The sequence below is a fragment of the Tatumella citrea genome, from assembly GCF_002163585.1.
GTDB lineage: Bacteria > Pseudomonadota > Gammaproteobacteria > Enterobacterales > Enterobacteriaceae > Tatumella > Tatumella citrea.
This window is the reverse complement of sequence record NZ_CP015579.1, coordinates 4,089,406-4,305,000: the sequence shown is the minus strand read 5'-3', so window position 1 is coordinate 4,305,000 and position 215,595 is coordinate 4,089,406. Positions and strand designations below refer to the sequence as shown.

General features: G+C 49.9%; 188 protein-coding genes, 5 tRNA genes, 6 rRNA genes and 1 riboswitch (2 of these 200 cut by a window edge). Of the genes, 102 read left to right on the top strand and 97 right to left on the bottom strand.

The genetic code is table 11. From position 1 onward, the window contains the following. The 5 genes from A7K98_RS20400 to rrf (A7K98_RS20380) form a co-directional block, all read left to right on the top strand. A 16S ribosomal RNA gene (locus tag A7K98_RS20400) occupies positions 1–229 on the top strand; it begins 1,313 nt to the left of the window's first position. A 74-nt stretch (positions 230–303) separates the two neighbouring features. Continuing rightward, positions 304–380: transfer RNA gene (locus tag A7K98_RS20395), tRNA-Ile, on the top strand. A gap of 108 nt (positions 381–488) precedes the next feature. Continuing rightward, a tRNA-Ala gene (locus A7K98_RS20390) sits at positions 489–564 on the top strand. A 181-nt stretch (positions 565–745) separates the two neighbouring features. Continuing rightward, positions 746–3,649, top strand: a 23S ribosomal RNA gene (locus A7K98_RS20385). A 229-nt stretch (positions 3,650–3,878) separates the two neighbouring features. After that, a 5S ribosomal RNA gene (gene rrf, locus A7K98_RS20380) occupies positions 3,879–3,994 on the top strand. The 16S, 23S and 5S rRNA genes sit together here with 2 tRNA genes alongside, the layout of an rRNA operon. Positions 3,995–4,311: 317 nt before the next feature. Here the strand turns inward: rrf (A7K98_RS20380) and mobB are convergent. Continuing rightward, on the bottom strand, positions 4,312–4,824 hold the full coding sequence (gene mobB, locus A7K98_RS20375; RefSeq protein WP_087490172.1) for a molybdopterin-guanine dinucleotide biosynthesis protein MobB: 513 nt from the start codon (positions 4,822–4,824) through the stop codon (positions 4,312–4,314). Then, complete coding sequence (gene mobA / locus A7K98_RS20370) at positions 4,821–5,393, bottom strand: molybdenum cofactor guanylyltransferase MobA (RefSeq protein ID WP_087490171.1); 573 nt, start codon at positions 5,391–5,393, stop codon at positions 4,821–4,823. Before mobA ends, mobB begins: the two co-directional genes overlap by 4 nt. A gap of 147 nt (positions 5,394–5,540) precedes the next feature. Here mobA and A7K98_RS20365 point away from each other — a divergent pair, with 147 nt between their 5' ends. The 5 genes from A7K98_RS20365 to polA all read left to right on the top strand — a co-directional run bounded on the left by A7K98_RS20365 (position 5,541) and on the right by polA (position 12,012). Then, a complete protein-coding gene (locus tag A7K98_RS20365) occupies positions 5,541–6,863 on the top strand; it encodes an IS4 family transposase (RefSeq protein ID WP_087487838.1) in 1,323 nt (440 codons plus the stop codon). A gap of 28 nt (positions 6,864–6,891) precedes the next feature. Further along, positions 6,892–7,161 (top strand): YihD family protein, encoded by a 270-nt coding sequence (locus tag A7K98_RS20360; RefSeq protein WP_087490169.1) that lies wholly within the window; start codon positions 6,892–6,894, stop codon positions 7,159–7,161. A gap of 56 nt (positions 7,162–7,217) precedes the next feature. Then, complete coding sequence (locus A7K98_RS20355; protein WP_087490168.1) at positions 7,218–8,204, top strand: serine/threonine protein kinase; 987 nt, start codon at positions 7,218–7,220, stop codon at positions 8,202–8,204. Positions 8,205–8,230: 26 nt separating this feature from the next. Then, positions 8,231–8,857 carry a thiol:disulfide interchange protein DsbA gene (gene dsbA / locus A7K98_RS20350; RefSeq protein ID WP_087490167.1) on the top strand — a complete coding sequence of 209 codons (627 nt, stop codon included), beginning with the start codon at positions 8,231–8,233 and terminating at the stop codon, positions 8,855–8,857. 362 nt (positions 8,858–9,219) lie between these two features. Then, a complete protein-coding gene (gene polA / locus A7K98_RS20340) occupies positions 9,220–12,012 on the top strand; it encodes a DNA polymerase I (RefSeq protein ID WP_087490165.1) in 2,793 nt (930 codons plus the stop codon). 53 nt (positions 12,013–12,065) lie between these two features. On the opposite strand, the gene A7K98_RS20335 is transcribed toward polA, so the two are convergent. Next, positions 12,066–13,073 (bottom strand): alpha/beta hydrolase, encoded by a 1,008-nt coding sequence (locus A7K98_RS20335; protein WP_087490164.1) that lies wholly within the window; start codon positions 13,071–13,073, stop codon positions 12,066–12,068. Positions 13,074–13,240: 167 nt separating this feature from the next. Here A7K98_RS20335 and A7K98_RS20330 point away from each other — a divergent pair, with 167 nt between their 5' ends. After that, positions 13,241–13,663 (top strand): MarR family winged helix-turn-helix transcriptional regulator, encoded by a 423-nt coding sequence (locus A7K98_RS20330; RefSeq protein WP_087490163.1) that lies wholly within the window; start codon positions 13,241–13,243, stop codon positions 13,661–13,663. Between the two features lie 302 nt (positions 13,664–13,965). Here A7K98_RS20330 and A7K98_RS20325 read toward each other — a convergent pair whose 3' ends face one another. Then, a complete protein-coding gene (locus A7K98_RS20325) occupies positions 13,966–14,829 on the bottom strand; it encodes a YicC/YloC family endoribonuclease (protein ID WP_087490162.1) in 864 nt (287 codons plus the stop codon). Between the two features lie 157 nt (positions 14,830–14,986). Between A7K98_RS20325 and A7K98_RS20320 the strand changes: the two genes are divergently transcribed. After that, entirely contained in the window at positions 14,987–15,442 is a 456-nt protein-coding gene (locus A7K98_RS20320) for a DUF3574 domain-containing protein (RefSeq protein ID WP_087490161.1), read from the top strand. Between the two features lie 34 nt (positions 15,443–15,476). On the opposite strand, the gene A7K98_RS20315 is transcribed toward A7K98_RS20320, so the two are convergent. Next, positions 15,477–16,664: a NupC/NupG family nucleoside CNT transporter gene (locus tag A7K98_RS20315; RefSeq protein WP_087490160.1), complete on the bottom strand. Its 1,188-nt coding sequence runs from the start codon at positions 16,662–16,664 to the stop codon at positions 15,477–15,479. 420 nt (positions 16,665–17,084) lie between these two features. On the opposite strand from A7K98_RS20315, the gene rph reads away from it, so the two are divergent. Beyond that, positions 17,085–17,801: a ribonuclease PH gene (gene rph / locus A7K98_RS20310; protein ID WP_087490159.1), complete on the top strand. Its 717-nt coding sequence runs from the start codon at positions 17,085–17,087 to the stop codon at positions 17,799–17,801. A gap of 45 nt (positions 17,802–17,846) precedes the next feature. After that, on the top strand, positions 17,847–18,488 hold the full coding sequence (pyrE, locus tag A7K98_RS20305) for an orotate phosphoribosyltransferase (protein ID WP_087490158.1): 642 nt from the start codon (positions 17,847–17,849) through the stop codon (positions 18,486–18,488). A 35-nt stretch (positions 18,489–18,523) separates the two neighbouring features. On the opposite strand, the gene slmA is transcribed toward pyrE, so the two are convergent. The 3 genes from slmA to coaBC form a co-directional block, all read right to left on the bottom strand. Then, complete coding sequence (gene slmA, locus A7K98_RS20300) at positions 18,524–19,120, bottom strand: nucleoid occlusion factor SlmA (protein WP_038016030.1); 597 nt, start codon at positions 19,118–19,120, stop codon at positions 18,524–18,526. A gap of 180 nt (positions 19,121–19,300) precedes the next feature. Continuing rightward, entirely contained in the window at positions 19,301–19,759 is a 459-nt protein-coding gene (gene dut / locus A7K98_RS20295) for a dUTP diphosphatase (RefSeq protein ID WP_169715424.1), read from the bottom strand. Continuing rightward, a complete protein-coding gene (gene coaBC, locus A7K98_RS20290) occupies positions 19,737–20,957 on the bottom strand; it encodes a bifunctional phosphopantothenoylcysteine decarboxylase/phosphopantothenate--cysteine ligase CoaBC (RefSeq protein WP_169715443.1) in 1,221 nt (406 codons plus the stop codon). The genes dut and coaBC overlap by 23 nt, the downstream gene beginning before the upstream one ends. 274 nt (positions 20,958–21,231) lie before the next feature. On the opposite strand from coaBC, the gene radC reads away from it, so the two are divergent. The 4 genes from radC (at position 21,232) to mutM (ending at position 23,457) form a co-directional block, all read left to right on the top strand. Continuing rightward, positions 21,232–21,888 (top strand): RadC family protein, encoded by a 657-nt coding sequence (radC, locus tag A7K98_RS20285; RefSeq protein ID WP_087490156.1) that lies wholly within the window; start codon positions 21,232–21,234, stop codon positions 21,886–21,888. Positions 21,889–22,146: 258 nt separating this feature from the next. Then, entirely contained in the window at positions 22,147–22,383 is a 237-nt protein-coding gene (rpmB, locus tag A7K98_RS20280) for a 50S ribosomal protein L28 (RefSeq protein WP_038016020.1), read from the top strand. Positions 22,384–22,394: 11 nt separating this feature from the next. Next, on the top strand, positions 22,395–22,562 hold the full coding sequence (rpmG, locus tag A7K98_RS20275) for a 50S ribosomal protein L33 (RefSeq protein ID WP_002436700.1): 168 nt from the start codon (positions 22,395–22,397) through the stop codon (positions 22,560–22,562). A gap of 85 nt (positions 22,563–22,647) precedes the next feature. Then, on the top strand, positions 22,648–23,457 hold the full coding sequence (gene mutM / locus A7K98_RS20270) for a bifunctional DNA-formamidopyrimidine glycosylase/DNA-(apurinic or apyrimidinic site) lyase (RefSeq protein WP_087490155.1): 810 nt from the start codon (positions 22,648–22,650) through the stop codon (positions 23,455–23,457). A 4-nt stretch (positions 23,458–23,461) separates the two neighbouring features. Here mutM and coaD read toward each other — a convergent pair whose 3' ends face one another. From coaD to rfaQ, 5 genes are all read right to left on the bottom strand, one after another. Beyond that, positions 23,462–23,944 carry a pantetheine-phosphate adenylyltransferase gene (gene coaD / locus A7K98_RS20265; protein ID WP_087490154.1) on the bottom strand — a complete coding sequence of 161 codons (483 nt, stop codon included), beginning with the start codon at positions 23,942–23,944 and terminating at the stop codon, positions 23,462–23,464. Between the two features lie 5 nt (positions 23,945–23,949). Further along, positions 23,950–24,729 carry a glycosyltransferase family 2 protein gene (locus tag A7K98_RS20260; RefSeq protein WP_087490153.1) on the bottom strand — a complete coding sequence of 260 codons (780 nt, stop codon included), beginning with the start codon at positions 24,727–24,729 and terminating at the stop codon, positions 23,950–23,952. Beyond that, positions 24,729–26,006 carry a lipid IV(A) 3-deoxy-D-manno-octulosonic acid transferase gene (gene waaA / locus A7K98_RS20255; RefSeq protein ID WP_087490623.1) on the bottom strand — a complete coding sequence of 426 codons (1,278 nt, stop codon included), beginning with the start codon at positions 26,004–26,006 and terminating at the stop codon, positions 24,729–24,731. Before waaA ends, A7K98_RS20260 begins: the two co-directional genes overlap by 1 nt. Positions 26,007–26,160: 154 nt before the next feature. Beyond that, entirely contained in the window at positions 26,161–27,291 is a 1,131-nt protein-coding gene (locus A7K98_RS20250) for a glycosyltransferase family 4 protein (RefSeq protein ID WP_087490152.1), read from the bottom strand. Next, on the bottom strand, positions 27,288–28,361 hold the full coding sequence (gene rfaQ / locus A7K98_RS20245) for a putative lipopolysaccharide heptosyltransferase III (RefSeq protein WP_087490151.1): 1,074 nt from the start codon (positions 28,359–28,361) through the stop codon (positions 27,288–27,290). The genes A7K98_RS20250 and rfaQ overlap by 4 nt, the downstream gene beginning before the upstream one ends. A gap of 565 nt (positions 28,362–28,926) precedes the next feature. Between rfaQ and A7K98_RS20240 the strand changes: the two genes are divergently transcribed. After that, a complete protein-coding gene (locus A7K98_RS20240; RefSeq protein ID WP_087490150.1) occupies positions 28,927–30,033 on the top strand; it encodes a glycosyltransferase family 9 protein in 1,107 nt (368 codons plus the stop codon). 42 nt (positions 30,034–30,075) lie between these two features. Here the strand turns inward: A7K98_RS20240 and A7K98_RS20235 are convergent, their stop codons facing one another. Beyond that, positions 30,076–31,176, bottom strand: coding sequence for a glycosyltransferase (locus A7K98_RS20235; protein ID WP_087490622.1), 1,101 nt, complete (start codon positions 31,174–31,176; stop codon positions 30,076–30,078). Positions 31,177–31,332: 156 nt separating this feature from the next. Between A7K98_RS20235 and A7K98_RS20230 the strand changes: the two genes are divergently transcribed. Both A7K98_RS20230 and A7K98_RS20225 read left to right on the top strand, forming a co-directional pair. Continuing rightward, positions 31,333–32,307, top strand: a complete 975-nt coding sequence (locus tag A7K98_RS20230) for a polysaccharide deacetylase family protein (protein WP_087490149.1) — start codon at positions 31,333–31,335, stop codon at positions 32,305–32,307. 239 nt (positions 32,308–32,546) lie between these two features. Further along, complete coding sequence (locus A7K98_RS20225) at positions 32,547–33,824, top strand: O-antigen ligase family protein (protein ID WP_087490148.1); 1,278 nt, start codon at positions 32,547–32,549, stop codon at positions 33,822–33,824. On the opposite strand, the gene A7K98_RS20220 is transcribed toward A7K98_RS20225, so the two are convergent. From A7K98_RS20220 to envC, 6 genes are all read right to left on the bottom strand, one after another. Further along, the gene (locus A7K98_RS20220) at positions 33,766–34,773 is read right to left on the bottom strand and encodes a glycosyltransferase family 9 protein (RefSeq protein WP_157666033.1); all 1,008 of its coding nucleotides are present in this window, start codon (positions 34,771–34,773) and stop codon (positions 33,766–33,768) included. The two genes, A7K98_RS20225 and A7K98_RS20220, sit on opposite strands and share 59 nt — an antisense overlap. Positions 34,774–34,966: 193 nt before the next feature. Further along, positions 34,967–35,938 (bottom strand): lipopolysaccharide heptosyltransferase RfaC, encoded by a 972-nt coding sequence (rfaC, locus tag A7K98_RS20215; protein WP_087490146.1) that lies wholly within the window; start codon positions 35,936–35,938, stop codon positions 34,967–34,969. Continuing rightward, a complete protein-coding gene (rfaF, locus tag A7K98_RS20210) occupies positions 35,926–36,987 on the bottom strand; it encodes an ADP-heptose--LPS heptosyltransferase RfaF (protein ID WP_087490145.1) in 1,062 nt (353 codons plus the stop codon). Before rfaF ends, rfaC begins: the two co-directional genes overlap by 13 nt. A 14-nt stretch (positions 36,988–37,001) precedes the next feature. After that, on the bottom strand, positions 37,002–37,934 hold the full coding sequence (gene rfaD, locus A7K98_RS20205) for an ADP-glyceromanno-heptose 6-epimerase (protein ID WP_087490144.1): 933 nt from the start codon (positions 37,932–37,934) through the stop codon (positions 37,002–37,004). Positions 37,935–38,201: 267 nt separating this feature from the next. Continuing rightward, positions 38,202–39,116, bottom strand: a complete 915-nt coding sequence (locus A7K98_RS20200; protein WP_087490143.1) for a divergent polysaccharide deacetylase family protein — start codon at positions 39,114–39,116, stop codon at positions 38,202–38,204. Position 39,117: 1 nt separating this feature from the next. After that, entirely contained in the window at positions 39,118–40,419 is a 1,302-nt protein-coding gene (gene envC / locus A7K98_RS20195) for a murein hydrolase activator EnvC (protein WP_087490142.1), read from the bottom strand. A 251-nt stretch (positions 40,420–40,670) separates the two neighbouring features. Between envC and A7K98_RS20190 the strand changes: the two genes are divergently transcribed. From A7K98_RS20190 to cysE, 5 genes are all read left to right on the top strand, one after another. Beyond that, a complete protein-coding gene (locus A7K98_RS20190) occupies positions 40,671–41,102 on the top strand; it encodes a rhodanese-like domain-containing protein (RefSeq protein WP_087490621.1) in 432 nt (143 codons plus the stop codon). A 19-nt stretch (positions 41,103–41,121) separates the two neighbouring features. Then, entirely contained in the window at positions 41,122–41,376 is a 255-nt protein-coding gene (gene grxC / locus A7K98_RS20185; protein WP_087490141.1) for a glutaredoxin 3, read from the top strand. Positions 41,377–41,418: 42 nt separating this feature from the next. Then, positions 41,419–41,877, top strand: a complete 459-nt coding sequence (secB, locus tag A7K98_RS20180) for a protein-export chaperone SecB (protein WP_038015971.1) — start codon at positions 41,419–41,421, stop codon at positions 41,875–41,877. After that, a complete protein-coding gene (gene gpsA / locus A7K98_RS20175; RefSeq protein ID WP_087490140.1) occupies positions 41,877–42,896 on the top strand; it encodes an NAD(P)H-dependent glycerol-3-phosphate dehydrogenase in 1,020 nt (339 codons plus the stop codon). The genes secB and gpsA overlap by 1 nt, the downstream gene beginning before the upstream one ends. Positions 42,897–42,970: 74 nt before the next feature. After that, positions 42,971–43,792, top strand: a complete 822-nt coding sequence (cysE, locus tag A7K98_RS20170) for a serine O-acetyltransferase (protein WP_087490139.1) — start codon at positions 42,971–42,973, stop codon at positions 43,790–43,792. Positions 43,793–43,834: 42 nt separating this feature from the next. Here cysE and trmL read toward each other — a convergent pair whose 3' ends face one another. Genes trmL through cpxR form a run of 3 tightly spaced genes read right to left on the bottom strand, consistent with a single transcriptional unit; the run spans position 43,835 to position 46,410 of the window. Next, positions 43,835–44,305, bottom strand: coding sequence for a tRNA (uridine(34)/cytosine(34)/5-carboxymethylaminomethyluridine(34)-2'-O)-methyltransferase TrmL (gene trmL / locus A7K98_RS20165; protein ID WP_087490138.1), 471 nt, complete (start codon positions 44,303–44,305; stop codon positions 43,835–43,837). 39 nt (positions 44,306–44,344) lie between these two features. After that, positions 44,345–45,718: an envelope stress sensor histidine kinase CpxA gene (gene cpxA / locus A7K98_RS20160; RefSeq protein ID WP_087490137.1), complete on the bottom strand. Its 1,374-nt coding sequence runs from the start codon at positions 45,716–45,718 to the stop codon at positions 44,345–44,347. Next, a complete protein-coding gene (cpxR, locus tag A7K98_RS20155) occupies positions 45,715–46,410 on the bottom strand; it encodes an envelope stress response regulator transcription factor CpxR (RefSeq protein ID WP_087490620.1) in 696 nt (231 codons plus the stop codon). The genes cpxA and cpxR overlap by 4 nt, the downstream gene beginning before the upstream one ends. A gap of 150 nt (positions 46,411–46,560) precedes the next feature. On the opposite strand from cpxR, the gene cpxP reads away from it, so the two are divergent. Then, positions 46,561–47,025: a cell-envelope stress modulator CpxP gene (gene cpxP / locus A7K98_RS20150; RefSeq protein WP_087490136.1), complete on the top strand. Its 465-nt coding sequence runs from the start codon at positions 46,561–46,563 to the stop codon at positions 47,023–47,025. A gap of 314 nt (positions 47,026–47,339) precedes the next feature. Here the strand turns inward: cpxP and A7K98_RS20145 are convergent, their stop codons facing one another. Together A7K98_RS20145 and A7K98_RS20140 are read right to left on the bottom strand one after the other, a co-directional pair. Beyond that, the gene (locus tag A7K98_RS20145; RefSeq protein ID WP_087490135.1) at positions 47,340–47,813 is read right to left on the bottom strand and encodes a hypothetical protein; all 474 of its coding nucleotides are present in this window, start codon (positions 47,811–47,813) and stop codon (positions 47,340–47,342) included. Between the two features lie 9 nt (positions 47,814–47,822). Then, positions 47,823–48,752: a winged helix-turn-helix domain-containing protein gene (locus A7K98_RS20140; RefSeq protein WP_157666031.1), complete on the bottom strand. Its 930-nt coding sequence runs from the start codon at positions 48,750–48,752 to the stop codon at positions 47,823–47,825. Positions 48,753–49,182: 430 nt separating this feature from the next. Here A7K98_RS20140 and fimA point away from each other — a divergent pair, with 430 nt between their 5' ends. The 9 genes from fimA to A7K98_RS20095 all read left to right on the top strand — a co-directional run bounded on the left by fimA (position 49,183) and on the right by A7K98_RS20095 (position 58,972). Then, positions 49,183–49,770 carry a type 1 fimbrial major subunit FimA gene (fimA, locus tag A7K98_RS20135; RefSeq protein WP_087490133.1) on the top strand — a complete coding sequence of 196 codons (588 nt, stop codon included), beginning with the start codon at positions 49,183–49,185 and terminating at the stop codon, positions 49,768–49,770. A gap of 212 nt (positions 49,771–49,982) precedes the next feature. Beyond that, a complete protein-coding gene (locus A7K98_RS20130) occupies positions 49,983–50,708 on the top strand; it encodes a fimbria/pilus periplasmic chaperone (RefSeq protein WP_087490132.1) in 726 nt (241 codons plus the stop codon). A gap of 28 nt (positions 50,709–50,736) precedes the next feature. Continuing rightward, a complete protein-coding gene (locus tag A7K98_RS20125) occupies positions 50,737–53,346 on the top strand; it encodes a fimbrial biogenesis usher protein (protein ID WP_232461572.1) in 2,610 nt (869 codons plus the stop codon). Positions 53,347–53,417: 71 nt separating this feature from the next. Then, positions 53,418–54,248: a fimbrial protein gene (locus A7K98_RS20120; protein ID WP_157666029.1), complete on the top strand. Its 831-nt coding sequence runs from the start codon at positions 53,418–53,420 to the stop codon at positions 54,246–54,248. An 11-nt stretch (positions 54,249–54,259) separates the two neighbouring features. Next, the gene (locus A7K98_RS20115; RefSeq protein WP_087490130.1) at positions 54,260–54,784 is read left to right on the top strand and encodes a fimbrial protein; all 525 of its coding nucleotides are present in this window, start codon (positions 54,260–54,262) and stop codon (positions 54,782–54,784) included. Positions 54,785–54,907: 123 nt separating this feature from the next. Then, positions 54,908–55,810, top strand: coding sequence for a CDF family cation-efflux transporter FieF (gene fieF / locus A7K98_RS20110; RefSeq protein ID WP_087490129.1), 903 nt, complete (start codon positions 54,908–54,910; stop codon positions 55,808–55,810). Between the two features lie 199 nt (positions 55,811–56,009). Continuing rightward, the gene (pfkA, locus tag A7K98_RS20105) at positions 56,010–56,972 is read left to right on the top strand and encodes a 6-phosphofructokinase (protein WP_087490128.1); all 963 of its coding nucleotides are present in this window, start codon (positions 56,010–56,012) and stop codon (positions 56,970–56,972) included. A 147-nt stretch (positions 56,973–57,119) separates the two neighbouring features. Next, the gene (locus A7K98_RS20100; RefSeq protein ID WP_087490127.1) at positions 57,120–58,109 is read left to right on the top strand and encodes a sulfate ABC transporter substrate-binding protein; all 990 of its coding nucleotides are present in this window, start codon (positions 57,120–57,122) and stop codon (positions 58,107–58,109) included. Between the two features lie 71 nt (positions 58,110–58,180). Continuing rightward, a complete protein-coding gene (locus A7K98_RS20095; RefSeq protein ID WP_087490618.1) occupies positions 58,181–58,972 on the top strand; it encodes a CDP-diacylglycerol diphosphatase in 792 nt (263 codons plus the stop codon). A 5-nt stretch (positions 58,973–58,977) separates the two neighbouring features. On the opposite strand, the gene tpiA is transcribed toward A7K98_RS20095, so the two are convergent. The 3 genes from tpiA to fpr all read right to left on the bottom strand — a co-directional run bounded on the left by tpiA (position 58,978) and on the right by fpr (position 61,305). Further along, positions 58,978–59,748, bottom strand: coding sequence for a triose-phosphate isomerase (gene tpiA, locus A7K98_RS20090; RefSeq protein ID WP_087490126.1), 771 nt, complete (start codon positions 59,746–59,748; stop codon positions 58,978–58,980). Positions 59,749–59,868: 120 nt separating this feature from the next. Then, positions 59,869–60,450, bottom strand: a complete 582-nt coding sequence (locus tag A7K98_RS20085) for a DUF1454 family protein (RefSeq protein ID WP_087490125.1) — start codon at positions 60,448–60,450, stop codon at positions 59,869–59,871. A 108-nt stretch (positions 60,451–60,558) separates the two neighbouring features. After that, a complete protein-coding gene (gene fpr, locus A7K98_RS20080) occupies positions 60,559–61,305 on the bottom strand; it encodes a ferredoxin--NADP(+) reductase (RefSeq protein WP_087490124.1) in 747 nt (248 codons plus the stop codon). Between the two features lie 299 nt (positions 61,306–61,604). On the opposite strand from fpr, the gene emrD reads away from it, so the two are divergent. Beyond that, positions 61,605–62,798 carry a multidrug efflux MFS transporter EmrD gene (emrD, locus tag A7K98_RS20075; protein WP_087490123.1) on the top strand — a complete coding sequence of 398 codons (1,194 nt, stop codon included), beginning with the start codon at positions 61,605–61,607 and terminating at the stop codon, positions 62,796–62,798. Here the strand turns inward: emrD and glpX are convergent. From glpX to A7K98_RS20060, 3 genes are all read right to left on the bottom strand, one after another. Continuing rightward, entirely contained in the window at positions 62,795–63,793 is a 999-nt protein-coding gene (gene glpX / locus A7K98_RS20070; protein ID WP_087490122.1) for a class II fructose-bisphosphatase, read from the bottom strand. The two genes, emrD and glpX, sit on opposite strands and share 4 nt — an antisense overlap. A gap of 98 nt (positions 63,794–63,891) precedes the next feature. Next, positions 63,892–65,409: a glycerol kinase GlpK gene (glpK, locus tag A7K98_RS20065; RefSeq protein ID WP_087490121.1), complete on the bottom strand. Its 1,518-nt coding sequence runs from the start codon at positions 65,407–65,409 to the stop codon at positions 63,892–63,894. A gap of 30 nt (positions 65,410–65,439) precedes the next feature. Further along, positions 65,440–66,291 carry an MIP/aquaporin family protein gene (locus tag A7K98_RS20060; protein WP_087490120.1) on the bottom strand — a complete coding sequence of 284 codons (852 nt, stop codon included), beginning with the start codon at positions 66,289–66,291 and terminating at the stop codon, positions 65,440–65,442. A 423-nt stretch (positions 66,292–66,714) separates the two neighbouring features. Here A7K98_RS20060 and zapB point away from each other — a divergent pair, with 423 nt between their 5' ends. Then, entirely contained in the window at positions 66,715–66,954 is a 240-nt protein-coding gene (gene zapB / locus A7K98_RS20055) for a cell division protein ZapB (protein ID WP_038015920.1), read from the top strand. Between the two features lie 57 nt (positions 66,955–67,011). Here the strand turns inward: zapB and rraA are convergent, their stop codons facing one another. The 6 genes from rraA to priA form a co-directional block, all read right to left on the bottom strand. Further along, positions 67,012–67,539: a ribonuclease E activity regulator RraA gene (gene rraA / locus A7K98_RS20050; RefSeq protein WP_087490617.1), complete on the bottom strand. Its 528-nt coding sequence runs from the start codon at positions 67,537–67,539 to the stop codon at positions 67,012–67,014. Between the two features lie 319 nt (positions 67,540–67,858). Next, positions 67,859–69,190 (bottom strand): HslU--HslV peptidase ATPase subunit, encoded by a 1,332-nt coding sequence (gene hslU, locus A7K98_RS20045; protein ID WP_087490119.1) that lies wholly within the window; start codon positions 69,188–69,190, stop codon positions 67,859–67,861. 11 nt (positions 69,191–69,201) lie between these two features. After that, entirely contained in the window at positions 69,202–69,732 is a 531-nt protein-coding gene (hslV, locus tag A7K98_RS20040) for an ATP-dependent protease subunit HslV (protein ID WP_087490118.1), read from the bottom strand. Positions 69,733–69,819: 87 nt separating this feature from the next. Beyond that, positions 69,820–70,926, bottom strand: a complete 1,107-nt coding sequence (ftsN, locus tag A7K98_RS20035) for a cell division protein FtsN (RefSeq protein ID WP_087490117.1) — start codon at positions 70,924–70,926, stop codon at positions 69,820–69,822. A gap of 158 nt (positions 70,927–71,084) precedes the next feature. Then, the gene (gene cytR, locus A7K98_RS20030) at positions 71,085–72,113 is read right to left on the bottom strand and encodes a DNA-binding transcriptional regulator CytR (RefSeq protein WP_407703092.1); all 1,029 of its coding nucleotides are present in this window, start codon (positions 72,111–72,113) and stop codon (positions 71,085–71,087) included. 162 nt (positions 72,114–72,275) lie between these two features. After that, positions 72,276–74,471, bottom strand: a complete 2,196-nt coding sequence (gene priA, locus A7K98_RS20025; protein WP_087490116.1) for a primosomal protein N' — start codon at positions 74,469–74,471, stop codon at positions 72,276–72,278. Positions 74,472–74,688: 217 nt separating this feature from the next. On the opposite strand from priA, the gene rpmE reads away from it, so the two are divergent. Further along, a complete protein-coding gene (rpmE, locus tag A7K98_RS20020) occupies positions 74,689–74,901 on the top strand; it encodes a 50S ribosomal protein L31 (RefSeq protein WP_038015905.1) in 213 nt (70 codons plus the stop codon). 110 nt (positions 74,902–75,011) lie between these two features. On the opposite strand, the gene metJ is transcribed toward rpmE, so the two are convergent. After that, a complete protein-coding gene (gene metJ, locus A7K98_RS20015) occupies positions 75,012–75,329 on the bottom strand; it encodes a met regulon transcriptional regulator MetJ (RefSeq protein WP_087490115.1) in 318 nt (105 codons plus the stop codon). A 264-nt stretch (positions 75,330–75,593) separates the two neighbouring features. On the opposite strand from metJ, the gene metB reads away from it, so the two are divergent. From metB to metF, 3 genes are all read left to right on the top strand, one after another. After that, positions 75,594–76,754 carry a cystathionine gamma-synthase gene (metB, locus tag A7K98_RS20010; protein ID WP_087490114.1) on the top strand — a complete coding sequence of 387 codons (1,161 nt, stop codon included), beginning with the start codon at positions 75,594–75,596 and terminating at the stop codon, positions 76,752–76,754. Positions 76,755–76,756: 2 nt separating this feature from the next. Beyond that, positions 76,757–79,192 (top strand): bifunctional aspartate kinase/homoserine dehydrogenase II, encoded by a 2,436-nt coding sequence (locus tag A7K98_RS20005; RefSeq protein ID WP_087490113.1) that lies wholly within the window; start codon positions 76,757–76,759, stop codon positions 79,190–79,192. 217 nt (positions 79,193–79,409) lie between these two features. Beyond that, a complete protein-coding gene (gene metF / locus A7K98_RS20000) occupies positions 79,410–80,309 on the top strand; it encodes a methylenetetrahydrofolate reductase (protein ID WP_087490112.1) in 900 nt (299 codons plus the stop codon). Between the two features lie 61 nt (positions 80,310–80,370). On the opposite strand, the gene ppc is transcribed toward metF, so the two are convergent. Together ppc and argE are read right to left on the bottom strand one after the other, a co-directional pair. Continuing rightward, a complete protein-coding gene (gene ppc / locus A7K98_RS19995; protein ID WP_087490111.1) occupies positions 80,371–83,022 on the bottom strand; it encodes a phosphoenolpyruvate carboxylase in 2,652 nt (883 codons plus the stop codon). 229 nt (positions 83,023–83,251) lie between these two features. Continuing rightward, the gene (gene argE / locus A7K98_RS19990) at positions 83,252–84,400 is read right to left on the bottom strand and encodes an acetylornithine deacetylase (RefSeq protein WP_087490110.1); all 1,149 of its coding nucleotides are present in this window, start codon (positions 84,398–84,400) and stop codon (positions 83,252–83,254) included. Positions 84,401–84,566: 166 nt separating this feature from the next. Between argE and argC the strand changes: the two genes are divergently transcribed. The 4 genes from argC (at position 84,567) to argH (ending at position 89,060) form a co-directional block, all read left to right on the top strand. Then, a complete protein-coding gene (argC, locus tag A7K98_RS19985; RefSeq protein ID WP_087490109.1) occupies positions 84,567–85,571 on the top strand; it encodes an N-acetyl-gamma-glutamyl-phosphate reductase in 1,005 nt (334 codons plus the stop codon). Positions 85,572–85,585: 14 nt separating this feature from the next. After that, complete coding sequence (argB, locus tag A7K98_RS19980) at positions 85,586–86,362, top strand: acetylglutamate kinase (protein ID WP_087490108.1); 777 nt, start codon at positions 85,586–85,588, stop codon at positions 86,360–86,362. Positions 86,363–86,390: 28 nt separating this feature from the next. After that, entirely contained in the window at positions 86,391–87,602 is a 1,212-nt protein-coding gene (locus A7K98_RS19975; protein WP_087490107.1) for an argininosuccinate synthase, read from the top strand. 84 nt (positions 87,603–87,686) lie between these two features. Further along, positions 87,687–89,060: an argininosuccinate lyase gene (gene argH, locus A7K98_RS19970; RefSeq protein WP_087490106.1), complete on the top strand. Its 1,374-nt coding sequence runs from the start codon at positions 87,687–87,689 to the stop codon at positions 89,058–89,060. A 64-nt stretch (positions 89,061–89,124) separates the two neighbouring features. Here argH and A7K98_RS19965 read toward each other — a convergent pair whose 3' ends face one another. Beyond that, positions 89,125–89,859, bottom strand: coding sequence for a redoxin family protein (locus tag A7K98_RS19965; protein ID WP_087490105.1), 735 nt, complete (start codon positions 89,857–89,859; stop codon positions 89,125–89,127). 145 nt (positions 89,860–90,004) lie between these two features. On the opposite strand from A7K98_RS19965, the gene oxyR reads away from it, so the two are divergent. Continuing rightward, on the top strand, positions 90,005–90,910 hold the full coding sequence (gene oxyR / locus A7K98_RS19960; protein ID WP_038015877.1) for a DNA-binding transcriptional regulator OxyR: 906 nt from the start codon (positions 90,005–90,007) through the stop codon (positions 90,908–90,910). On the opposite strand, the gene sthA is transcribed toward oxyR, so the two are convergent. Beyond that, positions 90,902–92,302 carry a Si-specific NAD(P)(+) transhydrogenase gene (sthA, locus tag A7K98_RS19955; RefSeq protein ID WP_087490615.1) on the bottom strand — a complete coding sequence of 467 codons (1,401 nt, stop codon included), beginning with the start codon at positions 92,300–92,302 and terminating at the stop codon, positions 90,902–90,904. The two genes, oxyR and sthA, sit on opposite strands and share 9 nt — an antisense overlap. 194 nt (positions 92,303–92,496) lie before the next feature. Here sthA and fabR point away from each other — a divergent pair, with 194 nt between their 5' ends. After that, complete coding sequence (gene fabR / locus A7K98_RS19950) at positions 92,497–93,141, top strand: HTH-type transcriptional repressor FabR (protein ID WP_038015871.1); 645 nt, start codon at positions 92,497–92,499, stop codon at positions 93,139–93,141. A gap of 17 nt (positions 93,142–93,158) precedes the next feature. After that, positions 93,159–93,506 (top strand): YijD family membrane protein, encoded by a 348-nt coding sequence (locus A7K98_RS19945; protein WP_087490104.1) that lies wholly within the window; start codon positions 93,159–93,161, stop codon positions 93,504–93,506. A 37-nt stretch (positions 93,507–93,543) separates the two neighbouring features. On the opposite strand, the gene trmA is transcribed toward A7K98_RS19945, so the two are convergent. After that, a complete protein-coding gene (gene trmA, locus A7K98_RS19940) occupies positions 93,544–94,647 on the bottom strand; it encodes a tRNA (uridine(54)-C5)-methyltransferase TrmA (protein ID WP_087490103.1) in 1,104 nt (367 codons plus the stop codon). Between the two features lie 180 nt (positions 94,648–94,827). On the opposite strand from trmA, the gene murI reads away from it, so the two are divergent. The 7 genes from murI (at position 94,828) to A7K98_RS19905 (ending at position 101,426) form a co-directional block, all read left to right on the top strand. Then, positions 94,828–95,676 carry a glutamate racemase gene (gene murI, locus A7K98_RS19935; RefSeq protein WP_157666027.1) on the top strand — a complete coding sequence of 283 codons (849 nt, stop codon included), beginning with the start codon at positions 94,828–94,830 and terminating at the stop codon, positions 95,674–95,676. Between the two features lie 403 nt (positions 95,677–96,079). After that, positions 96,080–97,621, top strand: a 16S ribosomal RNA gene (locus A7K98_RS19930). Between the two features lie 86 nt (positions 97,622–97,707). Then, a tRNA-Glu gene (locus A7K98_RS19925) sits at positions 97,708–97,783 on the top strand. A 191-nt stretch (positions 97,784–97,974) separates the two neighbouring features. Continuing rightward, positions 97,975–100,878 (top strand): 23S ribosomal RNA (locus tag A7K98_RS19920). A 171-nt stretch (positions 100,879–101,049) separates the two neighbouring features. After that, a 5S ribosomal RNA gene (gene rrf / locus A7K98_RS19915) occupies positions 101,050–101,165 on the top strand. 100 nt (positions 101,166–101,265) lie between these two features. Beyond that, a tRNA-Asp gene (locus A7K98_RS19910) sits at positions 101,266–101,342 on the top strand. 8 nt (positions 101,343–101,350) lie between these two features. Then, a tRNA-Trp gene (locus A7K98_RS19905) sits at positions 101,351–101,426 on the top strand. Positions 101,427–101,570: 144 nt separating this feature from the next. Here A7K98_RS19905 and hdfR read toward each other — a convergent pair. Continuing rightward, positions 101,571–102,395, bottom strand: coding sequence for an HTH-type transcriptional regulator HdfR (hdfR, locus tag A7K98_RS19900; protein ID WP_087490101.1), 825 nt, complete (start codon positions 102,393–102,395; stop codon positions 101,571–101,573). Between the two features lie 121 nt (positions 102,396–102,516). Here hdfR and A7K98_RS19895 point away from each other — a divergent pair, with 121 nt between their 5' ends. Beyond that, a complete protein-coding gene (locus tag A7K98_RS19895; protein ID WP_087490100.1) occupies positions 102,517–102,855 on the top strand; it encodes a DUF413 domain-containing protein in 339 nt (112 codons plus the stop codon). Between the two features lie 73 nt (positions 102,856–102,928). Here A7K98_RS19895 and A7K98_RS19890 read toward each other — a convergent pair whose 3' ends face one another. After that, positions 102,929–104,449: a YifB family Mg chelatase-like AAA ATPase gene (locus A7K98_RS19890; RefSeq protein ID WP_087490099.1), complete on the bottom strand. Its 1,521-nt coding sequence runs from the start codon at positions 104,447–104,449 to the stop codon at positions 102,929–102,931. Positions 104,450–104,776: 327 nt separating this feature from the next. Between A7K98_RS19890 and ilvL the strand changes: the two genes are divergently transcribed. From ilvL to ilvA, 6 genes are all read left to right on the top strand, one after another. Continuing rightward, positions 104,777–104,875, top strand: coding sequence for an ilv operon leader peptide (ilvL, locus tag A7K98_RS21445; protein WP_157666024.1), 99 nt, complete (start codon positions 104,777–104,779; stop codon positions 104,873–104,875). Between the two features lie 150 nt (positions 104,876–105,025). Continuing rightward, entirely contained in the window at positions 105,026–106,672 is a 1,647-nt protein-coding gene (gene ilvG / locus A7K98_RS19885; RefSeq protein WP_087490098.1) for an acetolactate synthase 2 catalytic subunit, read from the top strand. Next, positions 106,669–106,932, top strand: a complete 264-nt coding sequence (ilvM, locus tag A7K98_RS19880) for an acetolactate synthase 2 small subunit (protein WP_087490097.1) — start codon at positions 106,669–106,671, stop codon at positions 106,930–106,932. Before ilvG ends, ilvM begins: the two co-directional genes overlap by 4 nt. A gap of 12 nt (positions 106,933–106,944) precedes the next feature. After that, positions 106,945–107,874 carry a branched-chain-amino-acid transaminase gene (gene ilvE / locus A7K98_RS19875; RefSeq protein WP_087490096.1) on the top strand — a complete coding sequence of 310 codons (930 nt, stop codon included), beginning with the start codon at positions 106,945–106,947 and terminating at the stop codon, positions 107,872–107,874. 65 nt (positions 107,875–107,939) lie between these two features. After that, positions 107,940–109,790: a dihydroxy-acid dehydratase gene (gene ilvD / locus A7K98_RS19870; protein WP_087490095.1), complete on the top strand. Its 1,851-nt coding sequence runs from the start codon at positions 107,940–107,942 to the stop codon at positions 109,788–109,790. A 6-nt stretch (positions 109,791–109,796) separates the two neighbouring features. Then, complete coding sequence (ilvA, locus tag A7K98_RS19865) at positions 109,797–111,344, top strand: threonine ammonia-lyase, biosynthetic (RefSeq protein WP_087490094.1); 1,548 nt, start codon at positions 109,797–109,799, stop codon at positions 111,342–111,344. Here ilvA and ilvY read toward each other — a convergent pair whose 3' ends face one another. After that, positions 111,345–112,226 carry an HTH-type transcriptional activator IlvY gene (gene ilvY / locus A7K98_RS19860; RefSeq protein ID WP_087490093.1) on the bottom strand — a complete coding sequence of 294 codons (882 nt, stop codon included), beginning with the start codon at positions 112,224–112,226 and terminating at the stop codon, positions 111,345–111,347. It abuts the gene before it with no gap. Between the two features lie 162 nt (positions 112,227–112,388). Here ilvY and ilvC point away from each other — a divergent pair, with 162 nt between their 5' ends. After that, entirely contained in the window at positions 112,389–113,867 is a 1,479-nt protein-coding gene (gene ilvC / locus A7K98_RS19855) for a ketol-acid reductoisomerase (protein WP_087490092.1), read from the top strand. A 167-nt stretch (positions 113,868–114,034) separates the two neighbouring features. Here the strand turns inward: ilvC and A7K98_RS19850 are convergent, their stop codons facing one another. The 3 genes from A7K98_RS19850 to yhjD all read right to left on the bottom strand — a co-directional run bounded on the left by A7K98_RS19850 (position 114,035) and on the right by yhjD (position 117,433). Further along, positions 114,035–114,658, bottom strand: a complete 624-nt coding sequence (locus A7K98_RS19850) for a LysE family translocator (RefSeq protein ID WP_087490091.1) — start codon at positions 114,656–114,658, stop codon at positions 114,035–114,037. A gap of 134 nt (positions 114,659–114,792) precedes the next feature. Beyond that, complete coding sequence (locus A7K98_RS19845; RefSeq protein WP_087490090.1) at positions 114,793–116,127, bottom strand: MFS transporter; 1,335 nt, start codon at positions 116,125–116,127, stop codon at positions 114,793–114,795. Positions 116,128–116,395: 268 nt separating this feature from the next. Beyond that, complete coding sequence (yhjD, locus tag A7K98_RS19835; protein WP_087490088.1) at positions 116,396–117,433, bottom strand: inner membrane protein YhjD; 1,038 nt, start codon at positions 117,431–117,433, stop codon at positions 116,396–116,398. Between the two features lie 351 nt (positions 117,434–117,784). Between yhjD and A7K98_RS19830 the strand changes: the two genes are divergently transcribed. Then, on the top strand, positions 117,785–118,408 hold the full coding sequence (locus A7K98_RS19830) for a glutathione S-transferase family protein (RefSeq protein ID WP_087490087.1): 624 nt from the start codon (positions 117,785–117,787) through the stop codon (positions 118,406–118,408). 204 nt (positions 118,409–118,612) lie between these two features. Here the strand turns inward: A7K98_RS19830 and mqo are convergent, their stop codons facing one another. Next, the gene (mqo, locus tag A7K98_RS19825) at positions 118,613–120,256 is read right to left on the bottom strand and encodes a malate dehydrogenase (quinone) (protein WP_087490086.1); all 1,644 of its coding nucleotides are present in this window, start codon (positions 120,254–120,256) and stop codon (positions 118,613–118,615) included. 513 nt (positions 120,257–120,769) lie between these two features. Continuing rightward, positions 120,770–121,012 carry a DUF1158 family protein gene (locus A7K98_RS19820; RefSeq protein WP_087490085.1) on the bottom strand — a complete coding sequence of 81 codons (243 nt, stop codon included), beginning with the start codon at positions 121,010–121,012 and terminating at the stop codon, positions 120,770–120,772. Between the two features lie 338 nt (positions 121,013–121,350). Here A7K98_RS19820 and mntP point away from each other — a divergent pair, with 338 nt between their 5' ends. The 3 genes from mntP to A7K98_RS19805 all read left to right on the top strand — a co-directional run bounded on the left by mntP (position 121,351) and on the right by A7K98_RS19805 (position 123,552). Beyond that, the gene (gene mntP / locus A7K98_RS19815) at positions 121,351–121,923 is read left to right on the top strand and encodes a manganese efflux pump MntP (protein ID WP_087490084.1); all 573 of its coding nucleotides are present in this window, start codon (positions 121,351–121,353) and stop codon (positions 121,921–121,923) included. A gap of 122 nt (positions 121,924–122,045) precedes the next feature. Further along, positions 122,046–122,122: riboswitch (Fluoride riboswitch) on the top strand. 93 nt (positions 122,123–122,215) lie between these two features. Then, entirely contained in the window at positions 122,216–122,593 is a 378-nt protein-coding gene (gene crcB / locus A7K98_RS19810; protein ID WP_087490083.1) for a fluoride efflux transporter CrcB, read from the top strand. Between the two features lie 149 nt (positions 122,594–122,742). Beyond that, complete coding sequence (locus A7K98_RS19805; RefSeq protein ID WP_087490082.1) at positions 122,743–123,552, top strand: sugar phosphate isomerase/epimerase family protein; 810 nt, start codon at positions 122,743–122,745, stop codon at positions 123,550–123,552. On the opposite strand, the gene A7K98_RS19800 is transcribed toward A7K98_RS19805, so the two are convergent. Then, a complete protein-coding gene (locus A7K98_RS19800; RefSeq protein WP_322787361.1) occupies positions 123,530–125,164 on the bottom strand; it encodes an ABC transporter ATP-binding protein in 1,635 nt (544 codons plus the stop codon). The genes A7K98_RS19805 and A7K98_RS19800 overlap by 23 nt on opposite strands. Before the next feature lie 215 nt (positions 125,165–125,379). On the opposite strand from A7K98_RS19800, the gene A7K98_RS19795 reads away from it, so the two are divergent. The 7 genes from A7K98_RS19795 (at position 125,380) to A7K98_RS19765 (ending at position 133,642) form a co-directional block, all read left to right on the top strand. Beyond that, entirely contained in the window at positions 125,380–125,868 is a 489-nt protein-coding gene (locus tag A7K98_RS19795) for a MarR family winged helix-turn-helix transcriptional regulator (RefSeq protein WP_087490080.1), read from the top strand. Positions 125,869–126,052: 184 nt separating this feature from the next. Continuing rightward, positions 126,053–127,720 carry a peptide ABC transporter substrate-binding protein gene (locus A7K98_RS19790; RefSeq protein ID WP_087490079.1) on the top strand — a complete coding sequence of 556 codons (1,668 nt, stop codon included), beginning with the start codon at positions 126,053–126,055 and terminating at the stop codon, positions 127,718–127,720. Positions 127,721–127,757: 37 nt separating this feature from the next. Next, on the top strand, positions 127,758–128,708 hold the full coding sequence (locus tag A7K98_RS19785) for an ABC transporter permease (RefSeq protein WP_087490078.1): 951 nt from the start codon (positions 127,758–127,760) through the stop codon (positions 128,706–128,708). A gap of 10 nt (positions 128,709–128,718) precedes the next feature. Further along, the gene (locus tag A7K98_RS19780) at positions 128,719–129,636 is read left to right on the top strand and encodes an ABC transporter permease (protein ID WP_087490077.1); all 918 of its coding nucleotides are present in this window, start codon (positions 128,719–128,721) and stop codon (positions 129,634–129,636) included. Positions 129,637–129,659: 23 nt separating this feature from the next. Continuing rightward, positions 129,660–130,364 carry an SDR family NAD(P)-dependent oxidoreductase gene (locus A7K98_RS19775; RefSeq protein ID WP_087490076.1) on the top strand — a complete coding sequence of 235 codons (705 nt, stop codon included), beginning with the start codon at positions 129,660–129,662 and terminating at the stop codon, positions 130,362–130,364. An 8-nt stretch (positions 130,365–130,372) separates the two neighbouring features. Then, positions 130,373–131,701, top strand: a complete 1,329-nt coding sequence (locus A7K98_RS19770) for an NAD(P)/FAD-dependent oxidoreductase (protein ID WP_087490075.1) — start codon at positions 130,373–130,375, stop codon at positions 131,699–131,701. 108 nt (positions 131,702–131,809) lie between these two features. After that, the gene (locus A7K98_RS19765; protein WP_087490074.1) at positions 131,810–133,642 is read left to right on the top strand and encodes an ABC transporter ATP-binding protein; all 1,833 of its coding nucleotides are present in this window, start codon (positions 131,810–131,812) and stop codon (positions 133,640–133,642) included. A 113-nt stretch (positions 133,643–133,755) separates the two neighbouring features. On the opposite strand, the gene A7K98_RS19760 is transcribed toward A7K98_RS19765, so the two are convergent. Next, positions 133,756–134,361: a TetR/AcrR family transcriptional regulator gene (locus A7K98_RS19760; RefSeq protein ID WP_087490073.1), complete on the bottom strand. Its 606-nt coding sequence runs from the start codon at positions 134,359–134,361 to the stop codon at positions 133,756–133,758. 135 nt (positions 134,362–134,496) lie between these two features. On the opposite strand from A7K98_RS19760, the gene A7K98_RS19755 reads away from it, so the two are divergent. The 3 genes from A7K98_RS19755 (at position 134,497) to A7K98_RS19745 (ending at position 136,180) form a co-directional block, all read left to right on the top strand. Next, complete coding sequence (locus A7K98_RS19755; RefSeq protein WP_087490072.1) at positions 134,497–134,769, top strand: YdgH/BhsA/McbA family protein; 273 nt, start codon at positions 134,497–134,499, stop codon at positions 134,767–134,769. 84 nt (positions 134,770–134,853) lie between these two features. Then, entirely contained in the window at positions 134,854–135,330 is a 477-nt protein-coding gene (locus tag A7K98_RS19750; protein WP_087490071.1) for a DM13 domain-containing protein, read from the top strand. Positions 135,331–135,676: 346 nt separating this feature from the next. Then, a complete protein-coding gene (locus A7K98_RS19745; RefSeq protein WP_087490070.1) occupies positions 135,677–136,180 on the top strand; it encodes a TIGR00645 family protein in 504 nt (167 codons plus the stop codon). Between the two features lie 66 nt (positions 136,181–136,246). Here the strand turns inward: A7K98_RS19745 and A7K98_RS19740 are convergent, their stop codons facing one another. Both A7K98_RS19740 and A7K98_RS19735 read right to left on the bottom strand, forming a co-directional pair. Next, the gene (locus A7K98_RS19740; RefSeq protein ID WP_087490069.1) at positions 136,247–138,640 is read right to left on the bottom strand and encodes a membrane-bound PQQ-dependent dehydrogenase, glucose/quinate/shikimate family; all 2,394 of its coding nucleotides are present in this window, start codon (positions 138,638–138,640) and stop codon (positions 136,247–136,249) included. Positions 138,641–139,116: 476 nt separating this feature from the next. Then, positions 139,117–140,055: a LysR family transcriptional regulator gene (locus A7K98_RS19735; protein WP_087490068.1), complete on the bottom strand. Its 939-nt coding sequence runs from the start codon at positions 140,053–140,055 to the stop codon at positions 139,117–139,119. A 94-nt stretch (positions 140,056–140,149) separates the two neighbouring features. Here A7K98_RS19735 and A7K98_RS19730 point away from each other — a divergent pair, with 94 nt between their 5' ends. From A7K98_RS19730 to A7K98_RS19720, 3 genes are all read left to right on the top strand, one after another. Beyond that, positions 140,150–141,352 (top strand): MFS transporter, encoded by a 1,203-nt coding sequence (locus tag A7K98_RS19730; protein WP_087490614.1) that lies wholly within the window; start codon positions 140,150–140,152, stop codon positions 141,350–141,352. Positions 141,353–142,117: 765 nt separating this feature from the next. Beyond that, a complete protein-coding gene (locus A7K98_RS21755; RefSeq protein ID WP_407703127.1) occupies positions 142,118–142,519 on the top strand; it encodes a helix-turn-helix transcriptional regulator in 402 nt (133 codons plus the stop codon). Positions 142,520–142,644: 125 nt separating this feature from the next. Beyond that, positions 142,645–144,795: a TonB-dependent siderophore receptor gene (locus A7K98_RS19720; RefSeq protein WP_087490066.1), complete on the top strand. Its 2,151-nt coding sequence runs from the start codon at positions 142,645–142,647 to the stop codon at positions 144,793–144,795. A 59-nt stretch (positions 144,796–144,854) separates the two neighbouring features. Here the strand turns inward: A7K98_RS19720 and A7K98_RS19715 are convergent, their stop codons facing one another. The 4 genes from A7K98_RS19715 to A7K98_RS19700 all read right to left on the bottom strand — a co-directional run bounded on the left by A7K98_RS19715 (position 144,855) and on the right by A7K98_RS19700 (position 151,501). Further along, on the bottom strand, positions 144,855–146,168 hold the full coding sequence (locus tag A7K98_RS19715) for a sigma-54-dependent transcriptional regulator (protein WP_087490065.1): 1,314 nt from the start codon (positions 146,166–146,168) through the stop codon (positions 144,855–144,857). Further along, a complete protein-coding gene (locus A7K98_RS19710; protein WP_087490064.1) occupies positions 146,161–148,032 on the bottom strand; it encodes a sensor histidine kinase in 1,872 nt (623 codons plus the stop codon). Before A7K98_RS19710 ends, A7K98_RS19715 begins: the two co-directional genes overlap by 8 nt. A 101-nt stretch (positions 148,033–148,133) precedes the next feature. Beyond that, positions 148,134–149,798 carry an aspartate:alanine exchanger family transporter gene (locus tag A7K98_RS19705; RefSeq protein ID WP_087490063.1) on the bottom strand — a complete coding sequence of 555 codons (1,665 nt, stop codon included), beginning with the start codon at positions 149,796–149,798 and terminating at the stop codon, positions 148,134–148,136. Between the two features lie 77 nt (positions 149,799–149,875). Continuing rightward, on the bottom strand, positions 149,876–151,501 hold the full coding sequence (locus tag A7K98_RS19700; RefSeq protein WP_087490062.1) for an NAD-dependent malic enzyme: 1,626 nt from the start codon (positions 151,499–151,501) through the stop codon (positions 149,876–149,878). 998 nt (positions 151,502–152,499) lie between these two features. On the opposite strand from A7K98_RS19700, the gene A7K98_RS19690 reads away from it, so the two are divergent. Both A7K98_RS19690 and A7K98_RS19685 read left to right on the top strand, forming a co-directional pair. Continuing rightward, entirely contained in the window at positions 152,500–152,655 is a 156-nt protein-coding gene (locus A7K98_RS19690; RefSeq protein WP_087490060.1) for a YlcI/YnfO family protein, read from the top strand. Between the two features lie 467 nt (positions 152,656–153,122). Next, entirely contained in the window at positions 153,123–154,439 is a 1,317-nt protein-coding gene (locus A7K98_RS19685) for a CitMHS family transporter (protein ID WP_087490613.1), read from the top strand. 9 nt (positions 154,440–154,448) lie between these two features. Here the strand turns inward: A7K98_RS19685 and A7K98_RS19680 are convergent, their stop codons facing one another. Continuing rightward, positions 154,449–155,357, bottom strand: coding sequence for a LysR family transcriptional regulator (locus A7K98_RS19680; RefSeq protein ID WP_087490059.1), 909 nt, complete (start codon positions 155,355–155,357; stop codon positions 154,449–154,451). Between the two features lie 100 nt (positions 155,358–155,457). On the opposite strand from A7K98_RS19680, the gene A7K98_RS19675 reads away from it, so the two are divergent. Together A7K98_RS19675 and A7K98_RS19670 are read left to right on the top strand one after the other, a co-directional pair. After that, positions 155,458–156,789: an aspartate aminotransferase family protein gene (locus tag A7K98_RS19675; RefSeq protein WP_087490058.1), complete on the top strand. Its 1,332-nt coding sequence runs from the start codon at positions 155,458–155,460 to the stop codon at positions 156,787–156,789. Between the two features lie 194 nt (positions 156,790–156,983). Beyond that, entirely contained in the window at positions 156,984–157,475 is a 492-nt protein-coding gene (locus A7K98_RS19670; protein ID WP_407703091.1) for a helix-turn-helix domain-containing protein, read from the top strand. 88 nt (positions 157,476–157,563) lie between these two features. On the opposite strand, the gene gorA is transcribed toward A7K98_RS19670, so the two are convergent. Then, the gene (gorA, locus tag A7K98_RS19665; RefSeq protein WP_087490057.1) at positions 157,564–158,916 is read right to left on the bottom strand and encodes a glutathione-disulfide reductase; all 1,353 of its coding nucleotides are present in this window, start codon (positions 158,914–158,916) and stop codon (positions 157,564–157,566) included. A gap of 197 nt (positions 158,917–159,113) precedes the next feature. Between gorA and rnz the strand changes: the two genes are divergently transcribed. Then, a complete protein-coding gene (rnz, locus tag A7K98_RS19660; protein ID WP_087490056.1) occupies positions 159,114–160,022 on the top strand; it encodes a ribonuclease Z in 909 nt (302 codons plus the stop codon). Between the two features lie 5 nt (positions 160,023–160,027). Here the strand turns inward: rnz and A7K98_RS19655 are convergent, their stop codons facing one another. Then, positions 160,028–160,870 carry a 23S rRNA (adenine(2030)-N(6))-methyltransferase RlmJ gene (locus tag A7K98_RS19655; protein WP_087490055.1) on the bottom strand — a complete coding sequence of 281 codons (843 nt, stop codon included), beginning with the start codon at positions 160,868–160,870 and terminating at the stop codon, positions 160,028–160,030. A 330-nt stretch (positions 160,871–161,200) separates the two neighbouring features. Between A7K98_RS19655 and prlC the strand changes: the two genes are divergently transcribed. Both prlC and rsmJ read left to right on the top strand, forming a co-directional pair. Continuing rightward, positions 161,201–163,243 carry an oligopeptidase A gene (gene prlC / locus A7K98_RS19650; RefSeq protein WP_087490054.1) on the top strand — a complete coding sequence of 681 codons (2,043 nt, stop codon included), beginning with the start codon at positions 161,201–161,203 and terminating at the stop codon, positions 163,241–163,243. A gap of 7 nt (positions 163,244–163,250) precedes the next feature. Further along, positions 163,251–164,018, top strand: coding sequence for a 16S rRNA (guanine(1516)-N(2))-methyltransferase RsmJ (rsmJ, locus tag A7K98_RS19645; protein ID WP_257789951.1), 768 nt, complete (start codon positions 163,251–163,253; stop codon positions 164,016–164,018). Positions 164,019–164,101: 83 nt separating this feature from the next. Here rsmJ and uspA read toward each other — a convergent pair whose 3' ends face one another. After that, on the bottom strand, positions 164,102–164,533 hold the full coding sequence (gene uspA, locus A7K98_RS19640) for a universal stress protein UspA (protein ID WP_038015627.1): 432 nt from the start codon (positions 164,531–164,533) through the stop codon (positions 164,102–164,104). Between the two features lie 330 nt (positions 164,534–164,863). Between uspA and uspB the strand changes: the two genes are divergently transcribed. Continuing rightward, on the top strand, positions 164,864–165,199 hold the full coding sequence (uspB, locus tag A7K98_RS19635; RefSeq protein WP_087493493.1) for a universal stress protein UspB: 336 nt from the start codon (positions 164,864–164,866) through the stop codon (positions 165,197–165,199). Positions 165,200–165,316: 117 nt separating this feature from the next. After that, the gene (locus A7K98_RS19630) at positions 165,317–165,967 is read left to right on the top strand and encodes a GntR family transcriptional regulator (RefSeq protein ID WP_087490051.1); all 651 of its coding nucleotides are present in this window, start codon (positions 165,317–165,319) and stop codon (positions 165,965–165,967) included. 39 nt (positions 165,968–166,006) lie between these two features. Here A7K98_RS19630 and A7K98_RS19625 read toward each other — a convergent pair whose 3' ends face one another. The 6 genes from A7K98_RS19625 to A7K98_RS19600 are packed head-to-tail and all read right to left on the bottom strand — an operon-like array spanning position 166,007 to position 171,463. Further along, entirely contained in the window at positions 166,007–166,225 is a 219-nt protein-coding gene (locus tag A7K98_RS19625; protein ID WP_087490050.1) for an FmdB family zinc ribbon protein, read from the bottom strand. 9 nt (positions 166,226–166,234) lie between these two features. After that, the gene (gene hydA, locus A7K98_RS19620; protein ID WP_087490049.1) at positions 166,235–167,662 is read right to left on the bottom strand and encodes a dihydropyrimidinase; all 1,428 of its coding nucleotides are present in this window, start codon (positions 167,660–167,662) and stop codon (positions 166,235–166,237) included. A 14-nt stretch (positions 167,663–167,676) separates the two neighbouring features. Then, the gene (locus tag A7K98_RS19615) at positions 167,677–168,618 is read right to left on the bottom strand and encodes a dihydrodipicolinate synthase family protein (protein WP_087490048.1); all 942 of its coding nucleotides are present in this window, start codon (positions 168,616–168,618) and stop codon (positions 167,677–167,679) included. Continuing rightward, positions 168,605–169,777, bottom strand: a complete 1,173-nt coding sequence (locus A7K98_RS19610; protein WP_087490047.1) for an NAD(P)/FAD-dependent oxidoreductase — start codon at positions 169,775–169,777, stop codon at positions 168,605–168,607. The genes A7K98_RS19615 and A7K98_RS19610 overlap by 14 nt, the downstream gene beginning before the upstream one ends. Next, a complete protein-coding gene (locus tag A7K98_RS19605; RefSeq protein WP_087490046.1) occupies positions 169,774–171,192 on the bottom strand; it encodes an FAD-dependent oxidoreductase in 1,419 nt (472 codons plus the stop codon). The genes A7K98_RS19610 and A7K98_RS19605 overlap by 4 nt, the downstream gene beginning before the upstream one ends. After that, positions 171,179–171,463, bottom strand: coding sequence for a (2Fe-2S)-binding protein (locus tag A7K98_RS19600; protein WP_087490045.1), 285 nt, complete (start codon positions 171,461–171,463; stop codon positions 171,179–171,181). Before A7K98_RS19600 ends, A7K98_RS19605 begins: the two co-directional genes overlap by 14 nt. A gap of 158 nt (positions 171,464–171,621) precedes the next feature. Between A7K98_RS19600 and A7K98_RS19595 the strand changes: the two genes are divergently transcribed. The 5 genes from A7K98_RS19595 (at position 171,622) to A7K98_RS19575 (ending at position 175,835) form a co-directional block, all read left to right on the top strand. Next, the gene (locus A7K98_RS19595; RefSeq protein WP_087490611.1) at positions 171,622–172,440 is read left to right on the top strand and encodes a transporter substrate-binding domain-containing protein; all 819 of its coding nucleotides are present in this window, start codon (positions 171,622–171,624) and stop codon (positions 172,438–172,440) included. Positions 172,441–172,501: 61 nt separating this feature from the next. Continuing rightward, on the top strand, positions 172,502–173,170 hold the full coding sequence (locus A7K98_RS19590) for an amino acid ABC transporter permease (RefSeq protein WP_087490044.1): 669 nt from the start codon (positions 172,502–172,504) through the stop codon (positions 173,168–173,170). Next, positions 173,170–173,859 carry an amino acid ABC transporter permease gene (locus A7K98_RS19585; RefSeq protein WP_087490043.1) on the top strand — a complete coding sequence of 230 codons (690 nt, stop codon included), beginning with the start codon at positions 173,170–173,172 and terminating at the stop codon, positions 173,857–173,859. The genes A7K98_RS19590 and A7K98_RS19585 overlap by 1 nt, the downstream gene beginning before the upstream one ends. Then, a complete protein-coding gene (locus A7K98_RS19580) occupies positions 173,837–174,574 on the top strand; it encodes an amino acid ABC transporter ATP-binding protein (RefSeq protein WP_087490042.1) in 738 nt (245 codons plus the stop codon). Before A7K98_RS19585 ends, A7K98_RS19580 begins: the two co-directional genes overlap by 23 nt. A gap of 64 nt (positions 174,575–174,638) precedes the next feature. Beyond that, entirely contained in the window at positions 174,639–175,835 is a 1,197-nt protein-coding gene (locus tag A7K98_RS19575; protein ID WP_407703126.1) for a pyridoxal-phosphate-dependent aminotransferase family protein, read from the top strand. A 52-nt stretch (positions 175,836–175,887) separates the two neighbouring features. On the opposite strand, the gene pitA is transcribed toward A7K98_RS19575, so the two are convergent. Then, entirely contained in the window at positions 175,888–177,378 is a 1,491-nt protein-coding gene (pitA, locus tag A7K98_RS19570; RefSeq protein ID WP_157666063.1) for an inorganic phosphate transporter PitA, read from the bottom strand. A 236-nt stretch (positions 177,379–177,614) separates the two neighbouring features. Here pitA and A7K98_RS19565 point away from each other — a divergent pair, with 236 nt between their 5' ends. Further along, the gene (locus tag A7K98_RS19565; protein WP_087490610.1) at positions 177,615–178,802 is read left to right on the top strand and encodes a BaiN/RdsA family NAD(P)/FAD-dependent oxidoreductase; all 1,188 of its coding nucleotides are present in this window, start codon (positions 177,615–177,617) and stop codon (positions 178,800–178,802) included. Positions 178,803–178,965: 163 nt separating this feature from the next. Here the strand turns inward: A7K98_RS19565 and A7K98_RS19560 are convergent, their stop codons facing one another. The 6 genes from A7K98_RS19560 to A7K98_RS19535 form a co-directional block, all read right to left on the bottom strand. Continuing rightward, on the bottom strand, positions 178,966–180,267 hold the full coding sequence (locus tag A7K98_RS19560) for an aminotransferase class I/II-fold pyridoxal phosphate-dependent enzyme (RefSeq protein WP_087490039.1): 1,302 nt from the start codon (positions 180,265–180,267) through the stop codon (positions 178,966–178,968). Between the two features lie 207 nt (positions 180,268–180,474). Beyond that, the gene (locus A7K98_RS21670) at positions 180,475–180,648 is read right to left on the bottom strand and encodes a YlcI/YnfO family protein (protein ID WP_087490038.1); all 174 of its coding nucleotides are present in this window, start codon (positions 180,646–180,648) and stop codon (positions 180,475–180,477) included. A 40-nt stretch (positions 180,649–180,688) separates the two neighbouring features. Then, positions 180,689–180,835, bottom strand: a complete 147-nt coding sequence (locus tag A7K98_RS19550; RefSeq protein ID WP_087490037.1) for a DUF2474 domain-containing protein — start codon at positions 180,833–180,835, stop codon at positions 180,689–180,691. Positions 180,836–180,895: 60 nt separating this feature from the next. Next, a complete protein-coding gene (cydB, locus tag A7K98_RS19545) occupies positions 180,896–181,900 on the bottom strand; it encodes a cytochrome d ubiquinol oxidase subunit II (RefSeq protein WP_087490036.1) in 1,005 nt (334 codons plus the stop codon). 1 nt (position 181,901) lies between these two features. Further along, the gene (locus tag A7K98_RS19540; RefSeq protein ID WP_087490035.1) at positions 181,902–183,326 is read right to left on the bottom strand and encodes a cytochrome ubiquinol oxidase subunit I; all 1,425 of its coding nucleotides are present in this window, start codon (positions 183,324–183,326) and stop codon (positions 181,902–181,904) included. 470 nt (positions 183,327–183,796) lie between these two features. Continuing rightward, entirely contained in the window at positions 183,797–184,798 is a 1,002-nt protein-coding gene (locus A7K98_RS19535; RefSeq protein ID WP_211276810.1) for a LysR family transcriptional regulator, read from the bottom strand. Positions 184,799–184,829: 31 nt separating this feature from the next. On the opposite strand from A7K98_RS19535, the gene A7K98_RS19530 reads away from it, so the two are divergent. Next, positions 184,830–186,248: an aldehyde dehydrogenase family protein gene (locus A7K98_RS19530; RefSeq protein ID WP_087490034.1), complete on the top strand. Its 1,419-nt coding sequence runs from the start codon at positions 184,830–184,832 to the stop codon at positions 186,246–186,248. An 85-nt stretch (positions 186,249–186,333) separates the two neighbouring features. Further along, positions 186,334–187,176, top strand: coding sequence for an AraC family transcriptional regulator (locus A7K98_RS19525; protein WP_087490608.1), 843 nt, complete (start codon positions 186,334–186,336; stop codon positions 187,174–187,176). Here the strand turns inward: A7K98_RS19525 and A7K98_RS19520 are convergent. The 3 genes from A7K98_RS19520 to A7K98_RS19510 form a co-directional block, all read right to left on the bottom strand. Continuing rightward, the gene (locus A7K98_RS19520; protein WP_232461570.1) at positions 187,173–187,739 is read right to left on the bottom strand and encodes a YbhB/YbcL family Raf kinase inhibitor-like protein; all 567 of its coding nucleotides are present in this window, start codon (positions 187,737–187,739) and stop codon (positions 187,173–187,175) included. The genes A7K98_RS19525 and A7K98_RS19520 overlap by 4 nt on opposite strands. Positions 187,740–187,854: 115 nt before the next feature. Further along, complete coding sequence (locus tag A7K98_RS19515) at positions 187,855–188,172, bottom strand: hypothetical protein (RefSeq protein ID WP_087490607.1); 318 nt, start codon at positions 188,170–188,172, stop codon at positions 187,855–187,857. An 89-nt stretch (positions 188,173–188,261) separates the two neighbouring features. Continuing rightward, on the bottom strand, positions 188,262–189,131 hold the full coding sequence (locus tag A7K98_RS19510) for a helix-turn-helix domain-containing protein (RefSeq protein WP_087490032.1): 870 nt from the start codon (positions 189,129–189,131) through the stop codon (positions 188,262–188,264). Between the two features lie 680 nt (positions 189,132–189,811). Here A7K98_RS19510 and A7K98_RS19505 point away from each other — a divergent pair. After that, positions 189,812–190,192, top strand: coding sequence for a Rid family hydrolase (locus tag A7K98_RS19505; protein WP_087490031.1), 381 nt, complete (start codon positions 189,812–189,814; stop codon positions 190,190–190,192). A 70-nt stretch (positions 190,193–190,262) separates the two neighbouring features. On the opposite strand, the gene A7K98_RS19500 is transcribed toward A7K98_RS19505, so the two are convergent. Beyond that, on the bottom strand, positions 190,263–190,445 hold the full coding sequence (locus tag A7K98_RS19500) for a DUF6404 family protein (RefSeq protein WP_157666022.1): 183 nt from the start codon (positions 190,443–190,445) through the stop codon (positions 190,263–190,265). Between the two features lie 179 nt (positions 190,446–190,624). Continuing rightward, positions 190,625–191,227 carry a membrane protein YczE gene (yczE, locus tag A7K98_RS19495; protein WP_087490606.1) on the bottom strand — a complete coding sequence of 201 codons (603 nt, stop codon included), beginning with the start codon at positions 191,225–191,227 and terminating at the stop codon, positions 190,625–190,627. Between the two features lie 93 nt (positions 191,228–191,320). Between yczE and yczR the strand changes: the two genes are divergently transcribed. Further along, complete coding sequence (gene yczR, locus A7K98_RS19490; RefSeq protein ID WP_087490029.1) at positions 191,321–192,748, top strand: MocR-like transcription factor YczR; 1,428 nt, start codon at positions 191,321–191,323, stop codon at positions 192,746–192,748. 322 nt (positions 192,749–193,070) lie between these two features. On the opposite strand, the gene proP is transcribed toward yczR, so the two are convergent. Continuing rightward, a complete protein-coding gene (gene proP, locus A7K98_RS19485; protein ID WP_087490028.1) occupies positions 193,071–194,549 on the bottom strand; it encodes a glycine betaine/L-proline transporter ProP in 1,479 nt (492 codons plus the stop codon). Positions 194,550–194,921: 372 nt separating this feature from the next. Then, positions 194,922–195,833 carry a LysR substrate-binding domain-containing protein gene (locus tag A7K98_RS19480; protein WP_087490605.1) on the bottom strand — a complete coding sequence of 304 codons (912 nt, stop codon included), beginning with the start codon at positions 195,831–195,833 and terminating at the stop codon, positions 194,922–194,924. Between the two features lie 122 nt (positions 195,834–195,955). On the opposite strand from A7K98_RS19480, the gene A7K98_RS19475 reads away from it, so the two are divergent. After that, positions 195,956–197,332 carry an MFS transporter gene (locus A7K98_RS19475; protein ID WP_232461569.1) on the top strand — a complete coding sequence of 459 codons (1,377 nt, stop codon included), beginning with the start codon at positions 195,956–195,958 and terminating at the stop codon, positions 197,330–197,332. A 60-nt stretch (positions 197,333–197,392) separates the two neighbouring features. Here A7K98_RS19475 and A7K98_RS19470 read toward each other — a convergent pair whose 3' ends face one another. The 13 genes from A7K98_RS19470 to A7K98_RS19410 form a co-directional block, all read right to left on the bottom strand. Continuing rightward, positions 197,393–198,172, bottom strand: a complete 780-nt coding sequence (locus A7K98_RS19470; protein ID WP_232461568.1) for an N-formylglutamate amidohydrolase — start codon at positions 198,170–198,172, stop codon at positions 197,393–197,395. A gap of 196 nt (positions 198,173–198,368) precedes the next feature. Continuing rightward, complete coding sequence (locus A7K98_RS19465) at positions 198,369–200,219, bottom strand: ATP phosphoribosyltransferase regulatory subunit (RefSeq protein WP_087490025.1); 1,851 nt, start codon at positions 200,217–200,219, stop codon at positions 198,369–198,371. A gap of 82 nt (positions 200,220–200,301) precedes the next feature. Then, positions 200,302–201,597 (bottom strand): histidine--tRNA ligase, encoded by a 1,296-nt coding sequence (gene hisS, locus A7K98_RS19460; protein ID WP_087490024.1) that lies wholly within the window; start codon positions 201,595–201,597, stop codon positions 200,302–200,304. Positions 201,598–201,599: 2 nt separating this feature from the next. After that, positions 201,600–202,970 (bottom strand): amino acid permease, encoded by a 1,371-nt coding sequence (locus A7K98_RS19455; protein WP_232461567.1) that lies wholly within the window; start codon positions 202,968–202,970, stop codon positions 201,600–201,602. Between the two features lie 168 nt (positions 202,971–203,138). Further along, positions 203,139–204,275 carry a histidine decarboxylase gene (locus A7K98_RS19450; protein WP_087490023.1) on the bottom strand — a complete coding sequence of 379 codons (1,137 nt, stop codon included), beginning with the start codon at positions 204,273–204,275 and terminating at the stop codon, positions 203,139–203,141. A 35-nt stretch (positions 204,276–204,310) separates the two neighbouring features. Beyond that, positions 204,311–205,657 carry a histidine-histamine antiporter gene (gene hdcC / locus A7K98_RS19445; RefSeq protein ID WP_087490022.1) on the bottom strand — a complete coding sequence of 449 codons (1,347 nt, stop codon included), beginning with the start codon at positions 205,655–205,657 and terminating at the stop codon, positions 204,311–204,313. A gap of 404 nt (positions 205,658–206,061) precedes the next feature. Next, a complete protein-coding gene (locus tag A7K98_RS19440) occupies positions 206,062–208,374 on the bottom strand; it encodes a molybdopterin-dependent oxidoreductase (RefSeq protein WP_087490021.1) in 2,313 nt (770 codons plus the stop codon). A 119-nt stretch (positions 208,375–208,493) separates the two neighbouring features. Next, positions 208,494–209,105, bottom strand: a complete 612-nt coding sequence (locus A7K98_RS19435) for a methylthioribulose 1-phosphate dehydratase (protein WP_087490020.1) — start codon at positions 209,103–209,105, stop codon at positions 208,494–208,496. 248 nt (positions 209,106–209,353) lie between these two features. Beyond that, positions 209,354–209,908 (bottom strand): hypothetical protein, encoded by a 555-nt coding sequence (locus tag A7K98_RS19430; protein ID WP_087490603.1) that lies wholly within the window; start codon positions 209,906–209,908, stop codon positions 209,354–209,356. Between the two features lie 84 nt (positions 209,909–209,992). Beyond that, positions 209,993–211,336, bottom strand: coding sequence for a glycoside hydrolase family 28 protein (locus tag A7K98_RS19425; RefSeq protein ID WP_087490019.1), 1,344 nt, complete (start codon positions 211,334–211,336; stop codon positions 209,993–209,995). A gap of 166 nt (positions 211,337–211,502) precedes the next feature. Then, complete coding sequence (locus A7K98_RS19420; protein ID WP_087490018.1) at positions 211,503–212,609, bottom strand: M20 peptidase aminoacylase family protein; 1,107 nt, start codon at positions 212,607–212,609, stop codon at positions 211,503–211,505. Positions 212,610–212,673: 64 nt separating this feature from the next. Further along, positions 212,674–213,141 (bottom strand): YjiG family protein, encoded by a 468-nt coding sequence (locus tag A7K98_RS19415; RefSeq protein WP_087490017.1) that lies wholly within the window; start codon positions 213,139–213,141, stop codon positions 212,674–212,676. After that, complete coding sequence (locus tag A7K98_RS19410; protein WP_087490016.1) at positions 213,134–213,814, bottom strand: nucleoside recognition domain-containing protein; 681 nt, start codon at positions 213,812–213,814, stop codon at positions 213,134–213,136. Before A7K98_RS19410 ends, A7K98_RS19415 begins: the two co-directional genes overlap by 8 nt. 397 nt (positions 213,815–214,211) lie before the next feature. Here A7K98_RS19410 and A7K98_RS19405 point away from each other — a divergent pair, with 397 nt between their 5' ends. After that, entirely contained in the window at positions 214,212–215,114 is a 903-nt protein-coding gene (locus A7K98_RS19405; protein WP_087490015.1) for a LysR family transcriptional regulator, read from the top strand. 15 nt (positions 215,115–215,129) lie between these two features. Here A7K98_RS19405 and A7K98_RS19400 read toward each other — a convergent pair whose 3' ends face one another. After that, positions 215,130–215,595, bottom strand: partial view of a LysR family transcriptional regulator gene (locus tag A7K98_RS19400; RefSeq protein WP_087490014.1) — the 3' portion only. Its footprint extends 437 nt past the window's final position; only the last 466 of its 903 coding nucleotides appear in the window; its start codon lies beyond the right edge, outside the window; it ends in the stop codon at positions 215,130–215,132.

Sequence of the window (215,595 nt, the reverse complement as noted above, 5' to 3'; positions counted from 1 at the left end):
CTGCAACTCGACTCCATGAAGTCGGAATCGCTAGTAATCGTAGATCAGAATGCTACGGTGAATACGTTCCCGGGCCTTGTACACACCGCCCGTCACACCATGGGAGTGGGTTGCAAAAGAAGTAGATAGCTTAACCTTCGGGAGGGCGTTTACCACTTTGTGATTCATGACTGGGGTGAAGTCGTAACAAGGTAACCGTAGGGGAACCTGCGGTTGGATCACCTCCTTACCTGAAGATACGTTCCCGCGAAGTGTCCACAACAGATTGTCTGATAGAAAATAAAGAGAGCAGTAATCTTCTGCAGGCTTGTAGCTCAGGTGGTTAGAGCGCACCCCTGATAAGGGTGAGGTCGGTGGTTCAAGTCCACTCAGGCCTACCAAATTCTTTCTCATACGGCGTTACGACTCCGGCTCGCATAGTTCACTATGCGTCGTGAAGCCATGCCTTGTCTGATAAAGAATTAAGGTACAGAAGTTTACCCATCGATGGGGCTATAGCTCAGCTGGGAGAGCGCCTGCCTTGCACGCAGGAGGTCAGCGGTTCGATCCCGCTTAGCTCCACCATCATTCAGTATGCTCACTGAATACTTATCTTAAAGATGACTTACGAGTCATGTTTAAGATATTGCTCTTTAACAATCCGGAACAAGCTGAAAATTTGAAAACAATGAATGACGAAAGTTATTCAGAGTCTCTCAAAAACTTTTACGATTCATAGTCGTTGCAAGACGTCTGTGGGTTGTGAGGTTAAGCGAATAAGCGTACACGGTGGATGCCCTGGCAGTCAGAGGCGATGAAGGACGTGCTAATCTGCGAAAAGCGCCGGTAAGGTGATATGAACCGATACAGCCGGCGATGTCCGAATGGGGAAACCCGGTGCACTCAGTGCATCATCGTTAACTGAATTCATAGGTTAACGAGGCGAACCTGGGGAACTGAAACATCTAAGTACCCAGAGGAAAAGAAATCAACCGAGATTCCCCCAGTAGCGGCGAGCGAACGGGGAGCAGCCCTGAACCATCATCAGTGTGTGTGTTAGTGGAAGCGTCTGGAATGTCGCGCGATACAGGGTGAAAGTCCCGTACATGAAAATGCACACATCGTGAGTTCGAAGAGTAGGGCGGGACACGTGGTATCCTGTCTGAATATGGGGGGACCATCCTCCAAGGCTAAATACTCCTGACTGACCGATAGTGAACCAGTACCGTGAGGGAAAGGCGAAAAGAACCCCGGCGAGGGGAGTGAAAAGAACCTGAAACCGTGTACGTACAAGCAGTGGGAGCACCTTTATGGTGTGACTGCGTACCTTTTGTATAATGGGTCAGCGACTTATATTCTGTAGCAAGGTTAACCGTATAGGGGAGCCGCAGGGAAACCGAGTCTTAACTGGGCGTTAAGTTGCAGGGTATAGACCCGAAACCCGGTGATCTAGCCATGGGCAGGTTGAAGGTTGGGTAACACTAACTGGAGGACCGAACCGACTAATGTTGAAAAATTAGCGGATGACCTGTGGCTGGGGGTGAAAGGCCAATCAAACCGGGAGATAGCTGGTTCTCCCCGAAAGCTATTTAGGTAGCGCCTCGTGAATTCATCTCCGGGGGTAGAGCACTGTTTCGGCTAGGGGGCCATCCCGGCTTACCAACCCGATGCAAACTGCGAATACCGGAGAATGTTATCACGGGAGACACACGGCGGGTGCTAACGTCCGTCGTGAAGAGGGAAACAACCCAGACCGCCAGCTAAGGTCCCAAAGTCATGGTTAAGTGGGAAACGATGTGGGAAGGCTCAGACAGCCAGGATGTTGGCTTAGAAGCAGCCATCATTTAAAGAAAGCGTAATAGCTCACTGGTCGAGTCGGCCTGCGCGGAAGATGTAACGGGGCTAAACCATGCACCGAAGCTGCGGCAGCGACACTATGTGTTGTTGGGTAGGGGAGCGTTCTGTAAGCCGTTGAAGGTGGGCTGTGAGGTCTGCTGGAGGTATCAGAAGTGCGAATGCTGACATAAGTAACGATAAAGCGGGTGAAAAGCCCGCTCGCCGGAAGACCAAGGGTTCCTGTCCAACGTTAATCGGGGCAGGGTGAGTCGACCCCTAAGGCGAGGCTGAAAAGCGTAGTCGATGGGAAACAGGTTAATATTCCTGTACTTGGTGTTACTGCGAAGGGGGGACGGAGAAGGCTATGTCATCCGGGCGACGGTTGTCCCGGTTTAAGCGTGTAGGCTGAGGTTCCAGGCAAATCCGGAACTTCTTAAGGCTGAGGCGTGATGACGAGGTACTACGGTACTGAAGTGACAAATGCCCTGCTTCCGGGAAAAGCCTCTAAGCTCCAGGTAACACGAAATCGTACCCCAAACCGACACAGGTGGTCAGGTAGAGAATACCAAGGCGCTTGAGAGAACTCGGGTGAAGGAACTAGGCAAAATGGTGCCGTAACTTCGGGAGAAGGCACGCTGGCGCGTAGGTGAAGGGACTTGCTCCCGGAGCTGAAGCCAGTCGAAGATACCAGCTGGCTGCAACTGTTTATTAAAAACACAGCACTGTGCAAACACGAAAGTGGACGTATACGGTGTGACGCCTGCCCGGTGCCGGAAGGTTAATTGATGGGGTTATCCGCAAGGAGAAGCTCTTGATCGAAGCCCCGGTAAACGGCGGCCGTAACTATAACGGTCCTAAGGTAGCGAAATTCCTTGTCGGGTAAGTTCCGACCTGCACGAATGGCGTAATGATGGCCAGGCTGTCTCCACCCGAGACTCAGTGAAATTGAAATCGCTGTGAAGATGCAGTGTACCCGCGGCAAGACGGAAAGACCCCGTGAACCTTTACTATAGCTTGACACTGAATATTGAGCCTTGATGTGCAGGATAGGTGGGAGGCACTGAAGTACGGACGCCAGTTCGTACGGAGCCATCCTTGAAATACCACCCTTTAATGTTTGATATTCTAACGTAGACCCGTCATCCGGGTTGCGGACAGTGTCTGGTGGGTAGTTTGACTGGGGCGGTCTCCTCCCAAAGAGTAACGGAGGAGCACGAAGGTTAGCTAATCACGGTCGGACATCGTGAGGTTAGTGCAAAGGCATAAGCTAGCTTGACTGCGAGAGTGACGGTTCGAGCAGGTGCGAAAGCAGGTCTTAGTGATCCGGTGGTTCTGAATGGAAGGGCCATCGCTCAACGGATAAAAGGTACTCCGGGGATAACAGGCTGATACCGCCCAAGAGTTCATATCGACGGCGGTGTTTGGCACCTCGATGTCGGCTCATCACATCCTGGGGCTGAAGTAGGTCCCAAGGGTACGGCTGTTCGCCGTTTAAAGTGGTACGCGAGCTGGGTTTAGAACGTCGTGAGACAGTTCGGTCCCTATCTGCCGTGGGCGCTGGAGAATTGAGGGGGGTTGCTCCTAGTACGAGAGGACCGGAGTGAACGCACCACTGGTGTTCGGGTTGTCATGCCAATGGCATTGCCCGGTAGCTAAGTGCGGAAAAGATAAGTGCTGAAAGCATCTAAGCACGAAACTTGCCCCGAGATGAGTTCTCCCTGACTCCTTGAGAGTCCTGAAGGGACGTTGAAGACGACGACGTTGATAGGCCGGATGTGTAAGTGCAGCGATGCATTGAGCTAACCGGTACTAATGACCCGTGAGGCTTAACCTTACAACGCCAGAGGCGTTTTGCAGAGACGCAAAAGAATTTTCAGCGAGTTCCTGATAGTTAAATTAAAAAATTAGCAGTGTTCTGCGGACGAACGTCCGAAGGATTTTGCGCTGAGACAAGGCGGCAACTGCGTGATGAGAAGGAGCATACATGAGTATGTGACTGAACAGCACAAAGGCAGTCAACGCAGTATCAGTGAAAAAGACACAGGACACGGCACCAAGATTTGCCTGGCGGCTAGAGCGCGGTGGTCCCACCTGACCCCATGCCGAACTCAGAAGTGAAACGCCGTAGCGCCGATGGTAGTGTGGGGTCTCCCCATGCGAGAGTAGGGAACTGCCAGGCATCCAATAAGACAGAAAGGCCATCCTGACGGATGGCCTTTTTGCATTTGTACTTCCAAAAACTGTTCATCAGACAACAAACAGGCACAGTGAAACGCCGCAGCGCCGGTGGCAGTGTGGGGTCTCCCCGGGCGGGAGCAGGACAGAAGCAGAGCTTCTGAACGCTGCCTGCGGCAGCGGCCCGGAGGGCGGTTCACGGAGTGAGCCGTCAACTGCCAGGCATACAACAAGACAAAAAGGCCATCCTGACGGATGGCCTTTTTGCATTTGCATTTCCAAAACAGGCGAAATAACCGGCCATTGCAGATCGGCAGAAGATTATTTACATGTCGCCAGCCAGCTCCGGATAAACTCTGCAACCATTACAGGTTGATTAATGTCCAGCCAGGGTCGCTCCTCTGATGTAACAGGCTGATCACTGGCAATGGCAATAACATGCTGCTCAGCCTGTAAATCAGGAATCTCTTCGTGTCGGCTACGCCATAACATAATCTTCGGGATCGGTTCCTGTTTAAACCCTTCAACAAGAATGATATCCAGAATGTCCTGAGTCATTCTTGAAGCAAGCGCCTGCAGATCCGGGGTCGGACCTTCCGGGGTTTCGTGGACCAAGGCCCAGCGTTGCTGGCTGGCAACAATCACCTGATCAGCCCCGGCTTTACGTAATTCATAGCTGTCCTTACCGGGAATATCGATATCCATCTGATGGTGAGTATGTTTGATAAGCCCCGGCCTGATACCATACTGTTTTAACAACGGTATTATCTGTTTCAACAGCGTTGTCTTTCCTGTACCGCTGGTCGCAACAATCCCTAACACTGGTACCGTCATTGCTGTTCCTCATAATTCCTGAGATCTTTGCTGGTATTCATATTACTAAATGCAGATTCAGGAGTATCACTCATTACCGGGTGCCCATATTGTTGTAAAAAAGTCAGAACTCTTCTCTCACCTGAGGATAAATAACTTTTCAGTTCAGGGATTAATTGCCGGTTTATCAGACAGAATACCGGGTGATCGCGCTGTGGAGTACGTATCCAGCAAGCCAGAGAATCCTGCCTGTTTTGCCAAAGTTGTTCTACAAAATCTTCTGGTGCAAACGGCGCATCACAAGAAGCGAATGCCACCCACTCGCCAGGGGATGCTGAAAGGCCGCTTAATATTCCAGCCAGTGGTCCCTGAAAATCTGACAGGCTGTCACTGAAAGTGGTGTAGCCGTATTGCTGATAAACTTCATGATTACGATTGGCACTGATCAGTAATCTGCTGACCTGGGGAGCAAAGCGTCGCGCGACATGTATAAACAGAGGCTGATGATTAAACATTACCAGACCTTTATCTTTTCCGTCCATTCGCCGCCCGGCTCCGCCGGCAAGAATAACACCGGTAATATCCTTCATATAACCTCGCTTTTATTGTGGTCATAACCCTGATATTTTACTGGTTAATTATAACCCCGCAGGGTAATGCCGATCGTTTAAGGATCATTTGACCGATCCGGTGGTTGGTGTAAAAAGGGTTCATGTGCAGACATAGACCCTTTTTAAATGGAACTTTCGCAAGCTCTCGGCATTATTAATCTCACTGCTCCCGAAGAAGTACAGAGCCTCTCTGACCTGCTCTCTCCTGACCTCATCCGACAGGCGTTTTCCCTCACTGATACCGTCACGCTGCGTAAGCGTAAACTTCCCCTTGAGTCGATGGTCTGGCTGGTTATCGGTATGGCCATATTCAACAATAAGCCCATGAGCCATATCGTGAATTTGATGGATATTGTTGACCGGACCGGACGGTCATTTACCGCACCCAGCTCTGTGATTGCCCGCCGAAAAACACTGGGCGAAGATGCCATCCGGGTCCTGTTTGATCTCACTCAACAACACTGGCACGAAGAAGCCAGACATCCCCTCTGGCACGGGTTGACGCTTAATGCTGTTGATGGCGTTGTCTGGCATACCCAGGACACTCCTGAAAATGCAGAGGCCTTCGGCAAAGCATCTAATCAGCATGGTGAACGCGGTTATCCTCAGGTTCGTATGGTGTGTCTGATGGAACTCAGCAGCCATCTGCTGCGTGCAAGTGTGTCAGGTCGCTACGATATCAACGAAATGCGGCTGGCCGCTCAGCTGGCAGAAAATGCACCGGATAACAGTATTACGCTGTTTGATAAGGGCTTTTACTCTTTAGGGTTGTTACATGACTGGCATAATGCAGGTGAAAATCGCCACTGGCTAACGCCGCTGAAAAAGAACACTCAGTATGAAGTGGTACGAAAGCTCGGCAGGCAGGACGAACTGATACGACTGAAAACCACGCCTCAGGCCAGAAAGCAATGGAAAGGCCTGCCGGAAGAACTCATAGTGAGGCTAATCAGGCGGAAAGTGAACGGGACGGAACGGCAGGTAGTCACTTCCATGACAGATGCGATGCGTTATCCGGCGACTGACGTGGCAGAACTTTATAAGCATCGCTGGGAAATCGAGCTGGGATATCGTGAGGCAAAGCAGTTTTTACTGGGAAACCGCTGGACGCTGAGAAGCCGGTTGCCCGATCTGGTGAAGCAGGAGCTATGGGGAATACTGCTGACGTATAACCTGGTGCGTTACCAGATGATTAAAATGGCGTTCAGCCTGAAAGGAAATTACCTGCCTTACCAGTTGAGCTTCAGCGGTGCAGTATCAGAGATATTACGGCTACTGATCGGTCTGCCGTGGGCTTCACCGGGAGCCATCCCGGGTCACCTTAAACACTTTTACAGTAATGCCGGGATGCTGAAACTGCCACCACGACGAGAACGGGAATATGTGAGAGAAGTGAGGGAGAAAAGGTCGAAATATCCCTTTAAAAACAATGCCGGTCACCTTAAGTGACCGGCATTACCCCGCAGGGAGTTTACTTATGCAAGATAAACGTTTGACTGAATTGCTGGAGCTGTTGTTACCTGCCTGGAAGCAGCAGCCTGACCTTAATTTGTTGCAGTTTCTCCGGCAACTGGCCGAAGAAACTGGTTTTAATGGCGAACTTTCATCTCTGCCTGATGATGTACTTATTTATCATCTGAAACTTCGTGGCTCTGACAAACAATCTGCCATTCCTGGCCTGAAAAAAGATTATGAAGACGATTTTAAAACCGCGATTCTGAAAGCCAGGGGGGTAATTAAAGACTAAAACCGCAATATAATGCTATTCTTGGCACAGTAACCAAGACAACGATATGGCTATCTATGAGCGATGCAGCTTTTAATTTTAAAACGCTCGATCCGGAGAAGATACTGGATGTGCTATGGGACACGGGTATTCGTGTAGATTCAGGACTGACTGCACTAAACAGTTATGAAAACCGTGTCTGGCAGTTCAGTGATGAAGATAAGCGACGTTATGTGGCCAAGTTTTATCGCCCGCAGCGCTGGACAGAACTGCAGTTACTGGAAGAACACCAGTTTACTGTTGAACTGGATGCCGATGATGTACCGGTGGCCGCCCCTCTGGTATTACAGGGGAAGACGTTACATCAATCGGGCGGGTTCTGGTTTGCTGTGTTCCCAAGTTTAGGTGGCCGACAGTATGAAACCGATAACTACGATCAGCTGGAAGCTGTTGGCCGTTGCCTCGGGCGTTTACACCAGACCGGTAAAAAAGCTCTGTTTTCTCACCGCCCAACTCTCGGCCTGACAGAGTATTTCACCGAACCACGGGAAATCATTGCGGGCTCCTCATTAATTCCCTCTGCTGTAAAAGATAATTTACTCGTAGTGCTGGATAAGCTGGGTTCTACCTTACGGCAACTCTGGCACCATAACTGGCAATCGTTGCGGCTGCACGGTGACTGCCATCCGGGAAATATTCTGTGGCGTGACGGCCCGTTTTTTGTTGATCTGGATGATGCCCGTAACGGGCCAGCTGTGCAGGATTTATGGATGCTGGTGAACGGTGATCTGCAGGAACAACGCATTCAGTGGGATATATTGCTGGAAGCTTATTCTGAATTCAGCGACTTTGATGTTAACGAATTGATACTGATTGAACCTTTACGTGCGATGCGCATGGTTTATTATTTATCGTGGATTCTGAAACGTTGGCAGGACCCTGCGTTTCCGTTGGCCTTTCCCTGGATTACCGATGAGGATTTTTGGCGCCGTCAGGTGGTTATTTTTTCCGAACAGGAGAAAATACTTCATCAGCCGATACAGCCTTTATCTCCTCAATTTTGATGATGTTACCTGGAGTAGTTTAAAAAATGAAAAAGATCTGGCTCGCGTTAGTTGGTTTCATGCTGGCATTTAGTGTTTCAGCAGCAACATTCTCCGATGGAAAACAATATACCACCCTGGATAAAGCCATCCCGGGCGCACCGAAAGTGGTTGAGTTCTTCTCTTTCTTCTGCCCGCACTGCTACGATTTTGAGCGTACGTACCGGATTAACCAGGCTCTGGAAGACGGGCTGCCACAGGGTGTTAAACTGACCCGTTATCATGTTGATTTCCTGGGTGGTGACTTCGCTCCTGTTGTTACTCATGCCTGGGCTGTGGCGATGGCATTAGGTGTTGAAGGTAAAGTCGTTGATCCTATTTTTGATGGTATTCAGAAATCCCAGACTATTACCGATCAGGCTTCTCTGAAAGCTGCTTTCCTGAAAGCATCAGGTATTACTTCAGAAGAATATGACGCAGCATGGAACAGCTTTGCTGTGAAAGCTCTGGTCAGTGAGCAGGAAAAAGCTGCGACTGATTTCAACATCAATGGCGTGCCTTCTGTATTCGTTAATGGTAAGTATCTGGTAAATAACGCCGGACTGGATACCAGTTCAATGAATAACTTCGTTGCTGATTATGTCAACGTTGTGAAGTATCTGATTTCAAAATAAGCTAACGCTAAATAAAAGAACGCCGCATTAGCGGCGTTTTTTTTGGTCCGGACTTTGTGCTGCGGTTAACCATATAAATTACTAATATCCACAAAATATAAAAATCACACCAACAGCTTAGATCTACAAATTAACCATATATCTATCTGATTTATATTATTTTTAATCACTTTTTCATATACTGATGTTAACGACAAAGATCTGAATATAAAATTACGCACAAACTTATCCACAGAAAGATCAGTGTGATCATTACCGATAAACAGGATTTTTTGACGCAGTAGCGCGCTTCGGTTCAACATTTCTGTTCCCGATGTGGCATCCTTAGCCATCACCAACAGCAACAGAAGAAATCGCAACTTATGGCGCAAATTGCAGAAAACCCCCTAATTCTGGTAGACGGTTCCTCTTATCTCTATCGTGCGTACCACGCATTCCCTCCGCTGACTAACAGTGCCGGTGAACCAACGGGGGCAATGTACGGTGTTCTGAACATGCTGAAAAGCCTGTTGCTTCAGTACAAACCGAGCCATGCTGCAGTGGTTTTTGACGCCAAAGGTAAAACATTTCGTGATGAGCTGTTTGAAGACTATAAATCCCACCGGCCACCGATGCCTGATGATTTGCGTTCACAAATAGAACCACTTCATCAGATGGTCAAGGCCATGGGTTGGCCGGTACTGGTGATTTCCGGAGTCGAAGCGGATGATGTTATCGGTACTCTGGCACGGGATGCCGATAAACAGGGGCGTCCGGTACTGATCAGTACCGGAGATAAAGACATGGCTCAGCTGGTGACGCCTAACATCACCCTGATCAATACCATGAACAATACTATCCTCGGGCCATCAGAAGTTGAGGAAAAATATGGTATTCCTCCGGAACTGATCATCGATTATCTGGCACTGATGGGAGACTCCTCGGACAATATTCCCGGGGTTCCCGGCGTAGGCGAAAAAACGGCACAGGCACTGTTACAAGGTCTGGGGAGTATGGCGACTATTTATGAGAATCTGGAAAAAGTCGCTACGTTGTCATTCCGTGGTGCCAAAACTATGGCCGGTAAACTTGAAGAAAATAAAGAACTGGCATTTTTATCGTATCAACTGGCAACCATTAAAACCGATGTTGAACTGGAACAGAGCTGTGAACAGTTACAGGTTAATGCGCCAGACAGCGACGAGCTGTTAAGCCTGTTTAGTCGATATGAGTTTAAACGCTGGATCACTGAAGTTGAAGATGGCCGGTGGTTAGATGATAAAAAACCAGTGAAACGCGAAACCAGCCAGGTTATCGCTGAACCTGACACCGCCGCGACCGGACCGGCAGAGGCAACTCTGTCTGCGGATAATTACGTCACCATTCTTGATGAACAGACATTTGATCAATGGCTGGAAAAGCTGTCCGGCAGTGAAGTTTTTGCTTTTGATCTTGAAACTGACTCACTCGATACCTTGTCTGCCAATATTGTCGGGCTTTCGTTTGCCGTGGCACCAGGGGATGCGGCTTATTTGCCGGTGGCACATGATTATCTGGATGCGCCGGCACAGCTTAACAGGGAGCAGGTTCTGCAGCGACTGAAACCACTGCTCGAAGACGAAAGTCGCAGTAAAGTGGGGCAGAATCTGAAATATGATCGTGGTGTTCTGAAAAACTACGATATCGAACTGCGGGGGATCCGTTTCGATACCATGCTGGAATCTTATATTCTGAACAGTGTGGCGGGTAAACATGATATGGATAGCCTGGCACAACGTTGGCTGAACCATAAAACAATTACCTTTGAAGATATTGCCGGGAAAGGTAAAAAGCAGCTGACATTCAATCAGATCGCTATGGAACAAGCCAGCCCGTATGCAGCAGAAGATGCCGATGTGACTCTGCAGTTGCATCTGAAATTCTGGCCTTTACTGGAAAAAGAAGCCGGACCACTAAAAGTATTTCAGGAGATTGAAATCCCGCTGGTGCCGGTACTTTCCCGCGTTGAACGTAATGGTGTGTTAATTGACCCCGCGATGCTGGCAGAACACTCTCAGCAACTGAGTGTGCGGCTTAACGAACTGGAACAGAAAGCCCATGAACTGGCAGGTGAACCTTTTAATCTTTCTTCACCGAAGCAGTTGCAGACAATTTTGTTTGAAAAGCAGGGGATAAAACCGACGAAGAAAACGCCGGGCGGAGCACCTTCAACCAGTGAAGAAGTTCTGGCTGAGCTGGCACTGGACCACCCGTTACCGAAGGTGATCCTTGAGCATCGAGGCCTGTCAAAATTGAAATCGACCTATACCGATAAACTGCCACAGATGATTAATCCGTTAACCGGGCGAGTTCATACCTCTTATCACCAGGCTGTAACGGCCACCGGGCGGCTCTCTTCTACGGATCCTAATCTGCAAAATATTCCGGTCCGTAATGAAGAAGGGCGTCGTATCCGTCATGCTTTTATTGCCTCTAAAGGGCAACGCATTCTGGCTGCGGACTACTCGCAAATCGAACTGCGGATTATGGCTCATTTATCTCAGGATGCCGGATTATTGAAAGCCTTTGCTCACGGTGAAGATATTCATAAAGCTACTGCCGGTGAGGTATTTGGTATTCCTGCTGAAAAAGTCAGTGCTGAACAACGACGCAGTGCAAAAGCCATCAACTTCGGACTGATTTATGGAATGAGTTCGTTTGGTTTGTCACGGCAACTGAATATTGCACCTGGTGAGGCTAAAAAATACATGGATTTGTATTTCGAACGTTATCCGGGAGTTCTGCGTTACATGGAAAGTACCCGTCAGTCTGCCGCTGAAAAAGGCTATGTTGAAACCCTGGAAGGGCGCCGTTTATATCTGCCGGATATTACCTCAGGCAATGCTATCCGACGCAAGGCTGCAGAACGTGCGGCAATCAATGCCCCGATGCAGGGAACGGCAGCAGATATCATTAAAAGAGCGATGATTGGCGTTGACCAGTGGCTTAGCCAGCAGGATCCGAAAAAGATTAAAATGATAATGCAGGTTCACGATGAACTGGTGTTTGAAGTGGATGAAGGATTAGTGGACACAGCGACAAAAGCGATTCGCGATATTATGGAAAGCAGTCTGAAGCTGGATGTTCCTCTGCTGGTTGAAGTCGGTATCGGGGATAACTGGGAACAGGCTCACTAAAAATGCCGTAAAAAAAACAGCCCTGACAGGGCTGTTTTTCATTACAGGTCGCGTTATTTCAAATGGCGGCGTAATTCTGCTCCGGCTTCAGCCAGTGCTGTTATTACTGCTGGTTCGTGGCTTAACGGGTTAAGTAATCCGTAATCATGAATCAGACCGTTATAACGGGTGACTGTCACTGGTATGCCTGCAGCATCCAGATGGCGGCCAAATGCCTCTCCTTCATCACGCAGTACATCCAGTTCTGCAGTCTGAATCAGTGTTGGCGGAAAACCTTGCAGTTGCTCGCTGCTGGCACGTAAAGGTGAGGCCAGGATACTGTTACGGTCAGCGGTGCTGGTGGTGTAATTATCCCAGAACCATTTCATCATATTTCTGGTCAGGAAATGCCCATTCTCATATTGCTGGTATGAGGCATTATCGAAAGCAGCATTAGTCACCGGCCAAAGCATGACATTAAAGCGAATAGCAGGGCCTGAAAGCTGTTTTGCCTGCAGTGCCACTGCCGCGACCATATTGCCACCAACACTGTTACCAGCCAGTGCCAGACGGCTACCATCAACACCAATTTCAGCACCGTGCTCTGCAACCCATTGAGTCGCAGCATATGCCTGATGAATTGCAACCGGGAACTGTGCTTCTGGTGATGGTGTGTAATCAACATACACTGCAGCTGCTCCAGACTCACGAACCAGGTCACGAATCAGACGTTCGTGGGTCGGGAAGTCACCTAATACCCAGCCACCGCCGTGGAAGAACATAAACACTGGCAAAGTACCGCTGGTGTTTTCTGGTTTGACTATTTTCAGGGTAATACTCTGGCCGCCAGCTTCGATAACTTTCTCTGAAACCTGAGCAGCAGGTAATTCAGCACCTTGCTGAGCACCAATCAGTACCTGTCGGGCTTCCTGCGGAGTCATTTGTTCCATTGGTTTACCATCCCCTGAGTTAAGGATATCAAGGAACGCTTTTACTCCGGCGGTAGGGGCCGGTTGGTTGGCAGAGGCAGTAGCCTGAGCGGCAAATACGTCAGAAGTCAGAACATCGAAGTTAGTTTTCATGATTTAGCCCGCTATTAGTCAGTGATAGTTAATGATGCATTGTAAAACCTGGTCTCAGTCAGGTGGTTTTGCAATTAACCTTGTGTATATAATACTTGCGCACAAGATTCTTTTAGTCAAATATTATTTATAATAATTTTAGTGAATTTTACTCAGTGGATTTAAAAATGAATGAAATCAACAGACTGGATAATATCCTGTGTTTCTCTCTGTACTCGGTCACCAATGCTTTGATGCGGCAGTACCGGCCGTACCTAAAAGAATTTGATCTGACCTACCCGCAGTTTGTAGTGCTGCTGGCTTTGTATGAGAAAGATAATATCTCTCTGAAAGAGTTGGGGGAGAAAACCTTGTTTGATTCGGGAACTCTCACTCCACTGGTGCAAAAGCTGGAAGCAAAAGGCTACCTTAACAGAGTACCCGTGCCGGAAGATGAGCGGGTAAAAAAAGCCCTGCTGACCGATAAAGCACGAGAATTGCAAACCCGAATCAGCGATATTCCTAACCAACTGCGTTGTTCTATCAGTATGAATGATCAGCAACTGACGACCCTGCGTCAGCTTTCACATCAGTTGCTGGAAGATTTATAAGTGAAAAGTAATCACCGGAGACTGTTTCGGTGGTTTGTCAGATGTTGTGGTTAGGGAAGTTTAACTCGTCCGGTAAGTTTGCCCCCACTTATGGCAGCGGTACTGGCAATGGCAATACAGCATTGTGGAAATTGAATAAGGTTGCACCCAAAGTGGTGTATCCAAATTGTGTTGGGTACACCATGTGAACGCTCCACCCATACTGCTTTGTTGGGTCTTACCAGTTGCCCGTGATAACAAAAAACCCCGTCACGATGCGGGGTTTTTGGTTTTAATGCTGGTGGGTAATCTGCCCTGAGTGCTTACTCGATATTCTGAATCTGCTCGCGCATCTGCTCGATCAATACTTTCAGTTCGACCGCAGAAGCAGTGATATCAGCATTGATGGATTTTGATCCCAGGGTGTTAGATTCGCGGTTAAATTCCTGCATCATAAAGTCGAGGCGGCGTCCGACAGCCTCTTTTTTCTTCAGGATATTGTAGGTTTCTTTAACGTGGGCTTCTAACCGGTCCAGTTCTTCTGCCACATCGATACGTTGTGCCATCATTACCAGTTCCTGTTCCAGCCGGTTGTTTTCCAGCTGGATCTCTGCTTCCTCCAGCTTTGCTACCAGCCGTTCACGCTGCCATTGCATAACTTCTGGCATATGGGCACGTACTTTAACGACTTGCTGTGAAACACCTTCCAGGCGCTGTTCGATCAGTGCCTGTAAAGCCTGACCTTCTGTTTCGCGGGCAGTGATAAAATCATCCAGTGCCTGTTCCAGCGCAGCCATCAGCTGTTGGTTTATGTTGTCCAGATCCTGTTCTGCAGCTGCCATGACACCAGGCCAGCGTAAAATATCAACAGGATTAATACTGCCTTCGTCAGCCTGCAGTTTTACCCAGTTGGCTGACTGGATCAGTTGTTTTGCCAGAGCTTCGTTAAGAATCAGTTCTGACTGTGCGCCCTGGCTGGCATCAAAACGTAATGCACATTCAATTTTTCCACGGGTCAGACGATGGCGGATACGTTCGCGAATCATTGGTTCCAGGCTACGAAACTGTTCCGGCAGGCGCATATAGGTTTCAAGATAGCGCTGATTTACCGAGCGAAGCTCCCAGGAGGCGCTGCCCCAGTCACCTTTAACTTCACGGCGGGCATAGGCTGTCATACTGCGGATCATATCGGTTACTCATTTTTACCAGGTTATAGTGCGATTATAGCGGCGGGGTCGCTCAGTGGACAGGGATAAGCTCAGATATCCGGCGGGTTATCAGCTTACTTGTTTACCAAAAAGCCATTAAGATGGCGTATGGCAATCAGTTAACCAACAACAGAAAATGAAAAAAAATATAATTTATGGATTGATGATGGCGGGATTGCTGGCAGGTTGTCAGCAGCATCCTCAGGCAGGGCAACCGGCACCGTTACCACCAACAGTTAAGCCCGTAGTGGTGAATCCCTGCGTGAAGGGTAAAATGCAGGTTCAGACAACACTCTGGTTTGGTCTGAGCCGGCCACACGGGGCCAATATCACCCCCCGTGAATGGCAGACTTTCATCGATAACGATGTCACTCCGCGTTTTAAAGAGGGTCTGTCAGTACTGGATGCGAAAGGGCAGTGGCTGGGAAGTGATGGCCGTCTTGCTCGTGAGAACAGTAAGGCGCTGGTCCTGATTCATACAGCAGATGTGACCAGTAATAACCGTATTGAACAGCTGCGCCAGATTTATAAACAACGTTTCCAGCAGGAATCAGTTATGCGGACAGACAATAACGTTTGTGTCGATTTCTGAGTAATCAGGCGAAGGATAACCTTCGCCTGTTTTTTTACAGGAACAAACCCGCAAAAGCTGCCGAAAGCAGGCTGACCAGTGTTGAGCCGTAGACCAGCTTCCAGCCAAACCGGGAAATAATATTTCCCTGCTTCTCATTCAGGCCTTTTATGGTACCTGCCACAATGCCGATAGAGGCAAAGTTAGAGAAAGAGACAAGGAACACCGAGAGAATTCCCAGGCCACGTGGTGAGAAATCCGCAGCAATTTTTTGCAGGCTAATCATCGCGACAAATTCACTGGAAACCAGTTTGGTGGCCATGATACTGCCAGCCTGTAATGCATCGCTAGCCGGAATGCCAATCAACCACGCAAACGGATAAAACACATAGCCCAGCAATTGCTGAAAGCTATAGCCAAACAGGCCAGTGAATACTGCATTTACTGCCGCAATCAGCGCGATAAACCCAATAAGCATCGCCACTATAATCATTGCGACTTTAAATCCGGCCAAAATATATTCACCAAGCATCTCAAAAAAAGTCTGCTTTTCATGCAGTTTTTCCAGAGAGATCTCCTGATGAGACTGATCACCACTGGACGGATTTATCAACGACAGGATGACAAAACTGCTGAACATATTCAGTAGTAATGCTGTGACAACATACCTTGGTTCAATCATCGACATATAAGCGCCGACGATAGACAGTGAGACGGTAGACATGGCCATTGCTGCCATGGTGTATAACCGTTGAGGAGACAGATCGCCGAGTATTCCTTTGTAGGCGATAAAGTTTTCTGATTGTCCCAACACCAGACTGCTGACGGCATTGAACGATTCCAGTTTCCCCATACCACTGATTTTTGACAGTAAAGTTCCGATAACGCGGATAAACAGAGGAAGTATTTTCCAGTGTTGCAGTATGCCAATCAGGGCAGAAATAAACACTATCGGACAGAGTACTTCAAGGAACACGAAAGCCAGCCCTTGTTTATTCATCCCGCCAAACACAAAATCAGTTCCCTGTGCAGCGTAGACCAGCAGAGTGTTGAAAAGTTGGCTGATACTGCCAATCACTTCCAGACCGGCCTTTGAGTTCAGGAAAAACCAGCCAACAATGCCTTCAATAACCAGCAACTGAACAATATAACGGATACGGACTTTCCGACGGTCATGGCTGACCAGAAGAGCAAGAGCGAAAATAACCACAATGGCTAAAATAAAATGCAGTATATAAAACATGCTACAAATATCCGGGAATTAAATGAGATATCAGCATTTAGCCACAATGGCATAAATATTACACATTATATTCAGCGGTTTAATCGCCAGTACTTGCCATTTTCCCTGTATTTCGAGGCATTATCACTGTCAGCTATCTTAGACAAATTTCTGACATCATTATCTCCTTATTTGCGCATCTGTTAATCCCGTGTCAGTGTCGCAGCTTTTATCAATAGCGCTGGCAATTATCCATTCGGGCCTGCTCTGTCACAGGATAAACTACACTCAGACTGCAGCCGGTTGTTATGCGGGCCCGAAGGCAGGCGCAATCTCTGTGGGTTGTTACTGTTTAATTACGGGTATCCTCCCCCGGTAATAGGCATTCGCGGGTGAAATCCGTATAATGCGCAGCCAGTTAATAGCAGCCGGAGATACATCATGCGTCCAGCAGGCCGTAGCGCGAACCAGGTTCGCCCAGTTACCCTGACCCGTCACTATACCAAACACGCTGAAGGTTCAGTGCTGGTTGAATTTGGTGAAACCAAAGTGCTTTGCACTGCGACAATTGAAGAAAGCGTACCGCGTTTTCTGAAAGGTAAAGGCCAGGGATGGGTCACTGCAGAATATGGCATGTTGCCACGCTCGACCCACAGCCGGATGGCCAGAGAAGCTGCTAAAGGTAAGCAGGGTGGCCGGACTCTGGAAATTCAGCGCCTGATTGCCCGTTCATTGCGGGCAGCTGTCGATCTTCAGGCACTAGGTGAGTACACCATTACCCTGGATTGTGACGTTATTCAGGCTGATGGGGGAACCCGTACCGCTTCTATTACCGGTGCCTGTGTGGCACTGGCCGATGCACTCAACTCGCTGGTTGCCGACGGGAAACTGAAAACTAACCCGATGAAAGGGATGGTTGCGGCAATCTCTGTCGGAATTGTCGACGGAGAAGCCGTCTGCGATCTGGAATATGTGGAAGATTCGGCGGCAGATACAGATATGAACGTCGTGATGATGGAAGACGGCAGAATGATCGAGGTTCAGGGAACCGCTGAAGGCGCACCTTTCAGCCACGAAGAACTGCTGGAACTGCTGGCATTAGCCCGCGGTGGTATCGATACCCTGATTGACGCGCAGAAAGCCGCGTTAGCTAACTGATTTTCCAGGCGACCTGCGGGTCGCTTTTTTATGCGAGGAAGAACAATGAAACCGTGGCAGCGTCAGTTTATTGAGTTTGCATTAAATAAACAGGTTCTTAAGTTTGGCGAATTTACACTGAAGTCCGGACGCCAGAGCCCTTATTTCTTTAATGCAGGGTTGTTTAATACCGGACGTGATTTAGCTCTGCTGGGACGTTTTTACGCGCAGGCGCTGACCGATTCAGCCATTGATTTTGATCTGCTGTTTGGACCGGCCTACAAAGGTATTCCAATTGCGACGACGACCGCCGTTGCCCTGGCTGACCACCATGACAGAGATGTGCCTTATTGCTTTAACCGTAAAGAGGCAAAAGATCACGGAGAAGGTGGTTTGTTGGTCGGTAGCCCGCTGCAGGGGCGCATCATGCTGGTGGATGATGTGATCACTGCCGGGACAGCTATTCGTGAATCTATGGAAATTATTGCGGCGAATGATGCGACACTCGCCGGGGTATTAATCTCCCTGGACCGTCAGGAGCGTGGACGGGGTGAACTTTCTGCGATTCAGGAAGTTGAGCGTGATTATCAGTGCAAGGTCATCTCCATCATTACTCTGAAGGACCTGATAAGCTACCTGGAAGAAAAACCTGAAATGGCTAATCATCTGGCGTCAGTCAGAGCCTATCAACAGCAGTATGGTGTCTGATATAGACCAGGAACAGCGGGCAGTAGCCCGCTGAGTTACTGGAGCTGAAGTGCCAGCAACGGCCAACGGGTATCGAAATCGGCGGTTGGCCGAAAACGAAATTCTGAACGCACATAACGTGACAGTAAGCCTTCGCAAAATGCCAGCAACTGGCTTGCCAGCAGAGTTTCATCCGTCCTGAAACCTTCACCCTCACGCAATTTTTTCTCTCGCATCACCAGACGAAGCTGCACTTCTATCCTTTCGAACAGCTGATTAATTCTGTCCTGCAGGCGATCCTGTTCAAACATCAATGCATGTCCGGTCAGGATGCGGGTCAGCCCCGGATTACGCTCACCAAATCCCAGAATAAGTTGTACGATCAGCTTTAAGCGCGTGAGCGTCTCCTTTTCGTCATTCAGGATAAGATTGATGCGGGTAATCAGACTGTCTTCAATAAATTCGATCAGACTGTCAAACATTTTGGTTTTGCTGGGAAAGTGACGATACAACGCCGCTTCCGATACCCCGACATTTGCTGCCAGCTTGGCGGTGGTGATGCGTTGGCTGCCATCGCCTGACTCGAGCATTTGTGCCAGTGCCTGCAAAATTTCTTCACGACGATTCCGTTTCGTGTTCTTTTTTTCTGCCATGACCTTAAAGACCCCTGAAAATCACCTTAAAATGCTGTACCCGTTACTGATACTGGTAGTGCATCTGTTGGTTAGCGGCACTTTCCTGCGTCGCTAACCATGCGCACAAAAGTTCCGGCCTCTGTCGCCACAGAGCGACGGGCCGGAAGATGCAAAGGTACAGAAGTTGATGCTGATTAATTACTGCCGGCCTGAGTGGCCAAAGCCACCCTCACCACGATCTGTGGTAGTAAACTCTTCCACCAGATTAAATTCCGCCTGAACCACAGGGACAAACACCAGCTGTGCAATACGGTCACCAGGCTGAATGGTAAAAGAGTGTTCGCTACGGTTCCAGGCAGATACCATCAGCGGTCCCTGATAGTCAGAATCAATCAGCCCGACAAGATTTCCCAGAACAATGCCATGTTTATGGCCCAGACCGGAACGTGGCAATATAACGGCAGCCAGTTGTGGATCAGCGATATAAATCGCCAGCCCGGTGGGGATCAGACGGGTTTCACCGGCAGCAAGCACCAGAGGCTCATCAATACAGGCACGTAAATCCAGACCGGCGGATCCGCTGGTGGCATAGGCCGGCAGTGGAAACTCTTTTCCAACCCGGGGGTCGAGGATCTTAATGTCTATTTTTTTCATCATAAAGGCGGACTATCTCGTCTAATAATTGCTGGCCAAGGAGCTGTTTATCGCTAAGCGGTAACACTTTATCTCCCTCCTGCCAGAAAAGGTGAAGCGCATTCTTGTCGCTGTTAAAGCCTTGTTCCGACAGCGACACATCATTTGCGCAGATTAAATCCAGCTGTTTTCGTATTCTTTTCTGCCGGGCGTATTCTTCCACATTACGGGTTTCAGCCGCAAATCCGACCACATAAGGGCGATTCTCTGTCAGAGCGGCAACCCCGGCAACTATATCCGGATTTTTGATTAGCTGAAGAGTCAGTGAGTCATCACTTTGTCCCTGTTTTTTCATCTTTTCACTGGCAACCATTGCCGCACGATAGTCGGCCACAGCTGCGCTGCTGATGAAAATATGCTGGTCATGAATAGCAGACATGACAGCATGCTGCATTTCAAGTGCAGTAGTCACATCGATGCGTTTAACGCCAGCAGGGGTAGGCAATGACACCGGACCGGTCACCAGAGTGACCGTGGCACCACGGGATTTTGCCGCTTCAGCAATAGCGAATCCCATTTTACCGGAGCTGTGATTAGTCAGGTACCTGACAGGATCCAGTGGCTCACGAGTCGGACCCGCAGTGATCATAATTTTCAGATGTTGCAGGTCTGTGACAGGCACAGCCAGGCGGATAGCATGGCGAACGATCTCTTCCGGGTCAAGCATTCTTCCCGGCCCTACGTCCCCGCAGGCCTGGCTGCCGCTGTCTGGCCCCCAGACGGCTATCCCATATTTTTCCAGCTTACTGATATTTTCACGCGTGATTGGGGAACGGTACATTTGCTGGTTCATGGCCGGTACAACAGCCACCGGAGCTGCAGTTGCCAGACACGCCGTGGTGACCAGATCATTTGCCATTCCGTGGCTGATACGCGCAATGATATCTGCGGTCGCAGGGGCGATAATCACAAGATCAGCCCATTTTGCCAGTTCAATATGTCCCATGGCTGCTTCCGCAGCTGGGTCCAGCAGATTGTTGAAGACCGGATAGCCACTCACGGCCTGCAGACTCAGCGGGGTAATAAACTCTCTGGCTGCATCGGTCATCATTACTCTGACATCGGCACCGCGGTCACGCAGGCGACGCACCAGCTCCGGTGTTTTGTAAGCAGCAATGCCGCCGCTGACTCCCAGCAGAATTTTTTTACCGTCTAATTCCATCATTTACGCCTCATTTGTTGAGTCCGGTGCCGTTTACCCTGGCCCGACCCTGACATTTTATCATAATCGCCGTCTGGCAAAACCGCCATTGCGCGTAGAAGCTATTCAGCTTTGTGACTTGTCCGCATAAAAATGCGCAGGTATCCGGCAACCGGATGAGGATTCCCGTAAATCTGTCAGTGGTGATGTGATGCCGGTTGAATGCGGCAATTACTGCGATAGAAAATGCCGGGAGGGGCGGGGATACTGGAGATTGTTCAGGGAGAAAAAAGTTATGGAACAGTTACGCCCCAGAGAGAAATTAATCAGGCATGGTGCAGAAGTGTTAACCGATACTGAATTGCTGGCCATCTTTCTACGGACCGGTCTGGCCGGTATGGGAGTGATGGCATTGTCAGAAACACTTTTAAAACGGTTTGGCTCGTTATATGCCCTGATGAGTGCAGAGGAAGATGATTACCTGGCCGTACGTGGCATCGGGAAGGCCAAAATGACGCAATTGCAGGCGGTTGCGGAATTAGGAAAGCGCTATTTTCAGGCTCAGATAGAGACTGGAAACCTTCTGGAAAGTCCGCAGAACACCCTCAATTATCTGTCCAGTCAGCTGGCTCATCAGGAGCGTGAAATTTTTGTGGTGATCTTTCTTGATAACCAGCATCGGGTGCTGTCTGTACAAAAAATGTTTTCGGGTTCTTTGAATTCTGTGGAAGTCCATCCCCGGGAAATCGCCAGAGAAGCACTAAAATTCAATGCAGCGGCATTAATTCTGGCGCATAATCACCCATCCGGTCATGCCGAGCCCAGCCTTGCTGATAAGGAAGTGACCGGGCAAATTCAGAAAGTCTGTATGTTACTTAACATACGACTTTTAGATCATCTGGTGATAGGTAAGGGCGAGTACGTCTCCTTTGCTGAGCGTGGCTGGTTATAGTATAAAAACTAGCCAGTCAGTGGCATTGCCAGGTGAAAATAATCATTTTTTAATCGATCCCGGGAGATCTTTATCTGTTCGGGACTTGAGCGTTTGAGCCACAGAGCGTATACTACGCCACCTTTGAGAATCTCGGGTTTGGCGTTTAGGCCTGCTCAGCGGGTTCACATAGAACTCGCCTGGATGGGTTAAAAGCCTGACGAGGCGGCCAGAACCTAAGTACAAAGCTCGAGCTGATTTGATTTTTGGAGATATGACATGTCACGAGTCTGCCAAGTAACTGGCAAGCGCCCGGTGAGCGGAAACAACCGTTCCCACGCACTGAACGCGACGAAACGCCGTTTCCTGCCTAACCTGCACTCACACCGTTTTTGGGTTGAGAGCGAAAAGCGTTTTGTTACCCTGCGTGTATCTGCTAAAGGTATGCGTGTAATTGATAAGAAGGGCATCGATTCTGTTTTAACAGATATGCGTGCCCGCGGTGAGAAGTACTAAGGAACTAAATCATGGCTAAAGGTATTCGTGAGAAGATCAAGCTGGTTTCTTCTGCTGGTACAGGTCACTTCTATACCACTACGAAGAACAAACGTACTAAACCAGAGAAACTGGAACTGAAAAAGTTCGATCCGGTTGTACGTCAGCACGTAGTATACAAAGAAGCCAAAATTAAATAATTTTGGTATTCTGAAAAAACCCGGCTTCGGCCGGGTTTTTTGTTTTCCGGGACTGCCAGCCATTATCCAGCACTAAGGAACTGTGATGCCTGAATTACCTGAAGTTGAAACCAGTCGCCGTGGTATAGAACCACACCTGGTCGGTGCCACGGTATTACATGCAGTGGTGCGTAACCCACGGTTGCGTTGGCCAGTATCGCCGGAAATCCTGTCATTAAGCGATCAGCCAGTGTTAAGCGTGCAACGACGCGCAAAATACCTGCTGCTGGAGCTGCCACAGGGATGGATTATCATCCATCTGGGCATGTCAGGCAGCCTGAGAGTGTTGGCAGAAGAGCTACCTGCAGAGAAGCACGATCATGTTGATTTGGTTCTGAGCAATGGGAAAGTGCTGCGTTATACCGATCCCCGGCGATTTGGTGCCTGGTTATGGGAAACGGATTTAGCTTCCAGCCGTGTGCTTGCACATCTGGGACCGGAACCCCTGAGTGATGAGTTTTCTGCCCGGTGGTTACAGGAAAAATCACAGCGTAAGCGTATTCCTGTCAAACAATGGCTGATGGATAACAAGCTGGTGGTTGGGGTTGGGAATATCTATGCCAGCGAATCGTTGTTTGCTGCCGGAATTTTGCCTGACAGGCTGGCCTGCCAGTTGAGCGAAGAAGATGCACAACGGCTGGTGAAATGCATTAAGCAGGTACTGCAACGTTCAATCGAGCAGGGCGGGACCACATTACGGGACTTTTTGCAAAGTGATGGCAAGCCCGGATATTTCGCCCAGGAACTTCAGGTTTATGGTCGGGCAGGCGAACCATGCCGGCATTGCGGTACGGCCATTCAAAGTGGCAGACATGGACAACGCAGTACTTACTGGTGCCCTCAGTGTCAGAAATGATATCTCACGGGGTGAGTTTTGCCAGCAAAGCCTGACACACGGTTCCGGTAACAAAGCCGGAAACATCCCCGCCATGACGGGCGACTTCTTTGACCAGTGATGATGAGACAAAAGCGTAGGCTTCGGCCGGGATCATAAATACGCTTTCCAGTCCTGGCAGCAGATGATTATTCATCTGCGCCAGCTGTCGTTCGTAATCAAAATCAGACACCGAACGTACACCCCGGATTAAAACATTTGCCTGTTGTTGCCTGGCAAAATTTGCCATCAAATCGCCGAACCCGAGTACCGTGACATTGGGCAGGTGCGACGTCGCCTGCTGCGCCAGCGCAATCCGTTCATCAAGACTGAACATGGGTTGCTTGGTGTTGTTGCGGGCGATAGCCAGAATAACCTGATCGAATAACCTGGCTGCACGGGTAACAATATCCAGATGCCCTAATGTCAGTGGATCGAATGTTCCGGGATAAATAGCTCGGGTTGTCATAATGGTTATTGCGCCTCTGACGATTTTGTTTTGTTTAATGCCCAGAGTATGGCGTATTTATTGAACGTATACTGAGCATTGACCAACGCAAGCACCCAACCCTGGGTGCCGTCGAGAACTCCTGCTCTCAGAATAGCTGTTTTTAGCCACGCTGCCACTGTGTGGCTGTAGACGGAAAACAGGCTACAGGAACGACCCTGAGTGAAACGCTGAGCTGCCCATGCATTGGCATAAGCCAGTTGCTTTTGCTGAAAATGATGCAGATCGCGACAGGTTAAATGTTTTAAATCTCCGGATAACCGGACCACACTGGCGCCGGTATGCTCCAGGGATTCATGGACAAGGTGGCTGTTATAGTGAAAGCGTGTCGGATACAAGCGCGTAACGCGGTCCGGATACCAGCCACTGTGGCGCATAAACCGTCCCAGAAACCAGTTACTGCGGGCAATACTGTAAACTTTGTCCGGTGCCGCGGGTTGTTGCAACACCTTTTCTATAGCATCGCGTAATTCAGGGGTTACTCTTTCATCTGCATCGATCATCAAAATCATATCGCCGCTGGCATATTGCTGTGCATGCTGGCGTTGCAGGCCGTAACCCGGCCATTGTTCACTGTAAAATACTTTAGCTCCGGCCTGACGGGCAATTTCTCCGGTCTGATCGGTGCTGCCGGAATCCAGGACAATGATTTCATCAGCCCACGCAACAGACTGCAGGCAATCCGGGAGTAACTCAGCCTCATTTTTGGTGATCATTACCACCGAAAGTCTTTGGCGTGTGCTCATCAGTGTGTCCGTGGCGGGAGGTTAGGTTCAAGTAGCTCCAGCAGTCGCTGCAATGCTCCCTGATTCTGCCGTAAAACCTCTACAGCATGATGGCCATAATAGCGACGGTAGTCGTCATCCTGTATCAGGGTGCTGACTTCTCTGGTCAGTGACTGGCTGTCAGTCACTGTAATCAATCCCTGAGCTTCCTCGAGCTTGCTGCAGATATCTTTAAAATTCCAGGTATGAGGTCCCATCAATACCGGAATTGCATGTGCTGCGGGTTCCAGAGGATTATGCCCCCCACGCTCTGTCAGACTACCACCAACAAAGGCCAGGTCTGCAATACCGTAGAGCAGCATTAACTCACCCATGGTATCGCCAATCACTACCTGAGTATCGGCAGAAGGAACTTCTCCACTGCTGCGGCTGATAAAACTCAGGCCAGCCCGCTGAGTCAGTGATTTTGCATCAGCAAAACGTTCCGGATGGCGCGGGACCAGAATCAACAACAGGTCGGGAAACTGTTTCAGTAACTGACGATGGCTTTCCAGAATAATAGCTTCTTCCCCGTCATGGGTACTGGTTGCTATCCATACCGGGCGGTGTGGTGCCCACTGGCTACGCAGAGTTATCGCTTTGGCAGCCAGTTCCGGGGTGACTGAAATATCAAATTTCAGGCTGCCGGTCACTGCAAGGTGATTGCGCTTTAATCCCAGAGCCACAAATCTTTCACCATCCTCGGCATTTTGTGCTGCGATCAGTGTGATACTTTGCAGCAATTGCTGCATAAATCTTCCCAGTTTTTGGTAACCCCGGAATGAGCGTTCAGAGAGTCGGGCATTGGCTATGACCAGCGGGATTTTGCGTTGATGCAGAATATGAATCAGTCCCGGCCAGAGTTCGGTTTCCATGATGATCATCAACCGGGGACGGACGGTGTTCAGAAACCGGTGTGTGGCTCCGGGTAGATCATAAGGCAGGTATACATGGTCTACATCTTTACCAAATGCTGATTGTGCCCGCTCTGAACCGGTCGGTGTCATGGTCGTCACGGTGATCGGTAGCGAAGGATAGCGATATCTTAATGCTCTGACCAGCGGGACGGCTGCCAGTGTTTCTCCGACAGAAACCGAATGTAAGACGATACCCTCAGGTCTGACTTTGCCTTCGCAAAATCCATAACGTTCCGCCCAGCGTTTACGGTACGCCGGTGCTTTACGACTGCGGATAAGTAATCGAACCCAGATAAAGGGCTGAATCAGGTAGAGCAGAGTCTGGTATACACGCAACAGCATTTTGTGAATATCGGCTTGGAATATTGCGGCAATGGTAGCATAAATGTAACTGTTTAAGCACGTAACAGACGGATAAACCATCCTGCTTCAAACCGTTAGCCTGACGGGGAATCCAGCCTGCTATTCTCCCGTCATAAATGCGAATTTCACATCACTAGGCGGACAATAATTTTTCGTAGAGCCGGAACAACTGTTCAGAAAGATGTGCCGGAGTGTAAGGCAGAATAGTTTGTCTCGCCAGTTGCCCCATCGGTGAAACCGGACCATTGGCAGGTAACTTTTTTATGGCCAGAATTAATGCCGGGATATCCAGAGCATCCGTCACGAATCCATTTTCTCCGGGGCGAATAAATTCAGCACCGCCACAGTGAGTACTGGTAATCACTGGCAGTCCGCAGGACATGGCTTCAAGAATGACATTCGGGAAAGGGTCATATAACGTCGGTAGCAATAAACCGTCTGCAAGCTGATAAAACGGCAGCGTCTGTGGCTGCATACCAACAAAGTGAACCCGCTGCTCACATCCCAGGGAGCTTGCCAGCTGCTGATACTGTTGCTCAGTTTTATCACGCCCCACAACCAGCAAATGACTGTCGGTCGCGGAAACGGCCTGGATTGCTGCCCTGAGTCCTTTCCGTTCAAAACCTGAACCGACAAAGATCAGGCAGTGAGCCTGCTGTGGTATGGAATGCTGCTGCCGTAAGGCTTCTCGTTGTGAAGAGTCTGCCGGGCAAAATTTGTGATGATCGATAGCATTGTAGATGACATGTATTTTTTCGGCTGGCAGCGAAAAGTCTTCGATTATTTCGCGTTTCACCATTTCAGCATTACAGATGACAGCTTTCAGATGAGGCGAGGTATACATTTCACGCTCGGCTTGCATCACATAACGATGATAGCGATCAGCCATTAACCTGCGTTGCTGCCAGCGCGGTAAAATGCGTGAACGCTGCAACAACCAGCGCTTATGTACACCATCTCCGGCACGGTAAATATCACATCCGGCAATACGCTCATGGCTCTGAACAATATCAAACCCTTTATGCTGCCAGAGTTTACGGGCGGCTTTAGCAAATCCCTTTTCACGGCTGATCCGACCCCATTTCATTGGGTTGCAGATATGAATATGCCAGTCAGGATTGCTGTCACCCTGCCACTGGCGGGTAATGACATTCAGTTCCATATCTTTGTGATCCAGGGCTTCCAGAGCCCGTGAGACAAAGCGTTCGGCGCCGCCGTCCGGTCGGTATTTCTGACGAACGATTGCCAGACGTATTTTTTTCATTTCAGCAGATCCTGTGCCGGGGTGAGAACAGCCTGAACCGGAATTAAATCCAGATAGCGTTCGTCGGTATCTGTTTTAATATCATCCGGATGAGGTAACGGGCCAAAATCTCCGGCCCACAGTACGGTTCCTCTGCCTTCCCATGGATGCCAGAGAGTGAGTTTGGAGGGACCGAATAGTGCAACATAAGGAGTATTCAGTGCCGCAGCCATATGCATCGGCACCGAATCAACACCAATAAATAATGCAGCATGATCGATCAGTGCAGCCAACTGAGGCAGTGTCATTTTTCCTGCCAGAGAAACGATATGGTCACCTTTGCTCATTGACTGTATCCGGCTCACCATTTCTGTCTCAGCATGGTCCGGGCCAGATGTCAGAACAACTGAATAGCCTTCCGCAGCCAACTGCGTGATAAGACTGGCCATTTTTTCTTCTGACCAGCATTTAAAAAACCAGCGTGATGTAGGATGGATCACGATATACCGCGCTGCTACCTGTTGTTCTGCCAGTAATTGCTGAATAAATTCATGATCTGCCGGAAGATAACTCATCATTGCCCGGGTATTGATATGTGGCAGGTGTAGCGGTTTTAGCAGGGAAAGATTCTGTTCGACGGTATGTAACTGCTCATGATCGGTGACAGGGACCAGTTGGGTGTGACACTTTTTCCACAGTATGCCTTTGCGTTTAGGGTAATCAAAACCGAGACGTTGTCTGGCACCGGTAAAACGGGTGAGTAAGGCGCTGCGCCACTGGTCGGCAAGATTAATGACTAGATCATAGTTCTGTGCCCGGAGCGTGCGAAGTAAACGCCATTCATGGCCAATATGGCGGCGTACGCCCTGTTTTTTCCAACGACGATCGATAAAAAAGCAGTGTGAGATTAGCGGATGATTGACCAGCATTGGCTCAGTTTCTTTATACAGCAGAACATCGATTTGGGCGTCAGGATAATTATCGTGCAGCGATCCGATAACCGGAGTTATCAGCAGCATGTCACCATGATGGCGCAATTTAATAATCAGTATTCTCTGCGGAGATAAAGCTGATACTGGCGTATGACTCATACTTGTCACTTATGTTAAATTTAAATAACTCAGGCCCTGGAGATCAGGTAGTCCCAAACCAGAGAGATCCGGTTTCTGTGCTATTTTCAGACCCGGATTTTTGCGGCAAGTTCGGGTCTGGCATATTCAGAATGTATTACTGATGATTAACGCAACGTTGAATCATTTTTGAAACCGCCACACTGTAACAAATAAAAATGAATGTGGGGTGAAATATGCAGGTGAAGTCCTATAGCTGTCTCTGAACTGTATGGCGTGCAGGTTGACGGGTTATTCACAGATTATTGGGGCTTTATCTGTCGTTGCCGAATTTTTTACCCCTGAAAGGGTCTGTATAACAGTGCAAATATGACGCGCGCACAAAACAACCGACAGCTATGACAGGCATAGTGGTACTATGTGACGGATTGTGCCGTCCTGCGAAGTGCGATTTTTCTTTATACTGAAGCGCCGTAGCACAGAAGCCCCGTGGATTCCGGGGATGGCAGGATGACTGTTTCTTTGCATCTGATTTCACTTGATTTTTTTTCGCCGGTTTACACTATCAGGAACAAGCTAGTTAAAAATGAGAGAAAGTAAGAAGAGAAAAATAGGGTTAGTGGATGCCTGGCTGGGGCTTTTCTATCGTCGGTCACTCAGTACAGCAGAGAAAAGAGAGCAACTGCCTCAGCAGGAGTTTCGTTCTATTCTGGTGTATTCCACTACTGCGTTGGGGGATTATATGTTCAATACCCCGGCGCTTCGGGCCATCCGCCAGCGTTATCCGGCAGCACATATTGTTCTGGTTGCACATCCCAAATATAAACAGTTACTCACCCGGCGTGATTTCTACGATGATGTGTTGTTCTGGAATAACAAGTTTGGCTCGATAACCCAATTTTCTCGTCAGGCGAAACGTTTTTCTCCGGAATTAGCGGTAATGCTGCATTCTCATCTTCCTTATGATGTGATAAGCGCTGCTATGAGTGGATGTCGCTATCTGGTGCGAGATAATTACGGTAAAGAAATTGGCAAAATGTCCCGTTGGCTGACCTACGGGCTTGATCAGTTTCCCGGCCATATTATTGCCCGAAAAATGGAACTGGCATCAGCTCTGGGATGTGCCAGAGATAATGTTGATATGGCCGTACCTTGCGATTATAAACCCATTGATAAACAGCCCGGAACGTTTCGGGTTGGCTTTCAGCTGGGAGCATCAACCAGTATTCGTTGCTGGCCGCCTCGCTATTTTGCCGAACTGGCCGACAGAATTGTTCAGCAGTTTCCGGGAAGTGAAATTGCATTAATCGGATCGCCTGCGGAAACAGGGCTTGCTGAGCAGGTTCTGGCATGCGTAAACCCTCAAACGACCGACGCGATCACCAGCTATGTCGGTAAAACCAGCCTGCCAGAGCTGTTAGGTGTTATCTCTTCAATGGATATCCTGGTTACTGGCGATACCGGGCCATTACACCTGGCCCTTGCCCTGAAAACACCTACCCTCAGCCTGTTTGTAACGGAATCGCCGGAAAGCAGCGGTCCATACCAGGATCGCCATTTGCATCGGTATGTCTATCTGCCAATGAGTGATCCACGGGTTACCGACAAACAGGAACCATTGAAAGCTATCCCGGTCGATGATGTTTTTACCATGCTCTGTGAGATGAAAACCTCGTTACAGGCTTCTGTCTGAAAGATCTGCCAGCGCAGGGCTGGCAGGTTAATATCCGAAGGCTTACTTATTCGTGTTTTCTGCGGTGATCAGGTTCAGGTAGCGACGACAAATAGTGTCTAACTGATAATGACTCACAACCTGTGGATCAATGGTGACCGGATGACTGTCTGTCTGCTGCATTGTTGCTGCCAGAGATTCAGCCGTCAGTTCGGCCAGCCCGGCGGCCAGATTGCCAGTGAGAATTTCGGGTGGCCCGCCAGGGCAACGGGTACTGACGACCTGGGTACCGCATATTAGTGCCTCCACCAGTACATTACCAAAGCCTTCACTGTCAGAACTTAGAACCAGCATCCGGGCATTTTTGATCCAACTATAAGGATTGCTGTGAAATCCCTCGAAAATAACTCGTTCGGCGATATTGAGCTCACGGGCAAGTTGTTTCAACTGTTCGGTACGTTCTGCATTGCCTTCACCTAAAAGTACCAGTGGCCATCTCAGGCCGCTCAGGGCGTAGGCTTTTAGTAAGCGATCGTGACGCTTAACTTCGTGAAAACGCCCGACATGTAACAGGAAACTTTTTTCCGGTAGAGAGAGCGGTTCAGCGGCGAGGGTCAGAATGGCATTGAAATCGAAAGGGTTTGCGATCACCTGCTGGTTTGCAGGGGTGACCGAAAAATGCCGGCAGAGGTCATCGGCTACATAGCGTGAAACCCCAATAATGTTACGTTGCTGATAAACCCTGTGAATTTTTTTTGCTTTCAGCCAACGTGAGAAGCCGGTACGGTGTCCAAGGTAGGAACCAGAGAAGACACCATGCAGGCAGAACCAGGTTTTTCGCGGATCGATGGCCTGGCTCCGACGAACAATCCGGTCGGTTTTATGTAAATGAGAGATCACCAGATCGGCTGAGCCATGTTGTGAAACCAGTTGGCGGAAGGCCTTATCCAGCTGCCCGGCACGACGTGAAAGCTCGGTCAGTTTTCTCCAGGGACTACGGGAAGTATCGGCAATCACCCGGTAATCAATACCTTCTGGTAGTGTATAATTACAGACATCGCGTAACGAAAGCAGTGAGACCCGATGCCCAAGAGCCAGCAGACCCTGGCTAAGGGTGATAACTACTTTTTCAGCGCCGCCTCCGGGCAAACCATCAATAATCATTACGATATGATGCTGTGACACTGTTGATATCCTTTTACTGTGAAGGCGTTAACTGATCGCCGCGGGCTGAGGGGGCCGTTACAGATACAGACCGGCGCTCCTGTGAATGTATGCAAAAATAACAGAAAACCTTCAGGTAAACATCAGAGATAACCCATGACCAAACCGGCTTTCCTTATCACAATCGATACTGAAGGTGACAACCTTTGGCAAAATCACCGTAAGATCACCACGGATAACACCCGATTTTTGCCGCGTTTTCAGGCGTTATGTGAAAAATACCAGTTTAAGCCTACCTGGCTGACAAATTATGAAATGGCAAGCGACCCTGCCTACGTTGAGTTTGCCAGCGATGTGGTTGCCAGAAATCAGGGGGAAGTAGGGATGCATCTGCATGCCTGGAACAGCCCCCCGGAACAACCGCTGACTGAAGATGACTGGAAATGGCAGCCTTACCTGATTGAATATCCTGATGATTTACTGAAAGCCAAAGTCCGGTTTATGACCGAATTGCTGGAAGAGTCTTTTGGTACGCCTATGCGCAGCCACCGCGCTGGCCGCTGGGCGTTTGATCAGCGTTATGCCGCGATACTGAGTGAACTGGGTTATTGTGTCGACTGCTCAGTGACTCCTCGTGTTAACTGGCGTTTTAATCAGGGAGCTCCGCAGGGCAACGGTGGAACGGATTATACCCATTTCCCGGATCAGGCGTATTTCATTGATCCGCAAGATATTTCCAAACCTGCATCCCGGGGGCTGCTGGAAGTTCCCATGAGTACAGATTACAAACACTCTCCGTTAGTTACCCGCTTAAAGCAAGGCGTGGATAAGCTCAGAGGCCGGCAACGGGCTCCTTCGGTCTACTGGCTGCGCCCATCCAGAGATAATTTGCCGGCGATGAAGCGGGTGGTAGAGAAAAACTTAGCCACAGGGGGAGATTATGTAGAATTTATGCTGCACTCCTCCGAATTTATGCCTGGCGGCAGCCCGACATTTAAGACAGAGGCAGATATTGAGATGCTGTATGAGAATCTTGAGCAATTGTTTGAATGGCTCAGTTCCCGAACCCGTGGCATGACATTGTTTGAATATTATCAGTATTACGTCGAACGTCATCCACCGGCATCTTAAACTACAGGGCCGGTATTCCAGACGGGATAATGCCTGCTCAGTTTTTGCCATTGGCTGACAGACCACAATCTGGCATTTCTTACCGATTGTGGTTTCGATTTTCCAGACAAGGCTGATTTTTTGCTGAGTGTTTAAGGTTATGCTGATTTTCCCCGGATAAAATACCAGTCTCAGTCTTTGCCGGGCGCACCTGCCCTGGCAGCCCTGAATTTTGACTGCAACCAGGTAACCGTATTGAAATGAATACTCTTTTTACTGCTATTTCCTCCCGAATCTCCGGGATGACCGGAGGAAAAACAAGTCATCGCCTGTTGCCGGTGTGCTGTTTTTTTCTCGTCTGTGTATCAGTTATTTTTACGCTGGTGGATTCATCACTTTCCAGAAACTGTTTTTTTATCGCCGGTTATATCGCGCTGGTAGTTTTTTGTCTGAATATTCGCCAGTTCCGCCATCCTTTAACCTCTGTTTCACTGATGCTGTTGCTACTGGCATTGGTAAAAGTCATCTGGTTTCTGGTTTTTTACGGGGATGCGGCAATAGCAAATATGTATAACGCACATATGCAGGCAGGAAAACGCTTGTTTTTCGTCGTTCTGATCATGGTTTGCCTGACAAAATATCGCCACGTTCTTCCGGACAAAACCTGGATGTTCAAAGCGGTGTTCTGGCTGGCATTTCTGCTTACGTCGGTGATTGGTGTTATCCAGGTAGCCAGAGGCATGGACAGGATTGAATTTCATAATACCAGGGCAACTGATGCATCTTATATGTATTCATGCATCAGCCTGACTCTGGCTTTTCTGCTGTTGTCCCGTGAGTCATTACGAGGGTATGTACTGGCTTTTGCTGTCTTTCTGAGTTCTTACTGGCTGGTTCTGCATACCGGTACCCGTTCTACAATGGTGCTGCACCCGTTAATTTTTCTGGTTTGCCTTCTGTTCAATTCCCGCTCCCGGTACAAGTTCCGAATCGTTCTGGCGGCGTTGCTGGCAATGGTTTGTCTGATGTTCGCCTTTAAAGGGGAAGTGACTGACCGTGTACATTCTACCAGCAGTGATTTGAGTGTTTACCTGAAAAGTCATGGTAATGATGCGACTTCGCTGGGCACGCGGTTGGCTATGTGGCAGGTCGGTCTGGCCGTTTTTGAACAACATCCCTGGGGGATGAGTTTAGAACAGCGTTTTGCCTATATGAGCCGGTATGTGGATCAACACAACACTGATAAATCGGCCCTTGATTATGCGATGGTGCATTTGCATGATGAAAGTATTGAAACGGCAAGTCAGCAGGGAATTATCGGGCTGGTAGTACTTTGGGGACTATATCTGGTGATACTGCGCCAGAGCATCAGGCAGAAAAACACACTGCTGCTGCTGACGCTGTTATGTCTTATCGGATATGGTCTGACCGATGTGTTACTGATTAGCCGGGAGCAGACCATATTTTTCGGGTTAATGATTACGCTGTCATGTCTTTATACACCTCGTTGGCCTGATCAGAGCCAGCCTGAGGAGTAAGATATTTATGCAATGCGGCGGAGAGGTCCCGGGGATCTATCTCCGCAACACTCTGCTTATCGGTGATGATTTGAGTCGAGGGCTGAAAGTTTGGTGCCCAGACTTTGTTGTTGATTAATCCACCATCGATAATTTTACTTTTATACAGTGCGATAAGTGGAGTCTGGTAAGCGCAGGCCACATGTACCCAGGATGTATCAGGTGAAATGATAAGCTTTGCATGTTGTACCAGCACCACGGCACTCCAGAATGAAGGTATCGGGTTTTTTATGACGGGTGCCGGCAACTGCAAAGCGGCCAGAGGTGCAGGCGGGCCAATGACTACCACCTGCAGTTGCGAGTCTGCTTCACCAATCATGTTTGTCAGTGTGACAACTTGCTGATGTGACAAGGTACGATCGTTACCTGCCGCAAAAGGGTTTATCACCACGAATTGCTGTGAGTTAAGTGTATGGATAAATTCCATCGCTTTCTGTTGTCCGGCTTCAGGCACCGCAAGCTGGTATTGGTAGTGGTCTGAAGGTAAACCGAACAAGGCTAATACCCGCTTATAACGACATGTGACATGCTCATCCAGTGCAGGGGCATCAATATTCAGATCATAACGATAAAAGGCAGATTTATTAAAGCCGAGAGTATGTCGGGCATTGATCAGGCTGATAAAACTGTAATAAACCGGTGATAAATAATCACCAAAGTCGATCACCATATCATAGTTGCGCCGACGCAGTTGCCAGGCGGCCTTCAGAATCTTTCCAGTTTTACGGGGATAAAGCAGAATATTGTTTACCTGGGGCATCGCCTCAGCGATAAAGGCATTATCTTTTCCGGCAACAACATCCACGCAAATGCCGGCAGCGTGCAGTTGGCTGAACAGTCCGGTTGAGACAATCATATCGCCAATTTTGTTGTCATCCCGCAGAATCAGCACTTTTTTTATTCTGGTCAAATCCAATGCTGTCCGGCGGCTGGCGGTATCAAAGAGTAACCGTACCAGTTTTAACTTTAGCTGACGAAGCAGATGGTTCTTTTGCCGGTTCCAGTATTTTATTTTTTTCCACATCATCATCAACCGTTTTAAATGAAAGTCAGATAACTGTCAGCTACCGGCAGTTTGTTCGGTACTGCGGGCCGGCTATTGTTCACTGATTCAGCAACAGCTGGATCTGCTGATCAACCTGTTCTGCTGATATATCACCCATGCTATCGCTGCTTTCCGGACGCAGGGCTAACTGATTTTTACCATAGCCACCAATCAGGCCGGGATCGGTTGGGCCATAAAGTGTGATATTTGGTCTGTCCAGGGCAGCAGCCAGATGGCTCAGACCGGTATCGACTGAAACAACGATTTTTGCTCCTGCCAGTTCACGGGCTACTTCAGCCAGCGTTAGTCGCGGTAATACGGTTACCTGCGGGTTTCCTTCTGCCAGTCTTACGGCTCGCTGATATTCAGCGTCGGTACCCCAGGGTAGTTTTACGCAGTAATCACGCCCGGTGACCTTGTTAATTAATTCGCGCCAGTGTTGTTCAGGCCAGTGTTTATTATCGCGGGTGGTGGCATGCAGAAATACCATATAACGCCCGGCATCAGCAGGCAGATCGTGGGTAAAGTGCCCGGCGATAGCATAGTCTCCGCGCGTGGCCGGTTTCTCATACCCCAAACTTTTCGCAAACAGATCACGAATGCGTTCAACAGCGTGTTGTTGCTGTTTAATCGCATGGCGTTTGTCATACCACCAACAGGCAAAAGGCTCCCTGACACTGTTTTTGTCAGCACCATGCTTTTCACCATGTGCCAGCCGGGTGACCAGAGCTGCGCTTTTAATCAGCCCCTGGGCATCGATAATAATATCGTACTGGCGCTGGCGAAGCTTTTGCTTAAAAAGGAAACGCTCTTCCCGCTGTTGGATACCAAACCAGTGTTTACGCCAGCGACGAATAGCAATGGGTAACACCTGATCAACTGCCGGGTGCCAGCCAGGGATTTGGCTAAAATTTTCTTCAACTACCCAGTCAAAACGTATTCCCGGAATTGCCTGCATGGCATCGGTCAGTGCCGGAAGAGTATGAATTACATCCCCCATGGAGGAAGTTTTAACAATCAGGACCTGCATTCATTCTCCTGCGGAGGGGTCAGTAATAAGTTCAGTTCATCCATAACACGCGCAGGTTTTATATCAATCAGACTCTGATGATAACCGAGGTCTGCTTCGCCTTTTCGGACTTTGTGATAGCCGGTAATCAGGCGAATCACCCGGGCCTGATTGGATAATGGCGGGGTGAAATCGGGGCTGCTGGGCCCATACAATGCCACTAAAGGACGATGTAAAGCTGCGGCAATGTGCATCAGACCAGAATCATTACTTACTACCGCGGCACAGCTGGCGAGTAAAATGACCGCCTGCTCTAGTCGGGTTTTACCGGCCAGGTTGTGGCAAAACGGTGTGTCATCGGTATCGAGGCTGTTGAGGATGTCTTCACCGGTTTCATGGTCTTTGTCTGAACCAAACAACACGACGCTGTATCCCCTGGCAATCAACTTTTGTGCCAGAGCGGCATAATGATAGTGAGGCCAGCGTTTGGCTGGTCCAAATTCAGCTCCCGGGCAGAATCCAATCAACGGCCGGTCTGACGACAATGAGAACAGACTGGCTGTTTCTGTTTTTTCTGCTTCGGTGACGCTGAGTTGTGGCCATAACAACGGACGGGGCAGAGCTGCTGCCGTTGTTATTTCTCCGGCCGGGTAGGCCAGGGCAACGTAACGCTCTACCATTAAAGGGAATGCCGGTTTGTTTAGCACTCTGGCATCGTTCAGTAAGCCATAGCGCATTTCTCCCCGCCAACCAATGCGTTGTTTAATTCCGGCGAAAAAAGGGATCAGTGCTGATTTAAAGGAATTTGGCAGCACATAGGCCCGATCATAATGATTATCACGCAGTGAATGGCCTATACGGCGGCGTTCACTGATAGCCAGTGAACCATGGCCAATGGGCATCGCAATCGCCTGACTGACTTCAGGCATCCGGGATAATAACGGCCGGCACCACGCCGGGGCTATCACATCGATGATAGCCTCCGGGTATTGCGCTTTCAGCGTGCGATAAAGGCTTTGAGACATCATCATATCGCCAACCCACGAAGGGCCGATCACCAATATTTTCATCGCCGGAAAGTCTCTTATGCTTTGTTGTTCAGCCACGCCATATATTCGGTCACGCCTTCTGCTACCGTTTTAAACGGCTTATCGTAACCGGCAGCACGCAGGTTACTAAGGTCGGCCTGAGTATAAGCCTGATAGCGACCTTTCAGTTTTTCAGGGAACGGAATGTATTCCACCTCGCCTTTACCGTGCCAGGCCAGAACAGCATCCGCAACAGCCTGGAAAGATTCAGCCCGGCCGGTACCACAGTTATAGATGCCGGAAACGTTGTTTTCCCAGCACCACAAGTTAACCGCGGCAACGTCCTGTACTGAGATGAAATCCCGCTGGAAGTTTTCACTGCCGGCAAACAGTTTCGGGTTTTCACCGTTAGTGATTTGCGTGTTCAGATGGAAGGCAACGCTGGCCATGCTACCTTTATGGCCTTCCCGCGGGCCGTACACGTTAAAATAACGGAAACCGCAAACCGGGGATTCGGCTTCAGGCAGGATGCTGCGAACATATTGATCGAACAGCATTTTTGAGTAGCCGTAGACATTAAGAGGTGCTTCGTACTGGCGCTCTTCGATAAAGTTATCATTCCGGCCACCGTAAGTTGCAGCAGAAGAGGCGTACAGGAACGGAATCTGGCGGTCCAGGCAGAAGTGCAGCAACTCCTTTGAATACTGGTAATTGTTATCCATCATATACTTACCGTCCCACTCAGTGGTGGACGAGCAGGCACCTTCATGGAAGACCGCTTCAACAGGGCCGAAATCATCACCTGCCAGTACGCTGACAAGAAACTCTTCTTTATCCATGTAATCACTGATATTCAGGTCAGCAAGATTGGCAAATTTAGTACCATCTTTCAGGTTATCTACGACCAGAATGTCACTATGTCCGCGATCATTGAGTGCTTTTACAATATTGCTGCCGATCATGCCGGCGCCACCAGTAACGATAATCATAAGCGTACCTTTAAGTGAATACGTGAAGTATGGAATGCCACGTTTATATCGGGCGATCATACCATTTCAGACACCGTAAAGGCAGGGTATGTTCTCGCTGAAACCTTGCTTCAGTCGATCTGCTACACATTTTTTCACTATGATGATGAAAGGTTTACCTGAAAAGTACACGCAGGTCAGAGGCTGGAGGGAAAAGTGAGACGGGTATATCTGATTGTTGTTGTATGGAGCGCCATCTTTTCCTGACGAAAAAGATGGCCGCAAGGTTTAAAAGATGGCTTTTAAATCCTTGATAAACTGACTGTTTTTGATGGTGTTATAAATAATTTCAATGCCTTTTGCCGGTACCAGTGGTTTCGGTGGTGACTGAGTATGGCATTGTGCAGCCAGGGCTGATCCGCTCAACGGTTTTTTCACCGGAGATGATGGTGTCTTAACTGGTTGTGTATCCGATGAATGAACACTCTCATTCAGTAACTGGCTTGGGCGAACCAGTGTGATATCAGCAGGCAGGTGTGCCAGCATCTGTTGCAGCACTCTGACTGTCGTCGGATGAGGATGGCCTATGGCTATCGCTGAACCATCACGTTCGGCCAGTTTGACGGCGCGAAGAAACTGCTGACGGATATCAGCTTCATTCTGCGTGTCGTCAAGAAAAACTTTTCTTTTTAATACTTTAACCCCGGTTCCCTGAGCAGCTTTTACTGACTGGCTGTTGCCAATGGTCATACTGTCCAGGAAATAATAATTATAGTGGCTTAGCACCTGCATCACTTTAATCATGCCAGGCAAACTGGAGGTCATCTTGCTGCCCATATGATTATTCAGGCCAACTGCGTAAGGGACATGGTTTGCCGCTAGCTGAATAATTCTGGCGATTTCTGCGCTGCTCATGTCCGGAGTCAGGGTGTTCTTTTCCAGCGGTTGCTTGCTGAGAGGAGCCATTGGCAGATGAATCAGCACTTCGTGGCCTGTCTGATGTGCTTTAACGGCCATTTCATGGGCATGAGTCGCATCAGGCAATACCGCAACTGAGATGGCGGCAGGCATCTGTAATACCTGATTTTCTTCTTTTGGCCGGTAGCCAAAATCATCGATGACGATAGCCAGCTTACCGGCCGATGCCGCCTGACAGACAAGTAATGTACTGATAACAGTGGCAATCTTTAAACGATATAACACATTATCTTCCTAACCAGCTGATGGGGTTGACGGCCTGACCCTGGCGGCGAATTTCAAAATACAACGATGGAACGCCTCTTCCGCCACTGGTCCCGACCAGTGCAATTGGTTGCCCGGCTCTGACCTGAGCTCCGACATTGACGAGGGCACTCTGGTTATAACCATACAGGGTCATATCCCCTTTCCCGTGCTCAATGACGATGACCAGCCCGTAACCCTGCAACCAGTCTGCCATCAGAACACGTCCGTCGGCGATAGCTCTGACTTCAGTACCTTCCGGGGCGCCGATCACTAATCCTTTCCAGCGTAGTTCACCTTGCAGTGTTTCACCAAACCTGTGTAACAGTTTGCCTTTTACCGGCCATGGGTACTGGCCTGCCGGCCTTCCCAGCCCCCCGGTTCTGGCTATCAGTTCCTGCTCACCTTCGGTCGGCCGGTAGGTAGAACCTTTGGCCTGAGCTTGTGCCTGACGCTGCCTGACCTGTTCTGCTTCGCGGGCTTCCTGTTCTGCCCGTGCTTTAGCAGCCTGCTCTGCGCGGGCAATTTTCGCCTGCAACCGGCTTTCGTTCTGGCGCATTTCAACTAAATCCGCCTGATCTTTTTCCAGAGATGACTCGAGGATACTGAGGGTTTTTTGCCGGGCCGCTTTAGCCTGCTGTAATTTGGCCTGCTGAGCCTGTTGCTGAGTGAGCAAACCTTGTTGTTGCTGTTGTTTCTGTACCAGGACCCCTTTTTTCTCTGCCAGTTCTGCACGGGTCTGTTTCAGAGATTCTATGTTCTGTTGGCGAGCCTGGTTCAGATAAGTGAAGTAGGTAAGTATCCGATCGTTTCTCTGACCTGCGGCACCACTCAGAAGCAGTTCAATTCCGCTGTGCTGGCCCTGGCGAAATGCAGCATCCAGTTGTTGTGCCAGTAAATCCTCTTCCCGGGTCTGGCGTTTCTCCAGTGCACTAATTGAACGGGTCAGAGCCGTGATGTCGCGGTTTATACCATTCAGGATAGTTTGGGTTTGCCGTAATTGTCTGCTGGCCTGAGCGATGGCTTTTTCCTGGCTTTGCAGTTGGTCCAGCAAATTACTGCGCTGAATTTTCTGCACACGGACGCTTTGCTCTTTATTAGCAATATCCTGCTGTATTGATTTAAGTTGTGCTTTGTTATCGTCAGCGGCATGTAGGGCAAAAGGCAAACACAAAATGCCCGCATACAGCAGACCGGAGGCCAGTTTTGGCAATTCCCGGCCCCGGTGGCGGTGCAGAGTTGCAATGTCTGGCGAAATGCAGGTAACAGGCTTTTTTTTCGTCATAGGGCGCTGATTATTTCACGATGCATAGTTGCTTTCCAGCCTCGCCGCAGGGATTTATAGTTTGTATCAGGCATTAATGGCATAATCAGACAACAGGTAAGGGAAGAGTGTCGAATTCCGGCATTTGCCTGGTAAAATGACGGATAAATCACGCCTTCAGGTGTTTAGTGTCTGTACATGCCAGGCTGCGCAGGTATACTCAGAACCCTTATATTATCTTATTTTTGTCCGGTCTGGAGTTGTTACCCCTCATGCAAGATTATATGGAATTTGCACACAATCACCTGGTCCTGTGTCTGGCCTGGGTAGTTTTATTAGTACTGGTGATTGTTACTACTTTTAAGGGGCTGTTTTCTAAAGTTAAAACTGTCAGTCGTGGTGAAGCGACTCACCTGATTAACAAACAGGATGCAGTGGTTGTTGATGTACGCTCCCGCGATGATTATCGCAAAGGTCATATTTCAGGTGCTGTAAATCTGGCTGCAGCAGATATCAAAAAAGGCAATCTGGCTGAGATTGAAAAATTTAAAACCCAGCCGGTTATTGTGGTCTGTGCGACCGGACAGTCTGCCGGTGAAGCCGCCAGCCAGCTGTCTGCCGCAGGATTTGTTAATGTTTCAGTATTAAAAGACGGTATCAGTGGCTGGAGCGGTGAAAACCTGCCGCTGGTTCGTGGTAAATAATTCATCAGAGGTGCTGACAATGGCAACAATCGATATTTACACTAAGCAGACCTGTCCTTTTTGTCATCGTGCTAAAGCACTGTTACAACAAAAAGGTGCAGCGTTTAATGAGATTGCTATTGATGGTGACGCGGAGAAACGTGCGGGTATGATCGAACGCAGTGGTCGCAGTACGGTACCTCAGATCTTCATTGACGGAAAACATATTGGTGGTTGCGATGACCTGTATGCCCTTGAGGCACAACACGGTCTGGACCCTTTATTGCAAGCCTGATGCTCAGGTGAAACAAATTTCAACTTAACAGGACCAAGTACCATGTCAGAACAAAATAACAGTGAAATGACTTTCCAGATCCAACGTGTTTACACAAAAGATATCTCTTTTGAAGCGCCAAATGCACCTCAGGTTTTCCAGAAAGAGTGGGAACCTGAAGTTAAGCTGGACCTGGATACTGCATCCTCACAACTGGCAGACGGTATTTTTGAAGTCGTGCTGCGCGTTACCGTCACCGCGACTGTAGGTGAAGATACAGCTTTCCTGTGTGAAGTTCAGCAGGCTGGTATCTTTACTATTGCTGGTATTGAAGGGACTCAGCTGGCGCATTGCCTGGGTGCATACTGCCCGAACATCCTGTTCCCTTATGCACGTGAATGTATTTCTGGTCTGGTTTCCCGTGGCACATTCCCGCAACTGAACCTGGCTCCGGTCAATTTTGATGCATTATTCATGAACTACCTGCAGGAACAAGAAGGTAGTGCTTCACAGGAAGCCTGATGAATAGCCGTAGTCATTCTGTCAGTGTGATCGGTGCCGGTTCTTACGGCACTGCTTTGGCCATTACGCTGGCTCGTAATGGTCATCCGGTCGTTTTGTGGGGACATAACCTACAACATCTCCAGCGATTGCAGGCCGACCGTTGTAATACGGAATTCCTGCCGGACGTGCCTTTCCCCGATAATCTGGTGATTGAACCCTCTCTGACCTCCGCTATTGCCGCCAGCCAGGATATTCTGGTGGTGGTTCCAAGCCATGTGTTTGGTGAGGTGCTCAGTCAGATTAAGCCTTGCCTGGAAGCTGATTCCCGGCTGGTATGGGCAACCAAAGGGCTGGAACGAGAAACCGGAAGATTGCTGCAGGTTGTTGCCAGAGAAATTCTTGGCGAGACTATTCCTCTGGCGGTGATTTCAGGGCCGACATTTGCCAAAGAACTGGCTGCAGGTATGCCAACAGCCATTGCTCTCGCGTCCACCGAGCCGGTTTTTGCCGAGGCGCTGCAGCACAAGCTGCATTGTGGTAAGAGTTTCCGTGTCTACAGCAATCATGATCTGATCGGCGTCCAGTTGGGCGGTGCGGTCAAAAATGTGATTGCGATTGGTGCCGGTCTCTCGGATGGTATTGGCTTTGGTGCGAATGCCAGAACGGCATTGATCACCCGGGGACTGGCTGAGATGAGCCGACTGGGGGCTGCATTAGGCGCAGATCCTGCGACTTTTATGGGAATGGCAGGGTTGGGTGATTTAGTTCTGACATGTACTGATAATCAGTCACGCAATCGTCGTTTCGGCATGCTGCTGGGCCAGGGTAACAGTGTGACGGATGCTGAAAAAAGCATCGGCCAGGTGGTAGAGGGTTACCGTAATACCAAAGAAGTAAAAGCATTAGCCGCCAGAGCGGGTGTCGAAATGCCAATTACTGAACAGATTTTTCAGGTACTCTACTGCGGAAAACCGGCCAGAGAGGCCGCACTTTCACTGCTGGGACGTGAAAGAAAAGATGAAAAAGAGACTCTCTGAATTTATCTTTGTTTTAACAGCCATGAAACTTATGCAGGCGCCTGACAGGGCGCTTTTTTATCGGGAGTGTAGTCATGTCGTCTGAAGAATTAGCACAAATCTGGGAAAGTATTATTGCTGAAGCCAGAAGCCTGGCCGAAGGTGAGCCAATGCTGGCCAGTTTTTTTCATGCGACACTCCTTAAACATGAAGATCTCGGTAGTGCTCTGAGTTATATGCTGGCCAATAAGCTGGCAAATCCGATTATGCCTGCCATTGCTATTCGCGAAATTGTTGAAGAAGCTTATCGTAAAGATCCGGCGATGATTCGTTTTGCCGCCAGAGATATTACTGCGGTAAGTCAGCGAGATCCTGCGGTAGATAAATATTCAACACCGTTACTCTATCTGAAAGGTTTTCATGCGTTGCAGGCTTACCGTATTGGCAACTGGCTATGGAAAGAGGGGCGTCGGTCTCTGGCTGTCTATCTGCAAAATGAAATCTCGGTCTCTTTTGGCGTTGATATTCATCCGGCCGCAACCATTGGCTGCGGCATTATGCTGGACCATGCCACAGGGATTGTGGTGGGAGAGACAGCAGTTATCGAGAATGATGTCTCGATCCTGCAGTCCGTCACACTGGGCGGGACAGGTAAAACCTGCGGCGATCGTCATCCTAAAATACGGGAAGGCGTCATGATTGGTGCCGGCGCTAAGGTATTAGGCAATATTGAGGTCGGCCGTGGTGCAAAAATTGGTGCCGGCTCTGTCGTTCTGCAACCCGTTCCACCACATACCACTGTGGCGGGTATCCCGGCGCGCATCGTTGGCCGTCCGACCAGTGAAAAGCCTTCAATGGATATGGATCAGCATTTCAATGGTGTGATTGCCGGATTTGAATTTGGAGACGGGATTTAAACCCGCTTCGGGGGAAGTCGGTCCCCCGGCCGTCTCATGGCGTTATCGGACCAGTGCCCCTTCATAGCCAAGTTGTCGCCAGGCTTCATAGATAACTACGGCAACAGAGTTCGACAGATTCATACTCCGGCTTTCCGGCACCATCGGAATGCGTATTTTCCGGGTGGCAGGTAAGCTATTGAGGATATCTGCCGGTAAGCCCCGGCTCTCCGGACCAAACATCAGATAATCGCCCGCCTGCCAGGCCACGGCACTGTGCGCCGGAGTACCTTTAGTGGTAAGCGCAAATAAGCGTTCGGGCTGTTCACTGTCAATAAATGCCTGATAGTTGGCATGTCGGCGTACCGAAGTAAATTCGTGATAATCCAGCCCGGCACGGCGCAAACGCTTATCGTCCCAGGTAAATCCCAGGGGTTCGATGATATGTAAGGAAAAACCGGTATTAGCGCACAGGCGGATGATATTGCCGGTGTTAGGTGGAATTTCAGGTTCAAATAAAACGATATTGATCATATTGGCTCCCGCTTACGAGAGCCGCAGAATATCAAATTATTAACGTGCAGAGTATAACGGAAGCCAGATAGTCAGACGTAATCCTCCCAGGGGACTGTCATCCGCTTTAACCCAGCCGTGGTGTTGTTGCAGTGCTGTATCCACAATTGCCAGACCCAGACCAGTACCGCCGGACTCACGATCACGCGCTTCATCGGTGCGATAAAATGGCCGGAAAATCTGTTCCCTGTCTTCCGGGCTGACTCCCGGGCCATCATCATCGACATGAATAGTGATACCTTCTCTGTCAACAGAGAAGCTGACGCTGATATGTGAATGAGAATAGCGTAAAGCATTGCGGATAATGTTTTCCAGCGCACTCTCAAGGGCGTGCGGGTTACCATATAATGGCCACGGTCCTGGCGGATAGGGAACTTCCATTTTTTTGCCCATCTGCTCAGCTTCAAATTTTGCATCCTCAAGAACGCCATTCCACAAATGGTTGGCTTTCATCGCTTCACTTACCAGCGCGTTATTGTGCTGGGTGCGGGACAGTACCAGTAGATCATTAATCATTCCGTCCAGCCTCTGAGCTTCTGTCTCAATTCTGCTCAGCTCTTTACTCTCCCCACCACGACGCCGCAGCAAGGCTGTTGCCAGTTGCAGGCGTGTCAATGGAGTACGCAGTTCATGGCTGATATCCGACAGCAGACGTTGCTGTGCTGTCATCATTCGTTCCAGTGCACTCACCATCTGATTGAAGCTTGCGCCAGCTGCCAGAAACTCCTGTGGGCCGGATTCAAGTTCAGGATGTTGTCGTAAATTACCACTGGCGACTTCATCAGCTGCTTGTTTCAGTTTACGGGCTGGTTTTGCCAGGCTCCATGCAAGCCATAACAGTAAAGGTGAGCTGATCAGCATAGTGACAATCAGCAGTAACAGTGGCCGGTCAAATAACAGATTAATGAAATCCAGCTGCGAACTGGTCGCAGGGCGAATCATATAAAGCTGGTAGTTATCTTCCCCATCCGCAACTGAAAACGGGCCAATCATTTCTATACGGCCATAAGTTTTCTTCTGCGGATGATCGGAATTATCAGACTGGCCGATAAAATTACGGATAATCTGCATTTCATTATGGCGGGCGCCAATCACCCGACCTTCTGAGGTGACCAACAGCAAATGCTGTCCCGGCGGGGCCCATTTGTCGATGGCCCGGTACAACCGCCGCCACCACATAAGGTCGTTTGGCGGGTCCTGGGCCAGCTCGGCTTCCACGTGCTGCTCAATCATTATTCCCTGGCGTTGTTCACTTTCCAGTAATGACGTCATTTGCCGTGAATCAAGCTTCGGTACCATTAATACCAGCATCAATACTAAAGCCAGCGTAAGCCAGAAAATAGCAAAGATACGGGTGGTTAAACTGCTTATCATGAAGCGGAAACCATCAGGTAGCCTCTGCCGCGTAAAGTCTTAAACCACGGATGACCATCACGGCGTTCCGGAAGTTTACGGCGCAGGTTTGAAATATGCATATCAATGGCCCGGTCAAACGGGGTGAGGCGTTTACCAAGGACTTCCTGGCTCAGATGCTCCCTGGAAACTACCTGTCCCAGATGCTGAGCTAATAAATAGAGCAAAGTAAATTCGGTACCTGTCAGCTCCAGTACTTCATTATCGAAGCTGGCTTCCTGGCGGCCCGGATTTAATTTCAGGTGATCGACCTGCAATGAGGATGAGGTGGTATCAGTATGTTGTTGTTCACTCCAGTTTGAACGACGCAATATTGCGCGAATCCTGGCGACCAGTTCACGATCATTAAAAGGTTTCGGCAGGTAGTCGTCTGCACCCAACTCTAACCCGAGGACTCTGTCTAACTCGCTGCCGCGGGCGGTCAGCATAATGACAGGCGTCTGGTGTTGCTGGCGTAATTCCTTCAGGGTATCGATACCGTTTTTCTTTGGCATCATCACATCCAACAACAGCAGATCAATTGAACTGTCCAGTAAACTGAGTGCCTGTTCGCCGTCATCTGCTACAACGATCTCAAACCCTTCCATCTCCAGTAATTCTTTCAGTAAAGAAGTCAGTTCACGATCGTCATCAACCAGCAATATTTTATTCATTATGTTTTCCTCCGCAGGAAAAATACCGTGTTCCATGGTTATCCGGTTGTCACTTTACGTAGTTTTACACCCCCTGACGGATGTTTGCAGCCACTGGATTACACTGGTTCTCGTTGAGTCGAGAAACGTTTAACAATCCCGGAGTCAAGGATGCGCCAAATTATCGTCATCGCTCTTTCGTCGCTGGCCTTTGCAGGTCAGGTTTCTGCAAAATGTGACGGGATGATGAAAGATAAGATGGAACAGGAAATCCCGGTAGCAGCAGATAGTATGGCGCAGAATTCACAAAATCATATGTTTGATGGCATTGAATTATCTGAACAGCAGCGCCAGCAAATGCGGGATTTAATGTATCAGGCGCGCCACATCAGGTCCGGCATGACTTTTTCGGATATCGAAAAAATGCATGACCTTGAAACAGCAAAAGATTTTAACGAGTCTGCTGTTCGGGCCCAGGCTGAAAAAATGGCTGAGATTCATGCCAGCGAGCAAGTTGAAATGGCGAAGGTTCGTCATCAGATGTACAACCTGTTAACAGCAGACCAACAAGCTGTTTTACAGAAAAATTTTGAGTTACGTATGGAAAATATACGTAGCGTCAGCAGGTTACCGTAAGCAGCGATGCTGATTACCGTAAGACAGTACCAACAGTATGTAGTATCCCTTTTTCCTTGCCATAGACACCATCCCTGTCTTCCCCCTCAGCGATGAGGGGTTTTTTTTGCCCTAAATTTGGTAACTGATAAATTTTCACTTTTTTCAGTGTGCTTCTCTGCAAAAAATAGCAGAGAGGGTGTGAATCTACCTGAAGAACGCAGATTTTTCTGTTGCATAGTCATGGCATCTGACTATCCTGCTTCCTGCTTCCTGCTTCCTGCTTCCTGCTTCCTGCTTCCTGCTTCCTGCTCAGTACATTGCTCGCCATGACTTCAGGTGATTTTTTTGCAATAGAGCGATGGTATATAGCCGTTAGTGAATATGTATCTGGACGGATTGATTTTATAGATGAAAAAGTCCTGCGGAGAGTTCACCGACTGCAGGTATTTTGGCAAGATACCGGAAAACTCCTGCCCGCTGGAGGGTAATTCCTGAGCGTTAGATATTTTTTGGGTGATAAACCGGTAATGGTTGTTCTTAGTGGTGACATTGGCATAAATGCTACGGTTCAGGATATATGTCTTACCGTTACTCTTTAGTACTCCCCGCAGATAAATCGTGCTGACATTATCGTCAATAAAGAAAAGAACATTCATAGTGAGCTTCCCGGTGTTCCTGGTGACAGTAATTTGCCCTGTACAGTTGATGGAACTATCGTCTGAACTGTTTTTATTGACGATATAAAACGTACCGCAAAGTGTGATCAGTAGTATCGCTATCCCTATCGACAACATTTTAGTATTCATGAAGCCTTCTTATAAATAGTAAAAAGATGAACACTCTGCAGTGGGATCTTTAACATCCTTATTGCAGAGGAAAACCGATATCCGGTTGATATTCTTTTCGCAACTCACATAGAGATTTTTAGCCGGGGTATTCTGAAAGTCCTGGAGGTGTTGCTCCAGGAAGGGTAATGCATAGTCGGAGGGGCATTTTTCTTCATCAAGATAAACAGAAAATCCGTCAACAGTAGTTGTATGTTGATAACCAGCAAGGGGAAGATAGTCTCCGGCATTAGTATTTCTATAGTAATCCACCATTTTAAACATAGAAATAAAGAAAACTATTATTAATATTGATGGCACAACAATGATATTAATCAATAAATGTCGGGGTAATTTATTTTTAGAAGGTTTCTGATTATAGGTAATGATTGTTGGTTTATTATCGATAATATAGTTGTATGTTGGCGTTTCTAATGATTTGTCTTCTTTGACCGTCACTGGATCTGACAGTTCTTCACTGACGATTTCGCCATCAAAGTGAGCATTGTCCAATGCCGGAGTTTCATTTTCTGTCTGATAACTATTATTAATATAATTATCCAGTGAGTCTTTGCTTTCAAATGCAATTACGTCAAATTCTTCAGGAATGGTAATTCCCTGCCGGAAGACGGTTTTAAGGATAGGTTCGTCTGTAATCCGGGCGATAGCTTTTCTTATTAGCAAGATATTTTGGTTAAGTGTATTGGTTGTAACGATAAAGCCATGCTGTTCCCAGCCTGCATGCATGAGCACTTTTCGGCTGACAATTTTTCCTTTCTCTTCCAGTAAACAGATGAAACATGCAGCAGCTGACGTCAATAAACGTGTGCTAATCGTCATATTCAGATCGCTGAGTGTCTGAAGGTTGATGTCGTATATCATTTTACTGGCAATGCAATAATAACGAGCATGTTTTTTCATGTGTGATGCCATTGCAGGATTGTGTTATCTGTAATTAAGTCTAACTTAAAGTGGCCTTTTCATCAATTGATGTAATTTCACATCTCAAGTAATCACGTAACATACTGTTTTGTTTGTTCTTTATTAATTTAATCAAATAATAATAAGATTTGATTATATCATGAAAAATTCCTAACTTATTATTATCCCCGACATCCTAAGATGAACATAACTACTAAGTGAAAGTTATATTAGTTATTGGATTAATGTTTCATCATCTAAGTATTCAATATTTATGAATGTTTAGAAGCTTCAAGGGATGGGGCGTGATGTCTGAGAGCAGGTAACTGTCAGGAATATTGATTTTATTATTATAAAGCAGCCTTCCGACACAAGATTACCCATGAATACTAATTCTTAATTTATTTAATGAACACCAGGAACTTATATAATGAAACTGAATAAAATTATTTTAGCCATGCTGACTTCAGCTTCTTTACTGGCTGCTGCAGGTGTACAGGCTGAAGGTGAAGATGATCCGACACCTCCGGGAAATACCGTAACAACAGTGCAGGGCGGCGTTGTGCATTTCAACGGAAGTCTGGTGAATGCTGCCTGTGCGGTCAGCACCGAATCGGCTGATCAGACAGTTAACCTGGGACAATACCGTACAGCATCTTTCCAGAGCATCGGTGATACCAGCGCAACTATTCCGTTCAAAATTGTACTGAATGATTGTGATACTACTGTGGCAACGACTGCTCGTGTTGCATTCTCAGGACAGACGACTGACAGCGATGCCACTTTACTGTCAGTTAACTCCGGCGACAACGATACCACTGCAACAGGTGTCGGTATCGAAATCCTGGATGAAGATTCATCTGTTATGACCCCGGATGGGTCTACTTTCAGTAAAGGCCACAGCTTAATTGATGGTACTAACACTCTGAACTTTGCTGCTCGTTATAAAGCAACTTCTGCTACACCGACCCCGGGTCAGGCAAACGCGGATGCAGTATTTACTATGCAGTACAACTAATTCTGACAGGTTCTCCGTGTCAGGGAACGAATGGAATAACGACCTGATGTCAGAAAGCTAGTAGCGTATTGTCCGGGCAATTGATAGTGAAATCTTATTGCCCGGATAATTTTACTTTCGGTCACCTATCTAAAACACACAGATGAATATCAGAGATCCCGGTATTTGCCGGCAGCCTGGTGTGTCTGACGTTCCCACAGAGGAAATAAGTAATGCCTATTAATATCAACAAACATAGTTTAAGGAGAGTTTTAAAGGGAGTTATTGGCGGGCTGATGCTGACTGCATTGCTGCCATCGGCCGTATTTGCTGCTGGCGGTGTTTCGTTAGGCGCAACGCGGGTAATTTATGATCAATCAGACAAGCAGACATCACTGGCTATAGTCAATACCGATCAGAAAAGCCGTTACCTGGTTCAGTCCTGGGTAGAAGATAAAAATGAGAAGAAAACGTCAGATTTTATTATTACTCCGCCTTTATTTGTAATTGATAAAAATAGTGAGAACACTATCCGGATCATAAAAGTCAATGACAGTCTGCCTAAAGACAGAGAATCTGTTTACTGGCTGAACGTCAAAGCTATTCCTGAAGTCAGCAAAGAAAGCGTTGACGGTAAAAACGTGCTTCAGTTAGCTATCCTGACCAGAATTAAAATCTTCGTCCGTCCGACAAAACTGACGATGGCTTCCTCACAAGCTCCGGGCAAGCTGACATACTCTGTACAGGGCAACAAAATAACCATAAAAAACCCGACCCCATATTTTGTCAATATGGTCAATATTACCGTTGGCGGGAAAAGTATTGATGCCATTATGGCCTCACCAATGAGTAACACAACAGCAACAATACCTGCCGGTACATCCGGAGCGGTGAAGTTTAGCGCCATCAGTGATTTTGGTGCTGTCTCTGCGCAGATGACTGCGACACCTGAAAAATAATTCCGGATAAGAGATTGCCAGAGCATTGATGATGAAAATATTAAAATATAATGCAATTCGGACAGTGACGTCCGGACTCAATATCATTACAGCCATGCTGCTGGCTACACCTATTTTAAGTCATGCGGAATCTTATTTTAATACTCAGTTTTTGAGTGATGATCCGGGAGAAGTAGCTGATATTACCCGGTTTATCGACTCAGGTTCATCAGTACCTCCGGGAACCTATACCGTTGATATTTACCTGAATGATAATTTTGTCATGACGCGTGATATCAATTTTGTTTATCCGAACAAGTCATCGGCAGAGAAAAATAAAGGGCAAAAAGGCCTGTTACCCTGCCTGGATAACTCATGGCTCACCCGGTTTGGGGTGATGGTGAATGATGACACACTCAAAAAAGAAACTGCAGGTGAAAAATGCCTGTTTATCACCAATGTGGTGCCTTCGTCGTCTACAGAGTTTGATGTTAAAAAATTGAGACTAAACGTCAATATCCCGCAGGCATTTCTTAAAGGTACGGAAAGAGGATACATTCCACCGGAACAATGGGATGAAGGCATTAATGCGTTACTGTTTAACTATAACTTTAACGGTGACAGAAGCTCTTATGGTGATTCTTACTTCCTGAGCCTGATGAGTGGCATGAATTTAGGTGTATGGCGTGTCAGAAACAATAGTTCATGGAGTCGTTATTCATCTTCTGAAGGGAGTTATTCGCAGTGGAATAACATTAATACTTACATTGAGCGGGATATTATACCGTTGAAAGGTCAGTTTGTGGCGGGTGACAGTGATTCCGGAAATGATGTTTTCGACAGCAATTCATTTCGTGGTATCCGGTTCTATTCTTCAGACAGCATGTACCCGGATTCTATGCAGGGGTATGCGCCTACGGTTCGTGGTGTCGCAAAAACCAATGCCAAAGTTGTCGTCAGGCAGAATGGTTATACGGTTTATCAGACCTACGTCCCACCGGGTCCGTTTGAGCTGAAAGATATTAACCCGCAAATGACCAGTGGAAATCTGGAAGTCACTGTTGAAGAAAAAGACGGTACGGTACAGAAATATGTACAGCCATATTCTACGGTACCGGTATTACAGCGAGAAAACCGGGTTAAGTATGATGTAGTGGTCGGGCGTTTTCGTAGTGGTATCAGCGAGCAGGATAACCCGTTTTATAGCCAGGCTACGTTGTTATACGGCCTGTCTCACGGATATACGCTGTATGGCGGAAGCCAGATGAGCAACCACTATAATTCTTTTGCCCTGGGTTTAGGGGTGAATATCGGTGAGTGGGGGGCTACATCGTTTGATTTTACTCAGTCAGGTACCACTCTGAGTGATGGAAGCCATAGAACCGGGCAATCGTTAAGATTTTTGTACGCAAAATCGATGGAAACCTTAGGAACAACCGTCAGATTGCTGGGTTATCGTTATTCTACCCGTGGATTTTATACACTCAGTGACTCGACCTATAAAAATATGTCGGGTTATGACTATTCATCTCTGGATAATGGTCCTGACGGTATAAAAAACACACCTTCCGGTTATTATAATTTACGAAATACCCGTAAAGGGAATTTGCAGGTTAATATAAACCAGCGGCTGGGCGATTATGGGTCGGTATATATTACCGGCTCAGAGCAAACCTACTGGAATACGAGTTCTAAAGATCGATATTATCAGGCGGGATATACTTCTGGCTGGAAAGGTATTTCATATACCGTTGCCTGGTCTTACAACCAGGTACGTGATATGAATACCAGTGAACGGATGTTGTCATTCAACGTGTCGGTTCCATTATCGTTATTTAGTGGTGGCTATTCTTACAAGGCGCGGGCTATAGATAGTATGTTCGCTACTTTCAGTGCCAACCACAGTACCAGTGGGGGTACCCAATGGAATGCAGGTCTGGGTGGTACAGCGTTAGCTGATCGTAATCTGAGTTATAGCATTAGTCAGGGACACAGTGGACAAAGTGGTGAAACAGGTGCGATAAACACGAATTATCGTGGTACTTACGGTTCCTCGAGCCTGGGTTATAATTATAGCCAGACCTATCACAGTCTGAATTATGGTTTATCTGGTGGGATAATTGTTCACGGTAATGGAATTACCTTTGGGCAGCCACTGGGTACGACGAATGTACTGATAAAAGCGGCTGGTGCTGACGGGGCAAAAATTCAAAATCAGACCGGAGTGAAAACTGACTGGCGCGGATATACTTATCAACCTTATGCCACAGCATATCGTAATAATCGGGTGGCACTTGACTTAAACTCTCTGGATGATCATACCGATATTCAGGATAACGTGCGTAATGTTGTTCCAACTAAAGGTGCAGTGGTCCGGGCCGATTTCCATGCTCTGCGAGGTTACAGGGCATTATTCAATATTAAGAAAGACAATGGGTCACCAATCCCCTTTGGTTCTATGGTCTCAGAAGCAGACGGCAGAGCTTCCGGTATTATCAGTGATAATGGCCAGGTTTATCTTAATGGACTGAGTGAGCAGGGAACGCTGAAAGTTAAATGGGGAAGCGGGAATAATGAAAGCTGCTCTGTAAGTTATGCTCTTTCTGCGGATGAAATAAAACAAAGTATCATTCGTCGTAATTTCACCTGCGATAAATAAGCTGAGGTGTTGTGATGGTTAAATTAAAGTGTTTCATGATTATATTGTCCTCTTTATGGGTGGGGAGTGCGGTGAGTGCCATAAATCTGGATGCCTTTTCCTGGTATTTTGGACCTAATGGAATGGTTATTGATACTGCATCTGCATCGGTGATTCTTCCCGGACCTTTTTGCTGGGATGGGTCAAAATGTGGTATTGCTATCGGAGTTCAGGTCAGACCTGTCAGTGGTAGCAGCAACAACTACTGGTTTATTCAAAGCCAGGGGACTCCGGCCAGTTTTACTTCTGATACTGCGGTTTCAGTCATTAATAGCCTGGCAGGAAAAACTGTGAGTGGAACCTCTGGGTTAAATACTCCGGGTTCGACGGTTAAAGCCTGTCTGTACTCCTATAACAAAACATCTTCATCAGAGGGGTATAGTATTATTCCTTCCGGCGTTTGCGGTGGTGGTTATATTCCGCCTATTCCCGTGCCGACCAATTGTGACCTGAGCATGGATAATAGCATGATGGATTTTGGTGATATTTCTTCAGCGGCATTTTTAAATGCCGGTGCAGGCGGAAAACCTTCCGGAACCGAAGTACAGCAGCGTACACTGAATGTTTCCTGCAGTTCCCCTCAGGCATCACTGGCATATTTGCGGATGACTACGGATAATGTTTCGGGGAACATGCTGGTTTCTTCGAACAAAGACGTCGGTTTTTTGATGAGTGCCGGAGAAAATGATCCTACAGTCAGTCCTCTGACCCCAAATTCCTCCACATCGAGCTATCCGTTGACCCTGGACAGTGCAGGCAAAGCGACTGTCACCATTAAAGCCGTCCCGGTGAGTGTGACCGGGAAGAAACCGGTCGCCGGAACTTTTACCAGCCATGCCTTACTGGATATCTCCTGGGACTAAGGACGTCAACGATGAGGATACACTATGTATTGAAGTGGCTGTTCTGTACTGTGATTGGGTTAATTCCGCTGACGGGCAATACAGCCAGTGCTGATATTGTCCTGAGGGGGAATGTGACAGAACAGACCTGTGCGGCCTCTGCCGGCAGTGATAATTTTTCGGTAGATCTCGGCAGCTGGCCGTCACCAACTCTGAATGGGGCCGCAGGTAAGGTAACCACAGAAAAGCCGTTTTCAATACAGCTGGAAGGCTGTCCGGCGGTCGCCATCAGTATTATCTTTACCGGCGCCATAGCGGATGGGAGTAGTGATTTATTAGCGATTGATAGCGGTACAGATACTGCTAAAAACGTTGCCATTGAGTTGCTGAATAGTGATATGAGTCGGCTGGGGCTATCTGATGCATCCAAACCAGTCACGGCTGATCCAGACGGTAATGCCCGATTTAATTTTTATGCCCGCTATATCAGCACAGCAAGTCAGGTTAGTGCTGGTCAGGCGAACGCCAGTTCGGTGTTTACTTTGAATTATAACTGATACACAACGCCAGCCGTTGACCGGCTGGTAGTGCAGATCATTTTCCCGTGACAGCCTGGTTTATCGCTGGTACAGATGCAGTAGACTATCCTCTGCAGATGGCTGATAAACGCTGGGAGAATTATGGAAAATACTTATGCAAAGCTGGTAACTACTGCAGCCATTGCGGCCACTGTTCTGGCATCACTGTTGTTGATCATTAAAATTATCGCCTGGTGGTATACCGGTTCTGTAAGTGTGCTGGCAGCGTTGGTCGATTCTTTAGTGGATATCGGAGCATCGTTAACTAATTTGCTGGTAGTTCGCTATTCTCTGCAACCAGCGGATAATGATCATACTTTTGGGCACGGGAAAGCAGAATCACTGGCGGCTCTGGCACAGAGTATGTTTATCAGCGGCTCTGCACTATTTTTATTTCTGACCAGTATTCAGCATTTTATCACCCCGGGGAGTTTTCGGGCTCCACTGGTCGGTATCATCGTGACTCTGATTGCCCTGTTTTCAACCTTGTTACTGGTCTATTTCCAACGTCGGGTGGTCAGAAAAACGCACAGCCAGGCTATCCGTGCCGACATGTTGCATTACCAGTCTGATGTATTGATGAATGGTGCCATCCTGATTGCTTTGGCACTTAGCTGGTATGGTTTCACTTTTGCCGATGCCTTGTTTGCCTTTGGTATTGGTATCTATATTCTGATCTGTGCACTACGAATGGGCTATGAAGCGGTTCAGGCATTACTCGACAGGGCATTGCCGGAAGATGAGATTCGGCAGATAATTAGCATTGTTTCCGGATGGCAGGGAGTCCGTGGTGCTCACGATCTGCGTACCCGGCAGTCTGGTCCGACAAAGTTTATTCAGTTACACCTGGAAATGGATGACAGCCTGCCTTTAGTGACTGCCCATGAACGGGCAGACCATCTGGAACAGGCATTGAAAACCCACTTCCCCGGGGCTGATGTCATTATTCATCAGGACCCATGTTCCTCTGTAGCAGAAGAAAAGCGTGGACGTTTTATCTTTTAGGCTGCAGATCAAATGTTCAATGTTGTGTTTAACCGCTATTATTGCGCAACCACGGGGTTGAGTGACCTAAATCAATCCTGCCCGGGACATTTGGTATATTATTAAGCAAGATAAGCTCTTATTTGCAGGCGTCGGCACAGACAGCGGTCGTGTTAAGTGAAAAGATTAATCCTTAGCGTCAAATTATCCTGAGGTTGTCATGATCAAAAAAATCGGTGTATTAACCAGCGGTGGGGATTCCCCTGGTATGAATGCGGCTATCCGTGGCGTGGTCCGGGCTGGACTGGGCGAAGGACTGGAAGTTTTTGGGATCTATGATGGTTATCTGGGTCTGTATGAAGACCGGATGGTAAGCCTGGACCGTTATAGTGTCTCCGATATGATCAACCGTGGTGGGACATTTCTGGGGTCTGCCCGCTTTCCTGAATTCCGTGAAGAATCAACCCGCCAGATTGCTATTGAAAATATGAAGAAACGCGGTCTGGATGCGCTGGTAGTGATCGGTGGTGACGGCTCTTATATGGGAGCCAAACGACTGACCGAGATGGGATTCCCTTGTATCGGGCTACCGGGAACCATCGACAACGATGTTGCCGGTACTGACTACACCATCGGTTACCATACTGCACTTGAGACAGTGGTAGAAGCTATAGACAGGCTGCGCGATACCTCTTCTTCCCATCAGCGAATCTCAATCGTCGAAGTGATGGGTCGCCATTGTGGTGATTTGACATTGTCTGCGGCGATTGCTGGTGGATGTGAGTTTTTTGTGGTCCCGGAAATCCCTTATACCCGTGAAGAGCTGGTGACAGAGATTAAAGCCGGGATCGCCAAAGGAAAAAAACACGCGATTGTAGCGATTACTGAGCTGATTTGTGATGCCAGTGAACTGGCTCGCTATATTGAAAAAGAGACCGGACGCGAAACCCGGGCTACCGTTCTGGGACATATCCAGAGAGGCGGTGCACCCTGTGCCTATGACCGTATTCTTGCTTCGCGGATGGGAACCTATGCCATTGACCTGTTACTGCAGGGTTATGGTGGGCGTTGTGTCGGTGTGCAGAACGAAAAAATGGTACACCATGACATTATTGATGCCATCGAGAATATGAAACGGCCTTTCCGTAAGGATATGCTCGATACTGCTAAAAGATTGTATTGATTGAATTTACTGTCGGCGTAATCTTCGCCGACAGTCTCTCCTCCCGCTTTTTTTTATTCAATTGTGATATAAAAGCGTCTTTTTAGTTCTTTAAGTTATTTCCACGATTGTGCCAACCTACCTGCATATAAAACAGGGGGGCATAAAATGAAAAAGTGGCATGTTGGATTAGCATTACTTTTAGTATCCGGCAGTACGCTGGCGAAGGATATTCAGTTACTGAATGTCTCTTATGATCCGACCAGAGAATTTTATGAGCAGTACAACAAAGCGTTTAGTGCTCATTATAAGCAGGAAACTGGTGATAATGTGGTGATCCGCCAGTCGCATGGCGGTTCAGGAAAACAGGCAACTTCGGTGATCAACGGTATCAAAGCCGACGTGGTGACACTGGCTTTGCAGTCCGATGTTGATGCTATTGCTAACAGCGGCAGAATTAACCCGGGCTGGATTAAAAAGCTGCCGGATAACTCCGCTCCTTATACTTCAACAATCGTTTTCCTGGTACGCAAAGGCAACCCCAAGAATATTCATGACTGGAATGATTTAATCAAACCAGGCATTTCGATTATCACACCTAACCCTAAAACGTCTGGCGGGGCTCGCTGGAACTATCTGGCTGCCTGGGGTTATGCCCTGGATCATAACGATGGTTCTCAGGAAAAAGCTCAGGCGTTTGTCAAAGCGCTGTTTAAAAATGTCACTGTTCAGGATTCCGGTGCCCGTGGAGCAACTAATACCTTTGCTGAACGCGGACTGGGCGATGTGCTGATTGCCTGGGAAAATGAGGCATATCTGGCCAAAAATAAATTAAAAGACCAGCAGTTTGAAATTATTACTCCAAGCGAGTCTATCCTGGCTGAACCGACAGTGGCTGTCGTTGATAAGGTGGTGGACGAGCGCGGGACCCGTAAAGTAGCTGAAGATTATCTGAAATATCTTTATTCACCGGTAGGGCAAAAAATCGCCGCGGAAAACTACTATCGTCCGCGTGATCCGGCGGTGGCAAAAGAATTCGCTAATGAATTTAAGCCAATTAAGCTGTTCACTATCGATGGTAAATTTGGTGGCTGGACAGCCGCTCAGAAAACCCACTTCAGTGACGGCGGTACTTACGACCAGATTATGAAGCCATAATTTATCGCAGGTGACTTTCATCCCGATTAACGTAACATGGAGGCCAGGTTAATCGGGGAATGACAGGGCTCATGAAATCTTCAGGAAAGGCAAAATTATGGCTGGCCATCGGATCGGTGATTATTCTGATGGCAGCTTTAATATTTCTGGCCCACCGGTTTGAAGATCATTCTGATGTTTTATGGAAGTTTGTCAGCCAGCAATGTGTTCCCAATATGGAAAAAAACCACCTGCCGGCGCCCTGTGAAAAAGTGGATTTGTCTGCGGGTTATGTTCTGTTTAAAGACAGGGTCGGACCATTACAATATCTGCTGATGCCAGTCAGTAAGATCACCGGCATTGAAAGCCCCCGGTTACTCGAAAATCACACCGCTAACTTTTTTGCCCTTGCCTGGCATGAGCGCCATTTACTCTCTGATAAAAATCATTCGCCAGTCCGCGATAGCGACCTGGCTATGACGATTAATTCAAAGTCAGGAAGGACGCAAAATCAACTGCATATACACATGTCCTGCCTGCGGGCAGATATTGCACAACAGCTGGCGAGACTCAGTCCCGGGCTGACTGAAAAGTGGCAACCTTTGACTCTGCGTTCGCATCCTTATCTGATCAGAACTCTGACAATGACCGAACTGGATCAGCAGAGTGTATTTTTGCGTATTGCACATGAAATTCCAGGCGCTGCCGGGCAGATGGGAGATTATGGCCTGGCACTGACGGCTCTGCCGGATGGCCGACTGGTATTACTGGCCTTAAAGAAACAGTTACTTAAAGGTAATACGGGGTCAGCGGAGGAGTTACAGGATCATCAGTGCGGAATATTAAAAACTGACAACGGCGCTGGCGCGCCGTTGAACAGATAACACAATCAAACGGCTTTTTTTGCCGCCGCTGCTGCATTAACAATCACTGCGAAAGCATCAGCTTTCAGTGACGCACCACCTACCAGCGCACCGTCAATGTCAGGCTGAGTGAAGAGCTCTGCCGCATTTTTATCATTTACGGAACCGCCGTACTGAATGATTACCTGTTCAGCAATCGCAGGGTCTTTTTTAGCAATATGCTGACGGATGAATTTATGTACAGCCTGGGCCTGGGCCGGAGTAGCTGATTTACCAGTGCCGATAGCCCAGACAGGTTCATAGGCAATGACAGTATCTTTAAACGCTTCTGCGCCCTGGGTATTCAGTACTGCATCAATCTGGCGGGCACAGACTTCTTCAGTTTTACCGGCTTCGTTTTCTGCTTCGGTTTCACCAATGCACAGTACCGGAGTCAGGCCAGCTTCTTTAAGGACAGCGAATTTTTTAGCGATCAGTTCATCGCTTTCTTTGTGATAAGTACGACGTTCAGAGTGACCGATAATGATGTATTTGGCACCAATATCTTTCAGCATTTCTGCGGAGACTTCGCCTGTAAATGCACCGGAAAGGTTAACATCAACGTTCTGCGCACCGAGAGCAATATGACTGCCAGAAACGGCATGTTTAGCCTGGCCGAGATAAACAACGGGTGGGGCAATGGCTACACCACAACCATCCACACCTGATAATGCTTTACGCAGACCGGCAATCAACTCGTCAGTCATATGTTTACTACCATTCAGCTTCCAGTTACCCATAACTAATGGATGTCGCATCATATCCTCCGCGTTACGCGATTCATAAAATACTACTGCCCGCGGGCAATAGTGTCTGTGAAGCATTATAAAGATCAATGAAAATCACTGCTTTGTTTTTCGTCATAAAACGTCAGACGCTCAGGAGTTATTCAGCATTAGCCTGACGGGTTCAATCGCCAGCGTCAGACCTTTATCTCCCTGATCTGAGATGACATACCGCAATGCGCCTTCGGCATCAAAATAGGGGATGTTTATTTTCGCGGCCTTTAGCAGAGATTCGAGTTTCCTGTCGCTGGTTTGTTCAGTGAGTTGTGGTGAAAAAAAGCGGATAAGAGCGGCCATATAATGAAATGCCAGATCCCTGGACTCTTTTTCACCGGCCCCGTGGAGGGGGACCCAGGTCATTTGCAGCGATTTTATCTTTCCTGTTCCGGGTTCGAGTGCGGTCGATGAATACAACGAGTCGTTGATCTTACTGACTGCCAGCACAACAGTATTCTGCACCTGACCGGTATCTACTGTACGGTATTCCGGTAACGGCGTGTCCGGATTCATAGTGTTGAATTTTTCCCGGAACTGCGGGATGGTATCGCTGAAAACCGGTGCTCCTGGCTGAACGTAGGGAGCAATCTTTGACGCGGTGGGGGGATCGGCAAACACAGCACTACCTGCCGTTAACAACATACAGCAGGCTAACCAACGACATATCCTGTGTTTCATTCCGGCATCCCTGTGCTGACGACTGACATAATCTTACCCAATTTTTCGGCAGAGGATGATGACAGCCTACCTTAATTAAGACAGGGATCATAATTTCCGGCGCAGATATTACCAGTAATGTTCGCTGGTGATATGACCTGGTTTACGGCGCAGATGCTTATTCATATTGCGGGTCAGTTTTAATAACTGTTGAGTATCTCTGACCATCTGCGGGTTACCGCACAGCATAATATGACTGTTGTCAGCAGACATTGTCAGGCCCGTGGCTTGTTCCAGCATACCGTTTTCAATCAGGTCAGGGATTCGGCCGGTCAGGCTGCCTTCGCTTTGCTCTCTGCTGACAATGGTCTGAATGCGTAATTTGCCGTTGAATTGCTGTTGTAACTGTTGCATCAGCGGAAGGTAACTCAGATCTGCGGCATAACGGGCTGCATGTACCAGCACAATATTCTCAAATCTGTCCAGACCTTCGCCTTGCTGTAAAATGGACAGATAAGGGCCTATTGCCGTTCCCGTCGACAGCATCCACAGCGTTTCACAGTCAGGTAGTTCATCACAGACAAAAAAGCCGGCAGCGTCTTCGGTAACTCTGATCGAGTCTCCGGCCGTCAACCGATGCAGCGCTGGGCTAAGCTTGCCTTCAGGCACATTAACCAGATAGAACTCCAGGGTTTTATCTGAAGGGGCATTAACATAGGAGTAGGCTCGTTGTACCCGCTCTTCGTTGATGTCCAGTGACAGTTTTGCAAATTGCCCGGCGGTAAATGGTTTCACTGGCGCAGTTACCTGCAGGCTGAAAAGAGCATCTGTCCAGTGTGTTACCGCGATGACTTTACCTTCACACCAATCGGCCATTGTGAGCTCCTCAGTTAAAAATAGTTTAGCACATTCAATTATCATCTCTGCCGAAGCACTGATTTTCCACCCTTCAGACCCTGCTTAAGCTCGTATCGACAAACCCGTGCCATTATTTGCCACGGACTGGCAGTAATAATGTACACATATGGCGAATAAAACTGACAATCTGGCCGACAGTAAGTTATTAACAGGGGCATTTTTTGCCGGTAAATCATGGTATTTTAGGCTGCTTTTTCTTATAGAATTAGCCTATACCACTGTTTAATAATCATGGAAAAGAATTTACTGTTACTAAAATGGAAAAGAATCTCAATCACACCCCGTTAATGTTGTTGTTAGTGGTATTGGTCGCCGTGGGGCAAATGGCTCAAACAGTATATGTGCCGGCGATGAGTGACATTGCCGCATCGTTACAGGTATCCGGCGGTAATGTTCAGGGCATCATGGCGGCATATCTGATCACCTACGGTCTTTCTCAGCTTTTCTATGGCCCGCTTTCTGACAGTATTGGCCGGCGCCCGGTCATTCTGGGAGGGATGTTTATTTTTTGTGTGGGTGCGGTGACGGCATTGCTGGCCGGCACAATTCACCAACTGGTCATTGGTTGTGCCATCCAGGGAATGGGGACTGGAGTCGCTGGTGTCATGGCTCGCACCTTACCAAGGGATATCTATTCCGGGGTGCAGTTGCGTAAAGCAAACAGTGTGCTAAACATGGGAATTCTGATTAGCCCTCTGCTGGCACCGGTGATTGGAGCCGTACTGACCAAATTTTGGGGATGGCATGCCTGTTTTGCTTTCCTTCTGGTTCTTTGCCTGCTGGTGACGGTGGTGATTGCCTGTCGGTTACCAGAAACCCGGCCGGAAACTGTTGCCCCCCGGCCATTTTTATCCCGCTATTCGCTGTTACTACGTGATGCTGCATTTCTTCGCTATCTGGTGATTTTGATTGGCGCACTGGCGGGTATCGCTGTGTTTGAGGCCAGTTGTGGGGTACTTATGGGTGGAGTATTGGGGCTGAGCCGTTTTACCGTCAGCATGTTGTTTATTCTGCCTATTCCTGCGGCATTTTTCGGGGCGTGGTACGTTCGTCGTAGTGAAGGCGACTGGCAACGCCTGATGTGGCTTGGTGTCAGTAGCTGCCTGCTGGCAGGGGTACTGATGTGGATTCCTGGCTGGTTCCATGTAATGAATATCTGGACATTACTGATACCTGCAGCACTCTATTTCTTCGGAGCAGGAATGCTGTTTCCTCTGGCGACTTCAGGTGCAATGGAGCCTTATGCCTGGGTGGCAGGTAGTGCCGGCGCACTGATTGGCGGCTTACAAAATCTGGGGTCCGGGGGAGTCGCCTGGTTATCAGCAAAGCTACCGCAAAATGATCAGTTTAGCCTTGGAATGCTAATGTTTATGACTGCGGTACTTATGTTGCTGTGCTGGTGGTCTCTTTCCAGACAGCGTGAAAGTGACCACCAGATTGTCGCAGGCTAGAACTGTAGCGATGTTTTACGATCCAGTCGATGTATCGACTGGATCCGCCGGACAGTTCCCGTTTTTCCGCGAATTAATAATGTTTCACTGGTGGCTATATTTCCTTTACGGGTAATTCCTTTAAGCAAATCGCCATCAGTGATGCCCGTTGCAGAGAAAATGACGTCATCATCACTGACCATTTGCTCCAGAGTTAGCCGTTCACCGGCTTCAATCCCCATCTCTGTACAGCGTGCAATTTCCTGCTCTCCAAGCCTGCGGTTTTCCGCCGAGTCTTCTTTGACCTTGTGTCTTGGCAGTAACCGACCCTGCATATCACCCCCTAACGCGCGGATGACTGCGGCAGAAATCACGCCTTCCGGTGCACCGCCAATACCGTACATTACGTCCACATCGCTGTCCGGCATGCAGGTCAGAATGGATGCAGCCACATCTCCGTCAGGGAATGCATAGACTTTAATTCCAGCCTGATGAAGCTGTGCAATAATATGGTCGTGTCGGGGTTTGGCTAATACAGCCACGGTAAGTTCAGACAGTGGCTTATTCAGTGCCTGGCTGACAGCCTGTAGATTGGCTTCAAGTGGTTGGTTGAGGTCGATGCATCCTTTGGCCTGCGGGCCTGTGACCAGTTTTTCCATATACATGTCAGGAGCATGCAGAAAGCTACCTTTATTCCCGACAGCCATCACTGTTAGCGCATTTGACTGGCCCATCGCAGTCATTCGTGTGCCTTCGATCGGGTCAACGGCGATATCTACAGCATCACCCTGACCGCTGCCTACCTGCTCTCCGATGTAGAGCATTGGAGCTTCATCAATCTCACCTTCACCAATCACAATACGACCACGAATATCCAGGGTGTTGAGCAAAACCCGCATTGCATTAACCGCTGCGCCGTCAGCAAGGTTTTTATCACCGCGCCCAAGCCAGGCATGTCCGGCCAGTGCTGCTGCTTCGGTCACCCGTGAAAATTCGAGGGCAAGTTCTCGTTTCATAGTCTGTCTTACCGGGAAGAAAAGGGAGGCTAGTGTAACACAAGGCAGGAGTTCAGAAATTGGCCTCTGCCCGTCTGGCGACGGGCAGAGGAGATAGCTTATTGTTCGTTTTCATCTTCCCAGCGCAGGGCGCGGGAAACAGCTTTTTTCCAGCCGGCATAACGGAAGTTACGTTCAGTCGTTTCGATTGAAGGGCGGAACTCGCGCTCAATAACCGCTTTCGAACGGACTTCATCCAGATCTTTCCAGAATCCAACTGCCAGCCCGGCCAGATAGGCAGCTCCAAGAGCGGTGACTTCACGAACTTCCGGACGCTCAACCCGTGTTCCGAGAATATCGGACTGGAATTGCATCAGGAAATTATTCGCCACAGCGCCACCATCTACCCGCAATGACTGCAGACGGGTATTCGCATCATTCTGCATTGCTTCCAGCACGTCGCGAGTCTGGTAGGCAATAGATTCCAGAGTAGCGCGGATAATATGGTTAGCATTGGTTCCGCGGGTCAGGCCAAAAATTGCTCCACGGGCATATGGGTCCCAGTACGGAGCGCCTAAACCGGTAAATGCCGGCACCATATAAACCCCGTTAGAGTCTTTTACTTTGGTGGCGAAATATTCAGAGTCTAAAGCTTCAGAGAACAGTTTCATCTCATCACGCAGCCATTGAATGGAAGCACCGCCAATAAAGACTGCACCTTCCAGCGCATAGTTAACTTCACCCCGTGGACCGCAGGCAATTGTTGTCAGCAGGCCATGAGTAGAAGCTACTGCTTCTGTACCGGTATTCATTAACATAAAGCAGCCGGTACCATACGTATTCTTCGCCATACCTGGTTGCACACAGAGCTGGCCGTATAAAGCCGCCTGCTGATCACCAGCGATCCCGGCGATCGGAATACGGGTTCCGCCTTTACCACCGATGTTTGTCTGCCCGTAAACTTCAGAAGATGCTTTAACTTCTGGCAGCATTTCACGTGGAATATCAAGGATGTCCAGCATACGGTCATCCCACTTCAGATTGTGAATATCAAATATCATGGTACGTGAAGCATTGGTAAAGTCGGTAACATGCACACGACCCTGAGTCATTTTCCAGACCAGCCAGGTGTCAACGGTACCAAATAACAGTTCCCCACGTTTGGCTCGATCCCGGGCACCTTCCACATTGTCCAGAATCCATTTTATTTTGGTTCCGGAGAAGTAAGGGTTAATCACAAGCCCGGTCGTCTTCTGAATATATTCTTCAAGACCTTCTTTTTTCAGTTTTGAGCAGTAGTCAGCGGTGCGTGGGTCCTGCCAGACAATTGCGTTATAGACAGGCTTGCCGGTTTTCTTATCCCAGACGATGGTGGTTTCACGCTGGTTAGTAATACCAATCGCCGCAATCTGATCAGAACGAATATCGGCGTGTGCCAGTACTTCTACCAGAGTTGAACTCTGGGTTGCCCAGATATCCATCGGGTCATGCTCAACCCAGCCTGTTTTAGGATAGTGCTGAGTAAATTCACGTTGTGAAACCGCGATAATATTTGCATCGTGATCCAGTACTACCGCTCGTGAGCTGGTGGTTCCCTGGTCCAGTGCAACAATGTATTTGTTTTCAGCGTTAGTCATGATCTGTTCCTGATGAATTCGTTATTAAGTTTACGCTTTATGCTGTTCTGAGCGTGACAGTGGCTGTTCTTTTTCATTCGCTGGTGCAGGAAGGTTTACCGGCAAGTAGCGGCCGATGAAATTCCGATAGATAAATGCTCCGACGCATGCACCGATCAGCGGTCCAAAAATTGGGACGAGGAAATAAGGGATATCCTGGCCACCGGTGAAGGCAATTTTTCCCCAGCCAGCCAGAGCAGTAAACATTTTCGGTCCAAAGTCACGGGCAGGGTTCAGGGCAAATCCGGTCAGTGGACCCATTGCTGCCCCAATAACCGCAACCAGCAAACCGATCAGCAGTGGAGCTAAAGGTCCACGCGGTAAGCCATTACCATCATCCGTCAACGCCATGATGACGCCCATTAATACTGCGGTAATGACTGTTTCAACCAGGAATGCTTGTGGCACACTGATATGAGGGTTCGGATAAGTAGAAAACACTCCGGCCAGGCTCAGACTGTCTGCACTACCGCGAACCATCTGGTGAGCCTGCTCGAAGTCGATAAACAGGTTACGGTACAGAGCGTAGACAAGCGCTGCGGCACAGAAAGCACCAGCGACCTGTGCAATGATATAAGGGACGACTTTACGGCCTTCAAAGTTACCAAACAGGCACAGGGCGACAGTGACTGCTGGATTCAGGTGAGCTCCGGAGATACCGGCGCTGACATAAACACCCATTGAAACTGCAAGTCCCCAGACGATACAGATTTCCCACTGTCCGAAGCTGGCTCCGGCCACTTTTAAAGCTGCAACACAGCCGGCACCAAAGAACAGAATCAAACCGGTACCTATAAATTCAGCAATGCACTGGCCTGTGAGCGTGTTAGTTGTTTGACTCATGGTTAATTCCTTAAGAGAGGTTAAATTTATCGGTGTTATGTACTCATTCCCTGAGTCCCCCGACTTTCTTGTAGGGTTGATTTAAATTTATCGTTAACGAGCAAAAACGATAAATACCGAAATTGAAATTTGTGTGCCGTGTCAAAAAAAATGAGCGAAATCGCGTATTTTGTTGCCGGTTTGTCTTTGCAGGTGAACATTTTGCTCTCCATTGCGGGTGAAAAACGGGAAGCTGGCAGGGGAAGACGCGTCGCCCGTAACGAAAAGTGTTACAGACTGCTCCGGAAATCGCCAGGTCACTGGACTTGCGTGATCAGGCTTCATACAATCGTGTTATCGTAGTCAGCTACAGGATTTTTTACAGGGCTTGTCAGAATCGTAGCTGGCACATCAACGCCTTGCGATATAGGAGAGGTTATATAAATGTCATTTGAAATGTTCGAAAAACTGGAAGCTAAAGTACAGCAGGCGATTGATACTATCACCCTGTTACAGATGGAAATTGAAGAACTGAAAGAACAAAACAATACGCTGAAACAGGAAGCGTTACAGGTTGCTGGTAACCACGATTCACTTACCCGTGAAAATCAGCAGTTAAAAGAAGAACAACAACAGTGGCAGGAACGCCTGCGTGCACTGCTGGGAAAAATGGATGAGGTTTAATTCTGCTACAGAATTAAACCAGAACCGGGTGCAATAGCACCCGGTTGACTGCCAGAACTACTCTTCGTCGTCGTCGTCGTCTTCTTCTTCGTCTTCATCTTCTTCGAGAGCAAGCGGGTTTTCTGACAGAATGATGCCGGTATTATCGGCATAGAGATAATCACCCGAGAAAAAAGTGACGCCTCCAAAATTAACCCTGATATCACTTTCACCGATGCCTTCCCCTGCGGCACCAACAGGAATGGCGGCCATCGCCTGAATACCGATATCGAGTTCCTCAAGTTCATCAACCTGACGAACTGATCCATACACCACGATACCTTCCCATTCACTCTGTGTTGCCAGTTGCGCCAGTTGGGCGTCAATCAGTGCGCGACGAACAGAACCACCCCCGTCAACGACCAGCACCCGGCCAAGCCCGTTCTCTTCAAGTACGTCGTAAAGCAGGCCATTATCTTCAAAACATTTGACCGTTGTTATCTGACCACCAAAAGACGTGCGTCCACCAAAGTTAGAAAACAAAGGCTCAACTACATTCACTTCTTCATGGTAAATATCACAAAGTTCGGAGGTATCGTATTTCATAGCGGTATCATCTGTTTGCCAGAGGTGGTTAAAGTATATCGCGTTCTTTCCAGGGATAGCAAAAAAGCCTCGATTGCTGTGCTGACTGTGTCGCTGGACGAATGCAAAACAGTCACTTTTATTGCCACTGAGACGCGGAGTCATGGTACCGGAGACAGATTTTTACCACCGGAGTTGAGTTTCGGGAAAAACAGCGATTAGGACGGGGATCAGTCTAGTGAAATACAGGGCAGGGGATATTAATCCTGGTCAAACAAAGCGGTTATCCGGCTGCCTTAACTGAAAGTCAGACAGCCGGAAACCAACAGCAAATGCTCAGTTACAGAATAAAACGACTCAGGTCTTCATCGGCAACCAGTTTGTCCAGGTGGCTGCTGACATAGTCAGCATCGATAGTTACAGACTCTCCGGGACGATCGCTGGCATCGAAGGAAATATCTTCCATCAGTTTTTCCAGCACGGTGTACAGGCGACGTGCCCCGATGTTTTCTGTCGATTCATTTACCTGCCATGCGGCCTCAGCAATCCGGCGAATACCATCTTCGCTGAATTCTACATTGACACCTTCAGTAGCCATTAACGCCTTGTACTGAACAGTCACTGAAGCACTTGGTTCTGTCAGGATACGTTCAAAATCGTTGACCGTCAGCGCCTGTAACTCTACGCGGATTGGTAAACGACCCTGCAGTTCTGGTATCAGGTCTGACGGGCTGGCAATCTGGAATGCGCCGGAAGCGATAAACAGGATATGGTCAGTTTTGACCATGCCATGTTTTGTCGACACCGTACAGCCTTCAACTAATGGCAGTAAATCACGCTGCACACCTTCCCGGGAAACATCCGGGCCAGAAGACTGCCCACGCTTACAGATCTTGTCTATTTCATCAATGAAAACAATACCATGCTGTTCAACAGCTTCGATGGCTTCCTGCTTCAGTTCTTCCGGATTCACCAGTTTGGCTGCTTCTTCTTCGATCAGTAGCTTAAGTGCGTCTTTGATCTTCAGCTTGCGGGCCTTCTGCTTTTGCCCACCCAGATTCTGGAACATGGATTGCAACTGGCTGGTCATTTCTTCCATGCCCGGAGGTGCCATAATTTCGACATCCATAGGGGAAGCTGCCAGATCAATTTCAATTTCTTTGTCATCCAGCTGTCCTTCACGCAATTTCTTGCGGAATGACTGGCGTGCAGCGGAAGGTTCATTGCTGGTTTCTGCCTGACCCCAGTTATTTTTAGCTGGAGGAATCAGTACATCGAGAATACGTTCTTCGGCCTGTTCTTCAGCACGGGACTTATTACGCTCGATGGCCTGGCTGCGGACCATTTTTATTGCTGCATCAGTTAAATCACGGATAATCGAATCCACTTCTTTACCGACATAACCCACTTCGGTGAATTTGGTGGCTTCTACTTTGATAAACGGTGCGTTGGCCAGCTTCGCCAGACGGCGGGCAATTTCTGTTTTACCCACCCCGGTCGGGCCGATCATCAGAATATTTTTCGGAGTCACTTCGTGACGCAGCTCAGCTTCGAGCTGCATCCGACGCCAGCGGTTACGCAGAGCGATAGAAACGGCACGCTTGGCGCCATCCTGACCGATGATGAACTTATTCAGTTCGCTTACTATTTCGCGGGGAGTCATTTCAGACATATTAAAAATCCTTACGTCCTGGACGTCAGTTCTTCGATAGTGACGTTGTGGTTGGTATAAATGCAAATATCACCCGCGATATCCAGCGCTTTTTCGGTAATTTCCCGGGCACTGAGTTCGCTGTTTTCCAGCAGAGCACGCGCTGCTGCCTGTGCATATGGTCCGCCAGACCCGATAGCGATCAAATCATTTTCGGGCTGAATGACATCACCATTACCACTGATAATTAACGAGGCATTCTCGTCAGCAACTGCCAATAGAGCTTCAAGGCGACGTAGCATCCGATCGGTACGCCAGTCTTTTGCCAGCTCTACTGCGGCTTTAACCAGATGTCCCTGATGCATTTCCAGCTTACGTTCAAACAGTTCAAACAGGGTAAAGGCATCCGCAGTACCTCCGGCAAAACCGGCAATGACCTTGTCATTGTACAGACGGCGTACTTTCTTAACGTTACCCTTCATTACTGTATTACCAAGAGTAGCCTGGCCGTCACCGCCAATCACTACCTGGCCATTGCGTCGAACACTTACAATCGTTGTCACGGGCCACCCCTTTTTAGAGAAAGAAAAACACTCCGCGCGGTGCGCGGAGTCACATAAGGGGATATATGGGGCGGGGGGTTAAGGCTTTCAACCCCCCAGGGAGAGAGTTATACAGTTTGTATGACCAGAACTACGGAGTTGTTTAACCACACTGTCAACTTTGGATCGGTCTGAATAAGGCCCGATAACGACACGATTCCAGCCGCCTCCGGTGGTGGTTCGGCTTTCAAAACCTTCAAAAGCCAGAGATGCACGAACCGCCTCAGCCTGTTCACTACCTTTAAATGAACCACACTGGATCATCCAGCGCTTACCGGAAGCCGCGGTAGCCGCTGGCTTAGGTGTCTCGTGGGTAACCGGTGCTGGCTGGCTGGTACGAGGTGCCACAGGCGCCGGAGCCGGAGCCGGAGCCGGGGCAGCAGCAGGATGACGAACCACTGGTTGCTGTGCGGTTTGTTGCTGAGCCTGTTGTTGTCTTTCCAGTCTTTGCTGTCTTTCTGCCTGAAGTTGCTGCTGCCTTTCCGCCTGGCGCTGTTTCTCAGCTTGTTGCTGACGCTCAAGGCGTTGTTGCCTTTCAAGCCGCTGACGTTCAGCTTGTTGGGCCTGCAACAACTGCTGCTGATTATCAGGCTGTTGCTGATAATTCTGCGGCTGTTGATACGTTGGTGGCTGCTGGTAACTTTGCTGTTGTTGATAATTCTGTTGTTGCTGACGGGTGGCTGCCTGCTGGCGTAACGTCTGCTGTTTTTGCGCCGGGGTTTGTTGGTTCCACGGAACTTCATTGAGCTGGATCGGCTGCTGGCGCATGTCGGCGGCCATTTGTTCCAGTAACTGACGTTGTTCATCAGTTAACTGAGTTTGCGATTTGATTTCGCCACCTGCGGAAGGCTCAGTAGGCTGAGGCACTGTTGTCTGGCTGTTTTCCAGCTCTTTGATATATTTCCAGCGCTCTTCTGGTTTTGGAGGTAAACCGTTGCCGGCATTCTTATGCGGCATGACTTCCTGCAACTCTTCTTTTTTATGATGAGCAATAAACCATAAACCACCGATAAACGCGACCAGTACGGCGACGGCCACAACGATCATCAGTTTGGGTAATCCTGAGCTATTTTTGCTCTTCTTGCTCCGTGGAGAGTTCTTTTTGCGCTGCGTCCCTGTTGAACGCCCGCGGCCTACATAGTCTTTTTGTGCCACATTCGTTCCGATAATTTATCAATCAGCCTGGCGGGCGAACCGCCCGGTTATCTATTCAATGGCAATAACTGTTCCAGTTTACTCAAGGGGATGAACTTTGACCAGTAAACTCTGCCTGAGAAAATACCTGAAAATCACCGAAAGTAGAGCTGAGGCTTCTATTTAGCCGGGATTAAGGTTGACTGTCGTACCTGCAGCCTGGCTTCCAGTAAACGGGAACCACCATTAATTCGCTCACCACGGATAATTTCCATTAGTAATGTAGCCGCCTCCCGGCCAATATCAAATCTTGGCTGGGAAATCGTTGTCAGAGGCGGATGGCTGTATTGTGCCGCGTCAATATCATCAAAACCAATCACCGACAGCTGTTGCGGAACTCTGATGCCCATTTTTGCAGCCTGATGTAATACGCCAAGTGCCATCCGGTCATTATGGCAAAAGACAGCCTCAGGAGGAGAAGATAACTTCATCAGGCGGGTCAGGGCTTCAGCACCAGAATCGAAAGAGAAATCACCACGCTCCAGGTAATGAGGATTAATTTCTATATTATGGCGCTGTAGTGCCTGGATATATCCCTGACGCCGGTAACGGCAGTGAGAAATAGTATCAGGACCTGTAATACAGGCTATCCGGTTCAATCCGGTATCCAGCAGATAATTCACCGCGTTAAAAGCAGATGTCAGGTTGTCGATATGTACCGTTGGGTATTCAAGATCAGCTGAGAATTCGTTTGCCATAACCAGCGGTGGTAACTGATCCCGGTGAACCAGTTCCTGTAAAGGCGGGACCTGTGACCCCAGTAATAACAGCCCGTCTATCTGACGGGTCAGAATCCGGTCCAGAAAACCGACTTCCTGCATATCCTGATGCGCACAATCGCCAATTAATACCAGATATCCTTCGGCAGCTGCTGTGACTTCAATGCCCCGAATCATTTCATGGAAAAACGGATCACAAATATCGGGGACCAGGATAAGCAGCGTCTGAGAATCATTTTTGCGCTGATGGCGGGGAAGCAATTCCGGGGCATATCCCAGCTCACTGATAGCCTGCATCACTTTCATGCGGGCCATGGCGGAAACTTTATCCGGAGATGCCAGAGCACGTGATACGGTTGCTGTTGAGACACCTGCTTTTTCGGCAACGTCTTTCATTGTGGCGCGGCCCGGTAGTGAATTCTGTTCCAAGACACAAACTCCGGCATTAAGTTAGTCATTAGCAAGGCGGTGAGCGTACACCACGATATCTCTTATTGTTAGCAGATTATCTGTGGCCGCTGATATCAGATTTGCAATAATCCGGTTATTTAACGCAGTATTTTCGTGTTGTTACGCAAATCAGGCGCGTGATCAGTTCTCAGTGGGATCGATATCCAGCGTCCATTTTACTTTTTTTAGTGCCGGCAGCGTAGAGAACAGCGGCAGAGTATGGCTCAGTATGCGCTGCAGCTGCTTTCTTGATGAGTGCTGCACTAATAATTGCCAGCGCCAGCGCCCATTTCTTTTCGACTGAAGTGCCGGTACCGGCCCCATAATCCAGCAATGTTCATCTTTCAGCGGGCTGGCCTCCAGCAAATTGCGCAGTTGTAACAGAAACTGTTCCGCCTGCTGGTTATCAGAATCTTCAGCCCGGAACAGCGCATGGCTGGAAAACGGCGGCAGGCTAACCTGGCGCCGTTCCTGTAACGTCTCGCTGGCAAAGGAAAAATAGCCTTTGTACAGCAGGGTATGCAATAACGGATGCTCCGGGTGATGAGTTTGCAGTACCACCTCACCTTGCTTTCCGGCTCGTCCTGCCCGTCCGGCTACCTGAACATATAGTTGGGCAAAACGTTCTGCCGCCCGGAAATCAGCGGAAAACAGCGCACCATCGACATCCAGTAGTGCCACCAGGGTGACATCCGGGAAATGGTGCCCTTTGGCCAGCATCTGGGTACCAGCCAGAATTCTCGCACCTCCCTGATGGATATCTTCAAGGTGCTGTTCAAGGGTTCCCTTGCGGCTGGTGGTATCGCGATCAACCCGGGTGATCGGAATAGCAGGAAACAGTGTCTTCAGTTGTTCTTCAAGTTGTTCAGTCCCCATGCCGACGGGCATCAGGTGGGTAGAACCGCACTGCGGGCACTGATATGGCAAAGGACGCTGGCTGTCACAGTGATGGCAACGCAACTGGCGCTGCTGCTGATGAAAGGTATAGTAATGTTCGCAACGCTGGCACTCCGCCAGCCAACCGCAATCATGGCAAAGCAGGGCCGGAGCATATCCGCGTCGGTTCAGAAACAAAAGAACCTGATTATTCGCCTGGAGATGCTGGCGCATTTTATTGATAAGTAAAGGTGAGAGCCCGGACTGCAAACGGACACCTTTCAGATCGATAATTTGTTGTAACGCAGGTCGGGCATTGCCGGCTCGTTTCGTCAGGGTCAACTGGCGATATTTGCCGGTACTGACATTATGCAAGGTTTCCAGCGCAGGGGTGGCCGATCCCAGTACGATCGGGATATTTTCCTGGTGTGCCCGGAACACTGCCAGATCACGGGCATGATAACGCCACCCTTCCTGCTGTTTATAGGAGCTGTCATGCTCTTCATCAATAATGATAATGCCGGGTCTGGCCAGTGGGGTAAACAGTGCTGAGCGGGTACCAATTACAATCGCAGATTCGCCTCTGCTGGCCCGCAACCAGACATTTAGCCTTTCACTGTCGTTCAGTGCAGAATGCAGCACATCGACCGGAGCGTTAAAACGTTCCCGAAAACGGGCAATGGTTTGTGGTGTCAGACCAATTTCCGGCACCAGCACTAATGCCTGCCGACCTTCAGCCAGAATGTTTTCCAGTACACTGAGATAAACTTCAGTTTTCCCTGAACCGGTAATTCCTGCCAGCAGCCAGGCTGCGTACTGATTATCCAGACTGCGGATGGCACCTACAGCTGTAGCCTGTTCGGTGTTCAGTCGCAAACGTTCCCCCTTAACCCGGTATTCGGCACGCCAGTCGGTTAGCGGGGGTTGGATTTCTGTTAGTTCACAGATCCCTTTTTTGCGTAATGCCTGCAGGACAGCATCGTTCAGATCATGCTGACTAAGTTCATGGCGTTGCAGAGGGGCATGACGTAATGCGGCAAGTGCCCGTTGCTGTTTCTCTGACCGTTTCAGGGATTCAGGTGAAGTAGATAGTCCCTGTTCAGTAACAGACCATTGCCATATGGAGGGCGGCTGCGCAGGACGCCCCTGACGAAGCAGAACCGGTAATGCATGAAAAAAGACTTCTCCCGGCGGGTAATGATAGTAATCCGCAGCCCAGTTAAGCAGTTTCCACAATGAATCAGGGAACAGAGTTTCCCAGTCAATGACAGCATCAATGGCTTTCAGTTGTGTCTCTGACAACTCACTATGTGCGGTAATGGAATGCACAATTCCCGTCATTTTTCGGGGACCAAAGGGCACACTGACTCTGCTGCCGGTGACAGGCACTTCGCCTTCGGGGGCGAGATAATCAAACAGTTTCGGCAGAGGAACAGGCAGTGCAACCTTAATGACGGGCATTCAGTAACTCCGGAGGGTAAAAAGCGTAGTGTACACGGTGGAGCTCATCACTGACATGGTGAATTTATTTGCATCATGGCAGTGGGGTTCTGTATAATATAGCGCCTCTGTTGCCGTGAGTGGCAGCAGAGAAACGAAAAATTCTTTTAACCGCGTGTGGTGCTGTGCAGGTTCGCCTGGCACGGAGAGCGACACGGCCTTTTACAGAGGTTCTCCCATGAAACAAGGTATTCACCCGGAATATAAAGCTGTAACCATTACCTGCTCTTGCGGTAACGTTATCAACACCCACTCTACCGTTGGTCACGATGTGAACCTGGACGTATGTGGTAAATGCCACCCGTTCTATACTGGTAAACAACGTGTTGTTGACACCGGTGGTCGTGTTGAGCGTTTCAACAAACGTTTCAGCATCCCGGGTTCAAAATAAGTTTCCCACAGACGAGTCTGCGGATTCGGATGTAAAAAAACCCGGCATGGCCGGGTTTTTTTTACGTTTTTTTACCTGGAAGAACAACCGTTCTGGCCAGTTTTACGCAATCAGTATTCCCATTTGTCCGGATCAATGCCCATCTCGCGCATGATAACCTTCGCCTCTTCAGGGATCTCATCACTACGCTCTTTCCGCAAATCGTTATCATCCGGTAAAGGTTGTCCGGTAAAGGCATGCAAAAAGGCTTCACACAACAGTTCACTGTTGGTGGCATGACGCAGGTTGTTCACCTGGCGGCGCGTCCGCTCATCAGTCAGAATTTTCAGAACTTTCAGAGGGATAGAGACAGTAATTTTTTTTACCTGCTCACTTTTTTTGCCATGCTCAGCATAAGGGCTGATATATTCGGCATTCCATTCAGCCATGGGGTACCTTAATTAATAAAAAGTTAACTTGCCGGGTTCAGCTAATTATGCCAGATATCTGCATTATAGTTTCGTCTCTACCAATAAATGATGATCCAGGCAGTGACAATTATGGCGATATTTGACTTTACTGGGTAATTTTAGCGTTTCTTGCTCTATTGCTCAATCTACACTCACAGACATTTGGATGTCTAGATGTATTGACGTCCAGTTTATGGATGTTATTCTGTGCACCTGTTCCCCCTTCTCAGTGAAAATTAAGTCATGACACATAAGCAAGCGACCATCGCCGTCCGCAGCGGCTTAAATGATGATGAGCAGTATGGCTGTGTAGTACCGCCAATCCATCTTTCCAGTACTTATAACTTTGTGGATTTCAATGAGCCACGAACTCACGATTATTCACGCAGAGGAAATCCGACTCGTGATGTTGTTCAGCAGGCATTGGCTGAGCTGGAAGGCGGAGCAGGAGCAGTTCTGACCAACACCGGGATGTCAGCTATTTTACTGGTGACTACGGTGTTTCTTAAACCCGGTGATCTGCTGATAGCCCCGCATGACTGTTATGGTGGCAGCTATCGCTTGTTTGACAGTCTGAGCAAACGTGGTGCTTTCAGAGTAAAATTTGTTGATCAGGGAGATTCCAGCGCACTGGCAGAAGCTATGGCTGAAGGCCCTAAACTGGTACTGGTCGAAAGCCCGAGCAATCCACTGCTGCGGGTCGTGGATATTGAGAGCATTTGCCGTGCGGCGAAAGCAGCCGGTGCGGTTTCGGTGGTCGATAATACCTTCCTGAGCCCGGTCCTGCAGAATCCTCTGGCACTCGGTGCAGATCTGGTGGTGCACTCCTGTACTAAATATCTGAACGGGCATTCCGATGTCGTGGCCGGTACGGTTATCGCAAAAGATCCAGAGCTGGTCACCGAACTGAAATGGTGGGCGAACAATATCGGGGTGACCGGTGCCGCGTTTGACAGTTACCTGTTACTGCGTGGACTGCGTACTCTGGGGCCGAGAATGGCGGCAGCACAACGCAATGCACTGGCGATTGTGGAAGCGCTGAAAAAGCAGCCATTAGTGAAAAAATTGTACCATCCTTCATTACCTGAAAATTCAGGCCATGAATTTGCCCGGCGTCAACAGCGTGGCTATGGGGCAATGTTAAGCTTTGAGCTTGATGGCGACGAGCAGACCGTCAGAACCTTCCTTAAAGCCTTATCATTATTTACGCTGGCAGAATCGCTTGGTGGCGTGGAGAGCCTGATTTCACATACGGCTACCATGACACATGCAGGAATGTCTCCGGAAGCACGGGCTGCAGCCGGAATTTCTGATACATTATTACGGGTATCAGTAGGTATAGAAGACCATGAAGATTTAGTTGCCGACCTGGAAAATGCATTTCGGGTCGCAGCGAAGGGGTAAGCATGACAATTTCATCAGACTGTGTAGCGCCCGAAGTAAGGCAACTGCATAAATTCGGGGGCAGCAGCCTGGCAGACGCACGATGCTATCAGCGAGTGGCAGGGATTATGGCTGAGTATAGCCAGCCTGGCGATTTGATGGTGGTTTCTGCCGCAGGAAGTACAACCAACCAACTGATTAGCTGGCTGAAGCTGAGCCAGACTGATCGGCTATCTGCTCATCAGGTGCAGCAGAACCTGCGTCGTTTCCAGACAAGTCTGATGAGTAGTTTGCTACCTGCAGCACTGGCTGACGAGTTAATTCAGGAATTTGTTCACGAGCTGGAACGTCTGGCCGTGTTACTGGACAGTACTATCACCGACGCCGTGTATGCAGAAGTCGTCGGGCATGGAGAGATCTGGTCAGCCAGACTGATGGCTGCACTATTGTCTCAGCAGGATATTGCTGCCAGCTGGCTCGACGCCCGTGAGTTTCTTTGTGCTGAGCGTGCCGCTCAGCCGGAAGTGATAGAAACGGAATCCAGACAGCGGCTACAGTCTTTGCTGGCAGAGAGACACGGACAGCGGATCGTTATCACCGGTTTTATTGCCCGGAATCTGGCGGGAGAAACGGTGCTGCTGGGACGTAATGGTTCTGACTATTCTGCGACACAAATTGGCGCACTGGCGGGTGCAGGCCGTGTCACTATCTGGAGTGATGTCGCCGGGGTGTACAGTGCTGACCCACGTAAAGTTTCTGATGCCTGTCTGCTGCCGTTACTGAGGCTGGATGAAGCCAGTGAGCTTGCACGTCTGGCAGCTCCGGTTTTACATACCCGCACGTTACAACCGGTATCCGCCAGCGATATTGAATTGCAGTTACGCTGCAGCTATCAGCCGGATGTCGGATCTACACGTATTGAACGGGTTCTTGCCTCAGGTACCGGTGCCAGGATTGTCACCAGCCATGATGACGTTTGTCTGATCGAAATTGAGATATCCAAACAGCAGGATTTTGCGGTCCTGAAGAAAGAGACCGAGCAATTGCTGGGGCGCGCACAACTACGCCCTCTGGCAACCGGCGCTCATCCGGATCGCTACCTGCTGCAGTTATGCTATACCGCCGAAGTCGTAGACAGTGCACTGGCACTGCTACAAAGCAGCGGACTGCCGGTAAATGTCCGTTTGCGTAATGGTCTGGCGCTGGTGGCGATGGTAGGGGCAGGGGTTGCCCGCAACCCGTTGCATGCACATCGCTTCTGGCAACAGATCAAAGATCAGCCTGTAGAATTCGTCTGGCAGTCTGAGCAGAATATTAGCATGGTCGCGGTACTCCGCTCCGGACCTACGCAGCAACTGGTTCAGGGTTTACATCATTCGCTGTTCCGCGCTGAAAAGCGCATCGGACTGGTACTGTTTGGCAAAGGTAATATTGGTTCGCGCTGGCTGGAATTGTTCGCCAGAGAACAGGAAAATCTGTCAGACCGTAGCGGATTTGAGTTTGTACTGGCTGGTGTCGCGGATAGTCAAAAAAGCCTGCTGAATTACGAAGGGCTGGATGCCAGCCGTACTCTGGCATTTTTTGAAGATGAATCCGAATTTCGTGATCAGGAATCATTGTTCCTGTGGATGCGGGATCATCCGTTTGATGATCTGGTGGTACTGGATGTCACCGCAGATAGCCGTATTGCCGGGCTGTATCTGGATTTTGCCAGTTACGGTTTCCACGTGATCAGTGCCAATAAAATCGCAGGCTCATCAGACAGCGCCCACTGGCGTCAGATTCGTGATGCATTCACCCGTACCGGGCGTTACTGGTTATATAACGCTACCGTAGGAGCTGGTTTGCCGATCAATTATGCTGTGCGTGATTTGCGTGACAGTGGTGATTCTATTTTATCGATCAGTGGTATTTTCTCCGGAACCTTATCCTGGCTGTTCCTGCAGTATGACGGTACGGTGCCTTTTACCGAATTAGTAGATCAAGCCTGGCAACAGGGGCTCACAGAACCGGACCCGCGTGTAGACCTTTCGGGTCAGGATGTGATGCGCAAGCTGGTTATCCTGGCGAGGGAAGCCGGTTACGATATTGAGCCTCATCAGGTGCGGGTTGAATCGCTGGTGCCGGAAGATTGTGCCGAAGAGTCGATTGACCACTTTTTTGAAAATGCCGATCTGCTGAATGAGCAGATGCTACAGCGCTATGAGGCTGCCAGTGAAATGGGGCTGGTGCTGCGTTATGTCGCGCGTTTTGATGCCAGTGGTAAAGCCAGAGTCGGTGTTGAAGCGGTGCGCGCCGATCATCCTCTGGCCGCTTTGTTGCCTTGTGATAACGTATTTGCGATTGAAAGTCGCTGGTACAGAGATAATCCTCTGATTATCCGCGGACCCGGGGCTGGCAGAGATGTTACTGCCGGAGCAATTCAGTCAGATCTTAACCGTCTGGCACAGCTGCTGTAATTCTGCCGGGCAGGGGTTCTCTCTGCCCGGATCTCCTCTGTTAACTCCCGTCACTTCCCTGCTTGTTGCTTCGCATCATGCTGTATGAAATTTCATCACTTCGACTTGCCGATAATTCAGTTGACCCTGTAGCTCTGATTCGTCATTTTGACATCTGGACGTCTAAACGTATGGATGTGTAAATGATAATCACAGTGGTGAGTGGCGGGGTAACAGAATGAGTTTCTTTCATGCTAATCAGTACGAAGCACTTAATCAGAGCCTTTCAGAGCTTAATGGCAGGATCCATGTCTCATTTGAGTTTTTCCCGCCACGAACGCAGGAAATGGAAGATATTTTATGGCGTTCCATCGATCGTCTTAGCATCCTGAAACCGCAGTTTGTGTCGGTGACCTATGGTGCTAATTCCGGGGAACGGGAACGTACCCATAACGTTATCAAAGGGATCAAAGAGCGTACCGGCCTGGAAGCCGCTCCTCATCTGACCTGTATCGATGCTGACCGTAATGAATTACAGCTCATTGCCAGAGATTACTGGCAGAATGGCATCCGTCATATTGTGGCACTGCGCGGTGATTTGCCTGACAACAGCGGTAAGCCTGCGATGCATGCCGCCGATCTGGTTGCGCTGCTGAAAGGGGTGGGCGATTTTGATATATCTGTGGCGGCTTACCCGGAAGTTCATCCTGAAGCTAAAAGTGCACAGGCTGATTTACTGAACCTGAAGCGAAAAGTCGAAGCCGGTGCCGATAGGGCAATTACGCAGTTCTTTTTCGATGTAGAAAGCTATCTGAGATTTCGTGATCGTTGTGCGGCGGCGGGGATTGAGGTAGAGATTGTGCCGGGGATTTTACCTGTCAGTAATTTCAGACAGTTGCAGCGATTTTCAGCACTGACTAATGTCCGTGTTCCTCACTGGATGAGTTCTCAGTTTGCGGGACTGGATGACGATGCGGAAACCCGAAAACTGGTAGGGGCTAATATTGCTATGGATATGGTGAAAATATTGTCTCGTGAAGGAGTGAAGGATTTTCACTTCTATACCCTGAACCGGGCTGAGATGAGTTATGCCATTTGCCATACGCTGGGAGTTCGCCCGCAAGGCGTAGCTGCCTGACATCCCGCGATTAAAAAGGGCGCCCGCAGGCGCCCTTCAGTCTTAATTCACGGCAGTCTGTTTAACCGGTGTTACGCATACCGGCGGCAATTCCGGCAATAGTCACCATCAGCGCCTGTTCAACTTCAGGATTAGCGGCCTCTCCGGTAGCTTCCTGGGCACGGGAACGATGCAGTAGTTCTGCCTGCAACACATTCAGTGGGTCGGTATAGACATTACGTAATGCAATCGATTCTGCAATCCACGGCTGGTCAGCCATCAGATGGGCATCATTCGAAATAGTCAGCACGGTTTTAATATCTTCTGCCAGCTGATCCCGTAACTGCTGCCCCAGTGGCCAGAGTGACGAATCTACCAGACGGTGATCATAGTACTCAGCTAACCACAGGTCTGCTTTGGCAAATACCATTTCCAGCATACCGATGCGGGTTGAGAAGAATGGCCAGTCGCGGCACATGGCTTCCAGTTCATCCTGCTGACCTTTCTGAATCGTTTTCTGCAAGGCAGCACCGGCACCCAGCCAGGCGGGCAACATTAAACGGTTCTGTGTCCAGGCGAAAATCCACGGAATAGCGCGTAACGACTCAACACCCCCCGTCGGACGGCGTTTCGCAGGCCTTGAGCCCAGAGGTAATTTCCCCAGCTCCTGTTCAGGAGTCGCTGAACGGAAATAAGGGACAAAACTTGGGTGTTCTCTCACATAACCACGGTACATGGCACAGGAGTCATCAGATAGCTGGTCCATAATCTGGCGCCATTGTGCTTTTGGCTCTGGCGGTGGCAGCAGGTTAGCCTCCAGAATTGCCCCGGTATACAGTGACAGACTGGCAATGGTGACTTCCGGCAGGCCAAACTTAAACCGGATCATCTCGCCCTGCTCTGTGACACGTAACCCGCCTTTCAGGCTACCCGGAGGCTGAGATAGTAATGCCGCATGGGCAGGGGCACCGCCACGGCCAATCGAACCGCCGCGGCCATGGAACAGTGTCAGTGCGATACCGGCTTTTTCGCAGGTTTTGATCAGCGCATCCTGTGCCTGGTACTGAGCCCAGCTGGCTGCCATCACTCCGGCATCTTTTGCTGAGTCAGAATAGCCAATCATCACCATCTGTTTGCCCTGAATAAATCCGCGATACCAGTCGATGCTTAACAGTTGTGTCATTACATCGTTAGCATTGTTCAGATCGTCCAGTGTTTCAAACAACGGAGCAACCGGCAGTGCATAACGAATGCCGGCTTCTTTCAGCAACAAATGGACTGCCAGCACATCAGACGGGGTTTTAGCCATAGAAATGACGTAGGCTGCAATAGAACCTTGTGGCACTTCCGCTGCGACACGGCAGGTTTCCAGTACTTCACGGGTGTCTTCACTCGGTTCCCACTGCTGAGGCAGTAGCGGACGTTTGGAGTTCAGCTCACGGATCAGGAAAGCCTGCTTGTCTGATTCAGACCAGCTTTCATAATCACCTAAACCAAGATAACGGGTGATTTCTGCCAGCGCTTCAGTATGGCGGGTGCTTTCCTGGCGTAAATCGATACGAACCAGAGGAACCCCGAAACATTTGATCCGGCGCAGAGTATCCAGCAACTGCCCGTTAGCGATAATCCCCATGCCGCATTTCTGTAATGACTCATAGATTGCAAACAACGGATCCCAGAGCTGGCTGTTATTCACCAACAGGTCTTTCGGCCGGATCGGGAAATCACCTTTAAGGCGGCGTTCAAGGTAGGTCTGAGTGTTAATCAGCTGGCTACGAATGCGCTTGAGGATCATGCGGTAAGGTTCCAGCGCTTCCGGATCACCACATAATTCTCTCACTTCGTCAGAGCAGACTGACATAGACAGTTCGGAAATCAGTACCCCGATATCCCGTAAAAAAAGATCAGCAGCTTTCCAGCGGCTTAACTGAATCACATGGCGGGTAATCGGCGCTGTAACATTCGGGTTTCCGTCACGGTCACCCCCCATCCATGAGGTAAATTTAACCGGCACAAAATCTACCGGTAACCTGATACCAAAAGTCTCTTCAGCCTGTTCGTTAAGTTCGCGCAGGAAAGCAGGGACACCTTCCCACAGGCTGTTTTCGACCACCGCAAAACCCCACTTGGCTTCATCAACCGGGGTCGGGCGAATTTTACGAATTTCGTCAGTGTGCCAGGCCTGGGCAACCAGCTGACGTAAACGACGCAGAATGCTGTTGCGCTCATAATCTGTCAGGTCGCTGTGATCGAGTTGTTTCAGACAGCTGTTCACTTCAACCAGCTTATGGATCAGTGTGCGACGGGTAATTTCTGTCGGGTGTGCGGTGAGTACCAGCTCAATCGATAAGGCTTCGATGGCCTGAAGAATATCAGCCTCACTCAGCCCTTTTTGCTGTTTTAAACGTTCGAAAGCTTGTTTCAGTAACTCAGGGTTATTTGCCCCTTGTGACTGGTGGGAAATGGTCTGATATTGCTCGGCGACATTGGTCAGATTAAGAAACTGGCTGAACGCTCTGGCGACAGGTAACAACTCTTCATTAGATAAATTTTGCAGGGTAGAAAGCAGTTCCTGGCGATCGGTGTCATTGCCTGCACGGGATGATTTAGACAGTTTTCGTATGGTCTCCACCCGGTCGAGAATATTTTCTCCTAAAGCATCCTTTACAGTATCGCCAAGTAGTTTACCGAGCATACTGACATTACTTCGCATTGCGGAATATTGTTCGTTCATGTGACCCTGACACCCTTTATGGTATTTATTTGAGTTTGTTACCAGTCAAGCATAACCCTGTCTTTTATCTAGCCATGTAACACACGATTCGTCAAATGACTTGATAGTCATCAGGTGCAGTGTAACTTATTGAATTTAATAAAATTTGATATTGACGCTCTTTGATAAGTTATTCTTATTAAAAAGAAAAAACAGCCGGGCATTTAATCAAAGCTACCCGGCATCGGCATTACAGACAGAAATGATGCACAACCCGGTCAATCAACTGGCGGGTAGGCTGAATAAAGGCGGTATCGAGGTACTCGTCCGGCTGGTGGGCCTGCTCTATCGAGCCAGGGCCGAGTACCAGTGTCGGGCAGAGTTGCTGGATAAATGGTGCTTCGGTGCAGTAATTAACAATTTCTGTCTCACAGCCCAGTAGTTTCTCTATCACCTGTACCAGGCCATGATGGCGTGGGCATTCATAGCCCGGAATTGGCGGATGGAGATCACTGATAGTCAGCCGCCCTGGCCAGCGCTCGCTGACAGGTGCCAGACTTTCCAGTAGCAGTTCATGTAAATCATTCAGTTCCAGTCCCGGCAGAGGCCGAAGATCCATATGCAATTCGCAACAGGCACAAATACGGTTAGGTGAGTCACCGCCGTTAATTGCCCCGAAGTTCATCGTTGGATAGGGGATAACGAACCCGTCATGATGATATTTCTCTTTCAGAGTATTGCGCAGCCCGGTCAGATGTGTGATCGCATCATGCATCAGTTCAATGGCATTAATTCCCCGGCCAGGATCACTGGAGTGACCGGATTGCCCCTGAATTCTTATAGCTTTAGACAAGTGACCTTTGTGGGCGCGTACCGGCTTCAGCGAGGTTGGCTCGCCAATAATTGCGCAGTCGGGGCGCAGATGGGTGGTGCGTGAGAAATAGCTGGCACCCGCCATGGTGGTTTCTTCATCGGCAGTGGCCAGGATATACAACGGTTTTTTCAACTGAGTAATATCGATGTCACGCAGCGTGTCGAGAATGAAGGCAAAGAAACCTTTCATATCTGCGGTGCCCAGACCATAAAGCTTATTGTCGCGTTCGGTCAGAGTAAACGGGTCCTGAGACCAACGCCCCTCATCGAACGGCACTGTATCGGTATGACCGGCCAGCATCAGCCCGCCAGTGCCGCTGCCAGCACGGGCTAACAGATTAAATTTATTGCGTGTATCGGGCACAGGCTGGACTTCTGTCTGAAAACCCAGGTCACGAAACCACCCTGCCAGCAGGTTGATTAGAGCCTCATTACTCTGATCTAAGGCACTTTCTGTGGTACTGATCGATGGAGTGGCGATGAGCTGGCGATAAAGCTCGATAAATGGCGGTAATTTTGTCTTCACTGTTGACGGTCCTTGGGTTAGGATGTATCAATATTCATGCACTTATTGTGAATAAAAATACATTATGGCCTTAAGTATGTGAACTGTTTTCGCTCACGAAGGCAATCCGGAAGGGGGCAAATACCCCCTCTGAAATTTAGACTTTACGTAAAAGGTACACAGCCTGATGTTGAATACGCTGATTGTGGGCGCCAGTGGTTACGCTGGTGTTGAACTGGTCACTTACCTGAATCGCCATCCACACATAAACATAACCGGAGTTGCGGTCTCCGCGCAAAGCCCGGATGCCGGAAAATTGTTATCCGATCTGCATCCGCAGCTGAAAGGCGTGGTCGATCTTCGGTTACAGCCGTTAACGGATGTTGCGGTGCTGGCCAAAGATGTCGATGTCGTGTTTCTGGCAACGGCACATGAAGTGAGCCATGATCTGGCACCACAATTCTTAGCAGAAGGCTGTGTGGTTTTTGACCTGTCCGGCGCATGGCGGGTAAAAGATGCCAGCTTCTATACCCGTTATTACGGATTCACCCATCAGTATCCGGAACTGCTGGAAAAAGCAGTTTATGGCCTGGCTGAGTGGCAGAGTGAGAGCCTGCGTAACGCAGACCTGATTGCCGTTCCAGGGTGCTATCCGACAGCCTCGCAGCTGGCACTGAGACCGTTACTGGAAGCAGGATTGCTGAATACCGAACAATGGCCTGTGATTAATGCTACCAGTGGCGTGAGTGGTGCAGGGCGCAAAGCCTCTCTGACCACCAGTTTTTGTGAAGTCAGCCTGCAGCCTTATGGGTTGTTTACACATCGCCATCAACCGGAAATTGCCGCTCATTTAGGCACCGAGGTTATTTTTACCCCACATTTAGGCAATTTCCCACGCGGGATTCTGGCAACCATCACCGGCCGGTTAAACCCGGGAGTTACTGCAGAAGATGTGGCAAAAGCATTCCACGATGCCTATGACGATAAACCGCTGGTCAGATTGTATGACAGTGGTGTGCCTGCTTTGAAATCTGTTGTTGGTTTGCCATTCTGTGATATTGGTTTTGCTGTGCAGGGTGAACATGTGATTGTGGTAAGCGCAGAAGATAACCTGTTAAAAGGGGCCTCTTCTCAGGCCGTGCAGTGTATGAATATACGTTTCGGGTACCCTGAAACACTTTCTCTGATTTAAGTTTGGGTGCAACCATGACAAATCCATTGATCATTAAACTGGGCGGTGTTTTGCTGGATAGCGAAGAAGCCCTGGGCCGTCTGTTTGATGCCTTACTGGCGTATCGTAACAGTCACCAGCGTCCTCTGCTGATTGTCCATGGCGGCGGCTGCCTGGTCGACGAACTGATGAAGAAACTGGCATTGCCGGTCAGTAAGAAAAACGGCTTACGTGTGACCCCGGCAGATCAGATAGACATTATCACCGGAGCACTGGCGGGTACCGCCAACAAAACCTTGTTGGCCTGGGCAAAAAAATATGGCATCAATGCTGTCGGGCTTTCACTGGGCGATGGTGGTATTGTCAATGTTGCACAGTTCGATGAAGAACTGGGGCATGTCGGACAGGCGACACCGGGTAACCCGGCACTGGTAAATACGTTGCTGGATGCAGGTTACCTGCCGGTCGTTAGCTCCATCGGGATTACCGACGACGGTTTGCTGATGAATGTGAATGCCGATCAGGCGGCGACGGCTCTGGCGGCGACGCTGGGAGCATCTCTGGTACTGTTGTCTGATGTCAGCGGTATTCTGGATGGTAAAGGGCAGCGTATTGCCGAAATGACCACTGAAAAGGCGGAAGCTCTGATCGCTCAGGGCATTATTACCGACGGCATGATCGTTAAAGTTCATGCTGCTCTCGATGCAGCAAAAACACTGGGACGTCCGGTAGATATCGCCAGCTGGCGACATGCCGAGCAGCTCCCTGATTTATTTAACGGTGTGTCAATTGGCACCCGGATTCTGGCTTAACGACAAAGACTGATTCAAGGATTATACGATGCAAACTCAAGGCATAAAAAAAATCGTTCTGGCGTACTCCGGTGGACTTGATACCTCCGCGATTATTCCATGGCTGAAAGAGAACTATGGTTGTGAAGTTGTTGCCTTTGTCGCCAACGTGGGCCAGGACCCGGAAGATCTGGTAGGAGTGGAAGGCAAGGCTCTGCAATCCGGCGCTTCTGAGTGTCACATTGTTGATCTGCGTGAAGAGTTCATTAGTGAGTACGTCTACCCGGTACTACAGACAGGAGCTTTGTACGAAGGCACCTACCTGCTGGGTACTTCAATGGCTCGTCCAATTATTGCTAAAGCGCAGGTTGAACTGGCGCTGAAAGTGGGCGCTGATGCGCTGTGTCACGGAGCAACCGGTAAAGGGAATGACCAGGTTCGTTTCGAAAGCACTTATGCCGCGCTGGCACCACAACTGAAAGTGGTTGCGCCATGGCGTGAATGGGATCTCCGTTCCCGTGAAGCTCTGCTGGCTTACCTGAAAGAGCGTAATATCCCGACAACTGCTACGCTGGAAAAAATCTACAGCCGTGATGAGAATGCATGGCATATCTCTACCGAAGGCGGAGTGCTGGAAAGCCCGTGGAATGCACCAAACAAAGATTGCTGGGTCTGGACTGTTGATCCGCTGGAAGCACCAGACCAGCCTGAAGAAGTCTCTGTGACTGTTGAGAAAGGCTGTGTGGTTGCAGTAAATGGCGAAGCTCTCAGCCCGTTTGAATGTCTGAGTAAACTGAACACCCTGGGTGCCAAACATGGTGTAGGTCGTATCGATATCGTCGAAAACCGCCTGGTAGGAATGAAATCCCGTGGTTGCTATGAAACCCCGGGAGGCACCATCATGGTTAATGCTCTGCGTGCTGTAGAGCAGCTGGTATTGGACCGTGACAGTTTCAAATGGCGTGAGCAGCTGGGCCTGGAAATGTCTTATGTTGTGTATGACGGACGCTGGTTCACCCCTATCCGTAAATCACTGCAGGCTTCTGCTGAGTCACTGGCAGAAATCGTTAACGGTGAAGTGGTTCTGCAGCTGTACAAAGGGCAGGTGACTGCAATCCGTAAGAAATCAGCCAACAGTCTGTACTCTGAAGAGTTTGCTACTTTCGGTGAAGATGACGTGTATGACCACCGTCATGCGGGTGGCTTTATCCGTCTGTACTCACTCTCTTCACGTATCCGTGCGCTGAAAGAACAAAAATAAGTTCCGGTAGTGGAAAGAGACCCGAATCAGGGCGGCGATAAGGCCGCCCTGTTTTTAGAATAACCCAGTAGAGGAAGCATCATAATGGCACTGTGGGGTGGACGCTTTACGCAGGCAGCAGACCAGCGTTTTAAACAATTTAATGATTCACTGCGTTTCGATTACCGGCTGGCAGAACAGGATATTACCGGTTCCGTTGCCTGGTCTAAAGCGCTGGTCACGGTAGGTGTGCTGAGTCAGGAAGAGCAGCAACAGCTGGAGCAGGCACTGCATGAACTGCTGAGCGAAGTCCAGGCAAACCCCGAACAGATTTTGCAGAGTGATGCGGAAGATATTCACAGCTGGGTCGAAGGTAAACTGATTGATAAAGTCGGTGCACTGGGCAAAAAGCTGCATACCGGTCGTAGCCGTAATGACCAGGTTGCTACTGATCTGAAACTTTGGTGTAAAGCGACTATCAGCGAGCTTCTGAGTGCTGTTCGTCAGCTGCAATGGGAACTGGTAGCGACCGCTTCAGCGAACCAGAATGCCGTAATGCCAGGTTACACCCATCTGCAGCGGGCACAGCCGGTGACCTTTGCACACTGGTGTCTGGCATATACCGAGATGCTGGCCCGTGATGAAGGCCGCCTGCAGGATGCACTGAAACGTCTGGATGTCAGCCCGCTGGGCTGCGGTGCTCTGGCCGGTACCGCCTATGAAATTGACCGTGAGCAACTGGCCGGCTGGCTCGGATTTGCATCTGCAACCCGTAACAGTCTGGATTCGGTATCTGACCGTGACCATGTGCTGGAACTGTTGTCTGATGCCTCTATCGGAATGGTTCACCTGTCCCGCTTTGCTGAAGATCTGATTTTCTTCAATTCCGGGGAAGCTGGTTTTGTTGAGCTGTCAGACAAGGTCACCTCAGGGTCTTCCCTGATGCCACAGAAGAAGAACCCGGATGCTCTGGAACTGATTCGTGGTAAATGTGGCCGTGTCCAGGGGGCATTAACCGGCATGATGATGACCCTTAAAGGTTTGCCTCTGGCATACAACAAGGACATGCAGGAAGATAAAGAAGGGCTGTTCGATGCGCTGGATACCTGGCTTGACTGCCTGCATATGGCGGGTCTGGTGCTGGACGGTATCCAGGTAAAACGTCCGCGTTGCCAGGAGGCCGCTGAGCAAGGTTATGCTAACTCTACCGAGCTGGCAGACTATCTGGTCGCGAAAGGAGTACCTTTCCGCGAAGCACACCATATTGTGGGTGAGGCTGTCGTGGCTGCTATCAGTAAAGGTGTGGCACTTGAAGCGCTGTCGCTGGATGAGTTACGGGTGTTCAGCCCGATCATCGGTGATGATGTCTATCCGGTACTGTCTTTACAATCCTGCCTGGATAAGCGTAATGCGCGTGGCGGGGTGGCTCCGTCTCAGGTGGCTTTGGCCATCGGTGAAGCAAAACAACGCCTTGCCTGAGCCTTAAAGTAAAACAGCGGACCCGGGTCCGCTGTTTTATTATTACTTACAGAGTGGCGGCGACTCAGCCTCTCAGAAAGTACTGCTCCAGATCATCACTGCCACCAATATGACGTCCACCGATAAACACTTGTGGCACTGTCGCTCTGCCGGTGACGGCTCTCAGGCTCACGGTAGTGGCGTCCTGACCCAGAATAATCTCTTCATACTGAATACCGCGTTCCTGAAGCATCTGTTTTGCCTTAGCACAGAACTGACATCCCGGTTTAGTAAACAGCGATACTGATTCCTGCAGTTTCACGTCCGGAGCCAGGTATTGCAGCATGGTATCGGCATCAGAGACTTCAAACGGGTCGCCTGGTTTGTTAGGTTCTACAAACATTTTCTCTACCACGCCGTTACGTACCAACATGGAGTAGCGCCATGAACGCGCACCAAAGCCGAGATCTTCTTTCTCAACCAGCATATTCATACCACGGGTAAAGTCACCATTCCCGTCGGGAATAAAGGTGATATTTTCGGCATGCTGATCGGCTTTCCATGCATTCATTACGAAAGTATCGTTTACGGAGATACATAAAATATCATCCACGCCGTGCTGTGAGAACACACTGTACAACTCGTTGTAACGTGGCAGGTGGCTGGATGAACAGGTAGGAGTAAATGCACCTGGCAGTGAAAATACGATCACTGTTTTATCTTTAAAAAGGTCAGCAGTGGTGACATCTACCCACTTATCGCCCTGGCGGGTGTGGAATGTAACTTCGGGTACTGAACGGCCTTCATAGTTGTCTGACATAATCGCTCCTGTCCTGCGCTTTTCAGCGCGTTTAAACGGTATTTGTGATTTATTGTGGCTATTATCGCTATCATAACTTGATAGGGCTAATCGTTGATTGCTATGCTATCTATCGCCATGAGCTATCACAGACTGAAGGAATTTAATGAACATTCGCGACCTTGAGTACCTTGTGTCACTGGCAGAACATCGCCATTTCCGACGAGCAGCTGATGCCTGTCACGTAAGTCAGCCAACTCTCAGCGGCCAAATCCGCAAACTGGAAGATGAACTGGGAGTGATGTTACTGGAGCGAACCAGCCGTAAGGTGTTGTTCACTCAGGCCGGCTTATTGCTGGTGGATCAGGCTCGTACTGTGTTACGCGAAGTGAAAGTGCTTAAGGAGATGGCCAGCCAGCAAGGTGAAACCATGTCAGGGCCGCTGCATATTGGTTTAATTCCTACTATCAGCCCTTATTTGCTGCCGCAAATCATCCCAATGTTGCATCAGACGTTCCCGAAACTGGAAATGTATCTGCACGAAGCACAGACTCAGCAACTGCTGGCTCAGCTGGATAGCGGGCAACTCGATTGTGCAATTATGGCGCTGGTGAAAGAAACCGAAGCCTTTATTGAAGTACCGTTATTTGATGAGCCAATGAAGCTGGCAGTCTATTCCGGCCACCCCTGGCATAATCGTGAACGCGTTCCGATGTCTGACTTAGCGGGTGAAAAATTACTGATGCTTCAGGACGGGCATTGTTTGCGTGATCAGGCTCTGGGTTTCTGTTTTTCTGCAGGCGCGGATGAAGATACCCATTTTCGTGCAACCAGCCTGGAAACGCTGCGTAATATGGTCGCAGCAGGCAGTGGTATTACCCTGATGCCTTCCCTGGCGGTGCCTAATGAGCGTGAGAGAGATGGTGTCTGCTATATCACCTGCGATAAACCAGTCCCACAGCGCACTATTGCACTGATTTATCGTCCCGGCTCGCCTCTGCGCAGCCGCTATGAGCAACTGGCAGAGACAATTAGTGCACACATGTTTGCGTCAGGTCAGATCTCAAAATAAGCGGTTGAGACCGTTTAACGCTGCAACCCGATAAGCTTCAGCCATTGTCGGGTAGTTGAAGGTGGTATTTACAAAGTACTCAATGGTATTACCACCGTTCTTCTGTTCCATAATTGCCTGGCCGATATGAATAATTTCGGCTGCACGTTCGCCAAAGCAGTGAATGCCGAGAATCTCTTTAGTTTCACGATGGAACAGAATCTTCAGGCTGCCAACATTCATGCCGACAATCTGTGCCCGCGCCAGATGTTTAAACTGTGCCCGTCCCACTTCATAGGGAACTTTCATTGCGGTGAGCTGCTGTTCTGTTTTACCCACAGAACTGATCTCCGGAATGGTATAAATACCCGTCGGAATATCTTCTACCAGATGAGCAGTTGCCTCGCCCTTGATCAGCGCCTGAGCGGCAATTCTTCCCTGATCATAGGCAGCAGAAGCCAGGCTTGGGTAACCTATCACATCGCCGACCGCATAAATATGCGGCTGTGCGGTCTGGTACATGCTGTTCACTTTGACCAGCCCGCGACTGTCAGCTTCCAGTCCGGCATTTTCCAGCGACAGTGAATCGGTATTACCGGTACGCCCGTTGGCATACAGCAGGCAGTCGGCTTTCATTTTTTTGCCCGATTTCAGGTGGACAATGACGCCATCATCATTGCCTTCCACTTTTTCAAATTCTTCGTTATGACGGATAACCACGCCACTGTTCCAGAAATGATAAGAAAGTGAATCTGACATTTCCTGATCGAGGAAAGCCAGCAGGCGGTCACGGGTGTTGATAAGATCAACTTTTACCCCTAATCCACGGAAAATCGAAGCATATTCACAGCCAATAACTCCTGCGCCATAAATAATGACGTGTGAAGGTTCATGGTGTAAATCGAGAATAGAGTCGGAGTCGTAAATGCGAGGGTGGTTAAAATCAACGGTATCGGGATGGTAAGGACGTGAACCACAGGCAATTACAAATTTCTCTGCAGTCAGTCTTTCACGGGTTCCGTCATGTAGCACTATCTCAATGGTGTTAGCATCAACGAAATGGGCATCGCCCTGGTAAATCTCACAGTGGTTTCGTTCATAAAACCCCTGGCGCATATTTGTCTGCTGTTGAATGACATTTTCTGTGTGTTTCAAAATATCTGAAAATGAAGAGCGTAGCAGGCGGGAATGATCGCTATACAGCGGGTTTTGGTTAAATTCTATAATTCTGCTAACAGCATGCCGCAAAGCTTTTGACGGAATAGTTCCCCAGTGGGTACAACCGCCGCCGATATTATGATAACGCTCAATAACGGCAATATGGGCTCCCTGTTTAACCAGCCCCATAGCAGCACCTTCACCTCCGGGTCCGGAGCCAATCACAATGGCATCGTAATCGTAAGACTTTTGCATACCGGTACGTCCTATTTTTTTAAACATTCTAACAACGGAAATATAACATTTTTACCAAAGCAGCTGAACGCTAATCGTGTTATTTCTTGTTTCTATGTCCGATACACAGGTTAACAGGCGCTCACAAAGTTTGCCCCACTGTACGCTGATATTTTTGATATAGTGCGACTATAAAGTGTAAACAGGCAGAAACGATGGGCGTCAGAGCACAGCAAAAAGAACGTACAAGACGTACTCTTATTGAAGCAGCGTTCAGCCAGTTGAGTGCAGAACGTAGCTTCGCCAGCTTAAGCTTGCGTGAAGTTGCCCGCGAGGCTGGTATCGCACCAACCTCTTTTTACCGGCATTTTAAAGATGTGGATGAACTCGGCCTGACCATGGTCGATGAGAGCGGGCTGATGCTGCGTCAGTTGATGCGCCAGGCCCGGCAGCGGATCGCCAAAGGCGGCAGTATCATCAAAACTTCGGTCTCCACTTTTATGGAATTCATTGGTAACAACCCGAATGCGTTTCGATTATTACTGCGTGAACGTTCAGGAACTTCTGCAGCCTTTCGTGCCGCTGTTGCCAGGGAAATCCAACACTTTATTGCTGAACTTGCTGACTACCTTGAATTAGAAAACCATATGCCCCGCAGTTTTACTGAGGCGCAGGCAGAAGCTATGGTCACCATTGTATTCAGTGCCGGTGCGGAAGCACTGGACGTGGATGCAGAGCAGCGCCGCAAACTGGAAGACCGGCTGGTTCTGCAGTTAAGAATGATTTCGAAAGGTGCTTATTACTGGTATCGCCGCGAGCAGGAGAGGCTGGCGTTAGCCACAGACAAATCAGAACAGTAATCAACACAGGTAATCACATGACTGAGCAAAATCCCCGTGATAAAGGGACATTGATTCTGGCTTTTATCACTGGCCTTTCGATTAATGGTACTTTCTCGGCACTATTTAATCATTATGTCCCGTTTTCTTTCTTCCCGATCATTTCGCTGGCACTGGCAGTGTGGTATCTGCACCAACGCTATCTGAACAGAAGTATGCCGGAAGGGATGCCTTCATTGTCAGGTGGTTTTTTTCTGTTGGGTATCCTGATGTACAGTGCAGTGATCCGCGCGCAATATCCGCAGATTGGCTCTAACTTCGTACCTACATTATTAATGGTCTGTCTGGTCTTCTGGATCCTGAGCCGTTTTCGTAAGAAACGCTGAATCAACTATCGCCCCGGTATCGGGGCGATAGAGATGCTTATGCTTTCCGGCGCAGCAGCACGCCGCATTCCATATGGTGGGTGTACGGGAACTGATCGAACAGTGCCAGCCGTTCTATCTGGTGAGTGGCCGACAGAGTCTGTAAATTGTCGCAAAGTGTCTGCGGGTTACAGGATATATAGAGGATCACCGGGTAAGCACTGACCATCTCCAGTGTCTGAGAGTCCAGACCACTGCGGGGAGGATCGACAAAAATGGTTTCGCATTCATAACTGCCTAAGTCGACCCCTTCCAGGCGGTTGAACTGGCGCACACCCTGCATTGCCTGCGTAAACTCTTCAGCAGACATTCTGATTATCTGCACATTATCTGTCTGATTAGCAGCAATATTATATTGCGCCGACTCTACCGAAGGTTTTGCAATTTCTGTGGCGAGTACGCGACGAAAATTGCGGGCCAGTGCTAATGAGAAGTTGCCGTTACCACAGTAGAGCTCCAGCAAATCTCCCTGAGATTCCCTGGTGGCGTCCAACGCCCATTCCAGCATTTGCACATTAATCGCCGCATTGGGTTGGGTAAAACTATTCTCGACCTGGCGATAGATCATTTCTTTTCCACCAACAGTCAGCACTTCATCGACATAATCGTGATCAAGGCAAATTTTGGTTTTAGTCGCCCGGCCAATAAATTGCACGTTAAACCCTTCGGCCCGCAAGTTGTCACGCAACTGAGCCATTTCTGCCTGCCACGCATCATCTAATTTGCGGTGATAAAGCAGAGAGATAATAATTTGCTGACTACAGGTCGACAGATAATCTATCTGGAACAGTTTATGTCGTAACAGCGGGTTGTTACGTAAGGCCGTTATCATCCGTGGCATCATCGTATTGATTAGTTCACTGGCTGCGGGAAAACTGTCTACCCTTATTCTCTGGCGGGTCTGCTGATCAAAAATGATATGGTACAAATCATCTCCCTGATGCCAGATGCGGAATTCGGCACGCATACGGTAATGGCTGACAGGTGAGCGAAAAACATCTGCTTCAGGTGCATTAAATGGCACCATCATAGAGGTTAAGCGATTAACTTTTTCCGCCAGCTGGTCGTCATAGTGTTCAACGGGAAGATGTTCCGGGGTCATAATTAATCCTGGTTATTTGGTATCAGGCGGCGATTGTAGGGATTCCATTGCTGATGTCCAGCCCCGGATGTCCCGGCAACAGTTGTGAAGATTCTCTGGTTCCCGTCAGGCAGTTCGGTTTCGACCGCCGGGATCGTGATAGAATAACCCCTCCGTTAACTGATAACGATGAGACAGTGTATGGCTATAGTTGTTCAGGATGAGTTAATGCCCGCTACCGCTGGTGTAGCAGGGGACCGGCCGACAATTCTGGTGTTTGATTCAGGTGTCGGTGGCCTGTCAGTTTATGATGAAATCAGACAGTTACTGCCCGATGCTCATTATATATATGTGTTTGATAATGTGGGTTTCCCATACGGGGAGAAAACCGAACAATATATTATCGAACGACTGACGGCGATTACTGCTGCAGTGGTGCGTGATTACACCGTTTCCATTGCTGTCATTGCCTGCAATACTGCCAGCACCGTTTCTTTACCTGCACTCCGGGCTGCATTTGAGTTTCCGGTTGTCGGGGTTGTCCCTGCCATCAAACCTGCAGCTCGTCTCACCCGCAACGGAATCGTCGGTCTGCTGGCAACGCGTGGCACGGTGAAACGCAGTTACACCCACCAGTTAGTAAAGCAGTTTGCTAAAGAGTGCCAGATAGAAATGCTGGGTTCAGCTGAACTGGTATTGCTGGCAGAACAGAAACTGCATGGCGAAACTGTTCCGCTAGATGAAATACAGCAGATTGTTCGTCCGTGGCTGAGTCTGGCTGAGCCACCCGATACTGTGGTACTGGGCTGTACCCATTTCCCACTGTTAAAGGAGGAACTGCAGGCTGTATTACCTGAAGGAACCCGTCTGATTGATTCCGGGGCTGCTATTGCCAGAAGGACTGTATGGTTGTTGCAGCATGAATCGAAGCCTTCATGTTCTTTTCTTCCTGATGTGGCGTTTTGTACTGAACTGACCGCGGATACTGAGCGTTTATTGCCCGTTTTGCAGCGCTATGGCTTTCCTTTGCTGAAAATACTCGCAGTTTAGTACTGAAATGCATAAAAAAACGCCACTCAGTAATTATTTTAAAATAAACCCTTGTCAGAAAAAATTATCTCCCTATAATGCGCTCCCACTGACACGGTAAAGCGCGATGCGCCAAGGCGTGACAGGGACTGAAGCGATTCGGTCCGGAGAAAAAATCACGAAATAGTGATTGACTCCTGAGGTGAAAAGCGTAATATACGCCACCTCGCAGCGACAACCTAAACGGTTGAGTTGCAACGCTCTTTAACAATTTATCAGACAATCTGTGTGGGCACTCGCAGGATTGATATCAACGTCTCCGGACGTAAAAAATATCAAGTCTTAAGAGTGAACACATAATGAAATTCATTATGAGTGTTTTACACTTGAGCATCGCTTAACTCGTTTAAGCAAATCAAACTTTAAATTGAAGAGTTTGATCATGGCTCAGATTGAACGCTGGCGGCAGGCCTAACACATGCAAGTCGAACGGTAGCACAGAGGAGCTTGCTCCTTGGGTGACGAGTGGCGGACGGGTGAGTAATGTCTGGGAAACTGCCTGATGGAGGGGGATAACTACTGGAAACGGTAGCTAATACCGCATAACGTCGCAAGACCAAAGTGGGGGACCTTCGGGCCTCACACCATCGGATGTGCCCAGATGGGATTAGCTAGTAGGTGGGGTAACGGCTCACCTAGGCGACGATCCCTAGCTGGTCTGAGAGGATGACCAGCCACACTGGAACTGAGACACGGTCCAGACTCCTACGGGAGGCAGCAGTGGGGAATATTGCACAATGGGCGCAAGCCTGATGCAGCCATGCCGCGTGTATGAAGAAGGCCTTCGGGTTGTAAAGTACTTTCAGTCAGGAGGAAGGGTGTAGTCTTAATACGGCTATGCATTGACGTTACTGACAGAAGAAGCACCGGCTAACTCCGTGCCAGCAGCCGCGGTAATACGGAGGGTGCAAGCGTTAATCGGAATTACTGGGCGTAAAGCGCACGCAGGCGGTCTGTCAAGTCGGATGTGAAATCCCCGGGCTCAACCCGGGAACTGCATTCGAAACTGGCAGGCTAGAGTCTTGTAGAGGGGGGTAGAATTCCAGGTGTAGCGGTGAAATGCGTAGAGATCTGGAGGAATACCGGTGGCGAAGGCGGCCCCCTGGACAAAGACTGACGCTCAGGTGCGAAAGCGTGGGGAGCAAACAGGATTAGATACCCTGGTAGTCCACGCCGTAAACGATGTCGACTTGGAGGTTGTGCCCTTGAGGCGTGGCTTCCGGAGCTAACGCGTTAAGTCGACCGCCTGGGGAGTACGGCCGCAAGGTTAAAACTCAAATGAATTGACGGGGGCCCGCACAAGCGGTGGAGCATGTGGTTTAATTCGATGCAACGCGAAGAACCTTACCTACTCTTGACATCCAGAGAACTTAGCAGAGATGCTTTGGTGCCTTCGGGAACTCTGAGACAGGTGCTGCATGGCTGTCGTCAGCTCGTGTTGTGAAATGTTGGGTTAAGTCCCGCAACGAGCGCAACCCCTATCCTTTGTTGCCAGCGATTCGGTCGGGAACTCAAAGGAGACTGCCGGTGATAAACCGGAGGAAGGTGGGGATGACGTCAAGTCATCATGGCCCTTACGAGTAGGGCTACACACGTGCTACAATGGCGCATACAAAGAGAAGCGACCTCGCGAGAGCAAGCGGACCTCATAAAGTGCGTCGTAGTCCGGATTGGAGTCTGCAACTCGACTCCATGAAGTCGGAATCGCTAGTAATCGTAGATCAGAATGCTACGGTGAATACGTTCCCGGGCCTTGTACACACCGCCCGTCACACCATGGGAGTGGGTTGCAAAAGAAGTAGATAGCTTAACCTTCGGGAGGGCGTTTACCACTTTGTGATTCATGACTGGGGTGAAGTCGTAACAAGGTAACCGTAGGGGAACCTGCGGTTGGATCACCTCCTTACCTGAAGATACGTTCCCGTGAAGTGTCCACAACAGATTGTCTGATAGAAAGTATGAGCAAGGCGTCTTGCCGAAGCAGACTTCAGTGTCCCCTTCGTCTAGAGGCCCAGGACACCGCCCTTTCACGGCGGTAACAGGGGTTCGAATCCCCTAGGGGACGCCACTTGCTGGTATGTGAGTGAAAGTCACCGACCGAATTATCTTAAAGATGACTTACGAGTCATGTTTAAGATATTGCTCTTTAACAATCCGGAACAAGCTGAAAATTTGAAAACAATGAATGACGAAAGTTATTCAGAGTCTCTCAAAAACTTTTACGATTCATAGTCGTTGCAAGACGTCTGTGGGTTGTGAGGTTAAGCGAATAAGCGTACACGGTGGATGCCCTGGCAGTCAGAGGCGATGAAGGACGTGCTAATCTGCGAAAAGCGCCGGTAAGGTGATATGAACCGATACAGCCGGCGATGTCCGAATGGGGAAACCCGGTGCACTCAGTGCATCATCGTTAACTGAATTCATAGGTTAACGAGGCGAACCTGGGGAACTGAAACATCTAAGTACCCAGAGGAAAAGAAATCAACCGAGATTCCCCCAGTAGCGGCGAGCGAACGGGGAGCAGCCCTGAACCATCATCAGTGTGTGTGTTAGTGGAAGCGTCTGGAATGTCGCGCGATACAGGGTGAAAGTCCCGTACATGAAAATGCACACATCGTGAGTTCGAAGAGTAGGGCGGGACACGTGGTATCCTGTCTGAATATGGGGGGACCATCCTCCAAGGCTAAATACTCCTGACTGACCGATAGTGAACCAGTACCGTGAGGGAAAGGCGAAAAGAACCCCGGCGAGGGGAGTGAAAAGAACCTGAAACCGTGTACGTACAAGCAGTGGGAGCACCTTTATGGTGTGACTGCGTACCTTTTGTATAATGGGTCAGCGACTTATATTCTGTAGCAAGGTTAACCGTATAGGGGAGCCGCAGGGAAACCGAGTCTTAACTGGGCGTTAAGTTGCAGGGTATAGACCCGAAACCCGGTGATCTAGCCATGGGCAGGTTGAAGGTTGGGTAACACTAACTGGAGGACCGAACCGACTAATGTTGAAAAATTAGCGGATGACCTGTGGCTGGGGGTGAAAGGCCAATCAAACCGGGAGATAGCTGGTTCTCCCCGAAAGCTATTTAGGTAGCGCCTCGTGAATTCATCTCCGGGGGTAGAGCACTGTTTCGGCTAGGGGGCCATCCCGGCTTACCAACCCGATGCAAACTGCGAATACCGGAGAATGTTATCACGGGAGACACACGGCGGGTGCTAACGTCCGTCGTGAAGAGGGAAACAACCCAGACCGCCAGCTAAGGTCCCAAAGTCATGGTTAAGTGGGAAACGATGTGGGAAGGCTCAGACAGCCAGGATGTTGGCTTAGAAGCAGCCATCATTTAAAGAAAGCGTAATAGCTCACTGGTCGAGTCGGCCTGCGCGGAAGATGTAACGGGGCTAAACCATGCACCGAAGCTGCGGCAGCGACACTATGTGTTGTTGGGTAGGGGAGCGTTCTGTAAGCCGTTGAAGGTGGGCTGTGAGGTCTGCTGGAGGTATCAGAAGTGCGAATGCTGACATAAGTAACGATAAAGCGGGTGAAAAGCCCGCTCGCCGGAAGACCAAGGGTTCCTGTCCAACGTTAATCGGGGCAGGGTGAGTCGACCCCTAAGGCGAGGCTGAAAAGCGTAGTCGATGGGAAACAGGTTAATATTCCTGTACTTGGTGTTACTGCGAAGGGGGGACGGAGAAGGCTATGTCATCCGGGCGACGGTTGTCCCGGTTTAAGCGTGTAGGCTGAGGTTCCAGGCAAATCCGGAACTTCTTAAGGCTGAGGCGTGATGACGAGGTACTACGGTACTGAAGTGACAAATGCCCTGCTTCCGGGAAAAGCCTCTAAGCTCCAGGTAACACGAAATCGTACCCCAAACCGACACAGGTGGTCAGGTAGAGAATACCAAGGCGCTTGAGAGAACTCGGGTGAAGGAACTAGGCAAAATGGTGCCGTAACTTCGGGAGAAGGCACGCTGGCGCGTAGGTGAAGGGACTTGCTCCCGGAGCTGAAGCCAGTCGAAGATACCAGCTGGCTGCAACTGTTTATTAAAAACACAGCACTGTGCAAACACGAAAGTGGACGTATACGGTGTGACGCCTGCCCGGTGCCGGAAGGTTAATTGATGGGGTTATCCGCAAGGAGAAGCTCTTGATCGAAGCCCCGGTAAACGGCGGCCGTAACTATAACGGTCCTAAGGTAGCGAAATTCCTTGTCGGGTAAGTTCCGACCTGCACGAATGGCGTAATGATGGCCAGGCTGTCTCCACCCGAGACTCAGTGAAATTGAAATCGCTGTGAAGATGCAGTGTACCCGCGGCAAGACGGAAAGACCCCGTGAACCTTTACTATAGCTTGACACTGAATATTGAGCCTTGATGTGCAGGATAGGTGGGAGGCACTGAAGTACGGACGCCAGTTCGTACGGAGCCATCCTTGAAATACCACCCTTTAATGTTTGATATTCTAACGTAGACCCGTCATCCGGGTTGCGGACAGTGTCTGGTGGGTAGTTTGACTGGGGCGGTCTCCTCCCAAAGAGTAACGGAGGAGCACGAAGGTTAGCTAATCACGGTCGGACATCGTGAGGTTAGTGCAAAGGCATAAGCTAGCTTGACTGCGAGAGTGACGGTTCGAGCAGGTGCGAAAGCAGGTCTTAGTGATCCGGTGGTTCTGAATGGAAGGGCCATCGCTCAACGGATAAAAGGTACTCCGGGGATAACAGGCTGATACCGCCCAAGAGTTCATATCGACGGCGGTGTTTGGCACCTCGATGTCGGCTCATCACATCCTGGGGCTGAAGTAGGTCCCAAGGGTACGGCTGTTCGCCGTTTAAAGTGGTACGCGAGCTGGGTTTAGAACGTCGTGAGACAGTTCGGTCCCTATCTGCCGTGGGCGCTGGAGAATTGAGGGGGGTTGCTCCTAGTACGAGAGGACCGGAGTGAACGCACCACTGGTGTTCGGGTTGTCATGCCAATGGCATTGCCCGGTAGCTAAGTGCGGAAAAGATAAGTGCTGAAAGCATCTAAGCACGAAACTTGCCCCGAGATGAGTTCTCCCTGACTCCTTGAGAGTCCTGAAGGGACGTTGAAGACGACGACGTTGATAGGCCGGATGTGTAAGTGCAGCGATGCATTGAGCTAACCGGTACTAATGACCCGTGAGGCTTAACCTTACAACGCCAGAGGCGTTTTGCGAGAGACGCAAAGAATTTTCAGCGAAGTTCCAGATTAAAGAACAATTAAGAATTAGCAGTGTTCTGCGGACGAACGTATTCTCCGCAAGAGCAGAGCGATTTTAAGAATTAGCGGGAACGAAAAAGATTTGTTCCGTGCACCAAGATTTGCCTGGCGGCTAGAGCGCGGTGGTCCCACCTGACCCCATGCCGAACTCAGAAGTGAAACGCCGTAGCGCCGATGGTAGTGTGGGGTCTCCCCATGCGAGAGTAGGGAACTGCCAGGCATCCAATTACGACCGGAATAATGGTCATGACTTTTACCGTGACGGGTAAAAGGTGAAATACCTGAGTTCAGACAGTTTCTGAGTTCAGTACAGAATCGGTGGAGCGGTAGTTCAGTTGGTTAGAATACCTGCCTGTCACGCAGGGGGTCGCGGGTTCGAGCCCCGTCCGTTCCGCCACCCTATTTAGGGGCGTAGTTCAATTGGTAGAGCACCGGTCTCCAAAACCGGGTGTTGGGGGTTCGAGTCCCTCCGCCCCTGCCAGAAAAAAACAATCCTTTGCTTAGCGAAGGATTTTTTTTTGCCTGAAACTGACTACATTCTGCTTTCTTCTGACCGGATTTCGCCGGTCATTTAACCACTTCTGCCAGTTTTACCTGCAATTAGTCCTGTAACACCCGAAATCTGTTAGCGTGAAACAATCGGAACCTTCAGCAACTGTTTTAGTGCCGACTGCTGATCGCTGTTTTGCAGCCAGACTGCATATAGCGGCCGTACCACGGTAGCGGTATCTGCCACCTGAACCAGATCTTTATAAAGTGTTTGCCAGTATTCTGGCAGAAATGCACAGGCCTCAGTGGTATGTAATAAATCACGGGCGATATGAGCTGATGTGGTGGTCAGTACCGGGGTATCTTCATTGCCAGACAGATAAAACTCATGCTGATGAAAATCGGCACCCCATTCCAGTTTGATATAGCGATATTTCTCTTTTTTCTCCGAATGACGAGAGCGAAACAGTGCCAGCGAAATATGACCAATTTGCTGACTGGATAATTCATCCATTTTTGGGGCTTCAGTAGTGATCAGAACATCGAGCTGTCGTTCATGAATCTGTTTAACCAGCAGATGTCTCTGAGCGACTCTGGCCTCAATATGCAGATTATCCCTGGTCTCGTAGAGACTCTTCAGCCATGGAGTCAGGTAGGCCTCCCACAAGGCAGTGCTGGCGCCAATGGTTAGCTCATGATGTTGCAGCGACAGAGACACCTCTTTTTTAGCGATCTGCCAGGTATTCATCAGCGTTTCTGCATAGGGCAACAAACGCTCCCCGGCAGAAGTCAGGCGGATGTTGTTACGATGCCGGGTGAACAGATTCACACCCAACTGATTTTCCAGTTGGCGAATGCGAAAACTCACTGCAGACTGAGTCAGATACAACGCTTCTGCAGCTCTTCCAAAATGGCGTGTTCTGCTTACTTCCAGGAAAGTTTTCAGCAATTCAGTGTCCACAATTACATCTCCAAAATTACTAATCGTATTGATTTAAATCTTTTGTTTTACACTTTGTCAAGCGTATCTAATACTCCGCGCCATAAATCACACGACCATAAAAGAGTTAGGAGCGTGTAAAATGACGGATAGCTTTACCACAACCAATCGCTTTTTTGATAACAAAAACTACCCGCGCGGGTTCTCACGCCACGGTGATTTTACCATTAAGGAAGCTCAGCTTCTTGAGCGTCATGGCTTTGCCTTCAATGAGCTTGATCTTGCTAAACGCGAGCCAGCAACTGAAGAAGAACGCCTGTTTGTCGAAGTTTGCCGCGGTGTACGTGAGCCGGAAACGGAAGCAGAACGTGTCTGGTCAAAATACATGGCCAGAATTAAACGTCCAAAACGTTTCCACACACTATCTGGTGGCAAGCCGCAGATGGATACCGTCGAAGAGTTTAATGACAGCGACGATTAAGATAAAACATCAGAAAGGGCCATTGGCCCTTTTTTTATACCTGAAATTACCAGCTCAACTGTAACGCGGTGTGTCATGACTGCTGTTTATGCAGGCGTTGTAGTAACCTGTCCATTGCCCGGTAACTCAGGGCTTCCTGCAGGTGCTGCCGGGAAATATCCGGTTGTTGCTGAAGATCTGCCAGAGTCCTGGAAACTTTTAAAATACGCTGCCATGCTCTGACGGAAAGCCCGAGTGCCAGTAATGCCTGTTCAAGCCATTGCGCATCTTCAACACGAAGCTGACAGAATTTTCTGACCTCTTTGTTATCCATCAACGCATTTACTTTTCCTGCTCTTTGCTGCTGCAACTCCCGTGCCTCAATAACCCTGCCGCGGACCCGGGCTGATGACTCTGCACTCAGGGTTTGCTGAGCCAGAGTTCCCGGGGGTAACAGGGGAACCTCAAGGGAGAGGTCAAACCTGTCGAGAAAAGGCCCTGAGAGGCGATTCAGATAGCGTAATAGCTGGCTGAGAGTCTGACGTTGATGAATACCCTCGTAATGTCCCGATGCGGCAGGGTTCATTGCCGCTATCAGCTGAAATCTTGCCGGGTAGGTGATTTTTGCTTTTGCCCGGGAAATGGCGATGACGCCTGATTCCAGAGGCTCTCTCAGTGAGTCGAGTGATCTGCGTTGAAATTCCGGTAGCTCATCAAGAAACAATACTCCGTTGTGTGCGAGCGAGATCTCTCCCGGCAGGGGTAATGCACCCCCTCCGACCAGAGCAAACATCGATGAACTATGATGTGGAGCGCGAAAAGGGCGGTCTGAGCAAAGCGATGCAGGAGGAGTATCTCTGCTCAGGCTCAGCAGAGCGGTGCATTCAAGGGCTTCATCACGACTAAGTGGTGGAAGAATGCCTGGTAGTCTGGTTGCCAGCATCGTTTTTCCGGTCCCTGGTGGGCCGATCAGCAGCAGATTGTGGCCACCTGCAGCCGTGATCTCCAGCGCTCGCCTGGCATGTTGCTGACCAATAATATCCTGCAGGTCAGGATGCTGACGACAAGGAGCAGGCAGGTTATTTTCAGCCTTTGGAAGCTCACTCTTGCCGTGCAGAAAGTGGCAGATATCGAGCAAGGTCTCACCAACATAACAGGGCCCTTGTGTAATCAACCCTGCTTCTGCCTCATTAGCCCGCGAAAGAATCATGGTCCGCTGGTCACCCAGCGCGGCCAGTACTGCTGGAATAGTTCCTCTGACCGGCCTCAGAGCGCCATTCAGTGCCAGTTCTCCCAGAAACTCTAGCCGGATAAGGGATGATGCCGGAATCTGCTCAGAAGCTGCCAGAATCGCAATAGCAATGGGTAAGTCATAGCGCCCCCCTTCTTTGGGCATATCCGCCGGAGCAAGATTGACAGTAATACGTCTGGCAGGAAAGCTAAACCCGCTGTTAATCATGGCACTACGTACCCGCTCCCTGGCTTCTTTGACTGCCGTTTCCGGAAGACCAACTAAAGTTAACCCGGGCAATCCGCTACTCAGATGGGCTTCGATGGTCACCAGTGGGGCGTCAATGCCAATGCTTGCCCGGGTCATTACTCTGGCTAATGACATATTCTCTCCTTGTGTTGAATGGCAGTGTAAAACGCCAGGCCGGGATGTTGCGGATAAATTGACCATTTTTGCGTATCAATGCACAAGCAGGCGACCAGGTGGGAGATTTGCTTCGGTTGAAATGTGAGCGCCTTCCGGGGTTTTTCTGTTTTCCTGTCGAAAAAACCGCTAAAAATGTTTTTTACATATAACTAATACTTATCAGTAAGTTAAAAAAATCCTGTGGATTAGCGCGGGAAATAAACGCAGAAAAAAGTTGTCACCAGGCATGAATCTATGATAACTCTTTAGGCATTACTTCGAATTAAGCGAATTATTGTACTTATTATGAAAGCCCTTCTACGAGTGATTAGCCTGGTCGTGATTAGTGTGGTGGTGATTATTCTACCATCGCGCGGGGCTGCACTCGGAGAAAGAAAGGCTTAAAAATCAAGCCTTAATCGAAAGAGAACCCCCGCACCGACAGGTCCGGGGGTTTTTTTTTGGTCTTCAGGTCTTACAGTATTTTAATGTGGAGCAGAATATGAAACCTAGCACAAAATTCTGTTGTTCCCGACAAAAGGCAGGAGAATAGCCATGACTGGAGCACAGTGGGTAGTTCAGGCATTACGGACACAAGGGATTCAAACCGTTTTTGGGTATCCGGGCGGGGCAATCATGCCAGTCTACGATGCACTCTATGATGGTGGTGTGGAACACCTGCTGTGCCGGCATGAACAAGGTGCGGTTATGGCAGCGATTGGCTATGCGCGGGCAACAGGAAAAACCGGAGTGTGTATTGCAACCTCTGGTCCGGGAGCAACAAATCTGATTACCGGACTGGCCGATGCAATGATGGATTCCGTACCTGTGGTGGCAATCACCGGACAGGTCTCTTCTGCTGTAATGGGTACCGATGCATTTCAGGAAATCGATGTTTTAGGCTTATCGCTGGCCTGTACCAAACATAGTTTTCTGGTTCAGTCGCTGGAAGAGCTGCCGGCGGTACTCGCCAGTGCTTTCGAGATTGCCGCATCTGGTCGCCCGGGGCCGGTTCTGGTCGATATTCCTAAAGATATTCAGCTGGGTTCCGCAGATTTTGTTGAGAGCCAGCCACAAGCTGCTGACATGTTGCCGTTGCCAGAAGCTGAGCTGACAGCAGCACGACAGTTAATGGTCCGGTCGAAAAAGCCGGTGATTTATGCCGGTGGTGGCGTGGGTATTGCCGGTGCTGTTCCGGCACTGCGTCAGTTTCTGAAAACTACCGGTATCCCTTCAGTATGCACACTGAAAGGCCTGGGCTCAGTATCCGCCGAGGATGAAACTTACCTGGGAATGCTGGGTATGCATGGCAGTAAAGCCGCAAACCTGGCAGTGCAGGAATGCGATTTGCTGATCGCTGTCGGCGCTCGCTTTGATGACAGGGTTACCGGCAAACTGGATACTTTTGCGCCTAATGCTGCTGTTATCCATCTGGATATTGATCCTGCAGAGCTGAATAAACTGCGCAGGGCGCATGTTTCGTTGCAGGGTAGCCTGCAGCAGTTATTACCGGCCCTGGTTCAGCCGATGGACATTGCTGAATGGCGGAGTTCTGCGGCGGCGATGAAGCGGGATTTTACCCCTGCATATAATCATCCGGGTGAGGCTATTTTTGCCCCGGCATTGTTAAAAACCCTCTCAGAGCGAAAATCTCCGCAGACCATTGTAACGACCGATGTAGGTCAGCATCAGATGTGGGCTGCTCAGCATATGGACTTTGATGCTCCGGATCGTTTTATCACCTCCAGTGGTCTCGGAACCATGGGGTTTGGTTTACCGGCAGCAGTTGGGGCGCAGGTTGCCTGCCCGCAGGACCCTGTGATCTGCGTTTCGGGAGACGGCTCGATAATGATGAATATTCAGGAGCTGGGTACCATTAAACGGCGTAAGCTGCCGGTAAAAATTCTGCTGCTGGATAACCAGCGACTGGGCATGGTACGCCAGTGGCAGCAATTATTTTTTGACCAACGCTACAGCGAAACGTATCTGACGGATAACCCGGACTTCCTGACTCTGGCGAGTGCTTTTGGTATCCCGGGGCAGAGAATCAGTCGTAAAGACCAGATTGATGGTGCGCTGGAAGCTATGCTGAACAGTGACGGTCCATATTTCCTGCATGTCAGCATTGATGAGTATGAAAACGTCTGGCCATTGGTTCCGCCTGGCGCCAGTAATGCCGATATGATCGAGGAAACCTTATGAACCAGCATCAATTGTCTATCGAAGCACAGTACCGCCCTGAAATATTAGAGCGTATTTTGCGGGTGGTTCGCCACCGGGGATTCCGCATCTGCGCCATGAATATGTCTCAGGCGCACGACAGCGAGCATGTCAGTATCGCAATGACTGTGACCAGCCTGCGTCCGATTGATTTACTGACAGCGCAACTGACCAAACTGATGGACGTTACCAGCGTCCGGGTTACACAACAGACAACACAACAAATCCACGCCGAAGCGTAAAAGGACAGAAAAATGAGTACTAAAAAAGCAGAGTTTATCTGGTTCAACGGGGAAATGGTTAAATGGGAAGAAGCCAAAGTCAGCGTCATGTCTCATGCTCTGCACTATGGTACTTCGGTCTTTGAAGGTGTGCGCTGCTACGATTCGCACAAAGGCCCGGTTGTCTTCCGTCACCGTGAACACATGCAACGTCTGCGTGACTCTGCCAAAATTTATCGCTTCCCGGTGTCACAGAGTGTTGATGAGCTGATGGAAGCATGTCGTGAAGTATTACGCGTCAACAATCTGAAAAGTGCATATATCCGTCCACTGGTTTTTGTCGGTGATGTCGGGCTTGGCGTTAACCCACCGGAAGGGTTTAGCACTGATGTGATTATTGCCGCGTTCCCGTGGGGAGCTTATCTGGGTGCTGAAGCGTTGGAGCAGGGTATTGATGCGATGGTTTCTTCATGGAACCGTGTAGCAGCCAATACTATTCCTACCGCGGCAAAAGCCGGTGGTAACTACCTGTCCTCTCTGCTGGTTGGCAGCGAAGCTCGTCGCCACGGCTATCAGGAAGGTATTGCCCTGGATGTAAATGGTTATGTGTCTGAAGGTGCAGGTGAGAACCTGTTTGAAGTGAAGGATGGCATTCTGTTTACCCCGCCATTCACCTCTTCAGCCTTACCGGGAATTACCCGTGATGCTATCATCAAACTGGCAGCAGAGCTGGGCATCGAAGTTCGCGAGCAGGTTCTGTCACGTGAATCACTGTATCTGGCAGATGAAGTCTTTATGTCAGGAACTGCTGCCGAAATTACCCCGGTGCGTAGTGTTGACGGAATTCAGGTAGGCGAAGGTCGTTGTGGTCCTGTGACTAAACGTATTCAGCAGGCTTTCTTTGGCCTGTTTACCGGTGAAACAGAAGATAAATGGGGCTGGCTGGATCAGGTCAACCCATAATAACTCGACAGATAACGCGGGCAGATGATGTCCGCGATTTTTTTTCAGACTGGAGTAAACAGAGCATGCCTAAGTACCGTTCCGCTACCACCACCCATGGGCGAAATATGGCGGGAGCCCGCGCACTATGGCGCGCGACCGGAATGACTGATGATGATTTTGGTAAACCTATCATCGCAGTTGTTAACTCATTCACTCAGTTTGTACCTGGTCATGTTCACTTGCGTGATCTGGGTAAACTGGTTGCCGAGCAGATCGAAGCTGCCGGTGGTGTCGCCAAAGAATTTAATACCATTGCCGTTGATGATGGTATCGCTATGGGTCACGGCGGAATGCTGTATTCATTACCGTCGCGTGAACTGATCGCGGACTCTGTAGAATATATGGTCAACGCGCACTGTGCAGATGCGATGGTCTGTATTTCTAACTGCGACAAGATCACCCCGGGAATGCTGATGGCATCTCTGCGTCTTAACATTCCGGTTATTTTTGTTTCCGGTGGTCCGATGGAAGCCGGTAAAACCAAGCTGTCTGACAAAATCATCAAACTGGATTTAGTGGATGCGATGATTCAGGGTGCAAACCCGAATGTCAGTGATGCTGACAGTGAGCAGATTGAACGTTCTGCCTGTCCGACCTGTGGTTCCTGCTCAGGGATGTTTACCGCTAACTCAATGAACTGTCTGACAGAAGCATTGGGTCTGTCTCAGCCGGGGAACGGTTCTCTGCTGGCAACTCATGCGGATCGTGAGCAGCTGTTTATCAATGCAGGTAAACGCATTGTCGGCCTGACTAAACGTTACTACGAGCAGGATGATGCTTCCGTGCTGCCACGCAACATTGCCAGCAAGGCTGCTTTTGAAAATGCGATGACGCTGGATATCGCGATGGGCGGATCAACCAACACAGTTCTGCACCTGCTGGCCGCGGCTCAGGAAGGCGAAATCGATTTCGATATTTCTGATATCGACCGGTTATCCCGCAAAGTTCCACACCTGTGTAAAGTTGCGCCAAGTACTCAGAAATACCATATGGAAGATGTTCACCGCGCCGGTGGCGTTATCGGGATTCTGGGAGAATTGGATCGCGCAGGACTGCTGGATACTTCTGTACCGAACATCCTGGGAACCACTCTGCGTGAAGCTCTGGATAACTACGACATCATGCTGACGTCCGATGAAGCGGTGAAAAAAATGTACCGTGCCGGCCCTGCCGGTATCCGTACCACTAAGGCATTCTCTCAGGATTGTCGCTGGGATACGCTGGATGATGACCGTGAAAACGGTTGTATTCGCACCCGTGAACATGCGTTCTCTCAGGACGGTGGACTGGCTGTGCTGTACGGCAACCTGGCGCTGGACGGATGTATTGTAAAAACCGCAGGTGTGGATAAAGAGATCCTGACCTTCCGTGGCCCGGCGAAAGTCTATGAAAGCCAGGATGATGCGGTTGAAGCTATTCTGGGCGGAAAAGTAGTGGCCGGTGATGTTGTTGTTATCCGCTACGAAGGTCCTAAAGGTGGCCCGGGCATGCAGGAAATGCTCTACCCTACTACCTATCTGAAATCGATGGGACTGGGAAAAAGCTGTGCTCTGATCACCGACGGACGTTTCTCTGGCGGCACATCCGGCCTGTCTATTGGTCATGCTTCTCCTGAGGCAGCCAATGGTGGTGCTATCGCGTTGGTTAAAGACGGCGATACCATCGATATCAATATTCCTGGCCGTACTATCAGCCTGGATATCAGCGAAGCAGAAATTGAGGCTCGTCGTGCCGCAGAAGAAGCGCGCGGAAGTGCGGCCTATACCCCGCGTGACCGTCAGCGTGAAGTCTCTTTCGCCCTGCGTGCTTACGCCTCTCTCGCAACCAGTGCCGATAAAGGCGCTGTACGTGATAAGAGCAAACTGGGGGGATAACTGATCATGGCTGCTTCCAAACCTCTTTCGTCCGCACCTACGGGTGCGGAGTATCTTCATGCCGCCCTGCGTTCTCCGGTTTATGAGGTTACTCAAATTACTCCGTTGCAGAAAATGGAGAAACTGTCAGAGCGACTCGGCAATACTATCGTTGTTAAACGTGAAGATCGTCAGCCGGTTCATAGTTTTAAGTTGCGTGGTGCTTACGCAATGATTGCCGGCCTGAATGAACAGCAAAGAGCACAGGGTGTGATTACTGCTTCGGCAGGTAACCACGCTCAGGGAGTAGCGCTCTCTGCCAGTCGCCGCGGGATAAAATCTCTGATTGTTATGCCAGTCGCGACTGCTGATATCAAAGTAGATGCTGTTCGTGCGTTTGGCGGAGAAGCTTATCTGTACGGTGCAAACTTTGATGAAGCTAAGGCGAAAGCCATAGAGCTGGCAGAGCAACATGGTTACAGCTTTGTGCCTCCGTTCGACCACCCGGCAGTGATTGCCGGGCAGGGGACACTGGCGCTGGAATTATTGCAGCAGGATGCGCATATCGACCGGATTTTCGTGCCGGTGGGCGGCGGTGGTCTGGCTGCCGGTGTGGCAGTTGTGATTAAACAACTGATGCCGGAAATCAAGGTGATTGCGGTAGAAGCCGAAGATTCCGCCTGCCTGAAAGCGGCACTGGATGCCGGAGAACCTGTAGATTTACCACGGGTTGGTCTGTTTGCTGAAGGTGTGGCGGTTAAACGGGTGGGCAGTGAAACATTCCGTCTGTGTCAGCAATACCTCGACGATATTGTGACTGTGGACAGTGATGCCATTTGCTCAGCAATGAAAGATATTTTTGAAGACGTGCGTGCCATCGCCGAACCTTCCGGCGCACTGGCACTGGCAGGAATGAAAAAATATATTCAACAGCATGACATCAAAGATGAGCGACTGGCGCATGTGCTTTCCGGCGCGAATGTGAATTTCCACGGGCTGCGTTATGTATCGGAGCGTTGCGAGCTCGGAGAACAACGTGAAGCTTTGCTGGCAGTTACCATTCCGGAACAGCAGGGTAGTTTTCTGAAATTCTGCCAGATTCTTGGCGGACGCGCGGTGACCGAATTTAATTACCGGTATGCCGATGATAAAAATGCCTGCATTTTTGTCGGAGTCCGCTTAACCCGTGGTCTGGAAGAACGTGCCGAGATTGTTCGCCAACTGAGCGAAGGTGGCTATCAGGTTGTTGATCTGTCTGATGACGAAATGGCGAAGCTGCACCTTCGCTATATGGTTGGGGGCAGACCAGGGAAACCATTGCAGGAAAGACTGTACAGCTTTGAGTTTCCGGAATCTCCCGGAGCATTGCTGAAATTCCTGCAAACCCTGGGTACGCACTGGAATATTTCACTATTCCATTACCGGAGCCATGGCACCGATTACGGCAGGGTACTGGCGGCCTTCGAGCTGAGCGATAATGAACCACGTTTCGCTGAACATCTGACAGCCCTTGGCTATGACTTTCATGATGAAAGCGATAACCCTGCGTTTCGTTTCTTCCTGGCTGGCCGGTAGTTACAGTAAATCCCAGAATGCATTCACCAGCGGCTCTCCGAGCCGCTTCTTCTGCACACAAACTCCCAGTTCCAGCGGCTCACCGGTATCGCTCACCGGCAGCGACATAATACGGTTACGGACCGGTTCCGGGCTGTTATCCAGAACTACCACCGGCAGTAATGCCACTCCGCAACCTAATGCTACCATCGACACCATCGCTTCATGCCCCGCTACTGTGGCATATATCAGGGGACTGGTGATTTTTCTGCGTCGCAGCCAAAGATCAACGCTGCGTCGGACAGGGCCTTGTTCGGGGAAAATAAACGGAATGCTGCTCCAGTCAGGATCTGCTTCATTGACCGCGCTGCGGACCGGGCAGGGCAATGCCGGAGCGATCAGTGCCAGCGGCAACACATCCAGTGGATTGAAGGCAATACCGGAAGGCAGTGACTCAGGTTTCCCCGCAATTGCCAGGTCTGCTTCACCGGAGCTGATTTTCTGGACGGCATCGGCCGGGTCACCGGTGGATAATTTAATTTCGACCTGCGGATGTTCTGCCCGGAAACGATCGAGAATCGGTGGCAGATGACTGTAGGCAGCTGTTACCGAACAAAACAGGTGCAATTCCCCGCTCAGGGAAGGACTGTTGAGATCCATCAAATGCCGTAACTGCTGATAATGCAGCAGGGTCTGGCGGGCAAACTGGCTGAAAGTCTCCCCTGCCTCGGTCAGTGCAACTGAACGGTTATCTCGTACAAACAACGGGTGGCCTACCTCTTCTTCCAGCCGTTGAATCTGCCGCGACAGTGTGGAAGGGCTGACATGTATGGCGCGAGCCGTCTGCCCGAAATGACGACTTTCTGCCAGATGAAGAAATAATTTCAGGTCCCGTAAATCCATCGTAGCCAGCCCCGGTGATGTATTGCACTTATTGCAATATGACGTTGTTAATATATCAATTTAAGCAATAGAAATCCTGACATATGATGTAGGTATTCTCAGTGACGCAATGAATGCCGCTGAATACCTGATAAATACAAACACAACCAAACCGGAGTACCCATGGCTAACTATTTCAACACTCTGAATCTGCGCAACCAGTTATCGCAGTTAGGCAAATGCCGTTTTATGTCTCGCGATGAATTTGCAGATGAAGCCAGCTTTCTGAAAGGCAAAAAAGTCGTGATTGTCGGCTGTGGCGCTCAGGGGCTTAACCAGGGTCTGAATATGCGTGATTCCGGTCTGGATATTGCTTATGCCCTGCGTGCAGAAGCGATTGCCGAGAAGCGTGCCTCATGGCGTAAAGCATCAGACAACGGTTTTAAAGTGGGTACCTATGAAGAACTGATCCCACAGGCTGACCTGGTGGTTAACCTGACTCCGGACAAACAGCACTCAGCTGTTGTTCAGGCAGTTCAGCCGCTGATGAAAGACGGCGCTGCACTGGGCTATTCGCACGGTTTTAACATCGTTGAAGTTGGCGAAACTATCCGTAAAGATATTACCGTGGTGATGGTTGCTCCGAAATGTCCGGGTACCGAAGTTCGTGAAGAATACAAACGTGGTTTCGGTGTTCCTACTCTGATCGCCGTTCACCCTGAAAATGATCCGAAAGGCGAAGGTCTGGCGATTGCTAAAGCCTGGGCAGCGGCGACCGGTGGTCATCGTGCTGGTGTTCTGGAATCTTCTTTCGTTGCTGAAGTTAAATCTGACCTGATGGGTGAGCAGACTATCCTGTGTGGTATGTTGCAGGCAGGTTCTTTACTGTGCTTCGACAAGCTGGTGGCTGAAGGTACTGATGCGGCCTATGCAGAAAAACTGATCCAGTTTGGTTGGGAAACTATCACTGAATCCCTGAAATTCGGCGGTATTACGCTGATGATGGATCGTCTGTCTAACCCGGCAAAACTGCGTGCTTATGAGCTGTCTGAGCAACTGAAAGAGATCATGGCTCCGCTGTTCCGTAAACACATGGATGACATTATCTCTGGTGCATTCTCTTCCGGAATGATGGCTGACTGGGCGAATGATGATAAAGATCTGCTGACCTGGCGTGAAGAAACCGGGAAAACCCCGTTCGAAACCGCTTCACAGTTTGAAGGTAAAATCGCTGAGCAGGATTACTATGACCAGGGTGTAGTAATGATCGCGATGGTTAAAGCCGGGGTTGAACTGGCGTTTGAAACCATGGTTGCTTCCGGCATCATCGAAGAATCAGCTTACTATGAGTCACTGCATGAGCTGCCACTGATTGCTAACACCATTGCCCGTAAGCGTCTGTATGAAATGAACGTGGTTATTTCTGATACTGCTGAATATGGTAACTATTTGTTCTCATTTGCTGCGGTACCGCTGCTGAAAGACTTTATGGCTTCGTTGCAGACTGGTGATTTAGGTCAGGAAACCCTGAGCGGCAATGCGGTTGATAACGCGCAGCTGCGTGACGTTAACGAAGCGATTCGTCATCACCCAATCGAAGCTGTGGGTAGCAAACTGCGTGGTTATATGACTGACATGAAACGTATTGCTGTTGCCGGTTAAGTCCAGGCTGTAAGCGACGTACTGTATTGTCAGATGAACTGCCCTCCGGTTTCGGGGGGCAGTTTTTTTGTCTGTAATATTTATTGCGTCGCTGATATGAGGCAGGCAGAAGCAGAGAATTATTGCCTTTGACCGGGCCACTCCATGAATGGTCCGTTGAGATGAAGTTAGCGTTTACTAAAGGCCAGCTTTGCAGCAAATGACAGCAGAACGGCACCGGTAGCACGGTCCATGGTAGTGACGACGGCCGGACGTTTGAAAAAAGCGCTCAGTGGCCGGGTTGCAGCAATCAGTGTCATCAGCCAGCAAATTCCCAGTAACATATGAATCCCGACCAGCCCCAGAGTCCAGAAGAACAGTGAATGGCCCTGTGGGATAAACTGCGGTAAAAAGGATACGTAAAAAATACCGACTTTCGGGTTCAGCAGGTTACCCGTAATGCCACGCAGCAGCCAGTTAGTGTCTTTTTTCTGGTGTTTGTCATCAGCGCTGGTAATTCCTTTACGCGGGCGTAGCAGCATTCCCAGGCCCAGCCAGCATAGATAGGCGGCACCGCAATACTTCAGTACATCATAGGCCAGTTCAGAAACAGCGATCAGAGCTCCCAGCCCACAGGCGACGGCGAACCCCCACAGAATACACCCGATATTGATTCCCAGAGCAGCACGGACTGCCTGCTTACGCCCCTCAACAGTGGCGGTTCTCAGAACCAGCGCAGTATCCAGTCCCGGTGTCAGAGTCAGTAATCCGGCGGTAAATGTATAGGCAATCAGGCTTTCTGTGACAGTCATTATTCAATCTCACAAGGCAGGGGCAGAAGGAAAGGTTATAACAATTGTTGTCAGTACAGACAATGTATTCGCGTCAAAAGGAAAGCAGAGGCAGGAGGGAGGTTCTTCCCTGAAAGCAGGGAAGAACCGGTTAATCAGGTTGCATCAAATAAAGTCTGATGGCGGGTCTCTTTGCTGATGATTAATGCCAGCAGAGTGATTACAGCCATGGTTCCCAGATACAAGCCCACCGCAAACAGGCCATACTCGGCTTTTAACCAGGTCGCGATGTATGGCGCCACAGAGGCACCCAGGATAGATGACAAATTATAAGAGAAGGACGCACCGGTATAACGAACTTCTGTCGGGAACAATTCAGGCAGTAGTGCTCCCATAGGTCCGAAGGTAAGACCCATGATGCTCAGGCCGGCTAACAGGAACAGCATCACCATTAACGGCGATCCGGAACCTAACATCACCGGAAATAGCAGAGAAAAGCCAATCAGCAGCAGGGTGATAACAATCATCGTCTGGCGGCGACCAAAACGGTCAGCCAGCATTCCGGCAATCGGGATCGTTACCCCAAAACCAATTACCGCAATCATCAGCATCCACAGAAAACTGTTACGCGAGAAGCCCAGCCCGACCGGTGCCGGCGCAGTTCCGAAACTCATCGAATAGACGGTCATAATATAGAACAGCGTATATGTGGCCAGCATAATAAATGTGCCGAGTATGGTCGCGCCCAGGTGCTTTGACAGTAAAGTACCAATCGGAACTTTCACCTGTTTATTTTCTTTCTGGATTTTGGCAAAAACCGGGCTTTCATGCAGTGAAACACGAACATATAAACCAATGATGACCAGGATAGCCGAGCAAATAAACGGCACACGCCAGCCCCAGTCCATAAACTGCTGATCAGTCAGCAACCACGAAAGGAGCAAAAAAGTACCATTAGCGAAGAAGAAGCCAATCGGTGCTCCCAGCTGCGGAAAAGAACCATACAGGGCGCGTTTTTTGGCCGGAGCATTTTCGGTCGCCAATAATGCAGCTCCTCCCCATTCACCACCGAGTCCCAGTCCCTGGCCGAAACGAGCCAGAGCCAGCAACAGAGGTGCGGCAACACCAATGGTGGAATAAGACGGCAGTAGCCCGATAATTACGGTGGAAACGCCCATGGTGAGTAGTGAGGCTACCAGGGTCGCTTTACGACCGATTCTGTCACCGAAGTGGCCAAAAATGGCGGACCCGATGGGTCTGGCAACAAAAGCGATGGCGAAGGTCGCCAACGACTGGAGTGTTGCTACAGTGGCATCACCCTGCGGGAAAAATATATGCGGAAATACAATGACCGCAGCGGTGGCATAAATATAGAAGTCAAAAAACTCAATGGCAGTTCCTACCAGAGAGGCGACAAGCACTTTGCTTCTTGAATTCACCGGGGGGGATTCTGCAGGTGACGAGTAAGGTTCAGTATTGCTGCTTTGCATAATAATAGATTCTTATTTTTGTAACAGTAGACGAACCATATTAGCAGCTGTTTTATGGCCTTCAATCATGAAACTCCCTGATTTGGCGCGGTTATGCTGCCGAAAAGTGGATAATTTCCGATGTGGTGTTTTTGCCGACAGATGGCAACGGAGGTTAGGGGGTTTTTTAGAGTATTCCACTAATTTAAGGCCAAAAAAAAGTGAGTGAATAACTTTAATCTGGCCTTTTTGTACTAAAAACATCCGCAGAGTGAAGTTTTTAACTGAATTAATTTTCGCTTACATTTTGTGATATTTCTTCCGGAGGTCTGTCTTGCGGGTCGTTATCCTCCTCAGATGTGCCTTCATACTGAGCCGTAGCAATCCACGCGGCACAAAACAGAGTCAGTCGGGCAAAAAAGTAGAAAAAGGCCATCAGACCCAGTACAGACCCAAAAGCGGCTCCTGACGGTGAAGATGCTACTTTGGGCAGCATGATGGTCATAATAAACTTGATGACTTCAAAGCCGATGGCTGCCAGCAAAGTGCCGCGCAACAGGGCTTTTTTCGGCGGCTGGTGGCGTGGCAGTATCCAGAATATCCAAAGGAATATCAGGAAATTAGCTGAAACAGAAATCGCCAGAGCAATGATGGTCATCACAGGGCGTAGCCAGTCCACATGGTCCAGACCCAATGCATGGACAATAGCCGCCTGTGCAGACCCGGCCACGGAAGTCAGCGACAGGGCGATCACCAGTGCCAGCATCAGACCTGTCAGGGAAATAAAATCACGAATATATTTGCGCCATATTTTTTCGTGATCCCTTTCGGTTCGTTCCCAGACATCCCGGGACTGTGCACGAATAGCTTCGCGCAAATTACCTACCCAACTGATACCGGAATAGAGCGCAAGTAATAAACCGGTAATACCCACCGTGGTACGTTGCTGAATAGCGGTATTCACCGTGCTCTTCAACGTCCCGGCCAGAGTGGGATCACTAATACTGCTGACAATTTTTTCAATGAGTTCGGCCAGCAGATTTTGGTTTGATGCCAGAATAAAACCGATGGCAGCAAAGGAAACCATTAAAATCGGGATAATCGACAGGAAAGAAAAATAGGTAATGGCTGCACCAAACTGGCTTCCAAGCCGGTCATTAAAACGTTCAATAGCCCGCAGAAAATGAGCAACAGCTGGTATCCTGCGAAACCAGTGAATGCCTTCCGAGGCGCGGGTGATTGAGCGGTCAACAGACGGGTTACCGGTTTTCAGAAGGGGGGCCGGCTGCTGATTCTCTCCGTCGGGTGCAAGCTTTTTTTCTACCATGAAGGTCAGGGATCCTTATATAAGTTGATGAATAACAGGATAAGTATAGCTGGCAAATCGCCCTGCGACGAACCGGTTATGTCCGGGAGTGAAGGCTCAGAAGAGTGGTGAAGGGTACCGAAACGGCGAAATGCTCGCTGTTTCCGGTCTCAGACAGACTCTGACAAACAGCTGATGTTCCGGGATATTTTCTGGTCAGCGGTGGTGGAAATCAGACCTGTCAGAGGCTGAAAAGATGCTCTGCTTCAGTTAGCCGGTGTTTTAACCGTCTCAGGAGTAGCAGGTTGTATTATATTTATTCTGACAGGCCAGCAGATAGCTGGTTGTAAGCTGCTGACAGGAGAATTCCGGATGCTGGTCATTTACGGGAAAGAGTCATCGATTAATGTCCGCAAGGTATTATGGTTATGTGAGGAACTGGATATTATCTATCAGCGCGAAGATATTGGGGAGAGTGACAAGGTCAGCCATAGCCCAAAGCTGCTTCGGATGAATCCAAACGGGATGGTACCTGTCATCCGCGATGAAGACTTTGTGTTATGGGAATCGAATACCATTCTTCGTTATCTGGCGAATTCCCGACAGGCTGATGCACTTTATCCGGTAGAGCCGCAATTGCGGGCGCGGACTGATCAGTGGATGGACTGGCAGGCGACTGAGCTAAATACCTCATGGCGTTATGCTTTTACGGCACTGGTCCGCCAGTCGCCGGGCCATCAGGATCCGCAATTGCTGGCTGCAGCCTGTAAAGGCTGGAATTACACGATGGGTATACTCAATCAACAACTTGAGAAAACCGGCAGTTATGTTGCCGGAGATGATTTCACACTGGCTGATATTCCGGTCGGTCTGGCGGTGAATCGTTGGTATGAAACTCCTCTGGAGCGACCTGATTATCCTGCAGTCCGGCAGTATTATCAGTTGCTCACCGAACGACAAGGCTATGTGCTTTGGGGGCGAAACGGCACTCCGTAATCCTGTGTGGCAGAGGAAAGATGGAGTACACGATTGATGTGTGTACTCACTAACATTTTTATGCGGAAGTTACGGCCAGAAGAAATGTGATACTGAGGCTGCCAGGCGTTGCAGAATCGCTAAGCAGCCAGAGGTAATGAGTGATTGCCGACAAGTCACTTACTTTTACCGGTTGATAAAAGTAAGTAAGCATTCACTCTTTATTTACTTTCCCACGACATTCTCCGTGTCATGGCCTTCATCATTGGCCGCCGAAATTGGCTGACTGGCCTTTTCCGTGACAGAGGTCTCCGGTGCACGGTAATCTAACTGCAAAATATGGCTGGTGGATGAGAGCACCTGCTCGGTTGCGGCGACATTTCCGTCAAGTGAAGTTCCGTAGGACGGTATCATCTGGCGAATTTTTTGCTGCCATCCGGATGAGGCCATTTCCGTCGGGAAAATCTTACTCATCAAATCCAGCATAATTTTAGCTGCGGTTGATGCACCAGGGGATGCTCCGAGCAAGGCTGAAATAGTACCATCCTGAGATGTCACAATTTCGGTCCCCAGACGTAACACTCCGCCCTGTTTACTGTCATTTTCGATAATTTGTACACGTTGACCTGCAGTGACCAACCGCCAGTCTTCAGGACGGGCATTTGGTACATAATTCTGCAAAGCCTCCATCCGGTCATTATCGTTCTGTAATACCTGGCCAATAAGGTATTTGATCAGATTGATATTTTTGGTACCTACCTGCAGCATTGGCAGCAGGTTAGAGGCGGTCATTGAACTGAACATGTCCAGCAATGAACCCTGTTTCAGGAATTTAGTAGAAAAGGTCGCGAACGGGCCAAACAACAGAACCTGTTTTCCATCCAGCATACGGGTATCTACATGAGGAACAGACATTGGAGGGGCTCCAACGCTGGCTTTCCCGTAAACTTTTGCCAGATGCTGACTCACCAGCTGCGGATTTTCGGTAACCAAAAATGAGCCACCGACCGGGAAACCGGCAAAGCGGCGAGCTTCCGGAATTCCGGATTTTTGCAGCAGAGGTAATGCTGCACCGCCAGCCCCGATAAACACGTGTCTGGCAATCAGTTGTCGCTGAGATTTTAATTGCAGGTCCTGCAACGTGACCTGCCAGCGCCCATCAGGCAAGCGGCTGATTTCACGAACTTCCTGCCGGGTGCGTAACGTAAAGGTCTCATGTTTCTGCAGTGCGCTAATCAGCTGACGGGTAATTTCACCAAAATTAACATCGGTTCCGATTTCGGTGCGGGTGGCAGCAATCCGGGTTCCGGGTTTGCGTCCTTCCATCAACAGAGGAACCCAGCGGGCAATTTGCTGTGGATCTTCAGAATATTCCATGCCACGAAACAGAGTGCTGGCTTTCAGTGCAGCAACCCGTTTACGCAGGAACTCCACATTATCATCACCCCAGACAAAACTCATATGCGGGGTGGTATTGATAAAAGTTTCCGGGCGGTTCAGACGGCCCATTTCTACCTGAGCAGCCCAGAACTGGCGTGAAATCTGGAAGGATTCATTAATCGCGACAGCTTTGCTGATATCGATCGAACCGTCTGCTTTTTGCGGGGTATAGTTCAGTTCGGCCAGTGCGGAGTGCCCTGTACCTGCGTTATTCCAGCCATTAGAGGATTCTTCAGCGACATCAGACAGTCGCTCCACCATTTCCAGTGTCCATTCGGGTTCCAGCTCCTGCAGAAAAGTTCCCAGTGTGGCACTCATCACACCGGCGCCGATCAGTAGCACATCAACGTCTTTTCCATTCTGAACCTTCTGCGCAGTACCGGCGGCGGCACTCATAGCGAGAGAAAGGTTCATGGTTGATTTACACATGAGGCAACATCTCCTCTGGCTGTCAGGAGCCTTACCCTGACAGGTTTACGAGCAAAAAAGGGGCCGTTTAGGTAAGCGTATGGTGCTTGTCTGACTGGCCAAAAGTTATCCTGTTATTTCCCGTGTCACAGTGGTCAGGAGTTAATAACAGGTTATATGTTTTACCTATGAATATAACATTTTTGCCCCGAATTTAAACAAGTGTTTGCCCGAGAGTTTTTAATAAATAAATAAATCCAAAATATCGTAAAAGTGAGAATGAAATAAATTTAAAATCGTTTTATTTCAGGTGGTTATATTTTTTGGTGTTTAAATGAAACAGATAAATCAGAAGATAAAACCGTGAGCAAGCTCAAAAAAAAATAGCTTATTAACTAATTGATAATGAAATATATTTATTGTGTTATGCGAGAGGAGAGAACAGACAGGGATATCGCAGTTTTTGTATCTTATTTGTTATCGATTTGTTTCTTGGTGACGGTTCTCCCCGACTCTCCGGGGAGAAGCAACAGATTACCGGGGGGCGAATCTTCGCCACAGGAAACGGATCACGAAAAACTCCACCGCACCAAGCAATAAGAACCAGATCCCAAACACGATGGTGTACAGCTGGTTTAAATCCATAATGTGCAACACTGACATCAGCTTTTTCGCCAAAGGCAACCCGAAGGCCGGTGCAGGCAGCAATAATGCAGACAGTAAACCCAGCAATAATATGCCACCGGGGATAAGTAAACTTTCAAGCGGATTTTTCATCGTGACCCTGCCAGGGCAAAAGAGAATGCGGAGTATTCTCCGGGAATTTCCGAAAGGTTTCAATCGCCAGACCCCTGTTGCTGGCATGGTTGCGTCGGTATGGTGCGTTAGCGATGGCCTGGCATGACGATGATTTTTTCCGGGAGTTCCTTATTTTCCATTAACTTAGCATTAACTTAGCGAATGTTATGAATTATAGCCTTTGCTATAACTAAGGCCCTGATTTTACTGTCTTTTTTAATTCATATAATCATGATAAACTGCGCTTCATTCGGTGACAGGTCTACACTGCCACCCCTTATATTGTCCTGAGAGACAAGTCTGAGCGATGAAACCTAATGGACGTAATTACTACAATTATTCTTGCCTTTGGCATGTCGATGGATGCGTTTGCAGCAGCATTGGGGAAGGGCGCCACCCTCAAAAAACCGGGAATTAAAGAAGCCTTACGTACCGGATTTATTTTTGGTGGAATCGAAATGCTTACCCCGCTGATTGGCTGGGGCATTGGCCTGGCTGCCAGCAAATATGTGATGGCATGGGATCACTGGATTGCCTTTATTCTGTTGACAGTACTGGGCGGCAGAATGGTGATTGGCGGCTTCCGCCAGGGTGCGGTTGATGAATGCGTCGCACCTGAGCGCCATGGCTTTATGGTACTGGCAATGACCGCAGTTGCTACCAGCCTGGATGCTCTGGCCGTCGGAGTGGGTCTGGCATTTTTGCAGGTCAATATTGTTGTTACTGCGTTTGCGATTGGTGCGGCAACAACCATTATGGCCACCACGGGAGTATTAGTGGGCAGATTTATCGGCCCATTGCTTGGGAAATGGGCCGAAGTTCTCGGTGGTGTCGTGCTGGTAGGTATCGGTTGTACCATCCTTGTCGAACATCTGGGACTGTTTAGTTAATCGCTGTGGCCGGCCGCTTATCTCTTCTGGCCGGTGAATATTGTCTGATAATCGTTCACAGGTTATTATCCGTTTTACAGAATTAATGATCTGCGCTGACCTCCCCGGAAAGCCGTACATTTTTACTGTGGGGTGATGGTGTTCCACCTCAACCAACCGCCGCTCTGAGACCTGAGCGGCTGATGACGCCTGACATAATACTTAACCCGTCTGCCGGGGGTTTTGGTGTGTCAGGTGATAATTTCTGCCACTTCCCAATTCCCCCTGCGGCACGTTGATTCTGGAATCCGATATGTTTAATTCTTTCATGGCTGTTTTAGTGGGTGGTGGTGCCGGTTGTTTACTGCGCTGGTGGTGTGCGATGCGGTTTAACCCTTTGTTTGCCGATCTGCCGCTGGGCACATTGCTGGTTAACCTGGTTGGTGGATTTATCATCGGCGGCGCGCTGGCCTGGTTTGCCCGTCACCCGCAGTTAGATCCTGCGTGGAAATTGCTGATTACCACCGGGTTGTGTGGTGGTCTGACGACTTTCTCTACTTTTTCGGCTGAACTGATGGGCATGCTGCAATCCGGAAAGTATCTGTGGGCCATGGCCAGTGCCAGCCTGCATCTGTTCGGGACACTGATGATGACGTTTGCCGGCTTCGCACTGATGAGTTTTATTGGTTAAACGGTCAATAAGTAAATTTCATTAAGCTTTGATGACAGATCCGTTAATCTGGTGATGGACAGAGTGTTAAACGCTGATCCCTGACCTGTCCGCCCCCGGCTGCCAGCCGGAGGCGCCTGAATATACCTGCTTTGCGGAGGTGCTGTTTGATGGCCGACACTCGCTGGCTGAATACTTCCGGTTTCTCCGGGTTAAATGACCAGTTGTTGCTGTTAATACGCGACGCCGGGTTTTCACAGATTGACGCATCACCCTCGGACTTTTCTGCAGATCCTGCTGAGCCGGGGCTTGTTGTCGGTGAGAAATGCGCCGCTCTGCTTCAACGCTATGGATTACATCTTATCCATTTGCGAACTCTGCAAAACTTTATCGGAACACCTCCGGCCTTGCGCTGGCAAAAGCGTGAGGAAGTCAGGCAGAGGATTGCGTTATCGTTGCAGGCCGGATGTGACACTCTGTTAGTCACTCCTCCGGAGGATCCCAACTTTGTCGAAGCACTGGTGGATGATGATCTGAGATGGCTGTCCTCTGAAACAGCCCGTTTCAGCATGAAGATTATCTATCAGCCACTCAACAGTGGCTATACTGACCAGACACTGCCTGCGGCCCTGGATCATTTGCGGAGGCTGGAACAACCCAACATAGGGTTAATGGTTGACTGGTTATCGATCGTTTCCGGGGGATCGGATGCCAGTTGCCTGGATGAGATCCCTGTTGAATGGATCTATCGTGTCCAGTTTTGTGATCCTGCTGATCCGCGAATCCCCCGGGAGAGTAATCCCCGGCAGGCACTCAACTGTTTTACGGATAAATTGCACAGCAGTGGCTATCAGGGCCCGGTGGGCATTCTCCCTAATCTGCGGCACGGGCAGCCAGCTGATCAGATACGCCAGGCGGCCACAATACTGAACTCATTGTGGCCTGATACGTCGGGTCTTAAATCCGCTGGCCAGGAATAGCATTTACCAGGGTCTGTGTATAAGCATGCTCAGGAGCGGAGAACAACTTTTGTGGTGTGCCCTGCTCCACCACATTTCCTTTCCACAAGACCAGCAGCTCATCACATATCTGGCTGGCGACCCGAAGATCGTGGGTGATAAACAGGATAGCGACCCGGGTTTTTTGCTGAATTTTTACCAGCAACTCCAGCACCTGCGCCTGCACAGAGACATCCAGTGCGGATACGGATTCATCGGCAACCAGTAACAGCGGATCAAACATCAGCGCTCTGGCGATACCAATCCTCTGGCGCTGCCCTCCTGAAAACTCATGTGGATAACGGTCGTAAGCACTGCTTTCCAGGCCGACCAGCGACAGTAAGCTAAGGGCTTTGATCCGGATTTCGGTATCCGTCATTCCGCCGTGAGTCCGCGGGCCGACTGAAAGGATGGTACCAATAGTTTGTCGGGGATTCAGAGAGGCAAAGGGGTCCTGAAAAATCATCTGAATTAACGGGCGTGAAGGGCGGAAATCTTTATCCCTGACAGGAATGATATCGCGGCCATCAAACATTATCTGCCCGGAATCGGCATCCAGTAATTTAACCAACACCCTGCCCAGCGAAGACTTTCCAGACCCGGATTCACCCACAACTCCGAGAGTCTCGCCTTTGCGCAGCGTGAAACTGACATTGTTCAGAGCCGTAACCTGCCTGGATCGACCAAATAAGCCTGATGATTTACGGTAGGTTTTGCAGAGATTGATAGCTTCCAGAACCACCGGCGCGCTGGTTTCCCGTGGCCGTGGAGCATTGTACAAGCGGGGCACTGCCTGAATAAGCTGCCTGGTATAGTCGTGTACCGGATGCTGAAGCACCTGCGATGCCAACCCCTGTTCGGTCACTTTTCCTCTGCGCATAACAACGACACGGTCGGCAATTTCCTCTACAACCCCAAAATCATGAGTGATAAACATGACGCTCATCGTTTTGCGGCTTTGCAGATTGCGGATAAGTTGCAGGATTTGTGCCTGAGTGGTGACATCCAGCGCCGTTGTTGGCTCGTCCGCTATCAGCACGTCGGGGTCTAAAGCCAGCGCCATAGCAATCATCACCCTCTGACGCTGGCCTCCGGAGAGGTTAAAAGGATACTGATGCTGAAGAGTTTCCGGCCCAGGCAAACCCACTTCTTCAAGCAGGGACACAATTTTCTGCTGCCGCGATACAGGAGTACCCACACCATGTGCGACCATGACTTCTGAAATTTGTTTGCCGACAGACATTACCGGATTGAGTGCTGAGAGAGGATCCTGAAAAATCATGGCAATGGTCTTGCCTTGCTGGCTACGTATCACTGCCGGATCAGAGGTTAATATATTCTGATTTTTCAGAATAATTTCGCCCTGCTTTACGCTGAGCATCGGTGGTAACAGCCCCATAGCGGCATGTGCAGTTACTGATTTTCCTGAGCCTGACTCGCCGATAATGCAAAGAATTTCGCCAGCCAGCAGATCAAAGCTAATATCTTCCACTGCATATTTGCGGTCCATGCCCTCAGGCAATGCCACTGTCAAATGGCGGACTGATAATAAAACATTATTTTCAACAGCAATTTCCGGACGTTCCATCATCATATCCTTTATCAGCGTTAGTTCAGGGTGGGATGATTTTACCGTTATCACAAATTATCAGTTCAATTACACCTCAGGAAAGATCGTTTTATTATGGCTTGCCGGATGCTGTTGGGTTTTTAATAAAATCACAAAATCGTATGGATAAACTGGTTGTGACTGTCCACTAATCTGTGAATACTGAATTTATCAGCCGGTCATACTTAAAAAGGTGAACGATGGATAAGTTAAATAGTACCGACTTTAATAATCCTTCTGCCGATTTTGGCGGGCTGGAGTCACTGCTGAGTTTCTATATTCGCCGTGTGAATATAGCAGTATCGCGTGATCTGGATAATAAGCTCTCAGGGTTGGATGTAGCGAAGGGCACCGGAAAAATAGGTACTCTGCTTATCGTTTCCCGGCACCCGGGTATCAGGCCTTCAGATATTGCAGATATTATTGTTCGCGATCGCTCTTCCATGGGCCGTCTGCTGGAGAAAATGGAAAAGCAGGGGCTGATTATTCGGAAGACCTCTCCGGTTGATCAACGTTCTCAGGAGCTTTATCTGACGGTTAAAGGCCATCATTTAGCTTCAAAAGTTATTCAGCTGGCCAGAAAACAGGATGACGATTTTTTCCATATGGTCACTGACTATGAGAAAAATATCATTATTCATGCCTGCCATAAAATATTAAAATTTCATCAGGCTTCGGGGCTGTTTTAATTTTATTCAACAGTGTTGTTTTCTGTGAAATAAACAATAGCTGAACATCTTATTCGGACAGGGAATTACACATGCCGTGTATGAACCATTTTCTGTCAATTCTGTTTCTCTGGTCGTCAGACTTTTTAATTAGCTGGCACATCATTCCATTTAACATGGTCAGAAGATAATCCGAGGAGTCATTATGTCGAAAAAACCGGAAACAATATTACCTGAAATATCCCGTCGCCAGGCACTTATTTACCTTGCCGCCGGGGTTACGACGTTTGCTCTGCCTGATCTGTTTAATGCAGGAAAGGTGTTTGCCGCTATGCCGGCAAAACCTAAAGGCCAGATGGTTATTGGTTTTTCTCAGGAACCTACAGTATTTAACCCGCACTTGCCTCATATTGAAGTAGACGAAGGGATCCATTTCAGCATCTTTGACCCGCTATTTGCGATTAACGAGAAAGGTGAGTTTACACCGGCACTGGCAAAAGAGGTTCCGACGACCAAAAATGGTGGGATTTCTGAGGATGGTCTGAATTTTCATATAAAATTGCGTGATGATGTCAAATGGCACGACGGGCAGCCTTTTACTGCCAGTGACGTTAAATTCACTTTGCAATTGCTGGTCGATCCGAACTTCCGAAGCTGGCGTAAAACAGGGCATGAATTAGTCCGTGATATTAAGGTGATCTCGCCAACCGAAATCAGCTGGCGAATGGAGAAACCTTTTGCGCCATACCCGTCAATTCTCGCTTCCACTTTTATCGTGCCTGAACATATTCTTGGCCCGGTAAAAGATAAAAATAATGCTCCGTTCAATAATGCACCGGTGGGTACCGGTCCCTTTGTCTGGCAACAACGGGTTGCGGGAGACCATATTGAGCTGGTAGCAAATCCGCACTATTACGCTGGCGGACCCGGGCTGGAACGGGTGATTTATAAATATATCCCCGATTTGAATGTGATGTACACCCAGTTTGTCTCAGGTGATATCGATGTTGTGGGCCTGCAATGGATTTCCGCAGATCATTATGCAGATGCTAAAAAATTACCAGGCAAAGTGGTTGATGTGGCTTCCAGCGCTACGCTGGAGAATTTTGCATTTAATCTCGAACGTCCGCAATTCAAAGAGTTGTCGGTCCGGCAGGCTATTTATTATGCCATCGATAAAAAGACAATTATCGATTCTCTCTATTATGGTCTGCCGAAGGAAACCGAAACTTATATGCCGGAGGGATCCTATTATTATGATCCTTCACTGCCTGCTCATGAATATAACCCGGATAAAGCGAAAGCATTGCTAGATGCTGCTGGCTGGAAACCGGGTTCGGACGGCATTCGTCAAAAAAATGGCGTCAGATTGTCTTTCACCAATTCAACAACCGCCGGAAATCATCTGCGCGAACAAATGCAGCAATTTATGCAGCAGTCATTACAGGACATCGGTATTGAAATGAAAATCTCCAATCTTCCTCCTGCGGTGATGTGGGGTGAGTTCTGGATGATGTCCAAATTTGATACTGCGATTGTCGGGCTGAATTTCCTGACAGGTGCCGATCCGGATACTACAGACTATATGTCCTCGGCCTCAATTCCGGTTAAGGGCGGCGCTGGCCAAAATACCTTCCAGTATCAAAATCCTAAGGTCGATGAATTACTGAAAAAAGGCAGCACTGTGTTTGACCCAGACCAGCGAAAAGCGATTTATACCGAAATTCAGCAGGCTGTAAGAGAGGATTTGCCTTTCCTGCCACTGTTCCCGTTTGCCAATGTGCGGGGGCATAAACAGGGAGCGATGAACATTATCCCGAATGTGAATGTACGGATTGACAGCTGGAATGTCGGCACCTGGTACTGGGCATAAGCCGTTCTGCACGCTCATTAAGTGAAAAGGAGGGTTTATGCTGAATTTTCTGTTACGGCGAAGCGGGCAAAGTGTGGTGGTGCTGTTTCTGGTTTCGGTGATCGGTTTTGCCGCACTCAACCTGGCCCCGGGAGGGCCATTGTCTCAGTACGCGCTCACCCCGGGAATGAGCCAGCAAACCTTGCACCGTCTGGCAGAACAAATGGGGCTTAACCGCCCATTGCCGGTGCAATATTTTGACTGGCTGAGTCATCTGTTGAGGGGGGACTGGGGGCGTTCCTACCGGGACGGGCAGCCGGTTCTGCATATTATTTTTTCTCATCTCCCCGCAACTTTGCTGCTGATGGTGACCTCAACTCTGCTGGCGGTAACCATCGGGGTGTGGGTTGGTGTTAAAAGTGCCGTCCGTCGTTACAGTCTGTTTGATGATGTGGCAACGATGGCTTCAATGATAGCCCTGTCGATTCCTACCTTTTGGTTTGGTCTGGTGGCCATTTATTTCTTTTCACTGAAGTTGCACTGGTTCCCTGCCGGAAATATGTACACCATCGGTGACGGCTCGGTAGGTGACATCCTGCATCATCTTGTACTACCGGTACTGGTGCTGACATTTGTTGATATTGCAGTGTGGAGCCGCTATATGCGCAGCGCCACACTGGAAACGATTAACCAGGAATTTGTAAAAACGGCACGGGCGAAAGGTTTGTCGCCCAGGCAGGTATTACTTAAACATGTGGTGCGGAATGCGCTGTTGCCTATGGTGGCACTGGCAGGAATGCAACTGCCCACCATCCTTGGCGGGGCATTGGTGGCTGAGACTGTTTTTACCTGGCCGGGTATGGGGAGATTGTTTCTCGACAGCCTGGGTTACAGCGATTATCCGGTGGTGATGGGACTGTTGATGTTTTCCGCCATCATGGTGCTGGTGGGCAACCTGTTAGCTGATGTAATAACTGCACTGATCGACCCACGAATCCGGCCTGAGTAAGGAGAATATAATGTCTGATACCTCTGCCGTTATTTCGCTATCCCCGGCATCACGCTGGTGGCAAAACCGGACTCTGCAACGTTTTCTGCGTCATCGTCTCGCCTGCGCCGGGCTGATCATTATTCTTCTGATGACCCTGGCATGCATCGTTGGTCCTTCATTACTGCCTTTTGACGACTTGCATATTGACCTGAGGCATCGCTTTGCACCGCCATTTAGTGGCTGGCATTTACTGGGCAGTGATCCACTGGGAAGAGATACTCTGGCACGTTTACTGATGGCCGGTCGAATATCATTGCTGGTGGGCTTTTTTTCCATGTTGCTCAGCATCGCTTTCGGCGCAGTGATTGGCATTATTGCCGGATACTATGGCGGGAAAATTAATACCATTTTAATGCGTATTGTGGATGCCTTTCTCTCTTTCCCCGGAGTCTTTTTATTACTGGCACTCGCAGCCTTCCTGAAACCCAGTCCGATGATGATAACTGTGATTATTGCAGTCACTAGTTGGATGGAAGTGGCGCGGATTGTAGAAACCGAAGTGAAATCTTTGCGTGAGCGTGAGTTTATTCTGGCGGCCAGAATGTTGGGGCTGTCAGGTCGTTGGATCATGTTCCGGGAACTATTACCCAATGTCGTTGGGCCAATCATTGTGGCTGCAACCCTGACGGTGGCCAGAGCGATTCTGATGGAAGCTTACATCAGTTTCCTGGGATACGGCATTCAGCCACCGTTGCCAAGCTGGGGCAATATGCTTAACAGCGCTCAGCAGTATCTGGAGCAGGCTCCATGGTTGGCGCTGGCCCCCGGACTGGCAATTACCCTGGCAGTGACCTGTTTTAACTGCATCGGCGACGGGTTACGCGATGCTCTGGACAACCGCAGCCACCAGGGTTCCGCGACCGGTAAACCTGCTGCGAAGAAATAGTGTAGCTAATTTCAGGAGGCAGAATGACAGTTTCAGCATATCCGGTCGCCATGATTAGTGGCGGCGGGCGGGGCATAGGTGCGGCGATTGCCGTGGAACTCATGCAACATGGCTGGGCGGTGAGCCTGGGCTGCCGGACGCCGGAAGAAGTCACTGTGACTAACCCCGGACAACAACTGGTGTGCCACTATGATGCACTGGACAGCCAGAGTGATCAGCAGTGGATTGACAGCACCATAAAAACCTACGGTCGGATTGATGCCGTGATCCACAATGCCGGAATTATGCTGCCACGACCGGTGCTGGAAGCGACTGATGAAGAGTTCGATCTGCAATTTTCAGTTAACGTCAAAGCCCCGATGCGGCTGACCCGTAAAGTGTGGCCGTGGCTGAAAATGAGTGGCAGGGGCAGGGTGATCACACTGGCTTCCTTGTCAGCCAAACGAGTGAAATCTGCACAGTCAGGCTTGTATGCCATGAGCAAATTCTCTGCGCTGGCACTGACACATGCTCTGCGACAGGCCGGAGATACGGAGGGGATTCGTGCCTGCGCCATATGTCCGGGCTTTGTGGCGACAGAGATGGGAACGGCATTAACTGATGTTCCGGCAGAAAAGATGACTCAGCCGGCAGATATAGCGTTGCTGGTCAGAACGGTACTGATGCTGCCAAACAGTGCCAGTGTTGCTGAGATTCCGGTGAACTGGGCCGTGGAAGAAAATTACTGAGGTGAACTATGGGGCTGAATGTCGGAGTTGTTCATTCTACTGCGCAGTTTCCGCAGCAGACTGAGGTGGTCGTTATTGGTGGCGGAATTATTGGTGTTGCTACGGCGTTATCTCTGGTTTCCAGGGGGATCCCGACGGTACTGGTGGAAAAAGGTTATATTGCCGGCGAACAGTCGAGCAGAAACTGGGGCTGGTGCCGCAGAACAGGACGGGATATCAGAGAACTGCCTTTGATTAACCTGAGTATGCAGCTGTGGGAAGGGATGAATGAACGTCTGCAGCAGGATTGTGGGTTTAAAATCACGGGAATTGCCTATGCTTCCCGGAGCGAACAGCAACTGCAAACTCACCAGCAATGGCTGCAGGAAGCCAGACAGCATGATATTCACAGTGAAATGCTGAGCCGGGAGCAGTTGCAGGCCAAAATGCCCGGGGTTATGGGGAATTATTTTAGTGCACTGTATACGCCGGGAGATGGTCGGGCTGAGCCACAACTGGCGGCACCGGCCCTGGCAAAAGCGGCCTGTGAGGCGGGCCTGAACCTGCAACAACACTGCGCGGTCCGGCAAATCGGCTACTCCGGCGGTAAGGTGAGTGAAGTGATTACCGAACGCGGCGTGATACGTTGTAGCTCAGTTGTTGTGGCCGGAGGAGCCTGGTCACGTCTGCTGATGCAGGGCTGTGGGCTGACGTTACCTCAACTGAAAGTTCTGAGTATGGTACTGCGTACTCAGGTGACAGACTTTAATCCTGGAATGAGTGCCAGTTTTGGCAGTGTTGCTATCCGTAAGCGGCAGGATGGCGGGCTGACTGTTGCCAGTTCGTCAACCAGCATCAGTGATATTACGCCGGACAGCCTGCGATTTATGCGGTCCTATCTGCCAGCTTACCGGCAGGAACGTCAGAGTATTAATTTACGGCTGGGTGGGCGTTTCTTACATGAAATGATGCACTGGCAACCGGGGAAGGCTGATCAGATCTCTCTGTATGAAAAAATTCGCGTGTTAGATCCGCAACCGAATGCTGCTGCGGTGGCACAAATTCTGGCGAACCTGCATCAGACGCTGCCGCAGTTATCATCGTTACAGGCAGAACAAAGCTGGGCCGGATATATTGATACCATGCCAGATGCCATACCGGTGATATCAGAGATTGAGTCAGTGCCGGGACTGTTCCTTGCGACCGGTTTTTCCGGCCACGGTTTCGGTATCGGACCCGGGGCAGGCCAGCTGATGGCAGATCTGGTCGCAGGCAGTACTCCATCGGTTGACCCCCGGCCGTTTCGCTTCAGCCGGTTTACTGACGGTGAAAAAATTCAGGCACAACACTGGTTGTAATAAACGTGACCGGCGAATGCCGGTCGTTTGTTTTTTAACAGAATGCTGAAGGAGAAGGTTTTTTGCACTAAGCTATCGATTCATTATTTCGCGTCGGGTCTTGTTGTTATGTTATCTGAACGTTTTGAACGATTAATTGATATTTTCCGGGAACCTCCCACAGATGCGCCGCCGACAACGATAGGCCGTTTTTATGCCTATTATCTGCGCCAGGTCTGGCCCTGCTTTGCCGGATTGCTGGTGGTTGGTCTGATCAGTTCTCTGATTGAAGTCTCTCTGTTTAGTTACCTGAGTAAGATTATCGATCTGGTTAATACCTCGAAACCAGCCACATTATTTACCGAACACTGGCTACTGCTGAGCTGGATGGGGGCCGTTGCGCTTATTATCCGCCCGGTGTTTATTGCTTTGCATGATTTGCTAATTCACCAGACCATTAACCCGCGCATGACCAGCATGATGCGCTGGCAGCACCATAAATATGTATTGCGTCAGAGTCTGACCTTTTTCCAGAATGATTTTGCGGGGCGGATTGCCCAACGAATTATGCAAACCGGCAGCTCGTTGTGCGATTCAGCCGTACAGCTGGTGGACGCCATCTGGCATGTGCTTATCTATGCGATTACCGCACTGGTGCTGTTTGCGGCGGCTGACTGGAAATTAATGGTTCCTTTAATTATCTGGCTGGTGCTGTATGTCGTTTCTCTGCTCTATTTTGTGCCGCGGGTGAAGCAACGTTCGGTCGTATCTTCCGAAGCGCGTTCCAAACTGATGGGTTTTATCGTCGATGGTTATACCAATATCGCGACCCTGAAACTGTTTGCCCATAGTTCGCTCGAGCAGAAAAATGCGCAGGAAGCTATTGAGGAACAGACAGTGAAAACTCAGCATGCCGGGCGAATGATCACGGTTATGGATGTAACGCTGTCGACACTGAACGGAGCGCTTATTGTCAGTACCACAGGGATGGCATTAATTCTCTGGACCCAGTCACTGATTTCCGTCGGTGCGATTGCCCTGGCGACCGGACTGGTGATTCGGCTGGTGAATATGTCCGGCTGGATCATGTGGGTGGTGAACGGTATTTTTGCCAATATCGGTATGGTGCAGGATGGTATGGCGACTATTTCTCAGCCGCTGAGCGTCCAGGATAAACCCGGAGCTCCGGCGCTTAAAGTGACTGCCGGTGAAATTAATTTTGACCATCTGTTTTTCCGTTATGGTAATGGCCGGCCGATTCTCTCTGATATCGATCTGAGCATCCGGCCAGGAGAAAAAATTGGCCTGATTGGTGCATCAGGAGCCGGTAAGTCAACACTGGTGAACCTGCTGCTGCGGATGTATGACCTCGATCAGGGGCATATATTTATCGATGGTCAGGATATCTCTGCCGTTACTCAGGAGAGCCTGCGTAGCCAGATTGGTATGATCACCCAGGACACCTCATTATTGCATCGTTCAATCCGCGATAATCTGCTTTACGGGCGTCCGAATGCCAGTGACAGCGAGATTGAGGCTGCGATTCTTGGTGCCAGAGCTGAAGAATTTATTCCGCAACTTTCAGATGCTCAGGGGCGTTACGGGCTGGATGCTCATGTCGGTGAACGTGGGGTGAAACTCTCTGGCGGGCAACGTCAGCGTATTGCGATTGCCAGGGTGTTACTCAAAAATGCACCGATTCTTATCATGGATGAAGCGACCTCTGCACTGGACTCCGAAGTGGAAGCCGCTATTCAGGAAAGCCTGGAGTCGCTGATGACCGGCAAAACAGTCATTGCAATTGCTCACCGTTTATCGACCATTGCCCGGATGGACCGGCTGATTGTGCTGGAACAGGGAAAAGTGGTCGAAATTGGCAACCATCAGCAATTGCTGGCAAAACAGGGCGTGTATGCGCGCCTTTGGCAGCGTCAGACCGGTGGTTTTGTTGGCAGCGATTAGCCGGAATGCCAGGCTGTCAGACAGTGAAATTGTGTGACTGGCTGAATGCCTTGCCTTCGTGGTTTTCTGTCCGGACAAACCGGCATCTGCTGGTTTGTCCGGAGATTTCTGTCTCAGCGAAAGACCGCTGTCAGTACCTTGTCGATCATCTCCTGCACTACCTGTGGATCAGGACTATCCAGTGAAGTCAACGCCAGCCCTTTCTCCAGGGTGACTATCAAACAGGCAAATGCCCGGGGATCCATATATGCCGGTAGCTCTGCTGATTTTTGTGCCTCGCGGGCCTCATTTTCCAGCCAGCGAATAAACGCCAGCCTTTCATCACGCAATTGTTCTGCCATACCCTGCTCATCGACCTGAAAAGCCAGAGCGGAAAATGTCATGATGCATCCCAATGGTTTTCCGTCACAGGTGAATAATCTGAACGCTTCACTAAGAAAAGAACGAATTCGTTGTTCGAACGTCAAGGTTTTGTCTTGTAGTGATTGTACCAACGATTCCAGCCAGTACTGACGGTAATATCTGAGTGCTGCTGCATACATCCCTTCCTTATTTCCGAAGGCAAGATACAACGATGGGGGCTTCATTCCGGTTGCCTGGGCGAGGTCTGCTATCGACGTTGAGGTATATCCTTTTTGCGAAAATACCTGAAACAAGGTCTCTTCCAGTTTTCCCTGTGGGAGCAGTTTGGGTCTGCCAGTTTTTTTCTTTTCACTCATCGTGTCAGTTTCATCTGAAGTAGGTCAGTACGCCGATACTAACATTTTTTAGTGATTACTAAATAATAATTGCCAGCTACGGTTTTTTGATTTATATTTTTTAGCGATCACTAAAAAACAAACAAAGGAACGAAAATGAAAGGAATATTTATCGCAGCCATACTGTGCCTGAGTACCCAGCCGCTGTTGTCACACGCAGCGACTGAAATCAACAGTTCGTATCAGGGATCTTTGGTGCGGCTGGGCAGTATCAGTGTTTCAGGAGGCACTATTGATGAGCTGACTCAAAAGCTTTCGGCCAGTGCAGACAAGTATGATGCTGATTATTTTCGAATTACTTCTATGAACACTTCATCCCGTGGATATGCCACAGCGACACTCTACAACACAGCCGTTCGTGACTTATAAAATTCGCTAAACCGATCAGTCAATGGAATAAGGATGTGTAGCTTCACACTCCTGATTGATTACTCTTATTTAAGGGAAATGATTATGAAAAAAAACATCAAAGCGTTATTAGTCGTTTCACATCTGGTATTACTCGGTGTTGGTTTCGCTGCGGGTATTTATGTGTTGCCGGTGTTAACCGCGGAAAAAAATGCCGATTCTGCTGAGATTCTTCAGGTCAGACAAAATGCACGCTATACAGGAGAGTTTGTAAAAAATCAGCAAGGGAGTAATGCCGTCCATTGGGTAGATGGAAAACTGTTTGTTTCCGACCACGGTATTGCCTTTGAAGGCAGCGTTGCCCCCGGGCCGGATTACAAGATTTATCTGACCAAAACTCAGGCTAACGACCGCCAGGAATTCTTAAAAATAAAACCAGATTCACTATATATTGGTGATTTAAAGAATTTCGGTAATTTTAAAAAGAATCTGCCAAACGGGGTCAATATTGATGAATATACCACCGTACAAATCTGGTGTGAAAGATTCAGTCAATTTATCGGTTCAGCTCAGTACCGATAACGGCGGGCCCATTTTTCAGGACGACCGGGGTCCGTCAGGAATAATTTCTGACGAATCCCTGAGCAATCCGGTAAAAGTACCAGTGTTATCGCCGGGTCTGTTGACTGAAATTTCTTCCTGAAAATAACTTTTGGTCCCGGATACCCAATGGCTGAGGCAGGTGCTCATTACAGGTCTGCCCGGCCAGGCAACCAGAGTTAATTTACTCAGCCTGTTATGCAGAAAATCGCCATCAGAAAGATCAACGATGACGGGCTTTGCTTCTGGTAAAAAATCACCAGCAGGGTGCGGGGTTGAGACCGGCTCAGGTATACTACTTTTCTCCTTATAAGTTACCCGGGTTGTTATGGAACGTTTTACCGAAAATCTGATGTATGCCACACGCTGGCTGTTAGCTCCGGTGTATTTAGGTTTGTCGCTGGGATTACTGGCGCTGACAATTAAATTCTTCCAGGAAATTTTTCATGTCCTGCCACATATTCTTTCTGTGACCGAAAATGAGCTGATCCTGCTGCTGTTGTCACTGGTTGATATGTCGCTGGTGGGAGGTTTACTGATTATGGTGATGCTGTCTGGTTACGAAAACTTTATTTCGGCGCTGGATATCGATGAGCATAAAGAGAAACTCAGCTGGCTGGGGAAGATGGATTCCGGCTCGCTGAAAAATAAAGTGGCTGCGTCGATTGTTGCCATCTCCTCGATTCATCTGTTGAGGGTGTTTATGGAGATGCGGGATATCGATAACAGTAAAATTCTCTGGTACATCCTGCTGCATCTGACCTTTGTGTTATCAGCTTTTGTGATGGGATATCTGGATAAAATGTCCCGTGACAGCAAGGCTGGCCATTAGTCATAGCCTGATATGAAAACAAAACGGCCCCGTCATCTGACGGGGCCGTTGCTTTTTCCGGTCTGATTAATTCAGAGCATAAGCAATCACATAATCGCCGACGTTGGTGCGCATAAAGTGATGACCACCGGCCATAATCACCAGATACTGCTTACCGTCTACCGAGTAGGTCATTGGAGTCGCCTGGCCGCCAGCTGGCAGTGTATCGCTCCACAGTTCCTTACCGGTATTGCTGTCATAGGCACGGATTTTGTTGTCAGTCGTCGCAGCAACAAAAGTCAGGCCACCGGCAGTAATAATTGGACCACCGTTATTTGGTGTACCGATATTGATCGGTAATTTGGTGGGTAATCCAAACGGACCATTGTTTTCTGCGCTGCCTAACGGATGCTGCCATACCACTTTCTGGGTATGCATGTTAATGGCAGTAATCATCCCATAAGGTGGTTCGTTACACAGCATCTGAGTGACCGGAGCAAAGAACGGTGACACATTAATTCCGTAAGGGGTGTCCGCCATTGCGCCGTTACCTTCTGCACCACCGCCGGTAGGGTTAAATGCCGGGGAATCGATGGATACCAGACCTTCCTCATCAGCCTTCTTACGGGTAACCAGCTGGTCATACATCGGTGTGTTATTCCAGTTGGCAATTAACAGCCCGGTTTGTGGGTTATAAGCCACACTGCCCCAGTCACTGCCGCCGTTATAGCCCGGGAACTCGATCCACGGTTTGGTCAGTGATGGCGGAGTAAATTCTCCGACATAGTTAGCCTGACGGAATTTGATTCGACATGCCAGTTGGTCAAACAGTGAAATCCCCCACATTTTCGCTTCAGTCAGCGGAGGCATGCCCAGACGTGGCATATTCACAGACCACGGCTGAGTCGGACTGCGTGGATCATCAGAGATGATGCTGGCCGGTGCCGGTTTTTCTTCGACCTGGCTCAGTGGCTGACCGGTAGCACGGTTAAGTACGAAAGTCTGGCCACGTTTAGTCGGAACAATCATCGCCGGAATAGCAGGCTGTCCGTCTTTGCCAGGGAAGTCCATCAGCGTTGGTTGTGAACCCATATCGTAATCCCAGACGTCTTTATGGACGGTCTGGAACACCCATTTTTCATCACCAGTGTTCACATCCAGTGCCACGATAGATGAGGAGACACGGTTTTCGTTCGCGGAACGCATAGCACTGTAATAGTCCGCAGCAGAGTTACCCGTCGGTACATAGACCAGACCCAGTTTGTCGTCGCCGGTCATAGCGGTCCATGAGTTTGGTGTCCCGCGGCTGTAATATTTACCTGCCGCTGGCTCAGTATGGACACCCGGGTTGTTAACATCCCATGCCCATTTAAATTTGCCGGTTTCCGCGTCATAACCACGAATAACCCCGGATGGAGCCCAGCGGCGTTGGCCATCCAGCACTTCATGGTTAACAATGATAACGCCGTTCACAATAGGTACCGGCGAGGTAACAGCAACAAAGCCAGGAACGGTATGGCCCAGACCAGTCAGCAGATTAGTCTGACCGTTATCACCGAACATTGCGCAGGATTCACCGGTCTGAGCATCTACTGCCAGCAGGCGTTCATCCAGGGTACCGACAATCAGGCGGTCATGACATTGTTGCCCTTCAGGCACCACATGAGAGGTGTACCAGGTCAGGCTTTTACAGGCTGCGGTATAAGGAATGCTTTCGTATTTTACACCGCTGTCGTGTTTCCAGATTTGCTTACCGGTTTTGGCATCCAGCTTAATAATATTATTCCGCGCAGAGCAGACGTAGACCGCATCTCCCACTTTAATCGGGGTATTTTCGGCAGCCCATTTATTAATTTGGCCGGGTTGCGGCAGATCGCCGGTACGGTATGTCCATGCCCTGGTCAGTTTGGCCACATTACCGGTGTTAATCTGGTTAAGTGGTGAAAAACGGGTGGCATGAGTATCACGGCCATAGTAGGTCCAGTCACTGTCCGGTTGTGAGTTTGCCGGCGGATTATCCTGAGAGGCCAGCGGAGTATTCGGGGGAGCATCTGTTGACTGGAAGCTCTGGAACGGCACGAAAGCCCACGCAAATGCAGCAATAAAAATCACTACAAATAGCCCGGCAAGGCCACGGCTCAGCGGTTTCTTTTGACCGTTGTTCAGTGATGGCAGAGTCAGAGATAACAGTAAACCCAGTACTGTCAGCAGCGAAAGTCTTGGGATCCAGCCCCAGTAATCGGTGCCACTTTCGTACATGGTCCAAAGTATGGTCACCACATACAGGATATAAAACAGGTGAACACCTGCTGTTTTACCCTTAAACAGCAGTACGGATGAAATCAGCAGAACAATCCCCGAGATCAGGTAATACCAGGAACCCCCCAGGGAAATCAGATAGCCGCCTCCGATAATCAGCGGTATCGCACACAGGAACAGGATAATGGACATTATCCTTACAAATAGTGACACTTTATTCATCGCAACATCCCCAAAGAAGATAAATACCCCTACGTTTAGTAAAGAAATGTAGTTAAAGGTTAAATAAATGTTTACTTTGAGTTTCTGAATATAGCATGCAAATTATTATGTGCCGCTTTTTTTTAAGTGTCATTCCGGAATTTTATGCTGTTTAATCACCACTAAGTGTAATGTTTTATCCATTTGATTGTAGTGATATTTCAGAGAGGGATAGATCCCGGCGATGAAAGAGTTGAGGTATTAAGTTATGAATGTTTCTCTTTAACTTGTTGGTATGTATATGTTTATTTTTTGATTATGAACGGGGTGATTCAACGGGATGAAAGCAGATGGTGGCCGCCAGTGCCCAGGATATTATCTGGTGACGCAGATTTAAGGCAGCAGTAACAGAATCCGTTATGTACCACGAAAAATAACGGATCCGATTTAAAAATAACTGTGACTATTTGTATCAGATATTGATGATTGCCAGGCAATTACCTGGCTGCCGGTCGTGTTCCTGTCAGAGTTGGCATCACCTGTTTTATCAGACTGAAAAAATGGCGTAGTCTGGCCGGATAGTAACTGGCCCAGGGATAAGTTAGCCAAACCGGCAGCGGCGGGGCCTGCCACTCCGGAAGTGGTTCCAGTAAACGGCCCGCGGCAAGATCTTCTTCAACCAGCCATGACGACACCAGGCCTACCCCCATCCCTGCCAGTGCGGCTTTTCTTATGGCATAAATACTGTCACTCGATAATCTCGGGCTGATGGTAATAGTTTTGCTTTGCCCGTCAGGCTGATGTTTCAGGGTGATTTCGGTACGGTAGAAAGTGCTGAGGGAAAGCCAGGGCAGGGCTGCCAGTTGCTCAAGACTTTGTAGTGGTGCGGAACGGTTCAACAGCTCTGGCGTTGCCACAATACGTCGCGGGACCTCAGCAATCTGGATAGCCACCAGTCCCGGGTCGTTGAGAGCACCGACCTGAATTGCACAGTCAATATTTTCGGCGACGAAATCCGGCGTCCGGTCATTCAGCATCCATTCAACATTCAGCGCCGGAGATTTTTGTAGCCAGTCAACCAACGGTTCAATCATCTGATCCTGGCCAAAGGCATGGGGCACGCGAACCCGTAACGTCCCTACGGGTTCGTCATGGGTATTGGTCAGCTCGTCTTCCAGGGCATACCAGTTACCGACCAACTGCCGCGCCCGGCTGTAACAGCGTTCTCCGTCATCGGTCAGCTTTAATGCGTGGGTGGTACGCAGGATAAGTTTCTGACCCAGCATTTTTTCTAATGCCTGTAATCGTCGGCTTACCGTTGGCTGAGTGACTTCCAGCTGGCGGGCGCAGGCCGACAGACTGCCACTTTCCACAATGCGAATAAAGGTTTGCATCAGTTCAATACGGTCGATGCTACCGGCTAAGATTTCTTTCATACGTACCACGTATAACAGTTTTGCTTAATTTGCGTCTACCATGCATTAAAGAGTTCAGGTCTACTTAATGCAACCCTGATTCGGAGAAATTATGATGTCAGCAATCGAGCAGACCATGAACGAAGAAAAATTATCAGCCCCGTTGCTGTTTACTCTGGCTGCTGGTGCCGGACTGACGGTAGCCTCTATTTATTACAGCCAGCCAATGTTGGGAATTATGGGCAAGGAGTTTAATGCCACGAACTCCCAGTCAGGTATGATCCCGATGCTGACCCAGATTGGCTATGCTTTGGGTATTTTACTGTTGACCCCGCTGGGGGACCGGTTTGACCGGCGGAAACTGATTGCACTGAAAGGTGTGTTGCTGGTGGTTGCATTACTGCTGTGTGGTATTTCCCCGGATCTCAATTTATTACTGACTGCCAGCCTGCTCACCGGGCTTGCAGCGACCGTTGCGCAGGACATTGTTCCGGCATCGGCAGCACTGGCTCCGGAACACAGCCGCGGTAAGACAGTCGGTACTGTGATGACCGGTCTGCTGACCGGAATTTTGTTATCACGGGTTGTCAGCGGGTTGATTGGCGAATATCTGGGCTGGCGTAATCTCTATTTTATTGCAGCAGCCTCGGTATTACTGATTACTCTGGCGTTATGGCGGGTTCTGCCAACATTCAGGCCATCGGCACCGGTTCCCTGGACTTCGCTGATGCAGTCGCTGTGGAAACTGTGGCATGAGCACACTACGCTGCGCCGTGCGGCTTATGCTCAGGGATTGTTATCGGTGGCGTTCAGCGCGTTCTGGTCAACCCTGGCATTGATGCTATATCAGGATTTTCATCTGGACAGTGCGGTGGCCGGGGCTTTTGGTCTGGCAGGTGCAGCGGGTGCCCTTGCAGCGCCACTGGCAGGAGGCATGGCTGATCGCATTGGCCCGGCGCGGGTAACCCAGATTGGGGCAGGCCTGGTGATTGTCGCCTTTGCCATTATGTTGCTGATGCCGTTACTGCCGGCTGAGGGAAAACTGGTTCTGATTGTTATCAGTGCAGTTATTTTTGACCTCGGTATTCAGGCTTCACTGGTCGCTCATCAGACCATTGTATTCCGGCTGGTGCCGGAAGCCCGCAGTCGTCTGAATGCGTTGCTGTTCACTACCGTATTTATCGGCATGGCGGCCGGTTCCGCTCTGGGTAGCATGGCATTGACTCATGGTGGCTGGAATGGCGTAGTGATATTGTCAATTCTGGCTGCATTTGCAGCACTGGTGGTTCGTTTGTGCAGTCGCCATCTGCATAATTAATCTCTGTACCGGGGGCGTTGCTCCCGGTATTTATTTTCATGTCATCGCCCCTCTCTTCCGGTCATTCTTTAATCTCAGCATATAAATGAAAATGAGTATCATTTAATTTACTCCCGGCCACTCTGAGTGGTAAAATGCCGGCCAATAATTCACCAACGAATACTTCTTTTGCCATTGCCGGTTACTCTCACTATGAACAGCATATCGTCTGACACCGATGAACGGTCATTCCGGATAGCGGATTTTCGTGAATTCGGCCATCGCTATGCCATCGACTACCGTTTTCCTGACGGGGATGAAGATGAAAGTAGCGATGTCGTCAGGGGACATGTGGAAGAGTGGCGGCTGGCCTCCGGAATGAGTGTGACCCATTCTGATCTGCAAATTCTTCAGCCTTATGAATCAACCTCAGTGGGAAGTTCACCTCTCTATCTGCTGGTCGTGCTGGACGGGCATGTGGATTTGCGACTTAACGGTAAACCTGTGCGGATGTCACCGGGTACAGCTCTGAGCACCCGGCTTGGCAGGCAATCTATCCTCTCCGCCAGCCATCAGAAAGATCAACGGCTGGTGACGGTTTCACTGGGCATTAGCCCTGCACAATGTCAGCCTCCACAACCGCTGTCGTCTCTGCTGGAAAGCTGGCAACGCACTACTACCCCTGTTGCGGTCTGGAATCTGCCTGAATATATGCGGGTAAGTATGCGTTTTGCGATCAGCCGTCAGGCGACGCTGGTCGCCAGAGAGCTGATGCTGGAAGGGCTGATGTTGCAGTTACTGGGGCTGACACTGAACCAACTGAGCCAGCCGGAGGCGTCACGTTTTCTGACACTGCCTGGTGATCATTACCGGCTGGAAGCGGTGCGGCAGTTACTGGAATCCAGCCCGGAAAAAAATCATTCGCTGGAATCTCTGGCCAAAACGGCTGCCATGAGCAGCAGTAGCCTGCGAAGTAAATTCCGCCAGGCGTACGGAGACTCAGTGTTCAATTATCTGCGTGATTGCCGGCTGGCACTGGCGCGTCGTTATCTGCAACAGGGTTACAGTGTGCAGCAGGCGGCCTGGATGTCTGGCTATCAGCATGCTACCAATTTTGCCACAGCATTCCGGCGGCGCTATGGTGTCAGCCCGAGTCATCTGACCTCACAACTGGCCTTCCGCGCGTAAATTTTTGCCAGGGAAATCGGTTTTTGTCGTTTGCCATACGCAACCTGTCACCAGGCATAGTCGCCAGGTCGCCGAACAACGCAATAATAGGCGTCTACTGACAATAAGAAACGGTGATATTTTTTATGGCAAGGCAAGTTAAGGTAGCACACTTTCGTCTGCATTGTTGCGCTCTGGCGGTGACTACCGCATTAGCACTGGCGCCTGCGGTTCAGGCGGCGACCACCGACACCTTAGTGGTGACGGCCAGCGGCAACCAGGGCGACCAACAGAATACAGTCGCTCCTTACATTAACAGTGCAACCAAATCGGCGGTTCCGGAAAGCCGGACCCCGCAGGCTGCGGATTCGATTAGCCATCAGGAAATTGAAAAGCGCCATGCCAATTCGCTGAATGAAATTCTGCGCTACGAGGCGGGCGTTTCCACAGAACTGCGTGGTTCTACCACTTATATGAGCGAATATAAGATTCGTGGTTTCGATGCTGAGCACGAGTATTTTGATGGTCTGGAACTGCCCTACAATGTGGCAGGAAATACCAAAGCGTTCATCGATCCAATTCTGATTGATAAAGTCGATATTCTGAAAGGGCCTTCTTCTGTTCTGTATGGTAATGCCTCCCCGGGTGGCCTGGTGAATATTCAGGGCAAACAGCCACAGTCCCAACAGAGCACTGATATCGGTTTCACTACCGGCAACCGTAGTCTTAAAGAAGGCTATATCGATTCGACCGGGCGTATTGCAGACAGCAACTGGGATTACCGGCTGATTGCCAAAGGCAGTGAAGGCAATGACCAGGCAGTCACCACTAAGCACGAAAGTTATCTGATAGCTCCGTCAGTCAGCTGGCACCCGGACTCTCAAACACGGCTGACGCTGAGTGCGTTATACGAAGATATGCCCAGCCTGACCCCATCGAACCCACTGCCACTGGCCTATCTGCAAAGCGGATATGCGTCGCGCCGTTCTTATGCCGGTGACCACTGGAGCGGATTTAAACAGCGTGAAGGGATGCTGGGTTACAGTTTTGAACATCAGTTCGACAGTGGTTGGGGAGTGGTACAGCGTGCCCGCTATTTCACCCTCGACAGCCATCAGCGCAGTATTTATGCCACGGGTACCGGCAGCAGTGATACCGACCTGTCGCGGTTTGGTTACACTACCGATGAAAGTGTCGACAGCTTTAATATTGATAACCAACTGACCAAAACCTTTAGCTTTGGTGACTGGCAGAACCATCTGCTGGCCGGGTTTGACTATCAGCATCTGAATTCCCATATGACCTGGCGATATGGTACTCAGTATCCTTCCCTCAATATGCTGGACCCTGATTACAGTCAGGTCACCAGTAGCAACCTGGACCTGTATACCGCGACTAATGATCGCCTCAGTTTCAACCAGCGTGGTTATTATCTGCAGGATCAGCTGGAATATGGTGGTCTTAATCTGCTGGCCAGCGCCCGTTATGACGATTACCAGTCAACCACCACTGATTATCTGGATGGCGGCAGCAAAGCCTCTATTGATCAGCATAAAGTCACCAAACGGTTAGGGGCGCTGTATCAGTTCAGCAACGGGATTGCGCCTTATCTGAGTTATTCCGAAGGTTTCCTGCCGGTGTCACCGCAGGGGACTCTGACTGCCAGCGAAGCCAAAGCCACGACCAGCAAGCAACTGGAAGGTGGGATAAAATATCTGCTGTCGGACTATGCCACCACGCTGACAGCGTCGGTCTTCCAGATCAAAGAGAAAAACGTTCTGACGAGCGACTATACCTACACTTCAGCCGGGTTACTTAACTACCGGCAGACCGGAGAGGTTACCTCTAAAGGCGCGGAGTTCGGTGTAGTCAGCCGGCCAACGGACAATGTGAAAATCATTGCCAATTATGCTTATACCCATGCGGTGAATACCAAAGATGACTATTATCAGGGCAAACGCGCCACCCAGGTGCCGTTAAACAGCTTTAATCTGTGGGGCGATTACACCTTTAGTCACGGTGTGCTGAATGGTCTGATGCTGGGTGCAGGTTTGCGTTATTCCGGGAAAAGTGAGATTACGGAAGATAACTCATTACCGCCTGTCGGAGGTAATACTCAGTACGATCTGGCCATCAGCTACGATATGGGTGTGCTGAGCTCATCACTGAAAGGTCTGACGCTGAAAGCCGGCGCCCAGAACCTGACGAATAAGATGACTTTCACTTGTTACAGCAGCAGTTATTGCTGGATTGGCCGTGACCGCAGTTGGCAGATGGGAGCCAGTTACCATTTCTGATTGTTCTGTGGAAATGAACCTTGTAGCGGCTGGCCGGGAAAAGGCTGGCCGCTGTCAGGCTATAACAAGGCGTATTTTTTGACTTTATCAAATAAGGTACTTTTAGCGATCCCCAGAGCTTCTGCTGCCTGAGAGACATTACCGTGATGTTTATTTAATTCAGACACAATCAGGTCTTTTTCGAAATGCTCTACCATTTTTGGTAGTGTCAGCACACTGTCAGAACCGTGGCGACCGGCTTCTCCGGTCATTCCCAGTACACAGCGTTCTGCTTCATTACGTAATTCACGGACATTACCCGGCCAGGGCCAGCTCAGGTAATTTTGCATTTTTACCATATCAATATGCGGGACTTCACGACCAAAGGTCGTGGCGGCGACTTCAGAGAAGTATTTAAATAACAACGGGATGTCCTCCCGGCGTTCGCGCAGTGGCGGTATAGGCAATTCAATTACGTTCAGACGGAAATTCAGGTCAGCGCGAAAACCCCCCTGTTCAGCCAGTAATGCAAGGTCTGCTTTGGTCGCACTAATCACCCGGATATCGACAGGGATCGGCTGATTAGACCCCAGTCGTTCGATCATTCGTTCCTGAAGTACCCGCAGCAGCTTAATCTGCATGGCCATCGGCATACTTTCTATCTCATCAAGAAACAGTGTTCCTCCGTGAGCATATTCAATTTTACCAATCCGTTTTTGAGTCGCACCGGAAAAAGCACCGCGTTCATGACCAAAAATCTCGCTGTCAAACAGGGTTTCCGGCAGGCCCCCACAGTTAAGGGCGACGAAATTACCGGGCCTGCCACTCAGGTCATGGATACAGCGAGCCAGCAGCTCTTTACCGGTGCCGGTTTCTCCGTGAATCAGCACGTTAGCAGGGGTAGCGGCAATATTTCTGACCGTTTCCCGTAATTCACACATTGGCTGTGCGTGGCCGATGAATCGGCTATCCAGGTCACTGACATGCGCCAGCTTTTGGCGCAGTTGTTCAACCTCCAGAGTCAGCCTGCGTTTTTCCAGTGCCCGGCGGACCTGCTGAATCAATGTTTGTGGGGAAAACGGCTTAGGCAGGAAGTCATAGGCGCCACTGCGCATTGCTTCCACGGCCGTCAGAATATCGCCATGTCCGGTGATAATAATGAACGGTATTTGCGAACCGGCTGACTGCATCTGTTGCAGGAAATCCATACCACTCAGTCCAGGCAGCCGCAAATCCGTGATAATGACGCCGGAAAAGGCTGGCGGGAGCATTTTTTTTGCTTCTTCGACCGACTCTGCACCGACAGCAGCGATCTCCTCAAGCTCAAGTGACTGAATACAGCTGGTACGGACCGATTCATCGTCCTCAATAATTAATACATCATAATCAGCCAATGAGATTCTCCTGCTGTTGCGGACTGAGCTGCAGCCTGATGGTAAACCTGGCCCCTCCACTGGCCAGGTTATCTGCGCTCAGATTGCCATGAAAACTTTTAATAATATCTGCTGAAATTGCCAGCCCCAGTCCAAGGCCGGTGGTGGTTTTCGTGGTAAAAAAGGGTTCGAAAATATGGTCAATAATCTCTGCGGACAGACCCGGCCCGTTATCGGATACTTCAATAATAGCTTCAGAATGATAACGGAACAGCCGCAACGAAATGGTCGGGTGTTGACTGCTATCCAGTACATCAATAGCGTTGGCCAGCAGATTGACCAGTACCTGTTCGAGCCGCAGACCATTGCACTGGGCATAGATTTCGTCAGGCGGAAAATCTTTATGTGTCACTATCTGTTTTTTTTCCAGCCGGTGTTTCAGTAGCATCATCACATTATCAATACAGTGGCTCAACCTGACCTGGCTGATGGTCTCATCTGAGGGTCTGGCGAAAGAGCGTAACTGGCCGGTCAGCACACCGATACGGTCAATCAACGCTGCAATCCGGACCAGGTTTTCGCCGACCGCCTGAGTATTCCCCCGTTGCAGAAAAATCAGGGTATTTTCTGAATAGGCGCGGATAGCAGCCAGTGGCTGATTGATTTCATGCGCCAGGCCAGCCGACAGCTGTCCGATGACCGCCAGCTTTTCTGTGCGTATCAGTTCTTTTTGCAGATTGCGTTCCCGCTCTTCAAAGCCCAGCCGTTCCGCAATCTCATTTTCTAATTCGAGGTTTTTGGTCTGTAGTTCACGGCTTCTCTCCGCCACCAGTATTTCCAGATTATTGTAGGCGTTTTTTATCGCGTTATTATTCTCCGCTATCTTACGTACTAGCTTAATTCGCTGGCTGACCAGATAGCCGAAAAAAATCAGGGAGGTCAGTATGCTATCCAGCAAGGCAATTCTTAGCCAGATATCGCGATACACCGGCTGGACGGGCTGCATACCGGTTAAATACATACTGGTGCCGGGGAGCGCCGCGCGGGAGGCCAGATAGCGCTGGCCGTTTATAGTTAAGATACTGAATCCTGGCAGATGATTATCCAGGCTCACTCCGGGTAAAGGTGAAATCTTATAACCCCCAAACTGCCGGGTATTGGCGACGGTTTGCAAATCTTTAGCTTCTGCTACCCCCAGGGTGTGATATTTCCAGTCAGGTATATTAGAAGTAATAATGATCCCGCTGGCCTCGGAAAGTGTCAGCGGCTCACTGGCCGGTGCATCGGCGATAAATAGCTGGTCCATATTGATTTTTAGAACCAGTACGCCAATATTTTTCCCTCTGACGGTCATGCGGGTTGAAAGATAATAGCCGGGCATATTTTCCGTGGTCCCCACCGCATAAAATGTCATCACTTTGCCACTGACGGCCTCGCGGAAATAAGGGCGGAAGGAAATATCATGGCCACGTAATGCATTTGGCCCGGAAGACTGCTCCGACGCGACAATAATACCTGAGGTTGAAGCAAGGAATACCTGGTCGGCACCAATCGCCTGGCTGATATCGCGCAGTTTCTGACTGACCTGCTGATAAGGTATGGTTTGCGGTGCGATAAGATAATTTTGCAAATCGCTGTCAATTGCCAGAGTCAGTGGCAGGTAGCGATATTTATCCAGATTTCGTTCGAAGATATTAATTTTACGTTGCAGGTTATTCCGGATTTGTGTGCTGGTATTTTCCAGCATCACCGGTAACAGATAATGATAGCTCAGCCAGTCGGCCAGCAGAATGGCGAGTGACATAATCAACAGTAGTATCAGGCTGTTACGAGAGAAGTTAAAAAAACCATTAGCGGCAGAGCGTTTATTCTGTTGCTGAAGCATCACCCGGTGTCCTGCTGACTCATTGTGTTGTACGGAACCGGACGTCAGCTTAAGTTCTGACGGCCGGTTCCTCTACTGCCTTTCAGGGGTGATGGCGTAACTCAATAAATATTGAGCAGGACGATGGTCAACACCGCCATCACCAGACGCGAAACGGCATAGCCGACAGTGTAACCAATCGCCGGTACGCTGCTTTTAGCTGCATCCTGTATGGCTCCCAGTGCAGCGGTGGTAGAACGGGCACCGGCACAGACGCCAAACAAAATTCCCGGATGAAAACGGAACACATAGCGTCCCAGTATCAGCCCCAGTATTAGCGGTACCAGTGTAACAATGATCCCACAGATAAATAAGGGTAATCCGTAATGTTTCAGCCCGCCGATAAAGCCGGAAGCGGCATTAATACCGACAATAGCAATAAAACCATTCAGACCCAGATTGTTCAGTAACCAGATAGCGGGATTAGCGATTTTACCAAAGGTACGTTTTACAGACCGGATGTATCCGCAAATCACCCCTGCGACAATCGCACCGACATTGGTTCCGAGGCTTAACGGAATACCGCCGACATGGATGGTAATAGCGCCAATCAGACAACCAATTGCAATACCGGCGCACATAAACATTAAATCAGAACTGTTAGTGTTACGGTCGGCATAACCGGTTTTGGCCGCCAGTTCCGCCACATCTTTGCCTGCGCCTTTCACTGTAAGTACATCGCCAGCTTTTAGTGCTAAATCGATATCCGGTGGCAGAATTTCATCCGCTCTGGTCACTGACAGCAGAAAAATACCGTGGCCGGGACGGCTGAACTCGTTGTACAGCAAATCGCCGAGGGTTTTACCACGTGCCGCCTGTTTACTCAGCACAATGTCCAGTTTCTCAGTGGCAAAATTCAGCAGATTAATGTCAGCACTTTCCGGGCCGATCAGTGACTGACTGGCAACGATATCCTGCAGACTGCCTGAGGCGATGATTTCTGCACCGCAGGTCAGCACTGTCTCTGCTTCACACTGAATGACCGGAGACTGTGGCTGATAACGAATACGGCGGATAAACACTTTGTGACCCAGCATTTCCTCTGCCTGTGCCACTGTTTTTTGATCAAAGTCCGGATTTTCTATGGTCAGAGCACGGGCAACGTGGGCGTTGTAAGCGGAGTATTTAATTTCCTGATGATGGCTATGGGTTTTTTCATAATCCTTGCAGGCTTCGGGCAGGTTAATTCCCATCAGTTTAGGGCCAAGGGTGGCCAGAAACCATGCAGAACCTGCAGTACCGAACGGGTAGGTGACTGCGTAGGCTACCGGGAGCAGGGCAGCAGCAGCAGCGGCATTTTGCGACATGACGCTGGAAGCCACGCCAAGGACAGTCGAGTTGGTATACCCACCGGAGAGCAATCCGGCAGTCAGTGCAGTGTCATAGTGGAAAATTTTACCTAAGATCAGCGCGGTACCCAGTCCGGATAAGCAGATGATCACGGTAAAGATCACCTGAGGTAATCCATCACTTTTCAGTGCGCGGATAAATTCCGGTCCGACAGCATAACCCACGGCAAACAGGAACATATCAAAAAATGTTGCTTGCATGACCGGGGAAATATGTAAGCCGAGCTGACCGATCAGCAGGCCGGCAATTAAAGTACTGGTCACCACCCCGAGGCTGAATTTTCGGATTTTGAATGTACCAAACCATGCACCTAATGCCAGAGTCAGGTAAATGGCAATATCGGGGTTTTCATGCAGAGTAGAAATAAAGAAGTTCATGATTTTCTCCTGATGGAAAAAACGGGGCGGATGAGCGCCCCGCAAAACGGTCCCTGAACTAAACCTGAACGGTGAAATTAATAGTGAGGTTTATAAAGCATGGCTTCCAGCCAGCTGCGGATATTCGCCGGACGTTCAGCCTGTGCCAGTCCACTGTCGAACATATATTCAATAATACGCACGGCAGTGGTGATTTCTGTTTCCAGAATATTGTCCTGGCTTGGGTATAACATGCCTTTTTTCTGCATTTCAGGTGTCACCTGTTCAGCAGTGGCATGGGCGGCAACAATAAAACATTCATCATTTAACAGCAGTGGTCTGGCTGCGTAGGTGGCCAGGCCAATAGCAGGATAAATATAGAAATTATTTGCCTGACCCGGCCAGAATGTTTTGTCATTCATTTCAAATTCAGGGAACTGGACACCGGCAGCAAACAGCGCCTGGCCTTTTGACCACAGGTAAGCCTGTTCAGCAGTACATTCAACTTTGCTGGTGGGGTTGGAAAGTGCAAAAATAACAGGGCGTGAGTTAATCTCGCTCATTTTTTCTACCACTGGCCGGGTAAAGGCACCAGCACTGGTACTGACGCCGAACAGAATGGTTGGTTTGAAATCTTCAATCACCTGAACCAAATCACGGGTAGGCTGAGCATTCAGCGCAAATTGCCGTTGTTCCGGGGTCAGATCCTGGCGGGAGGTTTCGATCAGCCCGTTGATATCCATATAAGCGATCCGGGAGCGGGCCTGCTCTTCAGAAAGGCCTAAATCCTGCAGTTCGGCACAAATCAGTTTACCAATACCGATACCTGCTGAGCCGGCACCATAGAACAGCACCCGTTGCTCTGCCAGATTCGCGCCAGTAATGTTCATCGCGCTGGCGATACCTGCCAGAGCGACGCTGGCAGTGCCCTGAATATCATCGTTGTAACACAGAACTTTATCTTTATAACGGTCCAGATAGCGAATAGCGTCGGTACCTTTCCAGTCTTCGAAATGGATACAGCAACCCGGGAATACGGTTTGTACGGCCTGTACAAACTCTTCAGTGAGTTCATCCAGTTCCTGTTCACTGACCGGAGCTTCGCGGGTACCCAGATACAGTGGATCGGCACGTAGTTTTTCATTAGTGGTACCAATATCGAATAATACTGGCAGCAAACAGTCCGGAGGAACTGCGGCACAGGCAGTGTAAAGCTGCAGTTTACCGATAGGAATGCCCATACCATTCGCACCAATATCACCAAGACCCAGAATGCGTCCGCCGGTAGAAACACAAATAAAACGGACATCTTTTACCGGCCAGTTTTTCAGTACTTCGGCCATACGGCCTTTCATATGGCGGGTGATATACATTCCGCGTGGCCGACGATAGATGTGGCCGAATTCCAGACAGGCGTCCGCAACGATTGGATCATACAGGATCGGGATGAAGCGTTTCGGATCAGACATGACTGTTTTGTAAAACACCACTTCATTACGTTCTTCAAGGCCAATCAGATAAATATAACGCTCAAGATCATCTTTTTTACTGTCCAGGTGATTCAGTACACGACGTACCTGAAGGTCGAGAGATTCTACAGAAGGAGGCAATAACCCTTCCAGGCCGTTATTTTTACGCTCCTGTTCATTAAACGCGGTGCCTTTATTATTGGCCGCATTATGCAGTAAATCGATACCGGAAAGAGTTGTAGTTTCCATAGACATGATATAGCTCCTGTAAACAATAGAATTAAAATCATTGAATAACACTCACGCTGGTATCTATTGCAACTGGCGTACCAATGTTTACTTTAAAATACCCTTATGAAAAATATGGGTTTTTTATTTTAAGTCTTCAGGGAAAGTCCGGAATTCCGGAAATTCAAACTAATTTACTGCTGGATAACCGGCAGGGAATATTTTTTATACGTTGGGCCAGGTTAAATTAATGTATAAAACTGAAGCCCAACGTTAAAATACAATCGCGATATTTAGCATTTTTATAAGCTTCAGGCTAAACCGGAAATAGACGATTATTTTGCGTTTCATAGGTGGAAGATTTTTTTTTAAATAATTTTCAGGCCGAAGATCGAAAATATTTCTTCCGGACGTTTTTCGAACATCTATCGGCAGAATGATCAGTCTCTGCCGGAAAAGTACCTGCAGTTTTTCCGGTTTTCCGTCCTGCAGGATGTTACCAGGTGATCAGACACACCTGAAAGGCGATACAGGGGAGTATTTTGGGGCTTCAGTTAGCTGTTTATCTGTCGGGGCGATAGCGCCAGTCAGAGAGATATCTGTCGTGGTGGCAGCTGCTGATATCCTGTAGGTAACATTCTCTGGAACAAAAATTCATTAATCGAAATATTAAAATCTGCTGTAATAGCTCAGGATGACGCCACAGTTGCAGTGAAACCCGGTAAATTTTGTTATTACCGGTCAGTGCCAGACGCTTGCAGTCCACGCCCTGGTAGCCTGAAATACCGGAGAGATACAATGATCTCACTACAAATAAAATTGCACCGTTGCGAATCTGGTTATTTATGCTGCTTTATGACGTGAATTACCGTTTTTTCACATTTTTTGCCTGGTGGGTTTCATCTGAATTTATAATTCTTTAGAATTTTGTACATTCTTAATATTGTCAGAATATTATGTATTTGTTCTATTTTGGTCATAAATACTAAATCAATGTTAGCAAAGGGTTAAAGGAATAGTAAGTAATGAAAATGAGCACCTCAAAGACACGCGCTAAACATATTCGTTTTCCGCACCATATGCTGGAGGATATTCAGGAATCGTTGAAGAAAGAGAGCAGCGAAAACTTTTCTGCCTGGGTAATCGAAGCCTGTCGTATCCGGCTGAGAAAGAGCACCTGATCTTTCAGAGCCGCTACCGGTATTATTGTGGCTATCCTGTAGGTACTACAATCGTGCTGTGACTGTTTTCCCGGACGGAGGGAATTGTCCGGAACCCATCAGAAGTTCTGCCAGAACAGATTTCTCTCTGGTATCGTCGTTGATACCCGCCAAATGATACCGGTTTCATCGCTATAGCAGCATCGCTTTCCCGCACACGGTCTTGCCCTGTTTAACCCCCGATCATTTTTTATCTGAGCCGATCTGGCTCACAAATATTCTGCTCCGTATGGCCAAAACATGATGCACCTCGATTTTCAGAGGTTAAGTTGCTCTATTGTTACAATATGTTGCTAAGTTGTTTCTGTTGCGTCTGATTATTTCAAATTATTTCATCAGAGATAAGCCTTCTCAGTAAAGGCAGGTCAGTAAACCGGTAACTGGGCAGGTATCCGTGGGATTTATTGAGTAATGTCGGGGGTTTTATTGTGTTAACTGTGCTGGGTTTTGCAATGGTCGTCTGCTTTATGTATTTGATCATGACTAAACGGATGTCGGCTCTGATTGCCTTGATCATCGTGCCAACTCTTTTTGCACTGGCAGGGGGATTTTATCAGGGGCTAGGTGAGATGATGCTGGATGGGGTAAAAAAACTGGCCCCGACCGGAGTCATGCTGACATTCTCCATCCTTTACTTTGGTCTGATGATTGATGCCGGGCTGTTTAACCCACTGGTTCGCTTTATTCTGAAAATCGTCCGGGGGGATCCGTTAAGAGTTTTGGCCGGGACTGCTATTCTGACCCTGCTGGTTTCACTCGACGGAGACAGTTCAACGACCTATATGATTGCTATTGCTGCCTTTTTACCACTGTACCGCAAACTGGGGATGAATATCCTGGCAATGACCTGTCTGGTTAATCTGGCCAGTGGCATTATGAATCTGTCACCGTGGGGAGGCCCTACCGCCCGGGCAGCAGCAGCCCTCAGAATTGATGCGTTGGATATCTTTATCCCAATGATACCTGCCATGCTGTTGGCTTGCTGTTCACTGGTAGGGGTGGCGGTGTGGTTTGGCCTGCGGGAGCGTCGTCGGCTGGGCGTTATATCGCCTGAAAACTTGTTTACAGACTCTGCTGCTTCAGGGATGCCAGACGACGAATCCGGCTCAGAACATCTCCGGCCAAAAATGTTCTGGCCAAACCTGATACTGACGACGGTGTTACTGGTGATGTTGGTGATGGGGACGTTGCCTATTCAGATCCTGTTTATGCTGGCATTTGCTGTCGCTGCGATGCTGAATTACCCCTCTCTTGCACAGCAGAAAGAGAGAATTGCCGCACATGCCGGTAACGTACTGGCAGTAACCTCGTTAATTTTTGCCGCAGGGGTTTTTACCGGAATTTTATCGGGGACAGGGATGGTCGATGCGATGGCGAAAAGCCTGTTATCTGTCATTCCACATAGCTTTGGGCCGTACCTTGCTATTTTCACTGCGCTGATCAGTCTGCCGTTTACCTTTTTTATGTCAAATGACGCGTTTTACTTCGGCATTTTGCCGGTGATTTCTCAGACTGCAGAAGGGTATGGGATTTCAGCAGAGGAAATTGCCAGAGCTTCGATTGTCGGACAACCATTCCATTTACTGAGCCCACTGGTTCCTTCGGTCTATCTGCTGGTCGGTCTGGCCAAAGTAGACATCGGAGACCACCAACGTTTTTCTATCAAGTGGGGGATCTTCATCAGTCTGGCATTGTTGGTAGGTGGAATTATCTTTGGTGCTATCCCGGTTTACCATCAGGGGTAAGCACGAAAATTATTCAGCAGCAGAAAGGGAATCAATAAACAGCTGCAGGATAGCATTAGGCTGCCGCCCTTTGCGGGTTGCCAGCGCGATGGTATGGGTGAAATGTAGCAGTTGTGGTGCGACTGGTCGCATCAGACCTTTTTCCTGCCAGTGGGCGGCATAATGATCCGGCAAAAAGCCAATAAAGCGCCCGGTGAGGATCAGAAAAGCGATACCTTCCCGGTCAGATGCGGTGGCTGTACAGTTCAGCAACTGATGCAGGCGGACGGTTTCGGCCGTCATTCGTTCGGCCGGAGCGATGGCGTCATAACGGTGTAATTCACCCGGAGCGATTTCATCACCACGATAAAAAAGTGGATGTGTATGGCTGCAATACAGCGACGATTTTTCCTCGTATAACGGCAGATAATCCAGCCCTGACAGCGGGGAAGTCAAAGGCAGGGCGCCCACATGATAGCGGCCATCCATCAGAGCCTGCTCAATTTCGGTAGGGGTGGTCATGGTCAGTGAAATATGAATCCCCGGTCCCTGGCTACGCAGACTCTCCAGCGCATGAGTGAGTTTCATCATTGGCTGGGTGACCAGATTATTGATAATACCGATATTGAAATCACCGCGCAGTTGCTTGTGCATCTGGTTGACCTGCTGACGGAATGTCTCGATAGAAGCCATCATGGTTTCGCTGAGCTGCAACACTTCCCGCCCTTCAGCGGTGAGAGAAAATCCTCCCCGACCACGCTGACATAGCCGCATTCCCAGACGCTTTTCCAGATCACTCATATGCTGACTGATTGCCGGGCGGGAAATCCCCAGTATTCCTTCAGCGGCAGAAAAGCTGCCACAGCCAGCGACTGTCCGGAAAATCCTCAGCAATTTAAGGTCAAAGTCACTGACCCGGGCAAGGGATAAGCTTTTCATATAGGTAAGTATTTCTATAACTAAAGATATGGTTTTATGGATTTAACTTAACTATCGATTGATTGCAAACTGTTCTTAATCTAGTTTATGAGGAATCACCATGTCTGAGTCAATTGATACTTCTGCTCTTAATTTGCAGTCTCACTGGATGCCATTCAGTGCTAACCGTAACTTTCAACGCGACCCGCGTTTTATTGTCTCTGCGCAGGGGCGCTGGCTGACCGACGATAAAGGGCGTCAACTGTTTGACAGCCTGTCAGGACTTTGGACCTGTGGTGCCGGGCACTGTCGCAGTGAGATCCAGCAAGCGGTAGCCAAACAGCTCGGTTCACTGGATTATGCTCCGGCCTTTCAGTACGGACATCCGCTGTCATTTAAACTGGCAGAGAAGATTGCAGAGCGTATGCCTGGTGATCTGAATCATGTATTTTTCACCGGCTCAGGCTCAGAATCTGCCGACACTGCGGTCAAAATGGCTCGTGGTTACTGGCGTGCTAAAGGGCAGCCGGCGAAAACCAAATTTATCGGCCGCGCCCGTGGTTATCATGGCGTCAATATTGCCGGAACCAGCCTTGGCGGGATCGGTGGTAACCGTAAGATGTTTGGTCAGTTTATGGATGTTGACCATCTGCCACATACCCTGCAAACCGATCAGGCTTTTACGCCGGGTATGGCCGCAACTGGCGGAGTGGAATTAGCTAACGAGATGTTGAAGCTGATTGAACTGCATGATGCTTCCAACATTGCCGCAGTCATTGTTGAACCGTTGTCCGGATCGGCTGGAGCAATCATTCCGCCGCAAGGCTATCTGCAACGGCTTCGTGAAATCTGCGATCAACACAATATTCTGCTGATTTTTGATGAGGTCATCACCGGATTTGGCCGGATGGGTCGCTGGACTGGAGCTGAATACTTTGGTGTTACACCGGATATTCTGAATTTTGCCAAACAAATCACCAACGGCGCGATCCCGATGGGTGGGGTGGTTGCCAGCAGTGAAATCTATCACACCTATATGTCACAGGCATTGCCGGAACATTCAGTAGAGTTCGGACATGGCTACACTTACTCCGGGCATCCGGTTGCCTGTGCCGCCGGACTGGCGACTCTGGAACTGCTGGAGAAAGATAATCTGGTTGCTCAGTCAGCCGAGCTGGCACCGGTATTTGAAAGCGCGCTGCATAATCTGCGCAGCTGCCCGAATGTGATCGATATTCGTAACTGCGGGCTGGTTGGGGCTATTCAGCTGGCACCTCGTGACGGAGATGCGGTAATCCGGCCATTCGATGCAGGAATGGCATTATGGAAAGCCGGGTTTTATGTCCGGTTCGGCGGCGATACCTTACAGTTTGGCCCGATGTTTAATACCCGCCCTGAAGAACTGGATCGCTTGTTCGATGCAGTGGGTGAATCTCTGCATCAGATCGCCTGACAGGGTAGCGCGTCAGTAGCTTTCTGAAGAACATCCTGATGGCCGGGTTAATACCCGGCCTGTGTTTTATGGCCCTAAGCAAAACTGACGCTCTTTCCTCCGGCAACGTTATGTGGCCAGGGCCTCCTTCGCGTCATTTTCAGATTTCTGTTCCATCCTGTGGGCATCCTGCTTAAATTATCCGGAGTATCAGTTTGCAATTTACTGTCGGTATGAGGTCAGAGATGGTGTATCTGGATATTGGTGAAGTAGCCAGCAGGAGCGGGAATACGCCTTCGGCGTTGCGGCATTATGAAAAGCTGGGGCTGATTTCATCGGTAGCACGACATGGTTTACGGCGTCAGTTTCTGCCGGAAGTCTTGCTACAGCTCCGTCTGATATCGATGGGACAACTGGCAGGGTTTTCGCTGGAAGAGCTTGCCGGGATGTTTGGTCAGGACCGTGCGTTAGATCTGCCGAGGGAAAAGCTACACCAGAAAGCCGATGAACTGGACCGGCAGATAGAGCAGCTTACGGTGCTGCGCAATACTCTGCGTCATGTGGCGGACTGTCCGGCATCTTCACATATGGAATGCCCGACATTCCTGCGGTTACTGAATGTGGCGGGTAAAATGCCAAAAGGTAATGCAGTAAAGCGACATCACATAACCCGGGCAGCCCAGCGGCGGAGTGATACAGGACGCTGAGCATAAAAAACTGCACCTTACTCAGTTGGGTGACCAACTTTTGGGGTGCAGTTCAGTTACGGGCCTTTTTCAGACAGCGGCCTGACACTTAACGCATGGTGACAAATTCTTCGGCGCCTGTCGGGTGGATAGCCACGGTGTTGTCGAAGTCTTTTTTAGTGGCACCCATTTTCAGTGCGACCGCAAAGCCCTGCAACATCTCATCCACCCCAAAACCGATGCCGTGGATACCGACAATTTTTTCTTCCGGGCCCACGCAAACCAGTTTCATCCGGCACGGCTGGCGGTGGCTGGTGACAGCGGTATACATCGCAGTAAATGATGATTTGTAGACTTTGACGGCTTCATCACCGTATTGCTCCCGCGCCTCAGGTTCAGACAGCCCCACGGTGCCGATTGGCGGGTGGCTAAATACTACCGTCGGGATGTTGCTGTAATCCAGATGCTCATCCGGTTTGTTGTTAAATAAGCGTTCTGACAGACGACGTCCTGCAGCAACAGCGACCGGAGTCAGCTCCACTGCGCCAGTGTTATCGCCCACCGCATAGACACCCGCGACATTGGTATTCTGGAATTTATCCACCACAATGTAACCCTGCTCATTCAGTGCAACACCACTGGCCTGCAGGTTCAGATTATCGGTGGCTGGCTCACGACCAATCGCCCATACCAGACAGTCGACGGTAAACTGGTCGCCATTTTCCAGGCTCAGAGTCAGACTGCCATCGGCATTCTTTTCTACTTTCTGCGGCACTGAGTGAGTGTGCAGTGACGGGCCTTCGGCATTCATCACTTCTACCAGCGTTTCAGACAGCATTGGATCAAACTGGCGCAGCGGAGATTGTTTACGGACGAACAGATGAGTTTCGGCACCCAGTCCGTTTACCACACCGGCAATCTCTACAGCAATATAACCGGCACCGACCACGGCGACGCGTTTCGGCAGAGCATCCAGTTCAAAGAAACCGTCTGAATCAATTCCCAGCTCAGCACCCGGGATATCGGGGTGGCTCGGACGTCCGCCGGTGGCGATCAGAATGTGGTCAGCAGTGATCTGCTCACCGTTAACTTCTACGGTGTGTGCATCGATAAACCGTGCAAAACCTTTAATCACATCAACCTTATTTTTCCCCAGCACGTTGTCATAAGAGGTGTGGATACGGTCGATATAGGCACTACGGCTTTTTACCAGCGTCGCCCAGTCAAAATGATTAATGGTGGTATCAAAACCATAGTCAGGGCCATACAAACGAATGGCTTCGGAGATTTGTGCTGCGTGCCACATGACTTTTTTCGGCACGCAACCGACGTTGACACAAGTACCGCCCAGCTCTTTGGCTTCAATCAGGGCGCATTTTTTCCCATACATTGCTGCACGGTTAATCGAGGCAATACCGCCACTGCCGCCGCCAATAGCAAGATAGTCATAATGTTTAGTCATTGAAAAAGTCCGTCCGTTTCGGGTTAAGCAGAGCATGGGACCGGAAAGCCGGCCAGCCACCGAAGAGGTAAGGCTGTATCTGCTGTACTGTCATCTATGTCATCCAGTGTAACGCGACTCAGGCAAATGCCGCAAAGTTTGCACCTATAGTTGTGATAGGATGCGAACTGGTCTGACTGAACTTGCGGAAGCATATCATGTACCTTACCTTTCTGGGCACTTGTGCAGGAACTCCCAGCCTGCAACGAAATGTCACGGCAATTGCCCTGACTTTACCGGCTGCAGGAGACTGGCTGTTTGACTGCGGTGAAGCCACCCAGCACCAGTATATGCGCAGTGCGCTTAAACCCGGCAAGCTGGAAAAAATCTTTATTACTCATCTGCATGGTGATCATATCTTTGGTCTGCCGGGGCTGTTGACCAGCCGTTCTATGGGTAGCATCAGTCAGCCACTGACCATCTATGGCCCGCCCGGAATTCAGGCATTTGTCGATAATGCTCTGTCGCTCAGCAGCTCCTGGGTCAGCTTCCCACTGGAGATTATCGAAATTGAAGGCGGGGTCATTGTGGATAACGGTGAGTACCGGGTGACAGCTTACCCGTTAAATCATGTCGTACCCTGTTTTGGCTATCGTATTGAACAATATGACAAGCCGGGATTGTTGGATGCACCACGGCTGAAAGCGGATGGGATTCCTACCGGCCCGTGGTTTCAGCAACTGAAACAGGGCGAAACCATCACGTTACCTGACGGACGCCAGGTGGATGGCAAAGATTATCTTGGACCGCCGGTAAAAGGTAAATCAGTGGCTATTTTCGGCGATACAGCACCCTGCAGCGAAAGCCTGAGTCTGGCGGCGAATGTTGATGTGATGGTGCATGAAACGACGCTGGAAGCTTCAATGGCAGAGAAAGCGAATGGTCGCGGGCACTCCACAACCCTACAGGCGGCGCAGGCAGCCAGTGATGCCGGAGCAAAGCGGCTGATTGCCACACATTTCAGTTCGCGTTATGGCGCTCAGGATCTGCCGCGGTTGCTGGCCGAATGCCAGTCAGTCTTTCCTGCAACTGAGCTGGCAAACGACTTTTCGGTATTTGAAATCTGAACCGGTTATTCCGGAACGATCCATCCTACCAGGGTATGACCCGTACCCGCAGGCACCAGTTGCTGGTGCAGCCACGGCAGCACGGCTTCCATATCAGAGGCCAGCTTCCACGGCGGGTTTATTACAATCATTCCTGACGCTGTCATTCCGCGCTGATCGCTGTCCGGGCGAACGGCCAGTTCAATTTGCAGAATGCGTTTAATGCCAGTGGCCTGCAATTCATTAATCATACGTTTGATTTGCTGACGTAATACCACCGGATACCACAGCGCATAAACGCCGGTGGCAAAGCGTTTGTAGCCTTCCTGAATCCCGGCGACAACGGCCTGATAGTCGGTTTTTATCTCGTAAGGTGGATCGATCAGTATCAGACCGCGCCTTGAAGCAGGAGGCAGCTTTGATTTCAGTTGCTGATAACCGTCGGAACGGGACAGCTGTGCCCGTTCATCTTTCAGAAATTCATTACGCAACAGCGGAAAATCAGACGGGTGCAGTTCTGTCAGCTGCATTGAATCTTGCGGGCGCAGCAAATGGCGGGCAATCAATGGTGAGCCAGGGTAATACTTAAGCTTACCAGAGCGATTCAGGGCATTAACGGCCGACAGATAAGGCTGTAACTGTTGCGGGGCTTCAGGGTGCTGCCAGATTCGGGCAATTCCTTCCAGATATTCGCCGGTACGCTCAGCATGTTCACTGCCCAGCAGATAGCGGCCAGCCCCGGCATGAGTATCCAGATAAAGAAAGGGTTTATCTTTTTCCTGTAATGACTGAATGATCAGGCTCTGAACGGTATGTTTGAGAACATCCGCATGATTACCTGCGTGGAAACTATGACGATAGCTCAGCATGTTGTTAACCTTTGTAAAATCTTTTGTTCTGTGAGGTGCAAACCCGGCTATCGTCACATCCTCACGGCAGAGACAAATTCCAGCCTGTCCGGCAGCATTGCTTCACCGGGGCGCCGAGTATAGCAGTATTGGCTGTCGGGCAGTAGTAAAGGCCGCGATTTATCCTGTGGTTACCGGGGCAGATTTTCTGCCGGTTAACCGGCTAATCTGAAGACCTGGCAGTCTGATTCCTTGTTCCTGTGGGCGGGGAAGATTGATTTTCTGTTGTTCTGACCCCATCCTGATCATATTGCGCATGCAGAGCGCCTCTAACATCAACAGGATTGAGCTATGACTAACCCGTTACTGACCTCGTTCACACTGCCGCCGTTTTCGTTGATTAAGCCTGAACATGTTGTTCCGGCGGTCACTCAGGCACTGCAGGACTGTCGTGCAACTGTCGAAAAAGTAGTAGCACAGGGCGGTCCCTACACCTGGAAAACGTTATGTGAGCCGCTGTCTGAGACCGATGACCGACTGGGCCGATTGTTTTCACCGGTCAGCCATCTTAACTCGGTGAAAAACAGCCCTGAATTGCGCGAAGCTTATGAGCAGGTACTGCCATTATTATCAGAATATGGCACCTGGGTAGGACAGCATGAAGGTCTGTATCAGGCGTATGTCAGTCTGAAACAGGGTGACAGCTATGCCTCTCTGAATACCGCACAGAAAAAAGCGGTAGATAACGCACTGCGTGATTTTGAGTTATCCGGTATCGGTTTGCCTAAAGACAAACAGCAACGCTATGGCGAGATTGCCTCCCGGCTGTCAGAAATCGGCGCGGCCTACAGCAATAATGTGCTGGATGCGACCATGGGCTGGAGCAAACTGATCACCGATGAAAGCGAGCTGGCCGGAATGCCGGAAAGCGCACTGGCCGCCGCCAAAGCGCAGGCTGAAGCTAAAGAACAACAAGGCTGGCTGTTGACGCTGGATATTCCCAGCTACCTGCCGGTGATGACCTACTGTGAAAACCAGGCACTGCGTGAAGAGATGTACCGTGCTTACAGCACCCGTGCATCAGACCAGGGGCCGAATGCCGGCAAATGGGATAATGGCCCGCTGATCGAAGAAGAACTTGCGCTGCGCCACGAGTTCGCTCAGCTGTTAGGTTTCGGTTCATTCGCTGAAAAATCGCTGGCGACCAAAATGGCGAAATCGCCACAACATGTACTGGATTTCCTGGCTGATCTGGCAAAACGTGCACGGCCACAGGGTGAGAAAGAACTGGCTCAGCTGCGTGAGTTTGCGAAAACCCACTATAACGTCGATACGCTGGAACCGTGGGATATTACTTTCTACGCCGAGAAGCAAAAACAGCATTTGTATACCATTAGCGACGAACAGTTGCGCCCTTACTTCCCGGAAAATAAAGCGGTCAGTGGCCTGTTTGAAGTGGTGAAACGCATTTACGGAATCACCGCCAAAGAGCGCAAGGATATTGATGTCTGGCATCCGGATGTGCGTTTCTTTGAACTGTATGATGAAACCGGTGAATTGCGCGGCAGTTTCTATCTGGATCTGTATGCGCGTGAGCACAAACGCGGCGGTGCGTGGATGGATGACTGTGTCGGACGGATGCGTAAAGCCGATGGTTCACTGCAAAAACCAGTTGCCTACCTGACCTGTAACTTTAACCGGCCATTAAATGGCAAACCGGCACTGTTTACTCATGATGAAGTGATTACTCTGTTCCATGAGTTCGGGCATGGTCTGCACCATATGCTGACTGAAATCGAAACAGCCGGTGTATCCGGAATCAGTGGTGTGCCATGGGATGCCGTCGAGCTGCCAAGCCAGTTTATGGAAAACTGGTGCTGGGAGCCGGAAGCACTGGCATTTATCTCCGGGCATTATGAAACCGGAGAGCCGTTACCTCAGGAATTGCTGGAGAAAATGCTGGCAGCGAAAAATTATAATGCCGCTATGTTTATCCTGCGTCAGCTGGAGTTCGGTCTGTTTGACTTCCGCCTGCATGCTGAATATGACCCGGCAAAAGGCGCTCGTTTGCTGGAAACCCTGCAGGAAGTGAAAAAGCAGGTATCAGTTGTGCCGTCACCATCCTGGGGACGTTTCCCGCATGCCTTCAGCCATGTGTTTGCCGGAGGTTACGCGGCGGGCTACTACAGCTATCTGTGGGCAGATGTGTTAGCGGCAGATGCCTACTCACGTTTTGAAGAGGAAGGTATTTTTAACCGCGAAACTGGTCAGTCATTCCTCGACAATATCCTGAGCCGCGGTGGTTCTGAGGAGCCAATGGTCCTGTTCAGCCGTTTCCGTGGTCGCGAACCACAACTGGATGCGATGCTGGAGCATTACGGTATCCAGGGATAATCCACGGGTGAAGATTTGTCTGATAGATGAAACAGGCGCCGGAGACGGCGCCTTATCTGTTTTAGCCGAACGCTGGCAGCTGACCCATGACCAACAGGCGGTTATGGCGTTGGTGATGACTCCAACCCATCTGGAGCTTCGCAAGCGTGATGAACCAAAACTTGGCGGTATCTACGTCGATTTTGTCTCGGGGGCAATGGCTCACCGGCGCAAGTTTGGCGGAGGTCGTGGTGAAGCGGTGGCCAAAGCGGTCGGGATTAAAGGCAACTATCTGCCGGATGTGGTGGATGCCACTGCGGGGTTAGGGCGTGATGCTTTTGTGCTGGCGGCGGCCGGATGCCGGGTGCGTATGCTGGAACGCCATCCGGTGGTGGCAGCATTGCTGGAAGACGGTCTGCAGCGTGGTTACCGGGATGCAGAGATAGGTCCCTGGCTGCAACAACGGCTGTCACTGATTCATGCGACCAGTCACCAGGCACTGAGCGAAATCTCTCCGCGGCCAGATGTGGTTTACCTTGACCCGATGTATCCGCACCGGCAAAAGAGTGCCATGGTGAAAAAGGAGATGCGGGTTTTTCAGTCGCTGGTGGGAGCTGATGAGGATGCGGATGGTTTGCTGCAGCCTGCGCGTCTGCTGGCTAAGAAACGGATAGTCGTCAAACGCCCGGATTATGCGGAGCCACTGGACGGGGTGCCGACATCTTCGGCGGTGGTGACTAAAAGTCACCGGTTTGATATTTATCCTTCGCTGGCCCCGGAAGTGCCTGCTGAGTAAAGATAATTTCGCTGGACAACATCAGCATCCGGCGATATTCCTGACAGGGCCCGGCAGTCGCCTGGCCCTGTCATCTCAGAGCATTACTCTTCGTCTTTCATCGGTACAATCAGCATATCGATATGAACGGTATTGATTAGCTGACGTGCTGATGACATCAGCTTGCTCCAGAAATCCTGATGGTGCCCGCAAATTACCAGGTCGACGTGATATTTGTTAATGGCATCGATGAGTACCTGCGCCAGGTCACCACTCCCACTCAGGGTCTGGCTCATTGGATATCCGGCATTGGTAGATAATTCGCTGAGTGCTGTCTGGGTTTCTTCAGAAATACGTTTCTGCATATCTCCCAGGTTCACATCGATCAGTCCGGTGTACAGATCAGAATAATTTACGTCTACATGAATTAATGACACTTTGGCATTGTACGGACGCGCCAGAGAAACGGCTTTTTCTACCAGTAACTGGCTTTCCGGAGACAGATCAACAGCGACCAGAATATGTTTATAAGACATGGCAGACTCCTCAAATACAAAAAAGGTAAGGATCAGCAATATTGTCACTAACACAGGACAATCAACAGACAGGTTGCTGACCACTATGGCGATTTTCTACTGTGTGCTGTGAATTTATCCTACCATAGGGCTATACAACTGAGTATAGAATCATTGTCCGTCAGACCGACAGCGGGAAGTGTGAGTCAGGTCAAAGGGAGAGTTCTTTTTTCCCGGGCAAGGATTAAAAATGACTGCGCTGGTTGATGAAATATTACCTACACTAATCAATAAAACGGTCTGAGAAACATGTAAGACTGGCTGTCAGCCAGGGGAATGGCGGAGGGGGAGATGATTAATACCACGGTACTGTTTATCTGTTTATGTATTGTCTGTGTGATTAATATGCTGCGTTACTTTTCTTCATTACGAACCCTGCTGGTGGTGATGCGCGGCTGCGACCCGTTGCTTTACCAGTCAGTGGATGGTGGTGGTTTTTTCACGGCCCACGGACAGCCGGCGAAACAGATGCGGCTGGGGCGTTATATTTATGAAAAGCGCTACCTTGACCACCATGATGAAGAATTTATTCGTCGCTGCGAACGGGTACGCGGCCAGTTTATTCTGACCAGCAGTCTGTGTGCGGTTATTGTGATAAGTCTCGCAGGATTGTTGATCTGGCACTAACCCCGCACAGGGGATTTTTTATGCCAGCGGTATAACAGAATGCTTTTTTGAATTTACCCGCACCGTATACATCCCGTATACTTTCAGTACATTCTTTAACACAGGCAATGGAATCACGTGACTTCCGAAAAAATACAGGCAACAGAAAAACTCGGGGACCTGGCCTACCAGACGCTGCACCGGATGATACTGGAGAAAACGTTGCGCAGTGGCGGGGCGGTGGTGGAAGGCCGGTTGGTTGAAGAGCTGCAAATATCCCGTACGCCGTTGCGTGAGGCGTTGTTACGGCTGGAAGGTGAGGGATTACTGGTACGTTCAGGCGCACGATCTTATTCGGTGCGTTTCGTCAGTGCTCAGGAATACTTTCAGATCATGAAAGTCAGAGAGCTGCTCGAAACCGAGGCCATCGCGCTGTCTGTCAATAAAATCGATCACCAGCTGGTTGATGAATTGATTGAAAAAGTGACCGCGCTGAGCGCCGGCCAGCAGGAACAGGAACACTGGCAGGCCGATGATCAGGTCCACACATTGTTTGCCCGGCATTGTGGTAATCCGGTGTTGGCTGCAATGATCGATCAGGCCAGAACCCAGAGCCGGTTATTTGAACTGATCACCCCGTTTAACCGGATCGAAGAAGATCGCCAGGAACATCTGGCGATCCTGAATGCCTGGAAATCGGGCGATGCAGAGGCGGCCCGTCAGGCATTTAGCCAGCATCTGCGCAATCTATCAGCATTTGTTCTGAAACGTCTGTCGGAAGGGGGCTAACCCGCTGGTGGCTCATCATCCGAAGATGATGAGCCAGGCCTATTTGAGAGATGCCGGACAACAAGGACAGCCGTCAACATGCAGCGGGTTTCTCACTTCTGCCACCGGTTTGCTGCGTAGCAGCACCGGGGTAAAGGCGGTTTTTCGCTCCGAGGATTGCCCGCATTGCAGGCATTCTGCCGGATTATCCCGTTCTGCGACTGAACGGCGCAGTTCAAAATCTCCGCACTGCTTACAGTGATAGTCATAATACGGCATCGTGACCTCCTACCAGCATTTCCCGACTTCGCCCCTGACCACAAAGCGTCCCTGACCAGTCTTACCCACCCACTGATCATCACTGACCAGTAGCTCTCCGCGCAGTAATACTTTTTTCACTTTCCCCTGAACCGAATGGCCTTCGAACAGTGTGAAATCGCAGTCGCTATGCTGAGTAGCTGCGCTGATGGTGTGGCATTCGTTCGGATCAAAAATCACGATATCGGCATCACTGCCAATGGCAATAGTTCCTTTCTGCGGGAACAGACCAAACAGTTTTGCCGGTGCGGTGGACATCAGCTCAACATACCGGTTTAAGGAGATACGGCCGCTACGTACACCACCGTCATAAACTACGGTCATGCGGGTTTCCACTCCGGGAACACCATTCGGAATTTTAGAGAAATCGTCTTTGCCCAGCGACTTCTGATTGATTTTTCCGAGGTGGCCTTCTTTCAGGCAGTACGGGCAGTGATCGGTGGAAATCAGCTGCAAATCGTCGGTTTTCAGTGCGGTCCACAAGGCATTTTGCGCCTCTTTCGAACGCAGTGGCGGGCTCATGACCAGCCGGGCTGCATCAAAGCTGTCTGTTTCATCACTGTCGGCATAAGCTGACTCATCAAAAAACAGATAGTGCGGACAGGTTTCGGCAAACACCGGAATGCCCAGATCACGGGCTTCCACCACATGTTTCAGGGCTTCTTTGGCGGACAGGTGGACGAAATAGACCGGGGCTTCCGCCAGCTCTGCCAGTTTAATGCCGCGATGGGTTGCTTCACCTTCCAGAATTGCCGGACGGGTTAATGCATGGTAGCGCGGTGACGTGTGACCTTGCGCCAGCGCTTCCTGAATAAGCAATTCGACGATAGTCCCGTTTTCGGCATGCAGTGCAACCATTCCGCCATGCTGCCCGACCATCCGCATTGCCTGGAAAATAGCGGCGTCATCAGACATCACTGTGCCAGGATAGGCCATAAACATTTTAAAGCTGGAAACACCTTCATGGCGGATTGCATAGCGCATGTCCTCCAGAACCTGTTTATCCACTTCGGTGATAATGACATGGAAACCATAATCGATATTCGCGACGTGATCGGCCTTGGACTGGGCACGTTCAATTGCCTGCAACGGGCTGGTGCCATGGTTTTGCAGCGCAAAATCGATAATAGTGGTTGTACCGCCAAAGGCGGCAGAACGGGTGCCGCTGTGGAAATTATCTGCCGTGACCGACGGACCAAAAGTGTTTTCCATATGGGTATGGCAATCGACGCCGCCCGGAAACAGCATCATGCCCTGAGCTTCGATAATCTGCGTTCCGGCTTCAGGCTGCAGATTCAGTCCGATACGGGAAATACGTTCATTTTCGATAAATACATCGGCGATGTAGTCATCTACAGCGGTAATAATACGTCCGCCACGGATCAACGTTGAAGTCATAGTCTGTTCCTGAATTATGCGCTGAAGGATTGAGCGTTGTTTAATAACTCTGCCAGTTTTTCACGCTGTGCCTGACCGACGACCGGTACCGGCGGGCGGGGAGTGGCGTGAGGGATCTGCCCCAGAATATGCAGGCAGGCTTTCAGCCGTGCATTAGCGTGAGTGCCGGGATACGTGCCATAAATTTCTTTGGCCAGTGGGTAAATATACTGATGCAGGCGCCGGGCTTCGGTCAGCTGGTTGTTCTGCATGGCCTGATACAGTGCGACTACCAGCTCCGGAACCACGGCAGCCAGGCTGACCACACTTCCATCCGTTCCCAGGGCAAAACAGGTCATTAAGTGCTCGTCACCGGAGGCCATCATCGCAACATGAGGAGCGACTTCCCGGACGATACGCAGATTCCGGTCATAAGCTGAGGTTTCCCAGCTGCCTTCTTTCACCGCAACAACCTGTGGCAACTGTACCAGTGCCGCCAGTAATTCCTCCGGATAGGCCATACCTCCTGTGCCGACCCCTGCCTGATACAACATCACGGGCAGCTGCGCATGAGCATTAATGATGCGGTGATGATTGAGCACCGTGTCGCTGTCTGTCGATAATGACCAGGAATAAGGAGGGAAAATCAGCAGCATATCTGCACCGGCGGCTTTGGCATCATCCGCCTGTAACTGGCCGTCATAGCTGTCTTCGGCATTAATCCCGGCAACCAGCAGGATCTCCGGCGGGCATACCTCACGGGCGATTTCCACAACCCGCTTTTTTTCCGCCAGTGATAAGGCAAAGTTTTCACCTGCATGGCCATTAATCAGCAGCCCACGGATACCGGGTACCTGTGACAGATGACGCATATGGGCTGCCAGCGCGGGCTCATCAATGTGACGACCCTGTTCATCCATCGGACAAACGGTCGCCGCATAAACGCCATGGTAGAGAGGTAATTCACTGCTGCTCATTCTGTTTCTCCGCAAAATTTTCAGACTGCACTCCGGCAGGAATAATCAGCCGGGAAGGATTAAAGAGAGGCATTTCCGGGGGGTTACCGAGGATAGCGTCAGCCAGTAATTTCCCCATCCACGGGCCACTGGTGTATCCGGAGTGAACACATCCGATAACGTATAAATCAGGGTATTCCGACAACGGGCCAATCATGGGCATCGCATCGGCAGTCTCAGACTCAAAGCCCAGCCAGATTCTTGCCACTCTGGCATTAGCCAGTGCCGGGCAGACATACTGGCCCAATCGCAAATTGCCGGTCAGATTCTCCGGAATAGTCTCGGGGCGACCAGAATCACGGTTCCCCCGACCCTGCCAGCCACCACCAATCAGTACTGTGCCGTTCGCAAATTGCTTCATCGATAACAGTCCGTTGGCAATACTCAGCACGGTGCGCATGACCGGAGGCATGCGTTCGGTCACAATCAACTGATTCACCAACGTTTTCACAGGGATGGTGATCCCGAGAAGTGCCAGCATGGGTTCCAGCCAGACGCCTCCGGCCATTACCAGCCGGGTCGCTGAAACCTGTATCTGGCCGCCACGGGCGGAGACCTGGTAGCATTTGCCTGGCGGAGTAATTTGGTCCACTTCAGCATTTTCGATAATCGTGACACCCGCCTGACTGAGTGCCGCATGGAATGCCTTGCCGGTCAGATAGGCACTGGCATAACCGTCGGTTTCACAGTAAGCGGCAGACAGGCAACTGTCAGGAATACAGGGTTCAATTTCCCGGGCTTCACGACCACTCACCAGCCGGATATCGGCACCATATTCCCGTCGTGCGGCTGCACGCTGTTCCAGTAAATCCTGCTCCGCCGCAGTAAATGCCAGAGACAGTCCGGGGGCCGCGGTTGCCAGTACTCCGTTACCCAGCCAGGTTTCCGGATGCATCCACATTTCCCAGGCTTTCAGGGCATAGGGCACAAGTGCTGCACGGGTCATATGTAACGTCAGGGTTCCTGCATTGACTCCGGAAGCTCCGCGGCACAATGCATTTCTCTCCAGCAAGACGACTTTCATTCCGGCACGAGCCAGGAACAGGGCGGTGGTGCATCCCATGACTCCGCCGCCGATAATGCACACGTCGTAGCGGGTTGCAGTAGTGTTGACTGTCATAGCGGGGCTGCCTTAGGAATAGGGATATCGGCGTAATCAAAGTCGCCGGTTAAATCGCTGACCAGGAGCGGTCTTAGTGGTGTTCGTGGTGAAAATATGCCGGCCGTGTCGCGACTGAGATTCAGGCGCCTGGCCAGGATTTCGCTGGCAACGTCGCCACAGCTTCTGCCCTGGCAAGGGCCCATACCACAGCGAGTCCAGGCCTTAAGCTGGTTCACTTCGGTGGCCCCGGCATCGCAGGCCGCTTCAATATCAGCCCGGCTGACATCTTCACAGCGGCAGACAATAGTGTCGGCAGCGATACTGTCGGTATGGCCTTCCCGCAATGCCATCAGCCCGGCCATTTTCCGGCCAAAATGGCTGACTCTTCGCCATTCAGCTTCTGCCTGTTTGCGGGCAGGCAGCAGGGCACTGTCATCACCTTTTAGCAGGCTGACACAGGCTAATGCCACCATCACTCCTTGCCGGAGCGCTGCTGCAGCACCGTAAATGCCGGTACAGTCGCCGGCAGCAAACAGTCGGGGACGTGTTGTCTGGCCCTGCTCATCGATGGTAGCGATAAAACCACCGGATTCTCGTGAGTAATGGTGTCCGGCGTTTAGCAGTCGGGTAATTTCAGTGGATGGCGTCAGGCCATGCCCCACAGTGATGCAATCCACCAGGATCTGCCGTCGCGGCCCGGGCTGTGGATTCCCTGTTGCATCACAGGGAGCCAGTTCAGCCAGTAATTTCCCGTCCTGTTCGGTGACCCGCACCAGGGTATGACGAGAGTAGATGGGAGTGCGTGCCCTGAGCACAGGCAACCCGTACCCCGCACTTTGTTTCAGAATATCCGGGCGACGCAACATTGCTGGCAGGGTTCGTGCCCAGTCTTGTTTGCCGGCAATATCGGCAATGGCAAGAACTTCTCCACCGGCTTTCAGTGTGCCGCCAGCTACCGCTGCCAGTAGCGGTCCACAACCAGCAACCAGCGTCGTTTTCCCGGGCAGGGTCTGCTGCGATTTGAGCAGCAGGGTGGCGGCTGCCAGACCGATGACTCCGGGGAGTGTCCAGCCTTCAAAAGGGACCACCCGCTCGGTGGTGCCGGACGCAACCAACAGCAACCTGCTGGTGAAATGTACCGGCCCGGATGGGCCTAGTGCATCGACCCGGAAATCGCCGGTCACTGACCAGACCTGGTGCCCCATAAAGAGGCTGACATTGCTGTCTGCCAGCTGCTGGCGCAAATTATCGCCGGTTACAGCTTCGCCTTGCCGGGGTAAAGAGTTTTTGATGGCGGGAGCGCGATACACCTGACCGCCTGCCGCCGGATTCTCATCAAACAGCGCAACATTCAACTGATGCTGTGCTGCGGTCAGGGCTGCGCTGATTCCGGCAGGCCCGGCACCTAAGATGATCAGATCAAAATGGTTCATGTTGCTCCATTACCGGGATACAGGTGACTTTGAGTTCAGATTTGGCCTCAGTTTTGCAAGCTAACGCCCGTTTACCGTTGACCATTACCAGGCATTCCTGACAGGACCCCATCAGACAGAACATTCCACGGGGCTGCTGTCGTGCCGGGCTGAGACGTAATGTTTTGATGCCGTTCGAAAACAGGGCCGCAGCAATGCTTTGTCCCGGTAATGCAAAACAGCGTTGATTTTCAAAGGTAAAGCTTATTTTTTCGTCACTCATTTTCGGCATTACGCTCCCCGGCGTTGTTTATCAAGTAAACAGTGATGCTTGACAATTCGATCGAGATAGTATCGTATACGAATCGTATATGTAAAGTATTCGAACTGATCAGGATGAAATTTTAGCCGTTAACCTTTATCTGAATGACCGCACACGGGGAATTAAATATGTTTAAAATGAGTACGTTAGGTAAGCTTGCCGGAGCCGGTGTTATTTCACTGATGATGCTGAGTTCGTTTGGTGCCCAGGCCCGGACGTTGCAGCAAATCATGGAGAGCAAAACACTGATCGTCGGGGTAAATCCTAACCTTCCGCCGCTGGGCGTTTATGATGCAAAAAATCAGATTTCCGGATTTGATGCGACGGTGGCTCAAAAAATTGCCGACCAGATGGGTGTCAAACTGCAACTGGTTGCTGTGGGCTCCAATGACCGTGTGCCATTCATCATGGCAGACAAAATTGATGCGGTGATGGGGGGAATGACCCGTAACGATCAGCGGATGCAGGTGGTAGATTTTACCGACCCGGTGAACACCGAGGTATTGGGTATTCTCACCACAAATAAAACAACCTACAAAAACGTGCAGCAACTGAATGACCCGTCAGTGCGTCTGGTGCAGGTACGTGGCACAACCCCGATTAAATACATTCAGGACAATGTGCCTAAAGCACAGTTACTGATTCTGGATAACTATCCGGATGCGGTGCGTGCTATCGCCCAGGGTCGTGCTGATGCACTGATCGATGTGCTGGATTTCATGCTGGATTACACCAAAAAATATCCAACCCAATGGCGGGTCGTGGATGAGCCTATCGAAGTCGATTATGACTGTATTGCGGTCAGCAAAGGCAATACCGATCTGCGTGTGCGTCTGAACCAGGCGATCGACACTTTGCAAAAAGATGGCTTTATTGCCTCGACCTGGAAGAAGTGGTTCGGTCACGCCATGTTGCATGATCCGACTGCTTCACCGACAAAGTACTAAGTTTTTTATCATCACCTCAGGCACCTTGATTTTAAGGTGCTGATTTTTTGAGATTATTTCGATGACTTTGAATTTTGCCCCAATACTCAATCAGTTACCTTATCTGGCCGGAGGGGCGTGGATCAGTCTGCAACTGGCAGTGCTGGCCTTTGCCTTTGGCATGCTGATTGCCATGGTCTGCACCTCTCTGTTGCGTTACGGGCCCCCGCTGGCCGGGAAACTGGTCAATGCCTATGTGGTGTTCGCAACCAATACCCCTCAGCTGATTCAGATCTATTTCCTGTTTTTTGCTCTGCCGGAAGTGGGGATCCTGCTGTCGCCGTTTAATGCAGTGCTGATTGGGGCGACCTTCAATGCCGGCGCCTATCTGTGTGATATTCAGCGGGCCGGATTTGATTCGGTCCGTCAGCGTGAAATCGAGGCGGCAGAAGTGCTGGGCTTTTCCCGGTTGCAGATTATTCGTTATGTCATCCTGCCGCATGTGATGAAAGTGATGTTCCGGCCACTGTCTAACCAGTTTATTGTGATGACACTCGGTACTTCGATGGCATCAATGTTCGGGGTTGAAGAGCTGACAGGGCGTACCTATAACCTGAGCTCAGAAACCTATCTTTCTGTGGAATCATTTTCAGTCGCCGCCGTGCTCTACATCATCCTGACAGTGATTGCGACATTCGCGCTGGCGGTCATCGGCCGGTATCTGTTCCGCGCCAGAACAGAGGTCTTCTGATGAACTATTCACTTGTTAATGAACTGAGCGGGTTGTTCTCCTGGTACAACATACTGCTGTTATTGCAGGGACTGGGGCGAACGCTGGCATTGTCCGCGTTTGGCTGTCTGGTAGGTTTCCTGTTGGGATTTGTGCTGGCTATTTTCGGTAATACCAGCAGCAAAGTACTTAAGCCATTACGAGGGCTTATCCGTATTTACTGCTTTATGTTCCGGCGCATACCGTTCCTGGTCACACTGATGCTGATCTTTTTTATCAGCCAGTATTCCGGTCTGAAATTGTCCACCTTTATGGTAGCGCTGGTGAGTGTCTGCCTGATTGCCGCAGCTTATCTGGGAGAGGTGATTCGCAGCGGGCTGGAGTCGGTACACCGTAACCAGTGGGAAGCCGCAGAAACTCTCAATTTCAGTTATCTGCAAAGCCTGCGATACATCATTATTCCTCAGTCGATTAAGGTAGTTATTCCTCCGACTTTTAGCTTTTTCATTATGTATATCAAAGATACCACTCTCGCCTCGCAGATTGGTGTGATGGAACTGACATCTGCCAGCAAAGTACTTACAGATAAGGGATTTTCCGCAGCTTTGGTGTATGCCACGGTGCTGATCCTTTATTTCTGCATCTCTTATCCTTTATCGCGCTTTGGTAAGCGCCTGGAGAATAAAATTGCCACAGCTCGATATCGTTAATCTTAAAGCGGCCTATGGTGAACAGCCGGTGCTGGTCAATATCACCCTGCCAGTGGAGAAAGGGGACATTGTCAGCCTGATAGGTCCGTCCGGATCGGGGAAAAGTACCCTGTTAAGAGTGCTGATGGGATTGCTGCTGCCTTCAGAAGGCCATGTTTGTCTTGATGGCGAGAAACTGGAATATTCGGATAAGCAGCAACTGCGCCAGCTACGTTCCTCGGTAGCTATCGTATTCCAGCAGTACAACCTGTTCCAGAATATGACCGTGCTGGAAAACGTGATGATTACCCCGACCAAAATTAAAGGTCGTCCGAAAGCTGAAGTTGAGCAGGAGGCCAGACAATTGCTGGAGCGGGTTGGATTATCTCACCGGTTGTACGCCTATCCGGATGAATTGTCCGGTGGACAGCAGCAACGTGTGGCTATTGCCCGCGCCCTGGCCCTGAAACCTAAAATCTTATTGCTGGATGAAGTGACTGCCGCCCTCGACCCGGAAATGGTGAATGAAGTACTGGATACCATACGCGAGCTGGCAGCTGAGGGGATGACGATGTTTATCGTTTCTCATGAGATGAGTTTTGTGCGTGAAGTCTCTTCAAAAGTGGTGTTTATGGCTGACGGAGAGGTGATCGAAAGCGGCACTCCGCAGCAGATATTTGACCATCCCGAAAAAGCCCGTACTCAGCAATTTATTGGCAAAATATTACGTCACTGAACAGAGGAAATAGCGGTTGAATAACGAGATTTTTTCCCAGGTTAATCCCCCGGCCCGATTGCTGATGGGGCCCGGGCCTATTAATGCAGACCCGCGGGTACTGCGGGCGATGTCTGCGCAGTTACTGGGACAGTATGACCCGGCAATGACCGGCTATATGAATGAAGTCATGGCTCTGTATCGCGGCGTTTTCTCCACGAAGAATCTCTGGACGCTGCTGATTAACGGGACCTCCAGGGCCGGTATTGAAGCCTTACTGGTTTCCGCGATACGTCCCGGCGATAAAGTTCTGGTGCCGGTTTTCGGCCGGTTTGGCGAACTGCTGTGTGAAATTGCTCATCGCTGCCGCGCAGAAGTCCACCGGCTGGATATTCCCTGGGGTGAAGTCTTTAGCCCCGATCAGATAGAAGATGAAATTAAGCGGCTGCGGCCACGAATGCTGCTGACGGTACACGGGGATACTTCTACCACCATGTGCCAGCCATTGCAGGAGATTGGGGCGATTTGCCGGCGCTACGATGTGCTGTTCTATACCGATGCTACCGCCACTCTGGGCGGAAATACCTTAGACACCGATGGCTGGGGTCTGGATGCGGTCTCTGCCGGAATGCAGAAATGCCTCGGCGGTTCTTCCGGGACTTCGCCAGTCACTCTGAGCGAGCGGATGGCTGAGCATATTCGTCGTCGTCGTCGGGTGGAGGCGGGTATTCGTACCGAAGCTCACCAGCACGGTGAAGATGAAATGATCTACTCCAATTATTTCGATATGGGGATGATCATGGATTACTGGAGCAGTGAGCGGCTTAATCACCATACCGAGGCCACCAGTGCGTTATATGGCGCACGGGAATGTGCACGGATTATTCTTGAAGAAGGGCTGGAGCAATGCATTGCCCGCCATCAGCAGCATGGCGAAGCCATGTTACGCGGTGTCCGGTCGATGGGGCTTGAGCTGTTCGGTGATATCTCCCATAAAATGAATAATGTCCTGGGAGTGATGATTCCTGAAGGCGTCAATGATTTGGCGGTCAGGAACAGTATGTTGCAGGATTTCGGCATCGAGATTGGTACTTCGTTTGGCCCGTTGGTAGGCAAAGTATGGCGTATTGGCACCATGGGTTATAACGCGCGTACTCAGTGCGTCATGCAAACGTTGAGTGCTCTGGAAGCGGTATTGCACCGGCAGGGGTTTTCGACGCCGCAGGGTGCGGGAATGCAGGCAGCCTGGGATTACTACGCGCAGAACGATATTGCCGGCTGATAATAAAAAAGGCTGTCCATCAGGACAGCCTTTAGTCAGCGATACTGTACGATTAGTGGATAATATGCAGAGAAATCCAGTACAGTCCGGCAGATAACAGAATCGAAACCGGCAGAGTGAGTACCCATGCCATCGCGATGTTCTTGATGGTTTTGCCCTGCAAACCACCGCCATCGACCAGCATGGTTCCGGCCACGGAAGATGACAGGATATGGGTGGTCGAGACCGGCATACCGGTGTAACTGGCAATCCCGATAGAAGCCGCTGCAGTGACCTGCGCCGCCATCCCCTGACCGTAGGTCATGCCTTTCTTACCGATTTTTTCACCGATAGTAGTAGCAACACGACGCCATCCCACCATAGTCCCGACAGAAAGTGCCAGCGCGACCGCAAAGATAATCCACACCGGAGCATACTCAACAGTACCGAGTAAATCATGGCGTAAATCGCCCAGGAATTTACGGTCCTGACTGCTGGTCTGCGGTAACGATGCAACCTTATCGGCAGTATCAGAAATACACAGCAACAGGCGACGCATCTGGGAACGTTTTTCGACACTCAGCTCGTCATAACTGCTGAGATTAGTCAGCATTGTCTGTGCATGTGCCACTGCTTCCAGTGCCCGCTCATTACTGCAGTGGAACTCTTCCACCGGAGTCGCTATTGCTGCCGGAGTGACTGTCGGAGCGATGATCGACTGCAATGACTGGCTGTTCTGCTGGTAGTACTGATCCAGATGTTCTACCGCATCGCGGGTGCGGGCGATATCGTATCCTGAAGAATTCATATTAACGACGAATCCGGCAGGGGCGACACCAATCAGTACCAGCATAATCAGGCCGATACCTTTCTGCCCGTCATTAGCACCGTGCGAATAACTCACACCAATGGCAGAAACAATCAGCGCAATACGGGTCCAGAAAGGCGGCTTTTTCTTGCCATCAATTTTTTCCCGTTCTGCCGGCGTCATATGGACCCGCGAACGTTTACGCGTCCCGTTCCAGTATTTGCGCAGCAGATAAATTAATGCGCCTGCCAGAGCCATACCAATCAGCGGTGACAGAATCAGTGACATAAATACGTTGATAACTTTCGGAATATTCAGGGCGTCAACCAGCGAAGTGCCGGTGACCAGGGCATTGGTCAGCGCAATGCCGATAATCGCTCCAATCAAAGTATGGGAACTGGATGCAGGCAGACCAAAATACCAGGTGCCCAGGTTCCAGATAATTGCCGCCAGTAACATAGAGAACACCATGGCCAGGCCATGGGCAGAACCTACATTCAGCAGCAGATCTGTCGGCAGCATATGAACAATAGCGTAAGCTACGCTCAGACCACCTAACAGCACTCCCAAAAAGTTAAAGATCCCCGCCATTGCAACAGCCAGTTGCGCGCGCATCGCCCGGGTATAAATTACCGTGGCAACAGCATTAGCGGTATCATGAAATCCGTTGATTGCTTCGTAAAACAAAACAAACAGCAGAGCAACTACCAGTAGTAGGCCAGTACTTAAATCGATACCAGCAAAAAGATGAAGCATAAACGTTACGCCATTTTTTGAGGACATGAACCCCGCGCATTATCAGCGAGAGATGTCCATTCAGGAAAGGAAAATCTCTTTTTTTTTGCAGTTATGTGACAAATTCATGAAAGTTTCATTTTAAAAATACTTAAAAATTATAATGTTATGCAAGGTGACGGTTGGCTGATAAATTTTCAGTCTGGAGTCCGGCAACGCATATCTCTACAATCAGCCGTTTTTCGGGCGGGGGCAATATGGAAAAGTTTGACGTTATTGTGGTGGGTGCCGGTGCTGCCGGACTGTTCTGTGCCGCTCAGGCCGGGCAGCGAGGTCTGAAAGTCCTGGTGCTGGATAACGGCAAAAAAGCTGGCCGTAAAATCCTGATGTCCGGGGGCGGGCGTTGTAACTTCACTAATCTGTATACCGAGCCTGCCGCCTACCTGTCGCATAACCCTCATTTTTGTAAGTCAGCACTTGCTCGCTATACACAGTGGGATTTTATTGAGCTGGTGGGAAAACACGGTATTGCCTGGCATGAAAAAACGTTGGGGCAACTGTTCTGCGATGACTCTGCTCAGCAAATCGTTGATTTGCTGTTGGCGGAATGCCAGAAAGGCCAGGTGACTTTGCGGCTGCGCAGCGAGATCCTTGCCACTGAACGTGACGAACAGGGGGAATACCGGTTAAACGTTAACGGAAATGAAGTGAGTGCTCGCAAACTTGTTATCGCTTCCGGAGGGCTGTCGATGCCAGGTCTTGGGGCAACACCCTGGGGTTATAAGATAGCTGAACAGTTTGGATTACGGGTATTTCCGACCCGTGCGGCACTGGTGCCATTTACTCTGCATAAACCATTGCTGGAACAGCTACAGACTCTTTCCGGTGTGGCACTGCCGGTGACGGTAACCGCGCAACAAGGAACTCTGTTTAAAGAAGCGATGTTATTCACCCACCGCGGATTGTCCGGGCCTTCTATGTTGCAAATTTCCAGCTACTGGCAGCCAGGTGAATGGTTAACAATCAATCTGTTTCCGGAAATGGATCTGGCAGAATTTCTCAATATTCAGCGCACTGCTCACCCTAATCTGAGCCTGAAAAACAGCCTCGCCAAAGTATTACCAAAGCGTTTAACCGAAACCCTGCAACAGTTACAGATAGTCCCGGAGTTAACCTTAAAGCAGCTGAACCACAAACAGCAGCAGCAACTGGTAGAGCAGCTAACCTATTGGAAAGTACAGCCCAACGGAACCGAAGGCTACCGGACCGCCGAAGTCACTCTGGGGGGCGTCGATACCGACCAGCTCTCTTCGCGTACCATGGAAGCCCGCGAGGTTCCCGGGCTCTATTTTATCGGTGAAGTAGTAGACGTGACTGGCTGGCTGGGAGGTTATAACTTCCAGTGGGCATGGAGTTCGGCAGCAGCCTGTGCAGAGGCGTTGTAGTTACTGAAGTGACCGGAAGTGCGATGATATCTCACTCGCACTTGTCCCGCCGTTTTATACGCTAACAGTGAGATAATCACGGCTTACAGAGTTATGACCTTTTTAACACCGAAGGCTATCCTCTGACACCGGGCTTATGTTAGTAAGCACTTGCTTTAATTTTTCATTCCACCTGCCTGATGATAACCGCAAGATCTGCTGCAAGTTTTGTTATCTGTTCCTCAGAAAGTGTGGTGAGTGTTAAGCGTATGCCACTGCGATGATTACCGACTGAGAAATCATTACCGTTACGGATGATCCACCCTCTGTTTTTCATGCCATCAATGACCGGTTCACAGGGAAAAGCAAAAGAGAGCCAGACATTGATACCATCCCCGTCCTCGCAATAACTTAATCCGTGTTTATTCAGCTCCCGGATAAAAAACTCTCTCTTATCGCGGTAGTGCTGGCGAGCGGTGTTGAACTGTTGGCTGCTCTGCTGGCTGGTGAGTGCCGCTTCAGCAATATCCTGCAGTAAGTGACTTACCCAATGGGTACCGGAGGCAAGACGATGTTTCAGGCGCAATGACGTATCCTGGTCACTGGCGACCAGAGCCATTCTGAAATCAGGTCCTAAAAATTTAGAAAATGAACGGATGACTGCCCAGTACCGGCTACTGTCTGGAATAACATTATGATATTCACGGCAAGAGATGAGAGAAAAGTGATCATCAATAATGATCATAACCTGCGGGTATTGGGCCAGAATTTCTCGGATTTCGGCGGCCCGCCGGGAAGAGAGACTAAAGCCAGTGGGGTTATGAGCCCGTGCAGTAATGATGACCCCCTGGGCACCGGAAGATAATGCATTTCGCAGTTCTTCGGGTCTGATTCCCTGGTTATCCATACTGATGGCTACAGGTTTCACACCAAGGCTGAGCAGAGTACTCTTGCTGCCCAGAAAACAAGGGTCTTCCACGGCCACCTGTTCGTCTTTGTTAATAAACCCGCTGAGCAGGCGTTCTAACGTATCGACAGTGCCATGGGTAAGCGTCAGCCCGAATTGTTCAGGAACGACCGGGGCAAACCAGTGCTGACCAAATTTTTCAAGGCCGGGATTGATCACCGATTCACCATACAGGCGTGGAGTGGTATTGACGGCACTGAGAAAGGTCTGCAAAGGAAGCAGCATCGAGGGATCGGGATTTCCCCCGGAAATATCTGTCAGAACTGTGTCAGGGTGTGGGCCTTCCTGAGGCGGAAAATTGCTGAGTTGCCTGACTGTGGTTCCCTTTCTGCCATTGGCTTCGGCAATGCCTGCATCGATAAGCTTTTTATAGGCGTTTGCCACTGTATTTTTATTGATCCGCAGGCTTGCAGCCAACTCTCTGACCGGAGGGAGGGTTTCGCCTGGCATGATGTCTTTGCAGCGGACTCTGGTTCTGATTTTATCAAAAATATCGTTTGCAGTGACTTTTCCAGTCATAACGGTTTGTATCCCGGGTACAGTCTGTACAAGATCCCAGCCTCTGTGATTTGGTCAGGCCGCAGGGACAGTGTTCAGGTGAACTTTTTTGGCGCGGAGTGGAGATTATCGCTAAACAAGCTGGCGATGTCAGTACCGGCATGCAATGGTTCTCTCTGATACTCCGTGATTTCCGGTACAGGGTCATTCTGCCCGGGCTGATTAAGGTTATTTCTGAGTTTCCTTCCTGACAGCGAGTATTTTTAACCGGCAGGCATCGACCACCCAGGCGGAAAAGTTTGATGTTTTCTGTACAGCCATGACCGATTCTATTTGTTTAATTAAGCTATGGGGTATCCGGATATGTTTTTCCTGTGTTTTGCTATTTGATGTTTTACTCACATTTCACATCCATTTTATAAAAAGCAGCTGATTATTTGTTTTACTGCAAACGCATTCCGGCGGCATACATTGCAAGTTTAAATACGCAGGAAATAACGCCAAGTGCGATGACGCTTAACAGATAAATAGCTATCATCCAGGCGGTTCTTTTCCATAAAGGTGATGTTTTTTTTTCGACCTGTTGCATAAATACTCCTTTGGTTTATTACCCGGAGGACGGGCCCTCAGAGAGAGCCCTGGTGATTAATCAATGATAGCCTTCATTTGAAGTCACTTTCCCGCGGAATACATAATAACTCCAGAAGGTGTATGCCAGTATTACCGGAATAATAAACACCGCGCCTGCCAGCATAAAATGCAGTGTCGTTTCAGGTGCCGCTGCTTCCCGGATACTGACTGATGGTGGAATAATATTTGGCCAGATGCTGATCCCAAGCCCGGAGAAGCCAAGAAATACCAGCAACAGAGTCATCAGGAAGGGTGAATAATGCGCCTCACGTTTGATCCCTCTGTATATCTGCCAGGAAGAAATCAGCACCAGCACCGGTACCGGAAGGAACCAGAAGAGATTAGGCAGGCTAAACCAGCGCTGCGCAATCGCGGCGTTTGTGAGCGGCGTCCAGAGGCTGATAATCACAAACACAGCTAACAGCAGGCCGAGCAGGGGCAGTGCCAGATCGGACATTTTCTTATGCAGACCATCGCTGCCTTTCATTATCAGCCAGGTACAACCCAGTAACGCATAAGCAATTACTAATCCGAATCCGCAAAACAGGGAAAACGGGCTGAGCCAGCTGAGATCTGAGCCAACAAAGGCGCGATGAGAGACTTCAAAACCATTCATCACTGAACCGACGATAATGCCCTGACTGAAGGTTGCAACGACTGAACCTACGATAAAAGCTTTATCCCAAAACGGACGGTGTGATTCAGTGGCTTTAGAACGAAACTCGAAAGCGACTCCACGGAAAATCAGCCCCAGCAGCATCACGATAATCGGTACTGAAAGTGCATCTGCAATAACTGAATAGGCGAGTGGGAACGCGCCGTACAGAGCAGCTCCACCAAGTACCAGCCATGTTTCATTACCATCCCATACCGGGGCGACCGTATTCACCATCAGGTCTCGCTGAAATTTATCTTTATTGAAGATAAAAAGTATCCCGACGCCTAAATCGAAGCCATCCATCACGATATACATCAGCATCGAAAAGATGATGATCGCAAACCAGATTATTGAGAAATCGGGCATATTATTTCCCTCCTTTCGATACGTTCAAAGGCTCATGTACCGCCGAAAGTGGACGTGCCTGGGTGAAATTAGTGCCGGGGCCACCGTTTTCCGGGGTCTCATGGTGATCAACCGCCGGGCCCTTTTTGATAATGCGGATCATATAGAGATAACCCACGCTAAAGACGGAACCGTAAACCAGTACAAAGGCGAGTAAGCTCAGACTCATGTGTAAATCACCGTGCGCTGAAACTGCATCGATGGTTCGTTTATACCCGTACACTACCCATGGCTGGCGGCCAGCTTCTGTCGTAACCCAACCGGCCAGCAGTGCAATCAGCCCTGACGGTCCCATGAGTAAGGTGAATTTATGAAATGCTCTTGAATCAAATAATTTACCTTTGCGGCGTAACCACAGACTAATAAAACCAAGGCCTATCATCAGAAGCCCCATGGCGACCATAATGCGGAATGACCAAAAGACAATCAGAGAATCTGGCCTGTCGGCCCGTGGGAAGCTTTTTAATGCAGGGACTTGTTTATTCAGGCTATGAGTCAGAATAATGCTGCCTAAATAAGGAATCTCCAGGGCATATTTGGTTTTTTCCTCTTTCATATCAGGAATGCCAAATAAAACCAGCGGTGTGGCTTCTCCCGGAGGGTTTTCCCAGTGACCTTCAATAGCTGCGATTTTGGCAGGCTGGTATTCTAAGGTGTTCAACCCATGAGCATCACCTACGATAGCCTGAACCGGAGCCACAATTAAGGCCATCCATAATCCCATAGAGAACATCTTGCGTACTGCTGGTGATTTATTACCTTTGAGCAAATGCCAGGCACCGGAAGCGCTCACAAGAAAGGCGCTCGCCAGAAAAGCAGCAATCGTCATATGGGCTAAACGATAAGGGAATGACGGGTTGAATATGATTTTGAACCAGTCGGTAGGGATAACTACATCATTCTGAATAATGAATCCCTGTGGTGTTTGCATCCAGCTGTTGGATGCCAGAATCCAGAAGGTTGAGAAGATAGTCCCGAGTGCGACCATACAGGTTGAGAAAAAGTGCAATCCGCGGCCGACGCGGTCCCAGCCAAACAGCATAACGCCAAAAAATCCGGCTTCGAGGAAAAATGCTGTCAGCACTTCATAGGTAAGCAGGGCGCCGGTAATACTGCCAGAGAATGCCGAGAATCCGCTCCAGTTAGTTCCAAACTGGTAAGCCATCACCAGACCAGAAACAACCCCCATCCCGAAATTAACCCCAAAGACTTTGATCCAGAAATGGTATAGCTGATAATAACTTTGATCACGGGTTTTAAGCCATAACCCCTCCAGCACTGCAAGATAGGTGGCAAGCCCGATAGTGATTGCCGGAAATATGATATGGAAAGAAACAGTGAATGCGAATTGTAACCTTGCGAGATGAAAAGCATCTAAACCAAACATTGATGGCCCCCATTGCTATTACTGCTTGTTATTTTTAATTCTGATGACATAAAGATGTTTCCGGAATGATATTTAATACTGGAAGGGATCTTATATTTTGCAAAAATTAAAAACATAAACAGTTAATCAGCCCGCAGCTATAACAGTTATAAAAAAGCACAAATAAATCACATTCTGACTTTATACATTTATATGAAGTGTGGATTTAAATAAATATTATTTGTTAAATTATTGTTTATATCTATGGTTTTTTTATTCGCTGATGATAGTGAATGCTGGTGTTTGTCCGCCAGGTAAACTGTCTGGTTATTAAAAGTTTTCCATTAAATATGGCATTTTTATTTTTGTCTTCATTTTTAATTTTTTGTACTGGTACAAACAAAATATTGTCTTATCCGGGGGGCAGGAAACCACCGACAGACGATGGATTTCAGAGGACAGCAAGCCCAGCAATGGCCTGTCCAGAGACGTTATCGTTGCCGGGGCTGACGGTTTTGCTCATCATTGACTTCATGAATAATCGTTATTAACGCCTTAAGCGCGGCGGGAATATGCCGCCTTCCCGCATAGTACAACGACACTCCGGGCAGCGTAGCAGCATAGTTATCCAGTACCGTCACCAAACGTCCTGCGAGTACTTCCTCTGCGACATACCATTGCGGCACTTGTGCAATACCGCAGCCCTGTTTTACCGCTTCCAGCATCAGTTGCGGGGAATCCAGCACCAGTGGTCCTGAAACATCCAAAGTGAGGGGCTGTCCGTTCTGCCAGAAATGCCAGCCAGAAGGTAATCCTCCCGGTAACCGGCTACGGATGCAGGGGAAGTTCAGTAATTCTGTCGGGGATTGTGGCGGTGTTGACTGGTCAAAATATCCGGCAGAAGCCACCACCACCAGAGGAATTTCGCGTATCAGAGGTACAGCAATCATATCCTGAGGCAGTCGTGAGTCCGGGCGAATCCCTGCATCAAAGCCCTCACTGATGATATCCACCCGGCGGCCTTCGGTGACAATATCCAGACTGATGGCCGGATAGCGTTCGGTAAACCGCCGAAAGACAGGGGCAAACACCATCAAAGCAGCACCCAGCGAACTGTTAATCCGCAATGTTCCTGACAACAAAGTGTCACCGCTGCTGGCGGCGTCCATCGCTTCGAGCAGCTGTCTGACCGCAGGCTCAGCCCGGGAAACAAAGCGTTGTCCGGCTTCGGTCAAAGAAACACTGCGGGTGGTACGGTGAAACAACCGAACTCCCAGCCGGGATTCCAGCCCCGCCACTGCGTTGCTGACCGCCGTGACAGACATATCCAGTTCGGCTGCCGCACGGCGAAACCCCTGATGCCTTGCGACCGCCAGAATGACGCTAAATTCAGACAGCCCGTTTTTTTGCATTGTTTCAGTTTTCGTAATGTTTTGATTCTGTCTGAACATATTATCAAAACAATCTTTCACTGCCAGACTGTTGTTACTCACTTTTTAACCTGATTACGTCGGGAGTTCAGTTATGTGGCAGATAGCAGAAGCATATATCGGTGGCAAATTTGTCCCGGTCACCGGTCATGAAGTTATTCAAAGCTACAACCCTTCTAACGGCAAGCTAATTGGCACTGCCCGGTTGGCCAGCCGGGCGGATGCCAGACAAGCCGTGCACGCCGCCGCCGCAGCTCAGCCCTCTTTTGGACTGAGCACTAAAGAACAGCGGACAGAAATGCTGCAGGCGCTGCATGCTGCAGTGCTGGAACATTCCGCCGCTATCTGTGAGGCAACTATCGAAGAATATGGTGGCCCGTTGTCGCGTTCCCGTTGGGTCAGTCAGTACTCCGCGCAGTGTTTTCTCAATGCAGCCCGCATACTTGAAGAATACCCGTTACAGAGAAAAGCCGGCAGTGCGGAAATTTTCATGGAACCGGTAGGCGTGTCAGCATTGATTGTTCCCTGGAACAGTACGGCGGGGACTTTATGCAGCAAGCTGGCCTTTGCTATTGCGGCAGGATGTGCGTCGGTGATTAAACCAAGTGAATTTAGCCCGTTGCAGAATCGTGTAGTGGCAGAAGCATTGCATCAGGCTGGCTTACCGGCAGGGATATTCAATATTTTGTCCGGGCGGGGAGAGGAAGTCGGGGAGGAATTATCCATTCATCCGCAGATAGCTAAAATCTCGTTTACCGGTTCAACGTCGGTAGGAAAAATCATTGCCCGTTCGGCGGTGGACAGTTGCAAACGCCTGATACTTGGGATGAGTGGAAAGTCAGCATCAGTGTTGCTTGAAGATGCTGATATTTCGGTCGCTTTGCCGATGGCACTATCTGCAGCTTTTATGAATAACGGGCAGGCGTGTGTTGCCGGCAGCCGGTTACTGGTCCCTGAATCTCAACTGGAAACGATCAGCCAGCAGATTAAAACACTAATAGATGCACTAAACGTCGGAGATCCGGCCGATCCTCGTACAGAGATCGGCCCGTTATTCAGCCTGCGCCAGTACGATCGCGTACAACATTATATTCGTCGGGGTGTGCAGCAGGGCGCTACATTACTGACGGGGGGAGAAGGCCATCCGATCGGGCTTCAACACGGATTTTTTGTCAGACCGACCGTATTTACCCGGGTCAGTAACGATATGGATATTGCCAGGGAAGAAATTTTTGGCCCTGTGCTGTCGGTGATAAGTTACCGGGATGAGGCTGATGCTATACGGATTGCCAATGATTCCGACTATGGTTTACAGGCTTATATCTTCGGTCAGGACCAGCAGCATGCATTGCAAATGTCCAGGCAACTGAATGCGGGAAGTGTGCTGATTAACCGCATCGTGCCGGAACTGATGGCACCTTTTGGCGGGGTTAAACAGTCTGGTATTGGTCGGGAACTGGGCGTGTCTGGCCTGGAATCTTTTCTTGAGCCTAAGGCCGTCGTTACTGGTTAAATTCCGTGGCTTTGCAGGCAGTAGCTTTGCCTGCAAAGCCATGTTTAAATCGAGGGCTGGTTCGTTTTCTGAAAGCTGCCTTGTTATGAACGAAAGAACAATCTTCAGCCGCCCACACAGCGGCAGTGCCGCCAGTGTATGGCAGGCCAGGGCGCTGCTCACCCGCCGGATAACCATTGACCAGGCAACTTTGTTGCTGGTCAAATCGGGGCAAAAAGTTCTGTGCTGGCAGGATAACGAAATCTGTCTGAATGCCGGGGATATGGTGGTAATTGGCAGCGGAAATACCTTTGATGTGACCAATATTCCCGGAGAGCCAGCCGGCAGGTTTGAGGCCAGCTGGATCAGTTTTTGCAACGAGCTGCTTCAAAATGCCGGAGCCCGGCCGTTGCAGCCGGTCTTACAAACGGCGGCGCATCGGGTCGCAGCAGCTGCCCCTGCCTTTTGCCAGGCATTTCAGCACGCTTTTGATGCTCTGAGCGATAGCGAATCAATCCCCCAGGCAGTGGCCGTGAAACGAATGGAAGAGATGCTCAGTTGGCTGGATGCTTATCAGATATTTTTCCCCCAGCCCCGCAGCCAGGGAATGACCGGCAGGATCAGGCAACAGGTCACCGGTAATATCGCCTGGCCGTGGAGCGCCGCGGATACCGCAAAAGCCATGGCTGTTTCTGAAGCAACTCTGCGGCGTCATCTGAAGGCTGAAGGTACCAGCTTCTCGCGGCTGGTCAGCGATATTCGTATGGAGTATGCGCTGACTCTGCTACAGGTGACCGACCGGCCAGTGACGCGAATCTCCCTGGAAGTGGGCTATGAAAATCCTTCAAAATTCTCTGCCCGTTTTCGCCAGCGTTTCGGCTTTTCCCCGGGACAGGTACGGTCGGAGAATTTCAGTTTATCCATTCCCTCACTGCCGACCCCGGTTTAACGCTGAGCCGTGATTGTCAGCTGTGTTTTACCCAGAGCATTGGCGTTCACCATATAGCCAACCATTGCCGGTGTTGATGCAGCAGAGATCCCCGGCAATTGCGCTACTTTCAATGCCGTTAAGGTCACAACATAGTGATGCAGCTGGCCAGACGGCGGGCATGGCCCGGCATAACCGGCAACACCATAATCCGTGCGGGTTTCAAGTATTCCATTCGCAGTATTCTGGGGCTGATGGCTAAATCCTGTGGGCAGTGTTAACTGATTGCCGGGAATATTGACGACCTGCCATTGTATCCACCCCATCCCGGTAGGAGCATCTTTGTCAAAGATGTTCAGAGCAAAGCTTTTAGTGCCAGCTGGTGGATGGCTCCACTGAAATTCCGGCGACAGATTTCCTCCATGGCAACCAAAACCATAAGAGGCACTCAGGGTCTGTGCCGGCAGGAAGTGGCCACCGGGAGTCTGCGGACTGCTCAGATGAAAGGTGGCAGCGCTGGCTACCGTACTGGCAATGGCCATAATAGCAATGCCAGTAATGCGGGGGATGATCGATGGCATCATTGTTCTCCGTCAGGGGTTAATAGCAGACAGGCTAACCCTGATAAAGAAATGCTACAGCCCTGAAAACGTCAATCGATGCTCCGTAACGCTCATTTTTAACTGCCAGTCGAAACCGTTAGTTCATGGCATAGCATTTTGATGTCGGGACATTTTGGTCTGAGCCGCTACCCGCGCCTTTCAGCAGGCAGATAATATAATGCTGGTGAAATCTGAGGGTGACCACCGGGCCGTCAGACGCCAGGGAAGAGGAGATAATCTTGCCGCCCTGGTTCAGCATTTGCTCCAGTGACTGATTTACTGCGGAGAGTCGGGTGGGGTATTCCAGCGCATTACCGGGGACTTTGGCTCCGGTTTCCGGGGGCCACTGAGCGGCGGCGGAAAAAGAGCTTACTGCAACAAATATCAACAATAGCAGTGTTATCAGGTTCTTCATTTTCATAAACTCCGGGGCATATGATGACAGCATCACCCGTGGCCAGGATGATGCTATGTGCAGGACAGGGCCAGGTGTTGATATAGCGACTATACCAGCCAGTCGTGCTCTGCCTTAGTCGCCGGAGATACCGGGATATAATAATTACCGGAGAAGGTTTCTGGTAATGGCTGGTCGGGTTGATACTTGTGCTGGCAGATAAAAATATCCTGTCCGTTACGACGTGCTTCCGGGCGAAATGGCATGACATGCTGGTAAATGGTCGCCTGCATATCTACAAACTGTTGCTGTGTCCCGGAGAATTGAAAGCGTAAAAAACGGCCCGACTCAGGTGGCCTGATAATAATGCCCTGCGGTGAAGTATTAAACGTCAACGTAAACCTGACCTTACCGCTCTCCGGGTCAGGTTCAAAATGCTCGGCCATGCATCCGGGCAGTGAGCCTTTTCTCATCGCCAGAATTTCCCCGACGATGCGTTCACGATGAAGATGATGGTAACCAATATCTTCAAGTTCATTATGGTCACAGTAATAGCTAAGACTGGTACCCTGAATAGTATCTGGTCCCTGAGTGACAATTTCAGCTTCTGGCAGCGCATCACTGTGATGGTGTGCTCTGGCGACCATACCGCGAAAATGCCATTCGTGGCTGCTACGGTATTGTCCCGGAGCGCTACCGAAATGGCGGGTAAACGCCCGGGTAAATGTCTGTTGTGAGCTGAATCCCAGTAATTCGCTGATTTCGACCGCTGGCATATCGGTCATTTTCAAAATCAACGCCGCTTTATTGAGTTTCCGGTAGCGGATATAAGAGGCCAGCTGAAACCCGGTATCATCCCTGAACATACGTTGCAGATGCCATTTGCTGTAACCGGCTTTCGCCGAGACATCATCGATAGTGAGTTTTCCTTCCAGATTTTTTTCAATCCAGTCAATAAGATCACGGGTAAACGTATTCATTTTTTACTCCTTTAATGACCGGAATAATAATAGCGACAAAAACGGCTAATATCCATAATATAAATTTATTGATATTTTACTCAGGTTGTGAACAGTCTCATAAAAATAATTCAGTATGCGATAAAATAAATTTTAGTGATGGCCACTGCCATTGTTCAGTAGGTGGTTATTTTCAGCATAAAAAACACTGAGCTGTTCATACATTACGGATGCCGGGCAGTAGAAGGTTTATCTGAATTAATATTTTCTTAATCAAAAGGCCAGTGATTATTATAAGGCTTTGCCAGCCCCGCCAGCCAGAGCCCTGTGATACCGGGGTATCGGTTATTATCTCTCCCTGTTATGAACCCGTCAGCTGGCAATGCTGACAGGCTGGCTGGTATAAGACAACGCCACGCGGATTCAGGTAAATAAATTGTTAAATGCAGAGTGCTATAGGGCATGCCTATACAACGCAGCAGGAAACCACTATTCATCCGGGGTGAAAAAAAACCTATAAATATTCAAAGCAGGGTATCCCTCTCAGAGTCATCCACTCAGGGAATCCGACATAAGCTGTTAAGCGGATAGCATCATGATAGTCACCGATACTTTTCCCCGTGAATAATAATGGTGGCCCGTGAATATTTATCTGAGCCCGTTTATTAATTCTCTGATAATACGATGAACAAAGGAATATTATGAAAAACACTGACAAAGTCACGATTTCTTCCGGCGGTGCATTCGAATCTGTATTCGGTTATTCAAGGGCAGTGAAAGCAGGTAATCATCTGCATATTTCAGGGACCTGCGCATCGCCAGATTATGAACACAACGATGCTTATCAGCAGACGGTAGCTATTTTGAAGACTATCAGTGAGGTAGTAGCTAAAGCCGAAATGCAAATGTCCGATGTGGTGCGTACAGTGGTGTATGTCAGAGATATTAACGATGCGCAGCTGGTGGCAAAAGCCCACCTGGAAACTTTCGGAGATATTCGTCCGGCGAGTACTTTAGTTCAGGTAGATTCTATGCTGCGGACCTGGCAACGGGTCGAAATTGAAACCTATGCAATAAGCTGAATCCCCGGTGGACAGAGCCGCTGCCTGGGTAAGGGAACTGTCCGGGCAGGGCAATTTCACGGAAAACCGCTTACATCATATTCTTAACCAGTAACTGAAATACGGCGTAAAGTAACCCCGAAATCACGGAAATTATGATTGCCCGTGGTAATTTGACATGCGCTTTTTTCCATTGCCAGAACCACATTGCCAGACCCCAGAACACAGCAAAAAAAACGGCACTGAAAATAAAACTGATTACGGTCTCTTTCATTGATTTCCCGTTATGGTCAAAACGATAGCCGTCCATACTACATGATTTTGGACGACTATCATCCGCTGAATTAACAAAGCAGTTCACAGTATTTGCGATGCTTCTGGTTATTCGCCGGATTTGCTGACCAGCCTCCCAGGTTAAGGCGTCTTTTCTGCATCCTGTACGACCAGCGGGGTCTATCCGGTTTTCTGAGGTGATATCAGATGGCTACCTTGTCTGAACCAGGGCAGGAAGAACTGAATCATCGGGCCGATAGCCAGTGCATAAATAATGGTACCTGGTCCGAAATTGCCACCGAGAGCCCAGCCAATCAGTAATACAGTGACTTCAATCGAGGTACGGATCAGCCGCAGTGACCAGCCGGTACGACGGTGCAAACCAGTCATCAGCCCGTCACGTGGTCCGGGACCAAATCCGGCACAGATGTACATCACCGTGGCAATAGCATTCAGTACAATGGCGGCGGCCAGCATCAGCCAGCGGGCTGTCAGTGAGGTCAGTGGTGGCATAATGGCCAGCGCAGCGGCAGCGGCCAGTCCCAGGACGACCACATTACTCAGCGTTCCCAACCCCGGTCTTTGGCGCAGCGGAATCCACAGCAGCAGTACCAGTGCTCCGGTCACGATCATCACGGTACCGACATTAACGGAGAGGGTTTGTGCAACACCCAGATGAAAGACATCCCACGGATCGGCACCCAGCCCGGTGTGCATATACATACCACAGGAAATTCCGTACAGCGTTAAGCCAACATAGAGTTGCAGCAATCTCTTCAGCATCTTATTTCTCATTATTTTCCGGTTGACAGTGGACTGATTGTCATCTGAAATGGATTACTAATTAATAGCCAGTTTCGAAAAAGTGGATCGCATATGTCATCAAGACGGTTTGGCCATCAGTCACTGATTCAGATGCTTGGGCACTGGCAGCAGACGCCTTCCCGGATTCCTTTGTGGCAGCAGCTGGCTGCGGCATTGCGTTTGCTGATTCTTGATGGCCGGCTGGTGCAGGGAACCCGGCTACCCGGTGAGCGGGAAATGGCCTCTGGCCTGAATATTAGCCGTACCACGGTCAGCAGTGCGCTGACTCAACTGCGTGACCAGGGCTTTTTGCAAAGCCGTCAGGGAAGTGGCAGTCAGGTGGTGATCCCCGCCAGCAGTGTGGCTGTTCCCGGCACAATGTCGTCTGGTGCTCAACTGGATCTGTCAACCGCATCGCCGGTGGCTGGGCCGGAAATTCATCAGGCTTACAGCCATGCGATGGAGTTGTTGCCGGGCCATTTGCAGACCTCAGGTTATAACCAGAAAGGGACGCTGTCCCTGAGAGAATCTATTGCCCGGCGTTATTGTCAGCGAGGTCTGCCAACTACGCCGGATCAGGTTATGGTGGTTAACGGAGCCGTCAGCGGGCTGGCCCTGATTTTACGCTTGCTGGCAGGGCCGGGGGATCGGGTTTTGGTGGACCACCCGACCTATCCTTCAGCGCTGGGGGCCATTCGCGGAGCATCCTGTCAGGCGGTGGGAGTGCCTTTATTATCCGGGCGCTGGGATATTGCCGGGCTGAAAGCGACCATTGCCCAGACCTCACCCCGTCTGGCTTATCTGATTGCGGATTATCATAACCCGACGGGATATTGCATGGATGAGGCCAGCAGGGCTGAGATCACTGCAATTGCAGCCCGGACACGCACACCACTGGTGATTGATGAAACCCTGGCTGAACTTTGGTATCACCAGCCACCTCCCCGGCCGGTTGCAGCGTTTCCCGACAGTGAGATGGTTATCAGTCTGGGCTCTGCCGCTAAAAGTTTCTGGGGTGGGTTACGGATCGGCTGGATTCGGGCTTCATCTTCACTGATCACTTCTCTGATACAAATTCGGGATTCGCTGGATTTAGGCTCACCACTACTGAGCCAGCTGGCAACCGGATGGTTACTGGATAACAGTGATCAGTTTTTGCCACAGCGCCGTGCCATGCTGAAACAGCACCGTGATACCTGCCAGCGTCTGATGCAGGAATATTTCCCTGAGTGGAAGACTCTCACTCCGCCAGGCGGGCTCTCTTTCTGGGTTGAACTGCCGGGTATGCAGTCCACAGGATTTGCGTCGCGGGCCAGTGATGTCGGAATATTACTGGGAACCGGTACAAGATTTGGCCTGTCAGGGGCTTTTGACCGTTATCTGCGTATGCCTTTCAGCGCAGATGAGCAAACATTACGCCAGGCCTTTCAGCGACTACAGCCACTCTGGGCCACTCTGCCGGAGAACAGTGCGACAGCCTACAGCCGTCAGGTATTCTGAATACGCTCCCGGAAAGGGCAATTTTCCCTTGCAGTCTTCTGCTCCGGGCTGCTTTTGGGCGATAAAACGCGGGTCATAACAGATAATGACTGGTGGCCTGCGTCTGCACTTACCGCGACCTGCAAATGTGCGATTTTCACGGTATGAGTCGCGGGGAAAATGCGGCACAGAGAGTAGTTGATTTAACTTTAATCCGGTGGGGAGTGAGCATTACCGGGCATGCCGGTTTTTTGTGGAAACTATCGGGGATAATACTGGTGTCGGCGGGCTTAAACTGAAAAGAGTTCACGCCGGGCTGGCCGGCGTGAAGTATATCGACAGATTATTGTGCAGGAGTCTGAGCTTCCGCATTTTTCTTACGGCGTTGTAGCTTTTTGATAAGTACCAGGGCTTCCGCTTTGGTTGCTACCGCAGGGGTAGAACCACGTAATGGTTTACGTGCAGTTTCACGCAAGGTGAATACAGTGATCAGTCCCACCACACCCGCAGCCATCAGATAATAAGCCGGAATCATCACATTGTGAGTCTTATCTACCAGCCATGCTGTCAGTAACGGGGTCGTACCACCAAACAGTGATACTGAAACATTAAAGCCAATTGCCAGTGCGCTGTAACGGATATCTGTGGTGAACAGCGCCGGCAGAGTAGCAGGCATAGTTCCACTGAAACAGGTATGTACCACACCAAGAATAATCAGTCCGGCAAACACGCCCCACATACTTCCGGAACCAATCAGCATCAGACATGGAATTGACAGTACCAGCAGACCAATTGCTCCACCGGCAATGACAGGACGGCGACCAACACGGTCAGTCCAGTGTCCCCAGAACAGTGTCAGTGGCATCATCACAAACATCACCACCATCACCAGCAACAGGCTGCTTAATTCGCTCAGACCAAGGATTCCGGTCAGGTAGCTTGGCATGTAAGAAGTCAGCATATAATTGGAAACATTGAACAGTAATACCAGCCCGATACATTTCAGCATCTGTGCGCGGTATTTATTCAGCATCTGCCATAAATTCAGACGTGGTTTGCTGTGTTCCAGAGCTTCCTGCTTTTCCATATGCTGCTGGAAAGCCGGAGTTTCTTCCAGTTTCAGACGAACATATAACCCAAACAGACCCAGTGGTGCTGCAATAAAGAAAGGAATTCTCCAGCCCCAGTCCAGCATCGTTTGTGCCGGCATCACTGAAGTCAGCAGCGTGACCAGACCGGCCCCCAGCAGGTATCCGCCCAGGGTACCAAACTCCAGGAAACTACCCATAAACCCGCGACGGTTATCGGTAGAATATTCGGCAATAAAGGTTGCCGCGCCACCGTATTCACCACCGGTCGAGAAGCCCTGTAACAGACGGGCAGCCAGCAGTAACAGCGGTGCCATAATACCGATGCTGTTATAAGAGGGAATTAGCCCGATACAGAAGGTACCGATAGCCATCATAATCATGGTGATGGCCAGAATTCGTTGGCGTCCGTAACGGTCACCTAACGGACCAAATACCAGCCCACCCAACGGGCGGACCAGGAAAGCAGCCGCGAAAGTACCGAAGGTAGCAATCAGCTGAGCGGTGGCGCTGGCATCAGCAAAAAATACTTTACCGATAGTCACTGCCAGGTAGCTGAATACGCCAAAATCGAACCATTCCATGGCGTTGCCCAGTGCTGCTGCACCTACGGCGCGTTTCAGCATATCGTTATCGACGATAGTAATATCATCGACGGTCAGTTCTTTTTGTTTTTTATTCCAGAAATGTTTTTTCTGTTTTTCGGTGCTGTTGCTGGTGCTGGTGCTCGTCATACAGTCCTCAATAACGCGGTCAATGAGGGCGCCTTATAGCTTTCGTTGCCATGGAAATAACCGGAAAAACAGAAGGGAAAGAAAGCTATAAGAAGCCAAAAGAATAAGGCTAAAAGATATCGACATAAATCGATATATATTTACCTTAGTATAAAACTGTGACGGGTTTCAAGTTTAGGGCAAAAATAGCTGAATATATTGCCAGAAACAGAACTATATTTTGGTATTTTTGGGTTATGCAGGTTAATTGCCTACGATAATTGAGATGGTTTGTCGGAAATATATTTTGCTCTGCATAAATAAAATTATCACAAATATTTTCATGTTGACAAGCCTGATCTCACGGATAATGGCACAGGTCTGATGCCATGATTATTTAATATTATTCGCAGATGACGCTGCCGAAAATTCCTTTGCCAACCAGCCGGATAGCTGCTGTATTTCCGGCCATTGCTGTTTCTCCGGGCTGGTCACAAAATAATATTCCCCTCCCGGCAAACTCTGCGCCAGAGGCGCCTGCAATATCTTCTTATTCAGCGCATCTCTGGCCAGTAATTCGCTGGCAATTAACACTCCCTGACCGGCAACCGCTGCCTGCAAGGCGTGAGTTTCATCATTGAAGTGTATTCCTGAATCAATATCGAGTTCTGCCGGGCCAAATGCCTGTTGCCAGTGTTTCCAGTCTGGTGAAGGCTGAGGTATTTGCCGGTTATCTATATGAAACAGTGTCTGGTGCTGCAGGTCGTCATTGCAGGTTATTGCCAGCGCGGGGCTGGCTATCAGCACAAAACGGTCCCTGTACAGCAGCATATTAGCCAGGGTCGGGTTCACATGTTGGCTGTAGCGTATAGCGCAGTCGGCCAGCGAACCACTGACATCCGCCAGGGTAGTACTGGTGTGCAGATGCAGTTCGAGATCAGGACAGGAGTGTTGTAAAGAGGGTAACCGGGGGATCAGCCAGTGAGTCATGAAATTTGAAGTCGTACTTAGTGTGACCGCTCCCCGGGGGCCTGGCGAGGTAATCTCTTCGACCGCCAACCGAAGCGTCGAAAAGGCGGCAGAGGTCGCACGGAACAGTATGGCTCCGTTATGAGTCAGGGAAACACCTTTTGCAGAGCGCTCAAACAACCGGCATTGCAGAGCTTCTTCCAGAATGCGGATCTGGTGGCTGATCGCTGTGGGTGTCACACCAATATCCTGACCAGCCAGCTTGAAACTTGCGAGCCTGGCTACCGCATCGAAAGCACGTAGTGAGAGCAACGGGGGAAGCCTGGTCGGTTTCATAGCTGAATTAAACTCATCTTTGAATGAAATATATGATTTTGTAATCCAGTATAACAAGGCATTAATCTGTGTTCCGGAATATTTAATCATGAACTAAATTCATTTTTATGACGGAGAGAGTGATGCAACCTGCCATAACCCCGCAGTCCGGAAGATCATCGGCTTTTGCCAGCGTGGTCCCCGGTATGGCACAGGCGATTATTGCACTGGATTATGCAGTGATGTTCGTGGCTTTGCCGGTGATTACCGCACAACTGCATCTCAGCACCGCGGAAGCCGGGGGGATAATGGCGGTATACGGGCTCTGTTTTGCGGCTTTTTTGCTGGCGGGTGGCGCAATATGCGATCGGATGGGTGCAAGGTTGACGTTCAGCATGGCAATGGGACTGTTTATGCTGGCCTCAGTTCCCGGGGCGCTGGCTCATCAGCCTGAGTGGTTGCTGGCTGCCCGGGCATTACAGGGAGTTGCTGCTGCCTTTATGCAGCCGTCAATTCTGGCACTGATGGCAGGCCGTTTTCAGGGCATAGCGTACCGACAGGCGCTGACTATCTGGAGTGCCACCGGAGCAGCAGGGTTAGTGGCGGGCGTGATACTGGGTGGGATTCTGGCTCAATTGTACTGGCCACTGATATTTTTGCTGAATATCCCGGCCGGGATGCTGATCCTGTGGCTGGTGTGGCGACATTTTCCTGCGCAGCCGCGCTCTGAAACCCGTGGGCTGTTTACGCCAGGTGCATTAGTGGGTAGTGCCGCTGCAGGCTTTACTGTTCTGGCGTTACTGCGGCTAAGTAGCGAGGGTGCGCCGGATTATCTGCTGAACCGGCTAGCGGTAGTGTTGGCAGGGCTGTTTTTACTGAATGAAAAATGGTCTTCACGGCCGCTGATTGGCCCGGAGTTAAGGCAGCGGGTTTCGTTTCAGGCCAGCTGGCTGGCCAGTGCCTGTTATATGGCCAGTGCCGGCAGCCAGTTTTACCTGCTGACTCTGTTGTGGCAGCAATATTACGATTTCAGTGCGCTACAGACCGGACTGTTGTTTGTTCCACTGGCGGTGTTAATCATGGCGGGTAACCGTGTTTATCGTGGGCTAGCGGGCCGGTACAGCATGCAGCAGTTGTTGTGCCTGGGATTTTTATTATGTGCTGCAGGATTTTACCTGCAGGGCAGCCAGGCATTGACTCAGCAATCGCTATGGTTTGTGAGCGGGGTGATTCTGAGTGGTATCGGACATGGAATAGTCTACCCGGCGATATTCAGTCTGGGGCTAAGTGGTGTTGCTACGGATTTACAGGGCCGTGCCAGCGCGGTAATTGTCACCAGCCAGTATCTGAGCGGGGCAATCACTCTGGCGGTTCTCGGTCTCTTACTTGGCAAAGGACATAGCGCCAGCGAATGGGAGCAGGCTTTTCAATGGCTCACATGGGCCGCTGTCGCTGGCATGGTGGTGGCGATCAACGCGGGGAAAATGGTTAAGGCCGGGGAACACTCTGCGGACAGTTAGCCCCCGGCAGCCGGGGGCGAAAATACAGGCCACTCAGTACAGGGTTCCTGCATTACCCGGTTAGTTTGCCTCGCCCGGATAGTTGTTCCAGGCTTCGCGGAACAGAAGATCAAGATCCGCTGCCCAGCGTTGTTGCCCTTCGCTATCGGCAATTAAATCCTGGCGTAGTTCAATTTCCACAGCAGGAATACCATTCTTTTCAGCATGTTGTGGCAACGCATAGTCGGTGGCATCTGAAACCGAATAGGGCTCGTTATCGCCAATCACCCACTGATTACGCTGGTGCAGGCTATCCAGTAAAGCATGCGGATACGCTTTCAGACGGTTATACAATACACCGATATGCCACGGGCGGGCGACACCCAGGTAGACCGGAGTAAAACTGTGCATAGCCAGAATGCATGTTGTCTGACCGCGCTGACGCCGTTGTTCCAGGATCTGCCGGATCTGATCGTGATACGGAGTGAAGATCTCCTGACGGCGGGCTTCTTTTTGCTCCGCAGAGATCCCTTCATTGCCCGGGATCACCGTATCTTCAGACAGCAGCGGAATGGAGCTTTTCACACCAGGAGTCCGGTTGCAGTCGATAACCAGCCGTGAGTAGGTCTGGGAAACTAATGTCGCATCCAGAGACTCACTGAGCAGTTTTGAAACCGCAAGTGCACCAATATCCCAGCCAATGTGCCGGTTAATATCAGACTCATTCAGGCCAAGGCTTCCAAGCCGGCGGGGGATTTGCTTACCTGCATGGTCACACAGGATAAGAAAGGGTGAGGTGCCTTCCGGGTTCGTTACAGTAAAGGCGGTAGGTTCATCCGGATATAAAAGCGGTTCAGACACAGTGTAAAACTCCGTAATGTTAAAAAATCGCTGGCATTGCCAGCTGTCGGCCGGATTCATTCAGTCAGCCGTTGCGATGCTTTGGAACAAAGGCCGCAAGATGCACCGGAGGATTGTGGGCCGGTACTGTGCGTCTGACTACCTCAGTGTGCCGCCAGGCAGTAATTTAATCCAGCAGAACCACGGAGTTTCTCTGCTAAGGCACTAACATTAACCGGCTGAGCTGTGCGATGACCTCGCTGACCGGAAGTTGCTGTTCGCTCGCCGGCTCGCGGGTCATCAGAGTCAGTGCGCTGTCGTCTTCATTTACCTGCAAAATAACCCTGGCCCCCTGGTGCAGAGCATTTCTGATTCGGGTGGGCAGGCGCAGTGACGAGCAGTCATTGATGATACTGAGTTGCGGGAAATGCTGACGGAGTTTTCTGCCAAGGATCAGGGCGGCGGAGCGATTTTTTTCCTGATCGGCAATGATCACAACATCCGTGGGCGGGCTGAGTACTCCGGTACCCTGTAATCTAACCAGTAACTGCATCAGATTGTCGAACATCATTGTGAAACCACAGGCCGATAAAGGTGTACCAGCGATACGGCTGGCATTTTCATCATAACATCCGCCACGGCTGAGTAATGAGTGTTCTTCCAGCATATCGTTATGCCATTCGAAGACTAAGGTATTGTAATGGTTAGCAGAAAATAGTCCGTGGTCATGGATGTAGGGGATATGCAGTTGGTTCAGCGCCTGGCATAGCAGGGTAAATTGCTGGCGAGAGTGCTCTGAAAGAAACCCGGTAGCGCAGGGGGCCTGTTGGTTGAGACGACTAAGCAGAGGATCATTCCCGATGTTTTGCAACAGACGGACCGGATTCTCGACTGACCATTGCTGCTGCTGTGGCGTCAGCAGGTAATGTAATGGCTGATACCACTGGCGTAAACGGTGACAGTAATCACTGAATTCCTGCCCGGTACCCGGGGTATTGATACGTAACTCAGTGTGCTTATCGATGCCCAACTGGCGAAACAGGGTCTGCTGAAGCTGAAGCTGCTCCAGCACAATAGCTGTTCCCTGATAGCCAAATGCCTCTACCCCCAGCTGGTGGTACTGACGCAGAGTCCGGGGCTGATCATCGCCATGACGAAATGTCTCGCCGAGATACCAGAGCCGGCTGGCATCCTGTAGCTGACGATGACGGGACACCAGTTGCAGGCAACTTTCGGTACCGTCATTGCACAACCGGCTATGGTGGCTGACCGGACAATCATTATCCTGCAGAGAGAAGCGTACCGCTGGCAGCACGGCATCCTGTTCCAGCAAACTCAACCGGACCTCCTGATAGCAGTAGCGATCTAACAGCGCTTTCGCCTGATTTTCCAGCTGACTCCACATCACCACCGGATTATTAAAATGTTTTCTTGGGCGACCGGACTGGCGTGGTCTGAGGCGACGCTGCAGGGTTTGCTCCAGTGGACGGCTGTAGCCAGCGGTAGCCAGCAGGCAATTTTGCTCCAGTGCATAACCGATATTCAGGGTAATGGCAGGGCTGTCCGGGGTGCGGCAAAACGCCTGATAGTTGCGACGGCGCTGCTGATCATCACTGCCAAGGTTCAGGTATTCGTTGTGGGGGGTGATTCTTGTGGCAGGTTGATCGTCAAAGCTGTGCCAGGGTAGCTCCTGTGCCGGCTGTTCTACATATTTTTTTACTAACAGAAAATAGCTGCTGGCTTCGAGTGGGCAACTGTCATAGCGACTTTCCCACAATGCCCCGCGGCGGTGATATTTCTGGTTATAAAACGGCACATAGCTGCGCCCCAGATGCTGCATAAAACGGCCAAGTTGTTGCTTGTCGGCTGCACTTAGCAGCAACAGTGCACGGGCGGGTGTCAGTGAATAGGCGTGCAGCCGTATATCATATTCCTGTAGCGCTTTATCAAGGCAGCCAAGGCAGTGCTGATAATCGGTACTGTCCTGGAATAATGGCTGAGAATTATGGCCTCGCAGCTGTACCAGGTGGGGCAACCCCTCAATAAACAGACGGTTTTTTCTGGGCATTTGATAACTTTCCCGGAGATAAAGACTGCCGCGGTACGGGATGACAGCGGCAGGTGATTAACTGACAGGTCGTTTCGGCCTGTTAAGCCGGGGTGGCTGGTGCAGACATCCGCCAGCTTTGCATCCGCCCGGCAATAGTGGCATGCAGTCGCGCCTCATCCACGTCCAGCTGATGATTATTCTGTAGATCCCACAATCTGATCTGCCCGTCCTGGTTCAGGGTAATAATCATCCGGCATTGGCGGTTCAGGGCATGCTGATGCTGCCGTTTCAGCCTGGCACTACTGCAATCGGTCAGTACCCGCAAACTGGTAAACCGGCGGCGCAATTGCTCAGCTAGCAGCAGAGCCTGCACTCCTCCATCGGTCAGCTCTGAGGTCACCACAACATCCGGAATATGGCTGGTATCGCCGGACTTACAGTTCGTGGCTTCCAGTAGCAGCAACAGCCGTTCAATACCAATCGCAAACCCACAGCATGGCAGTGTTTTGTGACTAAACAGTTCGGCCAGACCATCATAACGGCCTCCACCACACACGGTGCCCTGGGCACCGAGATCGTCGGTTATCCATTCAAATACTGTCCTGGAATAATAATCCAGCCCCCTGACCAGCCGTGGGTTGATCCGGTAAGCGATATCGGCTTTATCCAGTAGCTCGCACAGGGTAGTAAAATGCTGGCGTGACTCCTGTTGCAGGAAATCCAGAAGTTGCGGGGCCTGTTCGATGATCGGTTGTAGCTGCGGGTTTTTACTGTCGAGAATGCGCAGTGGACTTACTTTCAGGCGAATTTTGCTTTCTTCATCCAGCAAATCCTCATGACGACTAAACCACCCGACCAGTGCCTCGCGATGTTGTTGCCTTTCACTGCTGTCCCCCAGAGAATTAATTTCCAGGCGTACATGTTTTTCCAGACCTAATCCGGCAAACAGATCTCTGACCATAAAAATCAGCTCGGCATCGATATCGGCACCAGACATCCCGTAGGCTTCCACCCCAAACTGGGTGAACTGGCGCAGACGGCCTTTTTGTGGACGCTCATAACGGAACATCGGGCCCTGATACCACAGGCGTTGGGTTTTGTTGTAGCACATATTATTTTCCAGCACTGCCCGCAGGCAGCCACTGGTGCCTTCCGGGCGCAGGGTGATATTCTCCCCGCTCTTATCCTGAAAGTTGTACATCTCCTTTGACACAATATCGGTGGATGCGCCAACCGCCCGCTCAAACAGAGACACAGGCTCCAGTAACGGTAGCCGCATTTCCTGATAACCATAGCGGTGAACCATCTGGCGGAATTTATTTTCCAGCCATTGCCAGTGGGGAGTTTCGTCCGGCAGAACATCATGCATGCCACGGATAGATTTGATTTCGTTCATGATCATTCCTTGTATTCGGCCAACAGAGCGGCCGGCTGACCGGATTCGTCCTGCAGGGCCGGTTTTTTCCGACGGGAAGTGTAAAGCAGGTAAAGTGGCAGAGTAGCCATCTGTATCAATATTCCGCACACCAGTGTGTCAGACTGACCGGAAATAATGGCCAGACTGACAAATGTTAGCGCCACTAAAGCCATCAACACCCAACCAGAGGTTTTCCGGCGACTGGCTGATAACCGAATCAGCATGACTGGCAGTGATAGCGCGGCGAAGGCATAAGGGAACAGCGAAGCGGAGACTGCCAGGCCAATGACGGTACGAAATTGTGACTGCAGGTCAGCAGATAGTGTCATCAGCAGTACGCCTGACATCAGCACTGAAGTAAAAATCAGCGCAACCCAGGACACCCCAAAGCGATTGGTTTTGCCAAACACGGCCGGGAATAACCCGGCACCGGCGGCCGCTCTGGGGACCTCAGTCTGCAATATCTGCCAGCCAGGAATTGCGCCGATGCAGGCAATGACGACCAGCAGAGAGACAATCTGCGCGGCCCGGGGTCCCCACAGCAGTCTGGCACTGTCGGCAAAGGGTGAAGCTGATACGACCAGGCTGCTGTGCGGCAGCAGGCCCATAATGGCATTACTGGAAATCAGATAGCAGAGCAGGGCGATACCCAGTCCGGCCAGTGTTGCCAGTGGAATGGTACGACGTGGGTTCCTAACCTGGCCTGAAGAAACCGAAGCAGATTCCATACCCAGGAAGCCCCACATCGAGAGAGTCGCGGCGTGAAATATTGCCTGCGTCTGACTCTGGCCACTCACGTTATATGCAGACAAATAATTATGCGGGCTAAAATGAAACCAGCCGCAGACGGCAACCGACAGGATAACCAGCATCATGCAGCTGCCGGTGATAATCTGAGCCCCGCCGACCAGGCGAACTCCAAATAGTCCGAAAACCACCGACAACCAGAGCAGAATCATACAACCACAGAACGCCCCTGTGGGGGTAGACAGTCCCGGGACTAATCCGGACAGATAGCTGATACTGGCTAACAACAGAGCGCAGTTGCCAATCCACGTGGATAACCAGTAAAAAAGCGTCATTTGCAGGCCAACAAACGGGCCAAAGCAGTGACCTATATTGGCAATTATTCCGCCATTTTGCGGATGGATAGCGTTAATTTTATTGAAGATCAGGGCCAGAACAATCACCCCGGGAAATGTCAGCATCCAGCCCCATACAGAGACAGAACCAATACCTGCCAGGGTGGCGGGCAGCATAAATACGCCACTGCCCATCATATTGGATGCTGTCATTATGGTCAGTGTCGGCAGGCCCATTTTATGCGGGGAGATATTTTTGTCGTTCGTCATCACGTAGCCCTGTAAATAAACTGGCATGGCAGAGAGTTGATCTGACCCACGTTCCGGTGATCAGGTCGTGTGATACTCTGGCGCAGATGTGATACGCAGCCGGTGATGATTGGCGTCAGTGCCGGCTGCGTACCCGACAGGACAGTGGTGGTTCACCACTGTCCTTTTTTATGCCGCTTTGTGGGCTAAATCAGCGATAACGTCGTCGATCAGGGCATCAATTTTAGTGCTGTCCAGATGGTGGGCGGTGGTGATCAGATGTGCCACATCACCGGAAGTGGCCAGGCAATGTTTTTGCCATACCGATTCCGAAGGACAAGGGAACACGACTGTAATCGAATTGCGGTTACGCCAGGCCGGAATACCTGCTTCCCGGAAGCGATCGACCGCGTATTGTGCCAGAGTCAGGCTACGTTCAATCCTCCGTTGCCAGTCAGTGTGTGAATGGCTTCGGATAGCTTCCCACATCATTAGTGGAGTGTGGCCGTTACGGGAACCGGTGATGGTTTTATCGTGGGCAGAAATATAGTCAATCTCGACAGAGATACGGTCTACATTCTTTTTCTTTGCGACCACAATGCCACACGGGATCGGGGAACCAATCATCTTATGGCCGGAAACGCCAATCGAGTCGATACCGTCTGCAAAAGTAAATGGCTGGGCATCTTTTACAAAAGGCAGGATCATCCCGCTGAGTGCAGCGTCAGCATGCAGATAGTAGTCCTCACGGCGGATGCCACTCTCTTTCAGGCGTTGTTGTATAAGCGCAATATCATCAATCGCTCCGCGAACGGTAGTCCCGATATTGGCAAAAATGATCGGATGGCGTTCATTATCACGGGTGATTTTCTGCATTAAGTCATCATAATCAATTTCACCGTTAGGCTGCGATTCGACAACGCTGGACTTAATCCTCAGCAGTTTGACAATTTTTGCTACTGAATAGTGAGTATCTTTAGAATAATAGAGCGTACCATCAGGAAATAATTCCCGTCCCAGATAGCAACCAAACATATTACCTTCAGTACCACCATTGGTGACATATCCCCAGCTTTCGGAAAAAGGAATTTTGAACAGGTCGGAAAAATATTCCATAACCTCTTTTTCGAAAGAAAATGAATTTAGCAGATAGTTGCAGTATTCAGCCCAGTCACCACAGTTATTGATAGAGAAGCGCATGAAACGTTCAAGAATGGTGTAATCAAAATCAGCGGACTCCGGGTAACCAATATTGAAATACTGGTTTTTAACACACCAGGACCAGAATTCATCCAGTTTATTTTGATCTGCAATTGACAGTGTCATCAGAGAACTCCTTTTATTTAGTGACGTAATGTGGGTTATTTATCGAGATAGAGAATGTCCTGGCCTTGTTTATTTCTGCCGGCCGCAACAAATGAATATAAGGGGATAGTGACCATCATCATGACAACGCCCCAGAACATTGAATCTGTACCGGCACCCAGCAGGGCGAAAATACTGTAGACAATCCCAATCACGGTCAGCACGCTGTAGAACATAAAGGTTCTGCCGCGATTGATCTTTTTAGAAATCATGATGATTGGCAGAGAAATCAGGGCATACATATAAGGCAGCAGCGAAGCGAAAACCGACATAAGAATGACTACCTGGAACTGGCGTGCCAGATCCGGCGAGGCGGTCAGCATTAATACCAGACTCATCAGTACCCCGGTGAAAATCAGGCTTTTCATCGGGACATCCTGTTTATTGGTATCCGAGAAGAATTTCGGGAACAGTCCCTGGCGGGCACCAGCGCGCGGGCCTTCTGACTGCAGGATTAACCAACCGGAAATCGAACCAAAGCAGGCGATAATACTCAGAGCAGAGGCAATGTTGCCTGCCATATCGCCGAACATATATCGGGCGGCATCGGCAAATGGTGCTGCGGATTTAATCAGTTCTTCATGCGGGACCAGCCCCATAATGACGCTGCAACTACCGACATAGCAGACGGAGGCAATCAGCAGGCCATAAACAGTGGCTTTAGGGACGGTTTTTTCCGGGTTATCCACTTGTCCGCTGGAAACTACTGCTGATTCAACCCCGAGGAAACCCCACAAGGCAATGGAGGACGCAGAGATAATGGCTGAGCTGTTGCTTTTTCCGGTACCGTTGTACACCTGGCTGAACATGTGCGGGTCGAACCAGAACCAGCCGACTACCCCGACACCCAACACCACAACCAGCATACAACTGGCGGTGAAGGACTGTGCCCGGCCAGCGACTCTGGCACCAAAGCTTGCCAGTACCACAAACGCCCACAGAATCACAATGGCCGCGATACAACCGTAGGTTGGATTTCGCAGTTCAGGGAAGAAGTAGCTCAGATAGCCGACCCCGGCAACCAGCAGTGCTACATTTCCTACCCAGGCGCTTATCCAGTAGCAGAGTGTGGTCTGAAAGCCAATAAACGGGCCGAAAGCATCGCTGGCATAAGCGACAATTCCTCCGTTGCGCGGGGTCAGCAGGCTGGTTTTGGCAAACACCAGCGCCAGCGCGATGACGCCGACAATCGTCAGTAACCATCCCCACAGTGAAATATAACCAACGCCAGCCAGGTTAGTGGGTAGCATAAATACCCCGGAACCCATCATATTTGATGCAGTCACTAAGGTGAGTGCCACGACGCCCATTTTATGAGCGGAGCTTTTACTTACCGTCCCCATAATAGAATTTCCTATAGTGAAATGTTGAGTCGATTTTCAGGTTGTTTTAAAAAATATTTTAGAGGGAGGAGAGGTGGTTTTTTTGATCACAATCATATTGTGATAATTATCCGTGTTTCTCAGATAATTATTGGTCTGGTAAAAACTAAAAAAAGCGGAAATTGACTCTGTCCCTGTTTATTTTAAATAAATGGATTTCAGAAATTTCATACAGATAAATATTATTTATAACTTCACTTTGAGTTATTTGTTGTGGAGAGGTAGTGGTAAATAATTAATATTTTTAATGCCGTGCTGATTAAATTATCGGGTGATTTATATTTAGGTGGGAGTGTTATCTGCGTGGTTGCTGAATAATAGTGGATATGATATCTGCTATTGCAGAATATCATATCCACGGACGGTTAATTTATCTCAACAAATTCCGGTGGCGAAAATGCAGTGATTTCCGGAACGGGTTGCTGCCAGCGTTCTATCTCGACTTTACAGCTTTGAGCACTGCATCCTTGTCCCAGACGCGAGCTGCCACGATCTTCTGTCAGCACATTAGGATTACCGTGTTTATCCAACGATCCCGGAACTGACGGATCTTGCGGATCATACCAGGCTCCGGTCGAGATCTGCACCACACCCTGACGGATCTGATCACTCAGATGAACTCCTGCCAGAATGGCGCCACGCTGGTTAAACACTCTGACCACTGATCCTTCACTGATACCGCGTGCTGCCGCATCCTCAGGGTGCATCCATAAAGGTTCCCGGCCCTGAATCTTGGTCTGGCGACTGACGCTGCCATGATCATACTGACTGTGTAGTCGGGTTCTGGGCTGGCTGGAAAGTAAATGCAGTGGCCATTGTGCCGCCTGTTGCTGCTGATAATCATGTTCCTGAGTATCCCAGAATGGATATCCCGGGCATTCACGATACCCAAATCCGGCCACGGTTTCAGAAAACAGTTCAATTTTACCGGATGGCGTCGTCAGCGGATTTTGCTGAGGGTCAGCGCGGAATGCTGATAAGAATATCTGCGGGCTTGCCGGGCGATCAAATTCCAGCTTGCCAAGCTCCCAGAAATCATCAAACTGCGGCAGATTAATACCATCCAGTTCAGCGCGTGGGCGGGATTCTTCATAAATATGCTTTAGCCATTGTTCTGGGTTACGCCCTTCGGTAAAGACGTCGGCAAAGTTAAGGCGCTCTGCCAAAGAACAGAAAATGGCGTAATCATCGCGCGCATCACCCACCGGGGGAATATGCTGACGCATAGCGACCATAAAACCATCGTGGCTGCCACTGCCGATATCATTGCGCTCAAGCACAGTGGTGGCAGGGAGTACGATATCGGAGAATTTCGCCTGGGCAGTCCAGTACTGTTCATGAACCACCACTGTCTCTGGTTGCCGCCATGCATCGACCAGCCGGTTAAGATCCTGGTGATGGTGGAATGCATTCCCTCCGGCCCAGTAAACCATCCGGATATCCGGGTAGCGACAGTCCTTACCATCAAACTGATAGTCGCCTCTGGGATTCAGCAGCATATCCGACAGCCTGGCGACAGGGATAATAGTGTTAACCTTATTTTCCCCGGCAGGCAGACGCGGCCCGGAAAATGCGACCCGGTCAGCACCGGCCAGATTGGTACAGGCATAACCAAACGCCAGCCCACCGCCCGGGGTGCCTATCTGGCCCAGCAGTGCAGTTAATGCCACAGTGGCCCAGTAAGCCTGCTCACCCTGGCGAGAACGCTGCAATGACCATGAAATATTCACCATACTGCGGTGACCGGCGAGAGTGCGGGCAAGCCCGGTAATCTGCTCTGCCGCCAATCCGGTGATAGGGGCAGCCCACTCCGCGCTTTTAACTACTCCGTCGGTTTCACCCGACAGATACTGACGTAACGGTTCGAAGCCGACAGTATGGCTGGCAATAAACGCCGTATCATGCAGATTTTCGCTGATTAAGGTCTGGCACAGCGCCAGCAACAGGGCGGTATCCGTGCCGGGTTTGACCGGCAGCCACTGCGCATTACTTACAGCACTCAGGTCATTTTTGACCGGGCTGACGTTGATAAATTTGACCCCGTTAGCCTGCAGAGTTTCCAGCCAGTGTTTCAACATATGGTCACTGGCACCACCGACATTAACCTGTGAGTTTCTTAGTGGCAGGCCGCCAATTGCCACAAACACTTCGCAGTGTTCTGCCAGTACTGAAAAGTGGGTATGCAGAGTATGCAGTGGGCTGAGTGGGCCGATAATATGCGGCAGGATACGCTCTCCGGCGGCACTGCTGTAGGTATTCGTACTGGCAGTATAACCACCGAACCCTTTAAGGAACCGGTGTAGCTGGCTCTGGACGTGATGAAAACGCCCGGCACTGCCCCAGCCGTAAGAGCCGCCATAAATGGCCTCGTTGCCATGGCGTTGCTTTACCGATTGCATCTCGCGGGCGACCAGGTCGAGAGCCTGCTCCCAGCTGACTTCCACAAACGGCTCTTTGCCTCGTCCTTCACGAGAGGCTGGCCCGTTTTTCAGGTAACCCAGTCGTACAGCGGGGCGGCGGATACGGGTATTGCCGGTAACAGCCTCTGGCATTGACTGACCAATTCGTGACGGGTTTTTATCCCAGGCTACCGGCGTCATAGCAGCGATTTTATCATCCGCTGTTTCCACATGGTAAGTCCCCCAGTGGGTACTGGTAAGATTGTTTGCTGTTTTCATCAGTCACTGCCTGTCATATCGGTGAAAATTTGTGCTCCCCGGTTCAGGGAAACGTATAAAAAGTGAGTGGCGCAGGTGACTCTTCTGAAAGAGCACCCTGATGACCTTTCACCGGGGAATTAATCGCGCTGATATAGCCGGCGTTTCAGCTCGCATTCAAATAAAAACTCCAGACCTTCCAGCTGGCGCCGGGCTTCGCTGATATCTCTGCCCCAGCAGGTCAGCCCGTGACCGCGCAGCAGGAAGCCATATTTCAGCGGGTTGGTGGCTGACCACTGTTCGATTCTGTCGGTCAGTGCCGCGATATCCTGATCGTTGTCAAATATGGCAATGGGTACGGTATCCAGGTGGCTGGTCTGCCCGCTAAGGGTTTTCTGCATTTCATAACCAGACAGATTGAGTTGCGGGCCGGTTTCGATGCGCGACAATACAGTGGCATTCGAGGTATGGACATGCAGAACCACACTGGCTTCCGGAAACAAACGATAAATCAGGGTATGCAGGCCTGTTTCCGCTGACGGTGTACGCCCGGAGGGCACCTGTTGAGTGGCAATATCAACCTGCAGAAAATCGTCTGTGGTCAGCGAGCCTTTATCGCGGCCGGATTCACTCAGCCAGCACCATTGGCTGTCCTGACGGATCGACATATTACCACCGGTTGCTGGCGCCCAGCCTTTACTGCCGATCCAATGGCAGGCGGTAACTAAATCCGCCAGTCGTTGTTGCCACATACCGATTCCTTTTACGCGTTGTTCAGTGTTGGATGGAAATTTTCTTGCAGGTTTTAGCCATCTAAATGGCTGATTCGATGTTATCACTGCGCTGTCGGGTGAGCAATGGTTGTCTGCGCAGGCCAGGATGCACAACGGCTGACACGGATCAGAACATAATTTTGCAGGTGAGGGGTCTGGCAGGAATATCGTATAAAAGGCTGGTGTCCGTCAGCAGTAAAACTTCATCTGACTATCTGAAAGCGGGATCACCCGCCGGACACATTTCGGGCGATGGCCGACAGCATACGACGGCGGATCATCCCACTCACCGGACGAATCAGATACCAGTAGGGGGTAAATGCCTTCAGACTGGCGGAATCCGGACAAAACACCCGGGTTTCAGTGATAAGTTCACTGGTCTGTGCATCGATTTGCCGGGCCTGGAAAGTCAGTAATAGCCGGGCGGTACCAGGCTGGCGGGTATGAGTGAAAAAGTCGATATCTTCGACGGGAGTTAAGCCGTAGCCTGCTTCCCAGAATTTGCCCATTAACCCGTAAGCCAGTTGGCAATTATCGGAGCGTTCCAGCAGTGTGAAATTGTCCATGCTAAAAGGGGGCTGACCTGATGGCGGGCGACGCCCCAGACGTTCCAGTAGCCGTTGTGGCCATTCCCGCAGTCCAATCATTTTCCGGAAAAACGGGTCCTGTTCAGGGCGATAAGCTTCAGCTGCGTTAATCACACGTTGTGCGCTGGCTGGGATTCGGAGTTGATGTTGTTCGCGAAACTGATACTGCGGTAACAATCGATCAGAATATTGCATAATCATTTTCTCCCGGAAAGCCCGCAGGGCACAGAACCCCGCCCGGAAGAGGTCATCCGGACGGGGCTTAAACGTACTCTGTGGTTAGCTGGCTGTCCAGTGGCTCTCCGGCCCTTGTTGCCAGGGCAGCACATGCGGCAACGTTGTGACATCAACGTGACTGCGTATGCCCTCAACATAACGGCTCTGTAGCCCATGGTGTGCAGAGATTTTGATATTTTTCAGGCTGATATTTTTCAACAGAGCTTCCGGTAACCCACTGATTATTCCGGCGCTGTCTGCCCCTGTCGCCGTAAGATGGTTGACTGAGATATCGTGAATAAACGGTGTGTAGCGAGTCACCGGTTTGGGGCTGATGGCACTGATACTGTCAGCGGAATAGCCACCATTCCCGCCATAACTGTCAGTGATCACCAGTGGGACATGGACATCACTCATCTTCAGATGATCTGCGATTAGCGGACCAATACAGTTGCCCCGGTCACGTCCGGATTTAATGCGCAGGCCATTATCCGTGCCCGTAAATGTCAGGTTGTGCAGAGTAATACGACCAATTCCGTTGGCCGTTTCACTGCCCACAGAAATACCGTGGCCGCGCAGTACGTCAATATCGCTGATCGTAATATTACTGCTGGCTGCGGCTTCTCCGGTACCTGCCAGCCCGGATTTCACCGAAATATCATCATCTCCGGTCGAGAGCGTCAGATGGCGTAAGGTCACATTCTGTGATGACACGATATCTACCCCATCGGTGTTCGGAGAGTCAGGTGGGTTAGTCACTGAGCTGTTAGTCATGACAATATTTTTGCTGTTACGCAGTACAACATTCCACATTGGCGAGTTGATGACCCGCAACTGGTTAATTCTGGCCCCCTGAACATGATCAAATTCAATCAGCCAGGGCCGTGGCATACCGTTAGCTGCAGGAATACCGGGCCAGTGCTGGCTAAACCACTGACTGTCTCCTTGTTTCAGATGATTACGTGCCTCAGTGGCGACAGGCCACCATCCACGCTGCCCTTGTCCGTCCAGTGTACCTGGTCCGGTCAACCCGATATCGCTGACATGGCTGGCGATGATTAATGCTTCACGGGGCCGTAACTGCTGGCTGATAAATGCCGGCGTAAAATCCGACGGGCGGCCGGTGGATTGCAGAACACTGTTCGCGGCTAAATGTAATGTCACATGGCTTTTTAGTTGCAGTGGTCCGCTGATCCATACTCCGGCAGGCAGCGTAACTGTTCCTCCTCCCTGCAAACTGCATTGGTCGATGGCTTGCTGCAACACCCCGGTGACAGGCTGGCTATCGGAAGAGAGTGTCAGGGAGCAGGGCTGACCGGCCGCCTGTGCACCAGAGCAACCGAATAATGCGGCACTTACCAGGCTGAGTGGTACCAGAAGATGAGCAGTGGCTTTTGCAAATGGCATAAGTTATCCCTGAAGAAAATGGTAAAAAAGCACAAGGGCTAATAATAAACAGCCCGGTGATGAGGTGACCCGGTCATTAAGGTTACGGAATGTGGATACGGAGGGAGTTATGCAACAAAATGTTCAGCAGAAACGAAGGCCTCCTGCGGTCAGGAGGCCGAAAAGATTATTCGCCAAGCACCTGCTGTACGCAGGATTTGAAGATTTTTACCCCAATCGCCAGAGCATCGCGATCAAAGTGCATTTCCGGGTGGTGCAGGCCAGGAGCCAGATTACATCCCAGTCCCCAGAAGCCGCCTTTCACCTGTGGGCAAAGACGCAGGTAGTGGAAGAAATCTTCGCTGCCAGGGGTTGCCCGGGCAGGTAACAGAGCTTCTTCTCCCAGGTTCTCCCGAATAGCCTGGCTGATGATTTGGGTGGCTTTATCATCAATAATCGCTGCCGGCATCTCCTTGAGAATTTTGATGTCGACAGTGGCGCCCAGTGCGGCAGCACTTCCCTGCAAGGCAGCGGTCACTTTCTGCTTCAGCTCGGTCATCGGAGCGTTTTCTGCAGAACGTAAGTCCCAGCAGACTGTGGCTTCAGAAGGGATTGAATTGGTCACCCCTGCATCACACAGGAAACGAGTTGCCTTGGCACTGAAGGTCAGAGAAGGGGAGAGGTGGATGGTATTTACCGCCTGTACTGCCTGGACCGCAGCATCCAGAGCATTCACGCCAAGGTGTGGACGCGCAGCATGAGCAGCTTTGCCGGTAAATACCGCTTCTACGGTGGCAGAGGCCGAATAGTACATCGCCGCGACGGCCTGGCCCATAGAACACTCTTCCAGAGGACGCAGGTGGAAACCGAGCAGCATATCCACATCATCCAGCGCTCCGCCTTCGACCAGCGCTATGGCTCCGGTTCCCAGTTCTTCCGCAGGCTGGAACAATATTTTTAAACGGCCTTTTTTTACCAGGCCTTCGCGCAGTGTCTCTTCTGCGGCGGTCAGAACCACCGAGGAGTGGCCATCGTGCCCACAGGTATGGCGGGCGACATGTTGCCCGTCAATAATGTGCCCCAGCGCATCCATATCGGCGCGCAAAGCTAATACCGGGCCTGGCTTACCGCTGTCCAGTTCGGCAATGATACCGGTGGTACCGTTAAAGTTGCGGGTAACTTTAAATCCGGCAGCTTCCAGTGCCGAAGCAATGTAAGCTGAGGTTTTGAACTCTTCAAAACCTAATTCGGGAATCTCGTGCAGCACGTTAAAGTGCTCTAAAGTGCGTGACATACTTCACTCCTTGACCTTTTCTGCCCGACGGCCTGTAACTCCCGCCGGGAACGCGTGGTGTGTTTCAGGCAATAAAACGCATAATCAGCATGGAAATCACAGCATTGACGATGCTTGTCAGCATCAGCAACGGCCAGTATTTTTTCGGCACATCCGCCACACCCAACAGCCGACCCATGTACTGCAACTGAGCGCCCATCAGGAAAATAGCCGGAATTAAAATGGTGATTTGAGCAGGATCGAGGGTGCCTTTCGTCAGCAGGCTGACTGCAACCCCGGTACCGGCAGAAGAGGAGAGCCAGGCGGTCAGTAACACTGTGACCGCTTCACCAGGCAGACCAAAAACTCCCATGACCGGCGCGAAAACATGACCAATAAGCTGCATCACTCCCAGCAGATTAAGCATTTCGGCAATCACGTAGGCCATGACCACGTTTGGCATCAGATTATTGATAGCAATATTGAACCCTTTACGGGCACCAATCACAAAAATGTCGAACGGGTTTGCGCGGGTATTGAGCTGATTACTCATTGATGAAATCCTTTTTATAAACCGTGTTTAAGGCCAGTCTGACCAGCCCTGCGCCGACAAATTTGAGTACAAACATCAGCAGTAGTGGCACGATAAGCGGAGTGGTTAACGAGGCAAACAGTGCTGAACCAATCGCAAAATAATTATTTATCAGTCCTGCACCGGAATACTGCCAGGCACCCATGATAACGACATGCTTACGGGTAATCCGTTTGCTATCGTACAACTCCTTGCTCAATGCTGCTCCGGCGTCTGTACTTTGCAGGTCGGTGATTAGCGCAAGTCCGGTATAGCCAGGCAGGCCCAGTAACGGTTTCAGAAGCGGTGTCAGCAATTTATGGGCAGCACGGATCGCGCCATAATGGGTGAATATTTCCAGCAATCCGAGCGCCAGCATCACGGTTGGGACCAGTGACAGGGCAAACAGGAAGCCAGCTTTAGCACCGAAACCGCCACTGCCGACAAAGGTGCCGCCTGCGGATTTCATGGTGCCGAAGGCACCGCCAAGCGTTGTAAAATCAAAAGCTCCGAGCCAGTCCATCCCTTTGACCTTAAAAAACAGGCCGGAAAAAACCAGCAGTACAGCTATCAGTGCAATCCATGCCCCGGGAGTGACTTTCAGGGCGGTTTCATCCTCCGCCGGTGTTGGTTTGGTAATGTTGTTATCGCTCATAATTATTCTCTGTGATATTTCAGTCGGTTATTTCCCTGGTGTTGGAAGAGGCCGGGCTTTATTTTGTCTGTCCACAAAATAGAGTGTTAGCAGTTATTGTGCCTGCTAATAAAGATAAAACTTACTGATAACAAATATCTGTCCGGGAGATTGTTTATATTGGTATAAATTTACAACTGACCGCACAGAATTAGTTGTATCAATTATGTTATCAATAAATAACCGGCATTATATTGGTGCAGTGGCGCTATTATGGTGCAATGAAAAAAGCGAATTTTTACGTCTTTCACCTGCCGTTATTCAGTCCGATTATCTAAAAGCGTTATAAGAATATAAATATCAGATAAACAGTGATATTGTTGCTCACAGGTCAACACTTACTCCGGATCCTCCGCAAATGTTTCATGAAAAGCCAATGAGTTACCTGTATGAGGTCGGTATTCAGGGAGGTATCCGTCGCGCCGCTGACATTCTGGGAATTAACCCGTCGGTCATCAGCCGGCAAATTGCACAACTGGAACGTGATTTACAGTTACCGCTTCTGGAGCGTCGTGGGCGTAATGTGGTGTTGACCGAAGCAGGGCGCTTGCTGGCTGAGGACTTTTTTGAAAGCCGCCAGCGCCGGCTGAAACTGGAAGGGCACCTGAAAGATCTGCGCCATATGCAGGGAGGTAGTGTATCCATCCGGATCGGCGGTGGGCTGGTTGCGACTTTTATTCATGAAATTGTGACCCATTTTTCTAAATCTTATCCGCAGGTATTTGTTGAAATTACGGTGGCCAGCATGCAGGAGATGCTGAATGCGGTCATCCGCAGTGAAACAGATATGGCAATGGCTTTCGGACCCATCGGCAGTCCGGAAGTGAAACGGCACAGCTTTGGCTGGGGGCCGGTATGCGCGGTCATGTCGCCAGAGCATCCGCTGAGTGGCGAGCAAACTATTACCATTGAAACACTGGCGGAGCAGCGGCTGATAGCGTTGACCGAACAGTTTGGCCTGCAGCGTTATATGAATGCGATGTTTCGCAGTTGCGGGCTAATATTTACTCCGGCCTACCGTTGTAATTTATTTTCAACCGCGATGGAGCTCAGTGTGGCAGGGTTAGGTATTTCCTGTATGTCGGCCAGAGCTGCCGGACAGATGATTTCGGCCGGTAAGCTGGTGGCGATTCCGATAGACCACCCTATTGCCCGTGAATCACAGTGCCATCTGTTACGTAACTCTGACCGTAGATTCACTCCTGCGGCCCAACATATGTGGCAGTTACTGCGTAACTATTTCACCGATATTCAGCCCTGAAGGGGTTACCAAATATCACTCAGCCTCCGGGTGTGGCCAGTGGCTTTCCAGCCTTTTTGCTCCGGATAACAAACATTGGGTGAGCATCATATGCAGTGAAGAACGGCGGTTGGCATGGCGCATGACAATGATCAGTTCACGAAAGAAGGTTCTGGATTGCAGCGGAACAATTCGGACATTGGCATTTCGGTTTAGCCACTGGCCGGAAAGCGGAACCAGTGCGACTCCCAGACGATTTTCGACCATCCGGACAATGGCCTCAATTTCATCCAGTTCAAGAATTTGTCGTGGCTCCAGCCGTTGTTCCCGGAGAAACTGACTCACCAGTCGCCCACCAAATGAGGTACGGTCGTAACGAACGAAAGGTTGTTCGCGTAGCAGTGTTCTGGCATCGTCACCTTCAATCCCTTCAGGCACAATCAGCACATAGGGTTCCCGTAGCAGAGTTTCACACCACAGTTCTTTGGCCAGGCTGAATGAA

What these genes read in the sequence shown, in the direction of transcription:
- mobB (WP_087490172.1), bottom strand. Translation starts at nt 4,824, where the DNA reads ATGACGGTACCAGTGTTAGGGATTGTTGCGACCAGCGGTACAGGAAAG.
- mobA (WP_087490171.1), bottom strand. Translation starts at nt 5,393, where the DNA reads ATGAAGGATATTACCGGTGTTATTCTTGCCGGCGGAGCCGGGCGGCGA.
- A7K98_RS20365 (WP_087487838.1), top strand. Translation starts at nt 5,541, where the DNA reads ATGGAACTTTCGCAAGCTCTCGGCATTATTAATCTCACTGCTCCCGAA.
- A7K98_RS20360 (WP_087490169.1), top strand. Translation starts at nt 6,892, where the DNA reads ATGCAAGATAAACGTTTGACTGAATTGCTGGAGCTGTTGTTACCTGCC.
- A7K98_RS20355 (WP_087490168.1), top strand. Translation starts at nt 7,218, where the DNA reads ATGAGCGATGCAGCTTTTAATTTTAAAACGCTCGATCCGGAGAAGATA.
- dsbA (WP_087490167.1), top strand. Translation starts at nt 8,231, where the DNA reads ATGAAAAAGATCTGGCTCGCGTTAGTTGGTTTCATGCTGGCATTTAGT.
- polA (WP_087490165.1), top strand. Translation starts at nt 9,220, where the DNA reads ATGGCGCAAATTGCAGAAAACCCCCTAATTCTGGTAGACGGTTCCTCT.
- A7K98_RS20335 (WP_087490164.1), bottom strand. Translation starts at nt 13,073, where the DNA reads ATGAAAACTAACTTCGATGTTCTGACTTCTGACGTATTTGCCGCTCAG.
- A7K98_RS20330 (WP_087490163.1), top strand. Translation starts at nt 13,241, where the DNA reads ATGAATGAAATCAACAGACTGGATAATATCCTGTGTTTCTCTCTGTAC.
- A7K98_RS20325 (WP_087490162.1), bottom strand. Translation starts at nt 14,829, where the DNA reads ATGATCCGCAGTATGACAGCCTATGCCCGCCGTGAAGTTAAAGGTGAC.
- A7K98_RS20320 (WP_087490161.1), top strand. Translation starts at nt 14,987, where the DNA reads ATGAAAAAAAATATAATTTATGGATTGATGATGGCGGGATTGCTGGCA.
- A7K98_RS20315 (WP_087490160.1), bottom strand. Translation starts at nt 16,664, where the DNA reads ATGTTTTATATACTGCATTTTATTTTAGCCATTGTGGTTATTTTCGCT.
- rph (WP_087490159.1), top strand. Translation starts at nt 17,085, where the DNA reads ATGCGTCCAGCAGGCCGTAGCGCGAACCAGGTTCGCCCAGTTACCCTG.
- pyrE (WP_087490158.1), top strand. Translation starts at nt 17,847, where the DNA reads ATGAAACCGTGGCAGCGTCAGTTTATTGAGTTTGCATTAAATAAACAG.
- slmA (WP_038016030.1), bottom strand. Translation starts at nt 19,120, where the DNA reads ATGGCAGAAAAAAAGAACACGAAACGGAATCGTCGTGAAGAAATTTTG.
- dut (WP_169715424.1), bottom strand. Translation starts at nt 19,759, where the DNA reads ATGATGAAAAAAATAGACATTAAGATCCTCGACCCCCGGGTTGGAAAA.
- coaBC (WP_169715443.1), bottom strand. Translation starts at nt 20,957, where the DNA reads ATGGAATTAGACGGTAAAAAAATTCTGCTGGGAGTCAGCGGCGGCATT.
- radC (WP_087490156.1), top strand. Translation starts at nt 21,232, where the DNA reads ATGGAACAGTTACGCCCCAGAGAGAAATTAATCAGGCATGGTGCAGAA.
- rpmB (WP_038016020.1), top strand. Translation starts at nt 22,147, where the DNA reads ATGTCACGAGTCTGCCAAGTAACTGGCAAGCGCCCGGTGAGCGGAAAC.
- rpmG (WP_002436700.1), top strand. Translation starts at nt 22,395, where the DNA reads ATGGCTAAAGGTATTCGTGAGAAGATCAAGCTGGTTTCTTCTGCTGGT.
- mutM (WP_087490155.1), top strand. Translation starts at nt 22,648, where the DNA reads ATGCCTGAATTACCTGAAGTTGAAACCAGTCGCCGTGGTATAGAACCA.
- coaD (WP_087490154.1), bottom strand. Translation starts at nt 23,944, where the DNA reads ATGACAACCCGAGCTATTTATCCCGGAACATTCGATCCACTGACATTA.
- A7K98_RS20260 (WP_087490153.1), bottom strand. Translation starts at nt 24,729, where the DNA reads ATGAGCACACGCCAAAGACTTTCGGTGGTAATGATCACCAAAAATGAG.
- waaA (WP_087490623.1), bottom strand. Translation starts at nt 26,006, where the DNA reads ATGCTGTTGCGTGTATACCAGACTCTGCTCTACCTGATTCAGCCCTTT.
- A7K98_RS20250 (WP_087490152.1), bottom strand. Translation starts at nt 27,291, where the DNA reads ATGAAAAAAATACGTCTGGCAATCGTTCGTCAGAAATACCGACCGGAC.
- rfaQ (WP_087490151.1), bottom strand. Translation starts at nt 28,361, where the DNA reads ATGAGTCATACGCCAGTATCAGCTTTATCTCCGCAGAGAATACTGATT.
- A7K98_RS20240 (WP_087490150.1), top strand. Translation starts at nt 28,927, where the DNA reads ATGAGAGAAAGTAAGAAGAGAAAAATAGGGTTAGTGGATGCCTGGCTG.
- A7K98_RS20235 (WP_087490622.1), bottom strand. Translation starts at nt 31,176, where the DNA reads ATGATTATTGATGGTTTGCCCGGAGGCGGCGCTGAAAAAGTAGTTATC.
- A7K98_RS20230 (WP_087490149.1), top strand. Translation starts at nt 31,333, where the DNA reads ATGACCAAACCGGCTTTCCTTATCACAATCGATACTGAAGGTGACAAC.
- A7K98_RS20225 (WP_087490148.1), top strand. Translation starts at nt 32,547, where the DNA reads ATGAATACTCTTTTTACTGCTATTTCCTCCCGAATCTCCGGGATGACC.
- rfaC (WP_087490146.1), bottom strand. Translation starts at nt 35,938, where the DNA reads ATGCAGGTCCTGATTGTTAAAACTTCCTCCATGGGGGATGTAATTCAT.
- rfaF (WP_087490145.1), bottom strand. Translation starts at nt 36,987, where the DNA reads ATGAAAATATTGGTGATCGGCCCTTCGTGGGTTGGCGATATGATGATG.
- rfaD (WP_087490144.1), bottom strand. Translation starts at nt 37,934, where the DNA reads ATGATTATCGTTACTGGTGGCGCCGGCATGATCGGCAGCAATATTGTA.
- envC (WP_087490142.1), bottom strand. Translation starts at nt 40,419, where the DNA reads ATGACGAAAAAAAAGCCTGTTACCTGCATTTCGCCAGACATTGCAACT.
- A7K98_RS20190 (WP_087490621.1), top strand. Translation starts at nt 40,671, where the DNA reads ATGCAAGATTATATGGAATTTGCACACAATCACCTGGTCCTGTGTCTG.
- grxC (WP_087490141.1), top strand. Translation starts at nt 41,122, where the DNA reads ATGGCAACAATCGATATTTACACTAAGCAGACCTGTCCTTTTTGTCAT.
- secB (WP_038015971.1), top strand. Translation starts at nt 41,419, where the DNA reads ATGTCAGAACAAAATAACAGTGAAATGACTTTCCAGATCCAACGTGTT.
- gpsA (WP_087490140.1), top strand. Translation starts at nt 41,877, where the DNA reads ATGAATAGCCGTAGTCATTCTGTCAGTGTGATCGGTGCCGGTTCTTAC.
- cysE (WP_087490139.1), top strand. Translation starts at nt 42,971, where the DNA reads ATGTCGTCTGAAGAATTAGCACAAATCTGGGAAAGTATTATTGCTGAA.
- trmL (WP_087490138.1), bottom strand. Translation starts at nt 44,305, where the DNA reads ATGATCAATATCGTTTTATTTGAACCTGAAATTCCACCTAACACCGGC.
- cpxA (WP_087490137.1), bottom strand. Translation starts at nt 45,718, where the DNA reads ATGATAAGCAGTTTAACCACCCGTATCTTTGCTATTTTCTGGCTTACG.
- cpxR (WP_087490620.1), bottom strand. Translation starts at nt 46,410, where the DNA reads ATGAATAAAATATTGCTGGTTGATGACGATCGTGAACTGACTTCTTTA.
- cpxP (WP_087490136.1), top strand. Translation starts at nt 46,561, where the DNA reads ATGCGCCAAATTATCGTCATCGCTCTTTCGTCGCTGGCCTTTGCAGGT.
- A7K98_RS20145 (WP_087490135.1), bottom strand. Translation starts at nt 47,813, where the DNA reads ATGAATACTAAAATGTTGTCGATAGGGATAGCGATACTACTGATCACA.
- A7K98_RS20140 (WP_157666031.1), bottom strand. Translation starts at nt 48,752, where the DNA reads ATGAAAAAACATGCTCGTTATTATTGCATTGCCAGTAAAATGATATAC.
- fimA (WP_087490133.1), top strand. Translation starts at nt 49,183, where the DNA reads ATGAAACTGAATAAAATTATTTTAGCCATGCTGACTTCAGCTTCTTTA.
- A7K98_RS20130 (WP_087490132.1), top strand. Translation starts at nt 49,983, where the DNA reads ATGCCTATTAATATCAACAAACATAGTTTAAGGAGAGTTTTAAAGGGA.
- A7K98_RS20125 (WP_232461572.1), top strand. Translation starts at nt 50,737, where the DNA reads ATGATGAAAATATTAAAATATAATGCAATTCGGACAGTGACGTCCGGA.
- A7K98_RS20115 (WP_087490130.1), top strand. Translation starts at nt 54,260, where the DNA reads ATGAGGATACACTATGTATTGAAGTGGCTGTTCTGTACTGTGATTGGG.
- fieF (WP_087490129.1), top strand. Translation starts at nt 54,908, where the DNA reads ATGGAAAATACTTATGCAAAGCTGGTAACTACTGCAGCCATTGCGGCC.
- pfkA (WP_087490128.1), top strand. Translation starts at nt 56,010, where the DNA reads ATGATCAAAAAAATCGGTGTATTAACCAGCGGTGGGGATTCCCCTGGT.
- A7K98_RS20100 (WP_087490127.1), top strand. Translation starts at nt 57,120, where the DNA reads ATGAAAAAGTGGCATGTTGGATTAGCATTACTTTTAGTATCCGGCAGT.
- A7K98_RS20095 (WP_087490618.1), top strand. Translation starts at nt 58,181, where the DNA reads ATGAAATCTTCAGGAAAGGCAAAATTATGGCTGGCCATCGGATCGGTG.
- tpiA (WP_087490126.1), bottom strand. Translation starts at nt 59,748, where the DNA reads ATGCGACATCCATTAGTTATGGGTAACTGGAAGCTGAATGGTAGTAAA.
- A7K98_RS20085 (WP_087490125.1), bottom strand. Translation starts at nt 60,450, where the DNA reads ATGAAACACAGGATATGTCGTTGGTTAGCCTGCTGTATGTTGTTAACG.
- fpr (WP_087490124.1), bottom strand. Translation starts at nt 61,305, where the DNA reads ATGGCCGATTGGTGTGAAGGTAAAGTCATCGCGGTAACACACTGGACA.
- emrD (WP_087490123.1), top strand. Translation starts at nt 61,605, where the DNA reads ATGGAAAAGAATCTCAATCACACCCCGTTAATGTTGTTGTTAGTGGTA.
- glpX (WP_087490122.1), bottom strand. Translation starts at nt 63,793, where the DNA reads ATGAAACGAGAACTTGCCCTCGAATTTTCACGGGTGACCGAAGCAGCA.
- glpK (WP_087490121.1), bottom strand. Translation starts at nt 65,409, where the DNA reads ATGACTAACGCTGAAAACAAATACATTGTTGCACTGGACCAGGGAACC.
- A7K98_RS20060 (WP_087490120.1), bottom strand. Translation starts at nt 66,291, where the DNA reads ATGAGTCAAACAACTAACACGCTCACAGGCCAGTGCATTGCTGAATTT.
- zapB (WP_038015920.1), top strand. Translation starts at nt 66,715, where the DNA reads ATGTCATTTGAAATGTTCGAAAAACTGGAAGCTAAAGTACAGCAGGCG.
- rraA (WP_087490617.1), bottom strand. Translation starts at nt 67,539, where the DNA reads ATGAAATACGATACCTCCGAACTTTGTGATATTTACCATGAAGAAGTG.
- hslU (WP_087490119.1), bottom strand. Translation starts at nt 69,190, where the DNA reads ATGTCTGAAATGACTCCCCGCGAAATAGTAAGCGAACTGAATAAGTTC.
- priA (WP_087490116.1), bottom strand. Translation starts at nt 74,471, where the DNA reads ATGCCCGTCATTAAGGTTGCACTGCCTGTTCCTCTGCCGAAACTGTTT.
- rpmE (WP_038015905.1), top strand. Translation starts at nt 74,689, where the DNA reads ATGAAACAAGGTATTCACCCGGAATATAAAGCTGTAACCATTACCTGC.
- metJ (WP_087490115.1), bottom strand. Translation starts at nt 75,329, where the DNA reads ATGGCTGAATGGAATGCCGAATATATCAGCCCTTATGCTGAGCATGGC.
- metB (WP_087490114.1), top strand. Translation starts at nt 75,594, where the DNA reads ATGACACATAAGCAAGCGACCATCGCCGTCCGCAGCGGCTTAAATGAT.
- A7K98_RS20005 (WP_087490113.1), top strand. Translation starts at nt 76,757, where the DNA reads ATGACAATTTCATCAGACTGTGTAGCGCCCGAAGTAAGGCAACTGCAT.
- metF (WP_087490112.1), top strand. Translation starts at nt 79,410, where the DNA reads ATGAGTTTCTTTCATGCTAATCAGTACGAAGCACTTAATCAGAGCCTT.
- ppc (WP_087490111.1), bottom strand. Translation starts at nt 83,022, where the DNA reads ATGAACGAACAATATTCCGCAATGCGAAGTAATGTCAGTATGCTCGGT.
- argC (WP_087490109.1), top strand. Translation starts at nt 84,567, where the DNA reads ATGTTGAATACGCTGATTGTGGGCGCCAGTGGTTACGCTGGTGTTGAA.
- argB (WP_087490108.1), top strand. Translation starts at nt 85,586, where the DNA reads ATGACAAATCCATTGATCATTAAACTGGGCGGTGTTTTGCTGGATAGC.
- A7K98_RS19975 (WP_087490107.1), top strand. Translation starts at nt 86,391, where the DNA reads ATGCAAACTCAAGGCATAAAAAAAATCGTTCTGGCGTACTCCGGTGGA.
- argH (WP_087490106.1), top strand. Translation starts at nt 87,687, where the DNA reads ATGGCACTGTGGGGTGGACGCTTTACGCAGGCAGCAGACCAGCGTTTT.
- A7K98_RS19965 (WP_087490105.1), bottom strand. Translation starts at nt 89,859, where the DNA reads ATGTCAGACAACTATGAAGGCCGTTCAGTACCCGAAGTTACATTCCAC.
- oxyR (WP_038015877.1), top strand. Translation starts at nt 90,005, where the DNA reads ATGAACATTCGCGACCTTGAGTACCTTGTGTCACTGGCAGAACATCGC.
- sthA (WP_087490615.1), bottom strand. Translation starts at nt 92,302, where the DNA reads ATGCAAAAGTCTTACGATTACGATGCCATTGTGATTGGCTCCGGACCC.
- fabR (WP_038015871.1), top strand. Translation starts at nt 92,497, where the DNA reads ATGGGCGTCAGAGCACAGCAAAAAGAACGTACAAGACGTACTCTTATT.
- A7K98_RS19945 (WP_087490104.1), top strand. Translation starts at nt 93,159, where the DNA reads ATGACTGAGCAAAATCCCCGTGATAAAGGGACATTGATTCTGGCTTTT.
- trmA (WP_087490103.1), bottom strand. Translation starts at nt 94,647, where the DNA reads ATGACCCCGGAACATCTTCCCGTTGAACACTATGACGACCAGCTGGCG.
- murI (WP_157666027.1), top strand. Translation starts at nt 94,828, where the DNA reads ATGGCTATAGTTGTTCAGGATGAGTTAATGCCCGCTACCGCTGGTGTA.
- A7K98_RS19895 (WP_087490100.1), top strand. Translation starts at nt 102,517, where the DNA reads ATGACGGATAGCTTTACCACAACCAATCGCTTTTTTGATAACAAAAAC.
- A7K98_RS19890 (WP_087490099.1), bottom strand. Translation starts at nt 104,449, where the DNA reads ATGTCATTAGCCAGAGTAATGACCCGGGCAAGCATTGGCATTGACGCC.
- ilvL (WP_157666024.1), top strand. Translation starts at nt 104,777, where the DNA reads ATGAAAGCCCTTCTACGAGTGATTAGCCTGGTCGTGATTAGTGTGGTG.
- ilvG (WP_087490098.1), top strand. Translation starts at nt 105,026, where the DNA reads ATGACTGGAGCACAGTGGGTAGTTCAGGCATTACGGACACAAGGGATT.
- ilvM (WP_087490097.1), top strand. Translation starts at nt 106,669, where the DNA reads ATGAACCAGCATCAATTGTCTATCGAAGCACAGTACCGCCCTGAAATA.
- ilvE (WP_087490096.1), top strand. Translation starts at nt 106,945, where the DNA reads ATGAGTACTAAAAAAGCAGAGTTTATCTGGTTCAACGGGGAAATGGTT.
- ilvD (WP_087490095.1), top strand. Translation starts at nt 107,940, where the DNA reads ATGCCTAAGTACCGTTCCGCTACCACCACCCATGGGCGAAATATGGCG.
- ilvA (WP_087490094.1), top strand. Translation starts at nt 109,797, where the DNA reads ATGGCTGCTTCCAAACCTCTTTCGTCCGCACCTACGGGTGCGGAGTAT.
- ilvY (WP_087490093.1), bottom strand. Translation starts at nt 112,226, where the DNA reads ATGGATTTACGGGACCTGAAATTATTTCTTCATCTGGCAGAAAGTCGT.
- ilvC (WP_087490092.1), top strand. Translation starts at nt 112,389, where the DNA reads ATGGCTAACTATTTCAACACTCTGAATCTGCGCAACCAGTTATCGCAG.
- A7K98_RS19850 (WP_087490091.1), bottom strand. Translation starts at nt 114,658, where the DNA reads ATGACTGTCACAGAAAGCCTGATTGCCTATACATTTACCGCCGGATTA.
- A7K98_RS19845 (WP_087490090.1), bottom strand. Translation starts at nt 116,127, where the DNA reads ATGCAAAGCAGCAATACTGAACCTTACTCGTCACCTGCAGAATCCCCC.
- yhjD (WP_087490088.1), bottom strand. Translation starts at nt 117,433, where the DNA reads ATGGTAGAAAAAAAGCTTGCACCCGACGGAGAGAATCAGCAGCCGGCC.
- A7K98_RS19830 (WP_087490087.1), top strand. Translation starts at nt 117,785, where the DNA reads ATGCTGGTCATTTACGGGAAAGAGTCATCGATTAATGTCCGCAAGGTA.
- mqo (WP_087490086.1), bottom strand. Translation starts at nt 120,256, where the DNA reads ATGTGTAAATCAACCATGAACCTTTCTCTCGCTATGAGTGCCGCCGCC.
- A7K98_RS19820 (WP_087490085.1), bottom strand. Translation starts at nt 121,012, where the DNA reads ATGAAAAATCCGCTTGAAAGTTTACTTATCCCCGGTGGCATATTATTG.
- mntP (WP_087490084.1), top strand. Translation starts at nt 121,351, where the DNA reads ATGGACGTAATTACTACAATTATTCTTGCCTTTGGCATGTCGATGGAT.
- crcB (WP_087490083.1), top strand. Translation starts at nt 122,216, where the DNA reads ATGTTTAATTCTTTCATGGCTGTTTTAGTGGGTGGTGGTGCCGGTTGT.
- A7K98_RS19805 (WP_087490082.1), top strand. Translation starts at nt 122,743, where the DNA reads ATGGCCGACACTCGCTGGCTGAATACTTCCGGTTTCTCCGGGTTAAAT.
- A7K98_RS19800 (WP_322787361.1), bottom strand. Translation starts at nt 125,164, where the DNA reads ATGATGATGGAACGTCCGGAAATTGCTGTTGAAAATAATGTTTTATTA.
- A7K98_RS19795 (WP_087490080.1), top strand. Translation starts at nt 125,380, where the DNA reads ATGGATAAGTTAAATAGTACCGACTTTAATAATCCTTCTGCCGATTTT.
- A7K98_RS19790 (WP_087490079.1), top strand. Translation starts at nt 126,053, where the DNA reads ATGTCGAAAAAACCGGAAACAATATTACCTGAAATATCCCGTCGCCAG.
- A7K98_RS19785 (WP_087490078.1), top strand. Translation starts at nt 127,758, where the DNA reads ATGCTGAATTTTCTGTTACGGCGAAGCGGGCAAAGTGTGGTGGTGCTG.
- A7K98_RS19780 (WP_087490077.1), top strand. Translation starts at nt 128,719, where the DNA reads ATGTCTGATACCTCTGCCGTTATTTCGCTATCCCCGGCATCACGCTGG.
- A7K98_RS19775 (WP_087490076.1), top strand. Translation starts at nt 129,660, where the DNA reads ATGACAGTTTCAGCATATCCGGTCGCCATGATTAGTGGCGGCGGGCGG.
- A7K98_RS19770 (WP_087490075.1), top strand. Translation starts at nt 130,373, where the DNA reads ATGGGGCTGAATGTCGGAGTTGTTCATTCTACTGCGCAGTTTCCGCAG.
- A7K98_RS19765 (WP_087490074.1), top strand. Translation starts at nt 131,810, where the DNA reads ATGTTATCTGAACGTTTTGAACGATTAATTGATATTTTCCGGGAACCT.
- A7K98_RS19760 (WP_087490073.1), bottom strand. Translation starts at nt 134,361, where the DNA reads ATGAGTGAAAAGAAAAAAACTGGCAGACCCAAACTGCTCCCACAGGGA.
- A7K98_RS19755 (WP_087490072.1), top strand. Translation starts at nt 134,497, where the DNA reads ATGAAAGGAATATTTATCGCAGCCATACTGTGCCTGAGTACCCAGCCG.
- A7K98_RS19750 (WP_087490071.1), top strand. Translation starts at nt 134,854, where the DNA reads ATGAAAAAAAACATCAAAGCGTTATTAGTCGTTTCACATCTGGTATTA.
- A7K98_RS19745 (WP_087490070.1), top strand. Translation starts at nt 135,677, where the DNA reads ATGGAACGTTTTACCGAAAATCTGATGTATGCCACACGCTGGCTGTTA.
- A7K98_RS19740 (WP_087490069.1), bottom strand. Translation starts at nt 138,640, where the DNA reads ATGAATAAAGTGTCACTATTTGTAAGGATAATGTCCATTATCCTGTTC.
- A7K98_RS19735 (WP_087490068.1), bottom strand. Translation starts at nt 140,055, where the DNA reads ATGAAAGAAATCTTAGCCGGTAGCATCGACCGTATTGAACTGATGCAA.
- A7K98_RS19730 (WP_087490614.1), top strand. Translation starts at nt 140,150, where the DNA reads ATGTCAGCAATCGAGCAGACCATGAACGAAGAAAAATTATCAGCCCCG.
- A7K98_RS21755 (WP_407703127.1), top strand. Translation starts at nt 142,118, where the DNA reads ATGTTGCAGTTACTGGGGCTGACACTGAACCAACTGAGCCAGCCGGAG.
- A7K98_RS19720 (WP_087490066.1), top strand. Translation starts at nt 142,645, where the DNA reads ATGGCAAGGCAAGTTAAGGTAGCACACTTTCGTCTGCATTGTTGCGCT.
- A7K98_RS19710 (WP_087490064.1), bottom strand. Translation starts at nt 148,032, where the DNA reads ATGCTTCAGCAACAGAATAAACGCTCTGCCGCTAATGGTTTTTTTAAC.
- A7K98_RS19705 (WP_087490063.1), bottom strand. Translation starts at nt 149,798, where the DNA reads ATGAACTTCTTTATTTCTACTCTGCATGAAAACCCCGATATTGCCATT.
- A7K98_RS19700 (WP_087490062.1), bottom strand. Translation starts at nt 151,501, where the DNA reads ATGTCTATGGAAACTACAACTCTTTCCGGTATCGATTTACTGCATAAT.
- A7K98_RS19690 (WP_087490060.1), top strand. Translation starts at nt 152,500, where the DNA reads ATGAAAATGAGCACCTCAAAGACACGCGCTAAACATATTCGTTTTCCG.
- A7K98_RS19680 (WP_087490059.1), bottom strand. Translation starts at nt 155,357, where the DNA reads ATGAAAAGCTTATCCCTTGCCCGGGTCAGTGACTTTGACCTTAAATTG.
- A7K98_RS19675 (WP_087490058.1), top strand. Translation starts at nt 155,458, where the DNA reads ATGTCTGAGTCAATTGATACTTCTGCTCTTAATTTGCAGTCTCACTGG.
- gorA (WP_087490057.1), bottom strand. Translation starts at nt 158,916, where the DNA reads ATGACTAAACATTATGACTATCTTGCTATTGGCGGCGGCAGTGGCGGT.
- rnz (WP_087490056.1), top strand. Translation starts at nt 159,114, where the DNA reads ATGTACCTTACCTTTCTGGGCACTTGTGCAGGAACTCCCAGCCTGCAA.
- A7K98_RS19655 (WP_087490055.1), bottom strand. Translation starts at nt 160,870, where the DNA reads ATGCTGAGCTATCGTCATAGTTTCCACGCAGGTAATCATGCGGATGTT.
- prlC (WP_087490054.1), top strand. Translation starts at nt 161,201, where the DNA reads ATGACTAACCCGTTACTGACCTCGTTCACACTGCCGCCGTTTTCGTTG.
- uspA (WP_038015627.1), bottom strand. Translation starts at nt 164,533, where the DNA reads ATGTCTTATAAACATATTCTGGTCGCTGTTGATCTGTCTCCGGAAAGC.
- uspB (WP_087493493.1), top strand. Translation starts at nt 164,864, where the DNA reads ATGATTAATACCACGGTACTGTTTATCTGTTTATGTATTGTCTGTGTG.
- A7K98_RS19625 (WP_087490050.1), bottom strand. Translation starts at nt 166,225, where the DNA reads ATGCCGTATTATGACTATCACTGTAAGCAGTGCGGAGATTTTGAACTG.
- hydA (WP_087490049.1), bottom strand. Translation starts at nt 167,662, where the DNA reads ATGACTTCAACGTTGATCCGTGGCGGACGTATTATTACCGCTGTAGAT.
- A7K98_RS19615 (WP_087490048.1), bottom strand. Translation starts at nt 168,618, where the DNA reads ATGAGCAGCAGTGAATTACCTCTCTACCATGGCGTTTATGCGGCGACC.
- A7K98_RS19610 (WP_087490047.1), bottom strand. Translation starts at nt 169,777, where the DNA reads ATGACAGTCAACACTACTGCAACCCGCTACGACGTGTGCATTATCGGC.
- A7K98_RS19605 (WP_087490046.1), bottom strand. Translation starts at nt 171,192, where the DNA reads ATGAACCATTTTGATCTGATCATCTTAGGTGCCGGGCCTGCCGGAATC.
- A7K98_RS19600 (WP_087490045.1), bottom strand. Translation starts at nt 171,463, where the DNA reads ATGCCGAAAATGAGTGACGAAAAAATAAGCTTTACCTTTGAAAATCAA.
- A7K98_RS19595 (WP_087490611.1), top strand. Translation starts at nt 171,622, where the DNA reads ATGTTTAAAATGAGTACGTTAGGTAAGCTTGCCGGAGCCGGTGTTATT.
- A7K98_RS19590 (WP_087490044.1), top strand. Translation starts at nt 172,502, where the DNA reads ATGACTTTGAATTTTGCCCCAATACTCAATCAGTTACCTTATCTGGCC.
- A7K98_RS19585 (WP_087490043.1), top strand. Translation starts at nt 173,170, where the DNA reads ATGAACTATTCACTTGTTAATGAACTGAGCGGGTTGTTCTCCTGGTAC.
- A7K98_RS19575 (WP_407703126.1), top strand. Translation starts at nt 174,639, where the DNA reads ATGGGGCCCGGGCCTATTAATGCAGACCCGCGGGTACTGCGGGCGATG.
- pitA (WP_157666063.1), bottom strand. Translation starts at nt 177,378, where the DNA reads ATGCTTCATCTTTTTGCTGGTATCGATTTAAGTACTGGCCTACTACTG.
- A7K98_RS19565 (WP_087490610.1), top strand. Translation starts at nt 177,615, where the DNA reads ATGGAAAAGTTTGACGTTATTGTGGTGGGTGCCGGTGCTGCCGGACTG.
- A7K98_RS19560 (WP_087490039.1), bottom strand. Translation starts at nt 180,267, where the DNA reads ATGACTGGAAAAGTCACTGCAAACGATATTTTTGATAAAATCAGAACC.
- A7K98_RS19550 (WP_087490037.1), bottom strand. Translation starts at nt 180,835, where the DNA reads ATGCAACAGGTCGAAAAAAAAACATCACCTTTATGGAAAAGAACCGCC.
- cydB (WP_087490036.1), bottom strand. Translation starts at nt 181,900, where the DNA reads ATGCCCGATTTCTCAATAATCTGGTTTGCGATCATCATCTTTTCGATG.
- A7K98_RS19540 (WP_087490035.1), bottom strand. Translation starts at nt 183,326, where the DNA reads ATGTTTGGTTTAGATGCTTTTCATCTCGCAAGGTTACAATTCGCATTC.
- A7K98_RS19530 (WP_087490034.1), top strand. Translation starts at nt 184,830, where the DNA reads ATGTGGCAGATAGCAGAAGCATATATCGGTGGCAAATTTGTCCCGGTC.
- A7K98_RS19525 (WP_087490608.1), top strand. Translation starts at nt 186,334, where the DNA reads ATGAACGAAAGAACAATCTTCAGCCGCCCACACAGCGGCAGTGCCGCC.
- A7K98_RS19520 (WP_232461570.1), bottom strand. Translation starts at nt 187,739, where the DNA reads ATGATGCCATCGATCATCCCCCGCATTACTGGCATTGCTATTATGGCC.
- A7K98_RS19515 (WP_087490607.1), bottom strand. Translation starts at nt 188,172, where the DNA reads ATGAAGAACCTGATAACACTGCTATTGTTGATATTTGTTGCAGTAAGC.
- A7K98_RS19510 (WP_087490032.1), bottom strand. Translation starts at nt 189,131, where the DNA reads ATGAATACGTTTACCCGTGATCTTATTGACTGGATTGAAAAAAATCTG.
- A7K98_RS19505 (WP_087490031.1), top strand. Translation starts at nt 189,812, where the DNA reads ATGAAAAACACTGACAAAGTCACGATTTCTTCCGGCGGTGCATTCGAA.
- A7K98_RS19500 (WP_157666022.1), bottom strand. Translation starts at nt 190,445, where the DNA reads ATGAAAGAGACCGTAATCAGTTTTATTTTCAGTGCCGTTTTTTTTGCT.
- yczE (WP_087490606.1), bottom strand. Translation starts at nt 191,227, where the DNA reads ATGCTGAAGAGATTGCTGCAACTCTATGTTGGCTTAACGCTGTACGGA.
- yczR (WP_087490029.1), top strand. Translation starts at nt 191,321, where the DNA reads ATGTCATCAAGACGGTTTGGCCATCAGTCACTGATTCAGATGCTTGGG.
- proP (WP_087490028.1), bottom strand. Translation starts at nt 194,549, where the DNA reads ATGACGAGCACCAGCACCAGCAACAGCACCGAAAAACAGAAAAAACAT.
- A7K98_RS19480 (WP_087490605.1), bottom strand. Translation starts at nt 195,833, where the DNA reads ATGAAACCGACCAGGCTTCCCCCGTTGCTCTCACTACGTGCTTTCGAT.
- A7K98_RS19475 (WP_232461569.1), top strand. Translation starts at nt 195,956, where the DNA reads ATGCAACCTGCCATAACCCCGCAGTCCGGAAGATCATCGGCTTTTGCC.
- A7K98_RS19465 (WP_087490025.1), bottom strand. Translation starts at nt 200,219, where the DNA reads ATGCCCAGAAAAAACCGTCTGTTTATTGAGGGGTTGCCCCACCTGGTA.
- hisS (WP_087490024.1), bottom strand. Translation starts at nt 201,597, where the DNA reads ATGAACGAAATCAAATCTATCCGTGGCATGCATGATGTTCTGCCGGAC.
- A7K98_RS19455 (WP_232461567.1), bottom strand. Translation starts at nt 202,970, where the DNA reads ATGACGAACGACAAAAATATCTCCCCGCATAAAATGGGCCTGCCGACA.
- A7K98_RS19450 (WP_087490023.1), bottom strand. Translation starts at nt 204,275, where the DNA reads ATGACACTGTCAATTGCAGATCAAAATAAACTGGATGAATTCTGGTCC.
- hdcC (WP_087490022.1), bottom strand. Translation starts at nt 205,657, where the DNA reads ATGGGGACGGTAAGTAAAAGCTCCGCTCATAAAATGGGCGTCGTGGCA.
- A7K98_RS19440 (WP_087490021.1), bottom strand. Translation starts at nt 208,374, where the DNA reads ATGAAAACAGCAAACAATCTTACCAGTACCCACTGGGGGACTTACCAT.
- A7K98_RS19435 (WP_087490020.1), bottom strand. Translation starts at nt 209,105, where the DNA reads ATGTGGCAACAACGACTGGCGGATTTAGTTACCGCCTGCCATTGGATC.
- A7K98_RS19430 (WP_087490603.1), bottom strand. Translation starts at nt 209,908, where the DNA reads ATGCAATATTCTGATCGATTGTTACCGCAGTATCAGTTTCGCGAACAA.
- A7K98_RS19425 (WP_087490019.1), bottom strand. Translation starts at nt 211,336, where the DNA reads ATGCCATTTGCAAAAGCCACTGCTCATCTTCTGGTACCACTCAGCCTG.
- A7K98_RS19420 (WP_087490018.1), bottom strand. Translation starts at nt 212,609, where the DNA reads ATGTCACGCACTTTAGAGCACTTTAACGTGCTGCACGAGATTCCCGAA.
- A7K98_RS19415 (WP_087490017.1), bottom strand. Translation starts at nt 213,141, where the DNA reads ATGAGTAATCAGCTCAATACCCGCGCAAACCCGTTCGACATTTTTGTG.
- A7K98_RS19410 (WP_087490016.1), bottom strand. Translation starts at nt 213,814, where the DNA reads ATGAGCGATAACAACATTACCAAACCAACACCGGCGGAGGATGAAACC.
- A7K98_RS19405 (WP_087490015.1), top strand. Translation starts at nt 214,212, where the DNA reads ATGTTTCATGAAAAGCCAATGAGTTACCTGTATGAGGTCGGTATTCAG.